The 230,686-nt window shown below is 61.3% G+C and carries 183 protein-coding genes, 1 other RNA gene and 11 pseudogenes (2 of these 195 running past the window's edge); 90 read left to right on the top strand and 105 right to left on the bottom strand.

Features of this window, described 5'->3' with window-relative positions:
• Window positions 1-576, top strand: the 3' end of a protein-coding gene (locus tag V1289_RS26270) for an ABC transporter substrate-binding protein (protein WP_309181659.1). 951 nt of this gene lie to the left of the window's left edge; only the last 576 of its 1,527 coding nucleotides appear in the window; its start codon lies beyond the left edge, outside the window; it ends in the stop codon at window positions 574-576.
• A gap of 15 nt (window positions 577-591) precedes the next feature.
• On the opposite strand, the gene V1289_RS26265 is transcribed toward V1289_RS26270, so the two are convergent.
• The 5 genes and pseudogenes from V1289_RS26265 to V1289_RS26250 form a co-directional block, all read right to left on the bottom strand.
• Entirely contained in the window at window positions 592-1,548 is a 957-nt protein-coding gene (locus tag V1289_RS26265) for an ABC transporter ATP-binding protein (protein ID WP_334400064.1), read from the bottom strand.
• Window positions 1,545-2,540 (bottom strand): ABC transporter ATP-binding protein, encoded by a 996-nt coding sequence (locus V1289_RS26260; RefSeq protein WP_334400063.1) that lies wholly within the window; start codon window positions 2,538-2,540, stop codon window positions 1,545-1,547. Before V1289_RS26260 ends, V1289_RS26265 begins: the two co-directional genes overlap by 4 nt.
• Window positions 2,537-2,983, bottom strand: coding sequence for an ABC transporter permease (locus V1289_RS49845; RefSeq protein ID WP_442896078.1), 447 nt, complete (start codon window positions 2,981-2,983; stop codon window positions 2,537-2,539). Before V1289_RS49845 ends, V1289_RS26260 begins: the two co-directional genes overlap by 4 nt.
• A 310-nt stretch (window positions 2,984-3,293) precedes the next feature.
• A pseudogene (locus tag V1289_RS49840) lies at window positions 3,294-3,413 on the bottom strand (hypothetical protein); the annotation flags it as partial.
• Complete coding sequence (locus V1289_RS26250; RefSeq protein WP_334400062.1) at window positions 3,410-4,324, bottom strand: ABC transporter permease; 915 nt, start codon at window positions 4,322-4,324, stop codon at window positions 3,410-3,412. The pseudogene V1289_RS49840 and the gene V1289_RS26250, both read right to left, overlap by 4 nt.
• A gap of 231 nt (window positions 4,325-4,555) precedes the next feature.
• Here V1289_RS26250 and V1289_RS26245 point away from each other — a divergent pair, with 231 nt between their 5' ends.
• Complete coding sequence (locus V1289_RS26245) at window positions 4,556-5,149, top strand: NAD-dependent epimerase/dehydratase family protein (RefSeq protein WP_334400060.1); 594 nt, start codon at window positions 4,556-4,558, stop codon at window positions 5,147-5,149.
• A 211-nt stretch (window positions 5,150-5,360) separates the two neighbouring features.
• On the opposite strand, the gene V1289_RS26240 is transcribed toward V1289_RS26245, so the two are convergent.
• Together V1289_RS26240 and V1289_RS26235 are read right to left on the bottom strand one after the other, a co-directional pair.
• Window positions 5,361-5,729, bottom strand: a complete 369-nt coding sequence (locus V1289_RS26240) for a hypothetical protein (protein ID WP_334400058.1) — start codon at window positions 5,727-5,729, stop codon at window positions 5,361-5,363.
• 692 nt (window positions 5,730-6,421) lie between these two features.
• Window positions 6,422-8,053, bottom strand: coding sequence for a porin (locus V1289_RS26235; protein ID WP_334400056.1), 1,632 nt, complete (start codon window positions 8,051-8,053; stop codon window positions 6,422-6,424).
• A gap of 368 nt (window positions 8,054-8,421) precedes the next feature.
• Here V1289_RS26235 and V1289_RS26230 point away from each other — a divergent pair, with 368 nt between their 5' ends.
• Window positions 8,422-8,904: a MarR family winged helix-turn-helix transcriptional regulator gene (locus V1289_RS26230; protein ID WP_334400054.1), complete on the top strand. Its 483-nt coding sequence runs from the start codon at window positions 8,422-8,424 to the stop codon at window positions 8,902-8,904.
• A 32-nt stretch (window positions 8,905-8,936) separates the two neighbouring features.
• Here the strand turns inward: V1289_RS26230 and V1289_RS26225 are convergent, their stop codons facing one another.
• Window positions 8,937-10,073 (bottom strand): alpha/beta hydrolase family protein, encoded by a 1,137-nt coding sequence (locus V1289_RS26225; protein ID WP_334400052.1) that lies wholly within the window; start codon window positions 10,071-10,073, stop codon window positions 8,937-8,939.
• Window positions 10,074-10,477: 404 nt separating this feature from the next.
• Here V1289_RS26225 and V1289_RS26220 point away from each other — a divergent pair, with 404 nt between their 5' ends.
• From V1289_RS26220 to V1289_RS26195, 6 genes and pseudogenes are all read left to right on the top strand, one after another.
• Entirely contained in the window at window positions 10,478-11,476 is a 999-nt protein-coding gene (locus tag V1289_RS26220) for a glycoside hydrolase family 16 protein (RefSeq protein ID WP_334400050.1), read from the top strand.
• Window positions 11,466-12,935 (top strand): GH1 family beta-glucosidase, encoded by a 1,470-nt coding sequence (locus V1289_RS26215; protein ID WP_334400048.1) that lies wholly within the window; start codon window positions 11,466-11,468, stop codon window positions 12,933-12,935. Before V1289_RS26220 ends, V1289_RS26215 begins: the two co-directional genes overlap by 11 nt.
• 365 nt (window positions 12,936-13,300) lie before the next feature.
• On the top strand, window positions 13,301-13,621 hold the full coding sequence (locus tag V1289_RS26210; RefSeq protein ID WP_334400046.1) for a hypothetical protein: 321 nt from the start codon (window positions 13,301-13,303) through the stop codon (window positions 13,619-13,621).
• Between the two features lie 221 nt (window positions 13,622-13,842).
• Window positions 13,843-14,568, top strand: a complete 726-nt coding sequence (locus tag V1289_RS26205) for an outer membrane protein (RefSeq protein WP_334400044.1) — start codon at window positions 13,843-13,845, stop codon at window positions 14,566-14,568.
• A 255-nt stretch (window positions 14,569-14,823) separates the two neighbouring features.
• Window positions 14,824-16,968, top strand: a complete 2,145-nt coding sequence (locus tag V1289_RS26200) for a methyl-accepting chemotaxis protein (protein WP_334400042.1) — start codon at window positions 14,824-14,826, stop codon at window positions 16,966-16,968.
• A 152-nt stretch (window positions 16,969-17,120) separates the two neighbouring features.
• Window positions 17,121-18,183 (top strand): annotated as a pseudogene (locus V1289_RS26195) (MBL fold metallo-hydrolase).
• Window positions 18,184-18,206: 23 nt separating this feature from the next.
• Here V1289_RS26195 and V1289_RS26190 read toward each other — a convergent pair.
• Window positions 18,207-21,404, bottom strand: a complete 3,198-nt coding sequence (locus V1289_RS26190) for an adenylate/guanylate cyclase domain-containing protein (protein ID WP_334400040.1) — start codon at window positions 21,402-21,404, stop codon at window positions 18,207-18,209.
• Between the two features lie 220 nt (window positions 21,405-21,624).
• Here V1289_RS26190 and V1289_RS26185 point away from each other — a divergent pair, with 220 nt between their 5' ends.
• The 4 genes from V1289_RS26185 to V1289_RS26170 all read left to right on the top strand — a co-directional run bounded on the left by V1289_RS26185 (window position 21,625) and on the right by V1289_RS26170 (window position 22,715).
• The gene (locus tag V1289_RS26185) at window positions 21,625-21,873 is read left to right on the top strand and encodes a hypothetical protein (protein ID WP_309181640.1); all 249 of its coding nucleotides are present in this window, start codon (window positions 21,625-21,627) and stop codon (window positions 21,871-21,873) included.
• 61 nt (window positions 21,874-21,934) lie between these two features.
• Complete coding sequence (locus V1289_RS26180; protein WP_309181639.1) at window positions 21,935-22,069, top strand: hypothetical protein; 135 nt, start codon at window positions 21,935-21,937, stop codon at window positions 22,067-22,069.
• 133 nt (window positions 22,070-22,202) lie between these two features.
• Entirely contained in the window at window positions 22,203-22,451 is a 249-nt protein-coding gene (locus V1289_RS26175) for a hypothetical protein (RefSeq protein ID WP_309181638.1), read from the top strand.
• A gap of 66 nt (window positions 22,452-22,517) precedes the next feature.
• The gene (locus V1289_RS26170) at window positions 22,518-22,715 is read left to right on the top strand and encodes a hypothetical protein (protein WP_334400037.1); all 198 of its coding nucleotides are present in this window, start codon (window positions 22,518-22,520) and stop codon (window positions 22,713-22,715) included.
• Window positions 22,716-22,802: 87 nt separating this feature from the next.
• Here V1289_RS26170 and V1289_RS26165 read toward each other — a convergent pair whose 3' ends face one another.
• Window positions 22,803-23,297, bottom strand: coding sequence for a type II toxin-antitoxin system HicB family antitoxin (locus tag V1289_RS26165; RefSeq protein WP_334400035.1), 495 nt, complete (start codon window positions 23,295-23,297; stop codon window positions 22,803-22,805).
• Between the two features lie 383 nt (window positions 23,298-23,680).
• Between V1289_RS26165 and V1289_RS26160 the strand changes: the two genes are divergently transcribed.
• The gene (locus V1289_RS26160; protein WP_309181634.1) at window positions 23,681-23,815 is read left to right on the top strand and encodes a hypothetical protein; all 135 of its coding nucleotides are present in this window, start codon (window positions 23,681-23,683) and stop codon (window positions 23,813-23,815) included.
• Between the two features lie 24 nt (window positions 23,816-23,839).
• Here V1289_RS26160 and V1289_RS26155 read toward each other — a convergent pair whose 3' ends face one another.
• The 3 genes from V1289_RS26155 to V1289_RS26145 all read right to left on the bottom strand — a co-directional run bounded on the left by V1289_RS26155 (window position 23,840) and on the right by V1289_RS26145 (window position 25,214).
• Window positions 23,840-24,241, bottom strand: coding sequence for a MarR family winged helix-turn-helix transcriptional regulator (locus V1289_RS26155; RefSeq protein WP_334400032.1), 402 nt, complete (start codon window positions 24,239-24,241; stop codon window positions 23,840-23,842).
• Window positions 24,242-24,339: 98 nt separating this feature from the next.
• Window positions 24,340-24,984 (bottom strand): hypothetical protein, encoded by a 645-nt coding sequence (locus V1289_RS26150; protein ID WP_334400030.1) that lies wholly within the window; start codon window positions 24,982-24,984, stop codon window positions 24,340-24,342.
• On the bottom strand, window positions 24,903-25,214 hold the full coding sequence (locus V1289_RS26145) for a hypothetical protein (protein ID WP_334400027.1): 312 nt from the start codon (window positions 25,212-25,214) through the stop codon (window positions 24,903-24,905). The genes V1289_RS26150 and V1289_RS26145 overlap by 82 nt, the downstream gene beginning before the upstream one ends.
• A gap of 315 nt (window positions 25,215-25,529) precedes the next feature.
• Between V1289_RS26145 and hemA (V1289_RS26140) the strand changes: the two genes are divergently transcribed.
• Both hemA (V1289_RS26140) and V1289_RS26135 read left to right on the top strand, forming a co-directional pair.
• Window positions 25,530-26,759, top strand: a complete 1,230-nt coding sequence (gene hemA / locus V1289_RS26140) for a 5-aminolevulinate synthase (protein WP_334400025.1) — start codon at window positions 25,530-25,532, stop codon at window positions 26,757-26,759.
• A gap of 121 nt (window positions 26,760-26,880) precedes the next feature.
• Window positions 26,881-30,387, top strand: a complete 3,507-nt coding sequence (locus V1289_RS26135; protein ID WP_334400023.1) for a PAS domain-containing hybrid sensor histidine kinase/response regulator — start codon at window positions 26,881-26,883, stop codon at window positions 30,385-30,387.
• Window positions 30,388-30,409: 22 nt separating this feature from the next.
• Here the strand turns inward: V1289_RS26135 and V1289_RS26130 are convergent, their stop codons facing one another.
• Complete coding sequence (locus V1289_RS26130) at window positions 30,410-31,084, bottom strand: response regulator transcription factor (protein WP_334400021.1); 675 nt, start codon at window positions 31,082-31,084, stop codon at window positions 30,410-30,412.
• Between the two features lie 351 nt (window positions 31,085-31,435).
• On the opposite strand from V1289_RS26130, the gene V1289_RS26125 reads away from it, so the two are divergent.
• Window positions 31,436-33,061: an MFS transporter gene (locus tag V1289_RS26125; RefSeq protein ID WP_442896196.1), complete on the top strand. Its 1,626-nt coding sequence runs from the start codon at window positions 31,436-31,438 to the stop codon at window positions 33,059-33,061.
• An 82-nt stretch (window positions 33,062-33,143) separates the two neighbouring features.
• Here V1289_RS26125 and V1289_RS26120 read toward each other — a convergent pair whose 3' ends face one another.
• The 3 genes from V1289_RS26120 to V1289_RS26110 all read right to left on the bottom strand — a co-directional run bounded on the left by V1289_RS26120 (window position 33,144) and on the right by V1289_RS26110 (window position 35,123).
• A complete protein-coding gene (locus tag V1289_RS26120; protein ID WP_334400018.1) occupies window positions 33,144-33,617 on the bottom strand; it encodes a secondary thiamine-phosphate synthase enzyme YjbQ in 474 nt (157 codons plus the stop codon).
• 151 nt (window positions 33,618-33,768) lie between these two features.
• The gene (locus V1289_RS26115) at window positions 33,769-34,332 is read right to left on the bottom strand and encodes a hypothetical protein (protein WP_334400016.1); all 564 of its coding nucleotides are present in this window, start codon (window positions 34,330-34,332) and stop codon (window positions 33,769-33,771) included.
• Window positions 34,333-34,499: 167 nt separating this feature from the next.
• Window positions 34,500-35,123, bottom strand: a complete 624-nt coding sequence (locus V1289_RS26110) for a 2-hydroxychromene-2-carboxylate isomerase (RefSeq protein WP_334400014.1) — start codon at window positions 35,121-35,123, stop codon at window positions 34,500-34,502.
• A gap of 272 nt (window positions 35,124-35,395) precedes the next feature.
• On the opposite strand from V1289_RS26110, the gene V1289_RS26105 reads away from it, so the two are divergent.
• The 5 genes from V1289_RS26105 to V1289_RS26085 all read left to right on the top strand — a co-directional run bounded on the left by V1289_RS26105 (window position 35,396) and on the right by V1289_RS26085 (window position 37,998).
• Window positions 35,396-35,767 carry an AtpZ/AtpI family protein gene (locus V1289_RS26105; RefSeq protein ID WP_334407693.1) on the top strand — a complete coding sequence of 124 codons (372 nt, stop codon included), beginning with the start codon at window positions 35,396-35,398 and terminating at the stop codon, window positions 35,765-35,767.
• A gap of 72 nt (window positions 35,768-35,839) precedes the next feature.
• Window positions 35,840-36,595 (top strand): F0F1 ATP synthase subunit A, encoded by a 756-nt coding sequence (locus V1289_RS26100; RefSeq protein ID WP_334400012.1) that lies wholly within the window; start codon window positions 35,840-35,842, stop codon window positions 36,593-36,595.
• 55 nt (window positions 36,596-36,650) lie between these two features.
• Window positions 36,651-36,881 carry a F0F1 ATP synthase subunit C gene (locus tag V1289_RS26095; RefSeq protein WP_016847054.1) on the top strand — a complete coding sequence of 77 codons (231 nt, stop codon included), beginning with the start codon at window positions 36,651-36,653 and terminating at the stop codon, window positions 36,879-36,881.
• A gap of 60 nt (window positions 36,882-36,941) precedes the next feature.
• Window positions 36,942-37,508: a F0F1 ATP synthase subunit B gene (locus V1289_RS26090; protein ID WP_334400010.1), complete on the top strand. Its 567-nt coding sequence runs from the start codon at window positions 36,942-36,944 to the stop codon at window positions 37,506-37,508.
• A 4-nt stretch (window positions 37,509-37,512) separates the two neighbouring features.
• The gene (locus tag V1289_RS26085) at window positions 37,513-37,998 is read left to right on the top strand and encodes a F0F1 ATP synthase subunit B family protein (RefSeq protein ID WP_334400008.1); all 486 of its coding nucleotides are present in this window, start codon (window positions 37,513-37,515) and stop codon (window positions 37,996-37,998) included.
• 201 nt (window positions 37,999-38,199) lie between these two features.
• On the opposite strand, the gene V1289_RS26080 is transcribed toward V1289_RS26085, so the two are convergent.
• The 5 genes from V1289_RS26080 to V1289_RS26060 form a co-directional block, all read right to left on the bottom strand.
• On the bottom strand, window positions 38,200-38,835 hold the full coding sequence (locus tag V1289_RS26080) for a hypothetical protein (protein WP_334400006.1): 636 nt from the start codon (window positions 38,833-38,835) through the stop codon (window positions 38,200-38,202).
• Between the two features lie 133 nt (window positions 38,836-38,968).
• Entirely contained in the window at window positions 38,969-39,556 is a 588-nt protein-coding gene (locus tag V1289_RS26075; protein WP_334400004.1) for a GNAT family N-acetyltransferase, read from the bottom strand.
• Window positions 39,557-39,600: 44 nt separating this feature from the next.
• Window positions 39,601-40,890 carry a M16 family metallopeptidase gene (locus V1289_RS26070; protein ID WP_334400002.1) on the bottom strand — a complete coding sequence of 430 codons (1,290 nt, stop codon included), beginning with the start codon at window positions 40,888-40,890 and terminating at the stop codon, window positions 39,601-39,603.
• Complete coding sequence (gene thrC, locus V1289_RS26065) at window positions 40,887-42,305, bottom strand: threonine synthase (protein WP_334400000.1); 1,419 nt, start codon at window positions 42,303-42,305, stop codon at window positions 40,887-40,889. Before thrC ends, V1289_RS26070 begins: the two co-directional genes overlap by 4 nt.
• Before the next feature lie 537 nt (window positions 42,306-42,842).
• Complete coding sequence (locus V1289_RS26060) at window positions 42,843-43,832, bottom strand: formylglycine-generating enzyme family protein (RefSeq protein ID WP_442896077.1); 990 nt, start codon at window positions 43,830-43,832, stop codon at window positions 42,843-42,845.
• 562 nt (window positions 43,833-44,394) lie between these two features.
• Between V1289_RS26060 and V1289_RS26055 the strand changes: the two genes are divergently transcribed.
• A complete protein-coding gene (locus V1289_RS26055; RefSeq protein ID WP_334399998.1) occupies window positions 44,395-45,396 on the top strand; it encodes a helix-turn-helix domain-containing protein in 1,002 nt (333 codons plus the stop codon).
• A gap of 60 nt (window positions 45,397-45,456) precedes the next feature.
• Here V1289_RS26055 and V1289_RS26050 read toward each other — a convergent pair whose 3' ends face one another.
• The gene (locus tag V1289_RS26050) at window positions 45,457-46,698 is read right to left on the bottom strand and encodes a threonine ammonia-lyase (RefSeq protein ID WP_334399996.1); all 1,242 of its coding nucleotides are present in this window, start codon (window positions 46,696-46,698) and stop codon (window positions 45,457-45,459) included.
• Window positions 46,699-46,869: 171 nt separating this feature from the next.
• Here V1289_RS26050 and V1289_RS26045 point away from each other — a divergent pair, with 171 nt between their 5' ends.
• A complete protein-coding gene (locus V1289_RS26045) occupies window positions 46,870-47,796 on the top strand; it encodes a LysR family transcriptional regulator (protein WP_334399995.1) in 927 nt (308 codons plus the stop codon).
• 9 nt (window positions 47,797-47,805) lie between these two features.
• On the opposite strand, the gene V1289_RS26040 is transcribed toward V1289_RS26045, so the two are convergent.
• Complete coding sequence (locus V1289_RS26040; protein WP_334399993.1) at window positions 47,806-48,405, bottom strand: thiamine pyrophosphate-dependent enzyme; 600 nt, start codon at window positions 48,403-48,405, stop codon at window positions 47,806-47,808.
• Window positions 48,402-48,977, bottom strand: coding sequence for a thiamine pyrophosphate-binding protein (locus tag V1289_RS26035; RefSeq protein WP_334399991.1), 576 nt, complete (start codon window positions 48,975-48,977; stop codon window positions 48,402-48,404). The genes V1289_RS26040 and V1289_RS26035 overlap by 4 nt, the downstream gene beginning before the upstream one ends.
• A 333-nt stretch (window positions 48,978-49,310) precedes the next feature.
• On the opposite strand from V1289_RS26035, the gene V1289_RS26030 reads away from it, so the two are divergent.
• Window positions 49,311-51,980: an EAL domain-containing protein gene (locus V1289_RS26030; RefSeq protein WP_334399989.1), complete on the top strand. Its 2,670-nt coding sequence runs from the start codon at window positions 49,311-49,313 to the stop codon at window positions 51,978-51,980.
• A 27-nt stretch (window positions 51,981-52,007) separates the two neighbouring features.
• Here the strand turns inward: V1289_RS26030 and V1289_RS26025 are convergent, their stop codons facing one another.
• On the bottom strand, window positions 52,008-52,187 hold the full coding sequence (locus tag V1289_RS26025; protein WP_334399987.1) for a hypothetical protein: 180 nt from the start codon (window positions 52,185-52,187) through the stop codon (window positions 52,008-52,010).
• A 422-nt stretch (window positions 52,188-52,609) separates the two neighbouring features.
• Here V1289_RS26025 and V1289_RS26020 point away from each other — a divergent pair, with 422 nt between their 5' ends.
• Window positions 52,610-52,915 (top strand): hypothetical protein, encoded by a 306-nt coding sequence (locus tag V1289_RS26020; RefSeq protein WP_334399985.1) that lies wholly within the window; start codon window positions 52,610-52,612, stop codon window positions 52,913-52,915.
• A 60-nt stretch (window positions 52,916-52,975) separates the two neighbouring features.
• Here V1289_RS26020 and V1289_RS26015 read toward each other — a convergent pair whose 3' ends face one another.
• The 13 genes from V1289_RS26015 to coxB form a co-directional block, all read right to left on the bottom strand.
• Entirely contained in the window at window positions 52,976-55,204 is a 2,229-nt protein-coding gene (locus V1289_RS26015; RefSeq protein ID WP_334399983.1) for a tetratricopeptide repeat protein, read from the bottom strand.
• Window positions 55,205-55,231: 27 nt separating this feature from the next.
• Window positions 55,232-55,552 (bottom strand): hypothetical protein, encoded by a 321-nt coding sequence (locus V1289_RS26010; RefSeq protein WP_334399981.1) that lies wholly within the window; start codon window positions 55,550-55,552, stop codon window positions 55,232-55,234.
• On the bottom strand, window positions 55,546-58,083 hold the full coding sequence (locus tag V1289_RS26005) for a tetratricopeptide repeat protein (protein ID WP_334399979.1): 2,538 nt from the start codon (window positions 58,081-58,083) through the stop codon (window positions 55,546-55,548). The genes V1289_RS26010 and V1289_RS26005 overlap by 7 nt, the downstream gene beginning before the upstream one ends.
• A 17-nt stretch (window positions 58,084-58,100) precedes the next feature.
• The gene (locus V1289_RS26000; protein ID WP_334399977.1) at window positions 58,101-58,424 is read right to left on the bottom strand and encodes a hypothetical protein; all 324 of its coding nucleotides are present in this window, start codon (window positions 58,422-58,424) and stop codon (window positions 58,101-58,103) included.
• Between the two features lie 197 nt (window positions 58,425-58,621).
• Complete coding sequence (locus tag V1289_RS25995; RefSeq protein ID WP_334399975.1) at window positions 58,622-60,280, bottom strand: porin; 1,659 nt, start codon at window positions 60,278-60,280, stop codon at window positions 58,622-58,624.
• A 284-nt stretch (window positions 60,281-60,564) separates the two neighbouring features.
• A complete protein-coding gene (locus tag V1289_RS25990; RefSeq protein ID WP_334399973.1) occupies window positions 60,565-61,332 on the bottom strand; it encodes an SURF1 family protein in 768 nt (255 codons plus the stop codon).
• Entirely contained in the window at window positions 61,329-61,718 is a 390-nt protein-coding gene (locus tag V1289_RS25985) for a DUF983 domain-containing protein (protein WP_334399971.1), read from the bottom strand. Before V1289_RS25985 ends, V1289_RS25990 begins: the two co-directional genes overlap by 4 nt.
• Before the next feature lie 74 nt (window positions 61,719-61,792).
• Entirely contained in the window at window positions 61,793-62,689 is an 897-nt protein-coding gene (locus V1289_RS25980) for a cytochrome c oxidase subunit 3 (RefSeq protein WP_334399969.1), read from the bottom strand.
• Window positions 62,690-62,781: 92 nt separating this feature from the next.
• The gene (locus V1289_RS25975) at window positions 62,782-63,426 is read right to left on the bottom strand and encodes a cytochrome c oxidase assembly protein (protein WP_334399967.1); all 645 of its coding nucleotides are present in this window, start codon (window positions 63,424-63,426) and stop codon (window positions 62,782-62,784) included.
• Between the two features lie 5 nt (window positions 63,427-63,431).
• Window positions 63,432-63,596 (bottom strand): CoxF protein, encoded by a 165-nt coding sequence (locus V1289_RS25970; RefSeq protein WP_309181595.1) that lies wholly within the window; start codon window positions 63,594-63,596, stop codon window positions 63,432-63,434.
• Window positions 63,597-63,614: 18 nt separating this feature from the next.
• Window positions 63,615-64,553: a heme o synthase gene (locus V1289_RS25965; protein ID WP_334399965.1), complete on the bottom strand. Its 939-nt coding sequence runs from the start codon at window positions 64,551-64,553 to the stop codon at window positions 63,615-63,617.
• Window positions 64,554-64,614: 61 nt separating this feature from the next.
• Window positions 64,615-66,234 (bottom strand): cytochrome c oxidase subunit I, encoded by a 1,620-nt coding sequence (gene ctaD, locus V1289_RS25960; RefSeq protein ID WP_309181592.1) that lies wholly within the window; start codon window positions 66,232-66,234, stop codon window positions 64,615-64,617.
• Between the two features lie 81 nt (window positions 66,235-66,315).
• Window positions 66,316-67,155 (bottom strand): cytochrome c oxidase subunit II, encoded by an 840-nt coding sequence (coxB, locus tag V1289_RS25955; RefSeq protein ID WP_309181590.1) that lies wholly within the window; start codon window positions 67,153-67,155, stop codon window positions 66,316-66,318.
• 546 nt (window positions 67,156-67,701) lie between these two features.
• Between coxB and V1289_RS25950 the strand changes: the two genes are divergently transcribed.
• From V1289_RS25950 to V1289_RS25930, 5 genes are all read left to right on the top strand, one after another.
• The gene (locus tag V1289_RS25950; protein ID WP_334399962.1) at window positions 67,702-68,250 is read left to right on the top strand and encodes an invasion associated locus B family protein; all 549 of its coding nucleotides are present in this window, start codon (window positions 67,702-67,704) and stop codon (window positions 68,248-68,250) included.
• 220 nt (window positions 68,251-68,470) lie between these two features.
• Window positions 68,471-69,895 (top strand): metalloprotease TldD, encoded by a 1,425-nt coding sequence (gene tldD, locus V1289_RS25945; RefSeq protein ID WP_334399960.1) that lies wholly within the window; start codon window positions 68,471-68,473, stop codon window positions 69,893-69,895.
• Window positions 69,895-70,668, top strand: coding sequence for a signal peptidase I (gene lepB, locus V1289_RS25940; protein ID WP_334399958.1), 774 nt, complete (start codon window positions 69,895-69,897; stop codon window positions 70,666-70,668). The genes tldD and lepB overlap by 1 nt, the downstream gene beginning before the upstream one ends.
• Before the next feature lie 11 nt (window positions 70,669-70,679).
• Complete coding sequence (locus tag V1289_RS25935) at window positions 70,680-71,015, top strand: MmcQ/YjbR family DNA-binding protein (RefSeq protein ID WP_334399956.1); 336 nt, start codon at window positions 70,680-70,682, stop codon at window positions 71,013-71,015.
• Window positions 71,016-71,191: 176 nt separating this feature from the next.
• Window positions 71,192-71,767 (top strand): nucleotidyltransferase family protein, encoded by a 576-nt coding sequence (locus tag V1289_RS25930; RefSeq protein WP_334399954.1) that lies wholly within the window; start codon window positions 71,192-71,194, stop codon window positions 71,765-71,767.
• A gap of 53 nt (window positions 71,768-71,820) precedes the next feature.
• Here the strand turns inward: V1289_RS25930 and V1289_RS25925 are convergent, their stop codons facing one another.
• The 4 genes from V1289_RS25925 to V1289_RS25910 all read right to left on the bottom strand — a co-directional run bounded on the left by V1289_RS25925 (window position 71,821) and on the right by V1289_RS25910 (window position 74,930).
• On the bottom strand, window positions 71,821-72,030 hold the full coding sequence (locus V1289_RS25925) for a GDCCVxC domain-containing (seleno)protein (RefSeq protein WP_334399952.1): 210 nt from the start codon (window positions 72,028-72,030) through the stop codon (window positions 71,821-71,823).
• A gap of 144 nt (window positions 72,031-72,174) precedes the next feature.
• Window positions 72,175-72,729 (bottom strand): PAN domain-containing protein, encoded by a 555-nt coding sequence (locus V1289_RS25920; protein WP_442896076.1) that lies wholly within the window; start codon window positions 72,727-72,729, stop codon window positions 72,175-72,177.
• 242 nt (window positions 72,730-72,971) lie between these two features.
• Entirely contained in the window at window positions 72,972-74,342 is a 1,371-nt protein-coding gene (locus tag V1289_RS25915; RefSeq protein WP_334399950.1) for a glutamate--cysteine ligase, read from the bottom strand.
• Window positions 74,343-74,438: 96 nt separating this feature from the next.
• A complete protein-coding gene (locus V1289_RS25910) occupies window positions 74,439-74,930 on the bottom strand; it encodes a MarR family winged helix-turn-helix transcriptional regulator (protein WP_309181581.1) in 492 nt (163 codons plus the stop codon).
• 234 nt (window positions 74,931-75,164) lie between these two features.
• Here V1289_RS25910 and gstA point away from each other — a divergent pair, with 234 nt between their 5' ends.
• Window positions 75,165-75,779 carry a glutathione transferase GstA gene (gstA, locus tag V1289_RS25905; RefSeq protein WP_334399947.1) on the top strand — a complete coding sequence of 205 codons (615 nt, stop codon included), beginning with the start codon at window positions 75,165-75,167 and terminating at the stop codon, window positions 75,777-75,779.
• A 169-nt stretch (window positions 75,780-75,948) separates the two neighbouring features.
• On the opposite strand, the gene V1289_RS25900 is transcribed toward gstA, so the two are convergent.
• The 4 genes and pseudogenes from V1289_RS25900 to V1289_RS25885 form a co-directional block, all read right to left on the bottom strand.
• Entirely contained in the window at window positions 75,949-78,165 is a 2,217-nt protein-coding gene (locus tag V1289_RS25900; RefSeq protein ID WP_334399945.1) for an FAD-dependent oxidoreductase, read from the bottom strand.
• 147 nt (window positions 78,166-78,312) lie between these two features.
• On the bottom strand, window positions 78,313-79,518 hold the full coding sequence (locus V1289_RS25895; protein ID WP_334399943.1) for an acetyl-CoA C-acetyltransferase: 1,206 nt from the start codon (window positions 79,516-79,518) through the stop codon (window positions 78,313-78,315).
• A gap of 126 nt (window positions 79,519-79,644) precedes the next feature.
• Window positions 79,645-81,435: an acyl-CoA dehydrogenase C-terminal domain-containing protein gene (locus V1289_RS25890; protein ID WP_334399941.1), complete on the bottom strand. Its 1,791-nt coding sequence runs from the start codon at window positions 81,433-81,435 to the stop codon at window positions 79,645-79,647.
• Window positions 81,436-81,534: 99 nt separating this feature from the next.
• Window positions 81,535-81,959: pseudogene (locus tag V1289_RS25885) on the bottom strand (nuclear transport factor 2 family protein).
• Between the two features lie 134 nt (window positions 81,960-82,093).
• On the opposite strand from V1289_RS25885, the gene V1289_RS25880 reads away from it, so the two are divergent.
• The 5 genes from V1289_RS25880 to V1289_RS25860 all read left to right on the top strand — a co-directional run bounded on the left by V1289_RS25880 (window position 82,094) and on the right by V1289_RS25860 (window position 88,639).
• Window positions 82,094-82,681 carry a PadR family transcriptional regulator gene (locus V1289_RS25880; protein WP_334399939.1) on the top strand — a complete coding sequence of 196 codons (588 nt, stop codon included), beginning with the start codon at window positions 82,094-82,096 and terminating at the stop codon, window positions 82,679-82,681.
• Window positions 82,682-82,939: 258 nt separating this feature from the next.
• Window positions 82,940-86,377, top strand: coding sequence for a hypothetical protein (locus tag V1289_RS25875; RefSeq protein WP_334399937.1), 3,438 nt, complete (start codon window positions 82,940-82,942; stop codon window positions 86,375-86,377).
• Window positions 86,378-86,468: 91 nt separating this feature from the next.
• Window positions 86,469-86,669, top strand: coding sequence for a hypothetical protein (locus tag V1289_RS25870; RefSeq protein WP_334399935.1), 201 nt, complete (start codon window positions 86,469-86,471; stop codon window positions 86,667-86,669).
• A 261-nt stretch (window positions 86,670-86,930) separates the two neighbouring features.
• Window positions 86,931-87,857, top strand: a complete 927-nt coding sequence (locus tag V1289_RS25865; protein WP_334399933.1) for a sulfite exporter TauE/SafE family protein — start codon at window positions 86,931-86,933, stop codon at window positions 87,855-87,857.
• Complete coding sequence (locus tag V1289_RS25860; protein WP_334399931.1) at window positions 87,854-88,639, top strand: TIGR02186 family protein; 786 nt, start codon at window positions 87,854-87,856, stop codon at window positions 88,637-88,639. Before V1289_RS25865 ends, V1289_RS25860 begins: the two co-directional genes overlap by 4 nt.
• Before the next feature lie 92 nt (window positions 88,640-88,731).
• On the opposite strand, the gene V1289_RS25855 is transcribed toward V1289_RS25860, so the two are convergent.
• From V1289_RS25855 to V1289_RS25815, 9 genes and pseudogenes are all read right to left on the bottom strand, one after another.
• Window positions 88,732-90,072 carry an NRAMP family divalent metal transporter gene (locus tag V1289_RS25855; protein ID WP_334399930.1) on the bottom strand — a complete coding sequence of 447 codons (1,341 nt, stop codon included), beginning with the start codon at window positions 90,070-90,072 and terminating at the stop codon, window positions 88,732-88,734.
• Between the two features lie 90 nt (window positions 90,073-90,162).
• A pseudogene (locus tag V1289_RS25850) lies at window positions 90,163-90,369 on the bottom strand (MBL fold metallo-hydrolase); the annotation flags it as partial.
• Between the two features lie 1,099 nt (window positions 90,370-91,468).
• The gene (locus V1289_RS25845; RefSeq protein ID WP_334399928.1) at window positions 91,469-91,648 is read right to left on the bottom strand and encodes a hypothetical protein; all 180 of its coding nucleotides are present in this window, start codon (window positions 91,646-91,648) and stop codon (window positions 91,469-91,471) included.
• A gap of 79 nt (window positions 91,649-91,727) precedes the next feature.
• Window positions 91,728-91,925: a hypothetical protein gene (locus V1289_RS25840; RefSeq protein ID WP_309181567.1), complete on the bottom strand. Its 198-nt coding sequence runs from the start codon at window positions 91,923-91,925 to the stop codon at window positions 91,728-91,730.
• Window positions 91,926-92,325: 400 nt separating this feature from the next.
• A complete protein-coding gene (gene pdeM, locus V1289_RS25835; protein WP_442896075.1) occupies window positions 92,326-92,997 on the bottom strand; it encodes a ligase-associated DNA damage response endonuclease PdeM in 672 nt (223 codons plus the stop codon).
• Window positions 92,998-93,049: 52 nt separating this feature from the next.
• Complete coding sequence (locus tag V1289_RS25830) at window positions 93,050-95,623, bottom strand: ligase-associated DNA damage response DEXH box helicase (protein WP_334399924.1); 2,574 nt, start codon at window positions 95,621-95,623, stop codon at window positions 93,050-93,052.
• 214 nt (window positions 95,624-95,837) lie between these two features.
• Window positions 95,838-97,067 carry an ABC transporter substrate-binding protein gene (locus V1289_RS25825; RefSeq protein ID WP_334399923.1) on the bottom strand — a complete coding sequence of 410 codons (1,230 nt, stop codon included), beginning with the start codon at window positions 97,065-97,067 and terminating at the stop codon, window positions 95,838-95,840.
• A gap of 128 nt (window positions 97,068-97,195) precedes the next feature.
• Window positions 97,196-98,135 (bottom strand): IS630 family transposase gene (locus V1289_RS25820; protein ID WP_334397836.1). Its coding sequence is split into 2 segments (ribosomal slippage): window positions 97,196-97,795 and window positions 97,797-98,135, totalling 939 coding nucleotides; the frame shifts between segments, so codons are not numbered across the junction.
• A 345-nt stretch (window positions 98,136-98,480) separates the two neighbouring features.
• The gene (locus V1289_RS25815; RefSeq protein ID WP_334407683.1) at window positions 98,481-99,407 is read right to left on the bottom strand and encodes a class I SAM-dependent DNA methyltransferase; all 927 of its coding nucleotides are present in this window, start codon (window positions 99,405-99,407) and stop codon (window positions 98,481-98,483) included.
• A gap of 186 nt (window positions 99,408-99,593) precedes the next feature.
• Here V1289_RS25815 and V1289_RS25810 point away from each other — a divergent pair, with 186 nt between their 5' ends.
• From V1289_RS25810 to V1289_RS25785, 6 genes are all read left to right on the top strand, one after another.
• Window positions 99,594-100,631 (top strand): ligase-associated DNA damage response exonuclease, encoded by a 1,038-nt coding sequence (locus V1289_RS25810; protein WP_334399922.1) that lies wholly within the window; start codon window positions 99,594-99,596, stop codon window positions 100,629-100,631.
• Entirely contained in the window at window positions 100,628-102,466 is a 1,839-nt protein-coding gene (locus V1289_RS25805) for a cisplatin damage response ATP-dependent DNA ligase (RefSeq protein ID WP_334399921.1), read from the top strand. The genes V1289_RS25810 and V1289_RS25805 overlap by 4 nt, the downstream gene beginning before the upstream one ends.
• A 101-nt stretch (window positions 102,467-102,567) precedes the next feature.
• Window positions 102,568-102,870: a DUF6460 domain-containing protein gene (locus V1289_RS25800; RefSeq protein ID WP_334399920.1), complete on the top strand. Its 303-nt coding sequence runs from the start codon at window positions 102,568-102,570 to the stop codon at window positions 102,868-102,870.
• A 27-nt stretch (window positions 102,871-102,897) separates the two neighbouring features.
• A complete protein-coding gene (locus tag V1289_RS25795; protein WP_334399919.1) occupies window positions 102,898-103,632 on the top strand; it encodes an MBL fold metallo-hydrolase in 735 nt (244 codons plus the stop codon).
• Between the two features lies 1 nt (window position 103,633).
• Window positions 103,634-104,959: an MATE family efflux transporter gene (locus V1289_RS25790; protein ID WP_334399917.1), complete on the top strand. Its 1,326-nt coding sequence runs from the start codon at window positions 103,634-103,636 to the stop codon at window positions 104,957-104,959.
• 352 nt (window positions 104,960-105,311) lie between these two features.
• Window positions 105,312-106,547 carry an IS4 family transposase gene (locus V1289_RS25785; RefSeq protein WP_334399915.1) on the top strand — a complete coding sequence of 412 codons (1,236 nt, stop codon included), beginning with the start codon at window positions 105,312-105,314 and terminating at the stop codon, window positions 106,545-106,547.
• Between the two features lie 50 nt (window positions 106,548-106,597).
• Here the strand turns inward: V1289_RS25785 and V1289_RS25780 are convergent, their stop codons facing one another.
• Window positions 106,598-107,695: a quinone-dependent dihydroorotate dehydrogenase gene (locus tag V1289_RS25780; RefSeq protein ID WP_334399914.1), complete on the bottom strand. Its 1,098-nt coding sequence runs from the start codon at window positions 107,693-107,695 to the stop codon at window positions 106,598-106,600.
• Complete coding sequence (locus V1289_RS25775; protein WP_334399913.1) at window positions 107,692-108,036, bottom strand: DUF952 domain-containing protein; 345 nt, start codon at window positions 108,034-108,036, stop codon at window positions 107,692-107,694. Before V1289_RS25775 ends, V1289_RS25780 begins: the two co-directional genes overlap by 4 nt.
• 186 nt (window positions 108,037-108,222) lie before the next feature.
• Between V1289_RS25775 and V1289_RS25770 the strand changes: the two genes are divergently transcribed.
• Window positions 108,223-108,876 carry a S24 family peptidase gene (locus V1289_RS25770; RefSeq protein WP_334399911.1) on the top strand — a complete coding sequence of 218 codons (654 nt, stop codon included), beginning with the start codon at window positions 108,223-108,225 and terminating at the stop codon, window positions 108,874-108,876.
• 11 nt (window positions 108,877-108,887) lie between these two features.
• Window positions 108,888-109,388: a mismatch-specific DNA-glycosylase gene (locus tag V1289_RS25765; protein WP_334399909.1), complete on the top strand. Its 501-nt coding sequence runs from the start codon at window positions 108,888-108,890 to the stop codon at window positions 109,386-109,388.
• Window positions 109,389-109,522: 134 nt separating this feature from the next.
• On the opposite strand, the gene V1289_RS25760 is transcribed toward V1289_RS25765, so the two are convergent.
• The 6 genes from V1289_RS25760 to V1289_RS25735 form a co-directional block, all read right to left on the bottom strand.
• Window positions 109,523-110,305, bottom strand: a complete 783-nt coding sequence (locus tag V1289_RS25760; protein WP_334399907.1) for a class II aldolase/adducin family protein — start codon at window positions 110,303-110,305, stop codon at window positions 109,523-109,525.
• A 271-nt stretch (window positions 110,306-110,576) separates the two neighbouring features.
• On the bottom strand, window positions 110,577-112,217 hold the full coding sequence (locus V1289_RS25755) for a lysine--tRNA ligase (protein ID WP_334399905.1): 1,641 nt from the start codon (window positions 112,215-112,217) through the stop codon (window positions 110,577-110,579).
• A gap of 175 nt (window positions 112,218-112,392) precedes the next feature.
• On the bottom strand, window positions 112,393-113,310 hold the full coding sequence (locus tag V1289_RS25750; RefSeq protein ID WP_334399903.1) for a transporter substrate-binding domain-containing protein: 918 nt from the start codon (window positions 113,308-113,310) through the stop codon (window positions 112,393-112,395).
• Window positions 113,311-113,404: 94 nt separating this feature from the next.
• On the bottom strand, window positions 113,405-113,995 hold the full coding sequence (locus tag V1289_RS25745) for an SCO family protein (RefSeq protein ID WP_334399902.1): 591 nt from the start codon (window positions 113,993-113,995) through the stop codon (window positions 113,405-113,407).
• A 23-nt stretch (window positions 113,996-114,018) separates the two neighbouring features.
• Window positions 114,019-114,213 (bottom strand): hypothetical protein, encoded by a 195-nt coding sequence (locus V1289_RS25740; protein WP_334399900.1) that lies wholly within the window; start codon window positions 114,211-114,213, stop codon window positions 114,019-114,021.
• A gap of 133 nt (window positions 114,214-114,346) precedes the next feature.
• Window positions 114,347-114,820 (bottom strand): hypothetical protein, encoded by a 474-nt coding sequence (locus V1289_RS25735; RefSeq protein WP_334399898.1) that lies wholly within the window; start codon window positions 114,818-114,820, stop codon window positions 114,347-114,349.
• A gap of 285 nt (window positions 114,821-115,105) precedes the next feature.
• Here V1289_RS25735 and V1289_RS25730 point away from each other — a divergent pair, with 285 nt between their 5' ends.
• Together V1289_RS25730 and V1289_RS25725 are read left to right on the top strand one after the other, a co-directional pair.
• Window positions 115,106-116,764 carry an FAD-binding dehydrogenase gene (locus tag V1289_RS25730; protein ID WP_334399897.1) on the top strand — a complete coding sequence of 553 codons (1,659 nt, stop codon included), beginning with the start codon at window positions 115,106-115,108 and terminating at the stop codon, window positions 116,762-116,764.
• Window positions 116,765-116,884: 120 nt separating this feature from the next.
• Window positions 116,885-117,565, top strand: a complete 681-nt coding sequence (locus V1289_RS25725; protein ID WP_334399896.1) for a hypothetical protein — start codon at window positions 116,885-116,887, stop codon at window positions 117,563-117,565.
• Between the two features lie 181 nt (window positions 117,566-117,746).
• Here the strand turns inward: V1289_RS25725 and V1289_RS25720 are convergent, their stop codons facing one another.
• Entirely contained in the window at window positions 117,747-117,977 is a 231-nt protein-coding gene (locus tag V1289_RS25720; protein ID WP_334399895.1) for a winged helix-turn-helix transcriptional regulator, read from the bottom strand.
• 105 nt (window positions 117,978-118,082) lie between these two features.
• On the opposite strand from V1289_RS25720, the gene V1289_RS25715 reads away from it, so the two are divergent.
• Entirely contained in the window at window positions 118,083-119,525 is a 1,443-nt protein-coding gene (locus V1289_RS25715; RefSeq protein ID WP_334399894.1) for a CDGSH iron-sulfur domain-containing protein, read from the top strand.
• Window positions 119,526-119,564: 39 nt separating this feature from the next.
• Here the strand turns inward: V1289_RS25715 and V1289_RS25710 are convergent, their stop codons facing one another.
• Window positions 119,565-120,629 (bottom strand): aromatic ring-hydroxylating dioxygenase subunit alpha, encoded by a 1,065-nt coding sequence (locus V1289_RS25710; RefSeq protein ID WP_334399892.1) that lies wholly within the window; start codon window positions 120,627-120,629, stop codon window positions 119,565-119,567.
• A 120-nt stretch (window positions 120,630-120,749) separates the two neighbouring features.
• Between V1289_RS25710 and V1289_RS25705 the strand changes: the two genes are divergently transcribed.
• From V1289_RS25705 to V1289_RS25675, 7 genes are all read left to right on the top strand, one after another.
• Window positions 120,750-121,658, top strand: a complete 909-nt coding sequence (locus V1289_RS25705; RefSeq protein ID WP_334399890.1) for a LysR family transcriptional regulator — start codon at window positions 120,750-120,752, stop codon at window positions 121,656-121,658.
• Between the two features lie 71 nt (window positions 121,659-121,729).
• Window positions 121,730-122,653: an alpha/beta hydrolase family esterase gene (locus V1289_RS25700; protein ID WP_442896074.1), complete on the top strand. Its 924-nt coding sequence runs from the start codon at window positions 121,730-121,732 to the stop codon at window positions 122,651-122,653.
• A gap of 189 nt (window positions 122,654-122,842) precedes the next feature.
• A complete protein-coding gene (locus V1289_RS25695) occupies window positions 122,843-123,193 on the top strand; it encodes a RidA family protein (RefSeq protein ID WP_334399888.1) in 351 nt (116 codons plus the stop codon).
• Window positions 123,194-123,365: 172 nt separating this feature from the next.
• Window positions 123,366-124,055, top strand: a complete 690-nt coding sequence (locus tag V1289_RS25690; protein ID WP_334399886.1) for an RNA polymerase sigma factor — start codon at window positions 123,366-123,368, stop codon at window positions 124,053-124,055.
• A gap of 94 nt (window positions 124,056-124,149) precedes the next feature.
• Window positions 124,150-124,671 carry a DUF4142 domain-containing protein gene (locus V1289_RS25685; protein ID WP_334399884.1) on the top strand — a complete coding sequence of 174 codons (522 nt, stop codon included), beginning with the start codon at window positions 124,150-124,152 and terminating at the stop codon, window positions 124,669-124,671.
• Between the two features lie 9 nt (window positions 124,672-124,680).
• Complete coding sequence (locus tag V1289_RS25680) at window positions 124,681-125,001, top strand: cupredoxin domain-containing protein (protein WP_334399882.1); 321 nt, start codon at window positions 124,681-124,683, stop codon at window positions 124,999-125,001.
• Window positions 125,002-125,094: 93 nt separating this feature from the next.
• A complete protein-coding gene (locus V1289_RS25675; RefSeq protein WP_334399880.1) occupies window positions 125,095-125,460 on the top strand; it encodes a nuclear transport factor 2 family protein in 366 nt (121 codons plus the stop codon).
• Between the two features lie 52 nt (window positions 125,461-125,512).
• Here V1289_RS25675 and V1289_RS25670 read toward each other — a convergent pair whose 3' ends face one another.
• Both V1289_RS25670 and ssrA read right to left on the bottom strand, forming a co-directional pair.
• The gene (locus V1289_RS25670) at window positions 125,513-125,848 is read right to left on the bottom strand and encodes a hypothetical protein (protein ID WP_334399878.1); all 336 of its coding nucleotides are present in this window, start codon (window positions 125,846-125,848) and stop codon (window positions 125,513-125,515) included.
• A gap of 195 nt (window positions 125,849-126,043) precedes the next feature.
• Window positions 126,044-126,459: a transfer-messenger RNA gene (gene ssrA / locus V1289_RS25665) on the bottom strand.
• Window positions 126,460-126,526: 67 nt separating this feature from the next.
• Here ssrA and V1289_RS25660 point away from each other — a divergent pair.
• A complete protein-coding gene (locus tag V1289_RS25660) occupies window positions 126,527-126,892 on the top strand; it encodes a Hint domain-containing protein (RefSeq protein ID WP_334399876.1) in 366 nt (121 codons plus the stop codon).
• Window positions 126,893-127,148: 256 nt separating this feature from the next.
• Here the strand turns inward: V1289_RS25660 and V1289_RS25655 are convergent, their stop codons facing one another.
• From V1289_RS25655 to V1289_RS25645, 3 genes are all read right to left on the bottom strand, one after another.
• Window positions 127,149-127,712, bottom strand: a complete 564-nt coding sequence (locus V1289_RS25655; protein ID WP_334399875.1) for a c-type cytochrome — start codon at window positions 127,710-127,712, stop codon at window positions 127,149-127,151.
• Window positions 127,699-128,988, bottom strand: a complete 1,290-nt coding sequence (gene soxC, locus V1289_RS25650; RefSeq protein ID WP_334399874.1) for a sulfite dehydrogenase — start codon at window positions 128,986-128,988, stop codon at window positions 127,699-127,701. The genes V1289_RS25655 and soxC overlap by 14 nt, the downstream gene beginning before the upstream one ends.
• A 287-nt stretch (window positions 128,989-129,275) precedes the next feature.
• Complete coding sequence (locus V1289_RS25645) at window positions 129,276-129,593, bottom strand: BA14K family protein (protein ID WP_334399873.1); 318 nt, start codon at window positions 129,591-129,593, stop codon at window positions 129,276-129,278.
• A 651-nt stretch (window positions 129,594-130,244) separates the two neighbouring features.
• On the opposite strand from V1289_RS25645, the gene cyoA reads away from it, so the two are divergent.
• The 6 genes from cyoA to V1289_RS25615 all read left to right on the top strand — a co-directional run bounded on the left by cyoA (window position 130,245) and on the right by V1289_RS25615 (window position 136,168).
• Complete coding sequence (cyoA, locus tag V1289_RS25640) at window positions 130,245-131,138, top strand: ubiquinol oxidase subunit II (protein ID WP_334399871.1); 894 nt, start codon at window positions 130,245-130,247, stop codon at window positions 131,136-131,138.
• Window positions 131,128-133,128, top strand: coding sequence for a cytochrome o ubiquinol oxidase subunit I (gene cyoB, locus V1289_RS25635; protein ID WP_334399869.1), 2,001 nt, complete (start codon window positions 131,128-131,130; stop codon window positions 133,126-133,128). Before cyoA ends, cyoB begins: the two co-directional genes overlap by 11 nt.
• Window positions 133,125-133,754 (top strand): cytochrome o ubiquinol oxidase subunit III, encoded by a 630-nt coding sequence (gene cyoC, locus V1289_RS25630; protein WP_334399867.1) that lies wholly within the window; start codon window positions 133,125-133,127, stop codon window positions 133,752-133,754. The genes cyoB and cyoC overlap by 4 nt, the downstream gene beginning before the upstream one ends.
• Entirely contained in the window at window positions 133,751-134,146 is a 396-nt protein-coding gene (gene cyoD / locus V1289_RS25625; RefSeq protein ID WP_334399865.1) for a cytochrome o ubiquinol oxidase subunit IV, read from the top strand. The genes cyoC and cyoD overlap by 4 nt, the downstream gene beginning before the upstream one ends.
• A 182-nt stretch (window positions 134,147-134,328) precedes the next feature.
• A complete protein-coding gene (locus V1289_RS25620) occupies window positions 134,329-134,802 on the top strand; it encodes a DUF2231 domain-containing protein (RefSeq protein WP_334399863.1) in 474 nt (157 codons plus the stop codon).
• 1 nt (window position 134,803) lies between these two features.
• Complete coding sequence (locus V1289_RS25615) at window positions 134,804-136,168, top strand: PQQ-dependent sugar dehydrogenase (RefSeq protein ID WP_334399862.1); 1,365 nt, start codon at window positions 134,804-134,806, stop codon at window positions 136,166-136,168.
• A 166-nt stretch (window positions 136,169-136,334) separates the two neighbouring features.
• Here V1289_RS25615 and V1289_RS25610 read toward each other — a convergent pair whose 3' ends face one another.
• From V1289_RS25610 to fdhD, 3 genes are all read right to left on the bottom strand, one after another.
• Window positions 136,335-137,309 (bottom strand): GlxA family transcriptional regulator, encoded by a 975-nt coding sequence (locus V1289_RS25610; RefSeq protein WP_309181524.1) that lies wholly within the window; start codon window positions 137,307-137,309, stop codon window positions 136,335-136,337.
• A gap of 543 nt (window positions 137,310-137,852) precedes the next feature.
• Window positions 137,853-138,080, bottom strand: a complete 228-nt coding sequence (locus V1289_RS25605) for a hypothetical protein (protein WP_334399861.1) — start codon at window positions 138,078-138,080, stop codon at window positions 137,853-137,855.
• Between the two features lie 629 nt (window positions 138,081-138,709).
• Complete coding sequence (gene fdhD, locus V1289_RS25600) at window positions 138,710-139,519, bottom strand: formate dehydrogenase accessory sulfurtransferase FdhD (RefSeq protein WP_334399859.1); 810 nt, start codon at window positions 139,517-139,519, stop codon at window positions 138,710-138,712.
• 590 nt (window positions 139,520-140,109) lie between these two features.
• On the opposite strand from fdhD, the gene V1289_RS25595 reads away from it, so the two are divergent.
• Entirely contained in the window at window positions 140,110-140,454 is a 345-nt protein-coding gene (locus tag V1289_RS25595; RefSeq protein ID WP_334399857.1) for a hypothetical protein, read from the top strand.
• Between the two features lie 339 nt (window positions 140,455-140,793).
• Here V1289_RS25595 and V1289_RS25590 read toward each other — a convergent pair whose 3' ends face one another.
• On the bottom strand, window positions 140,794-141,057 hold the full coding sequence (locus V1289_RS25590; protein WP_334408015.1) for a hypothetical protein: 264 nt from the start codon (window positions 141,055-141,057) through the stop codon (window positions 140,794-140,796).
• Here V1289_RS25590 and rpoH point away from each other — a divergent pair.
• A complete protein-coding gene (gene rpoH, locus V1289_RS25585) occupies window positions 140,953-141,789 on the top strand; it encodes an RNA polymerase sigma factor RpoH (protein ID WP_334407677.1) in 837 nt (278 codons plus the stop codon). The two genes, V1289_RS25590 and rpoH, sit on opposite strands and share 105 nt — an antisense overlap.
• A gap of 185 nt (window positions 141,790-141,974) precedes the next feature.
• On the opposite strand, the gene V1289_RS25580 is transcribed toward rpoH, so the two are convergent.
• Both V1289_RS25580 and V1289_RS25575 read right to left on the bottom strand, forming a co-directional pair.
• Window positions 141,975-144,311 carry an FdhF/YdeP family oxidoreductase gene (locus V1289_RS25580; protein ID WP_334399856.1) on the bottom strand — a complete coding sequence of 779 codons (2,337 nt, stop codon included), beginning with the start codon at window positions 144,309-144,311 and terminating at the stop codon, window positions 141,975-141,977.
• A gap of 812 nt (window positions 144,312-145,123) precedes the next feature.
• Window positions 145,124-145,648 (bottom strand): hypothetical protein, encoded by a 525-nt coding sequence (locus tag V1289_RS25575; protein ID WP_334399854.1) that lies wholly within the window; start codon window positions 145,646-145,648, stop codon window positions 145,124-145,126.
• Window positions 145,649-145,982: 334 nt separating this feature from the next.
• Here V1289_RS25575 and V1289_RS25570 point away from each other — a divergent pair, with 334 nt between their 5' ends.
• The 10 genes from V1289_RS25570 to V1289_RS25525 all read left to right on the top strand — a co-directional run bounded on the left by V1289_RS25570 (window position 145,983) and on the right by V1289_RS25525 (window position 157,768).
• Window positions 145,983-146,375, top strand: a complete 393-nt coding sequence (locus V1289_RS25570) for a hypothetical protein (protein ID WP_334399852.1) — start codon at window positions 145,983-145,985, stop codon at window positions 146,373-146,375.
• 104 nt (window positions 146,376-146,479) lie between these two features.
• Window positions 146,480-147,664 carry an efflux RND transporter periplasmic adaptor subunit gene (locus V1289_RS25565; RefSeq protein ID WP_334399851.1) on the top strand — a complete coding sequence of 395 codons (1,185 nt, stop codon included), beginning with the start codon at window positions 146,480-146,482 and terminating at the stop codon, window positions 147,662-147,664.
• A complete protein-coding gene (locus V1289_RS25560; RefSeq protein ID WP_334399849.1) occupies window positions 147,661-150,774 on the top strand; it encodes an efflux RND transporter permease subunit in 3,114 nt (1,037 codons plus the stop codon). Before V1289_RS25565 ends, V1289_RS25560 begins: the two co-directional genes overlap by 4 nt.
• Window positions 150,775-150,989: 215 nt before the next feature.
• On the top strand, window positions 150,990-151,394 hold the full coding sequence (locus V1289_RS25555; protein WP_334399847.1) for a cupin domain-containing protein: 405 nt from the start codon (window positions 150,990-150,992) through the stop codon (window positions 151,392-151,394).
• Between the two features lie 97 nt (window positions 151,395-151,491).
• Entirely contained in the window at window positions 151,492-152,157 is a 666-nt protein-coding gene (locus tag V1289_RS25550; protein ID WP_334399846.1) for a 2Fe-2S iron-sulfur cluster-binding protein, read from the top strand.
• On the top strand, window positions 152,154-153,134 hold the full coding sequence (locus V1289_RS25545) for an FAD binding domain-containing protein (protein ID WP_334399844.1): 981 nt from the start codon (window positions 152,154-152,156) through the stop codon (window positions 153,132-153,134). Before V1289_RS25550 ends, V1289_RS25545 begins: the two co-directional genes overlap by 4 nt.
• Before the next feature lie 13 nt (window positions 153,135-153,147).
• Complete coding sequence (locus V1289_RS25540) at window positions 153,148-155,352, top strand: xanthine dehydrogenase family protein molybdopterin-binding subunit (protein WP_334399842.1); 2,205 nt, start codon at window positions 153,148-153,150, stop codon at window positions 155,350-155,352.
• Window positions 155,349-155,891, top strand: a complete 543-nt coding sequence (locus V1289_RS25535; protein WP_334399841.1) for a cytochrome family protein — start codon at window positions 155,349-155,351, stop codon at window positions 155,889-155,891. The genes V1289_RS25540 and V1289_RS25535 overlap by 4 nt, the downstream gene beginning before the upstream one ends.
• Before the next feature lie 122 nt (window positions 155,892-156,013).
• The gene (locus V1289_RS25530; RefSeq protein WP_334399839.1) at window positions 156,014-157,261 is read left to right on the top strand and encodes an oxalate decarboxylase family bicupin; all 1,248 of its coding nucleotides are present in this window, start codon (window positions 156,014-156,016) and stop codon (window positions 157,259-157,261) included.
• 90 nt (window positions 157,262-157,351) lie between these two features.
• Window positions 157,352-157,768 (top strand): thioesterase family protein, encoded by a 417-nt coding sequence (locus V1289_RS25525; protein ID WP_334399836.1) that lies wholly within the window; start codon window positions 157,352-157,354, stop codon window positions 157,766-157,768.
• 141 nt (window positions 157,769-157,909) lie between these two features.
• Here V1289_RS25525 and cydB read toward each other — a convergent pair.
• The 4 genes and pseudogenes from cydB to V1289_RS25505 form a co-directional block, all read right to left on the bottom strand.
• Window positions 157,910-158,899: pseudogene (cydB, locus tag V1289_RS25520) on the bottom strand (cytochrome d ubiquinol oxidase subunit II).
• Window positions 158,900-159,108: 209 nt separating this feature from the next.
• Window positions 159,109-159,252, bottom strand: a pseudogene (locus V1289_RS49835) (cytochrome ubiquinol oxidase subunit I); the annotation flags it as partial.
• Window positions 159,253-159,470: 218 nt separating this feature from the next.
• Window positions 159,471-160,649: an aldo/keto reductase gene (locus tag V1289_RS25510; RefSeq protein ID WP_334399832.1), complete on the bottom strand. Its 1,179-nt coding sequence runs from the start codon at window positions 160,647-160,649 to the stop codon at window positions 159,471-159,473.
• On the bottom strand, window positions 160,558-161,583 hold the full coding sequence (locus V1289_RS25505) for an NAD(P)-dependent oxidoreductase (RefSeq protein WP_334399830.1): 1,026 nt from the start codon (window positions 161,581-161,583) through the stop codon (window positions 160,558-160,560). Before V1289_RS25505 ends, V1289_RS25510 begins: the two co-directional genes overlap by 92 nt.
• A 320-nt stretch (window positions 161,584-161,903) precedes the next feature.
• Here V1289_RS25505 and V1289_RS25500 point away from each other — a divergent pair, with 320 nt between their 5' ends.
• Window positions 161,904-162,818, top strand: coding sequence for an AraC family transcriptional regulator (locus V1289_RS25500; RefSeq protein ID WP_334399828.1), 915 nt, complete (start codon window positions 161,904-161,906; stop codon window positions 162,816-162,818).
• Between the two features lie 173 nt (window positions 162,819-162,991).
• Here the strand turns inward: V1289_RS25500 and V1289_RS25495 are convergent, their stop codons facing one another.
• A complete protein-coding gene (locus V1289_RS25495) occupies window positions 162,992-163,252 on the bottom strand; it encodes a hypothetical protein (protein WP_334399826.1) in 261 nt (86 codons plus the stop codon).
• A gap of 123 nt (window positions 163,253-163,375) precedes the next feature.
• On the opposite strand from V1289_RS25495, the gene tetH reads away from it, so the two are divergent.
• On the top strand, window positions 163,376-164,233 hold the full coding sequence (gene tetH, locus V1289_RS25490) for a thiosulfate dehydrogenase (RefSeq protein WP_334399824.1): 858 nt from the start codon (window positions 163,376-163,378) through the stop codon (window positions 164,231-164,233).
• Between the two features lie 103 nt (window positions 164,234-164,336).
• Here tetH and V1289_RS25485 read toward each other — a convergent pair whose 3' ends face one another.
• The 5 genes and pseudogenes from V1289_RS25485 to V1289_RS25465 all read right to left on the bottom strand — a co-directional run bounded on the left by V1289_RS25485 (window position 164,337) and on the right by V1289_RS25465 (window position 170,068).
• Entirely contained in the window at window positions 164,337-164,726 is a 390-nt protein-coding gene (locus V1289_RS25485) for a response regulator transcription factor (protein ID WP_309181501.1), read from the bottom strand.
• A 164-nt stretch (window positions 164,727-164,890) separates the two neighbouring features.
• The gene (locus V1289_RS25480; RefSeq protein ID WP_309181500.1) at window positions 164,891-165,223 is read right to left on the bottom strand and encodes a cytochrome c; all 333 of its coding nucleotides are present in this window, start codon (window positions 165,221-165,223) and stop codon (window positions 164,891-164,893) included.
• Between the two features lie 13 nt (window positions 165,224-165,236).
• A pseudogene (locus V1289_RS25475) lies at window positions 165,237-166,473 on the bottom strand (molybdopterin-dependent oxidoreductase).
• Window positions 166,474-166,700: 227 nt separating this feature from the next.
• The gene (locus V1289_RS25470; RefSeq protein ID WP_334399822.1) at window positions 166,701-167,360 is read right to left on the bottom strand and encodes a response regulator transcription factor; all 660 of its coding nucleotides are present in this window, start codon (window positions 167,358-167,360) and stop codon (window positions 166,701-166,703) included.
• The gene (locus V1289_RS25465) at window positions 167,357-170,068 is read right to left on the bottom strand and encodes a PAS domain-containing protein (RefSeq protein WP_334399820.1); all 2,712 of its coding nucleotides are present in this window, start codon (window positions 170,066-170,068) and stop codon (window positions 167,357-167,359) included. The genes V1289_RS25470 and V1289_RS25465 overlap by 4 nt, the downstream gene beginning before the upstream one ends.
• 2,019 nt (window positions 170,069-172,087) lie before the next feature.
• On the opposite strand from V1289_RS25465, the gene V1289_RS25460 reads away from it, so the two are divergent.
• The 5 genes from V1289_RS25460 to hemA (V1289_RS25440) all read left to right on the top strand — a co-directional run bounded on the left by V1289_RS25460 (window position 172,088) and on the right by hemA (V1289_RS25440) (window position 177,650).
• Window positions 172,088-172,729, top strand: a complete 642-nt coding sequence (locus tag V1289_RS25460) for a glutathione S-transferase family protein (protein ID WP_334399818.1) — start codon at window positions 172,088-172,090, stop codon at window positions 172,727-172,729.
• Between the two features lie 219 nt (window positions 172,730-172,948).
• Entirely contained in the window at window positions 172,949-173,632 is a 684-nt protein-coding gene (locus tag V1289_RS25455; RefSeq protein ID WP_334399816.1) for a winged helix-turn-helix domain-containing protein, read from the top strand.
• Complete coding sequence (locus V1289_RS25450; RefSeq protein WP_334399814.1) at window positions 173,629-174,657, top strand: agmatinase; 1,029 nt, start codon at window positions 173,629-173,631, stop codon at window positions 174,655-174,657. Before V1289_RS25455 ends, V1289_RS25450 begins: the two co-directional genes overlap by 4 nt.
• A gap of 16 nt (window positions 174,658-174,673) precedes the next feature.
• On the top strand, window positions 174,674-176,149 hold the full coding sequence (locus V1289_RS25445; RefSeq protein WP_334399813.1) for a catalase: 1,476 nt from the start codon (window positions 174,674-174,676) through the stop codon (window positions 176,147-176,149).
• A 241-nt stretch (window positions 176,150-176,390) separates the two neighbouring features.
• A complete protein-coding gene (gene hemA, locus V1289_RS25440; protein ID WP_334399811.1) occupies window positions 176,391-177,650 on the top strand; it encodes a 5-aminolevulinate synthase in 1,260 nt (419 codons plus the stop codon).
• A gap of 287 nt (window positions 177,651-177,937) precedes the next feature.
• Here the strand turns inward: hemA (V1289_RS25440) and V1289_RS25435 are convergent.
• Window positions 177,938-179,174 (bottom strand): annotated as a pseudogene (locus V1289_RS25435) (IS701 family transposase).
• Between the two features lie 62 nt (window positions 179,175-179,236).
• Window positions 179,237-180,078 (bottom strand): annotated as a pseudogene (locus V1289_RS25430) (IS5 family transposase).
• Window positions 180,079-180,261: 183 nt separating this feature from the next.
• Here V1289_RS25430 and V1289_RS25425 point away from each other — a divergent pair.
• Window positions 180,262-181,689: an IS701 family transposase gene (locus V1289_RS25425; protein WP_442895986.1), complete on the top strand. Its 1,428-nt coding sequence runs from the start codon at window positions 180,262-180,264 to the stop codon at window positions 181,687-181,689.
• On the opposite strand, the gene V1289_RS25420 is transcribed toward V1289_RS25425, so the two are convergent.
• The 3 genes from V1289_RS25420 to V1289_RS25410 form a co-directional block, all read right to left on the bottom strand.
• Window positions 181,634-181,987: a hypothetical protein gene (locus tag V1289_RS25420; protein ID WP_334399809.1), complete on the bottom strand. Its 354-nt coding sequence runs from the start codon at window positions 181,985-181,987 to the stop codon at window positions 181,634-181,636. The genes V1289_RS25425 and V1289_RS25420 overlap by 56 nt on opposite strands.
• A gap of 340 nt (window positions 181,988-182,327) precedes the next feature.
• Complete coding sequence (locus V1289_RS25415) at window positions 182,328-183,488, bottom strand: trypsin-like serine peptidase (RefSeq protein WP_334399807.1); 1,161 nt, start codon at window positions 183,486-183,488, stop codon at window positions 182,328-182,330.
• Window positions 183,485-185,578, bottom strand: coding sequence for a S8/S53 family peptidase (locus tag V1289_RS25410; RefSeq protein ID WP_334399805.1), 2,094 nt, complete (start codon window positions 185,576-185,578; stop codon window positions 183,485-183,487). Before V1289_RS25410 ends, V1289_RS25415 begins: the two co-directional genes overlap by 4 nt.
• Here V1289_RS25410 and V1289_RS25405 point away from each other — a divergent pair.
• The gene (locus V1289_RS25405; RefSeq protein ID WP_334399803.1) at window positions 185,555-186,466 is read left to right on the top strand and encodes a hypothetical protein; all 912 of its coding nucleotides are present in this window, start codon (window positions 185,555-185,557) and stop codon (window positions 186,464-186,466) included. The genes V1289_RS25410 and V1289_RS25405 overlap by 24 nt on opposite strands.
• On the opposite strand, the gene V1289_RS25400 is transcribed toward V1289_RS25405, so the two are convergent.
• A complete protein-coding gene (locus V1289_RS25400; protein ID WP_334397941.1) occupies window positions 186,398-187,345 on the bottom strand; it encodes an IS481 family transposase in 948 nt (315 codons plus the stop codon). The genes V1289_RS25405 and V1289_RS25400 overlap by 69 nt on opposite strands.
• Between V1289_RS25400 and V1289_RS25395 the strand changes: the two genes are divergently transcribed.
• Complete coding sequence (locus tag V1289_RS25395; protein ID WP_334399801.1) at window positions 187,334-188,107, top strand: amidohydrolase family protein; 774 nt, start codon at window positions 187,334-187,336, stop codon at window positions 188,105-188,107. The two genes, V1289_RS25400 and V1289_RS25395, sit on opposite strands and share 12 nt — an antisense overlap.
• Before the next feature lie 297 nt (window positions 188,108-188,404).
• On the opposite strand, the gene V1289_RS25390 is transcribed toward V1289_RS25395, so the two are convergent.
• From V1289_RS25390 to V1289_RS25360, 8 genes and pseudogenes are all read right to left on the bottom strand, one after another.
• Window positions 188,405-188,800: a hypothetical protein gene (locus V1289_RS25390; protein ID WP_334399799.1), complete on the bottom strand. Its 396-nt coding sequence runs from the start codon at window positions 188,798-188,800 to the stop codon at window positions 188,405-188,407.
• Window positions 188,801-188,836: 36 nt separating this feature from the next.
• Window positions 188,837-189,028 (bottom strand): hypothetical protein, encoded by a 192-nt coding sequence (locus V1289_RS25385; protein WP_334399798.1) that lies wholly within the window; start codon window positions 189,026-189,028, stop codon window positions 188,837-188,839.
• 60 nt (window positions 189,029-189,088) lie between these two features.
• Window positions 189,089-189,778, bottom strand: a complete 690-nt coding sequence (locus tag V1289_RS25380) for a hypothetical protein (RefSeq protein ID WP_334399796.1) — start codon at window positions 189,776-189,778, stop codon at window positions 189,089-189,091.
• Window positions 189,775-189,945: pseudogene (locus V1289_RS25375) on the bottom strand (hypothetical protein); the annotation flags it as partial. The pseudogene V1289_RS25375 and the gene V1289_RS25380, both read right to left, overlap by 4 nt.
• On the bottom strand, window positions 189,869-190,348 hold the full coding sequence (locus V1289_RS49830; protein ID WP_442896073.1) for a hypothetical protein: 480 nt from the start codon (window positions 190,346-190,348) through the stop codon (window positions 189,869-189,871). The pseudogene V1289_RS25375 and the gene V1289_RS49830, both read right to left, overlap by 77 nt.
• 152 nt (window positions 190,349-190,500) lie before the next feature.
• Window positions 190,501-191,082, bottom strand: coding sequence for a hypothetical protein (locus V1289_RS25370; RefSeq protein ID WP_334399794.1), 582 nt, complete (start codon window positions 191,080-191,082; stop codon window positions 190,501-190,503).
• A 4-nt stretch (window positions 191,083-191,086) separates the two neighbouring features.
• Window positions 191,087-191,410: a hypothetical protein gene (locus V1289_RS25365; RefSeq protein WP_334399792.1), complete on the bottom strand. Its 324-nt coding sequence runs from the start codon at window positions 191,408-191,410 to the stop codon at window positions 191,087-191,089.
• 350 nt (window positions 191,411-191,760) lie between these two features.
• Window positions 191,761-192,006 (bottom strand): hypothetical protein, encoded by a 246-nt coding sequence (locus V1289_RS25360; RefSeq protein WP_334399790.1) that lies wholly within the window; start codon window positions 192,004-192,006, stop codon window positions 191,761-191,763.
• 675 nt (window positions 192,007-192,681) lie between these two features.
• Between V1289_RS25360 and tnpA the strand changes: the two genes are divergently transcribed.
• The 3 genes and pseudogenes from tnpA (at window position 192,682) to tnpC (ending at window position 195,148) form a co-directional block, all read left to right on the top strand.
• Entirely contained in the window at window positions 192,682-193,188 is a 507-nt protein-coding gene (gene tnpA / locus V1289_RS25355; protein ID WP_334398838.1) for an IS66 family insertion sequence element accessory protein TnpA, read from the top strand.
• Window positions 193,185-193,538: an IS66 family insertion sequence element accessory protein TnpB gene (gene tnpB / locus V1289_RS25350; RefSeq protein WP_334398837.1), complete on the top strand. Its 354-nt coding sequence runs from the start codon at window positions 193,185-193,187 to the stop codon at window positions 193,536-193,538. The genes tnpA and tnpB overlap by 4 nt, the downstream gene beginning before the upstream one ends.
• Window positions 193,539-193,611: 73 nt before the next feature.
• Window positions 193,612-195,148: pseudogene (gene tnpC, locus V1289_RS25345) on the top strand (IS66 family transposase).
• Window positions 195,149-195,243: 95 nt separating this feature from the next.
• Here tnpC and V1289_RS25340 read toward each other — a convergent pair.
• Complete coding sequence (locus tag V1289_RS25340) at window positions 195,244-196,074, bottom strand: efflux RND transporter periplasmic adaptor subunit (protein ID WP_334407674.1); 831 nt, start codon at window positions 196,072-196,074, stop codon at window positions 195,244-195,246.
• Between the two features lie 336 nt (window positions 196,075-196,410).
• Here V1289_RS25340 and V1289_RS25335 point away from each other — a divergent pair, with 336 nt between their 5' ends.
• Genes V1289_RS25335 through V1289_RS25325 form a run of 3 tightly spaced genes read left to right on the top strand, consistent with a single transcriptional unit; the run spans window position 196,411 to window position 202,236 of the window.
• Window positions 196,411-198,093 carry an HlyD family efflux transporter periplasmic adaptor subunit gene (locus V1289_RS25335; protein ID WP_334399788.1) on the top strand — a complete coding sequence of 561 codons (1,683 nt, stop codon included), beginning with the start codon at window positions 196,411-196,413 and terminating at the stop codon, window positions 198,091-198,093.
• A gap of 7 nt (window positions 198,094-198,100) precedes the next feature.
• Entirely contained in the window at window positions 198,101-200,245 is a 2,145-nt protein-coding gene (locus V1289_RS25330) for a peptidase M50 (protein WP_334399786.1), read from the top strand.
• Window positions 200,197-202,236: a preprotein translocase subunit SecA gene (locus V1289_RS25325; protein ID WP_334407673.1), complete on the top strand. Its 2,040-nt coding sequence runs from the start codon at window positions 200,197-200,199 to the stop codon at window positions 202,234-202,236. The genes V1289_RS25330 and V1289_RS25325 overlap by 49 nt, the downstream gene beginning before the upstream one ends.
• A gap of 28 nt (window positions 202,237-202,264) precedes the next feature.
• Here the strand turns inward: V1289_RS25325 and V1289_RS25320 are convergent, their stop codons facing one another.
• The 3 genes in view from V1289_RS25320 to V1289_RS25310 are tightly spaced (at most 31 nt apart) and all read right to left on the bottom strand, a layout consistent with a single transcriptional unit that may run on beyond the window.
• Entirely contained in the window at window positions 202,265-220,468 is an 18,204-nt protein-coding gene (locus V1289_RS25320; RefSeq protein WP_334407672.1) for an Ig-like domain-containing protein, read from the bottom strand.
• A 31-nt stretch (window positions 220,469-220,499) separates the two neighbouring features.
• Window positions 220,500-224,480 carry a CARDB domain-containing protein gene (locus tag V1289_RS25315; protein ID WP_334399784.1) on the bottom strand — a complete coding sequence of 1,327 codons (3,981 nt, stop codon included), beginning with the start codon at window positions 224,478-224,480 and terminating at the stop codon, window positions 220,500-220,502.
• Between the two features lie 4 nt (window positions 224,481-224,484).
• Window positions 224,485-230,686, bottom strand: partial view of a CARDB domain-containing protein gene (locus V1289_RS25310; protein ID WP_334399782.1) — the end only. Its footprint extends 6,638 nt past the window's final position; only the last 6,202 of its 12,840 coding nucleotides appear in the window; the start codon falls outside the window, past its right edge — the gene reads right to left on this strand; it ends in the stop codon at window positions 224,485-224,487.

Here is a 230,686-nt window from a genome sequence, read left to right as displayed (position 1 = left end):
CAGGTCATCGACACGCCGTGTTTCCCCAGCCAGTTCGGCTGTGACGTAGCCGCCGCCGTGAAATATCCGTACGACCCGGCCAAGGCCAAGCAGCTTCTGGCTGAGGCCGGGTATCCCAACGGCTTCGATACCGAGCTGGTGTCTTATGCAACACCGCAGGTCGGCGCGGCCTTGCAGAATTATCTCAAGGCTGTCGGCATCAACCTGCGCATCCAGCAGCTCCAGATCGGCGCGGCCATCCAGCTGGCGGAAGCAGGCAAGGCACCGCTGTATTCGGGGAGTTGGGGCAGCAATTCCGTCAACGATGCCTCGGCGTTCATGCCCTATTGGCTCGGCGGCGGATTGAACGACTACGCGCGCGATGCCGATGTGCAAAACCTGTTGAAGCAGGCCGGGGCCAGCATCGATCCGGAGCTGCGTCGCCAGGCCTTTAGCGAGGCGATCCACCTGTCCACGGAGCGGGTTGATTTCGTGCCGCTGTTCAGCGACGTCCGCTATGTCGCATTTTCAAAGCAGTTGAATTTCCAGGGCTTCCCGGACGACGTGCCGCGTTTCTATCTGTCGACCTGGAAATAGCGACTGGCGCCTGCCCTATGCCGGGATCGCCAGCAGACATTCGACCAGACGGCCATCCTTGCGGATGTTGTCTGGCATGATAGCGGCGCATTTCGCCAATGCGCTCGGGCAACGCGGGTGGAAACGACAACCCGGCGGGATATTGGTGGGATCCGGGTAGGCGTCGCCCAGACCGACATCGGGAATGCCGAGAGCCGGATCCGGTGTCAGCACGGAGGCCAGCAGCGCCTGTGTGTAGGGGTGCGTGGGGGTGCGGAACAGCTCCTGCGCCGGCGCCTGCTCGACGATCCGGCCGAGGTACATCACCGCCACTTCCGTGGCGATGTATTCCACCACCGCCAGGTTGTGGCTGATGAAGAGATAGGTCAGTCCAAGCTCCCGCCGCAATTCCGCCAGCAAGTTGAGAATCTGCGCCTGCACGGAGACATCCAGCGCGCTGGTGGGCTCGTCGCACACCACGATGCGCGGGTGCAGCACGAGGGCCCGCGCGATGGCCACACGCTGCCGCTGGCCGCCGGAGAGCTGGCCCGGCATGCGCTCGGCCATCTCGCTGGAAATTCCAACGCGCGCCAGCATCTCCATGACGCGATCGGCCTGCTGCGCCTTCGGCAGATTGCCCTGGGAGGCCAGCGGCAGACCGACGATGTCGCGAATGCGCTGGCGCGGGTTGAGCGAGGAGTACGGGTCCTGAAACACGGGCTGGATCAGTCGGGCACGTTCGCGCCGATCCATGCCGGTCAGGCTGCGTCCATCCACAAGAATCTCGCCCGAGGTTGGCGGCAGCAGGCCCATGATGAGACGGGCAAGCGTTGACTTGCCGCAGCCGGACTCGCCCACCACCCCCAGCACATCGCCCGCCGGGAGCGAGAACGTCACCCCGTCCACCGCGCGCACCGGGCCACGGGCACTCGCCATGCCGCGGCGCTGCTGGAATTCGCGGTACACGTTCCGAACTTCGATCGCATGGGTCATGCCGCGGCAGCTCGCTTCCAATCCGGCGGCAGCCGGCAGAGATAGCGATGATCGCCATCGGCGTCGCGCAGCGGCACGGTCCGGGCGCATTCCGGCGTAGCCAACGTACAGCGGTCGCGAAACCCGCAACCCACGAAGCCCGGCGCTATGCGAGGTACCACGCCCGGAATGTTGCCCAGCGGTTCGCCAGTCTGCGTCGTGCCGGGCACGGGAATGCAGTCCAATAGACCGCGCGTGTAGGGGTGCGTGGGCGCGGCGAACACCTCAGCCACGGTGCCGGTTTCCACCACCTCGCCCGCATACATCACCGAGACACGCTGCGCCATCCGCGCCACCACGCCGAGATCATGCGTGATCAGCAGCAATGCCAGTCCCAACTCCTGCTGCAGCTTCTGCAGCAGCCGCAGGATCTGCGCCTGCACCGTCACATCGAGAGCCGTTGTCGGTTCGTCGGCGATCAGCAACTCTGGATCGCACATCAGCGCCATGGCGATCATCACCCGCTGGCGCAGGCCGCCGGAGAGCTGATGGGGATATTGCCCGAGACGCATTCCCGGAGCGGTAATGCCCACGCGCGCCAGCAGTTCGGCCGCCCTGTCCATGGCCTGCCGCCGCGTGGCCCGGCGATGGCGTTCGAAAACCTCGGACATTTGCGACCCGATCGTGTAGGCCGGGTTCAGGCTCGTCATCGGTTCCTGGAAGATCATCGCCATCTTGTCGCCGCGCAGCCGCGCCATCTGACGCTCCGACATGCCCAGCAGATCCTGGCCCTGGAAGCGGATGTGATCTGCGGTGCGGCTGATCCCGCGCGGCAGCAGGTTCATCACCGACAGCGCCGTAATGGATTTGCCGCAGCCGGACTCGCCTACCATGCAATGGGTTTCGCCGCGCCCTACCGCGAGCGACAGGCCCCGCACCGCTTCGGTACGCCCGCCGATGGACACCCGCAGATTGGCGACGGTGAGAACCGGGTTTGGTACGACGGGTGTCATCGCCGCAGATCCGCTCCGAGCATGTCCCGCAGCCCGTCACCCAAGAGGTTGATGCCGAGCACCAGCACGAACAGCGCGACCCCGGGGGTCATGATCACCCACGGGCTGAAGAACATGTATTCCTTGGCTTCGGCGATCATCAGCCCCCAGCTCGGCAAAGGCGGCGGCACGCCCAGGCCGAGAAACGACAGTGCCGCTTCAAGCAGGATCGCCAAGGCCATTTCCAGCGTCGCCACAACCACCAGGTGATTGGCTATATTGGGAAGCACCTCGCGCACCAGAATATGCACTTGCGAGGCGCCGGCGGCGCGGGCGGCGGCGATGTAATCGAGGTTGCGCACCTGCATCGTCGTGGTACGAGCCACCACGGCGAACCGGTCCCACAGCAACAGCCCGAGCGTGAGGATCACCACCGCAAGCGAACTGCCAACCAGCGCCACCACTGTCAACGCCACCAGGATCAGCGGGAATCGACAGCCGGCAGGTGATCAGGAACATCACAGCGTCGTCGGTCCGCCCGCCATAGAACCCGCCGATGATTCCGACCGTGATGCCGATAAGGCCGGATGTGATGACGGTCAGCACGCCGATCAGCATGGAAATGCGCGTGCCGTAGATGAGGCGCGACAAGTAATCCCGCCCGATCTGATCCGTACCCAACAGATGCTCCGGCTGGCTGCCTTCCATCCACACCGGAGGAATGAGGCGGAGGTTAAGATCCTGCGCGAATGGATCATGCGGCGTCAGATAGGGCGCGAAAATCGCGACCAGCACCGCGGTCCCAACGATCACCGCGCCCAGCAGCGTGGCGAGGTGACGAAAGGCAGGTAACCGTCCGCGGCCCGGCCGGGCTTGTGCGATCAAAACACTCATCCGCGCAGCCTTGGGTCGAGCACCGCATTCATCATGTCCGCCAGCAAGGTCAGCACGATGTAGATGACCGCCAGTAACAGCACGACGGCCTGTACCACCGGAAAATCATTTTTGATGATCGATTCCCAGGCCAGATAGCCGACGCCCGGCAGCGCGAACACCGACTCAATCACCACGGACCCTCCCAACATGAAGCCAAGCTGCACGGCCGCGATCGAAACGACCGGCATCGCCGCATTGCGCAAGGCGTGCTTGAGGATGATCTTCGGCCGGCTTAACCCCTTCGCGCGCGCGGTGCGAATATAATCCGCTGCCAATGCGTCGATCATTCCCGAGCGGGTCAGGCGCATCAGCGCCGGGATCGCCGAAAATGCCAGCACGATCCCCGGCATGATGTAGCCCTGCCATGTGTCGACGCCGGAAATAGGCAGCCATTGCAACTCCAGTCCCAGCAGGACGATCATGACCAGACCGAGCCAGAAGCCCGGCATCGCCTGCCCCAGCAGTGCCACCATCATGATGCCTCGGTCCATCGCCGAGCCCTCCCGCACCGCCGCCAGAATGCCGAGCGGCAGGGCGACCAACAGCGCGATAGAAAGGCCGGTCAGGCCAAGTGTCAGAGTGACCGGCAATCGGTCGCGGATCAGTCCCCATACCGGGACATGGTAGAGGAAGGATCGGCCGAGGTCGCCCTCGGCAGCGTGGCCGGCCCAATCGAGAAACTGCACCACCAACGGCCGGTCGAGGCCATAATTCCTGGTAATGATCGCGATGTCGGCCGCACTGGCGTTCGGACCTGCGATAGACGCGGCCAGGTCGCCGGAAAGGCGGGTCAAGATGAAGCTGACGACCAGAACGGTCAAGCACACCGAGGCGGCCAGCCACAGTTTGCGAACGATAAACAAGGCCATAGTCGAGGACTACGATAGCGCGCGGGTCGCTGCAAGTTCAGATGTAGAACCATAGCAACGGCGACATCCGCATCTGCCTGTGTTTTCTGCATATGCACGCAACGTGCTCGCCAATTTGCCCAAGCCTATAGCAACGACCGCCGCCCTAGGGGGGCCGCCGAGAGTCGCGACATCAGCTGCGCTCTGGCCGAACTCATGCGCCCCTCGAGGGCTGCGCCTTCGTCCAGGGGAATGGGCCAGAATCCAAATCCTTATCTGCAGGTCAAGTGGGCCCTGGACAAGCAGGCGCGCGACGCTGCCCAGCAGGGGCTGCCGGTCGTAATCGGAATCCCGACGATGAGCTTTGGGGAATTCGATCCGGGCCGAACGACAGGCCGCTTCGTTCTCGAAATGGCGAACCGCACACTACCCGGGTTCGTCGAAGGTCGGCGTAACGTCATCTATGCAGGAGACGCCGGGCGCGGGCTCGTCCGAGTGTGCGAGGATGGCCGCGTCGGCGAGCGCTATCTGCTCGCAGGCGAAAACCTGACCATGTCCGAATTGATGGGCAAGATTTCAAAAGCCACTGGCGGGCCCATGCCGAAATCGATACCCCTTCCTGCAGCGCGCCTTGTGAGTGTCCTGCAGAGCGCCCGCTATAAATTCCTTCGAGGACCAGAGCCCAAGATCAGTTCAAGCGCCATTGCGGTTATGGCGTCGGGGCAGTTCATCAGTGGCGAAAAGGCGGCACGTTCTCTGGGCTTCAAGCCAGAGGTCTCCGTAGACGAGGCCATTCACCGAACGCTGAGATGGTTCCAATCACAAGGCATGGTCGCCAGCAACTAAGCCACCTCAATCCGTTCCTTGGGTCAAAACCGTCGACGACAAGGCTGAAGCAGTTGCCTTTTGAGGCGTGTCGGACTGAGCCCCACGGCTGCCGCAGGGACGTCTGCTGGATGAATCGGTCGCACGTACGCACACGATTCGCCGGTTCTCGGCGAGACGCTTCACGCGCTAGGTGCTGTCAGCCAGCTCGGCCATACCGGATGGCGAAGTCCTATCCCTGACCGACCAGGTCGACATAGCCATCCGTCAGGTTGGGATCGATGGTCACTTCCGGGTGCTCGGCCAAGAACGCATCGAGGATGGGAACGAGATAGCTCCGGCCAAGGTCGATTGGCGCGCTCAGTCGGATCGGTCCTGATATTTTCTCTACGCCCAACCGAAAGAGAGCTTCCAGTTCGTCAGCTTCCGCCAACAGGCGCCTTGCCCCTTGAACCGGGAGTCGCCCTTCGTCGGTCAGGTTGATGGCGCGTGTCGTGCGATGCAAGAGCGCCGCTCCGTAGTATTTCCAACCAAGCGAGCAAAGCGAGGCGTGCAGCAATTTCGCATTCAACTGCTTGAGGACATCATCGATGCCGCGCACTCGACTTTGGCAACGCAGTTACGCGTGGAATACGTCTGTGGCGCGCGCGTGTCCTCCCTTCTCCAAGGCTGCTCTCTCGGTGACCTCGACATGGTCTCACTGACGTTGACGTTCCGCGACACGAAGAACGGCGACGACGTTCCCTGTGCGCTGCCCAAGCAACAGAAATCCTAAGTCAGGCCACTCCATTGGTAATGGAGAGGTCGACAGTTCAATCCTGTCTGGCAGCACCATTCTCTCGATCCCAAAACTTTTGTCCGGTTTGCCTGACCGCCCTGATCGGGCCCGGGCGGCCCGCCGGCGGGTCCAGCAAGGGACCGGCTTCAACCTCGCTTGTGCGCGTCAGCGCCGCCAAGGGTATCGCATCGACGCGGACGCCTGCGCCAAAACGAAAAACCTCCGGCAGGGCATTGCCGGAGGTTTCGGAGGTTTAGCATCAAGTAGGTTATGTCTCCTTGAAGCCTGCCATTTTAATACCTTAGAAAATTACCTGAGTAAATCATGTTTTTTTGCCCGGCTCCCATGAGCAAAAGCGACAGCGCAAAGCCGCACGCATCACCGGCCGCGCACTGCGGAGCGGGCGAGCATTGGCATTGCCGCGACGACAGCGGCGTCACACGGCGTCAAGCAACGAAAAACCCCCGGCAGTTTCCTGCCGGGGGTTCTCCTGGAGTTTGATCAGACGATCAGGATCAGAAGTTGCGCTGAGCGCGAACGTTGAAGCTGACGGTGTCCTGGTCCTTGAACTCGTACACGGTGGTCGGCTTCGGCGCAGCCGCGCCGAGGGTCGAGGTACCCGTGAACTTCTGGTCAAGGTGGAACCACATGACTTCAGCCGAGAACGTCAGGTTCTTGACGGGGGTCCAACGGGTGACCACGCCGAGCTGCGAGACGTTGAAGTCCGGGTTGCAGCTGAAGTCCGCGGACTTCGTCGCCAGGCCGCCGGTGCTGCCGATGTAAGCCTGGCAGTAAGCGCCCTTCGCGGAGCTCAGATCGCCAGCGCTACCGCCGTAACGGACAGCCGAATAGCTGCCGAACAGGCTGGACGACCAGTAGGGATCCCAGTTGTGGTTGAACGCACCGCGGATACCCCAAGCCTGAGTCAGCTTGAGCTGACCGTCGCCGCCGGCGAACGGACCAGTGGTGGCATGGTTCGGGAGCCAGACAGCGTCAGTCGTCGCACCGAAACCGATGCTCTGATAGGCGCCCGCACGACCCGTATTGCCGAACATCGCAAAGCTCGGCGAAGCGGAGCTGGTGGAGATCACGTTCTTCGTGTCACCCAAAGCGTAGGTCGCGTCGATCTTGACGTCGTCGCCGGCACCGGTCGGGATGTTCTTGATCTGCAACGCAGCCATCACCGAACCGCCCCACTTGGTGTCGGGGTGACCGCCGATTTCCGACAGCGCGGTCGGAGATGCAGCAGCAGGTCCAACAGCACCAGCCGGAACAGCAACGCCGTTCAGGAAGTCGTAAGAACCGCTGACTTCATGCGCCGCAGCCGAAATCTGGAACAGACCCCAGGCCTGGTCGACGCGGATGTTGCCGACGACGTCCGGAGCATGCACGCCGGCGTAAGCGTTGCCGCCGTTGCCGGTCGCGTTGAGTGCGTAAGCCAGATTGTAGACCGAGGTACGGTTGAACACGGTCGGATCATCGAGACCGATGGTGCCCGACACGCCGTTGCCGAACTGGGCGGTGTACTGGATGTTGTTCACGCCGGTGACGGTGTCATGACCGCCGAGCAGGAACGACGAGTTGTTGCCCGGATAACCGTTCCACGGCGTCGCGAAGGCCGAGGACGACTTACCGAAGGTGAAGCCGGCGAACTGGATGAACACGTACTCGACGGCGACGTAGCCTTCGCCGGGCTGGTTCAGCAGGCCGGTGTTGGTGCCGGCGGCCGGCGATGCGGTGAACGCAGCCGGGTTGGTCGTGTTGTTGCCCTGGGTCGTGAACTGGAAGTCGGCCTGACCGAAGGTACGGACGACGCCGTATTCCGTGGCGGTGCGGGTATCGACCGTCAGCGCCATACGGGAGCGGGCGGCGAAGTAATCGCGATAGCGATTGCCCTGGCCGAGATCGCCCGACCACGCCGGCTGATCGTAGATGCTGCCGTTGAACGTGGTGTCAATGCGCAGATAACCACCCAGCTTGATGCAGGTGTCGGTGCCCGGGATGTAGAAGAAACCAGCTCCGTACAGGGAGCAGACCCTCACGTATTCGACCGCTTTGGCCTTTACGGGAAGATCGGCCGCCTGAGCCCCACTCATGGCGATAAGACCCGCCGCTGAGCCGAGGATAAGGCTCTTAACCATCTTCATGTTAACCTCCAAATTGTTCTTCGCATTGCAACATGCAAAGCGGATTAGACTGCCGTCGAAAAAACGTTGAAGATCAACGCATCTTCAAGCTGGTGGACTTCAGCGAACCACCTGAGACGAGACGGTTTGAGGCGCCCCCCTCCGTCACGCGAAAGTTATGCATGTGCTAATTAGATAATCAAATTAGTTTATTTGCTCAGCTATTGATTGAGGCGCCGATGTGACTTTTCGGCAACTGGCCCACCGCACCGCCTTCAGCAGAAAATTCCCGGCGAATACCGTGTAAATTGCTGCAGATAGCCGATTTACTCGTGTCGTTTTCGTCGAACATCCGTTATGGGATGACGAGAACCCGAGTACGGCGCCCAATGGATGAGTCCGCCAAGAAGAATCAGGATGTCATTCGGCGATTCGCCTGGGAAATCGCCTCGATCAGCGTGCACCTGGAAGAACTTCGCCACTTCTGGGCCAAGACCCTCGGTATCAGCGGTCCGCAATGGATGATGATCGTGGCGCTGGCGGATCTCGACCAGGGCGACGGCGCACCGGTCAACGCCGTTTCGAAGATGCTGCATGTCGATCCGTCATTCGTCACGACGCAATCGAAGCTTCTCGAGAAAAAGGGCTTCATCCGCCGCAAGCCCTCGAGCGAAGACGCCAGGATCGTCAAGATGTCGCTGACGGACAAGACCTACAAGCACCTGGCAAGCCTGGCGGCGCAACAGGAAAGCCTGAACGAATTCATTTTCGCGGAATTCAGCGCCGGCGAAATCGACGAGCTGACCGGCAAACTGGCCTCGCTCAAAAAACGGCTGGAAAAAGCCTGTCTGAAAGTCGCCGTCGATTTTTGAGGCGCTTCGGAAGACCGACGCGCTAGGATTCTTTAGGATTCTTGCGGCTGGCGATCGAAGCTGACGCATCCCGCTCCCAGGCGGGAGGCAATCCAGTCGAAAATGAACTCGTTCGCCAGCGTCGGATTGTCGATGTGACCCTGGGCGGCGGCGGTCTCCGCGCGCTCGAAGATTTTCAGCGTGACGTCGCGGCGGTCGACTCCGAGCTGATCGGCCAGCTCCGTCACGCGATCGGTCTTGAGCCAGCCGCGCGCGCCCACGGTGATCAGCAGCGGACAACGGATGTTGCGCAGGATGCGGCTGGTTTCGGAGCTCCAGCCGGTGTCGTCACCTGCGGGCGCCATTCGCCGCTTCAGGAACGCCTGCTCGTGCAAATCCCAGATGCCGCCATCGCAAACGGCCGCAGCAAAACGCGGATCGTAAGCGATACCGCGCGCGACAAAGGATGAACTCCAGCCGTCGCCAAGGATCGCGATGCGGCCGTCGTCGACGTCGTCCCTGCCGACCAGGTAATCCATCACGGGCTCGATCGCCGATTCGAGCTTTTGGCGCCGCATCAGCTGTTCGAATGGCAGGCCGGTCCCGTCACCGAGAACGTCGACCGCGAGCAGCGAAATTCCGCGCTCGAAGGCATGGGGCGCCAGCTTGAAGAGATATTCTTCCTTTCGATGCCCGGGCTCGCCAATGCAAATTACGACCGGCGCAGGATCTTTCGTGGCGCGCGCAGGCAGATAATAGCCCTGCAGCGCGAATTCACTCAGCCAGGGAATGGAGACGACTTCGCCGCAAGGCCGGCGGTGGCGCAGGTAATTGGCGGCGCATTCGCGCATCGCCGATACCGCGGCCCGCTGTTTGTCCGGCGCAAGGTCGAAAGGGTACGCGGCCGCGGTATAGTAGTTCAGCGCGCGAAGCCAGTTGCTCCTCGCCGTGACCAGATTGCCCGCGGCAAACGCCGCAAACCCCCGGTCGTTGTTGGCGTCCGCCGTCTTCGACCATTCGTCGTACCAGCAATCGTCGTCCGTGAAGTCGATGCGGCTTGCGGTCAGCCAGCATTCGGAGACCGTCGAGCCGCCTTCCTGGGCCGCGGCCAATAACCGCATGAACTCGAGCGAGAGGTCCTCCCGCTCAGGCCAGCAGATCCACCCATCGCGGTTGAGATCGAACCTCATGTGGCAAGCCGGTTGCGTGCGGATGAGGGCGGCGGTGAATGCCGCAATCCCGGCAAACGATTGACGGCGGCGAGCAAACGCGCATGCGCGATGAATGTTTCAGCCGACTTCAACACGCCCAGCCTCTATGCTTTCATTGCGGGATAGAAGCCTGCCCGATTCCGTGCAAGTCACATCGTTGTGCGAACCTGCCGCGCATAGCGGGGTTGCTTGCGCGAGGGAGCACAAGCAACGAGGGACCGCGACAGCTCGTCGCTATAAACGTGAAAGCCTTGATATTCTGCGGTAAGATCGACTTTTGTTTCTGGTTGTTTCTGGTTGTTTCTGGTCGGACAGCAGGGTGGCAGCATGACAGATGAAATGTCGGATGAGCTGCCATCGCGCGTACGAAAGGATCCTCAGACGTGACGCCGCAAGTCCTGGTATTGATCGCCGGTGTCTTGCTTGCCGCTCCGGCGCTTGCGCAAGCCGACCTTGCGGCGGCGCCGGCCGGGCTCACCCTGCAGGTGACGACCGATCCTTCCAGCATCGCCTGCCGTCGCATCGAAAAGCTGGATCCGGCATCGTCAGCTTTTCTGCCGTTGCATCGGACCTTCCATGATGGTTTCGACACCCATCCGCTGTCGACCGGAAGATGGGTACCCCACTACGCCGGCGGCGCCGCCTGGCCGGAAGCGCGCTACTGGGGCGGCGACGGCTCCGATTTCAAACGCAAGACCAGCGCCAACGGCGAACAGCAGATTTATGTCGATCCCCGCTATGGCGGACGATCGACCACGCCGCTCGGGCTGGACCCGTTCAAGGTCAGGAACGGCGTTCTCTCGATTGTCGCAAGGCGGACACCGGCCGAGCTCAAGCCGGTCCTGTTCAACAACGAGTACATCTCGGGCATCCTGACCACCCAGGGCACGTTTTCGCAAAAATACGGCTACTTCGAACTCCGCTCCAAGATACCGGTCGGGATCGGCGTCTGGCCGGCGTTCTGGCTGCTCGCCGATGACGGCGGCTGGCCACCCGAAGTCGACGTCATGGAAGGACGCGGGCAGCGGCCCGGCGACCTCGTGATGACGACGCATTGGCGGATTCCGACCGGCCGCATCGAATCCTGCGGGTTCGACTTTGCCTTGCCGGACGCTGCAACCGAATTTCACGACTACGGCGTGCTATGGATGCAGGATCGCATCATCTATTACATCGACCGCAAGCCGGTCTCGGATATCAAAGTGCCGATCGGCTTCAACGATCCGATGTACATGATCGTGAATCTGGCGATGGGTTCGAAGGATTTCGGCGGCGTGGGATTCGTCGATGGCCAATCGCCCGCGACGGTCGCCTTCGAGATCGACCGGATCTCCGTCTATCAGATCGACGCCGTTCCGATGGGAGAAAAGGATGCTCGGTAAGTTCTCGCGCCGGCAATTTGCCAGGCTTGCCGGCCTTTCCGCACTCGGCATGGCGACATCGGCCAGGTCTGCGGACAGCGACGCCAGGCCGGTATCCGACCGCCGGCCTGCTGCCGGCTTCCCGAAAGACTTTATATGGGGCACCGCCACCTCGTCATATCAAATCGAGGGCGCTGTCGACGAAGACGGCCGCGGCCGTTCGATCTGGGACACATTCAGCCATACGCCGGGCAAGATCGCGGACGGCACCAACGCCGACCGCGCCAACGACCACTATCATCGCTACAAGCAAGACGTCGGCCTGGTCAAGCAACTCGGCGTCAAGGCCTATCGGTTCTCGATCGCGTGGCCGCGGGTGTTTCCGGAAGGCACCGGCGCGCCGAATCCAAAGGGCCTCGACTTCTACGACCGCCTGCTGGATGAGCTCCTGAACAACGGCATCGAGCCCTATGCGACGCTGTATCACTGGGACCTGCCGCAAGCGTTGCAGGATCGCGTCGGCGGCTGGCAATCCAGCGACACCTCCAAGGCGTTTGCGGACTATGCCGGCTATGTGGCGCAGCGCCTGACCGATCGCGTGAAGAACATCTTCACGATCAACGAGGCCGGCCGTTTCCTGAACTTCGGCTATGGCTGGGGTATCGACGCCCCCGGCCTCAAACTGCCGGTGGCCGAACTGAACCAGGCCCGCCACCACGTCGTGCTGGGGCACGGCCTTGCGGTGCAGGCGATCCGTGCGCACGGGCGCGCCGGCACCAAGGTGGGTTTCGCCGAAAACATCGCGGCCTGCGTGCCCGCGATCGATACGCCGGAAAATGTTCGCGCCACCGAGATGGCGACGCGGGAGTTGAACGCAGGCATTCTGAGCGTGATCCTCGAGGGCCAATACACCGAGGGATTTCTGGAATATTCCGGTGCGGCCGCCCCCAAATTCACCGCCGACGAACTCAAGATCATTGCCTCGCCGAACGATTTCGTCGGCCTCAACATCTACGCGCCGCAATTCTACATCGCGGCCTCCGACAAAAAGCCGGGCTGGACCGTGCTGCCCTTCCCCGCCTCGTTTCCGCACATGAAGTCCGAATGGCTGCGCATCGGCCCGGAGGTGATTTATTGGGTGCCGCGGATTGCCGCGAAAATCTGGAACCTCGACACGATCTACATCAGCGAGAACGGAACCTCCTCGGAGGATAAACTGGCCGCCGACGGCCAGGTCTACGACCTCGACCGCATCATGTTCCTGCGCAACTACCTAACGCAATTGCAGCGCGCGACCGCCGAAGGCGTGCCGGTCCGCGGCTATTTCCTGTGGAGCCTGATGGACAATTTCGAATGGATATTCGGGTTCGAACAGCGCTTCGGGCTGTATCACGTGGATTTCGACACCCAGGCGCGCCTGCCCAAATTGAGCGCGTCGTTCTATCGCGACGTCGTCGCGCGCAACGCGATCGGCGCCTGATGGCGCGCGGCCGGGAGGCCGGGCTCCGGCCGGCTTCATTCATATCGCGCCGCTTGCCGTATCGGGATCGAAGCCTGCTCGAAGGCAGGATGCTTCCGGTCCATTGCCACAGTCGCGGCACCTTCATGCGCCAAATTCCGCGATGATTCGTGGCTCATGAACACGCCTGCGGCGCCGACCATCAGCACAACACGCGAACATGGCGCCGACCCATCTCCAGTAGAGATCGCAGTCGACGGGGGTGAGACTTTCGATTAACCGGCGCATGTTCGCCTCCTTAAGGGAACGAATACGCGCCGTATAGACTGCAACCAACGCCTGATATGTGACGCACGGCACAGATGCCGCGTCAAAACGGAGAACCAGTGACCGGGGCCGAACTAAAAAAACTTCGCGAAGATCTCGGTGAGGCCGTCGGCCGGCCGCTGGCTGTTGCCGACATGGCAAAGCTGTGCGGGTTGCCGGCCGCCGACGGCGCTACCACGATCCGCAAATGGGAAGTCACCGGCCCGAGCGGCCCCGTGGTCCAGCTGCTTCGCATCCTGGCGATGGCCAGCGATCGCTACCCGATCCTCGAGATGTTCAACGTGTTCGACCGCCACGACGTCCCCGAGAAGGAGCGGCCGGTGCGCCGGCAGGCGTTCCGCGAACAGATGCGCAGCGACGTACGGCGCCGTCTTGGCTGAGGGATGGCTACAAGAAGCCCGCTGGGCTTTCGAAAATTAAGCCTTCCTTCAGCTTTGATTAGGCCTTCGTTAAGTACAGAAAACGTTTGTTTGCCAACAGGTTGGGTTCTCATTCGGCGTGACCGGCCAGTGACAGCATTTTATTCAAATGCTGGCTAACTGCGCGCCACGGAGGGCGCCGGCACGCGGCGTCTCCGAACGATTTTGCCGGAGACCAGACCATGAAGAAGTTCCTGCTTGCCACCGTGGCGCTCGCAGCCCTTGGCGCGACCGCGCCGGCGCTTGGCGCCGATCTCGGCGCGCGCCCGTACTACAACAAGGCGCCGGCCTATGCCGCGCCGCTTTACAACTGGACCGGCTTCTATATCGGCGGTCACGTCGGCGGCGCGTTCAGCGGCAGCAATGCTTTCAACGGCCTCGTGCTCAGCGACTACAGCGCCCGCCTGATGGGCGGCGTGCAGGCCGGCGCCGACTGGCAGTTCGAGCCGAACTGGGTCGTCGGCGCCGAGGGACAATACTCCTGGCTCGGCCGCAACAATCTCAATGCGGTCTTTCCCACCGGCCTCGCCTTCACCAGCGACCAGCGCGCGCTGGCTTCGATCACCGCCCGTGTCGGCTATACCTGGGGCCCGGGTCTCGTCTACGTCAAAGGCGGCTACGCCTATTCCGATAACCGCGACACCCTGACGCTTGCAGGCGCGCCGGTCGCCTTCGCGCTCGATACAGACCATCGCAACGGCTACACCGTCGGCGCCGGCGTGGAATACATGATCACCCAGAACTGGTCGGCCAAGGGCGAGTATCAGTACTATAATTTCGGCGACACCCGCTTCGTGACGCCCGCTGTACTGGTGCCGTTCGGCAGCTTCCACAATGAGGAGCACACGCTGAAGCTCGGCGTCAATTATCGCTTCAACTTCGGCGGCCCGGTCGTCGCGCGCTACTGACCGGCTGCTACCATAACTTGCAGAAGGCCGGCTTCCACGCCGGCCTTGTTTGCGTTTTGGGGTCGTGGCGCGAACGCCCGTCCTGCAGCCGCATCGCGGCTTGATTCCGACTCGCGGAAAAACCCCGACCAGATCGAAAAAACTCCGCTTAGAAATCGCTTAAATCCGCCCCGTTTTCCCGACTTTATTAACCCGGTACCGCGATACTGCCGCCCGAGGATTCATCCAAGGGTAGTGCGCACGGAGCATCGGCAAATGGCGTTACAGTTCGGAATCGGCAAACCAAAACTCAAAGGCTCCCGCTTTCCGCAGATGGGGGTCAGGGGCAGCCTGTTTGCCGCCTTCGCGGTCATCGCCAGCATGGCGATCGTGATCAGCGTCGGCGCCGGCTTCGTGTTTAGACAGCTCGGCGGCACCATGGTCGATCTGAGCGGGCGCGACATTCCCCGTCTCGCCGCGAGCCTGCAATTGTCGGCGCAGAGCGCCAGCCTTGCCAGCCAGGGACCGGCGGTGCTCGCCGCGCGCAGCGAAGAGGCGCTGTCCGAACGCTCCAGGAAGATGAAGGAGACCCAGACGCTCGCGCTGCAAAAGCTCGGCGAGATCGTCGAACTGGGGGCCGACAAGACCGTCGTCGCCGCTCTCACCGAGACCGTGAAGAACATCGATGACATGATCAAGAGCCTGGGCTCGGCTGCACGCGAGCGGCTCGACGTCGCGGCCTTGCACGAGAAGCAATATAACGCGCTGCGCAAGGCGCAGACCGACTTCGTCGCCGCCTCGAGCCCCGCGATGATGGACGCCGAGAGCCAGATCAACGCGATCCTGGGATCGGCCAATCTTTCCACCGACGACGCAACCGAGGCCGCGCGCACGGTCGAGCAGCTCGGCAATGTGATCGCCAGCACCAATTTGATGGCCTCCGACATGACGGCGGCGCTGACGGCCAATAACAGCGACGCGCTCGAGGCCATCGAGAAGGAATTCAAGCAGACCCAGGCGCGCGTCAAAGCGAACCTCGAACAGCTGCCGAAGAATGCCGGCACCAAGGCGCTCAAGGAGGCGGCGCTGAAATTGCTGGCGCTGGGCGAGGGCAAGACCCGCGTCTTCAAGATCCGCCAGCAGGAACTCGACGCCGCCGATTACGGCGAGACCATTCTGGAAGAAACCCGCAAGCTCAATGTCGGCCTCGGCATCAGCGTCCAGCAGCTGGTCGACGGCGTGCAGAAGGAAACCGACGCGTCGACCTGGCAGGCGCGCCAGCAGATTGCTTTCGCCACCAAGGTGATGCTCGCGCTCGGCGTGCTGACGCTGGTCGGTTCGATCCTGTTCGTCTGGCTCTATGTCGGCCGCAACATCCTGCGGCGGATCCGCAGCCTGCAACGCTCGATGCAGCTGTTGTCCGGCGGCGATCTCGAATCGGAAATCTATCACAGCCATCAGCGCGACGAGATCGCGTCGATGGCCAACTCGCTGCAGGTGTTTCGCGAGAGCATGATCGAGGCCCGCGCGCTCACGGCCGATCAGGACAAGGACCGTACCGCCAAGGCCGAACGCGCCTCGCGCGTGGAGGCCCGGATCGTCGAATTCGAATCGACCGTCCGCAACGCGCTGGACAGTTTGCAGACTGCGGCCGGCTCGATGCAGACGACCGCGCAAAGCATGTCCGCGACCGCCGATCAGTCCAGCGCGCTGGTCAGCGCGGTGGCGTCGGCCGCCGAGGAAACCTCCGTCAACGTGCAAACCGTATCGTCGGGCACCGAACAGCTCTCCTCCTCGATCTCCGAGATCGGCCGTCAGGTCGTCACTTCGGCGGAAATCGCCCGCAAGGCGGTGGAAGAAGCCGGCGCCACCGATGCCACCATGCAGGGTCTTGCCGATAACGCCGGGCGCATCAGCGTGGTGGTCGACCTGATCCAGACTATCGCCTCGCAAACCAATTTGCTGGCGCTCAACGCCACCATCGAAGCCGCGCGCGCCGGCGAAGCCGGCCGCGGATTCGCCGTGGTCGCTTCAGAAGTGAAGAGCCTCGCCAACCAGACCGCGAAGGCGACCGACGAAATCCGCCAGCAGATCGTCAGCATGCAGACGGTGACGAATTCGGCGGTCGGCGCCATCAGGAACATCAGCAGCACGATCAGCGAGATCAACGACGTCACCACCGCGATCGCAGCCGCGGTCGAGGAGCAGGGTGCGGCGACGCGCGAGATCGCACGCAACATTCAGCATGCCGCCGGCGGCACCAGCGAGGTTTCCAGCAACATCGTCGGTGTCAGCAGCGCCTCGACGGAGGCCGGAACCGCCGCCAGCGAGGTGCTGAACGCCTCCGGCGCGCTGCGCCGCGAAGCCGACGTGCTGCGTGCGGAGATCGACGCGTTCCTGGAGAATATCCGGGCGGCGTAAGGACCACGTCATTCCGGGATGGTCCGAAGGACCAGACCCGGATTGACGACGGGGGTTTGCGGGCGCGCGTCCTCCGCGACCCATGTGTTTTAAACAAACCCTCAATTGATTTTCGGCTGGCGCCGCGCCGAATGTGCGGCTAAGTCGATACCATGCATTCGAAAACAGACAGCGTTCACTCCTCGGCTGAGGCACTGCGATACCCCTGGGAAAACCACCCCGGCCACGATCAGGTCGTCGAGGTAATGCCGGGCGTGTTGTGGGTACGGCTGAAGCTGCCGTTCCGGCTCAATCACGTGAACATCTATCTGCTGGCCGATGGCGACGGCTGGGCGATGGTGGATTCCGGATTCGGCAATGAGGAAACGATCGCGGCCTGGACCACGCTGTTCGACGGCCCGCTCAGGCATGTGAAGGTCTCCCGCCTGATCGTGACCCATTCGCATCCCGACCATGTCGGGCTTGCGGGCTGGATCGTCGAGCGCTTCGACTGCCCGCTTTATATGTCGCAGGTCGAGTACCTGCAGTCGGTCTATCACCAGAAACCGCGGCACCGAAGAACGCAAGCTGGCGCAGCGGCTGTTCTTCCGGCGCCACGGCATGGACGAGAACCTGACCGACAAACTGCTCGGCCGCGGCCAGGATTATCTGAAACGGGTGTCGGTGCTTCCGCCGGCCTATCGCCGCATCTCGCATGGCGATGAAATCTCGATCGGCACGCGGCGCTTCAAGGTCATCACCGGCGGCGGCCATGCGCTCGACCAGGTGATGCTGTATTGCGCGGCCGACAAATTGTTCCTGTCGGCCGATCAGGTCCTGAGCAAGATCTCGCCCAATGTCAGCGTCTGGGCGGTCGAGCCCGACCAGAATTCGCTCGGCGAATATTTGGCCTCGCTGGCGAGCCTCACCACCACCCTGCCCTATGATTTGCTGGTGCTGCCTGGCCATGGCGTGCCGTTCTACGGCTTGAAAACCCGCATCAAGCAGCTGGCCGATCACCACGAGGACCGCTGCCGGCTGATCGCCGATGCCTGTCGGGAAATCCCGCAGACCTCGAAGGAACTGGTGCCGGTCGTGTTCCACAAGCACGTCCTCGACGTCCACCAGATGGGCTTTGCCGCCGGCGAACTGATCGCCCACGTCAATTACATGCTGGTCGAGGGACGCCTGACCTCGGAAGTGACCGACGGCGTGCTGCGCTTCCGGACCACCTGAGGCCTTTCGGGCGGGTCCTTATCTTATCCCCGGTTCCCAACGCGGGTGATCTCGGAAAGGGACGCTTCGGCGCGACGCTGGAAGATGACGGCGCCCTGACGCCGGGCAATGTCGAAGGCGACCGCAAAGGCCACGCGCACCTCGTCCACATTGCCGCGATCGAGCGCCAGCAGACACGCGCCGCGCAAGCGATAGATCTCGGGCAAATAGAAACCAATGCCCGGCTCCTCTATCCCGGCGATGGCGCGATCGAGATGAGCGAGGCCATCCGCCGGTCGGCCGGCGGCCAGCAGCACTTCAGCGGCCAGGCCAAGATAATATTGTGGAAGCGGACCCACCCTTGTTGCATTGTCGATCTCGGCATCGATCAGCCGCGCGGAGTCGGCGACGCCCGTTCCAATCGCGGTAGCCCAGCCGGCCAGCACCAGGCTGCCCGCGCGCCACGGCAACAGACCGAATTTTTCCGCCAGCCCTGCCGCGCGATGCGCTGCCGTAAATGTGGCATCGCGATCGGCCCCAAGCTGGTGGCCGATGCCGCTATTGTGGAGCCCATGAGCGAGGCTGTTGGGATGGTCGAGCGTTTCGGCGAGGGCGACCGCCTGCGCGAGGTTTTGCCTGGCCTGTTGCCCCTCGCCCGCCAGTTGCAATGAGTTGCCGCACTGCGAATGCGCGCAAACGCCGGGATCGTGACCGCCGAATTGATGACCAAGATGACGATGGCGCGCCATGTCATAGCGCTCGATGCCGTTCCGGCAACCGTCAATTCCGCCCATGACGTCGCCTTGGAAAAAGGCCGTCGACCACTGGCAATGGTGCGCCTCGAGTAACAGTTCGTCGTTGCCGGAGCGTTGCGCCAGCGTGACGAGTTCGCTTGCCCGCTCGCGCGCCAGCGCGGTCTTGCGCCTGAGATTGGCATTGATCCACAGGCCCCATTTGGCCTGGAATAACTTGGCGCCTTCACCCAATTTCTCGCCGATTTCGCTGGCCTTTGTGTAGGCATCCTCCACATCGACACTCTGCAGGCCGCGAACGACGACCGAGGCTGAGCCGAGCTTGAGCAGAAAATCCAGTTGTCGGTGCATCCCATCTTGGGTCGGCAATGCTTCGGCGAGTCTGAGACCCGCCGAGAAATGCGCGATCGCTTCCGGATAAGCCGAACGGCTCACGGCCTGATCGCCGGCCCGCATGCGATAGTCGCAGGCGGGCACAAACAGGCCGGCCTCGCCGAAATGATGCGCCAGCAAGTCCGGTTCGCTGGCGGCAATGCCGGCGAACCGCTCCTCAAGCGCTTTGGCGATGCGTTCGTGCCATTCGCGCCGACGCGCCAAAAGCAAACTCTCATAAGCGGCGTCCCGCACCAGCGCATGCTTGAAACTAAAGCTCCGTTCCAGACTGCGCTCCTCGGGAAAGACAATTCCCGCTGCAACCAGCTTCGCCAGCGTGGTCTCAAGTTCGCCGGCACTGCTGGGGGCAACCGCATCGAGCAGTGAAAAGGTGAATTGCCGGCCGATGACGGCGGCGATCTGAGCCACTTCGCGCGCTTCGCCAAGGCGGTCGAGACGGGCCATCAGCGAATCCTTGAGCGTCGTCGGCACCGCACTGTCTCCACTCGCCGATTCCATGACGCTCTTCGTCAACTCCTCGACGAACAGTGGGATGCCGTCAGTTTTAGCGACGATCGCAGCGACCGTTTCCACGGACAAGCCGTGCGCAGCGGCGACACCGGCGACCAATTGCGTGCATTCCCCGCGTCCCAAACGACCGAGGGTCAACAGCGTCGCATGCGGCCGCGCCAGCCAGGGCGGTGTGAAATCCGGACGCGCGGTTACCAGCGCAAGCGCTCGCGTCTTGCCGAGACTGTCGGTCAGACGCATCATCATTTCAAGCGTGGTGGCGTCGATCCAATGCGCGTCCTCCAGCACGACGATCACCGGATGGCTCTCGCCCATACGAAGAAACTCGTCGACGATGAAGGCCAGTGTCGACGCCTTGCGTTGAGCTGGCGTCTGCGCCGGCGCTCCCTGCGCTGCAAGCGGGAGCGACATGAGATCGGCCAACAACGAAAGCGCTGCCGTATCCGTAGCCGTCCGCTGCGCAAACAGGGCGCCAAGTTTCTCGATCCTTGCATTCGGCGTATCTGTTGCGGTGATGCGAGCAGCGCGATTGAGGTACTGGATCACCGGATAAAGCGCACTATCGCTGTGATAGGGTGAGCATTGCAAATTGATGCGTGCATAGGGCTCGCTGGCAAGCGCTTCATGCAGTGCCTCGATCGCGCGCGATTTTCCGATGCCCGCTTCGCCGATTACCGTGACAATCTGGCCTTCACCTTGCCGCGCCAGCTGCCAGCGTTCGAGCATTAACCCCATTTCATGGGCGCGGCCGATCAGTGGCAAATTCCGACCGGTGCGAATCGCGGCAAAGCGGCTTTCGACCGACGCTGCACATCGCACGCGCCAGGCGGGCACCGGGCGGGCGAACCCTTTCAATTCGTGTTCTCCCGTGCGCTCGAGCTCAAACAGCCCACCCAGCAGATTCTGGGTCGCCTCACTGACGATAATGGTGTCAGGCCCGGCAAGCGCCTGCAGCCGTGCGGCAAGGTTGGGGGTTTCGCCGACAATTGTGCGCTCTTGCGCCGTGCCGATCCCAATGATTTCGCCGACCACGACGAGGCCGGTGGCGATGCCGATTCGGGCCTGCACCCGCGTATTGTCTGGCAATTCGATGCTGCCGGCTTCCGCCAGGATGCCGATGGCGGCGTGAACGGCGCGTTCCGCCGCATCCTCGAAGGCACGGGGAAAACCGAAATAGGCCAGAACGCCATCGCCCATGAACTTGGCGACGTAGCCTCCGTATCTCCCGATCGCGCCGGCGGCCGCATCCTGATAACGCCGGATCAAACTCCCGAGCAGCTCGGGATCGACCTTACCTGACAGCGCTGTCGAGCCCACCATGTCGGCGAACAAGACCGTCACCTGACGCCGCTCAGCGTCACCCGGCCCCGAACCTTCGCGGTGGGAGGGCTTGGGTGGGGCGGCCTCATCGCCGCGTCCGGCGATCGCCTTCAACAGCCTGCGGCGGTTGCCCAGCGATAGGCCAAGCTGTTCGAGATCGCGCTCACTCAGTTCGGGCAGGATATCGAGGTCGATGTCGTTCGCCTCGAATGCATCCGCATATTGCTCGAAATTGTGCCGGCGCAACCAGTCCCGAAGACCGCCCATGCGTGAGTTCCCCACACCACCCGCGAAGCGCAGACTGGCACGTACATTCGAATTGTAGGCCAGCCGGCGACGCAGAAGAAGCCAAGGATCGAGGCGAACCCCAACAAATCCATAGCTATTCGGCCGCAAAGGGCGCACGGTCGGGCATGCGAGTCTCCATGCCGCGCCAGACGAACGTGCCTGTTCGAGCCTTAAATCGCGCCGGCCTTTTGCTGCCGCCATGGTGACGCTGTCGGCACTGCTTTTTGCGAACGGACTGCCCAACCTTCCAGCGTTGCTGATCGAGCCGCACCGCAACCCCGGCGGAATTTGGCGCATCAAATTCAGCTATGAGACCAGCGAACCGCTTTCGATGAGCGCGGTCCAGGCGTCGACAATGGCCTCATCGCTTCATGAGATCGGCGAGGCCGAATTGGCCGACGAGATCGACGGCGCGCTGAAAAGTGCGGCGCGCTATTCGTCGATGTGAGGTTCTGCATTCGATTACGGCGTCATCAACAAAGCCAACCACATACCCAAGGGAGATCGACATGGCCAAAGGCGAGCAAAAGGGCAATCGGGAAACCAAGAAACCCAAGAAAGAGAAGATCAAGACCATCGCCGCGGCGCCAAGCCAGAAGACCGCGGGATGGCAGCCGACCTTCGGTTCCGGCAAAAAGAAATAGCGCGCGGATAACGTCAGTATCTGCGCCCTTTCGGGCGGTCGGCTGTAATGGCGGGCGCGCCTGCGTTGCGTGTTGGCATGCGGCTGTTTGATCGTGGCTGCGCCGGGCGGTGCCGCCCTCATAAGGAAATTCGATGAAAACTGCTCTCTCCATATTGGCGCTCTTCGTATTCGCGCAAAGTGCTCTGGCCGCAGGCCCGAAATGCAGTGCTATTGAAAGCACGAGCGCGCGGCTCGCCTGCTATGACGCGGCCTCTCCTCCGAAAGTAGAAAAGCCGGCAGCGGTTGAAAAAGCGGGCTCGCGCCCTGAATACAACGACCCCTTCCTTGCGGAAGACGCCCGAACCACTGCCAAGCTGAACAATATCTGCCGCGGTTGTTGAAGACGGCGGCAAGCATGATGGCTCCGCTTTCTCGCGGACGAACGAACAAGACGCGAAAGCACACCAATGGCCAAAGCGTCCGACTACCGAATCGTCACGTTTCAGCGGAAACCCGGGCAGTGGCGTGCCAACATCACGCCGGTCGTTGCTCCAGCTACGATCACGCGGGGCGCGATCCTGGGATTTGTGACGGCGGAAGACAGCAGCTCGGAAGAAAATGCCGTGATCGCGGCAGGTCGCGCGATCAAGGAATTGGACACATAGCCCGGATTTCACCGCGCGCTTGCGCAACGCGATGAGTTCGCCGGGTCAATCGGGTGCGAGCCGAGTTCCCGGGACGTTCCGTGCGACTTACCGCGCCGGCTTCTTGGCCGGCGATTTCCCGGTTCGCAGCCGGCCTGTCTTGTGCACCTTCGAGCGGGCCTCCGGCAAACCTTCTCGGAAACCGGGGAGGTGGACCAACGCAGTACTGGCGGCGAGCCCGAAGAAGCTGGAGCGGCTCATGCCGAGTTCGGCCGCACGCCGGTCGACCCGGCCGATCAGGCTCTTCGGCAAATAGACATTGACCCGCTCCGACGGATCCGGCGGGTCCACCCCGACAATGAAATAAGCGAGGAAGTCGCAGCCCTTGGGAAGCATGATCCGTGCGATCGGCGTCGGCTCGGGAAGCGGCCGGTCCTGCTCGAACAGCGCATCGACCGCTTGCGCCAGAGCGTTCTCCGCCCTTTCGATGGCTTTCTCCTGCGATGTCCCGCCGGCGACGCAGTCCGGATAATCGGGAAACCACGCCCCGAACGTCCCCTTCGGGCCGCGCTCCAGCACCGCCGGATAAAGCCGTCTTTTCATTTGGCCGCCTCCCCGAATTATGCTATTTCACACACTTCTGGTGTGTTTAATCACACACCACCCTAGCATCGTCGCGCGGGACGGGAAAGAGACGGATGGATCGGCAGGACGAGCGCCGCATCATCCGCGCGGCCTATTCGAGGCAGGTTCTGGCCGCCCGGCGACGATCCGCGCCTCGACGCCGCGCAGCCTGGTCTGTCGCTGCCGACCGGCATCCTTGCTCGCGTCAATGGCTGGCTCGATTGAGCCTGCTTCCAATTCGGCGAAAATGGGCGCACGATCTTTAAATGCGAGTCCTCATGTCGCGGCGAGCGAACTTCCGTGTTCAAAGGCTGCGGCCGTGATGATCGCCGCGTCATCAACATGCCCAAGGGGAGACCGCCATGGCCAAAGGCGAGCAAAAGAGCAATCGGGAAGCCAAGAAACCCAAGAAAGATAAGATCAAGACCATTGCCGCGGCGCCAAGCCAGAAGGCCGCGGGATGGCAGCCGAACGTCGGTACCGGCAAGAAGAAATAGCGGGATCCGCGCATTCCCAGGCGGTCACTCCGCCTCGAACGCCTCGATGAAGCGCACCAGAAACTCGCGAAAGACGGTCTGATCTTTCGGCGAGAAGGCGCCGAACACCCGTTGCTCGATCGGGTCGACCCGTTGACGCGCGGCGTGGAGCGCCTCGCGTCCGACCTCGGTCATGTGCAGTTCGAGCACGCTGGGATGCCGCGGGTGCGGTGATCGCGTGATCAGACCCTGCTGCTCCATGGTCTTGAGCAGAATCATCATGGCCTGCGGCGTAACCAGGCAGGCGCGTGCCAGCGTCGCCGCGGTGATCCCCGGCTGCCGATCGAGTTCGAACAGCGCCACGTATTGCGACGGGGTCAGGCCGACCGATTTCAACGCCGTGCTTTTGGTCCGGACCATCGCCTGCTCGGCGCGCTTGACCAGCATGCCAAGGCGCTCCGGCTCGGAAGACGGACGCGGCGAGGACTTGCCGTCGACGGCTTTGCGCGCGGAAGATCTGTGCCCGGGCAATTTGCCTTTGCGGTTCACTTCCACGGCACGATCGCCCCGCTGCGCACCACCGAGCCGAACGGGCCCGGTTCTTCCCGGCCGACATGGACGAGCTCGCCATAGAAGGATTCGTGTGGCGAGGGGTCCATCGCCAGGTCCAGGAGCGGGCCCGCGACCTCGTCCGGCTGCGGCGCGCCGGTGAGGTCGAGCCAGGCGCGCGACGCTCCGGTATCGATCAGACCCGGCGAGATCGATGCGATCAGGATCCCGCGCCGCAAATCGTCGGCCCGGCGCTGGCCCGCGAGCACGCGCACGGCCGCGACCTGGCCGATCTTGGACGGAATGTTGATCCAGGCCGGCCAGGCCTGGCCCGGCGCGCGGCCGGAGCGCACCGCGTCGCGCCAATTGCAGACCGCGCGGTCGACGTCGTCGAGCGATTGCAGGTTTTCGAACCGCGGGTGCAGCGCCGGCGCCAGCGCGCGCAGGCTGCCGGCCCGGCTTGCAACCACGAACAGCCGCCCGCCGTCGCGCAGCAGCGGAGCGAAGCTGCGCAGCACATGCGTCGTGCCCAGATTGTTGGCCTCGACATAATAATCGATCACGGCGCGCGGATCGTCGTCGGGCTGCACCCGCGCGTAATGATTGGAAAAGACGATATCGACGCCGCCATGGCGCGACACCAGCAGATCCGCGAACCGTTCGACCGCCCCTCTGGCCTGGCGACATCGAGGACTTCGCCGCGCACCTCCGCCCTGGCGTTCGAGAGACCCTGCACGGATTCGGCGACCCGGGCCGGGTCGCGTCCGGTCAAATACACGGTGTCGGTGGGCTCGAGCCGCTGCGCCAGCCCCTCCGCGAGCGAGAAGCCGAGATTGCGCGTCGCGCCAGTGATCAATGCTATTCTGTTCATAGCCTTATTGTTATCAACATATTGATAAGAATCAAGGCCAACGAGGGGAAATTTTCGACCCGATCCGCACGACGTCGGGCACTTTCGATTTGATGTTTCATCGGTCGGGGGCGGTAGCGGCGGTCGGCGCCGCTTCAAGCGAACGCATCGCACGCTAGCGCGTTGATCGAGATCAAGTTTTGCCCCGCCCAGGTATGATCCCGGAGCCCCGCTCAAATGTGGGATTCCGCATGGACATCAAAGCTGGAAAAGCTCTAAAAAGGCACAGTTCCAAGAAGGATGGCCGCACCGGCCAGTTCCGCTCCGGGTCTTGCGATGGATTACAGCAAATTCTTCAGTGCCGCCCTCAACCGCCTGCATGACGAGCGGCGCTACCGCGTTTTCGCCGATCTCGAGCGGATCGCCGGCCGGTTCCCGCATGCGGTCTGGCACTCGCCGAAAGGCAAGCGCGACGTCGTGATCTGGTGCTCCAACGACTATCTCGGCATGGGCCAGCACCCCAAAGTGGTCGGCGCCATGGTCGAGACCGCGACCCGGGTCGGCACCGGCGCCGGCGGCACCCGCAACATCGCCGGCACCCACCATCCCCTCGTGCAGCTTGAAGCGGAACTCGCCGACCTCCACGGCAAGGAAGCCTCGCTGCTGTTCACCTCGGGCTATGTCTCGAACCAGACCGGCATTTCGACCCTCGCCAAACTGATTCCGAACTGCCTGATCCTGTCGGATGCGCTCAACCACAATTCGATGATCGAAGGCGTCCGCCAGGCCGGCTGCGACCGCCAGATCTTCCGTCATAACGACATAGCGCATCTCGAACAGCTGTTGATCGCCGCGGGCCCGGACCGGCCCAAGCTAATCGCCTGCGAGAGCCTTTATTCGATGGACGGCGATGTCGCCCCGCTCGCCAGGATCTGCGATCTCGCCGAGAAATATGGCGCGATGACCTATGTCGATGAGGTCCATGCGGTCGGCATGTACGGCCCGCGCGGCGGCGGCATTGCCGAGCGCGACGGCGTCATGCACCGGATCGATGTGCTGGAAGGCACATTGGCAAAGGCGTTCGGCTGCCTCGGCGGCTATATCGCCGGCAATGCCGACATCATCGATGCCGTCCGCTCCTATGCGCCGGGCTTCATCTTCACCACCGCGCTGCCGCCCGCGATCTGCTCGGCCGCAACGGCTGCGATCCGCCACCTGAAGACCTCGAACTGGGAGCGCGAGCGCCACCAGGACCGCGCCGCCCGCGTCAAGGCGATCCTGACCGCCGCCGGCCTGCCCGTGATGTCGAGCGACACCCATATCGTGCCGCTGTTCGTCGGCGACCCCGAAAAGTGCAAGCGGGCGTCCGACATCCTACTCGAGGAGCACGGCATCTACATCCAGCCGATCAACTATCCGACGGTCGCCAAGGGCACCGAGCGCTTGAGGATCACGCCGTCGCCCTACCACGATGACGGCCTGATCGACGGGCTCGCCGAGGCGCTGCTGCAGGTCTGGGAACGGCTCGGCCTGCCGCTCAAGCAGAAGTCGCTGGCGGCCGAATAACCTTAACCCTCTCCGGGCCCGAAAATCGGCACCTGACCGGCAGTGCACGATGCGCCGCCGGTCTGATCCGGCTATACTCCCGTCTTGCGACGGCGCAGCCGTCGCGCGCCAGGGAGACACGATGCTGCACGACTGGGGCGTCATCGCCGCCGCATTCGCCTATATCGGGTTGCTGTTCTTCATCGCCAGCCATGGCGACCGGCTGTCGTCGACCCAACGTGGCCGCGCCAGCGGCCTGATCTATCCGTTGTCGCTGGCGATCTATTGCACCTCCTGGACCTTCTTCGGCTCGGTCGGCTTCGCCACCCGCACCAGCGTCGATTTCCTCGCGATCTATATCGGCCCGATCCTGATGATCGGACTTTGCACGCCGCTGCTGCGCCGCGTGATCGCGCTGGCGAAATCGCAGAACATCACCTCGATCGCCGACTTCATCGGCGCGCGCTACGGCAAGAGCCAGGCGGTGGCCGCGACCGTCGCCATGATCGCGATCATCGGCTCGGTTCCCTATATCGCGCTGCAACTCAAGGCGACGGCCTCCTCGCTCGAGACCATCCTGAGCGAGGACGAGGCGTTCTCCTCCATCCCGATCATCGGCGACATCGCACTGGTCGTGACGCTCGCCATGGCGGTGTTCGCGGTGCTGTTCGGCACCCGCCAGACCGACGCCACCGAGCACCAGCACGGCCTGATGCTGGCGGTCGCCACCGAATCCATCGTCAAGCTGGTGGCGTTCATCGCCGCCGGCGCCTTCGTCACCTTCTGGATGTTCTCGCCGCATGAACTGGTCGAACGCGCGATGAAGACGCCCGAAGCGGTGCGCGCGATCAACTATGTGCCCTCGATCGGCAATTTCCTGATCATGACGCTGCTGTCGTTTTGCGCGATCATGCTGCTGCCGCGCCAATTCCATGTCAGCGTGGTGGAGAATTCCAACAGCGCCGAGGTCAGCCGGGCGCGCTGGCTGTTCCCGCTCTACCTGGTCGCCGTCAACCTGTTCGTGATTCCGATCGCGATCGCGGGCCTTATCATCTTCCCGTTCGGCGCGGTCAACAGCGACATGTACGTTTTGGCGCTGCCGATCGAGGGGAATTCGCCGTTGCTCAGCGTCGGCGTCTTCATCGGCGGGCTGTCGGCATCGACCGCGATGGTGATCGTGGAATGCGTCGCGCTGTCGATCATGGTCTCCAACGACATCGTGCTTCCGCTGGTGCTGCCGCGCAGCGGGGAGATCCATGCGGCGCAGAAGGACTTTGGCAACTTCCTGCTCAAGGTGCGCCGCTTTGCGATCTTCGCTATCATGGTGATGGCTTATTTCTACTATCGCGCGCTCGGCAATACCCAGTTGGTGGCGATCGGCCTGCTGTCGTTCGCTGCGGTTGCGCAGCTCGCACCGGCGTTTTTCGGCGGCCTGTTCTGGCGTGGTGGCACCGCGCGGGGCGCCATGGCCGGCATGCTGGTCGGGTTCGCGGTGTGGCTCTACACGCTGTTCATCCCGAGCTTTCTGGAAACCTCTACCGCCGGCCTGATGCTGCTGCAGCACGGCCCGTTCGGCATCGAGGCGTTGCGTCCGCAGGCGCTGTTCGGCGCCGAGCTGCCGCCCTTGCTGCACGGCGTGCTGTGGTCGCTCTCGCTCAACATCCTGGCCTATGTCGTGCTGTCGCTGGCGCGCCTGCCGTCGTCGATCGAACGGCTGCAGGCCGACCTGTTCGTTCCGAACACGCTGACGCCGATCGCGCCGACGTTCCGCCGCTGGCGCTCCACCGTGACCGTGCAGGACATCCAGAGCACGGTGGCGCAATATCTCGGCCCCGACCGCGCGGCCCACGCCTTCGAGGCCTTTGCCGCCGCCCATCCCGGCAACCTCGACCCGGCGGCGCCCGCCGATTTCGAACTGCTGCAGCACGCCGAACGCCTGATTGCGTCCTCGATCGGGGCGGCCTCCTCGCGCCTGGTGATGTCGCTGTTGCTGCGCAAGCGCACCGTCTCCGCCAAGGCCGCGCTCAAGCTGCTCGACGATTCCCACGCCGCGCTGCATTTCAACCGCGAGATCCTGCAGACCGCGCTGAACCATGTGCGCCAGGGCATCGCGGTGTTCGACGCCGATCTGCAGCTGATCTGCTCGAACCGGCAGTTCGGTGAAATTCTGGCACTGCCGCCACACCTGGTGCAGCTCGGCATTCCCTTGCAGGAAATCCTCGAATTCATGGCCGCCGTCAGCGCGTCCGGCTTCGGCGACAGCGACAGTTTGATGCGCCGGCTCGCTGCCTACACCACCGAAGGCGAGCCCTATCTGGAGCGGCTTCCCGACCGCCATATGGTGATCGAGGTCCGCTCCAACCGGATGCCGGGCGGCGGGCTTGTCATCACCTTCTCCGACGTCACGCCGAGCTTCGAGGCCGCCGAGGCGCTGGAGCGGTCCAATGCGACGCTGGAGAAGCGCGTGCGCGACCGCACCGAGGAGCTCACCCGCCTGAATTCCGAGCTGGCGCTCGCCAAGAGCACCGCCGAGGACGCCAATATCTCCAAGACGCGGTTTCTGGCCGCCGCCAGCCACGACATCCTGCAACCGCTCAACGCAGCGCGGCTCTATGTGACGAGCCTGGTCGAGCGCCAGAGCGGCGGCGAGGATTCGCGGCTGGTCGAGAACATCGACGACTCGCTGGAGGCGATCGAGGAAATCCTCGGCGCGCTGCTGGATATTTCCAGGCTCGACGCCGGCGCCATGACGACCTCGATCACGAGCTTCAAGATGGCCGATCTGATGCGCTCGCTCGAGATCGAATTTGCGCCGATTGCGCGGGCCAAGGGGCTGAAGCTGAGCTTCGTGCCCTGCTCGCTGCCGGTGGAATCCGATCGTTTGCTGCTGCGGCGGCTGCTGCAGAACTTCATCTCCAACGCCATCAAATACACCCCGCGCGGGCGCGTGCTGGTCGGCTGCCGCCGCCGCGGCCAGTCCCTGCAGGTCGGCGTCTACGACACCGGCGTCGGCATTCCCGTCCTCAAGCGCGGCGAGATCTTCAAGGAGTTCCACCGTCTCGAGCAGGGTGCGCGGATCGCGCGCGGCCTGGGGCTCGGGCTCTCGATCGTCGAACGGCTCGCCCGTGTGCTCAACCACGGCATCGCGCTCGACGCCAATGCCAGCGGCGGCTCGGTGTTCTCGGTCACGGTGCCGACAGCAAAGGCGGTCAACTACACGGCGGCCGTCACCAGTGCGACGCCGCTGTCCAAGACGCCGATGAGCGGCTCGCTGATCGTGTGCATCGAGAACGACGCGGCGATCCTCGACGGCATGAAGACGCTAATGACCGCCTGGGACGCCGAGGTGATCGCGGTCGCCGATCCCGAAGCCGCGATCGCTGCGATCGAAACCGCCGGCCGGCGCGTCACCGGCCTGTTGGTCGACTACCATCTCGACCGCGGCAACGGCGTCGCCGCGATCCGCGACATCCGCCGCCGCTTCGGCGACACCATTCCGGCGATCCTGATCACGGCCGACCGCAGCCCGCATGTCCACGCCGCCGCGCGCGAGGAAAAGATCGCGGTGCTCAACAAGCCGGTCAAGCCGGCATCGCTGCGCGCGCTGATCGGACAATGGCGCACCCAGCAGATGGTGGCGGCGGAGTAGTTAGCCGGTCGGCGTGGCTTCCTTAAGGCGAAGGCGTTCCCGGGCGCCATTGGCCGCCGGCGATCTTGGCCGCCGCGATCACGGCCTGGGTTCGGCTTTCGACGCCGAGCTTCTGCAGGATCGCCGAGACATGCGCCTTGATGGTCGCCTCGGAGACGCCGAGTTCATAGGCGATCTGCTTGTTGAGCAACCCCTCCGACAGCATCATCAGCACCCGCACCTGCTGCGGGGTCAGCGTCACCAGCCGGTCGCGCAGGCGCGTCATATCCGGGTCGTTGGCCGATGTGAGGTCGGTGTCCTGCGGGACCCAGACGTCGCCATCCATCACCTTCATGATCGCGTCGCGCAGCGTCTCGACCCCGAAGCGTTTTGGGATGAAGCCGGAGGCGCCGAAATCGAGCGAGCGGCGGATGGTGCCGGCGTCGTCGCTGGCGGAAACGATCACCACGGGGATCGCCGGATATTGCGCGCGCAGGTAAATCAGGCCGGAGAAGCCCGAAATCCCCGGCATGGTCAGATCGAGCAGGATCAAATCGACGTCGGAATCCTGTTCCAGGAGCGCGGTGAGATCGTCGAACGACCCGGCCTCGCTGATGACGGCCGAGCGCACGACGCTCGCCACCGCCTGCCGCAACGCGTCGCGGAACAATGGATGGTCATCGGCGATGACGAGGTGGGTACTGGCAGCGGTCGTCATTCGTTTCTCGCAAAGGGCCTGCGGCAGACCCGGACCGCTTTGTCTCCTGCCGGGCCGTCGTGTGCAAGCGCCCAATCCTATCACATCTCAAAGCAGTTAACCCGCGCGGTTGTGCGCTGCAATACCGGGCATTCCTCCGCATTGATCCATCGCAACCAAAAGGCTTCGGTGGACGAAAAGCGAAAGGGCCAAAAGTCGTATTGGGACGGGTTTCACAGCGATGTTACCTTAACGCCGGAGCCTGCGCTCAATCCGGCCCAAGATCGGCGCACGGGCAAGCTTTGCATCAATGCTTTCGGGGAGCGAACCAAAATGTCTACCATGACTGCAACTTCGGCCAGGACCGGCGGAATGACCAAGGACGAACGTTTCGTCATTCTCGCCTCCTCGCTCGGCACCGTCTTCGAATGGTACGATTTCTACCTGTACGGATCGCTCGCCCCGATCATCGGCGCGCAGTTCTTCTCGGCCTATCCGCCGGCGACCCGCGACATCTTCGCGCTGCTCGCCTTCGCCGCGGGCTTCCTGGTTCGCCCGTTCGGCGCCATCGTGTTCGGGCGCATCGGCGATATCGTCGGCCGCAAATACACCTTCCTCGTCACCATCCTGATCATGGGTCTGTCGACCTTCATCGTCGGCCTGCTGCCCAATGCGGCGACCATCGGCTTTGCCGCACCGGTCATCCTGATCGCGTTGCGTCTGGCGCAAGGTCTCGCGCTCGGCGGCGAGTATGGCGGAGCCGCGACCTATGTGGCCGAGCATTCACCGCAGGGCAAGCGCGGCTATTACACCTCGTTCATCCAGACCACGGCGACGCTCGGCCTGTTCCTGTCGCTGCTGGTGATCCTGTTCACGCGTTCCGCGCTCGGCGAGCCTGAATTCGCCGCCTGGGGCTGGCGCATTCCGTTCCTGGTTTCGGTCGTCTTGCTCGGCGTTTCGGTCTGGATCCGGCTGCGCCTGAACGAATCGCCGGTGTTCCAGAAAATGAAGGACGAGGGCAAGACCTCGAAGGCCCCGTTGACCGAGGCCTTCGCCAACTGGAGCAACGCCAAGATCGTCATCCTGGCGCTGCTCGGCGGCACCATGGGTCAGGGCGTGGTCTGGTATACCGGCCAGTTCTACGCGCTGTTCTTCCTGCAATCGATCCTGAAGGTCGACGGCTACACCGCCAACCTTCTGATCGCGTGGTCGCTGTTGTTCGGCACCGGCTTCTTCGTCGTGTTCGGCGCCCTGTCCGACAAGATCGGCCGCAAGCCGATCATTCTGGCGGGCTGCCTGATCGCGGCGCTGACGTTCTTCCCGATCTTCCGGATGATCACGACCAACGCCAACCCGGCGCTGGAAAAGGCGATCGAAGCCACCAAGGTGGAAGTGGTCTCCGATCCCGCACTCTGCGGCGATCTGTTCAACCCGGTCGGCACCCGCGTCTTCACCGCGCCGTGCGACACCGCCCGCGCCTTCCTCGCGTCGTCGTCGGTCAAGTATTCGACCTCGTACGGCGCCGCAGGCTCCGGCGTGAAGGTGATGGTGAATGGCAAGGAAGTGGTCTACGCCGACGCGAAAGCCGGTAACCCGGCCGTCGCCGCAGCGGTTGCCGCCGCCGGCTATCCCAAAGCGGGCGACGCCGGCATCGTGAAGATGTCGAACCCGTTCGATATCTTCCGTCCGCAGGTTCTGGCGATTATCGGACTGCTGTTCATCCTGGTGATCTTCGTCACCATGGTGTACGGGCCGATCGCCGCGGTGTTGGTCGAACTGTTCCCGACCAAGATCCGCTACACCTCGATGTCGCTGCCCTATCACATCGGCAACGGCTGGTTCGGCGGCTTGTTGCCTGCGACCGCGTTCGCGATCGTGGCGTCCACCGGCGATATCTATGCCGGTCTTTGGTATCCGATCATCTTTGCCGCGATCACCGCGGTCGTCGGCTTCTTCTTCCTGCCGGAAACCAAGGACGTCGACATCAAGACCAACTGACGGTCTCGATAGCGGCGACAGCCGTCCGGACCAGACTTGAACAACAAACCGGCCGCGGATCGCTCCGCGGCCGGTTTTGTTTTCAGCCGACGCTTCCGATGAACTGCAGCACGATTTCGCGCCGATGCGGTCGCGTGCGATGCTCGATCAGGTAGATCGCCTGCCAGGTGCCGAGCGCAAGTTCGCCCTGCAGCACCGGAACCTGCAGCGAGGTCGCGGTCAGCATGGTCTTGACATGCGCCGGCATGTCGTCGGGCCCTTCGGTGTCATGCGTCCATCCGGCATTCTCGGGCGCCAGGCGATGCAGCGCCGTCGTCAAATCGTCGAGCACCGACGGGTCGGCATTTTCCTGGATCGTCAGCGACGCCGAGGTATGGCGAATGAACAGCGTCACCGCGCCCTCGCGCGCGTGCGCGTCCGCCACGAATTTTGCGATCTCGGCGCTGAGATCGGTGAAGCCGGCACCTCGCGTCTGCACCGCGAGAAGCGACGAGACGATGGCAGGGGCGGCGATCGTGGATGGCGGCGTGCGGGAGAGCGATTTGGGTGCGGTCATAAACTCTTTCTCTCCGTCGTCCCTGCGAAAGCAGGGACCCATACTCCGCGGCCTCTCGTGTTTGGGAGGAAGGAGTTGATACCTTCTGCAACAACCAACGGTGGTGATTATGGGTCCCTGCTTTCGCAGGGACGACAGCTGTAAAGCCCCGTCAAATCTTGCCGTTGATGTCCCTCTGAACCCGGTTGGCCATCTCGATCAAACGCCGCCAGGCCCGCTCCAGGAACGACATCATGCGATCCATGTCGCGATCGCTCGGCAGCGGAATCTCGATCTTGCGCTCGCCCTCGGCGACCTTCGGCTCCGGCTTCCGCAGCGAATCCGATTTCGGCTGGGATTCATCTTTCGGCAGCGCGTCGCTTTTCGGCAGCGGCTCCTCGATCTTGCCGGCAATCGTCGGCTCGCGCGCCGCCAGCTCGGCCTTGAGCTTGTCATTGTCGGCCTGCAGCCGGCCGATTTCCGCATCGAGAGCGGCGCGCTCATCAGGCACCGCGTAGCAGGCCCAGCCCGCGCCGGAATTGTTGCAGGTCGAAACCGTGCCGGTTCGCGTATCGAGCCGGAGCACGCCGTCTGCCGTCGGCGACAGCGCATAGCGGCCGTTCTCGGTGTCCGGCGCCGCCTGCGCGACCGCGCCCGCTGCGCCGCCGAGACAAACCGCCAGCGCGGCAAGGCCAAGGAAAGAGGAGAATTTCGAGGACGACGTCGCTGTGCTCATGAGCTTGCTCCCGCCTCAGGACGGTTCTGGTACCTCAGCCTCATAGCGTTTTCGAGCGAAAGCCTGCCCCGGACTTGTTCCGGGGTGGGTACCGGTTCGCATAGCAATCAAGCCTGGCGCAGATTGCGTAGACTTATCTGCGGTAGAAAACGCGTCAAAGCAAAAAGCTATACCTGTGACCTATAGGGCGCGCGGCCCGACTTCAACGCGTCTGCCAGCAATTCGATCCGATCCTGTCCCCAGAATACCTCGCCGTCGAGCACATAGACCGGCGAGCCGAACACGTCCGACGCCAGCGCATCCTGGCGGTTCTGCTCATAGGCCGCGCTGATCTCCTCGGACTGCGAACGCTCGACCAATTGCCGGCCGGGAAGCCCGGATTCGTCGGCCAGTTGGACGATGGTGGCGGGATCGGCGAGATTGAGCTGATCCTCCCAGACGCCGGCAAAGGCCCGCCGCAGATATCGATCGGGATCGAGACCGGCCTCGAGGGCCGCGATCACCACGCCATCGGCAAGCCGGGCGTTGAACGGCCAGTTCGCCGGCTGCAGATGGAATTTCAGGCCGCGCTTGTCGCGCCAGCGCTGCAGCTCGACCATCCGGTAGCGCTGCCGCACCGGGTGGCGCTTCATAAGCGGCAGCCCGCCGGTCTCCGAGAACAGATCGACCAGCACCACCGGCTTGTGATTCACCTTGAGATCGTAGGTACTTACGAGGTCCCGAAAAAAGTTATGCCCGATATAGGCCCAAGGCGATTGAAACGAGAAATAGTAATCGACCTGACGCGGCATGCGGGCTCCGGGAAGAAGGATTTGAGGTGCGCGGGTGCATCCCAACAGACCCGTCTGAGCCGCGCAAGATTGATCCGTGCCGAATAAGCTGCTGCACTGCGATGACGGGTCCACAGCGCAGTGGAATATTTCCAAATAAATCCAGTTAAATCAATGCACTAACTGGTTACGACGCAATCTTGACTTGATTAGACGCGGTAAGTATGGTCCGCGCGGCTTTTAAGGGTGACGGGCGCAATTTCCATCCACCGCGGCATCGTTTAGTCTGCAGCATGGCTGAAGACACCAACGACGGCGCAAATGGAAATCGCGATCAATCGTCGTCCGATGAAGCCGCGCTTTCCGCAAGGCTCGGAAGTCTCGACAACCGGTTGTCCGAAATTCGGGACAGCCGCAAAATCGGGACTGACCAACCCGGCACTGAAAGCGGCGACAGGGCTGCCAGGGCTTCCGCCATGGCGCTTGGTTTCCGCCTTTCCTCGGAGTTGGTTGCGGGCGTTGCCGTCGGGGCAGGGATTGGCTGGGGTTTCGACCGTTTGTTGTCGACATCGCCGTTCGGTTTCATCGTGTTTTTGCTGCTCGGCTTCGTCGCCGGCGTGGTCAACGTGGTGAGATCTGCAGGCGTAGCTTCAGGCAGGCGCTGAGCACTGACGGGAAGTCACGACATTTGAAATTCGATTGCCGGCCGCAGTGCCGGAGGACCAAGAGCCGCGCGGATGAAAATCGACCCGATCCACCAGTTCAATATCGAGCCGCTGTTCACGATCGGCCACATCGGCAATCAGACGATCGCGTTCACGAACTCGTCGCTCTACATGTTCGTCGCGGTGGCCTTGATCTCGATCCTGATGATCGGTGGCGTCTCGGGTCGGCAACTGGTGCCGGGGCGATTCCAGTCGATGGCCGAAATCTCCTACGAGTTCGTCGCCGGCACGATCCGCAGCACTGCCGGCGCGGAAGGCATGAAGTTCTTCCCGCTGATCTTCTCGCTGTTCATGTTCATCTGCGTTTCGAACCTCGTCGGCATCATTCCCTATACCTTCACGATTTCGAGCCACATCATCGTCACCGTGGCGCTGGCGCTCCTGGTGTTTCTCACCGTGCTGATCTACGGCGTCTACAAGAACGGCCTGAAATTCTTCAAGATTTTCGTGCCGTCCGGTGTTCCGATCTACATTCTGCCGCTGGTCATGTTCATCGAAATCCTGTCGTTCTTCCTGCGGCCGGTCTCGCACAGCGTGCGTCTGTTCGCCAACATGCTGGCCGGCCACATCGCGCTGAAGGTGTTCGCGGGCTTCGTCGCGATGCTCGGCGTCTCGCTCGGCGCGCTCGGCTGGATCGGCGGCGTGATGCCGCTGGCGCTCACGGTTGCGCTCACCGCGCTCGAGCTCCTGGTCGCGTTCCTGCAGGCCTATGTGTTCGCGATCCTCACCTGCATCTACCTCAACGACGCCCTTCATCCGGGACACTAAGCGGTCCCGGGAATTCCCACCCACCACCCTTGTCTTTCTTCCTAAGGAGCTAAAAATGGAACCGGCAGCAGCTAAACTTATCGGCGCGGGCATCGCATGCATCGGCATGGGCGGTGCGGGCGTCGGCGTGGGCATCATCTTCGGCAACTACCTTGCCGCGGCGGTGCGCAATCCCTCCGCAGCCCAGGGCCAGTTCGGCAACCTGATCTTCGGCTTTGCCGTGACCGAAGCCCTCGGCATCTTCTCGCTGCTGATCGCACTGCTGCTGCTGTTCGTCCCGCTCTGAGCGGAATCCCTTCGCGCCGCCGCTCGTCGGCGGTGCGCCTGACAGCAACAGGAGAACTCCATGGCTGAGAGTCATGGCGAGGCAAAAGGCCAGAAGACCGGCGCCCATACCGAGGCGGATGGAGGTCATCACAGCGGCGGGTTCCCGCCGTTCGATTCCTCCACCTTCGCGTCCCAATTGGTGTCGCTGGTCATCGCCTTCGTCGCGCTTTATCTGATCGTCTCACGCATCGCGCTGCCGCGGGTCGGCAGCGTCATCGATGCGCGGCAGGATGCGATCGAGGGCGATCTGGCGGCAGCGCAGAAGCTGAAGGACGAGTCCGACGCGGCGCTGAAGGCCTACGAAAGCGAACTGGCGGCCGCGCGCTCTCGCGCCCAGGCCATCGGCAACGAGACCCGCGAGAAGTTGAACGCGGCCTCGGAAGCCGAGCGCAAGACGCTGGAAGACCAGCTTTCCGCCAAGCTCGCCCAGGCCGAGAAAACCATCGCGGCAACCCGCGAGACCGCGATGACCAATGTTCGCGGCATCGCGGCCGACGCGGCCGCGGCCATCGTGCAGCGGCTGACCGGCGTGCTGCCTGACGGCAGCGCGGTGAACAGCGCCGTCGACGCTTCGTTGAAGGGATAGTCCGATGTTCTACGAACCGGAAACCTGGGTTGCGATCGCGTTCGTCATCCTGATGATCGTGTTTGCCTATCTCGGTGTCCACAAGACGGTGCTGAAGGCGCTGGACCACCGCGCCGAACGCATCAGGGCCGAACTCGACGACGCCCGTCGCCTCAAGGAAGAAGCCGCAAAGCTGCTCGCGGAATACAAGACCAAGCGGGCCAGCGCCGAACGCGAGGCCGAAGAGATCATCTCGAACGCCAAGGCCGACGCCGAACGCATCGCGGTGGAAGCCAAGGCCAAGATGGAAGATTTTGTCGCCCGGCGCACCAAGACCGCCGAGAGCAAGATCGCGCTGGCCGAAGCGCAGGCAATCGCCGACGTCCGTTCGGCGGCGGCCAATGCCGCGGTGGCGGCGGCCTCGACCATCCTGTCGCAGTCGGTCAAGGGCACGGTGGCCGATGACCTGCTGGCGAAGGGCATCGCCGAAGTTCGCGCCAAGCTGAACTGATCGATCTCACCTGATACAAAAAGCCGGCGCGAGTTCATCGCGCCGGCTTTTTTGTTGGCTTTTAGCTGTCATCGCCCGCGAAGGCGGGCGATCCAGTATTCCAGAGACGCCAGCGATAAAAGCCGAGAAGCCGCGGCGTACGGGATACCCGCTTTCGCGGGTATGACGACCTTGCATGTGTCACGCGCCGATTGTCGACAATCACTTCTTCTTCGTCGCCTTCGGCTTCGGTTCCGGCTTCAGGGCCTGCGGGTCGAACCCGATATAGAAGATGTAGGTGTCGCCGACCGCGACCGACGGCGCCGGATATACCAGGTCATCGGCGACCAGCGTGAACGGTTCGCTGCCCGATTCCGACATCCCGACCGTGGTCTGGTAGACCTTGGTGGCGATGGTCTTCTCCGACACGCCGCCCTGCACCACGGCAACGCGCAGCGGAATCTGCACCGAGGTCGGGGCACCGGCCGGGCCGGCGATAATGCGGCCCTGGATTCCGACCCGCGCGGTGATCTCGCCGCCATTGATCTGGCATTCGCGGGCGGTCTTGGTGATGGTCGCCTGAAACTTGAGATCGTTGCCGATCGGCTGCTTGCCGGGCGCCGCCACCGCATAGGTCGAGGCGCCGGCGCGGATCTTCACGTCCGGGCAGAACAGGCCGGACTGGTCGACGTTGTCGGACCCCGGCGCCGCCGGCGTATTGGCCGCCGGCTCGTCCGACTTGCCGCCGAACAGGCTCTTGAAGCGATCGCTCAGCGATTGCGCAGCCACAGGCTGAGCCAGCAGGCTGCAGCCGAGCGCGGCCGCTATCGCGACCCTGACCAAACGATTGTCACCCATGCGACGTCCCTGACATCATCCGACCGTCTTCCAAGGCCGCCTTATAACAGCGCAATGGCGGCGAACCCAAGGCACTTAAAGGCAAGGCGCATGGAGGCACATCAGGGCGCTTCTAGGCGCCTCGTGTTGGGGTTCAGCCGCGGAAATCCTCGTGCAACAGGCCGAACAGCAGATGATCCTGCCAGACCCCGTTGATGCAGAGATAGCGCCGCGCCAGCCCCTCGCGGGTAAAGCCGCATTTCTCCAGCACCCGGATCGAGGGCGTATTGGAGGGAATGCAGGCGGCCTCGATGCGGTGCAGATTGAGCTCGCCGAACAGCGACGGCAGCAATACGCGCAGCGCCGTCGTCATATAACCGCGATGGGCATGGGGCTGGCCGACCCAATAGCCGATGGTGCCGGCCTGCACGATGCCGCGGCGGACATTGGCGAGTGTAATGCCGCCGATCATCATGCCGTCCGATTCGCGGAAGATGATGAACGGATAGGACCGGTCGGCGGCGATGTCTTCGGCATAGCGGCGCAGGCGGCGCCGGAAACCGGCACGGGAGAGATCGTCGGACGGCCAGATCGGCTCCCACGGCGTCAGATAGGCGCGGCTATGTTCGCGGAGCTGCGCCCATTGCAGGAAATCCGACATCTGCGGCGCGCGCAGCAACAGACCGTACCCGCGTGGCACCAGTGCCGCCGGTCCGCTGGATGGCAAACGAAACAGGGCCATACCTGAAACTCCCCCGCCCGCATCCGGTCGCAGGGCGCCTGCCCTCAATGCAGGAGCGTTTTCGCCTTCGACCGGGTCAATCCTTCCGCAAAAGACACCGCCGTGTCCAGACCCCTTCCGCTGCCAAGGGCGACAACCGCCGGCCGGCTGCGCGACAACAGGCCCCGCGCGGCGTCGCGGGTCGATTCCACGCTGACCGCGTCGATCCGCCCGACAAGTTCCTCCGCCGTCAGCGGCCGGCCATAGGCCAGCATGTGACGCGCCAGCTGCTCGGCGCGGGAGGAACAGCTCTCCAGCGCCATCAGCAGCCCCGCCTTCATCTGCGCCTTGGCGCGGGCGATCTCGGCTTCGGTCAGGGTTTCGACGGCGTCGTTGATGACGTCGACGATCACTTCCATCATCTCCGGCGCGTCGGCCGGATCGGTGCCGGTATAGAGCCCGAAAAAGCCGGTATCGGTATAGGGCGCGTGGAACGTGTAGATCGAGTAGCACAGGCCGCGCTTTTCGCGCACTTCCTGGAACAGCCGCGACGACATCCCGCCACCCAGCGTGTTGGTGAAGACCTGGAGCGAGAACAGCGACAGATCGGTCTGCGGCACGCCCTCGAGCGCCAGCGTCAGATGCGCCTGTTCGAGATCGCGATGCACCACGCGCGAACCGCCCTTGCCGAACATCGCCGCCTGCGGCTTCGGCGCGGGCGTGCCTTCAAAACTCGCAAAGCGCTGCGTCGCTTCCTCGACGACGCGCTTGTGATCCACGGCGCCCGCCGCCGCCACCACCATGTCCGGGCCGCGATAATGCGTCGTGAGATAACTGCGCAGCATGTCGCGATCGAATTTCTTCAGCGTCTTGGCGGTGCCGAGCAGCGAGCGCCCCATCGGCTGGTCCGGATAGCAGAGCTCGTTGAGATGCTCGAACACGACGTCGTCCGGCGTGTCCTGCGCCGCCCCGATCTCCTGCACGATGACGCTCTTCTCGCGCTCCAGTTCGTCCGGCACGAAGGAGGGATTGGCGAGGATGTCGGACAGCACGTCGAGCGCCAGCGGCACGTCGGCCTTCATCACCCGCGCGTAATAGGCCGTGGTTTCGGTCGAGGTGCCGGCGTTGAGATCGCCGCCGACCGCCTCGATCTCCTCGACGATCTCGCGCGAGGAGCGCCGCGCGGTGCCCTTGAACGCCATATGCTCCAAGAGATGCGAGATGCCGTGCTCGTTGGGCTTTTCGTCGCGGCCGCCGACCCCGGTCCAGACGCCGAGCGCGGCGGTCTCCAGATGCGGCATGGTGTCGGTGACGACGGTAAGGCCGGACGCCAGCTTGGTAACGTCGACGCTCATCCGGCAACTCCCTGCTTGGCGGCACGGCTGACCGAGCGGACGAATCGCTCGACCGCCGCCGAATCGTTTTTCATCACCGTGATGTGTTCGGATTTGGTCATCAGGCCGTCGAGCCAGGCCGGCAGTTGCGGCCGCACGCCGCAGGCAGCTTCGACCGCATCGGGGAATTTCGCCGGGTGCGCGGTCGACAGCACGATGTTGGGTATCCTGGAATCGGAACTGTCGCGATCGGCCACTGCCAGCGCGACCGCGGTATGGGGATCGACGAGATCGCCGGCCTCGCGCCAGGCGGCGCGGATCGCGGCTGCCGTTTCAGTCTCGTCGGCGCGGCCGGCGTCGAATTCCTCGCGGATCGCAGCCAGTGTCGCGTCCGGCAGCACGAAGCGGCTGGATTGCTTCAGCGACGCCATCAGCCGGCGTACGCTGTCGGCGTCGCGGCGGCTTGCCTCGAACAACAGCCGCTCGAAATTCGAGGAGATCTGGATGTCCATCGACGGCGACGCGGTGGCGTGGACCTCGCGCACTTCGTAGATGCCGGTCTTCAGCGTGCGGGCCAGGATATCGTTGATGTTGGCGGCGATCCGCAGGGTTCGCACCGGCAGGCCCATTCGCTTGGCGACATAGCCCGCAAAAATATCGCCGAAATTTCCGGTCGGCACGGTGAAGTCCACCGTCCGCGCCGGGGCGCCGAGCGCGACAGCTGACGTGAAGTAGTAGACGACCTGGGCCACGATGCGCGCCCAGTTGATCGAATTGACGCCGGAGAGCGAGACCGCATCGCGAAAGCCGTGATGGTTGAACAGCGCCTTCACGATCGCCTGGCAATCGTCAAAGGTGCCCTCGATCGCGAGCGCATGCACGTTGGCGGCGCCCGATGTCGTCATCATCCGCCGCTGCACGTCGGAAATGCGGCCATTCGGAAACAGCACGATCAGGTCGACATTATCGAGACCGGCAAACGCATCGACCGCAGCCCCCCCGGTATCGCCCGAGGTGGCGACGACGATGGTGGTACGCTGCGCGCGCCTGGCCAGCACGTGATCCATCAGCCGCGAGATCAGCTGCATCGCGACGTCCTTGAAGGCGAGCGTCGGACCGTGGAACAGTTCCAGCACGAACTGGCTGGCGCCGGTCTGGCGAAGCGGCACCACGGCTGGATGGCGGAAGGTGGCGTAGGCCTCGTTGGCCATGCGGCCGAGATCGGCGTCGGAAATCTCGCCGCCGGCGAACGGCCGGATCACATCGACCGCAACTTCCCAATAGGGCCGGCCGAAAAATCCGGCGATGGTCTGGTGCGAAAGCTGCGGCCACACCTCAGGCACGTAGAGGCCGCCGTCGCGGGCAAGCCCGGTCAGCATCACATCGCAGAAGCCAAGTGCGGGGGCCTCCCCCCGGGTCGAAATATACCGCGTCAAACCGCCCTCCAAAGGCGCGGACCTGCCGTTAAGCCTTTGATATTGATGGATTATAGTTCTCACTCCGGGTGAAAACCGTCGGGCACCATAAAGCGTTTTCGAAAGAATGGGAAATGCCATGACGCCTCGAATCGTCATACCCCGCCACCGGGTCTTGCCGTTGGCGAGCCCGATGACAGGCTCTTGCGGGGTATCCCGTGCACCGCGGCTTCTCGGTTAATCACTGACGTCTCTGGAATACTGGATCGCCCCCATGCGCGGGCGACGACATATGAGAAATTGGCACGCAGCTTCGCGGTCTCAGGGCCGATCACCGCGATGGAAGCACGCGTACCGCGAGAAGATCTGCGCCACCGTGCGCATGGTGGACACCGGCGGCCGAGATCATCGATCTCGCGAACAGCGTGATGACGGAAGTTTTGAAGCCGAGCTGAATGCCGCCATTCTTCATTTCGATTCACCGGTTGCATCTGGCTCGCCGATCCGAAGCCGCCTGCCCTTCGTACTTGAACGCTCCGCGTCACCGAAGCATACACATCATCGCGCTTGTGGACTCCGTGAGACGCACCGGAATCCGACGTGGCTGGTCGAGGTATCGATCGCCTCGGCATGGCGCGCCGCTGGGCGATAGCGGCGGCAATAGTTCGGCGCGCAGAGATGCGAGCCGCCCTTGATGACCTTGCGCGGGATTTTGACGTTGGGCTCGCGAGGATCGTAGCTGTCCTCCTCGTGGCCGCCGCGTGGATTTTCGGGTACGCAGCACGCCTTCGGCGCATCCGCCTCGTGCCTGGCCGCGTACCAGTCCGAGGTCCATTCCCAAACATTGCCGATCATGTCGTGCAGGCCATAGCCGTTGGCCGGGAAGGCCGTCACCGGCGAGGTGCGCTCGTAGCCATCTTCGTGAAGGTTATGCAGCGGGAATTCACCCTGCCAGGTGTTGGCCATGTGGACGCCACCAGGCGTCAATTCGTCGCCCCATGCGAACTCGGCGCCATCGAGGCCGCCGCGCGCGGCGAACTCCCACTCGGCTTCGGTCGGCAGATCCTTTCCCGCCCACCGCGCATAGGCCAACGCATCCGAATAGGCGACGTGCACCACGGGATGATCGTCCAATGCGCCGATGTTGCTGTTGGGCCCGTAGGGGTGCCGCCAGTCGGCTCCCTTCATGAACGACCACCACTGGCTCCAGTCGCGCAGGTCGAACGTCGATCGCGGCCGCACGAACACGAGCGAGCCGGCGTAGAGCATGTGCGGCAACGCGCCGGGATAATCTCGTGGATCTGGTGAAATTTCGGCAAGAGTCTTGTGACCGGTCGCGATGACGAAGCGCTTGAACTGGTGGTTGGTCACCGGCGTGCGGTCGATCCAGAATCCATCCACCCTCACGCGGTGCGCCGGCGCTTCCTCGGGATAATGATCGTCGGAACCCATGCGGAACATGGCGCCGGGAATCCAGACCATGTCGGCGGTCCGGCACCCCTCCGGTCGCCGTTCGTCCCGCCTGATGTCGGTCCCCAGCAACGTCATGACGCAGACCCCCGACGTGCGCGGTTACGCCCTTTCCATCGCGGCCGCGCGCGTGGTGGTAGCGCGAGGCGGAAGCAGATCAGTCAGCCCCTCTTCCCTTTTTCTGCGCATTTTTTTGGCACAACGCATTGGCGCATAAGCTTCGCAGCTCAAGGAGTTACAGGCGCGAAGCATCAGCGTGTCGATACGCTAGATGAATCTCGAACCGGTGTGATGTGCAGTTTGTGCCAATTTGCGGCGAGGTCACTTCTCAACCTGAATGTGTAATTTCGCAAACCGGTCGATTCGTCGATTTGGCCGCTGATCTGCAGACAATCTGAGTGAATCCGCGACGCAGATATCCGGATCCGCGAAGAGACCTTCATGGTTCCGCGCGCAGATCGTCGCGGCCCGACCAAGCGCGTTGTCGACGCACCAAAGTTGTGCCTAAATGTCCGCGCGGTGATTTGGGCTCGGCGGACTGCTTCATCGCGCAGCTTTCGATCGTGGTCGAAACAAACGGCCAGGCTCGTGAGCCGGGAAGCGGTCAATGCGAAGTTCTGAGGCAAGGGAGCCTCGAATCATGAGCCCGCATCTTTCGGTTAACAGCTGTCGTCTGTACAGTTTTGAGGGTCTTCATCAGGCGATACGGGGATCCCAGGTCGAGGTGATGCAACTCGGACGCGGAAAGTTTCGCGGCGCGTTGAGCCACGTCGGCATCGGAGATTTCTCGCTCAGTATTGGTTCGTTTTCCGTCGGCGTCCGCACCCAACGCATTGCGACCGACGACAAGCTCGTCATCGGAATGCTGCTGAACGCGGAAGATCCCGTCACCCATTGGTCTTTCGACATGCGGCCGGCCGACGTCCTGGTCATGCCTCCCAGTACCGAGCATGACGGAACTTTCCACGCCGCCGCTTCCTACGCGGCGATCCGTCTCGATCTGGCCGAGGTCGCCTCTCTGTTCAGGGGCGAACCACGATTGAGCGATCCAGCCACATGGATCAGCAAGAGCCATTATCGGGCGGACCCCTCGATCGGCATTGCATCGACGCGCCGATTGCCGCTGATCGTTTCCCGCCTGGCACGGCAACAGGCGGCGTTATCCGACGGTGCCGCCGATTTCTGGAAACGGGCGATCGTGGACGCCGTGACGGCAACGATCATGCATTCACTGCCACCAGACAGCCGCGGCCCGCTGCCATCGGCGATACAGCTGGTCAGGAACGTCGAGGATTATCTCGACAAGGCCGGCGCCCGGCCCGTCCACGTTTCCGAAATCTGCGCGCATTTCAACGTCTCGCGGCGGAGTCTGCATCGCGCGTTTGACGACGTTCTTGGTCTGGGACCCGTGACGTTCCTGCGACACAAGCGGCTGTGCGCCATTCATTCCGTTCTGAGGCAGAGCGACCCTGCGGCGGTCACCGTTGCCAAGGTGGCGATGCAGCAGGGCTTCATCGAACTCGGACGCTTCTCCCACTACTATCATTCGCTGTTTGGCGAATATCCATCGGAAACGCTCGGTGGCCGCGGGGCTCGGGCCCGTCAGGAGCCTCGCCGGCATGCCGCTGGAATATCTGCGTGATCGGCACGGGCCGAACCGGGTAATGGCATCCGGCCTTTTGGGAAGAACCCGTCCGCGCCGCTACTCGCCGCCAATATCGACGGCGATGTCGGCAGCCTTCAGCGCCGCAATGGTCGAAGCCAGATGCGACCGGTCCCGGGTTTCGATCACCACCTCGAGCTGCACCGCCTTGGCCGGCAGATCGGTGAAGATGCGCTGATGCGACACCTCGACGATGTTGGCGCCGGTCTTGCTCAGGACCGCGACGACGGTGGCGAGCTGGCCGGGCCGGTCGACAATGTCGAACCTCAGTTGTGACAGGCGGCCCTCGCGGGCCAGTTGACGCGTCAGCACGCCCGCGAGCAGCCGCGTATCGATATTGCCGCCGCTGAGGACCAGACCGACCGCACGGCCCTTGAAGCGCGCCTCATTGGCGAGCACCGCGGCGAGGCCCGCAGCACCCGCGCCTTCGGTCACGGTCTTCTCGATGGTGATGAGAAGGCTCAGCGCCTGCTCGATCTGCTGCTCGGTGACGAGCACGATGTCATCGACCAGTGCGCCCACGATCTCGGACGTGATCCGGCCAGGCGCCTTGACCGCAATCCCCTCCGCCAGCGTATCGCCGCGCATCGCAAGCTGCTGCCGCTTGATCAAATTGTACATCGACGGATACAGCGAGGCCTGCACGCCGACGATCTCGATACCGGGCTTGAGCGTCTTGGCCGCGACGGCGATGCCGGAGATCAGGCCGCCGCCACCGATCGGCACGATCAGCACGTCGAGGTCGGGCACCGAAGCGAGCATCTCGAGCGCGATGGTGCCCTGACCGGCGATGATCAGCGGATCGTCGTAGGGATGGATGTAGGTCAGGCGCTCCTTGCGGCCATGCTCCGCGGCGAGGGCTGCCGCTTCCTCCAGCGTCGCGCCGCCTTCGATCACGTTGGCGCCGTGCCGGCGCGTGTTCTCGATCTTCATGGTTGGCGTGCCCAGCGGCACGAAGATGGTTGCCGGGATCGAAAGGCACGCCGCGTGATAGGCCACGCCCTGCGCGTGGTTGCCGGCCGAGGCGGCAATCACGCCCCGCCGCCGTTCATCGGCGGACAGCGCCGACAGCCGGTTGAGCGCGCCGCGCTCCTTGAAGGTCGCGGTGAACTGCAAATTTTCGAACTTGAGCCAGACGTTAGCACCGGTGATGTCCGACAGCGTGCGGCTGCGCTCGAAATTGGTTCGCTTGACGTGGCCGGCGAGCACGGAAGCGGCCGCCTCGACGTCGCGGAGGGTGACCGGCAAGCGGGCAAGGGAAGCAGTCAATGTTTCGCTCATCAATGTCGCCGGTCTATTCTGTTACCTATGTAGCCGGTTAGGACCGATCGCGATACGCCCCCTTCAAGGGCGGTCTGGTCCAAAGCGGGGCCTGTTGACGTTCAACGCGCAAGTCCATTTATGGTCCTGAATGCATATGATGCTTGTGGGATGAATCATTTAAGGTAGCCGATGGATCTCAAGCAATTGCGTACGTTCCGGGCCGTGGCGGAGCTCGGGAGCCTCAGCAAGGCGGCGGACCGGCTTCGGGCCGCGCAACCTGCGCTCAGCCGGCACATCAAGCTGCTCGAGCACGAGCTTCGGGTCGAGCTGTTCGTCCGCAACGGGCGCGGCATGCTTTTGACAAGTGCGGGCCGGATGCTGCTCGACCGCACTACGGGTCTGGTCCGTCAGATCGAGCAGGTGCGCGACGATTTGCAATCGGCGAGCGGCAAGCCGTCCGGACGCGTCATCCTCGGGCTGGTTCCGACGGTGAGTGCGGTTTTCTCCGGACGGTTCGCCCGCCGCGTCATCACGGATTTTCCGGACGTCTCGCTGCGCATCGTGGAAAGCTATGGCGGGCATCTGGTGGAATGGCTGCATCGGGGCGAGATGGATCTGGCGATCACCTACGGCCCCGCGGTGGATCTCCATCTCCAGGTGCAATCGATCGGACGCGAAGACATCGCCGTGGTGGGGCCGCCGGGGTCGGGCCTGAACAGGAAGAAGCATGTCGACCTGAAGTGGCTGGTGAAGCAGAACCTGATCGTTCCCAGTATTTCGCATGGTCTGCGGGCGTTGCTGGAAAAGGCCGTGGCGCGGGAAAAATTGACGCTCAACCCGCTGATCGAGGCCGATTCCTATCGCGCCCAGATCAGCCTGATGGAAGAGGGACTCGGCTACACGCTGCTGCCGCCCTCCGCGATCCGCGCCGAACTGGCGGCGCAGCGCCTGGAGATGGCCGCCCTCGTCAGCCCGTCGATCTCGCGCGAACTCATCCTGGCGTCGCCGATCGACCATCCCGCGTCGATCGCCACGACAACGATCTCGACGCTGATCATGTCCGAAATCGAGCAGCTCGAGAAGGAAGGCTTCTGGAAGATCAAGATGACGGTATGACAGCGCGCCTCAATTATAAAGCGCGCTGTCGCCCAGGACCGACTGCCGGAAGCGCGTCGTCAGGATGACGCCGTCGGACGGCGGCATCACAAACACCAGCGCCTCGGGATGGATCTTGATCTGCGCAAACACCGGTCCGCTTCCCTGATGCGCGAGATCGCGGATCTCGGTGACCTCGGCTTGCGTTCTGACCACCCGCGACGTCCGAATGCCGGCCGCAGCCGCCATCGCCGCCAGATCCACGCCGGCGGCGGTGTGGGTCTTCTGCATGCCGGTTTCGCCGAAACGCTCGTTGTCGAGCACCGCGATCGTGAGATTCGCGGGCTTCTCGACCGCGATGGTGGCAAGGGCGCCAATGCTCATCAGCATCTCGCCATCACCGGTGATGACGAGCACCCGCCGCTTCGGCTGCGCCATCGCAAGCCCCAGCCCGATCATGGAAGCGGCGCCCATCGCGCCCCACAGCGGAAAATTATTGGGGTGATCGCCCGCGGCCGAGACGTCCCAGTTCGGCGCGCCGAGGCCGGCGATCACGAGCAGATCGCCCCGCGCCCGCAGCAGTTCATTGACGACGTCACGACGGTGAAGCAACGCATTCGGATGGGTCATTTGCGGGCAAGCTCCTTGAAATTCTTGGCGCCGAGCACGCGCTGTCCGATCAGGACCGCCGCCGGCCGCCAGGTGTTGAAGGCGAGGTTCGCGGCGCCCTGGACCGTCGAGGCGACCAGATCGGGCTCATCCGCCCGCGTCACGATCACGCCCATCGCCTCCAGCACCGCGCGCGTGCCCTGCCCCATCGGGATCTGCCATGGGTTGAACTCACCCCAATCGCCGCGCATCGTCACGATCATCAGCAGCGGCATGTGGCAGATGGCGGGCAGCGAGAGCATGTTGATGCAATTGCCGACGCCGCTGGACTGCAGCAGGAGCACGCCGCGTTCGCCGCCCAGCCAGGCGCCGGCCAGCATCGCCACGCCTTCTTCCTCCGTCGTCAGGGTGACGAGGCGGGTTTCCGGATCGGCCTCAAACGAACGAATCAGACGGCTATGGCCGGCGTCCGGCACCATGGCGACCTGCCGCACGCCCGCGTCCTTCAGCGCTCGGTAGACCTCGTCCGGCCATGACGGCAGGGCCGGCGGGGATGACCCCTGGCCTCCGGTTTTTGTTCCAATATCTGCCATAGAACTGCATTCCCTGTTCGATTTGCGCACCTGATCTGCGCCGAGAGTAAACTGTTGCCGCAAAGCTGCGAATTTCAATGTCGACATGGCTTCTATTGCAAATTTGAAACCCTCGGCACCGGCCGTGCAGGCCCGTGATCGGGGCTGCACGCAGGGTATTCACCCGCCTTCGGTTCGGATCATTAGCGAATTCTTAACGATGATATCTTTCCGCCGGACGGAACCGGCGCGAAGAACCATTTCAACACTGATCGGCCATAGGCTTTCGGCCAAAACGGCGCTTCCGCCCGGGGTAAGACCTCGTGGCTTCCAGGCGGGCACCAGGGTTGGATAATGCTCGGACACGATTGCGCTGTGATAGAGGACCCGGATTTCCTGCTGGCCGCACTTGAGCGGGCGAACGATGCCGTCGTGATCGTCGACAGCGATCTGCGCGTCAGCCATTTCAACGCGGCAGCCGAACTCGTCTGGGGGCTGGACCGCACGGAAGTGCTGGGTCGTCATGTAGGCTGTCTGGGGCTTGGAGATCTGCAACAGCATTCGGCGCCGGTCTCGGGTGAAACGAGCGGCGACGACGCTTTCAGGACACACAGCTCCGAGATCACGATCACGCGCAGGGATGGCAGCCGGATTCGCGCCGCGCTGTCGCTTTCGCCGGTCGAGGCCGACGGCCAGATCTCGACCATCGCATACGTTCGCGACATCACCGCCGAAGCCGACCGTCGCGCACGATTGGCGCTGCTTTCAGAGGTCGCGGACCGCACCAACCGAGCCGTCGTCGTCACCGATCCCGACCGGAGGATCGTCTACATCAACGCGGCGTTTACAGGAATGTTCGGCTACACCCCCGAGGAAGCAACGGGACGGCAGGTGCGAGAGCTGCTCGTGGGTCGCCATACCGACCCCGGGACGCTGGCCAGGTTGCGAAGCTGGATCGGTGAGGAAAACGGCGGTGAGGAGGAAGTCCTCGCTTATGACAAGAACGGCGACGAGATCTGGGTCTCGGCCAACGTCAAGGCGTTCCGCAACGCCCGCGGCCGGGTCAAATACGTGTTCGCCCTGCTGACCGATATCACCGAGACCAGGCAGTTGCGGTCGCTGCAGCAGCTGATCATGAACGCACTGGCCGATGAAATCCCCTTGACCGATATCGCCGATCGGCTTTGCCGGCGTGTCGAGGAGATCGCGCCCGATGTCGTGTCCTCGCTGCTCCACATCGACGCCGCTGGACTAATTCATCCGCTGGGCGGCCCCAGCCTCCCCGAAGATTATTCCCGGGCGCTGGATGGCGTCGCCATCGGTCCGGATATCGGCTCCTGCGGTTCCGCGGCCTATTACGGCAACGCCGTGCTGGCGCAGGATATCGACACCGATCCGCGCTGGCAGCCGTTCAAGACCCGGCCGCTCGAGGTCGGCTTGCGCGCCTGCTGGTCGACGCCGATCAAGGGCAAGGATGGCCGCGTGATTGGAACCTTCGCCTTCTATTTCAGGGAATGCCGCCCGCCAAGCCGCTGGCATCAGCGCATCGTCGACGCCTGCGTCCATCTCGGCGCGCTGGCGATCGAGCGCAAGGAAGCGCGCGCCCAGATCGCGCGGCTCGCCTATTACGATACGTTAACCGGCCTGCCGAACCGCGCGCGCCTGCGCGACATGATCGCCGAGGCGGTCCAGGCCTGTCCCGCCGGCGGACACGTCGCGTTGGCGTTTCTCGATGTCGACAATTTCAAGGACGTCAACGATACGCTTGGACACTCGGCCGGCGACGAATTGCTGGTCGAATTCGCCCAACGCCTGCGCGCGCAGATTCAGCCGGGCGACCTGCTGGGACGTCTCGGCGGTGACGAATTCGTGATCGTGTTGCCGAACCGCGACGCTGCCGAGGCTTCAACGGTCGCTTCGCGGATCACGGAAGCTGTCTCCACGCCGCTCCAGATCGGAACCAAGCAGGTGCCAATGTCCGCCAGCATCGGCATCAGCATCTATCCGGACAACGCTGATGACATCGATACTCTGATACAGCAGGCCGATGCGGCCATGTACAAGGCCAAGCGCGCCGGCCGCTCCACCTATCGCTTCTTCTCGGCGGACATGGACCGGCTCGCCGAACAACGGCTGGCCCACAGCGCGGCGTTGCGCAATGCGATCGCCAACGATGCCCTGAAATTGCATTATCAGCCGCAGATCCGGACCAGCGATGGCGCCATCCATGGCGTCGAGGCGCTGGCGCGCTGGCATGACCCGGTGCTCGGCGAGGTCTCGCCCGCGAAATTTATCCCGTTGGCCGAAGAGTGCGGACTGATCGAGCAGATCGGCCTGTGGTCGGTCCGCGAGGCCTGCCGGCAAATGGCGGAATGGCGCAAGGCCGGGCTGGATATCCCCTGCGTGTCGGTCAATCTGTCGCCGATCAATTTCCAGAACGTGAATCTGGCATCAGTTGTCGCCGGGATCCTCGCGGATCACGGCCTGCCAGCGGAAGTGCTGATGCTCGAGATCACCGAGGGCGTGTTCCTGAACGAGCGCTCGGTCGCGATCGAGACCATGAATGCCCTTCGCAAGCAGGGTGTCGGCCTGTCGCTGGACGATTTTGGAACCGGCTATTCGAGTCTCAGCCGGTTGGCGCATCTGCCAATCCGCGAGCTGAAGATCGATCGCAGCTTCATGCGCGATGTCGAGAGCGACCCCACTGCGCGGGCGATCGTTACCACCGTGATCCGCGTTGGCCAGAGCCTGCAGCTCACCGTCGTGGCCGAAGGGGTCGAAACAGATGGGCAGCGAGACTTGCTTGCAGAACTTGGATGCGACGTCGTTCAGGGATTTCTCTATGCGCGCGCGCTGTCACCTCCTGCGTTCGGGCGTTGGCTGCTTGACCACAGCGCCGCGCGGGCGAGTGCGATGCTCAGGCGCGTTGGCCGATCCCTGGCCCGGCCGCCGGCCGGGTCTTCGCCTCATGATGCGCAAGCGGGCGCGGGATCGCATCAGGCGGGCGTCGCCAATACCATTTAGGCAATGGTTGGCACTCTCTGCACGTGATCACCCGATGTGCCATCGGCCTTTGTGAATATCGAACTTGACCGAACCCTCGCTCCGCATTTTCATCAGGAGCGATTGGCATGCTTCCTCATTCGGAATATTGGCGCGCCGCATCACCTCGAACACCTTAAGCGGCTTCTCGCGCAGCGCGTCCAGAATCTTCTCTCGCTCATTTAACATCGCTCAAACCCCTTTTGCTTTTCGACGGTATGGCCCACGAGCGCAAAATTGCAAGCGGTTAAAAGCAATTCGACTGCCGCAACATGTAAGGAGGGCTGGCCAACGGGTCCGCGCGAGGCGCGGCCCGATGCCAGATTCCGGCTTAACCCGCCTTTTGTCATCAATGGAGGGCGACTATGCTTCGCTACCCCTGCGGGCCGATCCGATTTGCAGTCGGCCCGAATCTTACCTAGCGTAGCCGAAATGTTGGGACGAAAACTTCAATGCAGCCTGATCGATCGAATGCCGCCAGAGCATGTTCGGAATGCACGGCCTGCTGTGACGGCTGGCTGAGGATCACTGTCCGTGGTCAGGATGTTTCGCCGGGAAATCCCTGCCGCTTCAGTGTCGCGCACAAATGCAGCATCTACCAGGACAGGCCGGTGGATCCGTGCCAGCAATTCATTTGCGGGTGGCTCGCCGACAACAGTCCGCTTCCCGAATGGATGCGGCCGGACAAGGCGAATTTGATTCTGCTTGCCTCAAACTTTCAGTGGCGGGGCGTCCCGGTCCATGTTGCCGTCGCCGTCGGCGCACGGCCGAAGGAGAAAGCGATCAACTGGCTGAAGGAGTTTTGTCGGCAGAGCCAACGGCCGCTGATCTTCCAGACCGACGGCGAATGGATCGCATATGGCCCCCCGCAATTCCAGACCGAAATGGCGGAGAGCGGCAGGAATCCGTGGACGTGACCGAGCGACCCTGCGCGAATTGCGATCCGCGGAGCTCACAGTGAGCAAGGGTTTTCCAAACTACTTGCTGCCGGGATTTCGTACCGCTTTGTCCAAAAACTCCTGGAGCGATGCGATGCAGCCAAGGTCGCGATAGATCCGGTGCTTCCGGTCGCGTATTTGGGCGGACAGTCGGCTTCGCTTCGTTACCTCGCGGCCGAGCGCGCCTGCAATGTCGACATATTCATCGACGGTCCGCGCGGTGGTCTCGCCGACCCCCATCATGTCAAGGATTGCCGCCGCGTGGCGGCCGCGCATCATCGCGCCGGCCAATGTCACGATGGGAAGATCGTGAACGAGGCTCTCGAGGATCGAATTGCAGCCCGACCAGCCGATGCTATCCAGCACGACGTCGCATTGACCGATGGCGGCGACGAACAGATCCGGCGCCAGCCGGGGCAGGAAAACACAGTGATCGCCGGCGTCGAGTCCGGCGGCCTTGAAGGCGCGTTCAAGCCTATTTCGGAACAAGTCGGTGACGCCGCTACCGCCTCCGAATTCGATGAAAGCAAATTGGGAGTCGGGAACCTCCGTGGCGATGCGCACGAAGACCTGGTCGAATTGCGGCAGGTACTTTGGCAACGATTGGCCGCACCAATAGACAACGGCATGGTCGCGCAGCCCGAGCCCGGCTCGATCCATCGCAGGCGGCGAAACGTCCGGCGGTTCGACGTAGATCGATAGATTGGGCAACCGCACCAGTTTTTCAGAATAGTGACCGGCGGCATCCGCGGGTTCCATGAGATCGCTGCTGATGAAGTAATCGATGGTCGGAAATCCCGATGTGACCGGATGTCCCCAGGAAACGCATTGAACCGCGGCGAACCGCTGCGCCGCGAGTTGCGCCGACACCTTGTCCATGCCGATTTCGGGAAAGATCAGAACATGCGGCGCGTCGTCGAGGACCGCGCGCCGCCACCCGTCGAGCGATAGCGGACCCTGCACGAAGCGGTCGCACATCGCTGCCGCCGCCTCGGTCTCGCCATCGCGTTCAGGATTCGTGTAATAGCCGGAGACGTGAAACCGATCGCGGTCCAGCATTTTGAGCCATCCTTTGATCGGGATCTTCCAGTTCGAATGCTGCCGGAAAAACCCGCTGACGATACCGAGCCTGATCTTCTCGCCCGGGGCGGGCGGATCCGGGAAAATCGGCGTCTGATATCTCGCAGCCATGATTTTGCAGACCAGCGCGCCATAGCGAGCTTGAAGCTCGCGGTCGTTGCGGCCCTGATAGGGAAGATAGAACGGCTGATGCGACCCGATTGCCTCGGTGAGAGCGGTGGGGACGGCCGAGCGCTCCAGATTCGCGGACAGTTTTGCCAGCCGGCCTGCATAGGCCGCGCGCCGCTCGTCGATCTCCGCCGCATCCGCGTAAAGCGCCAGCAGCTCCGCCATGCACAAAGCGAGTTCGGCTTCCGCAAAATCCGGCCTGAGCGCAACCGCGCGCTCGAAATGCGCCCGCGCCTCCGCGATCCTGGCTTCGCCGCGCAGCGCGACGCCACAATTATAGTGCGCCATGAAGAAGTTCGGCTCGAGCCGCAGCGCTGACCGATATTGCGCGATCGCTTCCTCGCGCCGGCCGAGGCTGCGGAGAATATTGCCAAGATTGTTGCGGGCGCCGGCGCTGTCCGGACGCAGTGCGACCGCCCGCTCCGCATGGGCCAGCGCTTCGGGCAGCCGATCGCTGTTCTGAAGCAGCAAAGCCAATTGGAGATGGGCGTCGACAAAGTCAGGGCGCAGCGCGATGGCGCTGCGGTAATGCTTCTCGGCGTCAGGCCTTTGACCAGCCAGTTCGAGCACCGAGCCCAGATTGAAATGGGCAAGTGGCGAATCGGGCGCGGCTTTCAGGACCTGTTCGAACTGCACCAATGCTTCGTCGAGGCGCCCGAGCGACCGCAATCCGCGTCCGAGATTGTTGCGCGCCTCGATATATCCGGGATTAAGCGCCACCGCGCGCTCGAAGCAGGGGATCGCGTCGGCAAACGATCCATTGGCGGCGAGGATCACACCGCGGTCGTTGTGGGCCTCGGCAAAATCCGGATCGAGGGTCACGGCCCGGTCGAGCAGCGACACCGCATCGGGCCGCCCGAGCTGATGGGCGACCACGCCGTAGAGGTGAAACGCGCGCGCGTTGTCTGGATCACTATCGCAGACGGACTGGTAGAGCCGCTCGGCCTCAGCGAGACGGCCGGCGCGATGGTGCGCCATCGCGGCTGCGAGCGTCTGCTCTGAACGGCCCCCCGCGGTCATGCCCCTGTTCCGAAACCAGCCCCCCGTTCAGCGCCCGTCGCAAGACCGGTAGCGACCGAGACCCAAATCTCGCTCGCAGGGACTTCCGTAGACCCAGACCGGCTGATCGCAGGGCAGCGCACGCGTCGACCGAAACGGCGTATCGCAGGCGATGTTCTGGGCGGGATGCAGCACCAGCGTCGGACCTTCATAGGGCGCCGGCGCGACCGGTTGCGGCTGGTATCGAACAACATGCGCGTGACGATGATGTCTTGTATAATTTTTTGGCGCCTTATAGGCATCGGCCCATCCCTGGCTGGTGCCGAATGCCACCAAAGAAGCCAGCGCGACGACGATTCGCATCAACATGGTTGCTCTCCCTTATTTCCCGCAGCCGTCTCGATTGAAAATGCCGCTGGCCTCTCGCCGGAAAGCCAAGTCTGCCACATTCGCGCGTAGGCCGCCTCGATATTTCCCGTCAACTTTGGCAGATCGAACAACGCACATGTGTCACGGTTTTCCTGCAAGGTTCGCCGCAGCGCGGCCAAGCGTTGCGGGTCACGCGCCAGCGCCAGCGCGGTCTGTTCATATTGTTCGAGCGATTGGGTGATCAATTCGCCCATGCCGGTCGCTGTCAGCAGGCTGCCGGCGACGCGGCCGGCGAAGGTTTCTCCGCTGCAGGTGAGCACGGGAACTCCGGCCCACAGCGCATCGCTCGCAGTGGTGTGGGCGTTGCACGGCAAATTATCGAGAAACAGGTCGGCATGCCGGTGGCGCCCGAGATGCTCGGCTGACGGGACGACCGGGGCGAAGACCAGCCGGGTGGGGTCGACGCCGCGTTTCCCGGCTTCCGCACGCAGGTTCTCTTTCACGAGCTGGTTGGCCTCGAGCAGCCACAAGACGCTGCCGGGAACCGAACCCAGCAGGCGCATCCAGATATCGAAAAATGCCGGCGACAGCTTGTAGGCGTTGTTGAAGCAGCAAAACACGAGGCCTTCGGCCGGCAGGCCACATTGCTGCCGCGAAGCGCCAGCGGTCACCTCGCGCCGCCTGTCGTTCACCTGATAGCTGCAGGGAAGGTGGACCAGCCGCTCCGAAAAGAACGGCTGCTGGCTGGCCGGAACGACAACGGGATCGACGATGAGGTAGTCAATGAAATCGGCCCCCATGGTAGCGGGGTAGCCGAGATAGCTCACCTGCACCGGCGCCGGGCGATGGGCCGAAATCGCCGGTCGCGCGTGATGGGTATAGCCCTTGAGATCGATCAGGATGTCGACCTGGTCGGCGTGAATGAGCCGTGCCGCTTCGCGGTGAGACGCGGCGCGGATGTCGACAAAGCGATCGAACCCGCGCGCCAGCCGCGCACGCATCGGGCTGTTGTCGTCTGGACCGTAGGAATAGGCGAAAACCCCGAAGCGGTCGCGATCATGGCGCTCGAACAACTCGGCCATCAGCCCCGCGGTGGCGTGCTGATGAAAGTCCCCCGAGAGATAGCCGAGCCGGATGCGCCCGCGCCCGACCGATACCCGATGCGCGAAGACCGCGTCCGGCGGCCTGATCGGCTCGATCCATTGCCGGGCGCAGACCAGTTGATCCCTGGCGGATGCCGGCGTCGAGAGCAGGTAAAACGGCGGGATGCGAACCCCCTGCCGCACCATGCCGAGGAGCTTCTCCTGATCGGCAGTGTAATCATCCCAGGCGCACGCCTGCGCGCGATGATAGGCGAACTGGCCGAAGGCATCGGCGTAATCGGGACGAAGCCGCAACGCGTTGCGATAGGCCGCGATCGCCTCGGACAGATTGCCGAGCTCTCGCGAGGCGTTGCCGAGATTGTAAAATGCCTCGGGGAAATCGGGCCTGTGCGTCAATGCCTGTTGGAACGCCGCCCGCGCATCCTCGAACCTGCCCTGCGCCAATAACGCCGTCCCCAGATTGTTGCTTGCATCGGCGTGACCGGGCATGCGCTCGAGCAAGGCGCGGTAAAGATCGATCGCCTCGCTTGCGCGTCCGAGTTCCTGAAGCACGATGCCGGCATTGTTGATCGCGTCGGTGTAATCCTTCCGGAGTTCGATGGCCCGGCCGTAATCCGCCAGCGCCGCTTCCAGTTTCGACTGCTGCTGCAGGACCGTGGCGCGATTGTAGATCGCCTCGGCATAGTCCGGCTGCAGCTTGACGGCATCGTCAAAAGCCGCGAGCGCCGCATCGGGGAGACCCTGGTCCTTCAGGACCGTTCCCAGATTGTTGTGAACGACGGCAATGCCGGGGTTGAGCGAAATGACCCGGCGATAGGCCGCTTCGGCGGCTTTCAGCTCATGCTGTTGATGCAGCACACCGCCGAGATTGAACCCGGCCTCCGCGTAGCCCGGCCTGAGCGTGAGCGCGTCGCGATAGGCCGACGCCGCCTGGTCGAGCCGGCCCTGCATCTGAAGCAGCACGCCGATGTTGTTGTGCGCCTCGGCGTAGTCGCGCCTCGCCGTGATGGCGGACCGATAGGCTGCCATGGCTTCGTCGAGATCGCCGTGCTGTCTCAGCGCGTTGCCGAGCGCCAGGAAGGCCTCCGCGTAATTCGGATCGAGTTTGATGGCCTGCCGGTGCGCGGCGATGGCGTCCACCAGCCTGCCCTGCTGCTGCAACACCGATCCGAGATTATTGTGACTTGCCGGATAATCCGGCCGGAGCTCGATCTCTCGACGAATCAGCCGCTCGGCGCTTGTCAGATCGCCCTGCTGAGCGGCGATGATCGCAAGGTTGCCATGCGCCGCCGCGTTGGTGGGATCCATTCTCAGGACCGAAGCATAGAGCCGCTTCGCATCTCCTATTCTGCCCTTGCGGTGTGCTGCCAGGGCGTCTTCCAACAGCTGTTGCGGTGTCGAATGTCCCACAGCGTCGTTCGTTCTCACGCCGAATCCGGCCGCATTCAATCGGGCTGCCGATAATTGGTGTACTGGATATCGAAACTGGTCGCGCCATAGAGCTTCACATAGACGATCGGACCGGTGAGCTTGACTTCGTCGATCGAGCGCGGCCCCTTGAACAGGGTTCCCTCGTTCTCGTGGCCGGCGGGATAGATCACGGCCTGGCCCGTCGGCGGCGTGAGCGTGACGATCATGGTCACCGCGGTCGCCGATTCCGGAATGTATTTCGACACGTCGACCTTGATCGGTGTCGGCTCGACGGGCTGATCAGGCGGAACTTCAGCTTGTGCGAATTGCACCAGGGCCGGCGGCGGCTGCATATCCATGGTCTGGTTCCCTGTAACGCTTGCAGGTTTGCCAAATTCTACCCTGGCGAGGCGCCGGTAAAATCAATTTCTTGGGGCATCCTGCCGGCGTTCGACGATCGATGGCGATTGGACTTCCCGGCCGCGATCGAAGCAGATCGCCTAAAGCGAAGGGGGACCCGTCGCCAAGTCCCCCTTCATCCCCAGTTCGCTGGCGCTCAGAAGTTGAACGTCATACCCGTGGTCGCAGCTCTGATGGTTGCGCCACCGATCGTGTTGTTGAACTGATCGCGAGAGCAGACCTGGTAGCCATGGCCACTCGCACCAAGGCAGTAGTGCGCGCCCGGACCTTGATTGAGCTGGGAGCCGACAATGTACCAGCTGGCCCAATCGCTGAAGTAGTAGCGGGCGCCGATCGCATACTGGCTGGCATCATTCGAGAACAGGTTTCCTTGTAGTGTTGCCAACGGTGCCAGCGCCGGATCGTTGACACTCAGCATCGCCGGGTTGCCCGGGCTCTTGAAGGCGTGAGCGTAGGAGGCGCTGAGGGCCCACATGCCAATCTTCTGCGTGGCGCTGGCGAATACGGCATCGCGCGAGCGTTCGTTGAACGGTTGTTCGGCAGGGGTCACCTCGCGCCGGATCCACTCGTAATAGGCATTCAGCTGCAGGTCGCCGAGACCATCGTTGAAGTGATAGCCGCCGCCCACCTTCGCAGCCCATTCGTTGTGCGTGCCGGTCAGGACTTGCGAACCATCAGCCAGGAAGACCGGAGCAAACGCGGGCGTACCGGCCAGGGCGGGTTCGAGCCCGTCGTCGCCGTGACGATTGACCTGTTCATGGAGCTCGAAGGCGGCGATCGCCGAGAACGGCCCGTTCTTGTAGGTCAAAGACGCGCTGTAGGCGTTGCCGAAGGAGCCGTCGGTGCAACCATTGCCGCCGATATTGCCGGCAAGCGCGCCGCCGGTGTTCGGGAAGTTGCTGCCGCTGCCGCGCGCCGACGCGCCGTTGCATTGAAATAGATCGCCGTATGCATAGTCGCTGTTATCCCTGGCCTCGTTCTGGCCTGGCGAGATCAGCGCACTGAGCTGGAAGCCGTTGAAGATCGGCGACTCATACCAGATCGCGTGATTCATACGCCAATCGAACTCGGCGCGGTTGTCGCCGCCGGTATTGCCCATGATCGAATTATAATCGCCAAGCGTTCGAGTGAACGGATCCATCGCCGCTGTGGATTTCTTGTACGGTGTATCGGTTTTACCGGCCTTGATGGAGCCCCACGGCCCCTCCATCCCGACGAAGCTGTCGCGCGTTCCGAACGCCGCGCGCTCGGTTGGCGCCGACGCGAAATCGACTTGAGATTCGATCTGGGCCACGACGGCCATGCCGTCCCAGCCATACGGAGCGAGGTTATGCCTGACGCGAATACCGAAGCTGGAAATGTTGCTCGCGACGCCGAATTTCGTTCCCTGATCGTAAACTGACGGATTGAAGACGTCGCCGGATATATCGATCGATCCATAAAGCGTAACCGTCGTGTTATCGATCAGCGGTCCCAAGGGACCCGCTTTTACCGGAATGCCGCCAATCGTCATGCCGCCGGGCTTGGGTGCCGGTGAGGTCGCGACGCCGGCGTGCAGAACCGGATTGCCCTTGAATTTGCTGGGGTCGGTAACGGCCGGCGCGGGCGCCGGCGCCGCTGCTACCGGCTTTGCCGCGGACAGGCTGCGCACTTTTGCGCGCAGCTCGGCGTTTTCTTTTTCGATCTTGTCGAGCCGCGCCATCACGTCATCGAGTGTCGCAGATCGTGCCGCACCGCTGAACGAGACCAAGCAAAGAGCGGCGCAAGCCGTCCCCGATAGAAGCGTATTCCTCATGACGTTTTTTTCCCCGCGTTCGTAGTCGATTCAACTTACGAGCGTGGGGAGCGTAATGTATACCAAATGCCATAGGAAAGAGCTGGGGGTCCTTAGCGTGACAAATATGCAAAGTGTCGCAAAAAAGGTACAAGAGTACTGCCGCAATGCAGCATTTTGTCGCAGGGACCGCTCCATAACGCCGCACGCGCTCTGGTTGTGGCGCGTATCTTCTGCCGACTGATTGATCAAAGCATTCTAAACAAGGCGCTTTCGGCCCCCTTGTCGAAGCGAGACGCGTCCGATCAATCTCGCCGCTGCGCTCGCCACCACACGCCGAACGCGATCACCACCGCGCCCGCCAGCGCAAACCAGGTGACGGCGTATTGCAGGTGATCATCCTTGAGGTGAACTTCGAGCGGCCCGGGTTTTGGAATGCCGCTGGCGGGCACCGGACTTTCCAGATCGATGTAGAACGGCGCGATTTGTTTGCCGCCCTTGCTCCAGCTGAGCGCGCGCGCCATCGCAAGATGATCGCGCGTGAACCACAGCCGCCTGGCGGCATTTTCAGCCGGCGTCAGCGTGCCCGCGATTTCGGGAAAGCGGATATAACCGGTCAGGTTCGCGGGCGCATCGGTGACGAACCGGCTCACCGCGCGATCCTGCTGGGCGCGATCCTGCATCGTGTTCTGCACGAAGCCGGCATTGACCACGACGATCGCTCCATCCGGCAGCCGCGCCGGCAAAAACGCCCAGGTGCCCGGACCGGAGACATCCTCACGCACGGCGGAGCCGGAAGAGTAGACCATGGCGTCGGCAAGCTTTGCGTAGGTCGCGGCAAAGCTGACGCGGCGGAATTCGTCGTGCGCCTGCGTCAGCGCGCTCCATTGCGAAGGCGCCGGCAGCGCCTCGGGCGCGGCGGCGAGCCGTTCGTTCAGCGCCGCTATCAAAACGTGCTTCTCGACCCGGCGCTGCAATTGCCAGATCCCGAGGCCGGCAAACACCGCCACCATCACCAGCGTGAAAGCGCCAAAACCGGCGATGCCGCCGCGCCGCGAAACCGATCCGGTCATTTCGGCTCGCGGTCGATCAGCCGGCCGGGGGCGGCCTTGTGATGGAATTGCAGCGCTATCAACAGCGACTTCATCGAGCGCAACGGCAGCAGCGTGGTCACGAGGATCAGCGGCAGCCAGAGTACGGCGTGCACCCAGAACGGCGGCTGGTAATTCACTTCCACGATCAGCGCGGCGCCGACCACGATCGCGCCGGCCAGCATGATGATGAAAATCGCAGGGCCGTCGCCGGAGTCGATGAAGGCGTAGTCGAGCCCGCAGGATTCACAGCGCGGCGCCAGCGTGAGAAACCCCGCGTAAAGCTTGCCCTCGCCGCAGCGCGGGCATTTGCAGGCGATGCCGCGCATCGCGCTCTGCGCCAATGGGGGCAGCGTCTGATCCGGCATGCTCTGGTCTTTCGTTGTTTTGAAACAAAAAGGGCGGCCCTGCGGCCGCCCCCTTGTATCACAATGGCTTCTGGCTAATGCGCGCCGTGCGCCATGGTTTCCGCGCCGTGGAACCAGACATAGATGCAGATGAACAGGAACAGCCACACCACGTCGACGAAGTGCCAGTACCAGGCGGCGAATTCGAAGCCGAGGTGCTGGGTCGGGGTGAAATGGCCGGCATAGGCGCGGATCAGGCAGACGGTCAGGAAGATGGTGCCGACCAGCACGTGGAAACCGTGAAAGCCGGTCGCCATGAAGAAGGTCGCGCCGTAGATGTTGCCGGAGAAGCCGAACGCGGCGTGGGCGTATTCATAGGCCTGCACGCAGGTGAAGCAGGCGCCGAGCACGATGGTCAGGATCAGACCGTATTTGAGTCCCTGGCGGTCGTTCTCCAAAAGCGCGTGATGCGCCCAGGTCACCGTGGTGCCCGAGGTCAACAGCAGCAGCGTGTTGAGCAGCGGCAGATGCCAGGGATCGAAGGTCTCGATGCCATGCGGCGGCCAGGTGCCCGGCACGCTGCAGGCGCCCATCGCTGTTCCGGCACCGCAGCCGAACACCGCGTCGCGCGTGGCGTGGACCGCGTCGGCGGGGAACAGCGCGGAGTTGAAGAAGGCCCAGAACCAGGCGACGAAGAACATCACCTCGGAGGCGATGAACAGGATCATGCCGTAGCGGTGGCTGATCTGCACCACGCGGGTGTGGTCGCCCTTGTACTGGGCTTCGCGGATCACGTCGCCCCACCAGCTCGCCATGGTGTAGAGCACGCCGATGGTGCCGATGCCGAACACGATCGGGGCGGCCGCATACATATGATGCATCCAGCCGATCGCACCGACGGCCATGATGAACGCCGAGATCGACCCGACGACCGGCCATGGGCTCGGATCGACGAGGTGATAATCGTGGTGCTTGACTTGCGCCTCAGCCATTGCGGTCTCTCCGTTAGCGGTGCCGTATCCTTCGGCACGTATTCGTCTCAAAAATCAAATCGAAAAATTCCGGTAGCCTGGAATTCCCGGTGTCAGAGGTTTCCCTTGCGCTTGTCCGGCTCGCTCGCAGCCAGCGGCTTCGGCAAGGGATCGCGCACGGGATAGAAGGTGTAGGACAGCGTGATGGTGTTCAGTCCGTCGTTCTCGCTGTCGGCGGCGAGCGCCGGATCGACATAGAACACCACGGGCATGTCGCGCTTCTCGCCCGGCGCCATGGTCTGTTCGGTGAAGCAGAAGCAGTTGATCTTCTCGAAATACGATCCCACCGTCAGCGGGGTGACGTTATAGGCGGCCTGGCCGGCGGTGGTCCGCGCCGCCTGGTTGGTCACCGAATAGAACACGGTGACGACTTCGCCGATCTTGACCTCGATCTCGTTCTGCTCCGGCTCGAACTTCCACGGCAAACCGGGTGCGACATTGGCGTCGAAACGCACCGTCACCTTGCGCGCCAGCGGCGCGCCCGAGGGCGCCGAGGTCGCCACCTGGGTGGTACCGTTGAAGCCGGTGGCGCGGCAGAACCAGTTGTAGAAGGGAACGGCGGCGTAGGACGCGCCGACCATCAGCACCACGACGAAACCGCAGATCGAGGCCACGACCGCATCGCGCGTCAGGCCGCGGCGCGAGACCATTTTGTGGCTTGCGGCAGGCGCTTCGCGTTGAGTGGGTTGCTCTGTCATATCAACTACATCGGCCGCACGAGAACGGCCGGCCCCTTGACCAGGGTGACCGCGAAAAACAACAGGACCAGCACGCCGAGCGCGAGCGCGATCGCGATCGAGCGGTGACGGCGGCTTCTTTTCTGCGCCTCGGTGAGGACGATTCCATCTGGCATCCGCTTGTCGTCCATTCGCGTCCCATGCGCCCCCTACCCGATCGCCGATGCGGCGGCGCGAACAACGACCTCGAGCAACAGGGTCGCGAACAGCGCGAACAGATAAAGGATCGAGAAGGCAAACAGTTTTCGCGTCGCGCGCGTGGCCGCAACGCCCTCGCGGCGGCGATAGACGTTGATGGCGAGCGCCAGCATGCCGGCGCCGAGCACCAGCGAGGTCACGCCATAGACCGCGTCGAAATAGCCGAGCGGCCAGGGCGCGACGGCGACGGCCACCAGCACCACGGTGTAGAGCAGGATCTGCAGCCGCGTCGCGTCGGGACCGGCGACGACCGGCAGCATCGGCACGCCGGCGCGGGCATAGTCGTCGCTGCGGAACAGCGCCAGCGCCCAGAAATGCGGCGGGGTCCAGAAGAAGATGATCAGGAAGAGCAGAATCGGCTCCATCGACAGCGAGCCGGTCGCCGCCGCCCATGCCACCACCGGCGGCAGCGCGCCCGCGGCGCCGCCGATCACGATGTTCTGCGCGGTCCAGCGCTTCAGCAGCATGGTGTAGATCACGACGTAGAAGAAGATCGTGAACGCGAGCAGCCCGCCCGCGACCCAGTTGACGAGAATGCCTAGCGTCATCACCGAGAAGAACGCCAGCGTCATTCCGAACGCCGTCGCCTCCGGCGCGGTGATGCGTCCGCGCGGGATCGGCCGGTTGGCGGTGCGCGACATCAACGCGTCGATATCGCCCTCATAGGCCATGTTCAGCGCGCCGGAAGCGCCGGCTCCGACCGCGATGCAGAGGATCGAGGTGAAGGCGAGGACGGGATGGAAATGGCCCGGCGCGATGATGAGGCCGACCAGCGCGGTGAAGACCACCAGCGACATCACCCGCGGCTTCAACAGCGCGATGTAATCGCCGACCTCGGCCTCGGAAATCCGAGGGCCCAGCTCAATGGCGTTGTGGTCGACAACCGACAAAACAAATCTCGCTTTGGTTAGAAGCACGGCGCGCCCTTACGGCGCGCCGTGCATTTTTAGTTTACTGCACGCGCGGCAGCACTTCGAACTGGTGGAACGGCGGCGGCGACGACAGCGTCCATTCCAGCGTGGTGGCGCCGGCGCCCCACGGATTGTCGGCCGCCTGCTGCTTGCGCACGAAGGCGTCGATCACGCCGTAGATGAAGATCAGCACGCCGAAGCCGGAGATGTAGGAGCCGATCGAGGACACCAGGTTCCAGCCCGCGAACGCGTCGGGATAATCGACGTAGCGGCGCGGCATGCCGGAGAGGCCGAGGAAATGCTGCGGGAAGAACACCAGATTCACGCCGATGAAGGTGAACCAGAAGTGCGCCTTGCCGATCGCCTCCGAATACATGTAGCCCGACATTTTCGGGAACCAGTAGTACCAGCCGGCGAAGATGCCGAACACGGCGCCCAGCGACAGCACGTAGTGGAAGTGCGCGACCACGTAATAGGTATCCTGCAGCACGCGATCGACGCCGGCATTCGCCAGCACGACGCCGGTGACGCCGCCGAGCGTGAACAGGAAGATGAAGCCGATCGCCCACAGCATCGGCGTCTTGAACTCGATCGAGCCGCCCCACATCGTGGCGATCCAGGAGAAGATCTTCACGCCGGTCGGTACCGCGATCACCATGGTGGCGGCGACGAAATAGGCCTGCGTCGCGCTGGACATGCCGACCGTGTACATGTGGTGCGCCCACACCACGAAGCCGATGCCGCCGATCGCGACCATGGCGTAGGCCATGCCGAGATAGCCGAACACCGGCTTCTTCGAGAAGGTCGAGACGATCTGGCTGACCATGCCGAACGCGGGCAGGATCAGGATGTAGACTTCGGGATGGCCGAAGAACCAGAACAGATGCTGGAACAGCACCGGATCGCCGCCGCCGTCGGCGGCGAAGAAGGTGGTGCCGAAATTGCGGTCGGTGAGCAGCATGGTGATCGCACCGGCCAGCACCGGCAGCGACAGCAACAGCAGGAACACCGTCACCAGGATCGACCACACGAACAGCGGCATCTTGTGTAGCGTCATGCCCGGCGCGCGCATGTTGAAGATGGTGGTGATGAAGTTGATGGCGCCGAGGATCGAGGAGGCGCCGGCCAGATGGATCGACAGAATGGCGAAATCGACCGCCGGTCCGGGATGGCCCGAGGTCGACAGCGGTGCATACAAGGTCCAGCCTGCGCCGACGCCGTTGGCGCCCGGCTCACCCTCGACGAAGGTCGACAGCAGGAGCAGCGCGAAGGAAGCCGGCAGCAGCCAGAACGAGATGTTGTTCATGCGCGGGAACGCCATGTCGGGCGCGCCGATCATCAGCGGCACGAACCAGTTGCCGAAGCCGCCGATCATCGCCGGCATCACCATGAAGAAGATCATGATCAGGCCGTGCGAGGTCACGAACACATTGTAGGTGTGGGTTTCGTGGAAGATCTGGACGCCGGGATACATCAGCTCGGCGCGGATCGCGATCGACATCGCCGCACCAATGACACCCGCGATGATCGCGAACACCAGGTACATCGTGCCGATGTCCTTGTGGTTCGTCGAATAGACGAAGCGCCGCCATCCGGTCGGATGAGCATGCGCGTGATCGTCATGGGCGTGGTCGTCGTGTGTCGCTGCGCCTGTTGCCATGTTCCAAATCCTGCCTTGCAGTCCCTTGATCGGACCCTTTAGGTCCCGTCGCCCTTGTCCCGTTGCGCTGAAGCTGTCAGCTTACTGCGCGGCCTGACCAGCCGAAGCGAACGAATTCGCCGGGTTGGTCGCAAACTTCTTCTTCGCAGCCTCAGCCCAGCTCGCGAATTCCTGATCGTTCACGACCCGCACCGCGATCGGCATGAAGGCGTGATCCTTGCCGCACAGTTCCGAGCACTGGCCGTAATACATGCCGAGCTTGGTGGCCTTGAACCAGGTCTCGTTGAGACGGCCGGGCACCGAGTCGATCTTGATGCCGAAGGCCGGCACCGCGAAGGAGTGGATCACGTCGGCGCCGGTGGTCTGGATCCGGATGATCTTGTTGATCGGCACCACCATCTCGTTGTCGACGCCGAGCAGCCGCGGCTGCTTGTCCTGCGCCAGCAGCGAATCGAACTCGAACTTGCCGTTATCGGGATAGGCGTAGCTCCAGTACCACTGCTTGCCGGTCGCCTTGATGGTCAGGTCGGCCTTCGGGATATCGAGTTCCTGGAACAGCAGGCGGAACGACGGCACCGCGATGCCGACCAGGATCAGCACCGGAATCAGCGTCCAGGCCACTTCGATCAGCGTGTTGTGGGTGGTCCTGGAAGGGACCGGATTGGCCTTGGCGTTGAACTTCACCACCACGATGATGAGCAGCGCGAGCACGAACAAGGTGATGACCGTGATCAGCACGAACAGGAAGTTATGGAACCAGGTGATGTTCTCCATCACCGGCGAGCCGGCTTCCTGCAGCTTGTATTCCCACGGCGCAGGCTGCCCCAATTCGGCGAATGCCGTCCCGCTGGCGGCCAGCGTCATGCCTGCCACCGCTAATCCCAGCAAATGCCGGCCCATCTGGCCCTTCGACATCTTCATGCCGCTCGCGCTCCCTTGATAAATCCCCAAAGCATCCCCGGCCGGATGGCCGGAAATGCCGCACGATCCGCCCTGACAAACGGCCTTACGACGTACTCTATGAGTGCACCTTGTAAGCACACCTTAGGAGCACTCGAGCCAGATCGCTAGAACGCGTCGAAATCCAGCCTCTCAAACCATAATTCGCAGGCTCTCGCAATGCAGTAGTGGGACGCAAAGCCATGCGTCACGGGCTAATCTCCGGATGTCACATTTTCCCGGTAAATCAGGCCAAAGCCGCACTTTTGGCGGATAGCGCCGCTTGACAGCCGGATTGCCGGATGTACGCACAGACGGGGTGCTTCACAGGAACCTGATTCGCAGGTCCTGAGCGGCCCCGCCGGGCGCGGCAATGCTGGAAGGATGCCTTCAAGGCGCCGTCATTACGGTATCAGTCGGTTCGCGTGCTGTCCGGCAGGGCCCAACGGGAATATCGCCGGCTTGGCCCTTGGAAATACCGGCCTTTGGAAACCAGAGGCCTTGGAAAATATCAGAGGATCGACCCGGATGGGGCGTTCGAAACATCAGGCGAGACTGAAAGCGCAGCCAGGATGGGCGCCCACCCGCTGGCTGGGCAGCTTGCTGGCCATAGCTTTGCTGCTCGGCTTGACCCAGGCGGCCAGCGCGCAAGGCGCGGTGCGGTCGGTCCATGGCGACTGGCAGATCCGCTGCGACACCCCGCCGGGCGCGCAGGGCGAGCAATGCGCCCTGATCCAGAGCGTGGTAGCCGAAGACCGCTCCAACGCCGGCCTCACCGTGATCGTGCTGAAAACCGCCGACCAGAAGAGCAAGCTGATGCGGGTGGTCGCTCCGCTCGGCGTGTTGCTGCCCTCAGGCCTCGGCCTGAAACTCGACAATGTCGACGTCGGCCGCGCCGGTTTCGTCCGCTGCCTGCCGAACGGCTGCGTTGCCGAAGTCGTGATGGACGAGAAATTGCTCGGGCAGTTGCGGACCGCCAAGACCGCGACATTCATCATCTTCGAGACCCCGGAAGAGGGGATCGGGTTTCCGCTCAGCCTGAACGGGCTCGGCGAGGGGTATGACAAGTTGCCCTAGGGGTATTCTTCAGCCACCAGGACCCTCCCTATTTGTGGCCACAGTGCCTATCTTCAAACATTCGTCGCCCCGGCCAAGCGAAGCGCGAGCCGGGAGTCATAGCCACAGGTTGCCGTGTTGTAAGATGAGCCCGCCGCGAGTCTATGCTTAAGCACCGGAACCTGTGGTTAAGGGTCCCCGCATTCGCCGGGACGACTGGAACAATCGTGTTGGAGACGTCATGACCAATCTCGCCACCACCTCCCTCGTCGACCGCGCCAATCTCGACCGCGATGCCGTCCGCCGCGAGATCGCGCGGGGGCTCGAGGGGGCCGACGACGGCGAATTGTTCCTGGAATATGGCCAGACCGAAGCCTTGATGTTCGACAATGGCCGGCTGAAGCAGGCAACCTATGACACCTCGCAGGGGTTTGGTCTGCGCGCGGTCAAGGACGACGCGGTCGGCTATGCGCATTCGTCCGACGTGTCGTTGCCGGCGCTGATGCGCGCCGCGGACGCGGTGTCAGCCGTCCGCGGCGGCTATTCGGGCTCGTTCGCAGCTGCCCCCGCGCACACCAACGTCAAACTCTATGGCGACGACAATCCGCTGGATGGGCCGGGGTTCGAGAGCAAGGTCAAGCTGCTCGCCGAGATCGACGCCTATGTCCGCGACAAGGATCCGCGGGTGCGGCAGGTCTCCGCCAGCCTCAGCGCCACTTGGCAGGTGGTCGAGATCGTACGCCCGGACGGCGAGAGCTATCGCGACATTCGCCCCCTGGTGCGGGTCAATATTTCCGTGGTCGCGGGCCAGGGCGACCGCCAGGAAAGCGGCAGCAAGGGCTATGGCGGCCGCGAAGGCTACGCGCGCTTCATCGAAACCAAGGCGTGGCGGGAAGCGGCCGACGGCGCGATCCGCGAGGCGCTGGTCAATCTGGAATCGGTTCCCGCGCCCGCCGGCGAAATGGACGTGGTGCTGGGCGCCGGCTGGCCCGGCGTGATGCTGCATGAGGCGGTCGGCCATGGGCTGGAAGGCGATTTCAACCGCAAGCAGACCTCGGCTTTCGCCGGCCTGATGGGCAAGCAGGTCGCGGCCAAGGGCGTCACCGTGGTCGATGACGGCACTATGGCTTCCCGACGAGGCTCGCTGTCGATCGACGACGAGGGCACGCCGACCAACCGCACCGTGCTGATCGAGGACGGCATTCTGGTCGGCTACATGCAGGACCGCCAGAACGCGCGGTTGATGAACATGAAGCCGACCGGCAACGGCCGCCGCCAGAGCTACGCGCATGTGCCGATGCCGCGCATGACCAACACCTACATGCTGTCAGGTAGCCGCGACCCCGCGGAAATCCTGGCCTCGGTGAAGAACGGTATCTACGCCGCCAATTTCGGCGGCGGCCAGGTCGACATCACCTCGGGCAAATACGTGTTCCAGTGCACCGAGGCCTACAGAATAGAGAACGGCAAGCTCGGCGCGCCCCTGAAAGGCGCAATGCTGATCGGCAACGGGCCGACCGACCTGCACAGAATAACCATGATCGGCAACGATCTTGCGCTGGATACCGGAATCGGCACCTGCGGCAAGAACGGCCAGGGCGTGCCGGTCGGCGTCGGCCAGCCGACGCTGCGGATGGAACGGATTACGGTTGGAGGAACGGGCTAGTGAGCACCGATAGCGAACCATCAGCCGCAGCAAAACCTTCGAGCTGGCGCGCCCAGGCCGTCCAGCTCGTGGCCATCGTCATGGCCGTGTTCGTCGCCAAGGGCGCACTGGCCGAGCCGTTTTACGTGCCGTCCGGCTCGATGGAGCCGACGCTCTTGATCGGCGACGCGCTGCTGGCGTCGAAATATCCGTACGGCTACGGCGCGGCGTCGTTGCCGATCCAGATCACGCTGCCGGAAACCGGCCGCGTGTTCGGCGAGACGCCGAAGCGCGGCGACGTCGTGGTGTTCCGCTGGCCCGGCGACCGTTCGCAGGCCTGGGTCAAGCGCGTGGTCGGACTGCCCGGCGATCGCATCCAGATGCGGCAGGGCCAGCTCTTCATCAACGACCATGCCGCGACGCTGAAGCCCGACGGCCTTGGCGAGGCGGAAGACGATTCCGGCAGCAGCGAGCGGGCCTATCGCTATGTCGAGACGCTGCCGAACGGCGTCACCCACGCGATCTTCAAGATGCGCGACAACGGCCAGCTCGACAACACGCCGGAAATCACCGTGCCGGCCGGAAAACTGTTCGTGCTCGGCGATAACCGCGACAACTCGGCCGACAGCCGCGTCGCCGTGCGCGATGGCGGCGTCGGCCTGTTGCCGATCGACAATCTGGTCGGCCGCGCCGACGCGGTGGTCGGATCCTGGGACATGGGCATACGCAGCCAGCCGGTATGGACCTGGCTTTCAGGTTTTCGCCTCGCGCGGTTCTTCACCGCAGTGAATTGAGCCAAGTCCAAATGACCTTCGACGACGTCAGGAAAATCGCACTGGCGTGGCCGGAGGTCGAGGACGGCACCTCCTACGGCACGCCGGCGCTGAAAGTGCGCAAGAAGATGCTGGCGCGCTTGAAGAAAGACGGCGACAGCCTGGTGATGCCGGGCGTTCCCCAGGATGAGCGCGACATGCTGGTGGAGAGCCAGCCAAAAGTATTTTACTTCACCGATCACTACCGCAATTACCCGATGGTGCTGATCCACCTGTCGAAGGCCAAGCGCGCGGCGGTCGAACCGCTGCTGCGCCGGCACTGGCGGACGCTGGCCTCGAAGAAGGCGATTGCGTCGATGGATTCGTAGGTCCTTCCGTCATTGCGAGCGCAAGCGACGCAATCCATTTCGCAGCAAAGCAAGTATGGATTCCTTCGTCGCGGAGTTTATCACCGGGCCCGCCAGAGGCGGGACCCGTTGGCTCCTCGCAATGACGGCTGGGAGACATGCGCGTAACCTGGCCTACCAACCGCCTGCGAATGGCCATGAACCGCGATCAATTCCTCGCCGCCACCTTGCGCAATCCCGTCAACGAAATCATCGCCGATGAATTGTTTCGCCTTGCGCTGCCGGACGCGTGGATCGTGTCGGGCTGTCTGGTGCAGACGGTCTGGAATGTCCTGACCGGGCGCGCGGTCGATTACGGTATCAGCGATTACGACGTGTTCTATTTCGATCCCGACATGTCATGGCAGGCCGAGGATATCGTGATCCGAAACCTGCAAGGCCGTCTCGGAAACCTCAACGTCACAATCGAAGCGCGCAATCAGGCTCGCGTTCATCTCTGGTATCCCGAAAAGCACGGCCTGCCCTATCCGCCGCTCGCTTGTTCGACCAATGGTATCGACCGCTTTCTCACCAGAAATACCCGCATCGGAATCCGGCGAACGCCTGATCGCTACGACGTCTATGCGCCCGATGGATTTGACGATGTCGCCGGCATGATCGTGCGACCGAACCGGGCTGCGAATTTTTCGCCTGTGAATTACGAGGCGAAGGCCGCGCGCTGGAAAAAGCTGTGGCCGGAGATCCGTGTGCTACCGGCCGATGCAGCACCGTAAGGCCGGTCCGCTTCGGCCATCGCGCTTCGAGCCGCGGCGGACAAGTCCTTCGACTATTTACAGCACGCGTCTTTGCCACGCTCCTGGATCGGCGGGCACAGCACCGATCCATAGGAACAGAACACGCAACAATCGCCCGGCAGCGGCTTCAGTTTCTCGCCACAGCCCTTGCAGACGTAAAAGAACTGGCACGCATCCGTCGGCATTTGCTCCGTCGCCTGGAAGCTGCACTTTGGGCAAGTCAGGGTCGATTCGAGTTGCATTGCGCACCCGCTAAAACGACGTCGTTAATTCGGTGAGCCATTGCGGCAAGGCCTCGACAATAACGGCCTCGATACGAAATGCGCAATATTGAGCCCGATTGTTTCGGCGCGCGCAGCGGAGTTGCGCGCCGGCGCACGAAGAATTTACCGCACCACGCCCGAGGTGAACCCGGCTTTCCGCCGCGGCGGCTTGATCTCTTTCTTCAAATAGCAATGCGCGTCGCGGCCGGCATAGCCCGGCCGTGCATAGGTCCAGGCGCGGCATTTGTTGTCGGCGGCGCAGGCGGCCTTGCAGGCTTCATCGCCGTCGCCGCTGCTGAGATCGAAGTTCCTGTAGTCGCCCCCGAACCGGTCGATCGAGGTTTCGACCGTGCTGTTGCGGGGTTCGACCACGCCGGCGCCGCGCACGCCGGAGACGCAGCAATTGTCCTGGACGCGGGCCGGCACGTTGCTCTTGAGCCAGCAAACCGCGCTGGCGCTGATGTCCGTCGGATAGTTGAAACTCCACGCCCGGCAGCGCTTGTCGCGCTCGCAGACCAGCGCGCAATCAGCGGGATCGCCCGAGGTGACCGGGGAACTCAGATAGTCGGCACCGGGACGGTCGAAATTGGCCTGCGCCAGCCCTTCGCGCGCAACAATGACGGTCGCCAGAAAGGCGAGCGTCACCACACACGCCCTGAGCAGGCGGCCTATCCCCATATGCTGTTGCTTTCGACTGCGCGTCTGTCCCGCGAGCCGTCATTTGACCGCCATCAACCTGTACGGCTGATGAACGGCCCAAAAATGATGCAATTGGCTGATAGCTCTTGATTCTTGTTTTGACGCAGAGACGCGTTTTCTACCGCAGATAAGTCTACGCAATCTGCGTAAACTTGATTGCTATGCGAACCGGTATCCATCCCGCATCAAGTGCGGGGCAGGCTTTAGCTCGAAAACGCTCTCTAGAACGCATATTCCTGATAGGCCGGCTCCACGCAGCCGTGCCAGGCGCCGTTGAATTTCTCCAGCATCTCCTCCGCCGGCGTGCGGCCGGAGTCGACGATCTGGTCGAGCGGCTCGAGATGGCGGCCCTCGTCGCGGCCGAGATGATCGACATGGCCGCGGCGGCGCAGTCCCGCATGGGCCAGCGCCAGGCATTCCTTGGCGATCTCGAACAAATAGCGATCCCTGATCCTGGACTTGAAACCGAAACGCGGCACGTCGTCGCGCAACGCCTGACGTTCATGCGCATTCCAGTGCTTTACGATGTCCCATGCCGCGTTCAGGCTGGTATCGTCGTACAGCAATCCGACCCAGAACGCCGGCAGCGCCGGCAGCCGTCCCCACGGCACGCCGTCGGCGCCGCGCATTTCCAGATAGCGCTTCAGCCGCACTTCCGGGAAAATCGTCGAGAGATGGTTGGCCCAGTCCGACAGCGTCGGGCGCTCGCCGGGGAATGCGCAATTCCTGCCGTCGAAGAAGTCGCGGAACGATGAGCCCGCGACGTCGATATAGTCGTCGCCGCGCTTGACGAAATACATCGGCACATCCAGCGCGTAGTCGACCCAGCGCTCGAACCCCATGCCGTCCTCGAACGCCCAGGGGATCATGCCGGAACGCGCATTGTCGGTGTCGCGCCAGATCTCGGAACGGAACGACAGAAAACCGTTGGGCTTGCCTTCCGTGAACGGCGAATTGGCGAACAGCGCGGTCGCGATCGGCTGCAACGCCACCGACACCCGCAATTTCTTGACCATGTCGGATTCGGAGGAGAAGTCGAGATTGGTCTGCACCGTGCAGGTGCGGTACATCATGTCGAGGCCGTATTTGCCGACCTTCGGCATGTAATTGGTCATGATCTTGTAGCGGCCCTTGGGCATCACCGGAATCTGCGCCCGCGACCATGACGGCGTCATGCCGAGGCCGAGGAAGCCGATCCCCAACGGCGTTGCGATCTCGCGCACCTGCGCCAGATGCGCCATCAGTTCTGACTGGGTCTGATGCACGGTCTCGACCGGCGCACCCGACAATTCGAACTGGCCGCCGGGCTCCAGCGAAATCGCGCCGCCGCCGGTGACGTCGTAAAGCCCGATGATGCTGCCGCGCTCCATGATCGGTTCCCAGCCGAGCAGCAGCTTCATGCCCTCCAGCAGCGCGCCGATGCCGCGCGCGCCCTCGTAAGGCACGGGTTCGCGGCCCTGCAGCGTGAAGGGGGTTTTCTCGTGCTCGGTGCCGATCCGGAACTCGGACGGCGGCTTCACGCCCGCTTCCAGCCACGCAACTAATTCGTCGCGCGATTGCAGCGGCGTCATATCGATCTGGTCACGCGCCATAAAAAATCCGAATGTGGGGCGATTCGACCGAACGCGCCGTGTGGCAGGGGCATCCACGAACCCCGGGGCTCGCGGATGCAGATGGTAAAAACGATATCATCGGGCCGGTACGCCGTCTCTTGCGGCGGCGGCCGGCTTGGCCTCGCTGCAGGAGCAACCCAGCCGGTCGAGCAGACCGCAGAGTTTGACGGCATCGGCATCGGACAATTTGGAGCCGACGTATTTTTCGATCGCGGCGGAATAGGCGTTCCACATTTTCTTCTGCAGCTCGCGCCCGGCTTCCGTGATCTCGACGAACAGGCCGCGCTTGTCGATCTTGCATTCGCGCCGCGCCGCCAGCCCCTCGTCGACCAGACGGTCGATCAGCCGCGAGGTCGAGTATTGCGGCAGCAGCATTTGCTTTTCCAGTTCGACCGGGCGCATTTCGCCGGACGGCGCGCGCGACAATTCGAGCAGCGCATCATACCAGGCCAGCGGCGGAAAGCCGGCCTTCTTCAAATCCTGTTCGACGCAGTCCAGCACCCGGCTCTGCACCCGCATCAGGCGGATCCAGGCGGCGGTCACCTCGGTCGATGGTTTGCGTTTCATGGTCTAGTCCATACCTGTCACAGGCAAGTGTACCGCACTAAATGCAGCTGCATCAATCTTGACTATTTCATGCATATGCATTTAGTCATTCCGCAGCGTTTTCAAGCGAAGTAGGTCCGGTTCACGTGAAGAAAACGCGTCAAAATGAAGATTTTGAGCCTGGTCGGTTCTGATCCGATCAGAACCGACCAGGCTCAAGGGCCTTAGCCAATAATCCGAGGGAAGGAAAATCCTATGAAATTGTATTATTCACCCGGTGCCTGTTCGCTCTCCCCCCATATCGCGCTGCTGGAGGCCGGTCTCCCCTACGATCTGGTCAAAGTCGACCTGCGGGCCAAGAAGCTGGAAAACGGTGACGATTTTCTGAAGATCAATCCGAAGGGCCAGGTGCCGGCGCTGGCGCTCGACAGCGGCGAACTGGTGACCGAAGGCCCGGTCATCGTGCAGATGATCGCCGACAAGGCCAAGGACAAGAACCTCGCGCCGGCCCGCGACAGCACCGAACGCTACAAGTTGCTGGAGTGGCTCAACTTCATCACCACCGAATTGCACAAGAATTTCGGCCCGATGTTCTCGCCGGTGCTGGCCGACGACGCCAAGGCCTTCTTCAAGGACCGGGTGATGGGCAAGTTCAGGTATGTCGACAGCCAGCTTGGCGGCGGCGAGTATCTGATGGGCAAGCACTTCACTGTTGCCGACGGCTACCTGTTCACCATGCTGTCCTGGGCCGACCGGATGAAATTCGACCTCTCGGGTCTGCCGAATCTTTTGGCCTACAAGGCCCGCGTCGGCGCCCGCCCGATGGTCCAGGAAGCGCTCACCAAGGAAGGCCTGATGAAGGCGGCGTGAGCTTTCAGCGACAAATAAAATATGCGAAGGGCCGGATCGATGATCCGGCCCCTTATTGTTGATCCATCATTGCCGTCATTCCGGGGCGATGCGCAGCATCGAACCCGGAATCTCGAGATTCCGGGTCTGGTGCTGACGCACCATCCCGGAATGACGGGACCCGATTGCGTTACGCCGCGGCCTGCTTCTTCGGCGGGAAGCGGCCGTAGAAGGTCTCGCCCTTCGCTGCCATCTCGACCAGGAGTTTCGGCGGGGTGAAGCGGGAGCCATATTTGGCCTCCAGCTTGTGGCACAATTCGACGAATTTTTTCGTGCCCATGAAGTCGATATAGGACAGCGCACCGCCAGTGAACGGGGCAAAGCCGAAGCCTAAGATCGAGCCGACGTCGGCTTCGCGCGGATCGACGATCACGTGATCCTCCACGGTGCGCGCGGCCTCCACCGCCTGGACCACCAGGAAGCGCTGCTTCAACTCCTCTACCTCGAGCGTGTCGGGATCGAGATGCTTGGGCTGCAGGCCGGCCAGTCCAGCCCACAGGCTCTTCTGGCCCTTGCCCTTTTCGGGATAGTCGTAAAAACCCTTGCCGTTCTTGCGGCCGAAGCGGCCCTGCTTCTCCACCATCTCGACCATCAGCTTCTTCTGCGCCTGGTCGATGGCGTTCGGACCGAGATCGGCCTCGGTCGCTTTCATGATCTTGAGGCCGAGATCGAGGGCTACCTCATCCGACAGCGACAGCGGCCCGACCGGCATGCCCGCCATCCTGGCGGTGTTCTCGATCATCGCGGGCGGCACGCCCTCGAGCAGCATCTCGCTGCCTTCGGCGATGTAGCGCATCACGCAGCGGTTGGCGAAGAAGCCGCGGGAGTCGTTCACGACAATCGGCGTCTTGCCGATCACGCGGACATAATCCAGCGCGGTAGCGAGCGCGACGTCGCCGGTGTTCTTGCCGACGATGATCTCGACCAGCATCATCTTCTCGACCGGCGAGAAGAAGTGGATGCCGACGAACTTGCCCTGGTCCTTGAATTCCTCGGCCAGCGAGGTGATCGGCAAGGTCGAGGTGTTGGAGGCGAAGATCGCGCCGTCCTTCAGCAGCGGCTGCGCCTTGGCGTAGGTTTCCGCCTTGACCTTGCGGTCCTCGAACACCGCTTCGATGACGAGATCGCAATCCTTCAGGACATTATAGTCGGCGGTGGCGCTGATGCGACCCAGAATGGCGTCGCGGTCGCTTTCCTTGGCGCGGCCCTTCTTGATCAGATGGTCGATAACCGATTGGGCGTGGCCCTTGCCCTTGTCGGCGCTCTCCTGGTCGCGGTCGATCAAGACCACGTCGATGCCGGCGCGCGCCGAGACATAGCCGACGCTGGCGCCCATGAAACCGGCGCCGATCACGGCGAGCTTCTTGACCCTGGTCGGCGGCACGTTTGGCGGCCGCCGCGCGCCCTTGTTCAACTCCTGCATCGACAGGAACAGGCTGCGGATCATTGCCGCGGCCTCCTTCGAGCGCAGGATCTGCGTGAAGTAGCGCGATTCAACGCGCAACGCGGCGTCGATCGGCAACTGCAGGCCCTCGTACACGCAGCTCATGATGGCGCGCGCCGCCGGATAATTGTCATAGGTCTCGCGGCGGAAGATCGCATTGCCAGCCGGGAACATCATCATGCCGGCCTTGGAGAAAACCGGACCGCCGGGCAGCTTGAAACCCTTCTCGTCCCAGGGTGCGATGGCCTTGCCGCCGCCCTTGATCCAGTCTTTTGCCGCCTTGATCAGGTCGGCCGCGGGAACGATGGCGTGGATCAGGTTAAGCGCCTTGGCCTTGTCGAGATTGATCGCTTCGCCCTTGAGCAGCAACTGCATCGCGTCCTGCGGCGAGACGATGCGCGGCACGCGCTGGGTGCCGCCGGCGCCGGGGAACAGGCCGACCTTGATTTCGGGCAGGCCGAGGCGGGTTTTGGGATTTTCGGCGGCGACGCGGTAGTGACAGGACAGCGTGAGTTCGAAACCGCCGCCGAGCGCCAGGCCGTTGATCGCTGCGACCCACGGCTTGCCCGAGGTCTCGATGGAGCGGAACACCAGCGAGAACCGGCGGCTCTGGTCGAACAGCATCTGGTTGGCGGCAACTTCACCCTTGGCCTTGAGCATTTCGGCATAGCTGCGGCTCATGCCCTCCAGCATCGATAGATCGGCGCCGGCGGACAACGCCTCCTTGCCCGAGGTGATGACGACGCCCTTCACGGCGGCATCGGCCGAGGTCTGCTTCACGATCTCCTCGAGCTCGTTGACCGAGGTCTCGTCCAGCACGTTCATCGAACGGCCGGGCGTGTCCCATGTCACCAGCGCAATGCCGTCGGCGTCGGTTTCGATCTTGAAATTCTTGAAGGCCATGTTGGTCGCTCCCTCGATGCCGGCAGCCGATGTCAGGCGCGGCGGTTGACTCTGTGATCTCGTAGGGTGGGTTAGCGAAGCGTAACCCACCGCTTCTTTCGCCATAGCAAGGTGGGTTACGCCTTCGGCTAACCCACCCTACGGCAGTTACACCCGCTCGATAATCGTCGCGGTACCCATGCCGCCGCCGATGCACAGCGTCACCAGCGCGGTTGATTTATTGGTGCGCTCGAGTTCGTCGAGTACGGTGCCCAAAATCATGGCGCCGGTCGCGCCGAGCGGATGGCCGAGCGCGATCGCGCCGCCATTGACGTTGATCTTCGAAGGATCGATGTCGAAGGCCTGGATGTAGCGCAGCACCACGGACGCAAAGGCTTCGTTCAACTCGAACAGGTCGATGTCCGACTTCTTCATGCCGGAACGCTCGAACAGCTTTTCGGTAACGTCGACCGGACCGGTCAGCATCATCGCGGGCTCGGAGCCGATATTGGCAAACGCCCGGATTTTCGCGCGCGGCTTCAGGCCGTGCTTGCTACCTGCTTCCTTGCTGCCGAGCAGCACCGCGCCGGCGCCATCGACGATGCCGGAAGAGTTGCCGGCGTGGTGCACGTAGTTGATCTTTTCGACTTCCGGATGCGACTGGATCGCCACCGCATCGAAACCCATCGCGCCGACCGCCGCGAACGAGGCCTGCAACTGGCCGAGCGACTGCATCGTCGTGGTCGGGCGCATGTGTTCGTCCTTGGCGAGGAGGGTGAGGCCGTTGATATCCTTCACCGGCACCACCGAATTCTTGAAGCGGCCCTCGTCCCAGGCCTTTGCCGCGCGCTGCTGGCTCTGCACCGCATAGGCGTCGACGTCGTCGCGGGAGAAACCGTATTTGGTCGCGATCAAATCGGCCGAGACGCCTTGCGGCATGAAATAGGCCGGCACCGCGATCGAGGGATCCATCGGCCAGGCGCCGCCGGAGGCGCCGATGCCGACGCGGCTCATGGATTCGGCGCCGCCGCCGATCACGAGGTCATGCTGGCCGCTCATGATCTGGGCCGCGGCGAAATTCACGGCATCGAGGCCGGAAGCGCAGAAGCGGCTGATCTGGACGCCCGGCACGGCCTCGCCGAGACCGGCCTTCAGCGCCGCGAACCGCGCGATGTCGGAGCCGGCTTCGCCGACCGGATCGACCACGCCCAGGATGACGTCGTCGACCACGTCTTCGCTAAGATGGTTGCGCTCCTTCAGCGCCTGCAGCGGCACCGTCGCCAGCGCCAGCGCGGTCACCTCATGGAGCGCGCCATCGGCCTTGCCGCGGCCGCGTGGGGTGCGAACGTGATCGTAGATATATGCCTCAGGCATGACGCCCTCCTGATATGAGGATCATAATATATAGCTATCTTTTGTTTGAGCATGATCTTTTCGGAAAACCGGTATCCACTTTTCCGGATCATGCTCGCGAAGCCGCGGGGAAACGGCGAAAGAAACTCAGAACGCTTCCGCCGCCAGTTCCATGGTGGTCGCGCTTCCGGTCTGGATGCGCGCAAGATGTACGGTGGTTTCCGGCAGCATCCGTTCCATGAAGAAGCGGCCGGTCACGAGCTTGGTGGTCAGATAGGATGTGGCACTGCCGGCCGCAATCTTGTCCAGAGCCACTTTCGCCATTCGCGCCCACATATAGCCAAAGGTGACGAGGCCGAACAATTGCATGTAATCGGTGGCGGCGGCGCCGGCATTGTCGGGTTTCGCCAGCGCATTCTGCATCAGCCAGCCGGTGGCCTGCTGCAAATGGCCGAGCGCGGTGGAGAGCGGCGCCACATAGGGCTTCATCGCCTCGTCGGCACCGTGGTCCTTGGCGAACGCGGCAACCTCGCCAAAGAACGCCATCGCGGCGCGGCCGCCGTCGCGCGGCAATTTGCGGCCGACCAGGTCGAGGGCCTGAATCCCGTTGGCGCCCTCATAGATCATGGCGATGCGGGCATCGCGCACGAACTGCTCCATGCCATGTTCGGCGATATAGCCGTGGCCGCCATATATCTGCTGCGCCAGCACCGCGTTGGAAAACCCGACGTCGGTCATCACGCCCTTCATGACAGGCGTCATCAGCCCCATGTGGTCGTCCGCCTCCTGGCGATCCTTGGGATCGCTGGAGCGGTGGGCCACGTCGCTCTTCAGCGCGGTCCAGATCACCATGGCGCGCGCGGCCTCGTTGAAGGCGCGGATGGTGAGCAGCGTGCGCCGAACGTCGGGATGTACGATGATCGGGTCGGCCGGCTTGTCGGCCGCCTTGGCGCCCGTCAGCGAACGGCCCTGCAGGCGCTCGCGCGCATAGGCCACCGCGTTCTGATAAGCGACTTCGGATTGCGCCAGCCCCTGCACGGCGACGCCGAGGCGGGCCTCGTTCATCATCACGAACATGCCCTGCATGCCCTTGTTCTCTTCGCCGATCAGCCAGCCGGTGGCGCTGTCGTAGTTCATCACGCAGGTCGAATTGCCGTGGATGCCCATCTTGTGCTCGATCGAGCCGCAGGAAACGCCGTTGCGTTGCCCCAGCGAGCCGTCGGCATTGACCAGGATTTTGGGCACCACGAACAGCGACACGCCCTTGATGCCGGCGGGTGCGCCTTCGATCCGCGCCAGCACCAGATGGATGATGTTGTCGGCGAGATCGTGCTCGCCGGCGGAGATGAAGATCTTGGTGCCCGTGATCTTGTAGCTGCCGTCGGCCTGCTTGACGGCCTTGGTGCGCAGCAGGCCCAAATCCGTGCCGCACTGTGGCTCGGTGAGATTCATGGTGCCGGTCCATTCGCCGGCCACCATCTTCGGCACGAACATCTTCTTCTGCTCGGGCTTGCCATGCACGATCAGCGCCGCGGTCGCGCCCATGGTCAGGCCGCCATACATCGAGAACGCCATGTTCGCCGAACTCTGGAATTCGGTGACGGCCTGGCTGAGCGTGACCGGCAGCCCCTGCCCGCCATATTCCGTCGGCGCGGACAAGCCCAGCCAGCCGCCCTCGGTGACCTGCCTGAAGGCTTCCTTGAATCCCTTCGGGGTGGTGACGCTGCCGTCGTCGTGGCGGACACAGCCTTCGAGATCGCCGACCCGGTTGAGCGGCTGCAGCACTTCCTCACTGAGCTTGGCGGCCTCGCCCAGGATAGCCTCGCGGACATCGGCGGAGGCGTCGGTAAAGCCGGGAAGATTGTCGTAGCGATCGATCTGGAACACGTCGTTCAGCAGAAAATTCACGTCCTCAACGGGGGCTTTATAGATCGGCATGGTTTTCTCCCGGCTCGCTGTTCATGCAGCGCAGCAACGTTTGCGTTCCCAAAATGGACCTTAACCGGTTCCGTCGATTCAAGGCACTATTAAAGGCAGTTACGATCGAGACAGTGGTTGCGACTTTGCGACGCCGGCATCGTTCCCCTGCTTCACGAGTTGTTCTCCCATCAGCCGGTGCAGCAGGTTGATCGCCTTGAGCGGACGCACCATCACCTTGAAATGCGTGATCTTGCCGTCGGCGTCGAAGGTGATGATATCGAGCCGTTGATCCTGATGCCTTCGATCTCTTTTTCGAACTCGAGCACCGCGCCATTGGCGCTGCGCCATTCGCCGACATAGGCGAAGCCCGGACCGCCCAGCACCTTTTCAGCACTCGCGAGATATTTGAAGGTGATGTCGCGGCCGCGTTGCGGCGTATGCACGACGGGACTCTCGAACACTGCATCGGGGTGGAGCAGATCCCACAGCGCCGCGGTGTCGTGGGACTTCATATAGCTGTACCATTTGTCGAGCCCGGTCATTGGGACGTCTCCTATGGGCGAACGCGCGGTGCCCGGCTTGGGGCGGGTTCAGTCTGACCGTTGATATGCACATTGACGCATATGCGCCTATGTGCATAAAGTCAAGGATGATGGTCGAAAAGGAGTGGCGGCCGATGGCGCTTGGCGACGCGATCCTCGCATGCCTGACCGAACGTCCGATGACGGGCTATGAACTCGCCAAGACGTTCGATGCCTCGATCGGTTTCTTCTGGAAGGCCGACCACCAGCAGATTTATCGCGAGCTCTCGCGGCTGCGCGACCGTGGCCACGTGCAGGGCCGCGAGGTCGTGCAGTCCGGCAAGCCGAACAAGCTGGTCTACACCCTCACGCCAGAGGGTGGAGCCGCGCTGAGGCATTGGGCCGCCCGGCCAAGCAGCCCAGCATCGATGAAGGACGATCTGCTGGTGCGGCTTTACGCGCTCGACAGCGTCGACATCGAACCGTTGCGAGACGATCTGATGGCACGGCTGGAGCATCACCGCGACCGCCTCGCCCGCTACGAACGCCTGCTCACCAAGCGCTTCCCGCAAGGAACCGCGTCCACGGCGGATACCGGCAGACTGCTGCTGCTGCACATGGGACTTCGTCATGAGCGTAGCGTGGCCGAGTGGTGCGAAGAGGCCATCGACGCCTTGTCCGCCATTTCTAGCCGGACGAACGTGCTGCCGCTCGCGGACAGCCAACACGACAGCAACGGCTGAGCTGCCGCGACCCGGCTGATCGGGACGGAGCCCGGAACCCGGCTTTGGCCGCAACGCCTCGGCACGCCCCTCGATTGTACCGCCAGCGGCAACTTTACTGGCCCAAGTGCCCAAACCTTAACCCGTTATTTACCGTAACGCGAAAAAGTCAGGATCTGAGGCAGACGACCTGCGCGGAATTCGATTGTCTCTTCGTTGGGACGCGCGGGGAGGCTGCAGGCGCAGGGTGTGGGCGCCGGAGCGGAACCGGATCTGAGCATGAATTCGCGCGTATCGTGGAGTGTTGACGGCATCGATCCATCCGTCCGCGAAAGGGCCGAGGCAGCCGCGCGCCGCGCCGGCATGACCTTGAGCGACTGGCTCAATTCCACCATCGGCGAATCAGCCCCTCCCCCCTTCCGCAGCGCGCCTTACGATCAACGGCCGGCGATGCCGAGCCAGGAAAGCCGCGACGTCGCCGACATTCACCAGCGGCTGGATTCGATCACCCGGCAGATCGAACAGATTTCGCAGCCGAGACCGCGGAGCGAAACGGCCCCGCGCAGCGAAAATGCGCCGCGCAATGAGGCGCCCCGCAGCGAGCCGTCCGTCGCCCGGCAGTTGAACGACGCCATCTCGCGTCTCGACGCGCGGCTGTCGCAGATTTCAAACCCGGCCCCGGTGCGCCAGGCCCAGACCCAGACCCAGGACAGGCAGCGCCAGTCCGAGGCGGTCGAGCGCGCGGCCGCCCAGGTCTATCGTCCCTCGCCGCCGCTGAGCCCCGCCTCGTTCGATTCGGCGATCACGGAAATCGCGGCGCGCCAGAACGAACTCGATGGTCCGCCGCCCCGGCAGATGCCGCCGCGCAACGCTCCGCCGATGGCCCCGGCTAAGCCGCCGATGGCGGCTTACGCTCCCCCGCCGGCGCCGCAGCCTGCGCCTTCGGGCCCGGATTTCTCCTCGCTCGAACGTCATCTGATCAAGATCACCAGCCAGATCGAGGCGCTGCAGCGCCCCGACCATGTCGAGCAGTCGATCGCCATGTTCCGCAGCGAACTCGCCGAAATCCGCGCCGCCATCACCGAAGCGATGCCGCGCCGCGCGATCGAATCGATCGAGAACGAAATCCGCTCGCTGTCGCGCCGCATCGACGAAAACCGGCAGAACGGCACCGACGGCCAGGCGCTTTCCGGCATCGAGCGCGCGCTCTCCGAAATCCGCGAGGTGCTGGGCTCGCTGACCCCGGCCGAACAACTCGCCGGCTATGACGAGGCGATCCGCAATCTCGGCGCCAAGCTCGATCTGATCCTGCGCGCCAATGACGATCCGTCGACCGTCCAGCAGCTCGAGGGCGCGATCGCCGCATTGCGCGCCATCGTCTCCAACGTCGCTTCCAACGACGCGCTGGCGCGGCTTTCCGAAGACGTGCACACGCTGGCGTCCAAGGTCGATCAGCTGTCCCGTTCCAACAACAACAGCGATTCATTTGCTGTCCTCGAACAGCGCATCGCCGCGCTGAGCTCGACGCTGGAAAGCCGCGAGCGGCCGGCCGCGAGCGATAATTCGGAACAGATCGAAGCCGCACTGCGGGCGCTGACCGAACGGCTCGACCGGATGCCGGTCGGCAACGACAACGCTTCGGCGTTTGCCCATCTCGAACAGCGCGTGTCGTATTTGCTGGAGCGGATCGAGTCCTCCACCGGCAATGGCTCCGGCAATCTCGGGCGGGTCGAGGACGGGCTGCAGGACATCCTGCGCAGCCTCGAACGCCAGCACGCGAACCTTGTTGCGCTCGCCGACAACACTCGCAACGTCAGCGCGCCGGCGCCGCTGTCGATGGACCCGGACCTCGTCAATATCGTCAAGCGCGAATTGTCCGACATCCGTTTCAGCCAGTCGGAAACCGACCGCCGCACCCAGGATTCGCTGGAGACGGTTCACAACACACTCGGCCATGTGGTCGATCGCCTGGCGATGATCGAAGGCGATCTGCGCGCGGTCCGCGCCGCGCCCCCGGTGGCGCCGCAGCCCATGATGGCGCCGCCTGCGCCGGCGCCAGCGCCCGAATGGATCGAGCCGCGCGTGGAAGCGCGGACCGAAATGCCCCGGGTCGCGATGCCGCCGCAGGCCTTCGTGCCGCAGCCGAAACCCGAATTGCCGAATCCCGCCGCCGCGCAGGAGCATTTTGCGGCCGCGCCGCGCGAATTCCATGCCGCGCAGCCGCCGGCCATAGCCGCCGCCGCCCCAGCGACGCCGCGCGCGATCAGCGAAATCCTCGAGCCGCACGCAGCACCGCCGCGCATTGCGATCGAACCGGAATTGCCGCCGGACCATCCGCTGGAGCCGGGTACCCGTCCGACGGCGCGGATGTCTTCGCCCTCCGAGCGCATCGCAGCCTCGGAAAGCGCGATCAGCGAAATTCCAGCCGCCAAGAAAGAGCCCGTCAGCACCTCGAGCTTCATTGCCGCCGCGCGCCGCGCCGCCCAGGCCGCCGCGGCTCAGCCCGTCAACGAGAAGGCCGCGCGCGCGGCGTCGAAGGCCGCCGCCAAGGACAAATCCAAGGACAAATCCAAGGTCAAAATCGCGGTTGAGGGCCAGGCGCCCTCGACCGTCACCTCGAAGATCCGTTCGCTGCTGGTTGGCGCGAGCGTGGTCGTGATCGTGCTCGGCACCTTCAAGATGGCGATGAGCCTGCTCGACACCGGCAGCGCGCCGCCCATGCCGGCGATGGAAAATTCGAGCGAGCAGACCGCCCCGCCGCCACCGCCCGCCGACACTAGCGCGCAGCCCGCGATGCCGGCGCCCGCGGCGCCGTCGATCACCTCGCCGACCCCGATCGGCCGGCAATCCAACAACAGTTCCGCACCCAACACGCTCGACAGCGCGCAGGTTGCGATCCCGCAAGCAACGGCCTCGCCCCTCGTCGCCAGCGACATCACCGGCGCGATCCCGACGACGCCGGCCCCCGGCAAACTGGCCACCGTGCAGGTGCCGCCGACCGAGCGGCTGCCTGACGGCATCGGCGGACCGAACTTGCGCGCCGCGGCGCTGAAAGGCGATCCGACCGCGGCCTATGAGATCGGCGTGCGCTTTGCCGAGGGCAAGGGCATTGCGCCGAATCTGGACGAAGCAGCGAAATGGTATGACCGCGCCGCGCAGGCCGGCGTGGTGCCCGCGATCTTCCGGCTCGGGACCTTCTACGAGAAGGGCATGAGCGTGAAAAAGGACGTCGATACCGCGCGGCGCTACTATCTGCAGGCGGCCGAGCGCGGCAACGCCAAGGCAATGCATAATCTGGCCGTACTCGACGCCGACGGCGGCGGCCAGGGCGCCAATTACAACAGCGCGTCGCAATGGTTCCGCAAGGCGGCCGATCGCGGCGTCGCCGACAGCCAGTTCAACCTCGGCATCCTCTATGCCCGCGGCATCGGCGTCGAACAGAACCTCGCCGAATCCTTCAAATGGTTCAGCCTGGCCGCAAGCCAGGGCGATGCCGACGCCAGCCGTAAGCGCGACGATATCGCCAAGCGGCTCGACGCCCAGTCGCTCGCCGCGGCAAAACTCGCGATCCAGACCTTTACAGCCGAGCCGCAGCCCGACGATGCCGTCAATGTGGCGACCCCGCAAGGCGGCTGGGACAGTGCTCCCGCGCAGGCCAATGTGACCAAGCCCGCCGCCAAGCCGGCTCCGGCCAAGCGCACCGCCGCCGCGCACTAAGGCCTTGAGCGACGCCGCGCGGGCGTCGCCGGATGTATCTCAGCGATGAACCCGTGTAGATAAGCGCGCCACCAAGGGTGTGCGCGCGATCTTGCCGAACGCTGTGACGCCCGGGCGCGACCCCGTCGCCGACACCCAGCGGACCGCGGGGATGGTCTTGAGCTATGTGACCAGGATGGGCGTCTCCTCGGCCATCGTGGAAGCCATGTCGGAGACCAGGGACGTCCGCTGGCTCGGCACCAAGGAAGCTTCCGCGATGAACCTCATCACCGATCCGCTTCGGGTGCCGTGAGCCCGCCACCCACGCATTAATCCTGATTATTCACCACGCCCGAAGGCGCGTGGGGCTTTGCGGCAAAAAAAGCCCCGCGGGCGGATTCTTTAGTCCCTCCGACCTCCGATTTCGGTTATGCAAAGATGCGGCGCCCGATCCGCGCTCGCCCGTTTTGCGCGCGCGAGATGCGGATTTCGCCGCCGGCAAATGCCCGATCAAGAATCCATGCCGTGAAGCGGCCTTCAGCCGGCTCGCGGCGCAATCATAAAAGCGACCCGCGTGCAGCTGTACCTCCCGATCGCCGACATTCCGGTCAATGTTTTCCTCATCCTGGCGATGGGCGCGGCGGTTGGTTTCGTTTCCGGCATGTTCGGCATCGGCGGCGGTTTTCTGATGACGCCGCTCCTGATCTTCGTCGGCATCGCGCCCGCGGTCGCGGTCGCTTCGGTCGCGAGCCATATCGCGGCCTCCTCGTTCTCCGGCGCGATATCCTATTGGCGGCGGCGCGCCATCGATCCGATGCTGGCGCTGGTGCTGCTCAGCGGCGGCAGTATCGGCACCGCGCTCGGGGTGTGGACCTTCACGCGGCTGCGCGCGCTCGGCCAGCTCGATCTGTTGATCGCGCTGTCCTATGTGATCCTGCTGACCGCCGTCGGCGGGCTGATGTTCTGGGAAGGCCTGCGCGCGCTGCTGCGGGCCAGGCGCGGCGGCGCGGCACCGGCGCGCCGCTCCGGCAGCCATGGCTGGGTTCATGGCTTGCCGCTGAAGATGCGCTTCAAGCGCTCGAAGATCTATCTGTCGGTCATTCCCATCATCGTGGTCGGCCTGGTGATCGGCTTCATCGGCGCGGTGATGGGCATCGGCGGCGGCTTCATCCTGGTGCCGCTGATGATCTATCTGTTGCGGGTGCCGACCTCGACCGTGATCGGCACCTCGATGGTGCTCACGCTGGTCACCATGGTGTTTGCCACCCTGCTGCATGCGGTCACCAATCATCTGGTCGACGCCGTGCTGGCGCTGATCCTGATGGTCGGCGGCGTCACCGGCGCGCAGTTCGGCGCCCGTGCCGGGCAGAAAATCCGCGGCGAACATCTGCGCCTGCTGCTCGGGCTTTTGGTTCTCGCCGTCGGCGTCCGCTTCGCCATTGAACTCGTGATCCGTCCCGAGGATCTCTTCACCATCCGGGAAACCGGAGGCACGGGATGACCGCGCGCGTCCGCCTCACGCTCGCGGGCCTGGTACTGGCCACGGCGCTGGCGGCAACGCCTGTGCGCGCCGAACGGCTGATCGTGTCGGTGTCGAACCATCGCGTGACCGTGACGCCGAACTATTCCGGTGAGGAACTGGTGCTGTTCGGCTCGGTCGAAAAGGACGCCACGACCCCGGCCAGCCGCAACAATTACGATCTCGTGGTCACCGTTGCCGGCCCGCGCGCCGACATGGTGACGCGCCGCAAGGAACGCAAATTCGGCATCTGGATCAACACCGACTCGCGGCAGTTCCTGCAGGTGCCGACCTATCTCGCACTGTTTTCCAACCGGCCGTTCGATGCCATCGCTTCGCCCGAGGTGCAGCGGCGGCAACAGCTCGGCCTCAACAATGTGCTGCTGACCCAGCGCGTCGGCCCCGACTATGCCGACGTGGTGCCGAACGACGCGTTCCGCAGCGCCTTCGTGCGGCTGCGCAGCGAACACGGGCTCTATCGCGAGGCGACCTCGGCGGTGACGTTCCTGACGCCGACGCTGTTTCGCACCGGCATTCCGCTGCCGGCCGCGGTGCCGATCGGCACCTATGACGTCGAGATCAAACTGTTTGCCGATGGCGCGCTGGTGACCAAGACCGAGACCGCGTTCGAGATCGTCAAGGTCGGCTTCGAACAGTTCGTCGCCACCACCGCGAGGCAGAATGGGCTCGTCTACGGGCTGGTAACGGCGTTCATGGCGCTGATGACGGGCTGGATGGCGTCCATTGTGTTCCGGAAGGATTGAGCGAAGCAGTCGTCATTCCGGGATGGTCCGAAGGACCAGACCCGGAATCTCGAGATTCCGGGTTCGATGCTTCGCATCGCCCCGGAATGACCTCAAACAAATAGCCCGACCCCCATCGCCAGCACGCTGAGCAGCATCGCCGCGGTCGACAGCCATCCGAGCCAATAGAGCGGGCCAGCGATGACGAAATGGCCCATCACGTCCTTGCGGCGGGACATGATCATCAACAGCACCATCACGGGAACGGCGAGCACGCCGTTGACGACCGCGCTCCAGTACAGCGCCGAGATCGGATTGATCGGGGTGAAATTGAGCGCGATCCCTATTCCGGCCGACAGCGCCAGCACCGCGTAGAACGCAACCGCTTCCTTGGGCTTGCGCGCGAGCCCGACCGGCCATCGCCGGCCCTCGCCGACGGCATAGGCGGTGGCGCCGCCGAGCACCGGGATGGCCAGCAGGCCAGTGCCGATAATGCCGAGCGCAAAGATGACTTCGGCGAATGCGCCGGCGATCGGACGCAGCGCCTCGGCGGCTTGCGCCGAAGTCTGGATATCGATCTTGCCCGCCGCGTGCAGCGTCGCGGCGGCGGTGACGATGATCGACAGCGCGATCAGATTGGAGAATGCCATTCCGACCACGGTGTCGGCGCGGATGCGATTGAATTCCTTTTGCGCGCCGTAATGCTTCTCGATCAGCGGCTGCTTGTGCACATCGACGCGCTGGTCTTCGGCCTCCTGCGAGGCCTGCCAGAAAAACAGATAGGGCGAGATGGTGGTGCCGAAGATCGCGACGATGGTGGTGAAATAATCCGCGCTCCAGGTCAGGCGCGGAACCAGCACGCCGGCCAGCGCCTCGCGCCACGAAATATGCGCGAATGCGAGGGCTGCGACATAGGCGAACAGGGATAGCGTCAGCCATTTCAGCACCGACACGTAGCGTTTATAGTCGAGGAATATCTGCGCCACGACCGAGGTCACGCCGAACAGCAGCACATAGACGATGCCGGGCCCGCCAATCAGCAATTTGGTCGCATCCGCCATGGCCGCGAGATCGGCCGCGATGTTGACGGTGTTGGCGATGAACAGCATCGCCACCACGGCATTGAGCAGCCGGGCCGAATAGTAGCGGCACACATTGCCCGAGATGCCGTGCCCGGTGACGCGGCCGACCCGTGCGGAAATTTCCTGGATCGCCACCATCAGCGGAAAGGTCAGCAGCATGGTCCAGCCGATGCCGTAGCCGAGCTGCGCGCCGGCCTGGCTGTAGGTGCCGATCCCCGACGGATCGTCGTCGGACGCGCCGGTGATCAGTCCCGGCCCGAGCGATTTGAGGAAAAGCCTGAAGTCAAACCGCTGTCGGGGTTCGACCTTCGGGGCCGGCTTGTCGCCGGGCTTCTTGTGGTTCTTCGCGGTGATCTTCCTGAGTTGCGCCATACCCGGTCCAGCCGCCGCGATAACGTACCGGGCAAGCTCCGGTTCCAGCAACATCCTACCTGAAGGCGCGGGCTATTTCATTGCGCGGAATCAAGCGCGAGATGACGGCTCGATGACCGTCGCGACGCCGGGCTCCAGAATCCGCAACCGCGCCCCAAAGCCGAGTGTATCAAAGGACGCGCGCAGATCGCTCGCGCTCTGGCGGAAATGCGCCCATCCATCGGTATGAACGGGCACGATCACGGCGTCCGGAAACGCGCGCGCGGTCTCGATGGTGTCGTTGGTGTCCATGGTGAGCAGCCCCCGGCGCCAGTCCCGCGACCTTGCGGCTCGCCGATCGGCTCGCGGAGTTTTGCAATACGGCTCAGGCGAAGGCGGCGTAGCGCCGAGCCTGCGACGCTATTGATTTCGTCATCCTGTGGAGCGCTTCACTTTACTCTACGTCATTGCGAGCGAAGCGAAGCAATCCATCTCTCCGCTTGCTGAGGCATGGATTGCTTCGTCGCTCGCGCTCCTCGCAATGACGGGTTGATGCTTGTGATTCAAATTTCAAACAGCGAGCGGATACGCGTCCGCAATCTCGCGGCGCATTGCGCCCGAGGCTTGCGTCGATTTCGACCCCCTTGAGAACAGAGGGCGCAGGGAAAGCCGGGCGCCGATTGCACCCGCGGTCGTGCGCACAAAAAGCGCACGAGTGGACCACAGGTTCAACCGGATCACTCCGGCTTTCCCCGCGCGAATGGTTTACGGCTTACTTCGTGCTCTCCCCGGTGACCGGCTTGTTTGCCACCGTCGCCTTGCGGATGACAGATGCATCTCAAACCCGGTTGGGCGGATGCATCTTTCGCAAAACTTGACGCCAGCATCGGGGCGCCGGAACCACACGACTTCACCGTCCGCGCCCGTCTTCACCGAGTGCTTCGCCGGCCTCGTGCCGCCAGGCAAAGTTCGTCGAAGACGGTTTGCAGCGCCGTTCGTCCGCGCGCCGGCCGATCGCTCACGGGAACACCCGCCCTGCGATCCCATTGCGCGCCCGACGCTGTCGCGTCCATCGCATCCCACCGCGCGTTCGTGACGACTCGCGATCCGCCCCTTCTCGGGTGAGACGCGCGGAGACAAGCCACTGATTTGCCCGACGGCGGAAGCGAAATATTTTTATCGGAAGGGCTGGACAGGTTTTTACTGATTTGCCCGTCGGGCAGTTTTTGTGACCGTCACCCTCCCCTGGGTCGTCCGAAACGCGGACGCCGGGAGCGAGATGGTGCCGATGCGCCGGGGGGGCATGCCGCCACGCCGCGCACGCCCGCCGGTCAACTCCGCGAGCAGCTAACCCGCCGACCACGCCCACGGCCAAGGACGCGACAACCGTGCTTCCCGCATCAGGAGAAGGCTCCCGTCAGAGAATGATGGATGCCTTATCAAGATATTTTTGAAATTGCAGGTCACCGTGCCGGACTTTGCCTGAACCGCTTCCGGAAGACTGTGAACCGCCGGTCGCTTTCTCAAGGTCGCATTCGCTCAGTTCTGCCATGGGAACGTGGGCTTCGAGGTCCTTGTCATCGCGCTGTCGTGTCATGATCGCGCTCCTTTGCTTGCGAACACCCGCGCACAACTCAGAGTGATAGCGCGGGTGATTGACATGTTGTGCCTGGCCATCACGCTACGGCACCTTGAGCGAGGCTCCATTTGGCGGCCACGTTACCCGCAGCGGTGCCATCCGGCTTCTGCTCGGTGTACTCAAATTTTACACGTGCGTAACTAAGCGACAGAGATGATCCACCAGTGGCCTTCTCGAGTTGTTCCTCGTTCAATTCGTATTTCGAAAGCTTAGGCTCGGTGTTGAGGCTGCTCATGGTCTGCTCCTTTGATGAAGGTGTGACCATGCTCAATCCGCGTCGCCGAGACTGTGACGCAAATCACGCTGCCCATGCGACGTTGTCGCGTCCATCGCATCCCACCGCGCGTTCGTGACGACTCGAGAAACGCCCCTTGCTCGGGTGAGACGCGCGGAGTCAAACCACTGATTTGCCCAACGGCGGAGGCGAAATATTTTATGGGAAGGGCTGGACAGGTTTTTACTGATTTGCCCGTCGGGCTGTTTTGTCGCACCAATCTCTCCACATCGTCATTGCGAGCGAAGCGAAGCAATCCATAGGGCGGCAAACGGGGCAATGGATTGCTTCGTCGCTATCGCTCCTCGCAATGACGAGACAGCGGTTGGTAAAGCCCCGGAGCCCAAGGCCGCCACACAGATCAATAACACCGCGACGCCGCGATCGCGTGCAGTTTGCGGTCGCCGAGCACATGCGCCATGAAGCCCGGCGTGCCGAAGATTTTGGCGAATGCCGCGTCGCGGATGCTCAGCCCCCCGGTATAGGCGCCGAACGCCGGCATCACCGCGCGCTTGCCGTCGCTGGCAAAGCAGCGCCGCTCCATGGTGCGCCCGCGCGTCGGAACCCGCGCCTTGGGATGCAGATGGCCGGCGATTTCGCCGAACGCGCCGGTCGGCTCGTGGCGGAACACGATGGGCCCGATGGCGACTTCGCTGGCGACCACGCCGCCGAGATCGGACGGCAGTGCCGGATCGTGATTGCCCGATATCCAGATCCAGTCTCGCCGCGCCTGCAGCGCAGTCAGCGCCTCGCGATTCGAATCCGCGAGACGTTCATGCGCCGTGCGATCGTGAAAACTGTCGCCGAGCGCAATCACCATGCGCGGGTCGTGGCGGGCAATGACGGCGGCAAGCCGGCCGAGCGTCGCCACCGTATCGTAGGGCGGCAGCAGCACGCCGCGCGCGGCAAAGCTGGAACCCTTTTCGAGGTGCAGGTCGGAGACGACGAGCAGGCGCTGCTCTTCCCAGAACAGCGCGCCGGAGAGATCGGCGAGCAGCGCTACATCTGCAATCGTAACAGTCGAAGCGCGCACGGTCTGATCATCCCCTGAAGATTGCGCGGCTGCCGTCACTTTTTATCCCGTCTTACCCTGTCGCCTCTTTAACGAGTTCATCGGCGGCTTCCGCCAGCAATTCGTCGGACGCTTCGCCATAAACTGACTCGCGGCCGATTTCCAGCATCACCGGGACCGCGAGCGGCGAAACGTGGTCGAGTTCCCGATGGGTGATTCGCCCGTGAATACGCGACAGCATATCACCCAGCCGGCGAAGATCGAGCAATCCCGACGCCGCATCGGCGCGCGCCGCCCGCAACAGCACATGGTCGGCGTGGTGCTTGCGCAGCACGTCGTAGATCAAATCGGTCGAGAACAGCACCTGGCGGCGGGATTTTTCCTCGCCGGTAAAGCGCCGCGCGATCAGGCCGGAAATGATCGCGCAATTGCGAAAGGTGCGCTTCATCAGCGCGGATTCCGCAAGCCACGCCTCGAGATCATCGCCGAGCATATCCGGATCGAACAGCGCGTTGAGATCGAGCTGGCCGTGCCGGACCATGAACGACATGTCGCCGAGACCCCACACCGCAACCGCATATTCATTGGCGACGAAACCAAGCGGGCGCGCCCGCGCGCGTTCCATCCGCCGCGTCAGCAGCATGCCGAGCGTCTGGTGCGCCAGCCGCCCCTCGAAGGGATAGCAGACGAAGTAATGCTTGCTGCCGCGGGGAAAGGTTTCCACCAGCAACTCGCGCACTCCCGGTACGCGCGAAAATCCCTGCTGCAGCGACAGCCAGTCGCGCACCTGATCCGGCAACGCGTTCCAGGCGCGCTTGTCGTCGAGCAGTTTTCGCACGCGTTCGGCGAGATAGGTCGAAAGCGGAAATTTGCCGCCCATATAGGACGGCACCTTTGCGTCGCTGTCATGGGCGCGGGAGACGTAGACCTGGTCCTCGACCAAGGCCTCGTAACGCACCACCTCGCCGCCGAACACAAAGGTGTCGCCGACCACGAGCCCTTCAATAAAATATTCCTCGATCTCGCCCAGCATCCGGCCGCCGCGCCCGAGCGCGCCGGTCGACCCTGACGCACCGCCGCGCGAACGCACCAGGCGAACTTTCAGCATCGACTCTTCGACGATGGTGCCGACGTTCATCCGGTAGCTCTGCCGCACCCGGGGATTGGTGACGCGCCAGCGGCCCTGTTTGTCCTGCTTGATGCGCGCAAAACGCTCATAGCTCTTCAGCGCATAGCCGCCGGTGGCGACGAAATCGACCACGTCGTCGAAATCGGTTCGCGTCAGGCCGGAATAAGGCGCCGCCGTCAGCACTTCCGAATAGAGTTCGTCGGACAGAAACGGTTCGCCGCAGGCGCAGCCGAGCACATGCTGCGCCAGCACGTCGAGCGCACCAATTCGAAGCGGCGGCGTGTCCTGCGCGTTCTCCGCGATCGCGTCGATCGCTACCGCACATTCCAGCACCTCGAACCGGTTGGCCGGCACCAGAACCGCGCGGGACGCCTCGTCGATGCGGTGATTGGCGCGGCCGATTCGCTGCATCAGCCGCGACGCACCCTTGGGCGCGCCGATATTGATCACGAGATCGACGTCGCCCCAGTCGACGCCGAGATCGAGCGAGGAGGTGCAGACCACGCCGCGCAGTCTGCCGGCCGACATCGCATCCTCGACCTTGCGGCGCTGCGCGACGTCGAGCGAGCCGTGATGCAGCGCAATCGCAAGGCCGTCGTCGTTCATGCGCCAGAGATCCTGGAACAGCATCTCGGCCTGGCTGCGGGTGTTGACGAACACCAGCGTGGTCTTGTTGCGCTTGATCAGGTCGTAGACCTCGTTCAGCGCATGGCGCGCGCTGTGGCCGGCCCAGGGCAACCGCTCCCTGGTATCGAGCATTTCGACAACAGGCGCCGCGGCGCCGCCGGCGATGACGATGTCGGCGCCTTCTGGTCTGCCGTCGCGCTGCGGCACCAGAAACCGCGCTAGCGATTCCGGCTCAGCCACCGTCGCCGACAGGCCGATCGCGCGTATCTCGGGCGCCAGCCGCCACAGCCGCGCCAGGCCGAGCGACAGCAGATCGCCGCGCTTGGAGGTCACCAGTGCGTGCAACTCGTCGAGCACGATGCGTTTCAGCGACGAAAACAGAAACGGCGCGTCGTCGGACGACAACAGCAGCGCCAATTGCTCCGGCGTCGTCAGCAGAATATCCGGCGGATAGCGCCGCTGCCGCTGCCGCCGCGACACCGGTGTGTCGCCGGTGCGGGTCTCGACCTTGATCGGCAGCCCCATCTGGGCAATCGGCGTTTCCAGATTGCGCGCGATATCGACCGCGAGCGCTTTCAGCGGCGAGATGTAGAGGGTGTGGAGACCACCGGTGCGCTTCACGGCGCGGCCGGTAGAGATGACGCTTTTCTTGGCCCCCTCCGCAGGCGATGGAGCGGAGAGCTCCACCAATGTCGGCAGAAACCCCGCCAGCGTCTTGCCGGCGCCGGTCGGCGCGATCAGCAGTGCGGAACGATCGTCGCGGGCTTTTGCGAGCAGCGCGAGCTGATGCTCGCGCGGCGACCAGCCGCGCGACGCGAACCATTGAAGGAAGCGGTCGGGCAGCAGGGGCTCGGCTTCGGCCGATGGCAAGGGCAGGACAAGGGACGGCACGCGCTAAGAGCTAAGCCGTCGGGACGGCTTCGTCGAGGGGCACCAATCACCAGCAAGCTCCCACCACGTCGTCCCGGGCTTGACCCGGGACCCATAACCACAGGTGCTTGCGAAGCGCAGCCCTGGGGCCGCTTGCGCACGCCACAGCGGGCACCGGGGGTTATGGGTCCCGGCTTTCGCCGGGACGACGAACGGAATGAGGCGACGGGGCCCGTTACTCCGTCACCGCCTTCTCCGAAATCTGCCAGTCCTTGCCGTCGAAGATCGAGATGTGCAGCGTCTTCATTGGCGTGTAATCGTCGGGGGTGTAGCTGTAATTGATATCGTCGAGGAAGAATGGCGAGTGGTATCCGGCCAGCGTGCTCGCGTTCTTCAGCACATTGGCGCGGGTGAGTTCGTCGCCGCAGCGGCGCAGGATTTCGCCCATCGAGACCGCCTGGCCGTAGCCGGCATAGGCGATGGTGTTGTCGGGATCGACGTTGGGCAGATATTTCGCGCGCAACGCCTCGAACGCCATCACGTCCTTATCCTTTTCCCAACGCCCCGGTCCGGCGTCCTTGGAATAGCGGATGGCGACGATGCCGGCGGCATTCTCGAAGCCCGCGGCGTTGAGGATCGAACGTCCGGTCGATCCGGCCGAAAGCAATTGCAGCGGCTTCCAGCCGAGTTCGACCACTTTGCGAATCGACTGCGACGACGCCTTGCCGGTCGAGATGTTGTAAAAAACATCCGCGCCCGACTTGGAGAGATTGATGAGCTGCGAATCGACCGTCGGCTCGGTCAGGTCGTAGGTCTGCTCCATGATCACCTTGGCGGTGCCGCCGGCATCTTCCAGCACTTTCTTGAAGGGCCCGAGGAAGTCGCGGCCGAAATCGTCGTTCTGGTAGAGGATGCCGATCTTGGCGTTCGGCTTCACACTCAAGACATGTCTTGCCAGAATGCGCGCCTCGGTCGGATAGAGCGGCAGGCCCGCCATGGTCCATTTGTTGTTCTTCGGATCGTTCCACTTCGACGCGCCGGTATTCAGCAGAAGCTGCGGCACGCCTTTCGCGTTCAGGTATTTATGCACGGCGGTCTGCGGCGCGGTGCCGAGCGAGCCGAACAGCGCCAGCACTTCCTCCTGCTCCACCAGCCGCCGCGTCGCCTCGACGCATTTCGGCGGGCTGTAGGCGTCGTCCATGGTAAAGAACTTGATCTTGCGCCCGTTGATGCCGCCGTTCTCGTTCAGCATCTGGAAATAGGCTTCCCCAACGCGCCCCAGCACGCCGTAGATCGAGCCGGGGCCGGAATGCGGCACGGTCTGGCCGAGCTTGATTTCGGTGTCGGTCGCGCCCGGATCGTATTTCTTCTCGACCGCCCAGACATAAGGGGCGGGCATGGCTGATGCGGCGATGGCGGCAAGCGCGGTGGCGCCGAATTCGCGCCTTGTTTGTTTCCTGTTCATGGCTTTTGTTTCTCCCTGGGTTGCGGGCAATGATCTACATTCCCGCAGGCACGGCAATAGCGAACTGGGAGTGGCGCGACACAATACCGCTCGTGAAAGCTAGAGCGCTTTCCACTTGATATGGGTCACTACGCGTATCCGGCATGTCGAAAGTAGTTCGCGCACTGCTCGGGTGCAAATGTCTTGATGAGCCTGCCGATCAGCTTCATCAGCGTTGTCACGGTGCGAGCGGCCCCCTTGCGCAGCGCTGTCTTTAGCTTCGAGAATGCCATTTCGATCGGATTGAGGTCGGGCGAGTAGGCCGGCAAATAGCGCACCTTGGCGCCGACCGCTTCGACCGCCTGGCGAACGCCGTCGATCTTGTGGGTGCGCAGGTTATCCATGAATACGATATCGCCTTTGCGCAGCGTCGGCGCGAGGATCTGCTCAACATAAGCGAGGAACGATGGCCCATCCATCGCGCCGTCAATGACATAAGGCGCCGTCAGGCCATTGATGCGCAGCGCGGCAACGAGCGTCAGCGTCTTCCAGTGGCCGTGCGGCACGCTCGCAACGAGACGCTCGCCACGCGGTGAGCGGCCGCGATGCCGGACCATCTTGGTCGTAACCGCCGTCTCGTCGATGAAGACGAGGCGCGGCGCATCAAGCTTGGATTGCTCGACCCTCAGCGCGGCACGCGCTGCAGCGACATCAGGACGATCCTGTTCGGCGGCGTGCAGAGTTTTTTTTGAACGTGATGTCGTGGCGTTCGTAGAAGCGCCAGACCGAGGTCGTACCGGTTTTCAGCCGCTTCTCGGACTTGAGCCGCGCGCGAATCTCTTCGAGCGTCAAGTCCGGCTCCGCTGCGACCAGATCAAGCAGCCATTGGCGATGCGCCTCGAGCGGCGAGCGGCTGTGGCCCGTGCCGGGCAATGCCGCTACACTGCCCGTTGTCGCCCAGCGCTCGATCCAGCGGATTGCGGTCGAGGCGCCGAGACCGAGCACCCGCGCCGCTTCCCGTCTGCTCTCGCCGTCTTCGACAAGCGCGACCGCCCGCGCCCTGAGGTCTTTCGAGTATCCCTTCGCCATCGCGCGACCTCGCCGTTGCTGTCAAAGCAACTCGAATCTGATTTGCGCGCCTCTGGGAACCCCCTTACTGTTCCGATTCACATCAACCGAAAACCGCTCTAGCGCCATTTCCGCGAGGCGGAAATCGCAGCGTGTAGACTCAAGTTTTGGCAGCGACTCTTCCCCTCTCCCTTGTGGGAGAGGGTGGCGCCTCACGCAGTGAGGCGACGTGTGAGGGGTCTGTCTCCGCGGATAGAGACCCCTCATCCGGCGCTATAGCCGATGCAAAGCATCGGCGTTCTAAGAGACGGCGGCCGGAAGGCCGCCTATGCCACCTTCTCCCACAAGGGGAGAAGGAAAAAGAAATCAGGTTTTCGCCGCGACCACGACCAGGCCCGGCACCGGAAAATTGTCCTCGTTGCGGGCGGAACGGTCTTCAAGCCGGGACAATTTCAGTCCAGCCGCCTCCACCGACGCGCGCACATAGTCCGCGCTGTGCGCGTAGCGCAGCCCCGGGCCGACGATGACGCCCTCGCCGTCATGGGTTTCGGCCGTGAACGCGAGTACGCCGCCGGACACCAGCACGCGTCTCGCCTCCGCCAGCACAGGCAGGAGATCGGCGACATAGACCATCGCGTCGGCGGCGAGAATGAGTTCGGCGCTCGTCTCGGGCTTGCTGCGCAGTCCCTCCAGCATGTCGTCGACCTCAAGCTCGGCATAGAGCCCCGTCAGGCGCGCCTTTTCGATCATGCGCGGCGACAGGTCGATGCCGATGAAGCGATCGACATTGCTGGCGAAGGCAGCAGCGGCCAGCCCGGTGCCGCAGCCGAGATCGATCGCGCGCTTGAAGAAGGCTGGCTTCCTGGCGACGGCACGAACCCACAGCACTCCCTTGAACAGAATTGCCGGGCCGCGATAGCCGAGGTCGTCCACCAGGGCGGTTTCGAACCGCGGCGCATATTGATCGAACAGCGTCTGCACATAGGCCGGCGGCATGCCGGACACTTGTTCGGCGCCGAGCCGCATCAGCCGCAGGCTGGCACCATGGCGGTCGCCGCGGTCGGCGGCATGGGCGTTGCGGAACGCCGCGATCGCAGCATCCTGCTCGCCGAGCTGCTCGCGGATGTCGCCGAGCGTGAACCAGGCGGAGACAAAATCCGGCGCCAGTTCGGTGGCCTGCAGCAGCAGATCGGCGGCGGCGACGAGATCGCCCTTCAATTGCAGATCGCGCGCGAATTCAAAGCGGCGGTCGGCCATCAGATCGCCGGAGGACAGGAACACGCGGGCGGGCATTTCAGGGACCACACTTGTCATTGTTCGTCATTGCCGGGCACAGTAGTCTGCCTTGCGTAGACTACGTAAACTTGTCTGCGCCCCCGGCAATCCATCAATCAAAGGATTCTTCCGAAAGATGGATGCGCGGGTCAAGCCCGCGCATGACGGCTAAAAATTGGGGCCAAGCCGGCCTATATATCCAAAATGCGCCCGCAAGACATCCTGATGCCCGTTGCCGCCGGCCTGTGCTGCAAGCCCGGCGGCTTTCATATCGATCCGGTGCGGCCGGTCGAGCGGGCGGTGATCACCCACGGCCATTCCGACCACGCCCGCCCCGGCCATGGCGCGGTGCTGGCCACCCAAGAGACGCTCGACATGATGCGGCTGCGCTATGGCGACGATTTTGCGCGCAGCACACAGGCCGTTGCCTATGGCGAGGAGATCCGGCTCGGCGACGTCAGAATCAAATTCCATCCCGCCGGCCACGTGCTGGGCTCGGCGCAGATCGCGGTCACCTGCAAGGACACCTGCATCGTCGCGTCCGGCGACTACAAGGATGCGCCCGACCCGACCTGCGCGTCGTTCGAGGTGGTGCCGTGCGACGTCTTCATCACCGAAGCCACTTTTGGGTTGCCGGTGTTTCGCCACGGCAACGCCGCCGACGAGGTCAAAAAACTGCTGGCGTCGGTGGCGCTGTTTCCGGAGCGCGCCCATCTGGTCGGCGCCTATTCGCTCGGCAAGGCGCAGCGCGTGATCGCGCTGTTGCGCGAGGCCGGCTACGACGCACCGGTCTATCTGCATGGCGCGATGGAGAAGATCACGCGCTACTACGAAAGCCGCGGCATCGCCCTCGGCAATCTCCGCGCCGTGAAGGGCATCAAGAAGGCCGATCTCGCCGGCACCATCACGCTGGCGCCGCCGTCGGCGACGTCCGACATCTGGACGCGGCGATTTCCCGATCCCGTGACCGCGTTTGCATCCGGCTGGATGCGGGTGCGCGCCCGCGCCCGCCAGCGCGGCGTCGAACTCCCCTTGGTGATTTCCGACCACGCGGATTGGGACGGGCTCACCGCGACGATCGCGGCAACCGGCGCCGGCGAGGTCTGGGTCACCCATGGCCAGGAAGACGCGCTGGTGCATTGGTGCCAGACAAACGGCCTTGCCGCGCGGCCGCTCGATCTGGTCGGCTATGGCGACGAGGATGAAAGCGAAGCGGTGTCGGCGGACGAGGCCGAGGCATGAACCGCTTTGCCGAACTTTTGGATCGCCTCGCCTACGAGCCCGGCCGCAACAACAAGCTGCGGCTGATCACCAACTATTTTCGCGAAACCGCCGATCCCGATCGCGGCTACGCGCTGGCGGCGCTGACCGGCGCGCTGTCGTTCAAACATGCAAAACCCGGCCTGATCCGCGATTTGATCACCGACCGCACCGACCCCGTGCTGTTCGGATTGTCCTACGACTATGTCGGCGACCTCTCGGAGACGGTGGCGCTGATGTGGCCGAAGGCCCAGCCACGGGCGCAGTCTGCCCCCTCTCCCGCTTGCGGGGGAGGCATAGGCGGCCTACGGCCGCCGTCCTCGAGAACGCCGATGCGAAGCATCGGCTATGGGTGGGGGTCTGGCCGCTTGCTCGACGGAGAGAAAGAGCCCCCACCCGGATCGCTTCGCGATCCGACCTCCCCCGCAAGCGGGAGAGGTGAAGCGCACCGCGCCCACAACAATCCCCCGCCGCCGACGCTGACCGAGGTCGTCACCACGCTGCGCACCCTCGGCAAGACCGAACTGCCAAAGCAGCTGGCGCGCTGGCTCGACGAACTCGACGAGACCGGGCGCTGGGCGCTGTTAAAACTCGTCACCGGCGCGATGCGGATCGGGATTTCGGCGCGTCTGGCAAAAACCGCGGCCGCCGCCCTTGGAGACAAGGATCCGCACGACGTCGAGCTGATGTGGCCGGGCCTTTCGCCACCCTATCACGAGCTGTTCGCGTGGCTGGAGGGCCGCGCAGAAAAGCCCGTCAATCGCGATCCGACGCCGTTCCGCCCGGTGATGCTGGCGCATGCGATCGAGGATGCGGATTTCGCCAATCTCGACGCATCGGATTTCGTCGCGGAATGGAAATGGGACGGCATCCGCGTCCAGGCGGTGAGCGGCCGCGACGAGCGCGGCCATATGCAGGCGCGGCTGTATTCGCGCACCGGCGAGGACATCACCAAAAGCTTTCCGGACCTGCTGCCGTCGCTGCATCTGCCCGGCGCCATCGATGGCGAATTGCTGGTGCTGCGCGAGGCGCGCGTGCAGACGTTCAATGTGCTGCAGCAGCGCCTCAACCGCAAAGTCGTTTCGCCAAAACTGTTGAAGGAATTTCCGATCCATCTGCGCGCCTATGATCTGCTCGGCGACGACGAAAACGATCTGCGCGAACTGCCGTTCGTCGAACGCCGAACGCGGCTGGAAGCGTTCGTCAAAAAACTCGACGACCCGCGCATCGACCTGTCGCCGACGATTCCCTTCGAAAGCTGGGAGGCGCTGACCGCGGCGCGCGCCGATCCCGCCAGCGCCGGCGCGGGCGAGGATGCCGAGGCGGTCGAGGGCGTGATGCTGAAGCGGCGCGACGCGGCCTATCTGCCGGGACGGCCCAAAGGACAGTGGTGGAAGTGGAAGCGCGATCCGCACATCATCGATGCCGTCTTGATGTATGCGCAGCGCGGCCACGGCAAGCGCTCGTCCTATTATTCGGACTACACGTTTGGCGTCTGGACCAAAGGCGACGGCGGCGACGAACTGGTGCCGGTCGGAAAAGCCTATTTCGGCTTCACCGACGAAGAACTGCTGCAGATCGACCGTTTCGTCCGCCGCAACACCACCGAGAAATTCGGCCCCGTCCGCCATGTCGTGCATGAACCGGATCAGGGGCTGGTGCTGGAAGTTGCCTTCGAGGGGCTACAGCGCTCGCCGCGGCACAAATCCGGGGTCGCGATGCGGTTTCCGCGCATCAGCCGGCTGCGCTGGGACAAGCCGCCGCGCGAGGCCGACCGGCTGGAGACGCTGGAACGGATGTTGAAGACTGTCCAATAATTAAGGTTCCAAGGCCGGACGGCAGCCATTGCCCCGCGCAAGCAGGTTCCCCATGTGCCCTGCGGTGACCTATAATGCGGGCACCACCGCAGGAGAGACCGATGCCCAACGACGTCAGAGACTTGCCGGCCAGCAATGACGGCCTGTACCGCTTTCTCGGCGGTTCGCCGCTGGCGGTGGCGTTCCGGCTGATCCTGCTGTCGATCCTGGTCGGCGTGGTGCTCGCCGCCATCGGCTTCGATCCCTGGAACATCATTCACAGCATCCGGATGCTGTTCCAGCGGCTGTGGGACCTCGGCTTCGACGCCGTGAATTGGCTGTGGCGCTACTTCCTGCTCGGCGCCGTGATCGTGATCCCGATCTGGCTGCTGTCGCGGCTGTTCGGCACGCCGCGCGGCCGGTAAACCTCCCCTCGAAAACGGGTGCAGCCGATGCAATTGCGATTTGTCGGCTGCGGCGACGCGCTTGGCTCCGGCGGCAGGTCCAACACCTGCTTCCATGTCACCGGCAAAAGCGTCAATTTCCTGATCGACTGCGGCGCGTCCTCGCTGCCGGCGTTGAAGCGGCTTGAGATCGCACGCGACGACATCGACCTGATCCTGATCACGCATTTCCACGGCGACCATTTTGCCGGGCTGCCGTTTTTCCTGCTCGACGCCCAGTTCACGCGCCGCACCCGCCCGCTGGTCATTGCAGGTCCCAAAGGCATCGAGACGCGGCTTGCGCAACTGATGGAAGCGCTGTTCGAGCATTCCTCAAAAACCAAACAACGCTTCGATCTCTCGGTCGTCGCGCTCACCCCTGAGGAAACCCGCAGCTTCGGCGCCGTAGAAGTCACGCCGTATGCGGTGGTGCATGGCGAATCCGGCGGGCCGTTTTTGGCCTACCGGATCGAGGCCGAAGGGCGCGTGGTCGCCTACAGCGCCGATACCGAATGGACGGAGACGCTGATCCCGGCGGCGCGCGATGCCGACCTGTTCATTGCGGAAGCCTATTATTACGACAAGATCGTCAAGAACCATCTCAGCCTGAAAACGCTGGAAGCGCATCTGCCCGAGATCAACGCCAAACGGCTGATCCTCACCCATATGAGCGACGACATGCTCGGGCGGCTGGATGAGCTGCCCTACACCGCGGCCGAAGACGGCATGGTGGTCATATTCTGACATGTACGCGCCAAATCCTGCTTCGAAAGTAACGACCAGGCAGGTGTTCGCCATCGCAGGCCCGGCGATGATCGCGAACCTGACCACGCCGCTGATCGGCATCGTCTCGACCACGGCGATCGGGCGGCTCGGCGACGCCACGCTGCTCGGCGGCGTCGCGATGGCGTCGGTGCTGTTCGACTGCCTGTTCTGGCTGTTCGCGTTCCTGCGCATGAGCACGGTCGCGTTCACCGCGCAATCGCTCGGCGCCGGCGAGACGACGGAATGGCGCGCGATCCTGGTGCGCGGGCTCATCGTCGCGGCGCTGATCGGCACGGCGCTGATCGCCCTGCAGATCCCGCTCGCCGCCGCGCTGCTCACCGCCATGGGCGGCAGCGAGGGCGTGACCCGCGCCGCCAAAACCTATTTCACGATCCGGATCTGGTCGGCGCCGCTGGTGCTCGCCAACTACGTCGTGCTCGGCTGGCTGATCGGGCAGGCGCGCGCCACGCTGGCGCTGACGACGCAGATCACGATCAACGTCACCAATGCGGTCGCGACCGCGCTGCTGGTGCTGGTGTTCGACGCCGGCATCGCCGGCGCCGCCATCGCCGCCGTAATTGCGGAGGCCACCGGGCTGCTGCTCGGTATCGTGATCGCGGCCCGCCTTACGCAGCGAAAGCTCGGCATCTCGCGCGCGACACTGTTCGACCGCGCAAAACTGCTGCGCATGCTGTCGGTCAACGGCGACATCATGGTCCGCACCGCGGCGCTGATCGCGGTATGGCTGTTCTTCGCCGCGCAAGGCGCGCGCGCCGGCGACATTCCGCTGGCCGCCAATTCGGTGCTGAACAATTTCCTGCTGATCAGCGCCTTCTTCCTCGACGGCCTTGCCAACGCCGCCGAACAGCTGTGCGGCCGCGCCTATGGCGCCCGCGACCGGGACGGATTTTCTGGCGCGGTAAAACTGGTCGTGATCTGGGGATTTGGCTTTGCGCTCGCGGTGGCCGCGACATTCGCGTTTGCCGGGCCTGCGCTGATCGACTTCATGACCGCGAACCCCGAGGTCCGGCGTCTTTCACGCGACTATCTGCCATTCGTGATCTTCGCGCCAATGCTCGGCGTGTTCGCGTTCGCCTATGACGGCGTCTATATCGGCGCGACCTGGGCCCGCGACATGCGCAATCTGATGCTGCTGTCGCTGGCAATCTTTCTCGCTGCATGGCTGGCGCTGCGATCGTTCGGCAATGCCGGCCTGTGGGGCGCGCTGCTGGTGCACTACGCCGCCCGCGGCGGCCTGGAAGCGCTGCGCTATCCGGCGCTGTTGAAGAAGTCGTTCAAAGTATAATAAAGCGGAGCGGCCCACTTCTCCCTCGCCCCGCTCTTGCGGGGAGAGGGGCGGGGTGAGGGGCTGCCTCAACGAACACCGAATGCGCTGAGAGTCCCCCTCACCCGAATTGCTTCGCAATTCGACCTCTCCCCGCAAGCGGCTGTCATATGCACACATTTCGGTTGCCGAGATTTTTGGGGGCTGATTCCGTTGAGGATCGTTGATTCGCAGCGGAGATAGCGGCCATGGAATTTGGGCTGGGACGGTTTGGCGACCGCCGCCTAGAAAAAGGGGGGCGGCGTTCCACGCGGCCCTCGTCGAGCGACCGGGTTGTCGTATCCGACGGCTTGCGGGACGTCGATCGCAGGAGATGCGGTTCAGGCGGTTCCTTCACAACCCGGCAGTGACTGCCGACGAAATGGTGTGCCATGCGTGTCACGGCACCGCAGCGCGAGTGGCGGGCCGTGAGATCGTTGTGGCTCAGGATACCAGCGAACTGGCGTTGGGAGGTCGGCGCGCCCGAGCGAGCGGGTATGGACCTGTCGGAAAAGGCGGCGCGCTGGGCGGACTGCTGTTGCATGCTGCGATAGCGCTGGAGATTGGAACCGGCGCGCTACTCGGGCTGGTGGATGCCACGATTTGGAATCGGGACACTGGTGCAGTCACACCGCGGCGCTCTCGTGCGACGGAAGATAAGGAATCGCAGCGCTGGCTCGATACAACGACGTGTGCCAGCGAGGTACTGGCAGCGGCGAACAGCATTACCGTGCTGTCGGATCGGGAAAGCGACTTCTACGAGCATTTTGCGCGTCGTCCGACCAACACACATTTGATCGTCCGAGCCTGCCAAAACCGGAAAATCAAGGACGCCGAGGAGGCCGACGCGCTGCTGTTCACGTTCATCGACGACCTGCCGGAAGCGGATCGGTACAGCGTGAAAATCCCTGCTGCACCGGGTCGCAAAGCGCGGGCGGCGGAACTGGCGTTGCGCTTCTCGTCCGTCAAATTGTGCAAGCCGCTACATGGAGCCGCACCCGATCTGCCGGCAAGCGTTACCCTGACATTGGTCGACGTTCGCGAGGTCTCGCCGCTTGAAGACGGTGAGCCGGTTCATTGGCGGCTTCTCACCACGCACACCGTCACGAACACGGCCGAGGCGCGCAGAATTGTAGACCTCTACCGGATGCGGTGGAGCATCGAAGAGTTCTTCCGAACCCTCAAGACGGCAGGATTCGATATCGAGAAAGCCGACATTGGCGATCCACAGGTCATGATCAAGTTCGTCGCAGCCGCAACCGTCGCGACAGTTACCGTCATGCAATTGGTCAAGGCTCGTGAAGGGACGACCGACCGGCAACTGGCCGATGCCTTCGAACCGGACGATCAACCCATTCTGGAGGCTCTGTCGGCTAAACTCGAAGGGCAGACTGCCCGCCAGAAAAACCCGCACCCCAAAGGTTCCCTCGCCTTCGCTGCCTGGGTCATCGCCAGGCTCGGCGGATGGGACGGCTATTACGGAAAGCCCGGACCCAAAACCATGCGCTGGGGGTTGGACGACTTCCAGCGCATCAAGTTCGGCACCACTCTGAGGCTTCAAGATGTGTGAATCGAACAGCCGCAAGCGGGGCGAGGTGAAAGCCACGCGCACCATTTCGACTACTGAACCGGCCAGTCCTCGGCCGTGATGGTCGCGGCGTCGGCGCCGACGATTTCCGACAGCGAGTCGCGGCCGGTGCGCAATAGCGTCGAGGCGAGATCGTTCTTGATGTCTTCGACGAGGCCAAGGCCCTTGTAGATCAGCGACGAATAAAGCTGGATCAGGCTGGCGCCGGCGCGGATTTTGGTCAGCGCGGCGCCGCCGGAATCGATGCCGCCGACCCCGATCAGGGGGAACGCACCCTCGGCGCGGACATAGGTCTCCGCCACCATCCGGGTCGACAGCCGGAACAGCGGCCGTCCGGACAGGCCGCCTTGCTCTCGCGCGCGATTGGTTTCGCGCAGGGTGGAGGGGCGCGCCAGCGTGGTATTGGCCACGATCATGCCGTCGACACGGCGCGAGCGTGCGATGTGCACGACGTCATCGAGTTCGGCGAGACTGAGATCCGGCGCGATCTTGAGCAGCACCGGCGAATCGCCGGCATTGGTGCGGACGCGCTCGCGGGCATCGATCACCTTGGCCAGGAGCTCGTCGAGCTGGGCCGCTTGCTGCAGATTGCGCAGGCCCGGCGTGTTCGGCGAGGAGACGTTGACGGTGAAATAGCTCGCCACCGGCGCAAAGGTCTCGATCAGCTTGACGTAATCGGCGACGCGGTCCGGCGAATCCTTGTTGGCCCCGACATTGACGCCGACGATGCCGCCGTGATGCGCGCGCGCGGCAAGCCGCCGCAGCACGACTTCCGCGCCGTCATTGTTGAAGCCCATGCGGTTGATGACGGCTTCATCCCGCTCCAGCCGGAACAGCCGTGGCCGGGGATTGCCGACCTGCGGTTTGGGGGTCACCGAGCCGATCTCGACAAAGCCGAACCCGAGCCGCAGCAGCGCATCCGGCGCCTCGGCGCTCTTGTCGAAGCCCGCCGCCATGCCGATCGGGTTGGGAAAATTCAGCCCGAACGCCCGCACCGCGAGTTTCGAATCGTCTACCCGCTGCCGGATCGGCGGCAACAACCGCAGGCCCTGGATCGCCATGCGATGGGCGTCCTCCGGATCGAACCAGCGCAACAGCGGCAGCGAGAAGGCGTCGAAGGCGCGAATCACGGCACAAGCTCCGGGATCTCATGATAACCGTCGGATCGCGTGCGCAGGTCGAGGATGGCGGTGACCGCGCCAAGGTCGAGTTCGCCATAGAGGTGCGGGAACAACTCGTCATTGCGCGACGGTTCCCAGCGCAGCGCATCCCCCAGCGCGTCGGCATCGACCGCGATCAGGAACAGGCCGGTTTGCCCGAAGAAATGCTTCCGCGCGGTCTCCGCGACCTGCGAAGCTGTGGAAAAGTGAATAAAGCCGTCGCGCGCATCGTCGGCGCTGCCCCGGTACACGCCCTGCCGCTCGGCCTCGCGCCAGGCCGAGGCGGGGCTGATTTTGTAGATCGTGCGCACGGTTCCGGCGTTCCCTGCTTGTCGTTGAGTCTCTTGGGGTTTTCCCGAAAATCGCCGGGTGAGAAGCCGACCGTATCGGCGCCGGGCGCTCAACTCAAGCGCCGCTATGGCGTGTGGCGCGCGGAAGATTTGCGCAAACCGCCCGAATAAGGCAATAATTCCTAGATCAGCCCCAAGGGACTCCCGATGGCCAAACATTCCAAATCACAGCGCATCCTGACCCACCTCCAGGTCTGGACCGCGCTCGACCGGCTCGCCGAACGTGCCGGGTTCTCGCCCTCGGGCCTCGCCAAGCGCGCCGGCCTCGACCCCACCACGTTCAACAAATCCAAGCGCATTACGGGCGACGGTCGCGAGCGCTGGCCTTCGACCGAATCGGTCTCCAAGGCGCTCGCCGCCACCAATTCCTCGATCGAGACCTTCGTGCAGCTGATCGGCGACGGCGCGCGGGGTTCGCAATCGGTGCCGCTGCTCGGCTTCGCGCAAGCCGGCGCCGGCGGCCATTTCGACGACAGCGGCTTTCCGACCGGCAAAGGCTGGGACGAGGCGGCGCTGCCCTCGGCCAGCGACGAGCACGCCTATGCGCTGGAGATTTCAGGCGATTCGATGAAGCCCACCTATCGCGACGGCGACGTCATCGTGGTGTCGCCGGGCACGCCGATCCGCAGGGGCGACCGCGTGGTGGTGAAGACCACCGGCGGCGAGGTGATGGTCAAGGAGCTGAAACGCCGGACCGCAAAACTGCTCGAACTGCAGTCGGTCAACCCGGCGCATGCCGACCGCACGCTGGATGCCAATGAGGTCGAGTGGATCGCGCGCATCGTGTGGGTGAGCCAGTAGGACTTCCGCCGTTGCCGGACGTCCTCGGCGACCTCCTCGGTCAATCGCTTCGCGCCGTGCTGTGTGGAACGGCGGTGGGAACGGCATCCGCGCAGGCGGGCGCTTATTACGCGCATAAGCAAAACAAGTTCTGGCGGATCCTGCACGAGACCGGACTGACGCCGGAGCTGCTACAGCCGCACCAATACCGCGACCTGCTCCGTTACCGGATTGGTCTCACCGATTTCGTCAAAACCCATTCGGGAATGGATCATCAATTGCCGCTCCCCGAGCTCAGGGAGAGCGCGCGGGCTCGCCTGCGTGCGACGATCGCAGCATGCCGTCCGAGGTTGCTGGCGTTTACCAGCAAGGCCGCAGGGCAGAATTTTCTGGGTGGCAAGCGGGAATACGGCGAGCAGGTCGAATTGATCGCCGACACCCGAATTTGGATACTGCCGTCCACTTCAGGCGCTGCGAACGGAAGCTGGCGGCCGGAAATCTGGCACCAGTTTGCGGATCGGGTGAGATCGTAGTGATTCGTCATTGCCGGGCTTGACCCGGCAATCCATCAAAAATGAGAAGCTTTTTACGAAGCGAGATGGATGCGCGGGTCAAGCCCGCGCATGACGAGATGGGTTGGACGCCGATATCGAGCTGACGCGCCCCTCTACGTCGCGTAATCAGGTTCTTTCCGGTCCAGCATGCGCTTCAAGGCATCGAAATGCCGCTGCGACGGCGTCGGCCCCTTGTACAAATGATCGTCCCGGTAATCGCGCTGGGTCTTCTCGACCACGGGCGCCGGAAGCTTCTTCAGCGGCTGCCCGGTCCACATCGCGTAGATCTGAACTTGCGCGGCGCGCTCGACGTAATAGAGCCGGTCATAGGCGTCGGCGACGGTGCTGCCTACCGTGGAGATGCCGTGATTGGCCATGAACAGCACCGACTTGTCGCCGATGACTTTGGCAAGCCGCGCGCCTTCCGCCGGATCGAGCGCGGGCCCGGTATATTCGTCGTCATAGGCAATGGCGCCTGACAGTCCGACCTCGGTCTGGCCGATCTCCTTGATGCGCGGATCCTCGAGCCGCGTCAGCGCGCTCGCATAGGGCATGTGGGTGTGAAACACCGCTTTGGCCTGCGGCAGCGCCTTGTGGATCGGCGCGTGGATGCAATAGCAGGAGCGCTCGACCTCGCCCTCGCCGCGCTTGACCTCGCCATCGTCGATGCCGACTTCCATGAAGCAGGACGCCGTCACCTCCGACCAATGGGTCCCGAACGGGATCTGGTAGTAACGGTCGGTGCTGCCGGGCACCACGAAGGTCAGATGGTTGAAGATGCCTTCGGAAAAACCCTGGTTAAAGGCCAGCCGATGCGCCGCCGCGAGATCGACCCGCGCCTGCCACTGCTCGGCGCTGGAGTTATCGAGCGCTTTCGGCGAAACCCTGAACTGCATGAGCATCCTCCAATGGTGTCTGCCCCTCGACGGAGGCTTGGACCGCTTATGGAAGACATTGTAGCGCAATCCGGGCGGGCGATGGCTGAAATTGCTGCGGGCCTGCTATCTCGGTTTGCGGGCGCGGGCGCTCCTCCCTCCACCGTCGTCCCTGCGAAAGCAGGGACCCATACCGCGAGGTCTCTCCGTTTTTGCGATGTGGCAGACGACCTTCGCGACAGCTAGCGCCGGTGATTATGGGTCCCTGCTTTCGCAGGGACGACGAGAAAGGTTACCCCGACCTCGCCAGCGCCCCGTCGATCATCGCCACCGCATTCGCCACGCCATACACCGCGACGAACGAGCCAAACCGCGGGCCTTTTTCCTGGCCGAGCAGCACCTGGTAGAGCATGTTGAACCAGTCGAGCGAAACGCCGGGACGGCCATCCTTGCCCTTCTTCACGGCATCGAGGAACGGCTCGCGGCGGCCGATTTCGTAGACCACGTTCTGGATGTCCTCGGCGGTCGCGCCCGCCGGCATGTTCGACAGCGCATCGCGCAAATCCTGAAGTGCTGCGCGTTCGCCATCGGTCGGCTCGCGGAATTTTTTGGTCGGCGCGACGAAGTCGCGATAATAATTGATGGCGTAGCCGACCATCGCGTCGAGTTTTGGATGCGTCTGCGGCGTGACGCCGGGACGATAGCGGCCGATGAAGCCCCACAGCGTCGCGGCATTTTCCGCATTCGACGACGACACCAGCGTCAGCAACAGCTGGAAGGTGACGGGCATGTCGGCCTTGGGCGGATTTCCGGCGTGGATATGCCAGACCGGATTTTGCAGCTGCTGCCTGGCATCCTGCCGCGGAAAACCTTCGAGGAATTGCTGGTAGTCGTCGACATTGCGCGGGATGACGTCGAAATACAGTCGCTTGGCCGCCTTCGGCTCGCGATACATGAACAGCGACAGCGATTCCGGCGAGGCATAGCGCAGCCATTCGTCGATGGTGAGCCCGTTGCCCTTCGACTTCGAGATCTTCTGGCCCTTGTCGTCGAGGAACAGCTCGTAATTGAATCCCTCCGGCGGCCTGCCGCCGAGCGCCGCGCAGATCTTGCCCGACAGTTTTACCGAATCGATCAGATCCTTGCCGGCCATTTCATAGTCGACGCCGAGCGCGAACCAGCGCATCGCCCAGTCCGGCTTCCATTGCAGCTTGCAGTGCCCGCCGGTAACCGGAAGCGTGACCCGCTCGTTTGTTTCGGGATCGTCGTAGGAGACGGTTCCGGCCTTCACGTCGTGTTCTGATATCGGCACATACAGCACCATGCCGGTGCGCGGGCAGATCGGGAGGAACGGCGAATAGCTCGCGGCGCGTTCCTCGCGCAGGCTCGGCAGCATCACCGCCATCACCGCGTCGAACCGCTCCAGCATGCGCAGCAGCGCCGCGTCGAACTTGCCCGAGGTGTAGTAGTCGGTCGAACTCGCGAACTCGTAGTCGAATTCAAACGTGTCGAGAAACGCGCGCAGCCGCGCATTGTTGTGCGCGCCGAAACTCTCGTGGGTGCCGAACGGATCGGGCACGCGCGTCAGCGGCCGACCGAGATGCTTTTCCAGAAGCTCCTTGTTCGGGACATTGTCCGGCACCTTGCGCAGGCCGTCCATGTCGTCGGAGAACGCCAGCAGCCGGGTCTTGATCTTGTCTTCGGTCAGCACGCGGAAGGCATGGCGAACCATGGTGGTGCGCGCGACCTCGCCGAAGGTGCCGATATGCGGCAGGCCCGACGGTCCGTAGCCGGTCTCGAACAGCACCTCGTCCTTCGGGCTCTTTTTCAGCCGCGCGACAATCGCTTTCGCCTGTTCGAACGGCCAGGCGTTGGATTGTTCGGCGAGCGAACGCAGATCGCTCGGGCTGGCGGCAAGGTCGATGGTGGACATCCAGGGAGTCTCCAAGGCCGCGGAAACTAGCGCTTCCGCGTCAAAATGCAAAATGACGGCGGGTCACCGTCATTCCGGGATGGTGCGTTAGCACCAGACCTCAGGTGCGCAATTGCGCACCGGGGAATCTCGAGATTCCGGGTTCGATGCTTCGCATCGCCCCGGAATGACTTCGTCAAAACGGGCTGACGGAAAAATAGCGCAGCCATAGATCGGTATAGCGGCCTTTTTCCCAAAGCCGGAACAGCGCCCAGTTCAGCGACTGCCGCAACAGATCGTTGCCCTTGCGGACGGCGATGCCGATGCCCTCGCCGAAAAAGCGGCTCTCGACGAACGGCCCGCCCGAGAACGCGCAGCATTCGCCTGAATCGGTGCCGTTGATCCAGAACGCCAGCGAGATCGCATCGCCGAAGATGAAATCGACCTCGCTCCGGCGCAGCGCCAGCCGCAGCGCGTCGTCATTGGTGTAGGAGCGGATCTCGGCGTCGGTGAACATCGCCTTCAGATAGGCCTCGTGCGAGGAGCCGGCGATGACGCCGACTTTCTTGCCTTCGAGATATTCGGGGCGGACCTCCGGCATCACGGCGTCGCGCCGCGACACGAAGCGCGCCGGCGCGCGGTAATAGGGATCGGTGAAATCGACCTTGGCGCGCAATTGCGGCGTCACCGCCAGGGAGGCGATGATGGCGTCGCCGCGGTTGCTGGTGATGGCGTCGATCAGGGTTTCGAACCGGCGCATCTGGATGGTGCAGGTGACCTTGATCTCGTCGCACAGCGCGCGCGCCAGATCGACATTGAAGCCAGCCGGGTTGCCGTCGGGGCCGGTGAAATTGAACGGCGGGTAATCGGTCTCGGTCAGGAACCGGATCACGGTCAGGCGCGACAGGTCGGGCCGGTCCGGACGCCGCCGCGGGTCCCAGAAGCCAGGCACGGCCTGCGGGGCTGCCTCGACCCCGGGCTTTGCCGGGGTTTGGGCCTGCGCCGCGCCGGCCGATGCAACGATCGCCAGCGCAGCCGCGATCAACCACCCGGCCAAGGCGGCACGGACGGTATGAGGCAGGCTCACGCGGGATAACAAGGCGGTCTTTGGCATATCGGGCAAATTGTTACGGGATTGGAGGGCCTTATAGACCATCCGACACGCGATGCGAGGGCCGTTTGGGTTAATTTGGGCCGGTAAACTGGGGTTACAGATAACGCTTCAAATCGGTCGCGGCTTCCTCGGGCGTCCGTTTCAGGTTGAACGGCGAGACGAAGTGGCCGTCGCGATCCATCAAATAGATCAGCGCGGTATGGTCCATGGTGTAATCGCCGTCCTTGAGCGGGACCTTCTTGGAATAAACCCGGTACTCCGAGAGCACCTTCGCCACCGCCTCGGGATCGCCGGTCAGGCCCTTCAGATGCGGATCGAAGCTCGAGAGGTAATCCCTCATCGCGGCCGCGGTGTCGCGCTCGGGGTCCACCGAGACGAAATAGGCGTTGACCCGGTCGGCATCCTTGCCCATCGCCTTGAGCACTTCCGAAATCTCGAACAGCGAGGTCGGACAGATGTCGGGGCAATGGGTGAAGCCGAAAAAGATCAGCGTCGGCTTACCCTTGAGGTTCCGGTCGGTCACGACCTGGCCGGCCTGGTCGGTCAGTTGAAACGGACCGCCGATCGCTGCGGGCGCCGTGACGGTGCGCAGCCCGCCCATCGCCCACAGCATCAGCACCAGCCCAATCAGCAGGCTGCCGGCGAAGGCTGCAAAAATCACCAGCGGGCGGGTGGTCCGGTCCATCGTCAATTTCCCTTTGTTCCGGATCAGAAGCAGGCCGAGATGCCGGCGGCGATCATCTCAAAAAACACCGCGGTCCCGTAATGGAACCACAGCACGGCGGCACCGAGCAGGGCGACGGCGCCAAGGCCGGCGGCGCCCCAAACGATCGCCGAGGCCACCCTGCCCTGAGGCGGGGTTACCGCCATCATCCCGTGCTGGGTGGAAACCGGCTGAACCATAGCGTTCAGATAGAGCGAGTTCCGTATGCGGGCAAGCGCTGTGTCGGCGCAGCCGATCACGTCATGCGGAGCTAAATCGCTGATTTCGCACGAGGCCTTTCAGCGCGAGGACTTTATCCGCGCGAAGACTCTGTCAGCGGGAAGACTGGGGCCGGTTCGCGGACGCCTGGGCGTCGAGGTAGCAGGGCTTGTACAGCTGCTGCAATTGCTTGCCGCGCAGGAAGATCATGCGCGGGGTCAGGCCGCCGCGCTGGGCGATCCAGTGCCGAACCGCCGACGGATACATCGAATACAGCATCTGGGTCGCTTCGGCGTTGGTGACCGCGCGGCCATTGGCGCCGAAATCCCAGGCGGCATGGAAGCCGAGATTGGCGTGCGAGGTCACGCAGATCTTGTCATGGGGAACCGCGCCGAGGACGATGGTGCAGGCCGAGGCGCACAGGCCGTCGATGATGACCGCCTCGCCGGAAGAGCGCAGGCCCTGATATTTGTCGACGTAGGTGCCGATCCGGCCGCCGCGATCGTCCGCAATCCGGACCACCGCATGACTTGCCCCCACCCCCGCCAGCAACAAGACCGCCGCGAGCAACCCCGTCATCAACTTCATATCCAGCCCCAGTCCAAACCTGTCGAACCCGAATCTGATCGTCTCAGTGATGCAAGACTGCACCAGCGTGTTGCGAGACGGCTTTTTTGTCTAGGTGGAGGAGGCCGCTCAAAACAAATTCAAATTAAGTGTTGCGCCCGCGCTGCAGTTTGCGGCCGAAAGGTCCCAAACTGGAACAAGTTAACGATTCCCCTTGATGCGCACCCGCCACAGGCAAGCGCCATTTGGCGTTGACCGTGCGTGTCGACACGGTCTTGAATCAGAACGGGCTGGGGGAGGAACGCGATGGCTGATGATGCAGACGTAATCGTGGTCGGCGGCGGGCTGGCGGGGCTGGTTGCGGCCACCGAGATCGCCGACGCCGGCAAACGCGTCATCGTGGTCGACCAGGAAGGCGAACAGAGCCTCGGCGGCCAGGCCTTCTGGTCGTTCGGTGGATTGTTCCTGGTGGATTCGCCGGAGCAGCGCCGGCTCGGCATCAAGGACAGTTTTGAACTCGCGTTGCAGGACTGGATGGGCACCGCCGGTTTCGATCGCGTCGACGATCATTGGCCAAAGCGCTGGGCGGAAGCCTATGTGGCATTCGCCGCGGGCGAAAAACGCGACTGGCTACGCGCGATGGGCCATCGCATCTTTCCCGTGGTCGGCTGGGCCGAACGCGGCGGCTATGACGCGATGAGCCACGGCAATTCAGTGCCGCGGTTTCATGTCACCTGGGGCACCGGACCCGGGATCGTCGAGCCGTTCGAGCGCCGCGCGCGCGAAGCGCAGAAGGACGGCCAGCTGACCTTCAAATTCCGCCACCGCGTCGATGCGCTGTCGATCAGCAATGGCGCCGTCGATGGCGTCAGCGGTTCAATCCTTGAACCCTCGAATGTCGAGCGCGGCCAAAGCAGTTCGCGCAAAATCGTCGGCGACTTTACGCTGCGCGCGCCAGCCGTGATCGTCGCCTCGGGCGGCATCGGCGGCAATCACGACCTGGTCCGGCAGAACTGGCCGAAGCGGCTCGGCGAACCGCCGAAGCACATGATCTCCGGCGTGCCCGAACATGTCGATGGCCGGATGATCGGGATTACCGAGGCCGCCGGCGCGCGGCTGATCAACCGCGACCGGATGTGGCATTACGTCGAGGGCATCCGGAACTGGTCGCCGATCTGGCCGCGCCACGGCATCCGCATTTTGCCGGGACCCTCCTCGATGTGGTTCGACGCCACGGGCAAGCGGCTGCCGGCGCCGCTGTTTCCCGGCTCCGACACGCTCGGCCAACTGCACTACATCATGTCGACCGGCTACGATTATTCCTGGTTCGTGCTGACGCAGAGCATCATCAAGAAGGAGTTTGCGCTCTCCGGCTCCGAGCAAAACCCCGACCTCACCGGCAAAAGCTGGCGCATGACGATCAAGCGCGCCACCAACAAGGGCGCGCCGGCGCCAGTGGAAGCATTCAAGCAGCACGGCGCCGATTTCATCGTGCGCGACAATCTCGAAGATCTCGTGAGCGCGATGAACGCGCTCTCGGACGACAATCTGCTCAAGCCCGAGCACATCAAGGCGCAGATCGAAGCGCGCGACCGCGAGATGTCGAACCCTTACGTCAAGGACGCGCAGGTGATGAACATCCACAACGCGCGCCGCTATATCGGCGACAGGCTGATCCGTACCGCAAAACCGCATCGGATTCTCGATCCCGAACAGGGGCCGCTAATCGCGGTGAAGCTCAACATCCTCACCCGCAAGACACTGGGCGGCTTCGAGACCGATCTTGACTCGCGCGTGTTCGGCAATGACGGCCAGATCATCAGGGGATTATACGCCGCCGGCGAAGCCGCCGGTTTCGGCGGCGGCGGCGTGCACGGCTATCGTTCGCTGGAAGGGACGTTTTTGGGCGGGTGTCTGTTTTCGGGGCGGAATGCGGGGCGCGCGGCGGCGAAGGCGGTGGGGTGATCGAAGCGGCTGCGTGCTTCGCCGCTGGTCGCGGCCGTAGTCCTCGGGGCGCGAATCACGATATCGACGGGGCTGAAGCAATTTGGTCATTATCCATGATGTTTCCGTGAGAGGAGTGGCATGTCAGGAACGGCGAATTTCAAATTAAAATTTATGGGTTGGGTAGGTTGTATCTGCCTGATCCCTGGAATCGCATTTGCGGGTCTCACAACCGCGCAACGCAAGTCACAGTTCGAGCGAGCGCTTGGCCTGGTCATCTCCGCGGTTACTCCCGACATGCCGGTCGATGAACGCGATCGCCTCATTGAGGCATACATGAATGGCAAGTCGAACAAGGGGCTAGCCGTTCAAGACGTCTACCGCGGATATATTGTTTCGGTCCTTCACGAAGATCAGGAAGCTGTCGGCGACCGAGCGCTCGAGGCTTGTCAAATGCGCTTCGCAAAGCCATGCGCGCTTGTCGCGATAAACGACGAGATCGCAACGGATGGGCAGCTTGAATACAAGGATATGCCACGCCTCCACTACGCCGGCGACTTCGACCTCTCTCAAATTCCGACCATCAGACTCGACACTCGAAATCGCGCCGATCTTCAGCGGTATTTCCGGGCGAGCGAACCAAAGGCAATCGCAATACACCCCTGGGGTGAGCTTTTCATCTCATGGGGCACCGCAGATGCGCAACAAACGGTTCTGAACAAATGCAACAACTTCGGCCGTGACAAACAGAATGGCCCTTGCTTCCTGTACGCCATCAACACGAAAGTGGTTCTTCCCGAACGCATAACGCGACCGAAGTAAATTCGCGTGAGGGCAGCGAGATCGGTCGCGCCAGCCGGAAGGCGAACGCCGTGGGCTAGAAAGCCGCCTCGTTGGCTTCGGCGTCAAGAAAACGGACGCCGAACGATTCCGCGTTATCCTGGCCCCAATCGTAAAGCGCCTGCAGCATCGGCTTCAGCATTTCACCGCCTCTGGTCAGGCACTACCGCGACGCGGCCCCGGAGCGCTCCTGCTTCACGAAGCCCGCCTCACAGAGATCACGCAGCCGTTCCGTGAGTATCTTGTCACTCAGTGAGCGGATGTCCTGGCGCAGTTCGCCGTAACGCATCGGGCGCACCTTAAGCCGGCTCAGGATCACGGTTTTCCATTTTCCGCTCAGTAGATCGATCGAAAATTCAACGGGACAGCCAAATTTCCTTTTGGTCTTTCGCATGGTCCGCGCTCCCTTTCCACTTTCCTCTGGTTCGTTGAGGGCTGCCGTCGATGCATTTACGCACGTTTTGAGATGTTCAGAGAACAACAGGTAACATGCCAAAACATGACATACGAAAGTTCGATCCAGGGGGAACGCGAGACCGCTGCGGGAGCCGCGCGGATCGTCGTCACCCGCGACGGCCCTTATCTGCCCGATGGTTCCATTCCTGTGGTCGACCACCTCGGTGTTCCCATCGTCGCTGAGGCGCCGGTTCGGCTGTGCCGCTGCGGACAGTCGCAAACAAAGCCGTTTTGCGACGACAGCCACGTCAGACTCGGATTCGCGGGCAACAAGGATCCAAGGCGCGTCCCCGACAAGCTCGACGTCTATGCCGGCCAGCAGGCCTATCTGTTCGATAACCGCGGGACGTGCGCGCATTCCGGTTTCTGTACCGACCGCCTCAACTCGGTATTCCATCTCGGACAGGAGCCTTTTGTTTCACCCAGCGGCGCAAGGCTCGACGATCTCGTCAATGCGGTCCGAAAATGTCCGTCAGGCGCGCTCGGCATCGGCATCGGATCCTCGCGTGACGCCGGCCTGTCGGACACCCATCGCGCGCCGCAGATCGAGGTGTCCAGGGATGGCCCCTATCGCGTCACGGGAAACATCCAACTGGCCGATGAAGACGGCGTCATCATTCCGCAAAATGCGAGTGCTTCCCCGGAGCATTTCAGCCTGTGCCGATGCGGATCCTCGCTCAACAAGCCGTTCTGCAGCGGGATGCACTGGAGTGTCGAATTTCACGATCCGGTACCCGATCCCCTGCACGAACCCACGCTGTTCGAATGGGCGGGCGGCTATCCCGCGCTGCTGGATATGACCCGGATTTTCTACAGCCATTACGTTCCGGGAGATCCGCTGCTGGGGCCGCTGTTTGCCGAGATGTCGCCGGATCATCCCGAACGCGTCGCCGCCTGGCTCAGCGAGGTGTTCGGAGGGCCGCGCTTCTATTCGGAACGATATGGCGGTTATCAACGGATGGTATCGCCGCATATCGGCAAACAGATCACGCCGGAACAACGCGCGCGTTGGGCAACCAATATGCTGCAAAGCGCCGAGGACGCCGGGCTCCCGTCCGACGCGGAATTCCGTGCCGCCTTTGTCGCCTATGTCGAGTGGGGATCGCGGATCGCCATGGAAAATTCGGGCGCGGGCGCTACTCCTCCACCGAACATGCCGGTGCCGAAATGGTGGTGGGTCTGCAACGCGACCCCGGGTTCACGGCCCACCGCAAAGGCCGGCGATCGACCGGTTGCGGTCAACGCCGGGCCTAGATTACCGGGGACGGATGAAGCCGTTCGCTTCGACGATCACATTCGCCCGCTGTTTCGTCCGATGGACCGCAACTCGATGCTGTTTGCGTTTGACCTGTGGAAGGAAGCCGACGTTGCCGCGCACCGCGAACAAATACTGGCACGGCTTCGCGCCGGCACCATGCCCTGCGACGGTGCATGGCCCGGCGAGAAGATCGCGCTGTTCACGCGCTGGGCTGCCGACAAGCGGTGAGCGGGGCGAGGCCCGCCCACCAGCTTCAGAACTATCAGCTCACGCCGCCTTCGCCGCGCTCTTTTCCGCCTCGATCCGCCGCGCCAGCACCCAGCGGAAATAGGTCAGCGCCGCATCCGCGCCGATGGCCAGCAGCTGGTAGTTCGGATCGGCGTCGAACACCGTCTGCTGCGCCTCGATGATCGCCTTGTCCTCGTTGAACGCCTCTTCGAGGCTGTTGCGCAGCGACAGCGAGATGTTCGAATTGTCGATCTCGAAATCGTGCAGATAGTTCCAGAAGAAATGCGTCGAGCTTCGCGTCTCCGGCGTCATGAACTGGGCGTTGCGGTACTGCCGCGTGCCCGGCACCAGAACGCCCTTCTCCGCGCCCTGCCCTGCCGGCGCAAACATCGTATCGAGCAGGAAGATGCCGGGAACGATCATGCGGCCGATATTGCGGCGGTCGATCTTGTCGGCCCGGTTCGAGATCACCTTCTGATGATAGGGCGGCGGTTCGGCGCCCATGTGCCAGCGCTCGACGCGAAAACCGTCGTCCAGTTTTTCGATCGCAACCGGTTTGGTCTTGTAGGCGTATTCCTCGGAGCCGCCGAGCGTGTGGGTGTGCACGAAGGCGAGATGTGCAAAATCGCTGAGGTTATCGACGATCAACAGCCAGTTGGCCTTGTAGTGCATATAGCCCGGCAGCCCGCGCCATTTGGCATCCGCAAGCGGCGGATAATCCACGATCAAATTGGGATCGGCCTTTTCGGCTTCGCCCATCCAGATCCAGATCAAATTGTAGCGCTCGACCACCGGGTAGCTGCGCACGCCGAGCTTTGGCGGAATCATGTCCTGGCCGGGGATCTGGATGCACTTGCCGCCCGGCTCGAACTTCATGCCGTGGTACATGCAGCGGATATCGTCGCCTTCGATCCGGCCCATCGACAGCGGTGCGGCGCGATGGCAGCAGCGGTCGTCGAGCGCCACGACCTTGCCGCTTGCGCCGCGATAGATCACGACCGGGCGCTCCAGAATCGTGCGGGCCAGCTTCGTGCCGTCGATCAATTCGTGATTCCAGGCCGCGACGTACCAGGAATTACGAAGAAAGATTCCGTCATCGGTCATGACACCCCTCCCTGTTTTTTGGAAATGCTCTTCTATTGCCACCTCTTCTATGTCATCGGGGATGGCGCCGGAATCCGGATTTCCTGGACACACTGTACCGGCCCATGGACAATCGACCCGATGGATTGGCGGGATTGGGAGCTGTTTTGCGAGGTTGTGCAGCATGGCGGCTTTAGCGCCGCCGCACGCGTGCTCGGTCATCCCAAGTCGAGCCTGAGTGTTGCAGTGCAGCGGCTGGAAAGCAATCTCGGGCTCCGGCTGATCGAGCGCACCACCCGTCATTTGCGCCTGACCGACGCCGGCCAGACGATCTATCAGCGGGTGCGGCCGCTGTTCATTGCGCTGCACGATACCCATGGTGAGGCGCTGGCGATGAGCAGCGCCATCGCCGGCACGCTGCGCATCAAGGCGCCTTACGAATTCGGCGCGCACCATGCCGGCCCCGTCGCCTGCGAATTGATGGGCCGTTACCCGGATCTGGTGATCCGGATCGATGTCGAGCACGAATTCGTCAGCCCGGTCGCCGAGAATTACGACATCGTGTTCGCGATGCTTGAGGCCCCGCTGCCCTCGACGGGCATTGTGATCCGACGGGTTTCTTCGCTGGAACGCGGACTGTTCGCGGCCCCGACGCTGCTGGAAAGGCTCGACGAGCCCCGCACCCTGGAAGACCTCGCCAAATTTCCTCTGCTCATCGGTCCGAGCGACACGCCCTGGGCGCTCACGACGCCGGCAGGCGTGAGTGAGCAGCTCGCGGTTTCGAACGCGCGGCTGGTCAGTTCGAATGCCGACATAAGGTTGCAGGCGGCGCTGGCCGGGCACGGGGTGTTGCGGGTGACCGCGAGTTATACGAAGGCTGCGGTTGCAGCGGGATTGCTGCGGCGGCTGCTGCCGGATCACGTGTGCGAGCCGCTCAACGTGCATGCGCTGCTGCCGGCGCGCCAGTTCGTTCCGGCCAAAGTGCGATGTTTCCTCGATGCGCTGGAGGCCCAGGAACGCGGCGGCGCGGCGGCGCAGATCGAGGCGTAGCCACGGCGCGCGGTTGATCCGGTTCAGGCGTCGTGATGCAATGGAACCATCGGCTGACGGAGCCCGCTCGAATGGAAATGCATCAGATTCGCTGCTTCCTCGCGGTCCTCGCGATCGCGCTCGGCGCTAGCGCTGCTTCTGCCGAGACGCTCCTGATCGGCGGTGTGACGCGCACGTTCATCACCCAATTCCCCGACACCAGGCCGGCGCCGCTGGTGATCGTGCTCCATGGCAATACCCAGACCGGCGCCGACGTCATGACCCGAACCTCGTGGCCGGAGGTCGCCAAACGCGAGCGTTTTGGCGTGATCTTTCCCGACGGCCTCAATCGCGCCTGGGCCGATCTGCGGCCCGACGGCAAGCGCGCCGGCCGCTTAGCGCCGAAAGGTACCGACGACACAGCCTTCATCGTCGCCCTGATCGCGAAATATGTCGCTGACGGCACCGCGGACCCGAAGCGGATTTACGTCACCGGCCTCTCCAACGGCGGCGCGATGACCATGACGCTCGCTTGCGCGCGCGCCGATCTGTTCGCGGCGGCCGCCAGCGTCATCATGAATCTCACCGACGAATCGGCCAGCGCCTGCCGCCCGTCGCGCCCGGTGCCGATGCTGATCATGAACGGAACGATCGATCCCCTGATTCCGTATCAGGGCGGCAAGGGCGCCAGCCGCTTCGCGGTGGAAGGATTTTGGTCGGCCGAAAAGACGCTGGCGTTCTGGCGCCGCGTCAATGGCTGCGAGGCGCAGGATGCCGCCGCGACCGATCTCGACGACCGCGATCAATCGGACCAGAGCACGGTGACGCTGATCTCGTCGCACTGCCCGCCGGGGCGCGATGCCGTGCTCTATCGCGTCAATGGCGGCGGCCACCGCATGCCCAGCCACTTGCCGGATGCGCGCTTTCCAGGCATCGCGACCGCGTTCTTCGGGCCGCAAAACCACGACATCGACGGCGCCGAGACGATCTGGGCGTTTTTCAAAAAATTTCCCTAATGCATGGGTGATCCCGGCATGCGTCATGGCGAACGCCGTGGCCGATAGCGCGCCAACGCGCTAGATCATGATCCGATCAAAATCGGATCATGATCTAGTTTTTTGTTTGCGCATGATCTTTTCGGAAAACCGGTTTCCACTTTTCCGGATCATGCGCTAAGTAGCGGCCACACACATCAGGAGAGCAGTATGACCATCCAGCGTTTCGAACCCGGCCCGCGCATGAGCCAGGTCGTCGTCCACGGCAACACCGTCTATCTCGCGGGGGTCGTGGCCCACAAGGCGGCCGGCGAAAGCGTGACCAAGCAGACGCAGGAGGTGCTCTCGATCATCGACAGCCATCTCGCCAAGGCCGGAAGCGACAAATCGAAGCTGCTGACGGCCACGATCTATCTCACCGACATGAAAAACTTCGCCGAGATGAACGCGGTGTGGGACGGCTGGGTATCGGCCGGAAACGCGCCGGCGCGCGCCACCGTCGAAGCCAAGCTGGCCGCGCCGCAATATGGCGTTGAAATCATGGTGGTCGCGGCGAAGTGACGCAAGCGGGCGCACAGGGTTAGGTCCAGTATCGACAACAGGGGCCCAGGCGCGCCGGCGTCCGGGCCCTTTGCGGCGATAGTCACAATATTTTGGAATTTTCCCGGGAACCTGTCCGGCCCGGCCGCATCTAATGCCTCGATAACGATTTATTGGATCGAGCCAAACCATCATGCGCCAGACCCAGGCCCCACGCGTAGTTCCGAGCGGCCCCATCGACGCCGAACTCGTCCGGCGCGCGCTGTCGCGTGACGAGGCCGCGGTTCGCGCGATCATGCAGACCAACAATCGCCGGCTTTTCCGGCTCGCCCGCGGCATCCTGCGCAACGACAGCGAAGCCGAGGACGTGGTCCAGGAAACCTATGTCCGGGCATTCACGCATCTGGACCAGTTCCGCGCCGACTCCAGCCTTTCCACCTGGCTTTCCCGCATCGCCATGAACGAGGCGCTCGGGCGGCTGCGCCGGCAGCGGCCGGGCGTGGAGTGGAGCTCGCTGCCGCAAGGCGTGCTCGAAGCGCAAATCATCCAGTTCCCCTTGTCGGCCGCCGACAATCCGGAAAAATCCATGGCCCAGCGTGAAATCCAGCATGTCGTCGAGCATGCGATCGACGAACTGCCCGAGGCGTTTCGTCTCGTCTTCATCACCCGCGTGATCGAGGGCATGAATGTCGAGGAAACCGCCGAGATTCTCGGGCTGAAGCCGCAAACCGTGAAGACGCGGCTGCATCGCGCCCGCAACATGCTGCGCGACAAAGTCGAGAAGAAAATCGGCCCCGTGGTGATGGAGGCGTTTCCGTTTGCCGGCAGGCGCTGCGAGCGGCTGACCGACGCGGTGCTGAAGCGGCTGGGCTTCACCGAATAATTTTTTCGGGAACCTCTGCGCATCAGCGCCATCCAACTCCTGTGCAACCAACCAAGCGCCGGCCGTTTCCGGCAGGCCACAGGAGTGTCAAATCATGTTCGTTCGTTTGAGCGCGGCTATCGCCGCATTAAGCCTTTTGGGCAGCGCTGCCCTGGCCGAGGGCGCCAAGCCCACCGATCCGCAGATCGCGCATATCGCCTACACCGCAGGCGTCATCGATATCGCCGCCGCCAAGCAGGCGATCTCGAAAGCCGGCAACAAGGACGTCAAGGCGTTCGCCGAAGACATGGTGCGCGACCATGAAGCCGTGAACAAGCAGGCGCTGGACCTCGTCAAGAAGCTCAAGGTGACGCCGGAGGACAACGACACCAGCAAGGCGCTGTCGAAGCAGGCCGCCGACAAGCTTGCCGAGCTCGGCAAGTTGAAGGGCGCCGACTACGACAAGGCCTATGTCGCCAACGAAGTCGCCTACCACAAGACGGTCAACACTGCGCTGGAGACGCAGTTGATTCCGTCGGCCAGCAATCCCGAGCTGAAGAGCCTGCTGCAGACCGGCCTGAAGATCTTTCAGGGCCACGAGCAACATGCCGAACACGTCGCCGCCGAACTGAAGTAGGAGCCCGCCATGTTGTCGAGACGGCATCTCTCCGTCGTGACGCTGCTTGCGCTTGGAGCGATGGCCGTCCCGGCACATGCGGCGACGCTCCAGATCGTGATGGAAAATCTCGTGATCTCGCCGGCCGAGGCTTCGGTCAAGGTCGGCGACACCATCGAATGGATCAACAAGGATGTCTTCGCCCACACCGCAACCGCGCGGAACGGCGATTTTGACGTGACGATACCGCCGAACAAGACGGTGACGTCGGTTCTGAAGAAAGCCGGCACAGTCGAATATTATTGCCGCTTCCATCCCAACATGAAGGCGGTGCTCAATATCGCGCCGTAGCGCGCGCCATAACCTCCGAGGTAATCGATCCCTGCGCGCGAACCTTCGATAGTCGGTCAGCCGATTGATCCGCCGCAAACGAAGGAGAGCAAAATGACCGATCACGCGACCATTGCCCGCCACTACATCGATCTCTGGAACGAGCGCACGCCGAGCCGCCGCCGCGAGATGCTGGCCACCAACTGGACCAGCGACGCCCGATATGTCGACCCGCTGATGTCAGGCGACGGCCATGACGGCGTCGATGCGCTGATCGCCGGCGTGCAGCAGAAGTTTCCGGATTTCAAATTCAAACTGATCGGCGAACCCAACGGATATGGCGACCACATCCGTTTCTCCTGGGGGCTCGGCCCCGACGGCGTCGACAGCCCGATCAAGGGCACCGATTTCGCCATCCTGAAAGACGGACGGATCCGCAACATCACCGGATTCCTCGATCAGGTCCCGCAGGGGGCGTGAGCAAGATTTGTGGAGCCGGATTGGCGCAAGCGCAATCCGCCCCACACACCAGTCAGCCGCGCCTTCTCCGCTGCAACGCCATCGCCAGCCGGACCGCGACGCCGGCCTGCCACACCGGATAAAGCACCGACGTCTGGTCGAGCCCGAGCGCATTGTCGAGCGCCAGCAGCGCGCCGGCGAGCGTGCCGGTGATCAGCATCTGCAACCAGGCCACGACGTCGCGCGGGCCCGCAGGCAACAGACCGATCCCGAGCGCCATGATCGCGCTGCCGATGAAGCCGCCGGCGAGCCCGGCCAGGATATTGCGCATCATCTTATCGGCGCCGTTGGCCTGCCCGTCGATGAAGATCGCGGCATTCACCGCGCAGACGAATGCGACCATGGTCACGATCGCCGCCGCCGGCGATCGCCAGTAAGCCGTTTCGGGAGGTGTCCTGGGAAGTGATCGCCTGGGTCACGCGTTCACCTCCATGTTTGCGGCATGGCCATGGTCTAGCACGGCGGCGGCCGGAACATAAGTCACCGCGCGACGCCTGCACCGGCCGACAAATAAAAGCCGCGCCAACCCGAAGGTTGACGCGGCAATGGCCGTTCTGTTGCCAGGTGGACCAACCCCGAACAGGTTACGCCGCGAGGCGCACTTCGTTCAATGCAACGTTATCGTTTGCATTTAGGTTTTTGACCCGATAACGGCGGTATCATGCCGAGCACAATTCAGAGCTTCTTCACGACCATCGATCCTGGTTCGCCCCCGCCATAGCAGCCTAGGGATCATGCCTTGCGGCGTAATCGATCTCACCTGACGTTTCAGCATGATCTTTTCGGAAAACCGGTACCCACTTTTCCGGATCATGCTCTAGATGAGACCTTTAAGCTCAAGCTGCTAAGGTGGAGGCGCCGGGTACTGCCCCCGGGTCTGCCCGCGGTCCGCTCAGAGTTTCAGCGCCATCGTCTTGCGACGAAACGACCCTACGCGGGATCGGCGGGGAAAGATAGGCTGAAAGCGGCGGCCTTCATCCTGTGGAAGGCTGTGCTAAGAATACCGGTCTCCAGGGAAAGAAAGTAAATGGCATTCGCTGCAGGGACTGAGATCGCGACACCCCAGGGGACGGTCGCGATCGAGAATCTGAAAGTCGGCAACGAAGTACTGGCGGGCGCCGGCAGCGCGCCGCATTTGACATGGACCCCTGTGGCGGTGGCGTTCATCCATAGTACGCCGCCGGGGACGCTCCATCCGGCAATTTGTTATATCGTCCTCGATGCAGGGCGGAGTCTCGTCTGCACGCAGGATCAGCTTTTCATGCGCCCCGACGGGACCCTTGCGCCCGCCAGTGACCTCCCGCCAGGCGGCAAACTGCTCGACCAGAATGGAAACGATGTTCTAATCGTGGAGGTCATTATGGGGACGTACTCAGGCGTCCGATCGCTTTGAGACCAGCCTGAGCGCGAAAGGGTCGATTGACGGACATCTCATCCTGGCGGGCGGCGTCGTCGGCGAAGACTTTGGGTTGCAGTCCGGCTAGGACCCAATCGACCCATCGAAAAAGATCGCAGAAAGTCTGTTCGGCTCACGTTATCCGGCCGGCGAGTCCAGCGGTTGAGACCTGATGGCACGCTGGGCGGCAATGACAGGTACTGGTCGATGGGTGCGCCCCTACTATTGGCAAACCCGGTTTTTATTTGCTTCCTCAGCACCCCGTCACGCATGCCGGATTTTTGACGTCGGGCCGGGAATCGCCGACGAACATATTTCGATTCGGCATCTTGATCGCGCTTAGCGACCTGGCGTCGACGGTCGCCTCTGCCGGCAGCAGGCCGTTCAGATGGAGAATGTAAGCCGAGACCGCATAAACGTCTTCGCTACTTAGCGATTGCGGCGCGTTCTGCGGCATGGCGCGGCGGATATAATCGAACAATGTCGGGGCGTACGGCCAGTAGCTGCCGACGGTCCTCACCGGATTTGGCGTCGCGAGCGTGCCCTGTCCGCCGACAAGCCGATCGCCAACGCCACCCTCACCCTTTGCGCCGTGACAAGCCGCACATTGCTGATCAAAGACCTCGCGGCCGTGATTGACGCTGCCGCTTCCCGGCGGAAGGTTGTTACCCTCGCGATCGACATCGATATTCCAACCAGCGATCTCCGCCGGCGTTGCAGCCCGCCCGATGCCGTAGGTACTTTGCGCCTGCGCGGGTGTCGCGCATGCAAGCGCAAATAAGGCGAACGCGGCGATGCAAGGCTCACGCATTGGCATTGGTCACCTCACCGCCGGCCGAGATCCGCCAAGGCCAGATCGCGTTGTTGTGGTAGAAATAGTTCTCGCCGCGAACCGCGAGAAGTTCGGCCAGCGTCGGCTGGACGTAGCCGGTTTCATCGATTGCGCGACTTTGAATGACGGCGGGTTGGCCGTCCCAATGCCACGGCAGCCTGAAGCGGGTCAGCGCCCGGGTCAACACCGGTTCCTGCAGCTGCGCCTCCTGCCAGCTCTTGCCATCATCGACCGAGACATCGACACGCCCGATCTTGCCGCGGCCGCTCCAGGCGATGCCGCTGATCTCACGGAATCCAGGCGCGCTCAGCCGCTGTCCGCCCGAGGGTCGCGTAATGATGGATTTCGCTTCCATATAGAATGTGAACTCGCGCGCCGAGCCGTCCGGCATCAGGTCCGTATATTTCGAGGTCTCCTCGCGCGAATAGGCGGGCTCGGCGGCGACGCGCAGACGTCGCAGCCATTTGATGTTCATGTTGCCTTCGAATCCCGGCAACAACAGCCGCAGTGGATAGCCTTGCTGCGGGCGCAGCCGCTCGCCATTCTGGCTGTACACCAGCATCGCGTCTTCGAGACATTTTTCGATCGGAATGCTGCGCGTCATTGCGGCGGCATCGGCGCCTTCGGCGATCACCCATTTTGCCCCGGCCTGCAATCCCGCTTCCTGCAAAACCAGTTTGAGGCTTACGCCCGTCCATTCCGCACAGCTCAGGAGACCGACAAGGTCGGATGCCGTTTTGCCGTAGGGTTTCTTGTAGCCGGGGTTGCCCGAGCATTCGATAAAATAGATGTGCGACTGGGAAGGAAAGCGCCGGATGTCGTCCATGGTAAAGATCAGCGGTTTGTCGACGAGGCCATGGAGCATCAGCCGATGTTGCGCCGGATCGATGGCGGGAACCCCGCCGTGATGGCGTTCATAGAACAGTCCGTTCGGCGTGATGATGCCGTCGAGATCCTGCAGTGGCGTTCGCCCGGATGCCGACAAATATTGCGGCAGGTTCTTCGGGATGTTCTTGATGACATCCTTTTCGAATGACGAAGGCATTCCGTAAAGCTGGCTTCCCATGGGATCGCCAGGCGTCTTCATCCAGTCCGGGACATTGGGCGGCAGGTTGTCGGCGTTTTCCGTTGCCGCCGATGCTTCGCTGCCGGCGAGACCACCCGCAACGACGACCCCTCCCACCACTATGCCACCGTTACGCAGAAATCGCCGGCGCGATGTCGCGGCAAGACCCTTGCCGTCGTCGGTTGGCTCGGTCATCGTACGTCCTCCGCTCGAAATCGGTGCGCAGAATAATGCGATGAAGCCCCGCAAATATTGCAGAACGAAGGCATCTTGAATGTAGTTCACCGGGCAAGACACCGCTTGCCGGGGATTGCTACCCTTGGATCATTCTTGCGGCGATCAAATTGCCGCTGGTCGGAACGCCACCTGCCCGCGGTCCTCGCCTGACCGTGGTTCATGGAATGGCCGTATCGTCGCCGATGCGGGCCAGCTCGATCTGCCGCGCCCAGTCCCGGCCGCCTCTGTCGATGCTTCGTGCCAGTTCACTCGCACGGATGCCGGCGACCATCATATCCGCGGAACGTCCCGGAGTTCGGATCATAGGAATGGTACCGCTGGGCGCAAGACGCACCATTTGCACTGCTGTCCATGGCGGCATAAGCGTCGCCGCTGCCGAATAGCTCCGGCGTCCTGGCGTCCAACCCCGCCGCCGGCGTGGGCCGGCCGCCGTTCAGAACATCATTGTTCGGGTAGTAAAACGCGAACGCACCTGGCTCCTGAATCGCCGCCTGCGCGAATACCGGCGTTGCGGACATCAGCGACAGAATGGCCGCCGCACCGAGGATCCTGAATCTGGTCATGGCTGTTCTCCGTAAATCGATTGGCAGCGAGATTGGGGAATTCTCGCTTTCGCCCTGAATGCTCAGGTGCGTCACTACGGAGGTAAGGCAAAACTCCACTCATCCCACTAAATTGAAATTCAGAACGCGAAAGTGATTTTTCTTCGATAGTTCGCTCCGCATTTCGAGGCGCGCGTCGGTGAGGAAGCGCAGAAGAGAACGCGCGTCGGTTCCGCCTACTGGCTTTCTGCTTGGCTGTTCTAAACTTCAATTTAATGGCGTCGTCGAATCGACGGACCTACATCGGCCTCACGCGTCCAACACTCTCGTTGAACAATGGAGGCTCGTCATGCCCAACACATCTGCAAAAATCGCTCTCGCATTCCTCGTTCTCCTGGCGGCCCCTGCCGCTTCCTACGCAAGGATGGCGGGTGGAGCAGGCTCAGGAAATGTGCCCATCAACGGAATTCCCGCGGGGCCTGCAAACGCTGGTGGAATGAACAATGTGAACGTCGATCCGAGTGGCATCGGCAACGCTTCCAAATTGGCGCCGCTGCCGCAGCCGCGCATAACTGTCCCGACAATTCCGCAGTTCAAGTGAGGCGATAGAGCGGCTCGCGATTTGCGGGATCTCGCCGGCGGACTCCGGCAAAACGCGATCCGGCTTATCCTGTGATCACGAAATTACCGGCGGCGAGGACGTTGTCATCGGTTCAATTCTGGGGTTCGGCCATGAATATCCTTGATCCGCAAGGGCCGATCGGCGTCGCCGACAAGACCATCCTGATCGATTCGCTTGCCATCATGCTGGCGATTGTGCTGCCGACTATCGTCGCGATCTTCGGCTTTGCGTATTGGTTTCGGGCCTCGAACCCGAAGGCATTTTACTGGCCGAACTGGGAGTATTCGGGCCGCCTCGAACTCGTGGTGTGGTCGATCCCCGCCCTGACCGTCATCTTGCTTGGCGGCGTGGCATGGATCGGCGCGCATCAGCTCGACCCGGCGAGGGCGGTGGAGGGATCGGGCAAACCCTTGAATATCCAGGCGGTGTCGCTCGACTGGAAATGGCTGTTTATCTACCCCGACCAGAACGTTGCGACCATCAATACGCTCACCGTTCCCGCAGGCGTGCCGCTGCAATTCCAGCTTACCTCGGCAAGCGTGATGAACGTGTTCTTCATCCCGCAATTCGGCAGCATGATCTACACCATGAACGGCATGACCACCCGGCTCAATCTGCGGGCGGATTCAGTCGGAACGTTTGGCGGCCTCGCGGCGCATTTTTCCGGCGATGGGTTCTCGGACATGCACTTCGATGTCCACGTCGTGCCATCAGAGGATTTTGCGAAATGGGCGCAGGACGCGTCACGTTCCAACAAGTCGCTGGACGCGCAGCGCTATGAACAGATCGCCAAACCTTCGATGAAGGACGAGCCCTCGACCTACCGCTTGAGCGATCCGGACCTCTTTCAATCGATCGCCACGCAGAAGATACCGCCCTCACCCGGCACGCAGGCGGGCGTAAAGGGAGCCTCACCGGTGGAAGGGGTCGCCGATGCTCGGTAAGCTTACCTGGGACGCTATTCCCTTCGATCAGCCGATCCCGATGGCCGCGTCCGGCATCGTGGCGCTCGGCATTCTCGCGGTCCTCGCCTGGGTCGTCATCAAAGGACATCTGCCGTATTTGTGGCGGGAATGGATCACCAGCGTCGACCACAAACGCATCGGCGTGATGTACACGCTGCTCGCGATGGTGATGCTGCTCCGCGGCTTTGCCGACGCCATCATGATGCGGGCGCAGCAGTCAATCGCGTTCCACAGTCACGGCTTCCTGCCACCTGAACATTACGACCAGATCTTTTCGGCGCATGGCACGATCATGATCTTCTTCGTCGCCATGCCGTTCATGATCGGACTGATGAACTTCGCCGTGCCACTGCAACTCGGAGTCCGTGACGTCGCTTTCCCTACGCTCAACTCGGTCGGCTTCTGGTTGACCGCCACCGGAGCATTACTCGTCAATATCTCGCTGGTGGTCGGCGAATTCGCGCGCACCGGCTGGCTGCACTATCCACCGCTGTCGGAGCTCACTTATTCGCCGGGCGTCGGAGTCGACTATTATCTATGGTCGATCGAAATATCCGGCGTCGGCACTCTGGTCTCCGGCATCAATCTCGTCACCACCGTGCTGAAGGTGCGTACCAAGGGCATGAACTACCTTCGCATGCCGATATTCTGCTGGACCACGCTTGCGACAAATCTGCTGATCGTCGCGGCGTTTCCGATCCTGACTGCGACATTGGCAATGCTGCTGCTCGACCGCTATCTCGGTTTCCACTTCTTTACCAACGAAGCCGGCGGCAACATGATGATGTTCATGAACCTGATCTGGTCCTGGGGTCATCCGGAAGTCTACATCCTGATACTGCCGGCGTTCGGCATCTTCTCCGAGGTGATCTCGACATTTTCCGGCAAACCGTTGTTCGGCTACCGCTCTATGGTGCTCGCAACGATGGCGATCTGCGTCCTTTCGTTCATGGTGTGGCTGCATCATTTCTTCACCATGGGTGCCGGCGCCGACGTCAACGCGATCTTCGGCATCGCGACCATGATCATAGCCGTGCCCACCGGCGTGAAGGTGTTCAACTGGCTGTTCACGATGTATGGCGGCAAGGTCCGGTTTCAACAACCGCTATTGTGGTCGCTCGGCTTCATGGTGACGTTCATCATCGGCGGCATGACGGGCGTGCTGATGGCGGTGCCGCCTGCCAACTTCCTTCTGCACAACAGCCTGTTCCTGATTGCACATTTCCACAACGTCCTGATCGGTGGCATGCTGTTCGGCGCGTTCGCGGGCTATACCTACTGGTTCCCCAAGGCTTTCGGTTTCAAGCTTCACGAAGGCCTCGGGAAGGCGGCATTCTGGTGCTGGCTGGTCGGCTTCTACGTTGCCTTCATGCCACTGTATGTCCTTGGCCTGCTCGGCATGACCCGGCGGACGCAACATTATGACCTGCCGCAATGGCATCCCTGGCTGATCGTTGCCGCTTGCGGCGCGGCGCTGATCATGTGCGGTATCGCGCTTCAAATCGTCCAGCTCGTCGTCAGCATTCGCCAGCGCGAGAAGCTGCGCGACTGTAGCGGTGACCCCTGGGATGGCCGGTCGCTGGAATGGGCCACCGCCTCGCCGCCGCCAGCCTTCAATTTCGCCGTGCTGCCCGAGGTGTCCGGCGAGGATGCCTATTGGGCGCTCAAGCAACGCGCGGCGGGGCGGAGTTGGCCGGAGAAAGAGCCGCAGTATCGAGATATCGAAATCCCGCGCAACTCGGCGACCGGATTCGTGTGCGCATTCTTCGCCACCATCATGGGCTTTGCACTGATCTGGCAAATCTGGTGGATGGTTGCCGCAGGCGCGATCGGCGCCTTCGCCACGTTCGTCGTGTTCGCCTGGCGCGACCATGACGAGGATACCATCCCCGCAGACGAAGTCGCGCGCATCGACCGCAGCAACCGGGCGCAGCGTCACGCGATGCTCACCAGAGAGGCTGCCGAATGAGCACAGTTGCATTAACGGAAGCGCATCATGGCTCCGCCGTAGGCCGCGAATGGAGTGGCGCCGCACCGAAGCGCATCGTCACCGGCTATGGCTTCTGGATCTTCATCCTCAGCGACATGGTGATGTTTTCGGCCTTTTTCGCGACCTATGCCGTTCTGCAAGGGCAGACGGCGGGCGGACCGACGGGGAACGATCTATTCGACCTGCGCAATGTCGCGATCGAGACCGCGTTTCTGCTGGCATCGAGCTTTACGTGCGGCCTCGCCTCGATCGCGGCCGACACGCGCAACAAGAGCGGTTTCCAGACCGCCATGGCTGTCACCTGCGCCTTCGGCCTCAGCTTTCTCTTTCTTGAAGGGCGGGAATTCGCCAGCCTCGTTATAGCCGGCGCCGGGCCGTCGCGCAGCGCGTTCCTGTCGGCGTTCTTTACGCTCGTAGGCTGCCATGGGCTGCATGTCTCCGCCGGCATCCTGTGGCTGCTGACGATGATGGCGCAGGTTTTCACCAAGGGGTTCAGGTCGGACATTCAGCGGCGAATCCTGTGCTTCGCGCTGTTCTGGCACGCGCTCGACATCATCTGGATCGCCGTGTTCACCGTGGTGTATTTGTTGGGAAGCGCAGCATGAGCAACGGACTAGAAGCGGCGGACAACGGGGTCGATCTCGCACCGGGCGATGAGCACGCTGAGGGCGGCGTCGGGTCGCGGGTCATCGGTTACCTCACCGGACTGGGGCTCGCCATCTTGCTGACGGCGACATCATTCTTCATCGCGGGTACCGATCTGGTATGGCAGCCGAGCATTCCGGTCGCGCTCGTGGTCCTGGCAATCGCGCAGATGGGCGTGCACCTCGTGTTCTTCCTGCACATCACCACCGGGCCCGACAACACCAATAACGTGCTGGCGCTGGCGTTCGGTGTCCTGATCGTCCTTCTGGTGATGTGCGGATCGCTATGGATCATGGCGAACCTCAACCACAACATGATGCCGATGGATCAGCTCATGCAGATGCAGCGGTAGAACCCCTGACTCAGATCGTTCGAGCTGTTCTCGAATAATGAACCCGAATTTAGAAGACGATTCGCGAAGTAGAGGCAATGTTAGATCGGCGGCCGAAGTTTTCACGTCGCCGAGATGAACTTGAAGATCGTACCGCATCTCCTGGAAATGCAGATGCGCGGGATCGTTAGGAGGATTGAGACATGCAGCAGCACGCTACGATCACGGAAGCGACGTTCATGGGCGACGCCAATTTGAGACCAACCCGGAAGCGTCGTGGACGACCGATACACAAAATCCTGGTGTCGTTTTCCGCCGCCTATTTCACCGGCGCGCTCGTCACCGATCTTGTCTACTGGCAGATGCCTGATGTGTTGTGGGAGAGGTTCTCCATCTGGCTGATCGCCGCCGGTCTGGTCATGGCGGGCCTCGCCACCATCGCTTACGCAATCGACCTGGCGGGCCGCAGACGAATCGACAGGCCGGCGTGGCCCCGCGCCGTCGGTTACGCGCTCGCTGTCCTGCTCGCGCTGATAAATGCCTTCGTTCACAGCCGCGACGGTTACACCGCAGTGGTACCGACCGGCCTGATGCTTTCCGGGCTGGTCGTCGTCGTTCTCTTGGTGACGGCCTCGGTGGCCGCGGCCCTGGCAAATCGCCATCGTATTGGAGGATAATATGCACGCCCTCAGAATTGCAGGTTCGACGAAGCTACCGCGTCTTGCCGCTATCCTTGTCGCTGTCGCCGGCCTGGGACTCGCCGGCTGTGACGATCATGCCGGCGATCCGAAAGTGCAGATCGGCGCCAACCCCGTTCTGCCCAAGTTGCAGCAGTACCTGATGCCGCCGATGCGGATCGCAAAGGTGGTCGGATGGGGAAAGGATGAAGCTCCCACGGTGCCGCAGGGATTGCAGGTCCATGCATTGGCGACCGGCCTTCAGCACCCCCGGTCCCTCTACGTGCTCCCTAATGGAGACGTGCTGGTGGTTGAGAGCAATGGTCCGAAAGCGCCGGTTTACCGGCCAAAGGACATCATCACCGGCTGGGTACAGTCGTTTGCCGGCGCCAAGGCGAAGGATGCCAATCGCATCACGCTGTTGCGCGATACGAATGGTGACGGCCGTTACGAAGTGCGAACCGTGTTTCTGGACCACCTCAACTCGCCATTTGGCGTCGCCCTGGTTGGTCACGATCTTTACGTCGCCAACACCGATGCGATCGTCCGCTATCCGTATCAGGACGGACAAACCACCATCACGGCCGCGGGCACCAAGCTCACGGATCTTCCCGGCGGGCCCATCGATCATCACTGGACGAAGGCTCTGTTGGCCAGTCCAGACGGCTCCAAGCTCTATGTCGGCGTCGGCTCGAACAGCAACATTGGCGAAAACGGAATCGGGGCCGAATACGAACGAGCTGCAATCTGGGAGGTCGACCGTGCGTCGGGCGCGCATCGTATCTTCGCCAGCGGAGTCCGTAATCCCACCGGGCTGCAGTGGGAACCTGAGACCGGCAAGCTCTGGGCCATCGCCAACGAACGCGACGAGATCGGGCCCGACCTGGTTCCGGATTATCTGACCTCGGTGCAGGACGGAGGTTTCTATGGCTGGCCCTATAGCTATTACGGCCAGCACCTGGACCCCCGCATCGTACCGCAGCGGCCCGATCTGGTGGCCAGAGCGATCAAGCCGGACTACGCGTTAAGCTCCCACGTGGCGCCATTGGGTGTCGCCATGTACACAGGCAACGATCTTCCGGCAAACTACCGCGGCGGTGCGTTCGTCGGCGAACACGGAAGCTGGAATCGAACGCCTCTGAACGGCTACAAAGTGGTCTTCGTGCCCTTCAGCGGTGGACGACCCAGCGGCCCGCCACAGGATGTCGTCACCGGCTTCCTCGATGCGAACAATCACGCGCACGGAAGGCCGGTCGGTTTGGCAGTCGACCGGACCGGCGGACTGCTCATCGCCGACGATGTCGGAAACACCGTATGGCGGGTGTCGTCGCTTCAACCGGGTTCTTCACCAAAGCCGGCAACTTAGCAGGCGCTGTATCATCCGTGTCGTCGATGGGCAGGTCCCGCGTACCCAGCCAGTTGATCGGGCAGCTACCCCGCATGGCGCAACGAAAGCGCCATGCGGGGACGCTCGCTGATCTCGCCCGGCAGATACCCTTCTTCTCGACAGACTTCGACGGCCGTCGCGGACGTCACCGTCGAAATCGCTCCCGATAGTCGCTAGGCCCGGTTTCGATTCTTCGCAGGAAGGCACGGCGCATCGTATCCGGGCTGCTAAAGCCACAGCGCGACGCCACGCGCTGCAATGGGGTTTCGCTCTCCTCGAGCAGTCGCCTCGCCGCATCAACCCGCGCCATTTCGACGAAGTCCGCGGGCGTGGTGCCGGTTTCGTCCTGAAACACGCGCGTAAAATTGCGTACGCTCATCGCGACCCGACTTGCCAGCGAAACCAGGCTCAGATCGAGCGAGAGATGATCGAGAATCCAATGCTGCAGGGATCGAATCTTTCCCTCGTCGGCCATCTGCGCGGCCAGATGCGCGCTGAACTGCGATTGGCCGCCGGGACGCTTTAAAAAGACCACCAGCCGACGCGCGACCGTCAATGCAAGATCGCGCCCGTGATCGTCCTCGATCAGCTTCAATGCGAGATCGATGCCGGCGGTCACTCCGGCCGAAGTGTAGAGCGCGCCATCCTGAACATAGATCTGGTCGGGCACGACCTTGGCGGCCGGAAAACGTTCGGCAAGTTCGGCGGCATGTTGCCAATGCGTCGTCGCGCTCATTCCGTCGAGGAGACCTGACGCACCGAGAAAGAATGCACCGGTGCATACCGAGCCATATCTCCGCGTCTTCGGAGCACGGCGTCGCAGCCAGGCGTGGATATCTCCGCTATTGTAGGCGATGGCGTAGTCGGGCGTTCCGGCCACGAGCATCGTGTCGATTGACCTGACGTCGTCAAAGATCGAACTATCCGCGACGAGCGACATGCCTCCTACCTTGATTGTTCGGCGCGCGCCGGTCGCTACCAACCGGACCTCGTAGAGAGGTCCGCCGGATGCTTGGCGATTGGCTTCCAGAAAGGCATCCAGCGGCCCCGACACGTCAAGAGATTGCGCGTTCGGCGGTACGATGATGGCAACGGGTTTCTGCGCGGGCCTGGCAACCATTTTGCCGTTTTTCCTCCGCCCTTCCCAGGAAAGGGCACCTCTCGCTACAGCAGTCGTTCACGGCCAAATTAGCCGGGCCTTTGGCCAAAATCGTCGGATGAGCCGTGTTGCGGCCAACCTAACACAGATCTATTTCCTGACCAGTGAAAACTCGAACAGGACAGAAATGGAGCCCGACAATGCTATCAAAACGGTTTTTTACAATTTCGCTCTTGCTGAGGCTGATGGCGATATCCACCGCAGCCCACGCGGGGTCAACAATCACCGACAAAAGCTATTGGCCGAACGAAGCCATGCAGGGTGCACAGGACCTGTCTGGCAGCTTACTTGGCAATCCAAATTCTGCGCTCGCAGACGACGGATCCGTGTCAGGTTTGCAACCGGCAACGAATGCAAATGACAATGCATCCACTTGGCGTTATCAGGGCGGGCCAAAATCCCGGTGATGTCCGTACGACCGCAAGGGACAATACTCTCGTAGCGTTGTCACGTCACAAAAAGCCCCGACCTGGTCGGGGCTTTTCGTGTTTGACGGGATCGGCATCACTGACCGGCGGGCGCCGAGATCACATGTCCCTCACTGTAGTCGGACCAGTCCTGCTGCTGCTCGGATGGCGAAGCCATGGAGTCATTGGCGTTGCGGAACTGCTGGCTTGCAGCCGCCCGCGCGCGATCCGATTTGTGGGTGTAACGCCCGGCGGCTGCGGCTATCTGGATTGTCGACCCGACAATCAGCAAGGTGGCAAGAATGGATAGAACCGTCTTTCGCATTGTAGTCTCCCGTATATGGTCTCCGAAGGCACTAGCGCCCCGGCACGAACAACTGCAACGGCGGCGCGCCTCCATCCGGATAGAGATAGTGTCGGACGATGCCCTCGCCGAATAAATGAGTTCACTATCGCGTCATTCCTCGCTCGCAGATTTTTCATTCCAATCGGCCGGCGATGGGGATCACTTGCACTCAACAACCTCGACAGATGTTTCCGATCGCCCGATCCACGGCAGCGTCTTCAGGGTCAAGTTTGAGCATCGCACTCGGAAGCGAGGAAACGTCGGCCGATGTTGGCTGGTGATGGGGCGGAAGAGGCGCGGTCCCGATGAGACGAGGATCCGGTGTCAGTGACGGTGGCACGGCTGGATTCGCAGGGGCCATCAAGCCGTGCATCCCGGAGCCGTGCATGCCGCCGCGTGCATAACCGGCAGAGATCCCGGCTAGAATGAATACCATGGTCGCAACGACGAGCTTTCGCATCTTGGACTCCCTGGAACAGTGGGCATTATGGTTTCAACACGCAACCGCTCATATGATCGATGATCCAGCCGTTCGACGGATCGCCTTCTCTCCGAGAGATAGCGCTGGAGCACGCTATCCGCGGCCATACAGAGGTCACTATCGCTCATTACCGCAACGGCTCATCTGAAATCCGGCCGGGATGCGTAAACACTTCGAATCCGTCCGCGCGTGCGATGGCGGCGAGTGTGATACCCGCTGCATCCGCCATGCGAACGGCCAGCGCGGTTGGCGCCGACACCGACACCATCACGGGCGCACCGATCGCAGCGCTCTTCTGCACCATCTCCACTGACACCCGGCTGGTGAGAAGAATGATCCCCTCGCTCGCTACAATTGACGCACGCGCCAGTGCACCCGACAGCTTGTCGAGCGCATTATGGCGGCCAACGTCCTCGCGCAACGCAACAATACCACTCGTGGCATTCCAGAACGCAGCTGCATGTACTGCGCGCGTCTCGATGTTGAGCTTTTGACGCGATGACAGGCCCTGCATGGCCGCCATGACCTGTTCGGGCGAAAATTGCGGGCCGCGCCCGACAACAGCCGCGGGACGCATTGCTTCCGCGATTGATTCTATGCCGCACAATCCGCACCCTGTCGGTCCCGCGATGTGCCGCCGTCGTTCCTGCAGGCGATCGGCCCTCGGTTTGCTGAGCCACATCCGCAGTTCGATACCATCATCGAGAGACATGATGTTTAGCGAATCGACATCCTTGGAAGCGCTGATGACGCCTTCGCTGAGGCTGAAGCCGACCGCAAAATCCTCCAAATCCTGCGGCGTCGTCATCATGACGGCATAGGTCCCGCCATTATATGTCAGCGCCACCGCGGTCTCTTCCGGAACCGAACGGCTGCCGGCGCTCGGACTGCCATCTCGCCAAATCCGGCGAGGAACGACTCGGGCAGGTTCCATCATGCGTTGCTCCATTCAGGGCGTGCCGCGCCGGGAAGCAAGAGCCCGCCAAGTAGTACAGTCGCTGCCTGACGCAGCCTTCTCAACTAAAAACGGGTTTAGCTTTCTGGCATTCATTTAACAGCGAGAGGGAGAACGACGGTCAGTTCCAGGACCTGTCACCAGAACCAACGCGGATCGATTCTGAAACATTGTTTAATGGCGCGATGAGCGCTGCAAGCGTAGATCACGTTCAGAACAGCCACGCCTGTCCCCCGAGGCGATATCATGCGGCTGTCGACTGGACGGCGCGCGCCGCGCTTCATGCCCCCTCAACAAGGCGGGTGCGCGCCGTCTTTTTTTTGCGAGGGCTGAAATCTCGGCCTGCCTGCAGCAAGACTCGATCGATACGCGGGCGCGCCTGCCTGGCTCTCGTGAGGCGGGCATTCATTGGTTGATTGAAAGAGAATTTAGTAGGGGGGAAGAATAACAATTCCCATATCCAGTCCATCGCGACGTTGGCGTTTACTTTGCTGAACCGCACCAACGTCTGACAACGCCCTGTGGCGGAAAGTCCGCCCATCGAAATGGAGAATGTTATGCGAGGACGAGCGATGATGATTTTGGCAAGCGCACTGCTTGCCGGCAGCCTTGTTGCCACGGGTGCACAGGCTCGTGGCGGCGGGGGCGGCGGCGGAGGCCACATGGGTGGCTTTGGCGGAGGCCACATGGGCGGTTTTGGTGGAGGTCACATGGGTGGATTTGGCGGTGGTCACATCGGAGGTCTTGGCGGAGGCCACGTCGGTGGCCTTGGCGCCGATCACATGGCCCACATGGACCACGATCACTTTGGCGCTGGACGGCGTCATTTCGTCGGCGGCTACTACAACTACGGCCTCGATTGCCCGTATAACCCGAATTACACGTCGAGCACCTGGCCGTATACCTGCACCTACTGAGTGGTCGGACGATCCGGAAGTCGCGAGCGCGCGACTTTCGCTGCCTTAACGGGCTCACCTGGAGAATTGGCGATCAGCAGATCGCCAAGTTCACCTGGTGGGCCCAACTTGCAAGAATAGCAGTCTCGAACCTTCGCCATTCGAGCGGGATGCCGCCGAAGCGGCGAGCTCGGCGGCACGAGGTTCGATCGGCTTCACAGGCATTGTCGTTGATGATGTCAACGTAGCTATTTAATAGCGAACGAGAAGCACCAGGCCGCCGCATACAACGAGCCGCGTGTGAATTCGAATTTAATGTCCTAAATCTCATTTTAATGGCTCCCCCGCGCGCTTTGCCTATCATTCGGTGATCCGCTCAAATTTCAGATGGCGGAAGCTAACTTTCACGGCGGAGTGACTGAAATGGGCATTGAGGGACAATTCGCGGGCCTCGCAACTCGAACACGGCACGCACCAGCGTTTGCCGGAAATGGACGCGGCAAAGGTTATCTCTACGACATCCGGCGCTTCGAGATGCTCGAAAGAGACCAGGAGTACAGGCTCGCCAAACGCTGGCGCGAGCACGGCGACCGTGATGCCGCGAATAAGCTTGTCACAAGTCATCTGCGTCTCGCCGCCAAAGTCGCCATGGGCTACCGCGGCTACGGCCTTCCCGTTTCGGAAATCATCTCCGAAGGCAACGTCGGCCTGATGCAGGCAGTCAATCGCTTTGAACCGGAAAAGGGCTTTCGCTTCTCCACCTATGCGATCTGGTGGATCAGGGCTTCCATCCAGGATTATATCCTGCGTTCGTGGTCACTTGTGAAAATCGGCACGACCATGAGCCAGAAGAAGCTATTTTTCAAACTGCGCTCGGCAAAAGGCAAAATCGCCGCATTCGAAAGTGGCGACCTGCACCCCGATCAGGTCTCTCTGATTGCAACGAGCCTCGATGTCGCTGAGCGCGATGTCGTCGACATGAATCGACGCCTTGGCGGCGACAAGTCGATCAATGCGCCGCTTCATGAGGACGGTGAAACCGGCGAATGGCAGGACTATCTCGTTGATCAGTCCCCCACGCCGGAAGCCATCGTCGTCGAACAGGACGAAAAAGAACGTCAGCATAAGGCACTGGTCGCCGCGATCGAGGTACTGGACGACCGCGAACGTCGCATCTTCGAGGCGCGACATCTGGTCGACCAACCACTGACGCTCGAAGAGCTTGCGGTACAATTCAACGTATCGCGCGAACGGATCCGGCAAATCGAGGCGCGCGCGTTCGAGAAAGTACGAAAAGCGGCCAGGAACCTCACCGTACAAGCACCGGCGGCGATGCAGGAGGCTTTGGGCACCTAAACCAAGTGCCCATCAGCCGATCGCGTTCAAGACTTTAGATTATCGGGCCGTGGATCGGCCCGCATAAACTCCACGTATCGTATAGTGCTTCATGCGACGTGGACATCATCCACCTGCCTCCATTCCTGCGCTCGCCGGCGTTTCCTGGCGGATGGCTTTGCAGAATTCACCATCCATTTTCGGCTCTATCCATCGGCGGTCTGAAACAATCGGCGCAACACCCCATGGTTTGACGAAGCATGGAGCAGAACCGGCGTCGACTTGTAGGAAGGGGTTCCGGATTTGGGGTCGTAACGATCGAGCGCAACCAGGACATTCGCCTCCGGATAATAGGCCGCGATCGAGCCCTGCGCGATATTGTAGGCGACCGCCGTCAGGTTGCGCATAGCGCGCTCGCCTGGTGCCGATCCCACATCGGACACGACGCTGATATCGACGAGGTCTCCGTGCTTCAAGCCGCGGCTGGCGAGGTCCCGCTCATTGACGAACACGACGTCGCGGCGCCCGCTAATGCCGCGATAACGGTCATTTAGGCCGTAGATCGTCGTGTTGTATTGATCGTGACTTCTGATCGTCGTGAGCGTCAGAGCTTCTGGATCTGCGACACGCGGATCCTCGTCGAGACCGGGATAAACGAAGAAATTCGCCCTCTTCGTCGGTGTCAGCCACTCTCGCTCCGATGCAGCAACGTACAGCCGAAATCCGCCTGGCTGCTTGATGCGAGTATTGAAGTTCGCGAACTCCGGGAAAACCGCCTCGATGCAATCACGAATCTTTCCGTAATCGGAAACCAGGTCCGCCCATCCGACCCGGGTTTCCGGTAATGTGGCCAACGCCATCCCGGCGATGATTTCGGGTTCCGACCTGAGATGCTCGGACGCCGGCTTCAGTCCGCCGCGTGACGCGTGGACCATCGACATTGAATCTTCGACAGTGACGGACTGGCGGCCGCTCGCCTGAGCATCAATCTCGGTGCGTCCCAGACAGGGAAGAATGAAGGATTGTTTCGCGAGCAGCAAATGGGTGCGATTGAGCTTGGTGGCAATATGCACTGCGAGATCGAGGTTCCTCATCGCATTGAACGTGACTTCCGGATCGGACATGGCAACTGCAAGATTGCCGCCAAGACAGACCAACGCCTTCGAGCGTCCATCCCGGATCGCCTCGACAGCTTCGATCGCATTGTGGCCCTTGTTGCGTGGCGGGTCGAATCCGAACACGCGGGCTATTCCGTCCAGGAGTCCGTCATTCGGACTCTCGGTAACGCCGACCGTGCGGTCCCCCTGCACATTAGAGTGACCGCGCAGCGGAGAAATGCCGGTGCCCTTGCGTCCGATATTACCGCGGAGCATCAACAGGTTGGCGATCTGCTGTACATTGCCCGTGCCGTGCCGATGCTGGGTGATGCCCATACCGTAATTGATAATGACCCGCTCCGCCCTGGCGTAAATATTGCCGACGGACTCGATATCTGAACGCGACAGACCCGAGGCCTCCTCAATCGCGTCCCACGAGGTCGCTTCGAGATCGGCCAGCAGTTCGTCAATTCCGGTGGTATGATTCTTGATGAAGTCACGATCGAGAACACCTGGACCGCCATCGGCAAGGTTTTTCGCATCGAGCGCCAACAGGGTCTTCATGATTCCCTTCAACACCGCGATATCGCCACCGACTTTCACCAGATAGTAGGTCGAGGCAATCGGCGTCGAGTTCAGCGTCAGCATCTCAATGGGGTGCTGCGGTGAGGTGAACCGCTCCAGGCCGCGCTCGCGCAGTGGGTTGAAGACAACAATCGGCACTCCCCGCTTTGAGACCTCACGCAGGGTCGTCAGCATGCGAGGGTGATTGGTCCCGGGATTATGGCCGATGCAAAAGAGTGCGTCGCAGTGATCGAAATCCTCCAGGGTCACCGTTCCCTTGCCGACACCTATCGACTCGGGCAGGCCGATGCTTGTCGCCTCGTGACACATGTTCGAGCAATCGGGTAAGTTGTTGGTTCCGTATTCCCGCGCAAACAGCTGATAGAGAAAAGCCGCCTCATTGGACGCCCTGCCGGACGTATAAAACTCCGCCATATCGGGGTGCGGCAACGCACGGAGCGCGGCGCCGATCTTTGCCAGCGCCTCGTCCCACGAAATCGGGAGGTATCGGTCGGTCGGCTGGTCATAGACCATCGGATGCGTGAGGCGGCCCTCATTCTCCAGATCGAAGTCCGACCATTTCCAGAGCTCATTGACCGTGTGTGAGGCAAAGAATTCCGGGGTCGTCCGTTTGGCGGTCGCTTCCCATGCGACGGCTTTGGCGCCGTTCTCGCAGAACTCAAACGAGGAGGTATGTTTCGGATCGGGCCAGGCGCAGCCTGGGCAATCGAACCCATGCGGCTGGTTCATGCTGAGGAGACCGCGGGTCTCCTTTACGATATCCATCTGACCGCGAACGGCATCCGCGACCGCTTTCAGAGCGCCCCATCCCGCTGCGGCGCCCTGATAGTCGCCAACGCCTACGACATCGTCTTCGCTCATTGTGCACTCCATCGTCGCGGTGATGTTTGGCCGGGAGATACTTCCCGGAATAGAGGTTTTGCATCAGAGACGTTTGTGGACATCGGGCGCGAACAAGGTCCGCTCAATTAAACAATGTTTTAGGTTTCCGAGAGCGGCAGCGGTCCGCGCTCCAATTCTTCACATCGGTGATTTCAGCACGCTGAATTCGACTCCGAGTCATTCAATCTGGATACGCGACCAACTGCGGCTGGATCGAAGCCAGAGAATAAACTCGTATTTACTTGAGGAGTTGCGAGGGACCGGCCACTTTCAACCGTGAGACTGTCCGAAGCCGTTTAAAACCGGGCATAGCATAACAAGCAGATCTGCCATTCCTCGACGTGCCAACGCTGACACCAAACGGGCCAGGATTGACCGATGTCACAAGAACTCGCTCCGGGTGGTCGCTCCCGCTGCAGCGACGCGGGCTTCCAAAGGATAGTGCCAATGAAATTGTCGGCGATTGCTGCGCTTCTTCCGCTCTTAACAGCTTGGTGCCTGTTGTGCGCCGACCCTGCATTCGCCCAGGTCGAAGATCCGCTCGATCCGCTCACGGCTGTGCCTTCGCTGGGTGTCACCTCTCCGCTCGGTATGGGCTCCAATGGATTGGTCGGCACGACCGGAATCCCGCTGGGCGCCACCGAAGTGACATCACCCGGAGTCAGTCCGGCTCCGACAGGCGGCGTGACGGGTACAATTGCAATACCAACCAGCGGCGCAATCACAAGCAACGGCACGACATGTTCGACCGTGGGAACATCGTCATCGGGAATGTACGGATCGACTGCGACCTACGACGGCGGCGGAACGGCATCCGGAAGTGCGGCGCCTGCCACCGCCGCAAATTCGGGCACCACCGCAAATTCGGGAACATCAACCTCGTCGGCAACCTCGGAGACGTTGGAAATGCCGATATCGTCAGGAACGCTGGACACGTCGGGAACGTCGGGAATGTGCGGCTCCGGCTCAAGCAGCATTGCTTCATCGTCCATGCCAACCTCAACGTCGCCAACCGTGCCAGGCGGCGGCGCTCGAACCGGAATTCCGTTGGGATCTTTCGAGATTGGCAATCTTGGCGTCGGTTCCACACCGCCGGTACCGGTGCCAAGCGTATTGCCCATCGTGGGCACCGTGGGGCCGAGTTCGGTGGTACCAACGATGCCCACTGTCTCACCGACGACTTCACCCGCGACGACCGCAAGCAATCCGGCGTGCGCGGCGCCCGGCGCGAGCGGGGTCGGGAGTTTCGCCGGCGCCGGGACCGCCGGGGTACCCGGCACGTCGATCAGCGCGCGGACGCTGAGGCAATTTATCATCTGTCAGCGACAATGAAAATGGAAACTCATCGCTTCCGCTGCATCACGGGCTGCGCTGCGTGCGCTCGCCGCGGATTCCTCGCGCTCATGCCGGAGACACTTCCATGAGGTCCTTGCTGATCGTCGCGACGGCCTTGCCGTTGTGCTGCACCACGGCTTTTGCCCAGGTCGGCACGGTCATGCCTCCGCTCGGCGTCACCTCTTCGCTTGGAATGGCTCCCGGCGCGCTAGTCGGCCCGAACGGCTTGGCGGTGGGCGCATCACCCTCCGTCAGTCAGGTGCCCAACGGCTTAACGGGCACAATTACCATTCCGAGTGTAACCAGCGGCGCGGCATGTTCGACGGTTGCGACTTCGCCAATGGGAACTTTCGGATCCCCCACCACCTACGACGGCGGCGGAATGGCCGTGGCGACCGGAACTACGACGCCTGGCACGGCCACGTCGGGCCCCACGGCGACGTCGGGTGTATCGACGTCGTCGACAATCTCGGCGACGTCAGGGATATCGACATCCTCCGGAATGCTGGAAACATCCGGATTGACGGGGATGTGCGGCTCGGGCTCAAGCAGCCTTGCCGCATCGTCGACGCCGACTTCAACCTCGCCGACCCCGACGAGCAGCGGCGCGCGAACCGGCGTTCCGTTGGGGTCTTACGAAATTGGCAATCTTGGAGTCAGTTCCGCAGCGGCGGTACCGACGACAGGCGTATCGCCGCTAATGGGTAGCGTGGCTTCGGCGCCAGCGGCGCCAACGATGCCCACCGCTTCATCCACAACAACAACAAGCACCATCCCGTGAAACATTTTTTCATCTGTGAGCGAGAGTGGCCATGAAAAAGAAATTCTTTATCCCTGTTGCCCTAGTGACGGCGGCGCTTGCCGCCGGGGGCCTTCTGTACTTCAAGCACATCGTGCCCCTGGAGAAGGCCGTTGCCGCGCCGGCTCCGCCACCCGCCGTTCCGATTGTCGCCGGGGTGGTCGCCCAGCATGACGTGCCGATCTATCTTAGCGGCGTCGGCACGGTAATTGCGTATAACACCGACGTCGTGCGCGCCCAGATCCAGGGACAAATCATCAGCATCAACTTCACCGAAGGCCAAACCGTGCATGCCGGCGACCTGCTCGCGCAGATCGATCCGCGTCCCTATCAGGCCTTGATCGATCAATACACCGGTAACCTGGAACGTGATCAGGCCCAGCTCATCAATGCCCAGGCCAACCTGAAACGCTACACCACATTGGGAGACAAGGGCTGGGCCACTCCACAATTGCTCGAGACCCAACAGGCGCAAGTGGGGGAATTGAACGCGGCTATCAAAGCCGACCAGGCATTGATTGACGCCGCGAAGGTGCAGCTCAGCTACACGCGGCTGACGTCGCCGATCGATGGCGTGGTCGGCATTCGCCAGATCGACGTCGGAAACATTATCAGCCCGTCGAATACGAACGGCCTCGTCGTCGTCACGCAGCTGCATCCGATTTCGCTGATATTTACGCTGCCGGAGACCAGCCTGCCGCAAATCGAGCAGCAACAGCAGAAAACCAAGACGCCGCTCCCGGTGCTCGCCTACAGCCAGGATGATACGATCCTGCTCGATCAAGGCGAACTCGGCCTCGTCAACAACGAGATCCTGCAGACAACGGGCTCGATCCAGCTCAAGGCGAATTTTCCCAACAAGTCGAACCGGCTCTGGCCGGGCCAACTCGTCAACGCGCGGCTGCTCGTCGATACAAGGCATAATGGCCTGACCGTCGCAGCGTCGGCCGTGCAACAGGGCCCGAATGGAGCCTATGTCTACGTCGTTGATCCCAACAGCACGGTCGAGAGCCGGCCGGTCAAGGTCGCACAGATCAGTGGCGGCCAGGCGCTGATCGATTCCGGCCTCAAGGCCAACGAGCAGGTCGTGGTTGATGGGCAATACAAGCTGCAGCCGGGCGTTCAGGTAACGCTGCTCCACGGCAAGGCGGCAGAAGAACAAGCTGCACAAGACGCAATGCAGGCACCCATACCATGAACATATCGGCACCGTTCATCGAACGGCCGATCGCGACCGCTCTGCTGATGGTGGGGTTGTTGGTGGCCGGTCTGATCGCCTATCCGTTGTTGCCGGTCGCGTCGCTTCCGAACGTCAACTATCCGACGCTGACGGTCACGGCGCAGTTGCCGGGCGCCGACCCGCAGACCATGGCATCCACGGTGGCATCGCCGCTCGAGCTGCAGTTCGGTGAGATCCCCGGCCTCACCCAGATGACGTCGTCGAGCGCACTCGGCTATGCCCAGATCACGCTGCAGTTCGATTTGAATCGCCCCATCGACGGGGCGGTCGCAGACACGTTGTCGGCGATCAACGCGGCGAACGCCTATCTGCCGAAGAACCTGCCGTACCCGCCGCTGATCCGTAAGGTCAATCCGGCTGAAACGCCGATTCTGGTGCTCGGCGTCACCTCGGACAGCCTGCCGCTAACCGTCGTCGACGCCTATGCGCAAAATATTCTGCTGCAAAAGATCTCCCAGATCTCCGGCGTCGGCCTCGTGGGCGTAGGAGGCGAGGAGCAGCCGACCGTCCGTGTACAGGTCGATCCAGAGGCGCTGGCGGCTCGCGGCATCAACCTCGAAGACGTGCGCACGGTGCTCGGACAGGCCAATGTCGACCTTCCGAAAGGCACGTTCAACAGCCCGCGCCAGACCTACACGATCAACACCAACGATCAGCTGTTCCAGCCCGACAAATACGCCGACCTGATCATTGCCTACCGCAACGGGTCGCCGGTGCGAATCAAGGATATCGGCCGAGCCGTCAGCGCGGGAGAGAACGAGCTGATCTCCGCCTGGTTCAACAAGAAGCGGGCCATCATTCTGGCGATCCAGCGCCAGCCCGGTGCCAACGTCATCGAAACCGTAAAGCGGGTCAAGGAGATGATGCCCGTACTCCAGGCCTCGATCCCGGCCGCCGTCAAGGTAGACGTCATTTCCGACCGCACCCAGACCATCCGCGCATCGGTCGCCGACGTGCAGTTCACATTGCTGCTGACGGTTGCTCTCGTCATCATGGTTATCTTCATATTCCTGCGCAGCTTCTGGGCAACCATTATCCCGGCCGTCACCGTGCCGCTGTCGCTGGTCGGCACCTTCGCGGTGCTCTACGAGATGGGCTACAGTCTCGACAATCTTTCCCTGATGGCCTTGTCGATCGCGGTCGGCTTCGTGGTCGACGACGCCGTCGTCGAGATCGAGAACATCACACGACACATAGAGGAGGGCCTCTCGCCGTACGATGCGGCGATGAAGGGGTCTGGCGAGATCGGCTTCACCGTCATGGCGATCACGTTCTCGCTCATCGCCGTGTTCATTCCGCTATTCCTGATGAGCGGCTATGTCGGATTGCTGTTTCGCGAGTTCGCGATGACGGTGAGTGTGGCCCTCGTTCTCTCGCTGATAATCTCGCGGACGCTCACGCCGATGATGTGCGCATATCTGCTCAAGCCGGAGCGCAAGGAGCACGGATGGCTCTACCGGATGTCCGAGCGAGGCTTCGATGGTCTCCTCCACGTCTATGAGGCAGGCCTCAAGATCGTGCTACGGCATAAGTTCATCACGCTGATGGTGATGTTCGGTACGGTCGCGCTGACCGGATATCTCTACGTGATCATTCCCAAGGGATTCTTTCCCCAGCAAGACACCGGATTGATCATCGCGCAGTCCGAGGCGGCGCAGGATATATCCTACCAGGCCATGCTGGAACGCCAGCAGGCTCTCCAGGATGCCATCATGCGGGATCCGGCCGTCGACACCGTCGGAGCGGCCGTGGGTGCCGGGGGCGGTGTCTACACGCTCAACGACGGCCGCGCCTATATTCAGCTCAAGCCCGCAAATCAGCGTGACCCGATCGAAAAGGTGATCGCCCGCCTGCGAACCAACCTCGCCAAGATTCAGGGCATAACGCTTTATATGCAAGCCGCACAGGACATCACCATCGGCGCGCGGCTAAACAAGACGCAATTCCAGTACACCCTGAACGACGCCGATCCCGGCGAGCTCAACCATTGGTCGGCGCTATTCCTCGACAAGATCAAGGCGGTTCACGGCATCACCGACGTAACCACCGATCAACTCAATGCCGGGCCGATGCTCGACATCGCGATCAAGCGCGATGTCGCCTCGAGCTACGGCATCTTGCCCTACACGATCGACAACACGCTTGGCGATGCCTTCGGCCAGCGCATCGTCTCGACCATTTATACGACCCTGCAGCAGTACCATGTTATCCTGGAGGTCAATCCCAAGTTTCAGTATGGGCCAGAAGCGCTCAACGGCATCTATGTCAAATCGTCGAGCGGGCAGCAGGTGCCGTTATCCACGCTGGTCGATACGGTGGTGAAGGTCGCGCCGCTCCTGATCAACCACACAGGCCAGTTCCCGTCGGTTACGATCTCTTTCAATCTCGCGCCGGGCACCGCGATCGGCCAGGCCGTAAGCGCCATTCAGGCCGTTCAAAAGGATTTGCACCCGCCGCTCTCGCTGCAGACCAGCTTCCAGGGCAACGCCCAGGCATTCGGAGCGTCGCTGAAGAGCACACCGATCCTTATTCTCGCCTCGCTCTTCGTCATCTACATCATTCTCGGCGTGCTGTACGAGAGCCTGATCCACCCGGTCACCATCATCTCCACCCTGCCCTCGGCCGGCATCGGCGCGCTGCTGCTGCTGATGGCGGTTCATGTCGATCTGAGCGTGATTGCGATCGTCGGTCTGATACTGCTTATCGGCATCGTCAAGAAGAACGGCATCATGCTGGTCGACTTCGCCCAGCAGGTTGAACAGAGCGAAGGCTTGACGGCGGAGGAATCGATCTACCAGGCCTGCATTATGCGCTTCCGACCGATCCTGATGACGACGATGGCAGCGCTGCTCGGTGGCGTGCCGATGATGGTTGGCACAGGAGTCGGTTCGGAAATTCGACAGCCGCTCGGCTACGCCATCGTCGGCGGTCTCGCACTGTCGCAGGTCCTCACCCTCTACACGACGCCGGTCGTCTATATCTACCTCGACCGTCTACAGACCTGGCTGTTCGGACACAAGCGGAAGCAGGCATCTCCCGGCATCGCAGAGGCGGCGCCGGCCGAATGAACATTCCTTGACGCACGCTGCTCCGCGCTCTCGGTGATCGCGCGACCTGCATCAGTTTGAGCGATCATCATGACTTGGTGGGGAAGGAAGCTGCGAGTTCCTTCCCGGAGGATTCCGGCCCAATTCGTCGCGGATCACTAAACTCCAATTTAGTGGCTCTCTCATCGGCTGCTGCTTAACTTCCTGGTTGAAGGTTCAAATTGATCCGGGACGCCATGACTACCTCTGCCGCTATCCACATCGTCAGCCCGGCTGAATTCGATCGGGGAACGGCGCAGACGCCGGGCTCCGAGCGTCGCGCCGCCATCGCACCGGCGCTCGGCATCAAGTCGGCCATCTGGGGCGGTTTGTTCGAGGTAGCGCCGGGATCGCGGACGGGAATTCATCATCACGGGGAACAGGATACGATTGCTTACGTCCTCTCCGGCATCTGCGAAATCCGCTGGGGCGAACGAGGCGAATCGGTCGCGCGCGCAAAGGCCGGCGATTTCATTCATGTCCCCGCCTTCCTGCCGCACATGGAAATCAATCCTTCGAAACAGCAGCCGTTTCGATGGGTAGTCGTGCGCAGCACCGCGACGCCGATCGTGGTCAATCTTCCGGACGATACCTGGCCGTAAGCCGCGGTGTCCCTGCAAGCGGCAGGACGACATCCGGCCGTAAGCCTGATGCCTTCCTGCAGGCAGCCTTCACGGACTTCGTCAACATGGAGCAATCATGGACGAGCACGAACCTAATGCGGAGCCAAATGCATTTGAAGTTACCCGCCGCACGGTGATCGAGACCGGAGCCACTGCGCTGCTCCTGACCACGCTACCACGTGCCGCTTTAGCGGCGGGCGAGGCCGATGACAACGAACCGCTCCCGCCTCCCGTGAAGGTCGAACTTCAGATCAACGGCCAGCCTCATTCGCTGACGCTGGATCCCCGCACGACATTGCTGGACGCGTTGCGCGAACACCTCGCGCTGACCGGTTCGAAGAAGGGTTGCGATCACGGCCAATGCGGCGCCTGCACGGTACTGATCGATGGACGCCGCATCAACTCCTGCCTGACGCTTGCGGCGATGCACGATGGCCACTCCATCACCACGATCGAGGGGCTTGCACGGGGTGATGATCTGCATCCGCTGCAGGCGGCGTTCGTCGAACATGACGGCTTTCAGTGCGGCTACTGCACTTCCGGGCAGATATGCTCCGCGGTCGGAATGCTGGCCGAAAGCCGGTTGGGCATGCCGAGCTATGTAACGGAGGACCTGACGCACCCGCCCGCCGAACTCAACGATGCGGAAATTCGAGAGCGGATGAGCGGCAACATCTGCCGCTGCGCGGCCTATCCCAACATCGTGGCGGCCATCAAACAAGCCGCGGGAATGCCGACATGAAGGCTTTCACCTATCAACGCGCCGATTCCGTCACGCAGGCGGCCACTGCTGCCATCAAGCCCGGCGCCAAAATCATTGCCGGCGGCACCAATCTGCTCGACCTGATGAAATTGCAGGTCGAGACCCCCTCAACGTTGATCGACATCAACCGCCTGCCGCTCGACAAGATCGAAGACACGCCCGATGGCGGCCTGCGCATCGGAACGTTGGTTCGGAACAGCGATCTCGCCGCTGACTGGCGCGTGCGGCAACGTTATGGTGTCTTGAGCCGCGCCCTGCTGGCTGGCGCAAGCGCGCAGTTGCGCAACAAGGCCACGACCGGCGGCAATCTGCTGCAGCGAACCCGCTGCTACTATTTCTATGACGTCACCAAGCCATGCAACAAGCGTAATCCCGGCTCCGGCTGTGCGGCGCTTGCCGGGTTCAATCGCATTCATGCGATCCTGGGCACCAGCGAGCACTGCATTGCGACGCATCCCTCGGATATGGCGGTGGCGATGCGGGCGCTCGATGCCAAGGTGGAGACAGTCAATGGCGAGGGCCACACCAGGGTCATTCCGATCGGGGCACTTCATCGCCTGCCCGACAAAACTCCGGACATCGAGACGTCACTGAAGCCAGGCGAAATCATTACGTCGGTGACGCTGCCTCCGCCGCCTCCCGGCATTCAGGTCTACCGCAAGGTCCGCGATCGCGCCTCCTACGCATTTGCGCTGGTTTCAGTCGCCGCGGTCGTCGATAGCATGCATGGCCGAATTCGCTCGGCCCGTCTCGCATTCGGCGGACTGGCGCCAAAACCCTGGCGATCGCCGCCGGCGGAGCAAACCCTAGTCAATGCCTCTGCGAACACAACCACCTTCAATGCGGTGGCAGATGCGGTTCTCGAAGGTGCAAGCGCATTCGGCGGCAATGATTTCAAGCTGCCGCTGACGCGGCGCACGCTGCGCAGCGTGCTGACGGAGTTGACTCGGGCCTGAGGGAGACGAGCGCATGGAAATGAATTCACCCGTCGGCAGCAATGCACTCGATGCACAGGGCCTGGTCGGCAAGCCGCTCGACCGCGTCGACGGCCGAATGAAGGTCACCGGCGGGGCGCGTTATGCCTATGAGATGCAACAGGACAACGTGCTCTATGGCTTTGTGGTCGAAGCTTCGATCGGGAAAGGAACGATCCGATCAATCGACACACGCGCCGCGGAGAAGGCTCCGGGCGTCGCGCTGGTCCTCACCCATCGCAACGCGCCTGCGCAGGGCACCGGCAATCACCGTGAAGCGCATCCGGTGCTCACGGGGCCGCAGGTGACGCGCTACGGCCAGCCGGTTGCCTTCGTGATCGCCGAGAGTTTCGAGGAGGCCAGAGCGGCCGCTTATCTCGTGGACATCAAATATGATCGGGCGGTCGGAAAATATGCGCTCCGCGCCAACCTCGGTGCGGCACGCGTTCCGCGGCCCAGCGATAGTCAGCCCGCCGACAGCGCGGTAGGCGATTTCGCGGGCGCGCTCGCCAGCGCCCCGGTGCAGCTCGATGTGACCTATGCCACCCCATTGCAAAGCCATGCGATGATGGAACCGCATGCCACTCTGGCGATGTGGGACGGCGACAAATTGATCCTGCATACCGCCAACCAGATGCTCAATCAGGGTCAGCAGGTCATCGCGACAACCCTGAAAATTCCCGTCGAGAACATACGCCTGATCAGCCCGTTCATCGGCGGCGGTTTCGGCGGCAAACTCTGGGTCAATGCCGATGCTGTCCTGGCGGCGATCGCCGCGCGGGAACTCAAGCGGCCGGTGAAAGTCGCGCTGACGCGCCAGCAGATCTTTCACGTCACGACCCACCGCTCCGACACGATCCAGCGGCTGCGCCTGGGCACCGATCGCGATGGCCGCATTCTAGCGATCGGCCACGATGTATTCTCCGGCAATTTACCCAGCGAGCAAACCTATGAGGGCGCGGCCCTGCAGACCCGTACGCTCTATGCCGGTCCCAATCGGCTGACACGACATCGTCTCGTGCCGCTGGATATTCCGGTCGCGTCCTCGATGCGTGCCCCGGGCGAATCTGTCGGGCTGATGGCACTCGAATGTGCGATGGACGAACTCGCCGAAAAGCTCAATCTCGATCCGATCGAATTACGCATTCGAAACGAGCCGGGCGAAGACCCGGAACAACACATCCCTTTTTCGAGCCGTCATTTGATTGCCTGCATGCAGGAAGGTGCCCGCCGCTTTGGGTGGGACAAGCGTAATCCAAAGCCGGGCCAGATCCGCGACGGGCGCTGGCTGGTGGGAATGGGCATGGCCGCGGCGACCCGCGGCAACCCGCTTCGGCTTTCCAAGGCCAAGGTCCGACTGGATTCCGATGGTCTCGCCACCGTGCGGATGGCGATGACCGACATCGGCACCGGGACTTATACCATCCTGGCGCAGATCACCGCCGACATGCTCGGACTGCCAATGGAACGTATCCGGGTCGAACTCGGCGATACCAACTTTCCGGAAGCTGCAGGCTCGGGAGGCTCGTTCGGCTCAGGCAGCTCGGGCTCGGCTTTGTTCGAGGCTTGCCAGGTGTTGCGTGAAAAGCTCGCGCAATTGGCCGGCATGGACGCCAGGACCGCTCGCTTTGCCAACGGCTGCATCGAATTCGAGGAGCAATCCATCCCGCTGACGAAGCTCATCGCGGGCGGTGGTATCGAAGCCGATGGGGAAATCAGGCCCGGACGCACCGCGCAGGAGTTCTCGCAACAATCCTACGGCGCTCATTTCGCTGAAGTCGGCGTCGATGAAGATACCGGCGAGGTACGAGTGCGGCGCATGCTCGGCGTATTCACCGCCGGCCGTGTGCTAAACGCCAAGACGGCGCGGTCTCAGGCGATCGGCGGAATGGTATTCGGCGTCGGTGCCGCGCTGCACGAAGGCATGACGCTCGATCCCCGCTTCGGCTATTTCGTCAATCGGGATCTCGCCGAATACCTGGTACCGGTGCACGCCGATATTCCGGCCATCGACGCCATGTTTCTTTCCGAACTGGACGACAAGTCCAATCCGCTAAAGAGCAAGGGGATCGGTGAACTTGGAATCTGCGGCGCCGGCGCCTCGATCGGCAACGCGGTCTACAACGCGTGCGGCGTCCGGATTCGGAATTATCCAATCACGCTCGACAAGCTGCTTTCCGGCCTGCCGGTGCGTGCATGACCGGGAAAGAAGCAGCAAGCGGTCAGCGCCACCCGATTGTGGTTGCCACGATCGCTATTGCTGCGGCCGTCGCGATCGGTCTTGCGACCTCGCGCGGCCTGGCTGCGGGACCTGAGGCGACGCCGCCTTCGCCTCACGCTAACGATTATCTCCCGAGTGTCAGTGACCTCATGATCGCGACGATTCAACCGCGGCACGAGCGGCTCTGGCGGGCCGAGCAGGATGGAAACTGGGAGTTTGCAGCCTACGAGCTTGGAAATCTGCATGGCGCGTTCGATCGCCTCGGGCACGCCCATCCGGTCGAACACGACCTCTCCTTTCCGGACATGATCGCCTCTGTGACGGAGCAGCCGTTCAAGGAATTGAGGAGCGCGATCCAATCGAAAGACGCCACCGCGTTTACCCAAGCCTATGCTGATCTGACCGACGCATGCAATTCATGTCATCAGGCTCTCAACCACGGCGTCGTCGAAATCCGTGTACCGACCCGGACGTCCGCGTCGGACCTGAACACCAACAGCACCCGGCCCCGGAATTGACGCTCGGCATATTCATGTCGGCTCGATCCGCAAGACATTCTGAACGCTAATTTAATGGCTCACGATAATCGTGAAACTATCTTTGATGTACGCGCAGTTTAATTTTTAGAGGAGCGACAACTATGTTTTCGAGACGGGATGTGTTGGCGGTATCCGCTGCGGGTGCTGTGATGACCGCGAGCGCAGCACGCGCTGCCTCCTTTGGTAACCCGGACCAGCCGCCGCAAGGCGCTGTCAACGCCAAAGCTCCAGGCACTCTCAGGGATCCTGGCCCGCAAAGCGAGGCCATCGGCAACCAGTTTCCCTCGGCGCAATTTCCGCCGGCAACCGACGTCGGCGGCATGCCGATGGACTGGGCCTCTTTCAACAATGCGCCAAAGCGGGTCCAGAACGGCGGCTGGGCGCGCGAGGTGACGCAGAAGGATTTTGCGATTTCCGACACGATCACGGGAGTCAACATGCGGTTGACGGCCGGCGGTATCAGGGAGTTGCACTGGCACCAGGCGGCGGAGTGGGCGATCATGACATACGGCAGTTGCCGCGTGACGGTTCTCGACGCCGTGGGCCGGCCATACGTCGCGGACGTCAATGAGGGCGATCTGTGGTATTTCCCCGCAGGCCAGCCGCATTCGTTGCAGGGGCTCGGCCCGGACGGCTGCGAATTTGTGATCTGCTTTGACGACGGCGACGCCAGCGAGTTCAATACGCTATTGGTGACCGACTGGTTCGCCCATACCCCTCCCGAGGTGCTTGCCAAGAATTTTGGCGTTCCGGCCAAGACGTTCGCCAACATTCCGCTGCAAAACCTCTGGATCTTCCAGGGAACGCTGCCCGGCGATCTGACATCGGACCGCGCCGCCGTCAGCAAGACCGGGGGCGTTCCGCCCCATCCCTTCATCTTCAGGCTTGGATCGTCAGCTCCGACGAAGCAATCCGAGGCCGGCGACGTGCGGATTGCCGACAGCAACAACTTCATGGTCTCGACGAGGATTGCCGCCGCGCTGGTGACGGTTCGTCCGGGTGGCGTCCGCGAGATGCACTGGCATCCGAACGCCGACGAATGGCAGTATTATATCAAGGGCAAAGCACGCATGACCGTGTTCAATACCGGACCGAATGCGATGACGATGGATTTCAATCCCGGAGACATCGGCTACGTCAAGAAGAACCTGGGGCATTACGTCGAGAATGTCGGCGACACGGACATGGTCTTTGTCGCGGTCTTCAGGGCCTCGCGTTATGAAGAGGTTTCCCTGTCGAACTGGCTGACGCATACGCCGCCGGCGCTGGTTGCCCAGCATCTGAATGTCGACGAAGCGACGATCGCGAAATGGCCGGAGAACGCCCCGGGCGTGATGCCTAAATCATAAATCGCAACGGCAAAACAGGATCTCCGGCACCGCAGTCACTTCTGGTGCCGGAAAGGCCGTCAGTCCACACGAATCGCGGACGAGGAACATATGCTTGCGCTCAGTAACGTCAGGGTCGGTATGGCCGCCGAGATGACCGTGACCGTCACATCGGTGATGACGGTCGCTCATTTCGTGGCTGATATGCCGCGGGTCTACGCCACGCCTATCATGATCCTGCATATGGAAATGGCGTCAGGTTCCGCGATTGCTCGCCATCTTCCAGACGGCTTTGTAAGCGTCGGCATGGACGTGAAAGTCCGCCATCTCGCCGCAACGCCGGTCGGCCGCACGGTCCGTGCCGTTGCTCGAGTCCTCGAGATCGACCGCAAGAGCGTCGTGTTCGAGGTCGAGGCCTGGGACGGTGACCGCAAGATCGGCGACGGCACCCATCGCCGCGGCATCGTCAACATGGTGGAGTTCGAGAAGCGCTTCGGCGTGAAGCAACTCAGCACAAGCGCGGCTTGAGCCCCAACGTTGCAGTGCCCGACATCGCCCTGATCAGAACCAGCTCACACTGACGACCGTAGCCGCCGGAAGGCGTGACGGGGGAGTCCGTTGGACCCGTTCACGGGCTTGTTGCCGAGCATAATTTCCCTGCCGTCCCACTCAATGGTGTCCGTAACCGGCTGTCGCCCGGACTTTTCCTCGGAAGACGCCGTAGCTGATGACCGTGTAGAGCAGCATCAGCGGGAAGACGGCAGCGCCGCCCCAGAACATGATCCGGAGGCTGGACTGCGGCGCGGCGGCTCCGTCGACGGTGATGACGAAGGGGATCATGTATGGCCAGAAGGACAGCGCCAGGGTGCCAAACGCCGATAGAAAGATCAGTGCGACCATATAGAACGGCCTGTAGTCATTGTGGTTCAGGATGCTGAGCGCAAGAACTGTTGCGGCGGCCGCTCCAACCGCGGGGAATACGAACAGATACGGCCGATCGATCCAACGATGCAGGATCGGAAGGTGTTCGGTGAGCGCGTAAGCAAAGACAAGCACGAGGAACGCCAGCACGCCGACCGCGAGTACAGGGATCTGGCGGCGAGCGATGTCGCGGACCTCGGCGTCGCATTTTCTGACCAGCCAGCAGGCGCCGAGAAGCGCATAGCCGAGGCACAGGCCGAAACCGCAAAGGACCGCGAAGGGCGTGAGTCAGCCGACGTCACCACCGGAATATTCGCCGTTCGTGAACGGCAGCCCTTCCACCAGGGCACCAACCATCATCCCCTGTATGAAACTCGCGATCAGGGACCCGCCGGCAAAGCTCACATCCCAGACCCAGCGCAGCCGTTGAGTCTTATAACGAAACTCGAATGCTACGCGGCGCAAGATCAGGCCCAGCAGCATAACGATGAGAGGAAGATAGAAGGCCGACAGCAACGTCGCATAGACGAGAGGAAACGCTCCCCACAGGATAACCGCGGCGACCACCAGCCAGGTCTCGTTGCCGTCCCAGATCGGCGCGACGGCGCTCAGCATCGCGCCACGCCTGGATTCGCCGGTCGCCAATCCGAACAGCAAGCCGACGCCGAGATCGACACCGTCAAGCAGCACGTAAAGCAGAATGCTGATGGCCAAAAGCGAGACCCAGAACATGACCATGGTTATCTTCCTGCGATGACGTAGAGCAGAATGCTAGCGGCAAAAAGCGAGAGCCAGAGCATGAACATGGCTATTCTCCAGCGATGACGTAGCTTGGTTCCTGAATTTGTTCTTCATCGGCCAGCGACATCGGCCGGTTCGGAACTGCGAGATGTGGTGTCTCGAACAGCTTGCCACGGGGACCTGTGCGGATAAGCCGATAAATGTAGAACGTGGCGACCGGTTCTAAGATGAAGCGTTTCCAGAACGGTCAGCCAGGCTGCAAGGCCGATCGTGAAGGATGGAAAGATGATATGGAACGTGATGGTGAAGGCGGACTGGATTCGCGACAGGAAAAGCGCCGTCATATCCATTGAAATTCTCCTGGCCCCATCGCAATAACCGGATGACCCTGGCTCCTAAAGTCGATCGTGGAGACGAGGGCCATTATGTGAAGGTAACAACGGGACAACCGCGGACCATTAAATTCGCCGTTAGGTTTCAAACTCAAACCAGACCGTGGGGCAACCCGGCATTTCGACGAGCGGATCAAGAGAATCATCGAGCAGCAATTGCTTGGCGTCGCTTTGCGTCACGCTGCGACGTTTCGTGCGGGCGGCGCCATGAATTCAGGGCCGACCGGATCGGCGATGGTCTCGCGCAGGATCCGATCGATCTCGGCCTTGGCAGAAGGATCGAGCGACCAGCCAGTCACCTCGTCGACCGGCTGCAACTGATCGGGACGACGCGCCCCCCACAATGCTGTCGTGATGCCTTGGTCCAGCATCCAGCGGACCGCCAGGTGGATAACGCGCTTGCCGAACCGTTGCGCGAGGCGGTCGAGCTTGCCCACGGCGGCCAAGTATTGTGCGTACCGAGGTTTTAGGAACTTCGGGTCGGAGCGCCTCAGATCGTCGCCCTCGAAAACCGTGTTCGCCTGCATCCGTCCGGACAAAAGGCCGCGGCACAACGCCCCATATCCCAGCATCGCAATTCCATGTTTCTGGCAGTAGGGCAGAAGGTCGGCCTCGATTCCGCGTTCAAACAAATTGTACGGCGGCTGCAGTACATGCAGCGGCGCAATGCGGCGAAACCGTTCCATCTGGCCGACCGAAAAATTGCTCACGCCGATGGCGCGGATTTTCCCTTGCGCGAACAGCATGTGCATTGCATCAGCGGTTTCTTCGATCGTAATGAGCGGGTCGGGCCAATGAACCTGATAGATGTCAATGTAATCGGTCCGAAGCCGACGCAACGAATCTTCGACCTCCCGCATGATGCGAGCACGACTGGCGTTGCGAGATACCCTCCCACCCTCCCATTGAAGTCCGACCTTGGTGGCGATAATCACGCTCGAGCGCAGCCCGCTTTCGGCGATCGCCCTGCCAACGATCTCTTCCGAGTGGCCGAATCCATAGACCGGGGCCGTGTCGACAATGTTGATGCCATGCTCGAACGCGGCCTGGATGGTAGCGATCGATTCAGCTTCGTCGGTTCCACCCCACATCCACCCGCCGATGGCCCAAGTCCCAATAGCGACAGGCGACACCTTGAGCGACGTGCCCTGAATGTCGGTGCGTTCCATGTTCATTTTGAGAGCTTCTGCTTGACGAGCCATGATCCTGTTCTTTCCTTGAGTGCGTGCGCCTTGGGGCTGTGGGTGGCGGACAAGTCCAACCTCAACCGGCAGTGACCGAGGGCACGGCGTAGAGCCCCGCCTCCTCGGCGGCGATAAGCCCGAGGGCGGTCCAGTCAAGGTCGCCGTAACCACGCGCGATACCCGAGATCAGCCGGTCCCGAACGACTCCCACCGATGGCATCGGAGCGCCGGCCTTCTCTGCCTCCGCGAGCGCCAAGCGCACATCCTTCAGCACGAGGGGCAAGACGAATCCGGGCGTGTAGACCTGCTTGGCAATCTTGTCGCCATAAATCCTGTGCGCGCGCCCACCGAACATCGCGCTCGTCATAATGTCGATGAACGGCTGCGGATCCAGCCCGCGCTTGCGGACGACGGCGACGACTTCTCCGAGCATCTCCAGTGCCGTTGCGCTCATCATATTGCCGAGCAGCTTGAAGAGGTTTGCGTCTCCTGGGTCGGAACCGACTGTAAAAGTCCGTTGTCCGAGGCTGTCGAGGACCGGCCGGCAACGCTCGATATCGGCCGGGGCGCCAGCGGCAACGATGAACAGCTGGCGCGCCTTGGCGGCATCCGGATTCCCGAACACCGGCGCAGCGACGTAACCCTGCCCGTGCCGCGCATGCTCGCTCGCCAGGACCGACGCGGCCGCCGTGCTAATTGTGCTCATCGACAGGTGGATCGCGCCGGGCATTAAACCCGCGGCCAGACCATCCAGATCGTCGTCGCGGCGACCGAATACGACTTCGCTTACGGCATCGTCGTCCGGCAACATGCTGATGACAACGTCACAGTCGAGCAAGTCGCCGATATCCGTCGTCGGGCTGAGACCGAGCGCCTCGAGTTCACCGAGTTGATCCGAGCGGCGGACATATGCAATCACCCGTCGTCCGGCGGCCGCGAGGTTTGCGGCCATCGGCCTTCCCATGTGACCAAGGCCGACAAAGCCGATTTCTCCCAGCGCCGACCCGCAGGCAGCGGTCGATCTCGAGACGCCGGAGTGCTCGCGGGAGGGACTTTCGGATGTGCCCCCAGGAGCGAAAGGAGAGCAAGGTTCGTGCTTGGACATAGAGGTTCCTAACCGGGTCCGGCCGCATCGTCTGATCCGCGGCTTGCGACGGACACACGCCAACAACTGGTGACGAACGGGGCCGGCGCTTGTCTCAGCTTGCCGCGCCTTACGCCTTCTTGCTTGGATTCCTGAAGATGGCCCAACCAGGCACTCGTCAAGGTGCATGTTCCGTCCGGAGGCTCGCGCCTGTTGCCGCGAATAAAATCGAATTTAGCTATCTGAACCCAAATTTAATGGTCCCAACAATCCATCCGCATAGTCTAGGCCCTGACTTCAATTCTCATGAAGGCGCAAGGATGCGAGTGTCGGGAGAACGAATGAGTGACGTCGGCATTAGTCGCTCCGATTTTCGTGCCTCACCCCCACCGATCGTCGACATTTCGCCGCCTGATATCGCCCGCCGCCGATTAACGACTTGGGGCGCAATACAGGCGGACAACGTGAGAATTACCCGGCGCGAGACTTTCGAATACGGCTTTCGGGCGCGAAGACATTTGCTGATCGCTTACGAACGCGCGGAACGAGATGACGGCGAGACGCTCATCGAGGGCTTGCCAAAATCGACCCTGCGCGAATTCAATTGGAAGCTCAGCCTGGTGCCGGCCGGGCATCGGTTCTACGGGTGGCAGACGCCGCGGGTGCTGACGCGCGTCACCTATTTCTATATCGATTCGCAGGATCAGTTGTTTGATCCAAGATCCGGCATCACCTGCCCTGCGATCAGCCCACGCCTGTTCTTCTTCGATCAAGCGGTCTGGGACACGGCGCTTAAACTCAAGGCCGAGGTCGGGAATTCCGACCCATGGAGCCGCGAATATGCGGAGGCCCTGAGCCTCGTACTGATGCACGAAATCGTGCGATTGGAACGAGCGACATCCGCTGCGGCCAAGCCACTGCGTGGCGGCTTGCCGGTGTGGCAGCAGAAACGCGTGGTGGAATTCATCGAAGAGCATCTCGCGGAGGAGATTTCATTGGCCGCTCTGGCAGCGCTTGCCGATCTGAGTCTCTATCACTTCGCGCGCGCCTTCACGCAATCCTTCAGCATGCCTCCGCATCGCTACCATATGGCCCGGAGGATGGATCGCGCCAGGAGCCTGTTGCAGAGGCGATCGCTCTCGGTGACGCAGATCGGCATCCAGATCGGCTTCCGCGAGACGAGTTCATTCACCAGGGCATTTCGCCGGTTCACAGGACTTACGCCGACCGAATATCGGCGTCATCGAGACGACTAGACTCAGAAGGGGAACCAGCGCCACCTATAACGCATGCGATAGCCAGGCGGACAAACTAACCTGTTGTCAGGCAGAGTTGGGGCTTCCTGTGCCGCCATGCCGTCACAGGTGGGCGAAATCCCCACCTCTGCGTTCGCGTTCGGACGCTCTCTCGAAGGGGCGAGGCTGTGTTGTCAATCGTTTGATTTGGGTCCGCCATGATAGCGGTATGCATCGGGTTCGGCCGCTTGATGCGACATAATGGCGTACCCGTTCTGCCAGTTGCGGTAGTTGCCGCCATCATCGTACGGATTGCCCGCTCCCAGATTCTGGCAGTTTGCGTCGGGGTAGAACTGCGCGCAATAGCCGGGGTCTTCGATAATTGCCTGCGCGAGAGCAGGAGTTGCGAAAGCTGCCGCAGCAACGGCGGCGGCGCCAATCAATGCTAGTTTCATCTTGGCCTCCTTGTAGGATGATGTGAGGTACATCGGAACCCAGTTGCAGTTGCGCCAGTAACTTCTGTTTGAGAAAGCACTTTGGTGCGGACGTTCGCGCACTGATCTCGCTCAAAAGATTTAATGGTGTCGAACAACCCCGCTGCCTATCTGCCTGATAGCTACAAGCAGGAGATAGCGGCCGTGAATGTCGTCGCCGGAAGAAGGGGTGTATTGAGAACATTGGCTTTGAGTCTGGCCACAAGCGCGATCGGCCTTGCATCGGCCCGGGCTCAGTCCGGAACAGCGACCGTCGAATCCGCGTTGATACCTTCCGGTGCCACCCACCTTGACGCATTGAAGAAACGCCTGGCGCAAGCGCCGCGCCGTCGCGATTTCAAAACCGTGCCGATGATCCTAGACCATCAGGAGCAATGGGATTACGAAGCATTGACGGAGGTGCTCTCCTATCGGCCTGCGCCAAGGCAGGCGTGGGACAACACCGACATCGGAGGGCCCTGGCTGAACCTGATGCGCAACGCGCTCAATTCGCAGATCTGGTCGTTCAAACATCCGGATTTTCTCGCCGTTTCGGTGACCCACGGTACGGCGCAGCTTGCGCTCTACGATCAGGCCATTTGGGACAAGTACCGGCTCACGAGCCTGGCCGGCGACGAGTTCAAGACCAATACACCGATCATCGATCGGAAGTCGGCGGCCGCCGATTCCGCCAACTATGAGGACCCGGCGGGGCCCTTCTCCAGTGACGATAATTCGATCCCTGCACTGATGCGGCGCGGCGTTGTTTTCATGTCCTGCCACAATGCAATCTGGGAACACGCAGCGGCCCTCATCAAATTCGGCATCAACCCTGATAAGCTCTCTCATGCCGCGCTTGCCGCGGAACTGACCAACCATCTGGCGGACGGCGCCGTTCTAATTCCAGGGGCCGCTGGCACGCTGCCCGAGTTGCAACAGGTCGGTTTTCACTACGCAACGTAATACGGGCTGCCTGTTGCGCATCGAGGCCGAGTGTTGGCCGTCGAGCCCACCCATGTCAGCGACGCCTTAGGACGGCATCACGTTCGTGGTCGCCGAGACCGTCCTACTTGCTGGTTCTGCCGGGATGTCGATTAACGGCAGCTTCGACGCAGTTGATCAAGGCGGGTCCGGCGAAGGGCTTGGCCAGGAAGCAAATAGCTCCGGCCTTCAGGGCGCGGGCGCGGACGCTGTCTTCGGGAAAAGCCGTGATAAAGATAAACGGCGCGACGTACCCCTGGGCGCGCATATGGCTCAGAAGATCCAAGCCGCTCATGGCGGGCATCTGCACATCCGCGATGACACATGACGAGTCGCTTAGACGGGCCGACTGCAAAAACTCCTCGGCCGACGCGAATGTATGGACCAGGTATCCATGCGAGCTGAGAAGATTATTGGTCGCGGTACGGACGGATGCATCGTCGTCAATGACTGAAATCACCGAAAGAGTTGACAAGATGGGCCTTCCTGACACGGTGGCAAGGTGCTTGCTTTGGCGCTGCCTCAACACAAAAGTGGCCCGCCAGGCAGGATTGTGAAATCATACCGAGGTTTGTGCCCCCCAAAAACCGGTACGCAAACCACAAGCATTCGATCTTTTGATTAACCAAGGACCAGCGTCTATTTCGCGCCCTTGAGGGCGGCCAAATACTCGACGATCGGTCCGACATCTTCCGGGGCTACCGGAGCCTTATAGTTGTTGATCATCTTGCTCACCTCCGCTGCCCAGGACTGCTTCGACATCGCGGGCTGGTTCAACACCATGTCAGCCGAGTGACAGGCAAGGCAGTTGTTGTTGATCGCGTCCGAACCCTGGCCGGCTGGAAACATGCTATTGTTGTCTGGTAGGTCGACCTTGACGGGCTTCAGTTCGAATGGCGGAGCGCCGTGCGCGACGGGAGGAATTGACCCGAAACTCACAACAACGGCGATCGGCAGCAAATAGCGCAACATCGAACATACTCCATCAAACCGCAACGACTTCGATCGATTCGGTGACGTTGCGCATGAAACCGGCCGGATTCCAGTTTGGCGCGTCGGGTTGTGCCACGCCGTTGCTGTTGGTGCATCGGACCAACAAGTCGTATTTACCGGGAACTGGCAGCGTTAATTGGGTCTGCCACCGCCGAAATCCGTATTTGCCTTCGTCTTTCTCGAGTTGCGCCTGATGCCAGCTTTGGCCTCGGTCGATTGAGAAATCCACTGTCGCCACGCCACAATCGCCGCCGAATGCAATGCCGCGCAACGTCGTTGGCGCAGTGGCGCTAACCTTGCTGCCCGAGGCAATGTTTGTGACGAAGGATCTGGGGACCATCCGATTGATCGGAATCATCCGCACGTCTGTTTCGCCCGGCTTGATGCTGGCGTGCGGCGTGTCGGGAATGGTGTAGGCAACCTTTGTCCAATAATTGACGTCGGGTTGATTCAGCACCTCGATATCGTTCAGCATCTTGACCCAATAGGTCGCATACCAGCCGGGCACGACCAGTCGCAGTGGAAATCCATTCAACAGCGGCAGTTGCTCGCCATTCATTGCGTAGGCGATCATCACCTCGCCATCGCGCGCATGGTCGATGTCGAGCGATTTCATGAAATGCGGCGCATCATCCACCACGGGCTCTTCCAGCCCTTTGAATCGCACCTGCACGGCGCCCGGCCTCACGCCGGCCTTATCCAGCACGTCCCTTAGACGCACCCCCATCCAGAGCGCATTGCCCATGGCGCCGTTCGACCATTCCCCGCCCGGACACGCGAGGCTGGAAGAAGCCGCGCGAGTTGCCGGAGCATTGGTTCACCGCGGCCAATTCAACGCCCGGCAACCCGTGGAGGATATCATTCAGCGATAGCGACAATGTTTGGTTCACATGGCCGCGTACGGTCAGCCTGAACGCGCCGGGGTCGATCTCAGTCGGGATGAGCGCCCAGTGCCAACGCACATAGAACTGATCGTTGGGGGTAAAGACACCCTTGTCGAACACCTCAAAGGGAGTTTCCAGCAGCGGGGGACGAGTCCGCTGCAGGATCATCGGTCCCTTCTGCGGAAAGGCGGTCGTGACCTCCCGCGCTCCGGGACCGCCGGGCAGCGGAAGACTAATCATCTTTTGCGCCCATGCTGGCCGTGAGAGAACCGCGGCTGCCGCGCTTGCTTCGGCAAGCAGTCGCCTTCGCGAAATCAAGCGTTGGAAAGCGCCCTTCTCCGCCATTGAAATCCTCCCGGGTGTTTGTCGCGAACCGAAGACCAATCGTGCGGCCGAGAAGCGTCGGCGGATCGGCTCGTTCATCAGGTCTTGGTTGATACGCCTATTTGGTGCGAACGGCTCGACCTACAAGAGTTGGCCTGAACGTCATGTTGGTTTGGGCTCCTCATACTTTAGTTTAGCCCGGCTGTCCGCGTCCGGAGGCCGCCTTCGCCGGCGCCCCCAAAAATGCACTAGCGCTTGGAGCGGCTAATTCCCAGCGTTTCGGCCTTTTTCAGCAAATCGGCCAGCGATTTCGCACCCATCTTCCTCATAACGTGTCCCCGATGGATCTTCACGGTAATCTCGGCCAGTCCGAGTTCGGCGGCTATCTGTTTGTTCAAGAGGCCCGTCGATACCAATGCCAGAATTTCCCGCTCGCGAGGGGTCAAGGCTTCAAAATGTGCCCGCAAGTTCGCTACAATCCTGTCTGCTTCGCGCCTCTTGCGATCCCGTTCAATCGCCGTCATCACAGCGTCCAGCATGTCCTGGTCGCGAAGCGGTTTGGTCAGAAAATCAACCGCTCCACCCTTCATGGCCCTGACGGTCATAGGAACGTCTCCATGGCCGGTCATGAAGATGATCGGAATCTGAATGTTCGCCTTTGCCAGTTCGGTTTGAAAGTCCAGCCCGCTCAATCCGGGCAACCTGATGTCAAGGACAAGGCAGCTGGCGACATCTGGAAGCTTGGCTTGCAACATTTCGGACGCCGAACCGAACACCTCGACCGCCAATCCCACGGATTGAAAAAGATTGGTCAGCGCCCTGCGCATCGATGCATCGTCGTCGATGACGATAACGATCGGTTCCTTGGCGTCACCGGGTTCATGCGATGATTTGGCCCGCTCGGTCATAACGCATCCTCTTGATGCAAGGGCAGGACGAATTGAAACGTCGCACCGGGCCCTTCATTGCCGGAAACTGACAGACGTCCCCCGTGAGCTTCCACGATCGAACGGCAGATCGAGAGCCCCATTCCCAGGCCGCTGGCTTTGGTGGTGAAGAAGGCGTTGAAGAGCCGGTTTGCGTTCTCGGCCGAGATCCCGACGCCGCCATCTGTTACGCTCAAGAGCACTTGGTCTGTCTCGTCCCGGCCTGATCGGACCACCAATTCGCGCGGCCGATCCGTGACCGGCTGCATTGCCTCAATACCGTTCATCACCAGGTTGATAATCACCTGCTGTAGCTGGACTCGATCACCAAGGATCTTGGGCAGGGTCGGTTCCAATTCCATTCGCAAGGATACCCGATGGCTGCTCAGCTCACGCTGTACCAGCGCGATGACCTCCCTGATGACGTTATTGAGGTCGAGCGGCACCTTCTCAATGTCGGTCTTGTTCGCGAGCGCGCGGACACGCCGGACCACCTCGCTCGCCCGGCTGGCATCGTCTATGACCCATTCCGCCGAACGGCGTGCGGCGACCAAATCGGGAGTTTCGCGATCGAGCCAGCGCAGGCATGCGTCCGCGTTGGCGACGACGGCGGCAAGCGGCTGATTCACCTCATGGGCGATGGAGGCCGTCAATTCGCCCAGCGCGGTGACGCGTGCCACATGCGCGAGTTCCGCCTGCGTGTTGTGCAGCTTCTCTTCGGCCCGTCTGGTCGAAGTGACATCCACCATCGCCCCAATAAATTCCAGTTGACCCGCTTGATCCCTGGCGGCATGAGCGACGACATTGACATGTTTGACTGAACCATCAGGCATCAGCAATCGATGTTCGTATTGGGCGTCCTTTCCGTCGCGGGATGCGCGGTCGATCGTTTGCTCCACAAAAGCACGATCTTCCGGATGGACGCGTTGAAGAACCATGTCGAAGGTGACGGAACGCGAATCTTCGTATCCAAGGATTCTGAAAAATTCCTTGGATCCGAAGCGTTCTCCGCTTGAGACATTCCAGCCGAAGCTGCCGGTCTGGCTCACTCGCTGTGCTTCGGTCAATTTGGCCTCGCTTCGCCGCAATTCTTCCTCGGCTCGCTTGCGGTCCTCGATGTCGGTTGACGAGCCGTACCATTTAGCAATGTTGCCCGACTGATCGCGCAGCGGCTCGGCCTGAAACAAAAACCAGCGATATTCGCCATCGAAACGCCGGAGCCGGGCTTCAAGCTCGCCACGTATACCGGAATCCCGTATGGCGCTCCACTTCCGCAACATTCCCTTCCTGTCGTCGGGATGAAACGCGCGAGGCCAGGCAGTCGTGGCCTGGTCCAATGAGATGCCGGTATAGTCCAGGGCCGGTTGATTAAGGAAATCGGGGATCCCCTCGGGTCCAGCGCGCCAGACCAGCGTCGGGATGGTGTCGATGACCAGTCGAAGGCGGTCTTCGGATTTCTTGATTTCGTCAACGGCTTCTTGCAGCGCCACCTTTGCGAGGTGCTGCTCGGTGACATCGACGTGCGTACCAACCAACTCAGTCACTTCACCGTCATCACTGAGAACTGGATGTCCCACGGCATGCACGTATCTTGTCGAACCGTCCGGAAGAACGATGCGATAGTCGCCTTCGAAGTCCGTTTTCTCTCGGAGAGCCTGCCGCACCATTTCGATAACCCGGTCCCTGTCTTCGCGGTGAACGCAATCCCATAGGGGTTGCGCTGGTGCAGCGTCCCTTTCCGGATCGAGTCCCAACAGGCGGTGCGCTTCGGGAGACCGAAACACGAACTCTCGCCGCCGCACATCCCACGCCCAACTGCCTGTGCGACTCAAACGCTCGGATTCGGCCAAATAGGCCTCGCTGCGTCGCAGTTTCCGTTCGGTTTCCTTTGCAAACGTAACATCCGTCACTGCCCCTCGAAACTCGACGCCACCCGACGCATCCCGCGCCGCGCGAGCCACGGCGTGGACGTGTTTGACCGAGCCATCCGGCATCAACAATCGATATTCGTGGTCGAAATCCTTTCCATCGATGGAAGCTTGATCAATGGTCTGTTGCACGGCGGCGCGATCTTCCGGATGGGTGCGCTGGACGATCAATTCCACGGTCGGTTTCGTCGCGTGGTCGGACTGGAAGATTCGGAAGGTTTCGTCTGACCAGAAGATTTCTCCGCTTGAGACATTCCATCCAAAACTGCCGGTACGGCTCAATCTCTGCGCTTCGGTCAAATGCATTTCGCTCTGAAGCAGCGCAGCCTCAATCCGCTTCTGGTCCTCCACCGCTGCTTGCAGGTCACCGCTGGAACGCCGGAGGGCTTCTGTCGCTTCTTTCTGCGCCGAAACCATGAATGCAATAAAGAGAGACGTAATGGAAAACAAAATCAGACGCGAAACTTCCGAAACACCTCCCGCGAGCAAGTTGTGCTTCCAGGTGAATGAATTGATTGGAGGCAACAGATAATAGTGGAATGCCAGAACGGCGAGTGCGATCGCCAACAATGCCGGGCTGAAGCCACCAAACCATGCGGCGAAAATGACAGCGCAGAGCATCGACAACGCGATGGGTTCAGTATTCAGTAAACGTGTCATGATCTCCGCAGCAATTATCGCCACGGCGACTGACAGGACCGCCATTGCGTAGTGAGAGACCGTGGGGAATGTCGGCCAGTGAGAGAGATTGGGTTTGGTCATTTTCCTTGCCCGTCCCGCTTCGCGTAGTGAGACTACTGGCCGCCGCCGAGGCATATAACGACGCCCTGCCCAACCCTCGTGAGCTTCCACAATCCAACGGCCGACCATGCCCAAGCCGACGGGTTTGGTGGGCTCAATTCGAGACATTTGTGATCCGGCTGCGCATCATTTCCAGAGCGTCCCGCGCCTCCGGGCAAGATTAGAGGATTTTGAGGAAATTTGGCAATTCGATTGCCTCCGCCGCGGCGCGGCATTGGTGGTTCCCGGGCCGAAGGTGCTCGAAACTCTGGACAAATCTGCGCAAAATCGAACCAAACGCCGCAATCTCGCCCAGGCAATTCCGGCCCCTGGAGCGCACTCTGATCGGTTGCCTACGCACAATCGACGCGAGCGACCTCGATCCAACGGTCGCTTCAGACCCACAATCAAGGAGCCGAACGATGAAGATGAGATACTTACTGGCAGCATCGCTGCTGTCGCTGGCGGTGTCAGCTACAGCTCAAGCGCGAACGAACGAACATCGCTCTTTGCCGCAAGCATACGGAAGCGCGGGCCGCGAGGTCGCAGCTCCTCCCTGGAGCGCTGCCTGCATGACCGACCACGGCCCAAGCCAATGCGACGAGCCCATGTGGGTCTATGGTAGCCCAAGCGCGCTCGCGCGATACAAGAGTGCGTTCTGACTTCGACCGGCTAATCGAGTGTTACGTCAGATCGCCAGTCGCTGCCCAACCGGAATTACGCTAACTGGCACACGAGCAGGCGTCCGTTGATCGATTGGCCCGATGCTAACCTGTCGGAATTCCCCAACTATCCAATTGGGCGATGGCCTACAGGCGGATCGCCGAGTGCTGCAGAGCAGAAACACCGCGCGGCTGAGTCTTGCAAGACCTGGCCATCTGTCATTCGCCGCGTGTGACGAACGGCGCTCTCCTTCGAGTTACGTGGTGTTCGCCGCTGACGTCCCGGGAAGTCGGGTCCCAGCGGCGAACACCACCATAAACCTCCGTATAGATCCCCCGATCCGGTTCTATAGCGTACGCGTACCCACGTACGATTGAGCCGGCAGTCTCAATCCTCTTAGTCTCGCTGCTAATCGGAACAGCCGATTGCAGGCGACAACATGTCAACGATCCCGGCCCAAGAGACCGAACGCAACCGTAACGAGCCCGATCGGCGGGATCACGTTGTATCCGCCTGTCACGGCAAAGAACGCCTGCTACGTCGCCTTGGGGGCCCGCAGATGAGGGTCAAGCTCTGCGCCCGATCTCCCTTTACGCAGCGAGATTTGGCAGGCCATTACGACCCCGAAGGTGTTCTTCACGTCTGCGCGACCTACGACGGCCAACGCGACGTGAGCACAAACCATTACCCACGCAAAGCCCACAGGAGGCAACAATGCGCAACATTCCCCAATATCGCTGGAACTGCGAAGCCAAGCGTTGCGCGATCTGCGACGGAAAGTTTGGCCTCGTTCGGTACTACTGCTGGCGAACTGCCCTCTGTTCAAGAAAGTGCGCTGTCCGCTTCAAGACACGCCAGGACGGCGACCGCAGATGGTTACGTCAACTCCACGCTGCCTGACAACGGTCGCGGCGAAACTCCCGCGGCAATTTTCCAAAGTTCGGGATTCCGGAGCAGGGAGCTTACGCAGTGAAACTCTTATGCAAACTCATCCTCGGGAGCCGTCTTTGCTGCGTGCTGGGAGGCGCCAGGTGAGATTCATCTTGGTGAATGGCCGGACGCCCCGCCCGCAATCCTCCTGTGTGATGTGCGATCAGCCAATCGGAGCAGGCTACCTGCGAGAAATCGGGACGCACCTCGTCTACTGTGATCACGATTGCTACGCGGATCACTGCAAATGCGCCGTCTTGCTTCTCGAAAATCAGGCGCGAGCATCATGACCCCTCCGCGGCCAAATAAGCCGGGCCTTTGGCCGGAATCGTCGGATACCGAGCGTTGTGGCCGACGTCACATCGATTTATTTGCTGGTGCAGTGAAACACCAACCAGGAAGCTGTCGATGTACCAGCTGCACTATTACCCAGCGAATGCCAACGCTGCGCCGCACATGCTGCTCGAAGAGATCGGAGTCCCATATGACCTCGTCCTCGTTGATCGAGCCAAGAACGCCCAGAAGTCCAGGGAATATCTCAAGATCAATCCGAACGGACGGATCCCCACTTTGGTTGACGGCCAACTGATCATGTCCGAAGCCGCCGCTATCGTGCTCCATCTCGTCGATCAGCATGCTGACGCAGGGCTCGCCCCTCAGGTCGGAACGCCTGAGCGCGCCAAGTTTTACCAGTGGCTGACCTTCCTGACGAACTCCCTGCAGGAGGAACTGATGATCTGGCAATATCCGGATCGTCTGGCCGGCAAGGATGCCTCCGCGGCCGGCGTCGTCAAGCGCGGCGCCGAAGTGCGCGCCAGCCGGTTTCTCGACATTATCGAAGATCATCTCAAGGCTAACGGCCCGCTGTTTCTCGGCAAAAGGCTCAGCGCCGTCGATTTCTATCTGGTCATGCTCTCGCGTTGGGCTCGCCCGATGGCTCAGCCGCCGCGTTCGCGTCCCAGCATCTCAAAGCTGCTCGACGGGGTGACGAGCCTCCACTCGGTTCGCCGCGCCTACGAGCAAGAAGGAATCACCGACGAGATCTGCTGAACAATCAACCAATCCGGCCGCCGGAGACGAATCCGCGCGGTCGGTGAAAAGGACACTGCAATGAGAGCTCATAGCACCAGCCGCAACAAACCCGATCGGATGAATTCGGTATTCATCAGTGCCGATTCGAGGACTTCGGAGCTGAGATCAGCCTCAATACATTTGCTAGGTTCACCAACCAGACTTGGACAGCATCGAGGCTCTGCTCGGGGCACGCAGATGCCGCCTGCGTTGCAGGATGAAACGTCGGAGCTGCTGGCCGATGTCGACGGCTTGCCCATTCTGGTTCGTTTCCGCCTCAACGATGTGCCCGTTGAAGTGCGATCCGATCTTGTCTCCAATGGCGCCGACATTCGTTCGCTGCTGTCGATCACGCTTGAGAAGATGGTTGACCGGATGCGCGGAACGCCTCTCCGAGAGGAGGCGACCTGCACGCAGCCGCTCGCGACAGTTGAATTGATATCGAGCGGAGAACCTTTGGTCCGGCTGCAAGCGCGGTTAAACGAAACCGTGCTGCGCGTGGGATCACTGGAGCTCGATCTGATGGATCGAGCTGCGAAGCGCGGCGATCGTAAGATTGATCTACGACCGCGCGAATTTCAGTTGCTAAAGTACATGATGCAACGGAACGACAAGTTGCTGACGCGGGAAACTCTCCTGAAGGAAGTATGGAACTATAAATTCGTCCCCGAAACGAACCTTGTCGATGTTCACATGGGCCGGCTGCGTCGCAAGGTCGACGGGTCGAATGAGTTCCCCATGATCCGCAACGTGCGCGGCGCCGGCTTTGTTCTCAGTGCGACTCCCCTGTCGCGGGGTTCACCGCCGAAACCTGCCGAACGATCAAGCAATCCGGACGTCGAAGACAGATCGCAGAGGCTCTTGGAAGGGATGCCGCAATGACCGCCGATAACACCAGCCGCAACACACCCGACCGGATGGACTTGCCCTTCGTCGGTCTTGCAACCTTCGCTCGCCAACCGGCTTGCCCCGACTGGGATAAGCTCGACGGAGCCGACGTCGCCGTCCTCGGGATCCCGATCGACACAGCATCGAGCTATCGGGTTGGAACACGTTTCGGGCCGCGCGCCATCCGCGAGGTTTCGATGTTTCACGGCTTCGGGACGGAGGGAGTGTTCGATTTCGAGGACGAAGTCACCTACCTGACCCCCGCCGAAGTAAAGATCGTCGACGCCGGCGACAGCGACGTGATCTACGCTGACACAAAGCGCAGCCTGGCCAACGCCGAGCAGGCCGTGCGCGCCCTGCTCGACGCCAAAACGATGCCTTATATCCTGGGCGGCGACCACGCGATCACGATGGCGACTGTCGCCGCGTTCTCGAACGAGAAGCCGATCCACATTGTCCATCTGGATGCGCATTTCGATTTCATCGACGAGCGCAACGGCATCACCTGGGGCCACGGCAGCCCGATGCGACGGGCGTCCGAGATGCGGCATGTTAAGGGCATCACCACGCTTGGACCGCACAACATGGCCGCGGTGAGCCGGAAGGATTGGGAAGCGGCAAAGGCTTATGGCACGCACGTCGTGCCCTTGCGCAAGCTCCGGGCCCAGGGCGTCGCCGCGTCTCTCGCGCACATTCCCGACGGCGAGCGCGTCTATGTCTCGATCGACATCGACAGCTTCGATCCGTCGATCGCACCGGGAACGGCCACGATCAGCCACGGCGGCTTCAGCTACTACGAGGGCAAGGACATTCTCCGCGAGGTCGCCCGACGGTTCGAGGTCGTCGGCGCCGATTTTGTCGAGGTTTCGCCGCCTTACGATCCTTCCGGGATCACCTCGCTGCTGGCCGCACGAACCAGCCTCGACTTCATCGGATCCATTTTTCACGAACGTGCCAAGCGACGCGGCAGGCAGCCCCGGGCCGCAGCGCAATCATTTCTGCAACCCGTTCAACCGTAACCCAAGGAGCAACTCAATGAGCAATGAGACCAAACGGCCGCCGCTGGCCCATGCGTCCGGTACCCCGGTCACAGACAATCTCAACATTCAGACCGCCGGGCCGCGAGGGCCGGCGCTGCTGCAGGATGTCTGGCTGATCGAAAAGCTGGCCCATTTCCACCGCGAAGTGATTCCCGAGCGCCGCATGCACGCCAAGGGCTCCGGCGCCCACGGCACCTTTACCGTCACGCACGACATCACCCGCTACACCAAGGCGAAGATTTTCTCCAAGATCGGCAAGCAGACCTCGATGTTCGCCCGCTTCTCCACTGTCGCAGGCGAGCGCGGCGCCGCGGACGCCGAGCGCGATATCCGCGGCTTCGCGCTCAAGTTCTATACTGAGGAGGGCAACTGGGACGTCGTGGGGAACAACACCCCGGTATTCTTTTTCCGCGATCCCCTGCGCTTTCCTGATCTCAATCACGCCATCAAGCGTGATCCGCGAACCGGTATGCGCAGTGCTGACAACAACTGGGATTTCTGGACGCTGCTGCCGGAAGCTCTGCATCAGGTCACGATCGTCATGAGCGAGCGCGGCATCCCGAAGAGCTTCCGCCATATGCACGGTTTCGGCAGCCACACCTATAGTTTCCTCAACGCCGCAAACGAGCGCACCTGGGTCAAGTTCCATTTCCGCAGCCAGCAGGGCATCCAGAACCTGACGGACGCGGAAGCCGAAACGCTCGTGGGCAAGGATCGCGAGAGCCATCAGCGAGATCTTTACGGAAGCATCGAGGCCGGCAATTTCCCGCGCTGGACGCTCTTCATCCAGGTGATGACGGACGCCCAGGCGAAGGCCTTCCCATTCAACCCCTTCGACCTGACGAAGGTCTGGCCAAAGGGCGACTTCCCGCTGATCGAGGTCGGATTTTTTGAACTCCACCGAAATCCAGAAAACGTCTTCGCCGAGGTCGAACAAGCGGCGTTCTCGCCTGCCAACATCGTGCCAGGCATCAGCTATTCGCCCGACAAGATGCTGCAGGCGCGCCTGTTCTCCTATGGAGACGCGCAACGGTATCGCCTGGGGGTCAATCACCACCACATCCCGGTCAACGCACCAAAATGTCCATTCCACAGCTATCATCGTGACGGCGCGATGCGCACTGACGGCAATCTCGGCGGAACTCCGACCTACTTCCCCAATAGCCGGGGCGAGTGGATCGATCAGCCGAAGCTTAACGAGCCGCCGTTGGAGATCGAAGGTCCGGCCCAGCATTGGGACCATCGGGTCGATGACGATCACTGGCAGCAGCCGGGCGATCTTTTTCGCAAGATGACTCCCGCCCAGCAGCAAACGCTGTTTGACAATACAGCTCGTCAGGTCGGCGGTGCGGCCAAGCACATTCAGGAGCGCCACATCGCCAATTGTACCAAAGCAGATCCGACCTATGGCGCTGGCGTCGCGAAGGCACTGGGCATCGACTTCCGACCGCAGACTATCGCCGCGGAATAGGTCCGCCGGCTGGCGGCGTTCAGCCGCGCTGCCAGCCGTCCCGACCAGCGTACCGTTCACTGGCGAAACCGCGCCAAGCCGTCAGTCTCAACTTTGGAGTCCATGATGTCCAAACAGATTGCACCCAAGCTCCTTGCGGAGTTCATCGGTACATTTTCGTTCGTGTTCATCAGCGCTGGCGCCGCGCGCCGTGATCGGCGAGATACCCGCCGTATAGTCCGATCCCGAGAGGTTCCCAGGAATGTTCGACTATAACGGAAGCTTTCAATCCGCCATTGCTGTGCTGAAACGCGAGCGCCGCTATCGCACCTTCGCCGACCTGGAGCGCAAAGCGGGACAGTTCCCTCATGCGCTCTGGAACAGCCCAAGCGGCGCGCGGAATGTCGTTGTCTGGTGCTCGAACGACTATCTCGGCATGGGCCAACATCCGAAGGTAATCGAAGCGATGTGCACCGCCGCCCGCACAATGGGCGCGGGCGCGGGCGGAACGCGCAACATCTCGGGCACAAATCGGGCGCTGGTACAGCTGGAGGCAGAGCTTGCCGACCTGCATGGCAAGGAAGCAGCTCTCGTTTTCACATCTGGCTATGTTTCCAACCACACGGGCATCGCGACGATCGCGAGGCTCCTTCCGGACTGCCTGATCCTGTCCGATGCGCTCAACCATAATTCAATGATCGAAGGTATGCGTGCCGCGGGCTGTGCCAGGCAGATCTGGCGCCACAACGATCTTGAGCATCTGGAGGAGTTGCTCTCGCGCGCAGCGCCCGACCACCCGAAGCTGATCGTGTTCGAGAGTGTCTATTCGATGGACGGCGACGTCGCTCCACTCGAGGCAATCTGCGATCTTGCACAGCGCTATGACGCGATGACCTATCTGGACGAGGTCCATGCCGTTGGCATGTATGGGCCGCGCGGCGCGGGGTTTGCCGAGCAACACGGCGTTATGGCACGCATCGATGTCATCGAGGGAACGCTTGCCAAGGCCTTCGGGACGCTCGGCGGCTACATCGCCGCCAGCAACGCGGTCGTGGACGCGGTCCGATCCCATGCTCCCGGATTCATCTTCACAACGGCCTTGCCTCCCGCAGTAGCGGCGGCTGCAACTGCCTCGATCGCCCATCTCAAGACGTCGGACGTAGAGCGCGCAGGTCAGCGCGCCGCCGTGGCGGCGACCAAGGCGGCGCTACGAAAGGCCGGCCTGCCGGTGCTGGCGACCGGGACGCATATCGTGCCGGTCATGGTCGGAAATCCCGACCTGTGCAAGCGGGCGAGCGATCTTCTGCTTGAACGGCACGGGATCTACATCCAGCCGATCAATTACCCGACGGTTGCCAGAGGCACCGAGCGACTGCGGATTACCCCCACCCCTGCGCACGATGTTCGGCTGATCCAACAGTTGGCTGACGCCTTGGTCTCGGTTTGGCAGCAGCTCGATCTCCCGCTCGGAATAGATTACCGATGCGTCGAGCAGCGCGCACAGACGCTCGCGGGCGGTTAGCCTCGCCGCTCAGTTGCTCGAGCCAGATGCGTCACCGTCCTGCTCGGTTGCGAGTTTCCAAAATCAACGAGGCGAAGCTGCCGAAGCAGCTTCGCCTTCAGCGTGAGCACATTCGCCCATGAGCGTCGCCTAGCATTACAGTTGCTTTGTTGATTTGAAGTGGGCGCGTTGAGCGGCGGCCTGGTGAGCTCTGCGCCAGAAAGACCATGCGATGATGTGTGCGGGTTGAATCCGTTTTCGAGCGAGTCTGATGGCAATGCGGCGGATTTCCTGGATTGACCAACGGATCAGTGGCGGCGTGGATATGTTTTGGCTTTTGCCGGGGGGCGCCGTTTCGTTTTTTTGGGCGGTGGCGGGTTAGCGCGATGTCGGATCGCGGCCATCATGGCGAAGGCGAGCATCACCAGGGACACGTGACGGTGCCAGCCATGCCAGGATCTGCTCTCGTTGTGATCGAGCCCGAACTCGTTTTTCGCGGTTTCAAAGCTGTCCTCGATCGCCCATCGATGGCCTTCGACCGCCACCAGCGTTTCGATGGATGTTCCCGCTGGACACCAGGTGGTGAAGAAGGCGAGGTCATCATCGGCGATGCGACGACGGATCAGCAGACCTCGTGTCCAAAGACCATGATTTGCGCTGTAAAATTCTTCGACCTCGAGATCGGCCAATTCGAGATAGCACCAATCGTGCAGCCGCGGTCCTTTGGTTCCGGCCCCTGCCGACAGGCGTTTCCAATCGGACGCGCGCCGCGTCCGAGCGATGTCCGCGGCCTTGCCGGCGACCGATCGCCGCTTGCCCCAGGATTGAAATACATGAGCGCTGCTGACCCCGAGCACGTAGCCTTTGCCTGCCCGGCGTAATTGCTGTTCGATATCGCCAACACCGTAGACAGTATCACCGGCAACCCACTTGAATGGTACAGACGCGGCTATGGCGCGTGCGATCATGCTCGTTGCAAGCTTTGGCTTGGTCGCAAAGCCGGCACCGGGAGGCACATATGCGGCTTCCAGACGATCTGGATCGTCGGTCCATTCCTTCGGAAGATACAGCGCGCGATCGATGAACGCATGACCGTGGCGCGACACGTAGGCGGCGAAGACGCCGATCTGGCAGTTCGTGATCTTGCCGGCGGAACCAGTGTATTGCCGCGCCACTCCGCACGATGCCTTGCCCTGCTTGAGAAAGCCGGTCTCGTCGATCACGAGCACCGCATCGTCATCCGCCAGGTGCTCAATGACATAGTCCCGGACGATGTCGCGCAGGGCATCAGCGTCCCAATCCCTGCGACCCAGGATCGCCTGTTGCCGCCAAGGACCGGGATCGCCAGCTGCCTCCGCGCGCATCCAACCGGTCTTGCGTTGCGTCATCTCCGAGCAGGCTTTCCAGAAACAAGCCTGCATTCCTCGCAACACGATCTTGATTGAACAACGGACGTATCCGTTGCTTGATCTCACGAAGCGACGCCGCCCACAGCGCAAGCGTCTCTTCAATCGACGCTGGCCGCGTCCACGATCTTCGAATCATGGTTGCCCATGGATTCAGAAAACTGCATAAAAGGCAACTGTAGTGTTAGAGTCTGTCCGGGATCATGCTGTTTTTTGACAGAGCTTTCTGAGCATGAGGCGGATTGAGGCAAGGCGCAAGAACGCCAAGGCCTTTCGGTTGAGGCACTCCCAATCCTTGGCCAAGCGGCGACAGCGATTGAGCCAGGCGATGGTGCGCTCGACGATCCATCGCTTGGGCAAGACCGCAAAGCCCTTTGCTGTATCGGAACGCTTGACGATTTCCACGTCGATTTGCCGGAGGATTTTGCGAACGGCGGACTGAAAGATCGGCCCCTGATAGCCGCCGTCGGCATAGAGCTTCAGCAGGAATGGATGCAGGCCAAACAGCGTGGCCATCACCAACACCCCGCCGTCTCGATCCTGGATGTCCGCCGAATGTACAAGGGCGTGGAGCAATAAGCCCTGGGTATCGACTAGGATGTGGCGCTTCTTGCCCTTGATCTTCTTTCCCGCATCGTAGCCATGCGGGTCAATCCACGCCCCCCTTTTTCCGCGCTCTTGACGCTTTGACTGTCGATGATGGCGGCGCTCGGGCTGGGTTCTCGGTTGGCCAACTCCCGACATTGTACATAGAGCGCGTGATGGATGCGATCGAGCGTGCCGTCCCAAGTCCACAAGTCAAAATAACCGTGCACCGTGCTGCGCGGCGGCAGATCCTTCGGGATCGCTCGCCATTGGCAACCGCTGCTCAGCACATACATCAGACCATTGACCACCTCACGCACATCCACCGTGCGCTTGTTGCCGCCTCGCTTGGCTGACGCAATCAGCGGCTCCACCAACGCCCATTCCTCATCGGTCAAATCGCTGGGATAGCGTAGCCGGCTGCGGTCGTAACGACCGCGGTTCTCTTTCGTCCACATCGGCGCTCCTTCAGATTCGGACCGCCTCCCTTGAATCACAAATGATTCCGATGATTCAACATGTTTTCGGACAGACACTTAGTCTTACTGAGTCAGAAAAGGGTCTGATTCAAAAGGTCGCGGGCGAGGTCCTGTGAGAATCAGTTAGCGGTTGAGATTCAGGCATCGGCAACGGGGGCAGATATGGATCTCCGGACATCAGACGGCAGTGAATCGCGATTTTCGGCTTTTGTCGAGGGACTTGTGAGCGTGATCGGACATGCGGACCGGGCCCGGCCGTTGTTTGATTATTGCATCGGCTTAATCATGCCGGGGGAGCGTAAAAGCGTTGAGCCGATGGCAGCGGTGACGGCACCTGATCGGACGGCGGCGCAGCATCAGTCGCTGCTGCACTTCGTCGGCCAATCGCCTTGGTCTGACGAGGGTGTTTTGGCCAAAGTGGGTGAGATGGTACTGCCGGCGATAGAGCGCCATGGACCGATCGAAGCGTGGATCATCGATGACACCGGTTTTCCCAAGAAGGGAGCGCATTCGGTCGGTGTGGCGCGTCAATATTGCGGGCAGCTCGGCAAGCAGGATAACTGCCAAGTCGCGGTGTCCCTGTCGCTTGCCAATCATCACGCCAGTCTGCCGGCGATGTATCGTCTCTATCTGCCGCAGGAATGGGCGGCAGATAAGAAACGTCGGCGCAAAGCGGGCGTGCCCGAGGAGATCAGCTTTAAGACCAAGCCAGAGATCGCGCTTGAGCAGATCGAAGCGACCTGCAGAGCCGGGCTTGCTCGCGGTGTGGTGCTGATGGATGCCGGATATGGCTGCAACACGGACCTGCGGACCAGCATCAGCGCGTTGGGGTTGACCTATGTGGCCGGTATCTTGCCAAACACCACGGTGTGGACATCCGACACGGCGCCGCTGCCGCCGAAAAAATGGTCGGGCAAAGGGCGACCACCAAAGCTGCTGCGCCGCGATCACAAGCATCAACCGATTTCGGTCAAGGAGCTTGCTCTTTGCCTTCCTAAGCGGGTCTGGCGCACGATCAAGTGGCGAGAGGGTGCGGCCGAGCAGCTATCGTCGCGCTTCGCTCGCGCGCGCGTTTGCGTCGCGCATCGAGATTACCAGCTCACCGAAAGCCGACCGGAAGAATGGCTTTTGATCGAATGGCCAGAAGGTGAGGACGAGCCGACCAAATACTGGCTTTCAACGTTGCCGGAAACGATCACTTTCGGAAGGCTAGTCGATCTAACCAAGCTGCGATGGCGCATCGAGCGCGATTATCAGGATCTCAAACAAGAGGTTGGGCTCGGGCATTTCGAAGGGCGAGGTTGGCGTGGCTTCCACCACCACGCTACGCTGTGCATCGCGGCCTACGGATTCCTGGTCTCCGAGAGGGAGACGATTCCCCCCTCGGGATCTCGTTCCACCAGGCCGTTCAAGAAACTTGCGGTTTCCAACGGTTACCGACCCAGAGGCTCCGCCACTGCGACCCGAACGTCACATCCCGAACTCGATTGCGACGATGCGGCGAAGACTGATCGTTGCCATCGCCCGGAACCTCTCACGCTGTCCCTGTTGCATTCGGCAATCGCAGCGTCTTCTTTTGTGACGCAGTAAGATTAGAGCGTACCTTGGTCAAGACTGTGAGCCGGTCAGCGATTGCTCGCCATTGCGGTGTCTTGTCTAGATAGGCGTCGGTGATCGCATTCCGCCGATCGAGCCAGTCTGTCACTTCTTGCGAGCATGGGCACTCTAACCAGCGATAAGGATCGCTAACCACGACTCCGTGATAGGTCTCGGCCACCATCTCCCGCTTCGTTTCCGGATAGGAGAAACTGTCTGCAGCGATGGCTTCGATTGGCGCCAACCCAAACAGGATGGCGCCTACCAGGCTGTAGTTGACGCGCTGTAACATTCGCCCCTCCAAAGGTATTTGCTATCCGATTCTTTCATAGGCAGGCTGACTCTTGCCATGAGCATCGCATTCTTTGGCGCACCGCGTTCACCCCAAGGCGTCATCCCAAACTTGAATCCGTAGTTCACGGCGGAGTTCGTGCTGTATCGGCTGTCCAGGGAAAGGTTCTAGGTCGTTCATCACCTGTATATCTGGCCGAACTGTGAATACGAAAATCTCACTGCCAACTAACTCGTATGAAGCAGCTACGTCGCGAAAGCTGATAAGCGCTGCATGAAAAGCTTATCAGTCCACCGTCCAACGGAATCACTCGATCTCGTGAATGGGCTAATCGGAAGACCTATTCGGTCGGAACTGTTGCTAGTAGCGTGATCAACCGTTCAACGCGTATCGCCTTGTTAAGGCGGTCGCATCGGCCGTCTGAAAGTTTTTCGAAAGCGAGGTGGTGGATGCCGACGACGTTGCCCTCTTCGTCGAGGACTGGTGCTCCCGAGCTCCCAGCCGCCGTATCACAGCGATGCGCAAAATCACGTTTGAGGTCTATGGTCGACACTTCGGCCACCTCGGTCGTCAGTGCTGAACAGCCGCGGGAAACTTTTTTCGATTCGGACGCCGGATGTTGGATGATCGCAAGTGGCGCGCTCGTATCCTCCAGCGGCTTGAGCGGCAATGCCTTTGGCGGGGCCTCGCCTTCGTTCTTTGCGCGCAACTCGAGTACGGCAAGATCGTCGGTATCCGAGCGCACAACAACCCTCTCACAAAAGTAATCTCTACTGATGGCGTCACCATCCCAGGAAAAGTCCACCGTCGAGTTCGTGCAGACTTGCGCGTTCCAGCGACCGCCCAGTGCGCCCGTCCGATGGCCGCAGTGATCATTGGTGACAAAATAGACCTTGCTGTCGCTACGGACCACAAATCCGGAGCAGGTCCAGAGGGTGCTTCCATTGATGGAATCGCCATCGCTCCCGATGAACATCCCAACTGACTCCGCCTTGCGTCGCAAGAATGATGAGACCGAACTTTCGGCGTAAACGTCAACCCAGCTTTCCTTCGCACCCTGAATTGAGTAATAGGGGTTCTCCGCTGACTTCAGCACAACGGTGTACCTAATCGTCTCCGCTAGCTTTACGTTTGGCGCTCCGTCGGATTCCAATGAAATCGCGCCGTCATTGACAAAAAGCCGGTCGGTCCAGAATGTCGTTCCCGCGGGCTGCGATTTCCCGGCAATACTCTGCAGCGGTCGGCCGGCGCGATCGCGGACTACTAGGTTCCAGTTCGGATCGTTGCTTGTTGCGCGCAGCAATATGCGAAGATACCGCGTATTAGGTGTTTCGCTAAGCTTGAGCTGCTGCAACGGCTTGAGCTCGTTTGCCCATAGCTTTTGATCGCCGAAGTTGGTCATCATGCTCGTGTGCTCGCCACAGGGCGACGCAGAGGCGGGGGCGAATATCAACTCGCAAAAAAGAACCGCCGCGAGGCCAATACGTGCCACCGCAATCATGACCCGCACGCCTTGACTGACACCTTTGCATCGCTAAGACCGACAACTAATCCGTCGATTTGGTCAAGCCTCAGGGGATCCGACAGCGTGCCATCGTCGTATCTTACGCGCAACAGGGGATCGTTGTCGTACAATACCCCTGGCCCCGTGGGGGTGACCTCGGCGGCCAACTGAATTCGCGGCTCGCGCAAAAAGTACCACTCGTCGGGCGCGTCCTTCTTGACGTGGCGGTAGATCTGCCTAATCCGATCACTGGGAAACACACCATCGTGAACGGGATCTTCATTATCAGGCTGCTTCAGGACCAACTTGTCGCGGCACCACTGTAGCTCCCTGGCTTTCCGAATCGTCTTCTCGTGAACGGTGATCCAATGGAAGCGCGGATCAAGCAGCGCAGCTTTAGCATTGATGATCCCGGTCGTAACCTTCTCGGTGAGGCCGGGGTTGACGATTGGCTTTGACGTGGTTTGGAGGCGAATTTTGAGCATCTTTCCATTCTTGTAGGCATCGGGATAACAGCTGGCCATGGCGGCCGCCAATCCACCAACCATAGCGGCCGCCTGCGAGGTGCCATAGGTCTGCGAATACTCCGTCGCGGTGGCCGGTGCGGGGATACTATCCATGGCACTCCCGCCAGGAGCGGCCACATTGACGAGGTTGCGTGAATAGTTCGCCCAGCTCGAAATGGTCACGTCGTCCGTCAGACAGTCCTCACAAGAGGTCACGACCAGAACATTAGACGTGTCGCCAAGATTCATCGGTGAACTCGGCGTATTGAAATCGATGTTCTTTCCATATGGATCTCTTTGCCCGGCAGCGACGACCCAGAGATTGTCCGAACTAAGAATCTCAGGAATGAAGGGCGGACGCTCCCGCCGGAGCCGAGGATCTGAGAGTTCTGGATCGAGGTCCTGAATGTTATTGAATTTACTTGCAAATACAAAAATAATTGTCCTGCTATTACGAAACTGGCTTTTCTCTCGGATCGTTTTGACAAGGGCGGAGCTTCCTATGCCGGGAGTACCGACTGACTTATCGTAATCGAAGCTCGTAAGCTTGGAATTGGGTGACAGGCCGACAAAGCTGTTGCTATTGTCCGCGCCAACCATGATTCCGGCCAGATGCGTGGCGTGATAATTTGTGTTCCACCAGACGTTGCTACAGAGCGGGATCGGCGAAGCTGGCATAGGCAGTCCCAGCGCCTTCGCGATGTCAGGATGCGGAGCAACCGCCTTGTCGACCAGTACTATCTCAGGACAACGGTCTCCCTCGACGCAGTTTGCGACGCATTTGTCGTTCTTGGCGTCGCCGTCCATTAGAAAATTCATGAAGGCAGGCTTGGGTAGCGAAGGCTCGTCTTTCGGCGTGATACACGCTTTATACCAACTTTGTTGCGCGTTGCTGCTGAAGGGCGACTTAGCGATCGGCTCCGCGGTTAATTTTGAAGCGCGAATATCCGAACGATTAATGACCGGATTGTAGCGCTCGACAGATTCGATCGCTGCGTTGTTGGCTCGCGAATCCGGCACCTCGATTGTCGCACGATAGCCCTTCATCTCGACTTGGGTCAGAGAACCATTGCGCCGTTCGGCGGTCTTTATCTGGGCCCACGGTCCGGTCGTCACCATCTTGAGGCGGTCCGCGTCACCTGGAACATTGCTGTCAAATGCTGCGGTCCAAGTAATATCGCCGACCGGAAGGTTCGGGTATTTAATCACCGATCCGTCAGGAAGTACTTTCGGAAGATCCGGGTTAAGCTTGTCGATCAGTGTCTGCATCGACGCGGCGCATAGTACGCCGCGCTCGCGAAACTTCAGCGCCCGCAGCACGGCATCACACGAGCCCTCTCCCGGTTGTAGCGTGACCTCGCCTATCGGTGCGACGTTCTTGTCAATCAGTTGAGATGCAACACGCGGCCAATCGTCTTGGGAAGTGCTGCATTTGGCGGCTTGGCTGGCCCGTCGCCACTCCTGGCGCAAACGGCAGAAAACACGCCGGTCATCGACGTCCACGCCCATCTCTTTAATGCCACCGATATTCCGGCGCGCAGTTTCCTGAGAATTGTCGTGCTCGATCACTACCCCGAGCAAGGCGTCGAAAGACTCCTGGACTTTGGCGCGCCGGACACGGTGGACTGGCTGATTTCATTGTTTGTCTGGGTTGTCGCCGGCCGCGCGCCAACAGCGAAGGCGGAAATTGCTTTTCTCTCCGGGAACGCCGCGCCTGATGCTGCGGCGGCCGATGTCAATGCTGCGGCGATGATTACCCAGCAGCGCCTCAAAACCTTCATGCAGCAGCTTCAGAGGCCAGGGACCGAGAACGAACTTGCGCCCGCAGATGCACTGCGACTGCCGCAACGCAAGTCGAAGGCCGGGCGGGAGCGTTTTAGCGCCGCCCTGAAAAAAGCAGCGGCGGGCGCTGCGCCGGATGGAAGCTCGCTGTCCGTGGACGATTATTCCGCCGCCACAGCTTTTGCGTCTATGACCGACGTTGGTGTGTATCTTCGCTGGTTCAACCTGTTTACGCTGTACCGGCACACCCTGGCCGAGCGACTGGCGCGAGCTTACGACGAACAGAATTTCAAACCCTTGTTGGTCGCTCCATCTATCGTGAACTATTCGCGATGGCTCAACGAAGACGTCACCTCTCCGCTCAATGACCAGGTCGAGGTCATGGGGATGGTTTCGAAGCGGTCGATCGGAGCGATGGTGCACGGCTACGTGGGCTACGATCCGCTCGCGCAAGTCTATTTTAGGCGGGGCCTTAGGCGCGAGACGGATCAGATTGCACTCGTCAAATCTGCCGTTGAGGATCATGGATTCATTGGTGTGAAGCTCTACCCGCCGATGGGCTTCAAGCCGCTACGAAACGCGCGCAGCCAGACTTATCCAAAGCCAATAATAGACGAGCTAGGTGTGGAGCCTCAACAGGTTGTCCTCGGTCAAGCCGAGGCGGCTGATGGGTGGTTTGGACTTTAGACTGCTGTGTGGTCGATGCCAGTTATATCGATGCAGCCAGATCGGCAGGTGCTGAGCCCGATGATCTGATGTGAGATAGGCTTGGGCATAGGCCCATTCGCGCAACGAGGTTTGGACGAAGCGCTCGGCCTTGCCGTTGGTTTTCGGCGTATAGGGCTTAGTGCGCAGGTGCTTGATTTTGAGCAGGCGCAATGCCTTAGGGTAACGACGGGATCGGAAGCTAGTGCCGTTGTCGGTCATGACACGATAGACTTTGACACCATGGGCCCTGAAGAAGCGCAACGCGTTAAAGAGAAAGCTCAGGCAGGATCGACGTTTTTCATCGGGCAAGATTTCCGAATAGGCGACGCGGGAATGGTCGTCGATTGCCAGGTGCAGATATTCCCAACCGACCCTGCGGCTCTTGCTTTGGCGATCGCCGGTGATGCGGTGGCCGACTTGCTCGAAACGGCCCAGCTTTTTGATATCGATGTGGATGATCTCGCCGGGGTGTTCGCGCTCGTACCGGCGCACCGGTTCGGCCGGCTCCAGTGCCGAGAGCTTGTTGATGCCGAGCCGCTGCAGGATGCGGCTGACGGTCGCCGGAGACACGCCGACCTCGGCCGCGATCTGCTTGCCGGTGTAGCGCTGGCGGCGCAAGGCCTCAACCACGGCGCATGTGGCGGGCGCCGTTTGGCTTGGCAATGAAAGAGGCCTGGAGGAGCGGTCGCGCAAACCATCGACACCGCCTGCGCGGAACCGTCCGACCCATTTGGCGACGGTCTTTGGCGTGGTGTTGAACTGGCGCGCGGCGGCCGCTTTGCTCAGTCCCGCTGCCACACTCCGCACCATGGCCTCTCGACCTTTCGGCGTCAGGGGAGCATTCTTATGGCTGTTCATCTGGTCTCTCCGTGGAACACTGAAGCTTCGCAACCTCAGCTTCCTCGGTTCGGACCAGATGGACAACCTCCTGAAAGCCCACAGCTAGGCGGTCGCTTGAGCGACGATCTCAACGCAGCCATGGAAGAGCTTTTCCAGCTTTGTACTGCATTAGACATCCCGATTCTGTCGCATGCCGCCGCTTCTAACGGAGCCGGGCCGCACTATTCCGATAGAGGTGACCCTGCCTTCTGGTTGCCAGCGCTTGTGAAATACCCAACGCTGCGGCTTTGCCTAGCGCATTTCGGCCGCTTCACCTATCGCTCGGCCGCCGCAGAGCAGGATTCATCGCTTCCCGAGAGCAGCTGGGAGTGGACACTTGGTCGGTACATGAAGAGCAACCGAGAAGGTCGACTCTTCGCTGACTTGAGCTATTTGACCGAAGCGCAGACATCAGACGCCGATAGCCGGCGCAAGCTGGGCCGGCAAATGCGGCAGTACATTTCCGAATTTGACCCGAAACTCGAACGGTTGCTCTACGGATCGGACTGGATCATGCTTGGGAAGGAACCGCGGAACGAAAGCTTCGCTACCGACATTGTCAGATTCCTGAAGTCGGAAGTCGGCTTGACACTGCCGACGATGGAGCGCGTCTTGCGTTCGAATGCCATTCGTTTTCTCGGACTTACACCTGGCAATGCCACACGTGCGCGACTCACTTCGTTCTACAAGCGCCATGACATGAATCCGCAGCGTCTCGAGGTTTTCGACGCAACGATCTAGCGCCTTGCCGGATCCGCGCTTAGCGAGATTGTTTTGGACAGCGAGTGCATCCTTCAAGTTCTTGTCGAGATCGAGCTTGAGTACGACCGGCAGCGTCGCTCGCTGAATCTCCAATGCCGTTTCCACTGTCAATTTCGGATAGGTGATCTCGATACCCTTTATATCGAGCGCGGACATCGCATCGTTCTCATGGAAATAGCATTTGCTGTGGGTACGCTTCTTCAGGAAGGCTGGGCTGCCGTAGATCATGATCGAATTTGGATCCACGTTTGACCAATCGTACGACCGCGATCGGCGTTACAAGAACAGTTCGGTCTCGAGTGGGGCAGAGCAGCGCGCGTTAGATGCAGTCGCCAACTGGCCGAACACCGACGGCCCACGATGGAAGCGCTCAATCACATCCGGCACTTGACAGCCATAAGCAGTGAGTTCTTCGTCGAGCAGTTGTTTATCAGGCGGCAGCGAGCGAGGAAATGGGCGTGGGCACTCGCCGTCACGCCAATGCACCCTATCAAAAACAAGCGCGCCAGGCTTCGAGTCGAGGACCGGTACATAATGGGCGTTCGTAGAACCCACGCCGGAAGCCAAGGTCCGCACAAAGGAGATGCCAGCGGCGGTCGGCAAGCGCCTATGAATGTCGATGCCGATCACTGATAAGCTTTGCGACCAAATCTTATCAGTCTGTGCTTGCATACCCAGATCGTCTGCAACGATATCCGTGGCGATGTTTCAACTAACGGACCGGAATTTAATATCTGGACCACGCCGAATCATTCCCGGACTGGCGGCGTTGGATTGTCCCGCGAACACGAAGATATCGCCAGAAGTCGGAGTGCTCGCGACGCCGTGAACCCCCGCCCCCGCCGGCACGATCGCGCCGAGCAACACGCCGAGCAAAATCGAGAGCTTGAGAAAACGCATTACAAATTCCTCAGTTGGGTTGAAGGAAGAGCTGCCGGCGCCCGTACATCTTTTGGACGATCAGGCAGCGCGCGAGGCTGCCACCGAGGCCTGCTCGAAGCGCCCCCAAAATGCGTTCAGCGTGGACTTACGAGCACAACGCGTTGTCGCTCCCGGCATCTGAAATACGGGCAAGTTGCCCTCGGCGATGAGCCTTTGGCACTTGTCGACCGGGATTTCCAAAAATCGCGCAATGTTCCGGGTCCCATAAAGCAAGTCGTTGTCAATCGGCACGGTAGACTCCTCGGTTCGAGTGAACTGCACACAATTGGCTGGATCAAACATCTCGGACAATTCGCGATGTAAAGCGTTGGCGATGCCATGGCGCTGGGGCACGGCCTGGCGATTGCGTCTAGCCTGCTCTCGAATGTCTCCCAGGTCGACCTTGTCGAAGGCTTCGAGCCACGCCAGGCCCTTAGAGGGCCATTCTGGATGCGCCAGCATGACGTCGCTGATCCCCATCAGAGTGAACTCGTTAACGTGTTCCGACCCACCCTCAGACTCCAGCAAGGTCCGCAAGAGCATGATCAGATGTCCCTCGCCATGCCCCCGGTAGATCGCGTGAAGCGTCGCGCCTGCCGTCGTTTGCCCCGGACCAGGCTTCTTGTTTGTCGGCAGAATCTCCAGCCCGAGTTCGGCGCAGATCTTCGGGACCCGGGGCGAACGAATGGCGGGTGCTTTACCCCTCTTCGCTTGTGACGCCTCAATCAAGCTATGCCTCCCATTAAACTGCGAGCGGCCCGCACGAGAGCGGAAATCTCACGTCGTCGGGCGATTGCCTCGGCAGAGTAGAAGCCGTGCTTAAGCGCGTTTTGATTGCCCTTTGGCGCGCCTGGGGACAGCCCGCCGTGGATTCTGCAACGGCCGTTGGGCATCGCCGGCGACCGGCAGGGCCTCCCGCCCCGCGTCCGCGCGCCACACCGCGGGCTGAGATGCATCGGTAATTCCATATGGTTGATCCTTCAATTTCGCCCTGCCCCCATCCCCGGGGCTTTCGACGACTCCGACCACTGCCTGCCCGCCGGAATGAACGTGGACGTGCTCGACCACGACCTTCTGCTGCCCTTTCCCACGATGACGATTGAGCGCTTCCAACAGCGTGGCGAAGGTCCGGGAAAGCTTGTTTGCCTGACTTAAAGCTTCCGACCGCCCAACAAATGGTTGCTCGGGCAGCATTGCTCGTCGATGGCACTCCATCGCCGCGTTGTGGGCTCCGATCATCTGGGCTGCGAGCATGCCTTCAAACTCGTCCTTGGGCCCGATGCAAATCAGAGCGGTCAAAACCCCATCGGCCTGACTCGCAGCCAACTTCTGATCGGTGCTTTTCCAAAGCGTCCGGATTGCCTGATTGGCGATGATGTCGTTCCAATCATCGGCCTTAGAGCCCCCGAGTTGCTGCAGGGCCCCCTTCAGCGACTTCGGGATATCAATAATTACGGTCGCCGGCGCTGCAGTAGCCTCGTCCGTAACAGCTGGTACTTTGGGATTCGTCCCCGTTTGGTCTCCAGTCGGTCCAGGCGATCGGCGAGCGCTAGGATCATGGAACGGTTTTGCTGTTCTGGCGTCGACCGCTCCCATTCACTGACGTAGCTGAGCATTTTGTTGGCGCGTGCTTCTAGCTCAGTTGCCAACTCAGCCGCCTCAGCATTTGCTGCGTCATAGTCTGCGACGGTCGCTGGACTCTTGTCCTTATCCCACTTCGGCATGCCGATAGGATCCAACAATTCAGCGTCAACGCCGTTGATCGCGTGCAGCCTGCGATTCTTGGCCAAGGTCGCCTGCCCCTCCGTGATTGTCTGCCAAGCCCGATGCGCGCGTTGTCGGGTATGATGCAGCCGCGTGGCGGCTTCCGAAATTGGCTGCGCAGCTCTCGCGGCGGCCTGATCTGTTTCCGCCTGGGCGGCGCGCTTCTGCAGTTGGATGATGTCGTGAGAATTGAATCCGCCAATCTCTATGCTGGGGCCATAATGCTGCCGAACTCGGGCAACCATGGCTTCATATTCGCGTTTCTGCATCGGTTTAGTTCCTTGATCCGTTAAGCGCCATTCGCGCAATCATCGTCATTGCTCCGCTGATAAACTCGCCCTCTGCGCCGCTCAGTAGCCGCAGCACCGTCAAGCGCAGCAAGTCTGGCAACCAGGCCTTTGAAGCGATTGCAGCGGTCATCTCGCGTTCAACGGCTTGCACCCTTTCCGGGTCCACATCGGTCGCAGCGATTTCCTGCTCTGTAAGCCTCGGGGGAGCGACACCGACCTGTGCGACCTCTAACAGCGCGTCAATGAAGCCGCTTTCCATTTCGCCCAGGTTGCCCAACATCGCCGCCAGGACATGGGCCAGAAACATGTGAGACGTTGGCTGGCGGGAGACCTCTACCGCCTCCCTGAAGTGTTGCCGGCCGCGCCGGTAGTCGGTCTTGGGGTCGCCCGTGGGTCCGGAATCCAGTAGTGTACCGCCGGAAAAGGTGATCCGGGGGCGCGGATATCCTTCACAAACGACGGAAGCTCGCTTATTTGTGTGTCACCGATACGCGGAGGCTTGTTGTCAATCATGACCGCTCTATTTCTCTGCGCTTTGGGTGCGCTCGTTTGGTTCGTCGTAATTCGATGGCTCTATTTAGGCGTGGGTATCGCCCATTTATTTGGGTAGCTCTCTGCACGGCGGGTCGGCGCGTTAAGTTTTATCTGGAGTGGTTCTCATTCGTTCGACGCCGACGACGCACGGAAGAGTTTATTTCCCTCGCGGATAGCCTTAGGCGCGATCGTGTCCAAGAGCCGGTTGAGCGGAACCTGATCTCCGGTAGCTGATAGAATTTCCGCCAGCCGATTGTTGCGTGCGATATCGGCCCGCCGTCCAATCCCTTGAACCATTCGATTGACTAGCGCGTGAGCCCCAAGCGCCGCGGCGCCCGCGTGCCCAATTTCAGGAAGGCCGGCCGCCATCCCGGCGCCCTCCGCAAGAATCGGCGGAAGGTACTGGCTGAAGGAAGCCGGCCCGTCGCTGCGTAGACGCCGGTATCGCAGTTGGCCCCGGCGGGACATGCGATACGTATGATCGGTCGAAATATCCATCGCCGCCGCGGCCCCAAGAATTTGACTACTGCCGCCGTCGGGCGGCAGTCGTGATCAAACCAGTCTCCGCCAACAGTCTCCACAAAACGGGAATATCCGCGGACAAGGCCGGAGACTTTCGGCGATTTCCACATCAAGGTGGGCGAACCGGGAGTCTGGAGACGAAATCGAATGCGCGAAAAGCCGGGATTTACGGCCCATTGTCGCGGTTCTTGGGGAGCCTGGCCGACCGCCAGAATGGCTGGCTGGCGCCGCAGTGCTAATCGCACCCGTCTCCACGCAAATTCCCTGGTATCAGGGAATTTTACAGGGAATTTTGCGATTCTGGGGCTTAGAGATACGATTGAGTACTAAGAAACCGCTGCGCTGCAGCCACTTCTCCTGAAATTCCCTACCCGGATTATCAGGGAAAATAATTTGAAGAACAAGGAATTTTAAAACGGTATCAGGGATTTTCGGTAAGCGTCCATTTCTCACACACTTGTCTCTTTAAGGTTCGGACGCGATCTGTTCTCACCGACAAATTTTAAAAGTGAGGACGACGAGATGTCCGACAAATTCCGAACCCGTGAGCGTTACGGCGAGGCTTTCTGGCGCAAGCACCATGAGACGTGGCAGCAGAGTGCGTTGAATCAGCGGGAGTATTGCGAGGCACACGGGATTCCGCTGAAGGCTTTCGGCAACTGGCGAGCGAGGTTCAAAGCCGAGCCGCAGCCACCGGTCCGCAAACTGCTCTACCGGCGCCGGGGCTTAAGTCATACCCTTGGTCATAGCGTTAGTCATAGCCTTAGTCATATGACTTACGACCTCCCAGGCCCGATCGTGCCGCCGGCCCGCGAGGGCCGCAGGCGGACGTTTAGCGAGGTCGATAAACGCCGGATCGTCGAGGAGACGGGGCGCCCGGGCGCCAGCCTGTCGGAGGTAGCGCGCAGCTATGGGATCGCGGCGCGTGTCCTGTTCCGTTGGAAGCAGGACCTGACTCAGGTGGCACCGCTGTTCGTGGCGGTAGAGATTGTGGATGCGACCCCGCCCACCGAGGAGCACACATCATGACGCTGCTTCCTGCGGGCGTGAAGGTGCACCTGGCCTTCGGCTATATCGACATGCGCAAGGGCATCAATGGCCTCGCGATGCTGGTCCAGGGCGTGCTGCGGCAGGATCCCTTCTCGGGCCATCTCTTCGTGTTCCGGGGTCGGAAGGCCAACCTCATCAAAATTGTGTTCTGGGATGGCACCGGCCTTTGCCTCTTCACCAAGCGGCTCGAGCACGGCGTATTCCTCTGGCCGTCGAACGTCGACCCGGGTGGGACGCTGATGCTGAACTCGGCGCAGTTGTCGATGCTGATTGACGGCGTCGACTGGCGCGCACCCGAGCGGCAGTGGCGACCGGCTGTGGCGGGATGATCACTGCGGCCGATTGACTCACGGGCATGTTGTTCGGTGAGGAAGCGCGCGAGTCGGCGTAAACTTCCGGCTCATGGACATCGATCTTGCCGCCTTGCCAGATGATGTAGAGACGCTGCAGCGGATCGTCCGGACGCTCGCGACCGAACGCGCCAGCCTCACCGAAGCGCAGGCGGAGATCGAACGCCTCCGGCTCATCGTTCAGAGGCTACAGCGCAGCCAATTTGGTCGGCGTGCCGAACGGCTGGATGACGACCAGTTGCAATTCGGTTTTGAAGACCTCCACGCCGATATCGCGCGGGTCGAAGCCACGCTTCCATCAACGACGGTCAAGACGCCGAGATCGCGGCCCGATCGACCAAGCCTGCCGGCCCATCTGCCCCGCGAGGACATGCGGCTCGATCTCGAGCATCAAGCGTGCCCGTGCTGCGGCGGTGAACTGCATGTGATCGGCGAGACCGTCAGCGAGATGCTCGATCATGTGCCCGCGCGGCTTCGAGTCATCCGCATCTGCCGGCCGCGCTATGGCTGCCGGGCCTGCGGGACTATTCATCAGGCGCCCGCCCCGGAGCGTCCGATTGCCAAGGGCCTCGCCAGTCCCGGTCTTCTCGCCCATGTCCTGGTCGCCAAATACTGCGATCACCTTCCGCTTTACAGGCAGAGCCAAATCTTCGCCCGGCACGGCGTCGAGATCGACCGCTCGACCCTGGCGAACTGGGTGGGCGGCACTTGTTGGTGGCTGGAGCCGCTGCAGGCCCGCCTCGCAGCCCATGTGTTTGGATCGACCAAGCTGTTTGCTGACGACACGCCGATCCCGGTGCTCGATCCCGGCCGCGGCCGCACCAAGACCGGTCGGTTGTGGGTCTATGCGCGCGACGATCGACCATGGTCCGGGCCCGAACCGCCGGCCGCCGTCTACTTCTACAGTCCGGATCGCAAGGCAGAGCGTCCTGCCGCTCATCTCCAGGACTTCCGTGGTGTGCTGCAAGTCGACGGCTATGCTGGCTTCGAGCGGCTGACCGCGCCGGGCGACATCGTGCTGGCAGCGTGCTGGGCCCACGCACGACGCAAGTTCTACGACCTGCACGAAGCGACCGGTTCACCGATCGCCGCCGAGGCCTTGCGGCGGATCGCCGAACTCTATGCGATCGAGGGTTCGATCCGGGGCCGCACGGCAGAGCAACGTCGCCATGTGCGTAACACCCGCGCCCGGCCACTCATCGACATGATGAAGCCCTGGCTCGAGATGGAGCTTGGCCGCGTTCCACCCGCCGGCCCCCTCGCCGAGGCCATTCGTTATGCGCTGGCGCGCTGGCCAGCCCTCACCCGATTCCTCGACGACGGCCGCATCGAACTCGACAATAACCCGGTCGAGCGCGCCATCCGGCCCATCGCGCTCGGGCGCAAGAACCATCTGTTCGCCGGATCCGACGGCGGCGCGGCCCGCTGGGCAGTCGTCGCTTCGCTGCTAGCCAGCCGCAAAGCTCAATAACGTCGAGCCGTTCGCCTACCTCAAGGACGTGTTGGAACGCATGTCCAACGGCCATCCGATGACCAAGCTCGGCGAGCTCCTCCCCTGGAATTGGACCCCGTCAAAAGCTAAAGTCTGACCGACGTGTAAGAAATGGACGCTTACGATTTTCGGATTGAGTTCAAGAATGTTATTTTGCTCAACTTTCCAGATGCGTAAAGGCTGAAATCAGAACTACTGCACGGCCACAGGAAACTCGACCTTGCATCGCAACCCAGCCGGTATTTTGTTGTTGGGATTTGGAAGCAGCAAGCGTATCCCGAACGTACCACTTCGTGAGTCAATCACCGGATCGATCAGTTCCACCGTCGCAGTGTATCGGCCTCCCACCGGCTGCTCCCCGGCGACAATTGCTTTCATCCCAATTTTGACGATGTCATAAAGCGCTATCGGAACGAAAACCTCGACGTTCAGCGGATCGATCTGCGCGATTGTCATGATAGGCGCCTGTTCGTAAGCGTACTCGCCTCCGACCAGGCTGCGCTCGGCAACAACGCCGTCGATCGGACTTATAATAGTTCGTTGCCTCAGAACCTCAGAAGCCCGCGCAACATCGAGACCTGCGATTCTTAAATTGGATTGCGCTTCCCGGAGCTCTTGGCCCGCAACCGCAAAGTCGGATTCAACTTCCTCCATTGTCGCCGCGGTCGCGATGCTTTTCTCGCTGAGCGTGCGAGTGCGCTCGCGCTTTTTCGTCAAGAACAGAACCCGCGCCTCGCGCGATTTCACGCCCGCGTCGCTCTCTGCCCTCGCTTCGGCCAGGTCGAGCTGGGCTTTTTCGACACCAGATTCGAGCTGCGCTAGAAGGTCCCCCTTGTGAATAATGCTACCGCGATCGACCGGCACGTCCTTTAATACGCCAGCGACCGGGGTTGCGAGTTTGATTTTCAATCGGGGCTCCAAAAGGCAATCAAAGGCACGCCCCTCGCTCAAACAGGTGCCCGCGTTAACGATGACGAAAACGCAACTGAGCAAGGCAATAGAGCTGGCCCTCAGCTGTCGCATCCGCGTGCAATGCAGCAACTTAGGCATCTTTCACCCCCAGCCAGCACCGTTTGATGCAATTTTCTCGTAATCAGGATTGATCCTGCCTTCGAATGAAACTAGAATTCCAGCAATATAATATTAGAATTTCATCAAATATAACAATTGTCTAGTGGTAGGTCCTTGGCAGCATCCGAGCAAATTGTTGAGCCCCAGGTTGGCCCATTGGCGGCCAATTCGAAGTTAGATTCGGGCTTATGGGACTCGCTCTCAGGGGCCCGGGATGCCGCCGAATTCTGTCGCGCTTGGCTAGGTCTTCAATGCGGAATGATCTCCGGTGCGGTAGTCGGACTATTGTTGCTGGATGATGGCGACGGGCACTTTTCGACAGCAGCGGTATGGCCCGATGCTCGCCGCGATCTCGCCTACCTCACCGAAGCCGCAGAACAAGCTCTCTCGCGACGGACAAGCTTTGTAAATCAGCCCGCTGCGGGAAAAACCATACACGTTAGCCAACCCATCCAGTTGGCTGGGCGCATCAAGGGCGTAGTAATCATCGATGTGGTCCGAGCCACAACGGATATTGCAGTGGTAATTCGCCAGCTGCAGTGGGGCACTGGCTGGCTTGAGGTGCTGTTTGGACGACAACAGATTGAGCAAGACGCGGTTAACTTGACCCGGACCAATTTCGCAGTTCAGGTACTGGTGGAAGCTCACGAACACAGTTCGTTTCGTCCCTCGACCTTGTCCGTCGCAAACGAGCTTGCCAGCCGATTAAACTGTAATCGTGTCAGCATTGGCTTTTGGAATGGCCAAAATATTCGTCTGTCGGCGATTTCTCACTCTGCAGTATTCAACGAGCGGAGCCATATCGTTGCCGCCATTGAAAACGCCATGGAGGAAGCAGCCGATCAAAATGCCTCCGTGGCGGTACCTGCTTGCCCGAGGACCGAACGGCGTATCGCACTAGCACATGAAGACCTTGCCAAACGCACCGGCGCCAGGGCACTGGCGTCCGTTGTGATGACCCAAGGGAACCAATGCATCGGGGTGGTGCTGCTCGAACGTGATCGCGGCGATGCCTTTGACAATCAGACGATAGAACTTCTTGAAGCGGTCGCAGCTTTGGTTGGACCGGAGCTTCATACCAAATCCGAGGCTGATAGGCTGATCACCGGGCGAGCCGTTCATGCCGTGAGCTCGGGCGTTGAGGCTCTATTCGGCCCTCGGCATCCGGCGCTGAAGATCGCTGCTGTTGCTGTTGCTGCGATTGTGGCCTATTTGGCCTTTGCCCAAGCGGATTTTCGTATCTCGGCCAAGGCCGTGGTGGAAGGCGCCGTTCAGCGCGCCACGGTGGCGCCTTTTGATGGCTACATTGCAACCGCACCCATTCGTGCTGGCGACATCGTCGCAGAAGGTCAGATCATGGCCAGCCTCGACGGCCGCGAACTCAAGTTGGAGGCGGCTCGCTGGAAGAGCGAATATGACCAGCAGCTGCTCAAATATAGCGACGCTATGGCAAAACATGATCGATCTGCGGCGCTGGTCGTATCAGCGGCGCTGGAACAATCCCAAGCTCAGCTGTCACTGATTGAAGACAAGCTTACTCGGTCGGCAATCGCCGCTCCCTTTCAAGGGGTAGTGGTTTCCGGCGATCTTAGTCAAATGCTCGGCTCTCCCATTGAAAAGGGCAAAGTCCTCTTCGAGATAGCTCCTCTGGAATCGTTCCGTGTCATTTTGCAAGTTGATGAACGTGACATTGCTCATCTGGCCGAAGGCCAATCCGGCATCCTCGTTCTAACCGGACTTTCAACGCAGTCGCTTCCGGTTAGCGTGAAGAAAATCACACCGATCGCGACGGCGGCAGAAGGCCGCAACTATTTCCGGGTTGAAGCTGACGTGCAGGGAGCACAGCTTCAACTGCGACCGGGAATGGAAGGTATTGGGAAAATCACCATTGACCGACGCTCGTTGATTGCAATCTGGACGCGTTCACTGGTCGACTGGATGCGGATCACACTTTGGAAATGGTCGCTATAGGTTATCGATGAAAGAGACATTTCTCGACAGCTCTTGGCACCGAATCAGCGGCCTGAAGCCCAGCCTGCGGTGCCATCTTAATGTCCATCGCCACAGATATCGGGGTGCTTCCTGGTACGTTGCGGAGGACACCGCTTCCGGTCGCGTTCATCGCTTTACCCCGGCCGTTTATCTTCTGCTCGGGCAAATGAACGGCTACCGAACCGTTCATGAAATATGGACCTACGTCGTCGAACAACTCGGCGACGATGCGCCAACGCAGGGAGAGGTGGTTCGGCTGCTGTCCCAACTCCACGGCATGGATCTGTTGCAGACCGACATCGCGCCCAATCCGGTTGAGATGACGGAGCGCTTTTCCAAGCATAGCAAAGCCCGCCGGCGGAGCAGTCTGGGAAATCCACTCGCGATAAAGTTGCCGGGGTGGGATCCCGATCATTTTCTCGAGCTTTCCGAACCGTTGATTCGTTTCATCTTCACGAAGTTGGGCGCGGCAATATGGCTTTTTGCGACCATCCCTGCACTGGTCTTGGTTGCGATGCACTGGGGCGACTTGACTGACAATATTGCGGATCGCGTATTCGCCGTGGAAAGCCTTGTGCTGGCCGCGTTGGTGTTTCCTATCCTGAAGCTCTTTCATGAACTTGGGCACGCATATGCAACCAAGACGGCCGGAGGGGAGGTCCACGAATTAGGCGTGATGTTCCTTGTGTTCGCGCCGATACCTTATGTCGATGCTTCGGCGTCTATCGCTTTTCGAAGCAAATGGAAGCGAGCGCTGGTTGGCGCGGCCGGGATGCTCACCGAGCTGTTCATTGCGGCGCTGGCGACTTTCTTGTGGCTGCTCGTCGAGCCCGGTCTGGTCCGCTCCATCGCCTTTCAGGTCATGCTGATTGCGGGAATTTCCACTGTTGTCTTCAATGCCAATCCGCTGCTCCGCTTCGACGGTTACTACATTCTTTGTGATCTCGCGGAAATGCCGAATCTGGCATCGCGTTCGACGCGTTATTGGGGTTGGTTGGTTGAACGATATCTGTTCGGCAATGATCACGATCCGCCCATGGTTCAACCCGGCGAGCGGTTATGGCTGTTTGCCTATGCGCCGTTGGCATTTGCATATCGCGGGTTCGTACTGTTCGGGATTTCCATTTTCGTCGCCTCAAGCTTCTTCGTGATCGGCGTTTTGATCGCGATTTGGGGAATTGCGATGTTCCTCGCACTGCCGATCTGGAAAGCCCTGAAATATGTCCTGACCAGCCCGCGGACAGAAAGGCATCGGCTGCGGGCGGCTTCGATCACGTTTGGCGGCAGCGCCCTCATTATTTCGGGTCTATTTCTTGTGCCCGTTCCACTTCATACTGTTGCCGAGGGGGTCATCTGGCTGCCCGAAGAAAGCTACGTCCGGGCGGCCGACACCGGGTTCGTGAAGCAGATTTCCATGCAGCCTAGCGCCCATGTATTTACCGGCGATTTGTTGGTCGAAGCCGAAGAACCAGATCTTGCCGTCCAGTTGCGCGTCCTGAAGTCGCAATTGGCCGGGTTGCGACAAAGATTGGTATCTGAGCAATTCACGGATCGTGTTCAGGCCGATATCACCCGGCAGGAAGTCACTCTCAAGGAAACCAATCTGGCTCGCGCTGTGGAGCGCAGCGACGCCTTACGCATCCGCAGCGGGTTTGACGGCGTTTTTCTTGCGCCGGCTGCTCAGGATCTGCCAGGCCGCTATGCTAAGCGTGGCGAAGTCCTGGGATACGTCCTGTTCCAGCAGTCGCGGATCGCCCGGGTGGTGGTCGCGCAAGACGACATCGACCTCGTTCGAAACAAGTTAGTCGATGTCGCGGTCCGATTAACCCATCGGTCTTCCGAAACCTATCATGCCGCGCTTCTACGCGAGGTCCCCTCTGCCTCCGATCGGCTTCCGAGCCAGGCGTTTACCGAAACTGGCGGCGGCCGGTTTGTGGTCGATCCTCGTGACCGAGGTCAGATGAAGACGCTGCAGCGGACATTTCAGTTTGATCTGGAGCTGGCACCGGAAGCAGCCAACGCGAATTTCGGCAGCCGCGTGCTAGTTCGCTTTGATCATGGCCGCGAACCGCTGGCTTGGCAGTGGCATCGGCGGCTTCGTCAGTTGTTCCTGTCGCGTTTCGAAACCTGATCGCGATGGCGTTCCGCAAAACCAACGTTCCGAGCGGGCGTAGCCCCTACCCGGAACGAGGTGACGAAAAGCTGAACTCCCTGGATCTCGCGCTCACGCAGCTGTTTGCACGCGTTTCTTCCAAGTTCGAGCGCCACGCCGCAAGGCTTTCGTCCCAGGCGTCCCTCGTCGATGACTATGCGCCTTTGTTTGCCACCTCAAGCGATGAGGATCTCACCCACGCCGCCCAACAAATGCGCGGGCCCTTGCTACGCCACGGCTTTCGCCCGGATTTGACGGCACAAGGCCTAGCTCTTGTCAGCGAGGCGATATGGCGGAAGTCGAAGCTGCGTCCCCATCGGGTTCAGCTCTTGGGTGCCATGGCCTTGCTGGAAGGCCGGTTCATCGAGATGGAAACTGGAGAGGGCAAAACCCTGACCGGCGCCCTCGCCGCGGCCACCGCTGCGCTTGCCGGCAAACCGGTCCACGTGATCACCGTTAACGATTATCTCGCGGCCCGTGATGCCGAAGAGCTGAGGCCCGTTTATGAGGTGCTCGGTCTAACCGTCGGAGTGATCCAGCACGGCCAGGACGCGGCGACGCGGCGCGCGGCCTATGCCTGCGACGTGGCCTATGCGGTCAACAAGGAACTCGCATTTGACTACCTCCGCGACGGGCTGGCCCTTGGTTCTCACCGCAGTTACGCGCACAAAGTGATTGGCCAACTCAGCGCCGGCGAAACGACACCACCGCTGCTGCTAAGAGGACTTTGGTTTGCGATAGTTGACGAAGCCGACAGCATCCTGATCGATGAAGCCCGGACACCTCTTATCATATCGGGGATTGAAAGCGATCCCGACCAAACTGCGATGTATTCGAGCGCATTGAATTTTGCCCGCCAGCTGCAACCCGTTACTGATTTCGTCATTTCATCAAATGACCGCAGCGTCAAAATCACACCTCCGGGCTTAACAAAATTGAAGCGGCTGGTTGATGGATTTGGCGGGATTTGGCGGGCTCGCGCAGCCCGCGAGGATCTCGTAACCCACGCCTTGAGCGCTTTGCACCTCTACCAACGTGATCAACAGTACGTGGTCCTGGACGGCAAGATCCAAATCATCGATGAGTTCACCGGGCGCATTGCCGAGGGCCGTTCGTGGCAGCACGGGCTGCATCAAATCATCGAGGCCAAGGAGCAATGCGAGATCACGCATCGCCACCAAACCCAGGCCAGCATTACCTATCAGCGGTTCTTTCGGCGATACATTCATCTTTCTGGCATGTCGGGAACGCTCGCGGAGGTTGCCCCTGAACTTCGGGTTGTTTACGGCACGCCGGTCGCACGCATCCCGACCAACCGACCCAGTCTTCGAACTTCGCGAGGCATCCGGCTTTTTCCAACAGCTAAGCAGAAATGGAGGGCCGTGGTCGAAACGGTAGTGTACCATCAAAGGTTGCAACGACCGATTCTGATCGGGACCCGTTCCATCGCCACCTCAGAGTTGTTGTCCGGAATGCTGGCCGCCGAGCACATTGAGCATGTCGTGCTTAATGCGCATCATGATCGCGATGAAGCCGCCATCATCGCGCAGGCTGGCGAACCGGGGCGTGTCACGGTCGCCACCAATATGGCCGGGCGAGGAACGGACATTAAGTTGGGTTCTGGTGTCGCCGCACTCGGTGGCCTCCACGTTATCCTTACGGAATTTCATGAGGCCGCGCGAATCGACCGGCAACTGATCGGTCGTGGTGGACGTCAGGGCGATCCCGGGACCTACGAGGTAATCGCGTCACTTGAGGATGAGCTGATATGCATGTTTGCTCGAAGGCTGAAAAACTTCGTCAGCCGCTCGTTGGCCAATGATGATGCACCGCTTCCCCGGCATTTGGTGGGGGTGGTCCGGTGGCAAGCGCAAAGCCGTGCGCAGCGGCTCCACTCGCGAACGAGACGGCAGACCCTTCGGAACCAAGATCAGCGCGACAAGGCGCTCGCCTTCGCCAAACCCGAATGAAAGTTCGCTCAGCCTGGCCTGAGCGGCGTCAGCGATTCGGATGCGCACTAATGCCTTGCTTGGCATGGATCGACAGAGGAATGCGCAGCTTCGTAGCAGGCTCATTCGCCTCGCGCTCGCCCGGGCCAAAACTGAGTGCCCAGCGCTGATCTTTGGTCGACGCGAGCGATGTCAGAGCGGGCTTAGCCCTTTCAGTCTCGGGGATCGTAATCCGGACATTGTTGATTGGCACGGCATCGCCGGAATCAGTGATCTCGATCAAGCCAGCAAGTACATCTTCGTCCGCCGTTATCTCCGCATCGACGATGTTTTTGGTCGCGATCGGCAAGCGAATTCTCGCATTCGGATTTTGCTCGAGCGCGTCGGCTGAGAAATCGATCCGCCAGCTTTCGGCAGCCCCTTGTTCGATCAATTCCTGTGCGACTGCGGTTCCGCTGCGCGGAATCTCGAGTTTCAACTCGCTTTGCTTCCCGGGAGCCACGCCGGTCGCATTGTTGACATCCTTCACAACCAGCCCGAGCAGTCCGGCTGGGCTGCCGTCATCGATCGGGTTCTTAAATTTGAGCGACACCAAGTCGATTGAACCGCCTGGCAACGACTCATCGGAGGTAATGACGATGCGTGCCTCGGCTGTTTGCCCATCCTGAACTGTGCTGAATGTCAACTGCGCGGACGCTGGTAAGTCGACTCCCGGCTCGGCTCCGATGACTGTCACAATTTCGGGATCGTAGTTCAACGCGAACGCAATCGATTTAACCCCGCCCGAACTCGAGAACGTTGCGTTCAGGCTCGTGGTGCTGGTCGGCTGCGTATTATACGAGCTTGTTGAGGGTTGACTGACCTGCGTTGCGCTGGCCGATGGGCTTGGCGAGCTGAAGGCAGCCTGCCCATTGGGGACCCCCGGTAAGCGCGAAGCAACTTGCGTCGCGGCATTGGTCGTCACCGCAGCGCTTTGGCTTACGCTGGACTGCGACGTTGTCGTCGCGCCGGCAATGTGGCCGCCCGCCGCAATATAAGCTGAATACATGTTCGCCAGCTGCAGCGTTTCGACGTGATTAGTTTGGGTAATCGAAATTGCCAGATCGTTTGAACCGGATTTGCTGACCTGAACGTGCGACGAACTGCTGCCCACGATCACGAGGTCGCCGATCGAGCCGATCGCAACATAGGCCGTGCCCAATCCATTTACATCCAGGCCATACGGCAGAGCGGTTTTGGTACTCGCTGTCGGAACACCAAACGTCCCCGAATCGAAGCGAGCGAGAACGATTTTGTCTCCTTCCGCGAAATTCAGATCGTTGATCCGATCGGTATCCGACTTGCCGACATCGCTGCCATAGATCAGGAACAAGTCGGCACCCGCTCCGCCCCAAATCTGGTCATTGCCGGGCCCGGCGTTGAGCCAATCGTTACCGGGGCCGCCGTGCAGTATGTCGTCGCCGGCTTCGGCAGTGAAGTAGGTGCTGCCCGTCGGATAGGCGTAGAGGTTGTCGTTCTTCGGTGTTCCTTTCACTATCTGGGATGGCGGGCCCGAATTCGGCGGAGCCGAAATCTGAAGTTGGACGGTTGCCGTGTTGCTGTTCACGGAACCATCGCCGGCCTGATAAGTGAAGGTATCGGTACCGACAAATCCCGCCGCTGACGTGTAGGTGAATGAGCCATCCGGCTTGAGCGCAAGGGTGCCATGGCTGGTTGTTGAAACCAGAACCGCCGTTAGCGCATTGCCGTCGGGATCAGCGTCATTGTTGAGCACTCCGCTCGCCGCGGGAACAGACAACAGCGTAGCTGAGGTCGTGGAATAGGCATCGTTTCGCGCTATAGGAGCATCGTTTTGTCCGACGATTGTGATCGTTGCGGTGGCGGTCGAGGATGCTCCCGCAGCGTCGATCACAGTGTATTTGAACGTATCAATTCCAGACGTACCCGCTGGAAGCGACAAGAACGCCCCGTTCGGGTCATAGGTGAAGGTGCCATTGCCGTTGTCGGTGACCTTGCCTTTGGTGCCGGTGGTATCGATTCCGAAGCTATGCGTGTCGCCGACATCCGGATCGGTATAGGAGGCGGTCACCGTCGTCGCCGGGCCATGCTCCAGCACCGCACCGCTGACGTTAACCGCAACCGGCGCATCGTTCTGGCCGGTGATGGTGATCGTGACCGTCGCGGTCGAGCCGGCGTTCGAGCCATCCGTGACCGTATAGCTGAACGTGTCGCTCGTGCTGGCGCCGGCCTTCAGGCTCGTAAACGCCCCGTTCGGGTCGTAGGTGAAGGTGCCATCGCCATTATTGGTGACCTTGCCCTTGGTGCCGGTGGTGTCGATGCCGAACGAATGTGTGTCGCCCAGATCTGGATCGGTGTAGGACGCCGTCACCACCGTCGCCGGGCCATGCTCCAAAACTGACCCGTTGACGTTGGCCGCAACCGGCGCATCGTTCTGGCCGGTAATGGTGATGGTCACCGTCGCGGTCGAGCCGGCATTCGAGCCATCCGTGACCGTGTAGCTGAATGTGTCGGTGGTGCTGGCGCCCGCCTTCAGGCTCTCAAACATCCCATTCGGGTCGTAGCTGAAGGTACCGTCGCCGTTATTGGTGACCTTGCCCTTGGTGCCGGTGGTATCGATGCCAAACGAATGTGTGTCGCCAAGATCCGGATCGGTGTAGGACGCCGTCACCGTCGTCGCCGGGCCATGCTCCAGCACTGCGCCAATGACGTTGGCCGCAACCGGCGCATCGTTCTGGCCGGTGATGGTGATGGTCACCATCGCGGTCGAGCCGGCATTCGAGCCGTCCGTAACCGTATAGCTGAATGTGTCGGTTGTGCTGGCGCCCGCCTTCAGGCTCTCAAACGCCCCGTTCGGGTCGTATGTAAACGTGCCGTCGCCGTTATTGGTGACCTTGCCCTTGGTGCCGGTGGTATCGATGCCGAACGAATGTGTGTCGCCAAGATCCGGATCGGTGTAGGACGCCGTCACCACCGTGGTCGGGCCATGCTCCAGCACCGACCCGTTGACGTTGGCCGCCACCGGCGCATCGTTCTGGCCGGTGATGGTGATGGTCACCGTCGCGGTCGAGCCTACATTCGAGCCATCCGTGACCGTGTAGCTAAATGTGTCGATTGTACTGGCGCCCGCCTTCAGGCTCTCAAACATCCCGTTCGGGTCGTAGGTGAAGGTGCCGTCGCCGTCGTTGGTGACCTTGCCCTTGGTGCCGGTGGTGTCGATGCCGAACGAATGTGTGTCGCCGAGATCCGGATCGGTGTAGGACGCCGTCACCACCGTGGTCGGGCCATGCTCCAGCACCGACCCGTTGACGTTGGCCGCCACCGGCGCATCGTTCTGGCCGGTGATGGTGATGGTCACCGTCGCGGTCGAGCCTACATTCGAGCCATCCGTCACCGTGTAGCTAAATGTGTCGGTTGTGCTGGCGCCCGCCTTTAGGCTCTTAAACATCCCGTTCGGATCGTAGCTAAAGGTACCGTCGCCGTTGTTGGTAACCTTGCCCTTGGTGCCGGTGGTGTCGATGCCGAACGAATGTGTGTCGCCCAGATCCGGATCGGTGTAGGACGCCGTCACCACCGTGGCCGGACCGTGCTCCAAAACTGACCCGTTGACGTTGGCCGCAGCCGGCGCCGTGTTCTCCGCGCCGTCCTGGCCGGTCACCGTGATGGTCACCGTCGCGGTCGAGCCGGCACTCGAGCCATCCGTGACCGTGTAAAGGAAGCTGTCGGTCGTAGTCTGGCCGGCGGTCAGGCTCTCAAACGCCCCGTTCGGGTCGTAGGTGAAGGTGCCATCGCCATTATTGGTGACCTTGCCCTTGGTGCCGGTGGTGTCGATGCCGAACGAATGTGTGTCGCCCAGATCTGGATCGGTGTAGGACGCCGTCACCACCGTCGCCGGGCCATGCTCCAAAACTGACCCGTTGACGTTGGCCGCAACCGGCGCATCGTTCTGGCCGGTAATGGTGATGGTCACCGTCGCGGTCGAGCCGGCATTCGAGCCATCCGTGACCGTGTAGCTGAATGTGTCGGTGGTGCTGGCGCCCGCCTTCAGGCTCTCAAACATCCCATTCGGGTCGTAGCTGAAGGTACCGTCGCCGTTATTGGTGACCTTGCCCTTGGTGCCGGTGGTATCGATGCCAAACGAATGTGTGTCGCCAAGATCCGGATCGGTGTAGGACGCCGTCACCGTCGTCGCCGGGCCATGCTCCAGCACTGCGCCAATGACGTTGGCCGCAACCGGCGCATCGTTCTGGCCGGTGATGGTGATGGTCACCATCGCGGTCGAGCCGGCATTCGAGCCGTCCGTAACCGTATAGCTGAATGTGTCGGTTGTGCTGGCGCCCGCCTTCAGGCTCTCAAACGCCCCGTTCGGGTCGTATGTAAACGTGCCGTCGCCGTTATTGGTGACCTTGCCCTTGGTGCCGGTGGTATCGATGCCGAACGAATGTGTGTCGCCAAGATCCGGATCGGTGTAGGACGCCGTCACCACCGTGGTCGGGCCATGCTCCAGCACCGACCCGTTGACGTTGGCCGCCACCGGCGCATCGTTCTGGCCGGTGATGGTGATGGTCACCGTCGCGGTCGAGCCTACATTCGAGCCATCCGTGACCGTGTAGCTAAATGTGTCGATTGTACTGGCGCCCGCCTTCAGGCTCTCAAACATCCCGTTCGGGTCGTAGGTGAAGGTGCCGTCGCCGTCGTTGGTGACCTTGCCCTTGGTGCCGGTGGTGTCGATGCCGAACGAATGTGTGTCGCCGAGATCCGGATCGGTGTAGGACGCCGTCACCACCGTGGTCGGGCCATGCTCCAGCACCGACCCGTTGACGTTGGCCGCCACCGGCGCATCGTTCTGGCCGGTGATGGTGATGGTCACCGTCGCGGTCGAGCCTACATTCGAGCCATCCGTCACCGTGTAGCTAAATGTGTCGGTTGTGCTGGCGCCCGCCTTTAGGCTCTTAAACATCCCGTTCGGATCGTAGCTAAAGGTACCGTCGCCGTTGTTGGTAACCTTGCCCTTGGTGCCGGTGGTGTCGATGCCGAACGAATGTGTGTCGCCCAGATCCGGATCGGTGTAGGACGCCGTCACCACCGTGGCCGGACCGTGCTCCAGCACTGCGCCAGTGACGTTGGCCGCAACCGGTGACGTATTGCTGGTCGCACCATTTAATTGAACGTTTTCTATCCGGACTTCGCTACTTGTAGGCCCAGCGCCAATTAGGTCGAAATAGAGTCGCAGTGGCGCTCCTGCGGTAATGCCACTCAAATCGACACTAATGGTCACGGGTGCGCCCGCCACCAAGTTCGCCGTTCCATTGATGATGCGCACCTTTGATGACATGAAGACGCTGCCATCGCTCTGAAGGCTAAACGCGGCATCTGTATTGGACAGCCCTATTGCTCCGATCGGCGACTGCGCATCATTGCCGAGGAGGGCCATCTCGAAAGCATCCGGAGGACCATCGCCACTGGGTCCGAAGTTGAGGCCCGTCAATGTAAAGCTCAGAGAATGCGCGTCCGTCGATACGATGAAGTCTTCATAAGTTCGGGTCGCGGAGTTCGATGACTCATCGAGTACGAGTGCGCCGCTCTGAACCGTCGCGCCGCCAAGAAGGGTCCAGCCGAAGTTGGTGGCGGACGGGTCCGACACCGCAAAATCTCCGTTGATAATATTGGAGTTGGTTGGTGCCAGATCTAGTGAAAGCGGTGCGTCTTGATTCAATACGGCACTTCGAGGCGTTGATCCCGAGAAAAGTGCGGCGGTCAGCATTTGCAAGTCGAGGGCCGAAGGCAGCCGGCGCACACCTGTCGGCAGAAATTGCGCCATCAGATCGTTCGGCGCAGTTGACGAGTCAGCCTCTCCGAGTCCCAACACGTGCCCAAGTTCGTGCAATTCGACGGTAAGCAAATCCATCCTGCCGTAGGCAGGCGAGCCTGGCGGCGCCACGAACACATTTGGATCGCTGGTCGGTAGGAATTCCTCATTGGAGACGGGTGTGGCGTCGACAAACCAACCATAGCCGGCGGCATTCTGGTCGAGCGTAACGATCTGACCAAATAATTCGGTTTCACCAAGGGTGATGCCCAAGAGATTCGTAAATTGCAGATTCGGCCTGCCCGACCCAAACTCAGCTGCCGCCCCAGGCCATCTAGATGACCAATCGCTAAAGGCACTCTGCCAAACGGCCTCGCTCGATGTGCTTGGAACAACGCTCGCTGGCTGGGTCAAGCCGGTTTGCGTAGTACTTTCGTCTGTAGCCGCATCTTGCGGGATTGTTGGAACGTTAGGCGGAGGCTTTATGACAAGGTGAATATTGCTAAATCCACCCGTAATGGAGGGATCCTGCGGGCCATCGTAAAACACGACAAGTTGACCATTATAAATATCCTTCAACGCTTTTATGAGCCTTTGATATCGTAGTCCGATTCCAATTATGGAAGGCATGTCCGGCGCGGCCGGGCCAACCGTGCCGCCGGGAAGTGCATTTACGATTGCAACTATCTGGTCAAGGACCGCTGTCTCTTCAGGTCTTAATTGACCCCGCCAATAAGTTATCCGCTGCGCCGATGTAACATCACTTATTGGCGCAAGCGGCAATACCGAGTTGCTATTTCCCAAGGCATTATCCGCTATTAATTCATTTTGAACATTTTTGTCGAATATCCTTATGTCAACATCCATTCCATTCCGATGCTCTTGATGCTCAGCTAAAACACCGCCATAGAAATTGGATACTCCTGTCACTTGAAGGCCGGACACTGGAAGGTTGGGGATATTTTTCGCAATCGTTGCAAGCGCGGCAAATGTCCAGCTCGTGCCGTACCACTCTTGATCATTCATTGCCAAAGAGAACTTGTTACCGCTCGTGTTGCCCAACGCTGTTTGAAAATCAAACCAGTGCGGAGCACTCGTGCTACCTATCCAAGCGAGTGCGTCTTTGGGATAAGAACTTGATAAAGGGGCACCCGGTGAGATAGCGAAGGGGGCATTTGTACTTGTACCAACTGTTTTGTATGGCGTTGGGACGTAGACGCTGGAACTCACTGGATACACTGCTGCCTCGAAAAGCTTTAATGCCTCCACTACTAAGGGGTCGGCTTGCGCGACGTTTTGCCCAATATGAATATCGTTGGTTTGGCGCAAAGTGCCGGTTTGACCAGAAATAAACGTAGCAAAAAACTCGTTGGGCGCACTAATCGGAAAATCAAAGCCCCCTTGCGATAACGCTAAATGCGTGGGTGTGTCTGTCTGAACTTTTTCGTTAGTCCCGCCCCACGCGGGGTACCCAAGATATTTTAAACGCTGCGCTACTTCGTACCAATTTAATGCCTGAGCTCGCGTCATGCCATCCGCGACTGATAGTTTAGGATCGATGCTAAATGCGGTCATGCCGTCGGCAAATCGCATTTTCAGCAGCAGGTGTTTGGTTCCAATCGTTCCGTCCTGGGATTTGTAGACTACGGTATACAGGACGGTTCCGCTTTGCTCGCCGAGGGCTTGATTGGACCTAATCTTGTCAAGGTCCGCTCTCGTAATGTCCGGCATAACGTAATAGGAGAAACCGTAGCGCTGGCTTCCATCGGTGCCAGGGAAATAGAAGCGCTGCTCGGTATTAGCATTGAGATATCCGGCAAGGATTGTTTCATCTCCCAGGAATGATTCCGGTGAAACAGAGATGATCGAATCGGTGACCTCTAAAGCCTGACGGGCCAGCGTTGCGAAATTCACCAAAGTGACGTCGCCAAGATTGTGTATTGAAGTGTCAATAACCGTAGCAAGCGCGGGAGCAACAACAAATCCAGCGCTCGACGCGATCGCAGAAGGGACGTCCGGGCTGATCAGAGGGGTAACAATCTGTTCAAGCGGTAGATGAGCCAAAACATTTGCTGGCTGAGAATTGACAATATTAAGCATCGCCGTGACATCGAAAACCTTGACCTGCTGAATGCCCTTGAAATTTGCGAACAAGTATTTCCCATCTGCAGAAAGGCTCAGCTGATTGGCGTAGCCTTGGTCGATCGGCATAGTGACGCCGACTAGGGTCGGTGGCGTTAAACTGAGACGAAGCCCGAACGGATCCTTGATAATTCCGATCTTTGCTCCAACCCCGCGCGTCTGATCGATTGCGTCAAGCGTCGTATTAAAGTTCGGCAGGCGCCAATCGCTGACGAAAGCGTAGCTCTGGTCCGGCAGCACGACGACATCGCGTGCGTTGCGAATGTTGAGATCGAAGAACTGAGTGCTAGTACCGAGAGTCAGCATAGCCGCGGCGTTTTTCACCGTAGCGTCGAAAGCAAGAGGCGTTGCGTTGTTCACCTGTATCGTCGCAAACCCGCGATCGACATCAAGGAAATTGGTGAAGGCCATCCGGTTCGGATCCCCAGTCGCTACGATATGGTCCGGCTGTAGGCCAGTATCGAGCGTCTTGATGATCTGGTTCCATTTATCTGGATTGCTGACCGAAGGGTTCGACGGTTCGTCGGCAGGGTCAATATTGACTACAACGATGTGCCCGTTCTTCCGCTCGCCGCTGAAATAACCACCGTAAAGCTCCGTCTCCGGAACAGTGGCGTAGAGCTTCGTTCCGTCGGCGTTGACAGCCATATCGAGAACGCCATGCGGCGCAATGTCGAGGGGGATCGGAATAGCAAAGGCCCGATGGTAATCAGGCGATTTTGGATTAATGTTGATGGCGTAGATAGACGGAACTACACCCCCCGCATAAAGGAAGTCGCCGGAAGTGATAAGCGAGCTGAAGAACGGCAGCGGAACAGAACTGATGAGAGATCCATCACTCTGTTTCTGGTCCACCCGGATCAAAATTTCGGTCACGCGCATAGCGACGGTGTCAATGACCGCAATTCCGCCGGTAGCCAGGGCAACGTAGGCACGCGTTTGGTCGACCGTCAGCGCAATCGGATTTTCCGAACTAGCCAGCGGGCCGCTCACGAGCGGGATTTCCTGCAAAATGGTCTGCCTATCCGAACTGTATACGTCGAGCAGTGTAGGGGCGCCGTTTTGAGAAGGTCGCACGATGTTGAATGTCAAATTCGGCTGGGGGTTGACTGTGACCGATTTGCTTTCAAACTCTACTTCGCCGATTAGGTTGCCGCCTATGTTGAATACGCCGACTTTCCTGACAACTGTGATGTCGGCCAACCCCAACACAATCGACTGCGGAACGGTGACGGTCAATTGAGTACCGCTCAGAGTCGGTGTGCGATCTACGGGTTGTTGGGAACCCATTTGATATCGCACGACGATATCGTTTTGTTCGGCTCCAAATTGGCTCCCGTCGATCACAAGCTGGGGGTCGGTTCCATTGAGAAACGTGACGGTTGCCGACTTGATTACCGGAGTAACTTTGTCACCAGTCGGCGCTGGCGTGTCGATGTGGATCTGGGATTTATTCACTCCCGGTCCGACGAATATGGGCGTTGTGGTCGTACTGATAGAGCCCAAGCTGTAGGTGTTGATGACGAGAATTTCCGGGCCCGCTAAGATGGGCATCTGCATCGGGAACGGCCCAAGCATCACGCCGTAGTTCGCGACCGGATTCTGAACGCTGGCTAATATTGCAGGAAATGTTGCGTCCGGTGTTAGCGAAAGCAAGCTATCAGACTGTCCGACGACGACGAGATAGCTTCCCGTCTTCGTTACTCCCGGATACGGCGGCGAGTTGGTGTGAGCCAAACCATCCGCTCTCACTGTGCCGGTTTCGGTCAGAAGCCAGAGCGGCTGCTCAGTTCCAGTCGCATCCGGAAGCTGCGCTAGTCGAAAGAAGTAAACGGTCGTACCCACCGGTGTACCACTGGGAACTGGAACCGCAAGCTGCACCGGTTGAGACAACAAACTGTCGCCGACATTAAGCGTGAAGCCATCGAGAAAGGACAGACCAGTCGGAACGCCCATGGGAAGCGCAGATTGCGTCAGCGGCTCGATATCGACCGTGGTCGGGCTGGGCAGCACCCCAGGGCCGACCGCGACCTGCGATCCGTCCGCTCCCTGGACTACTCCGCCCTGATCGCCAATGAGCGTCGGTCCAAAGCTCGGGTTCTCAACCCGGATCGGAATATCTGATTGCGAGCCATTGTAGATCACGCTGATTGTTGCCACACCAGATGCAAGACCCGTGACAAAGCCGTCTGAGGAAACGGTTATGATGTTTGGATTGCTGGTAAAATACCGCGTTCCATTATCCGACGTCGTGACATCGATGCCGTCCTCCGTCGCAACATCAAGTTGTCTTTGTCCGCCATTGCTGAGCAGTGTTAACGCTCCGGGATAAGCAATAAGCGGCGTCGGAGTGACCGGATCGCCCTCCCCTGTGGGATCCGGGGGACTCACTATGACAGCTTTCACCGCCGAAATTCCATGCGAAGAGACAATGATGATTGAATTTCCGGAACTCAATGCCCTCAAGGTCCCGTTCGAATTGACCGAGACAGTAGTCGGGTTCGTCGAAGTCAAATTGAGATAGGAGAGCGGGACCGCGACGCCTGTCGCGTCGGTGAAGTCGCCTGTGATCTGCAGCCGCTGCGTATCCCCCGTCGTAAGCGGACCAACATCGGGGAGGTTAATGCGAATTAGAGCCGCGTTGCTCACATTGACGGTGATGGTGGCTGTAGCCGAAACCGCATAGCCATCATCGGCGACGATTTCGAAACTCGCCTGTCCGATGAAGCCCGGAGTCGGCGTGAACACCACGCCCTGCCCGTCGCTGCTGAGCTTTGCGATACCATTTGTCGAACCGATGATGCGGTAGAAAGTCGGGGCGCCTTCAGGGTCGGAGATGTATTGCTGGACGCCAACCTGGGTTGCCAGATCTTCGTGCGTTGCCGTGGAGCCGTTCCTTGCAATCGGCGCCTGGTTGGCCTGGTAACCGAGGTCCTGGAATAGAAGTTGCGTGTCGGTCGAATTGATTTTGCCGTCACGATTGGCGTCCGCGCCCAAAAGATAGCTGGCTTCTCCGGCAGTGCTGCCCTTGGCCGCAAAGGCAAGCGCCGCATCGATGCCGTCCACCTTGCCATCATGGTTGACGTCACCGGCGACAAACAGCTGAAGCTTGTAAGCGCCCGCAGTTTGACCATTAGCACCGGTGATCCGTAGCAGCTCAAGGCCGGAGCGATCGACTTTATAAAGCCCGAATGCGCTATTTCCGCCTGCCTGGCTTGCAACGAGCGTTGCGCCCTGCAGCACGGGGATACCGGGTGCCAATCCGCCGCCGTCCGCGGTGACGACCACGCCAAGATAGATCGAACCGCTCGCCGTGCCCGCGATTTCGGACGGCCGTACGCTGAAGCTCAATTGGTCGGTGGCTCCGGCAGCAAGTGTGCCGGAATAGGAATTCTCAACATAGCCTGTGGCGCTGCCGAGATCAGCCGTGACCGGTGCCGCAACGCCCGTCTGCGGATCGATGCTCGTCCCCGGCTGTCCGATTTGACCTGCGACAAGCGTCAGGCGGTGCGCCTCATTGTAGCCGTATCGGCTCGATGCACCGCTGACCAGGTCGCGCGCCAGCGTCAGGTTGCCCTGGGCATCGTAGAGATAGACGACCTGATCGCCATCAGGCCCAATAACCTTGGTGATTCCGTTGGATCCGCCAACGAATGAGATCGCATCGCCGTTAGGCGCATAAATGCCGCTTTCTGCCACGATCAGGCGGACGCCATCGGTGAATACGATCGCGCTGACGCCGAGACTGGCATCGATCTCATAAGAGGTGCCATCCGGCGAAGTCAGTGTGTATTGCGCGCTGGTGTCGCGGCCGGCCGGGTTGTAGGGAGCGCCGGTCTGCAGGTCGTAGAAGCGGTTGCCCACTCTTGTTAGCTGGGTTGCCGCGGAGTCCAGCGTCCACGTTACGCCGGGATCCGCGACGAAGGCGGGCGTGTAGTAAATGAGCCCTGGAATCTGGTGCTTCACGGGTTCAAACGTGAACCCAACTCGTTCCCCGGTTGGCAGCGTCACGTAGACCCGGGTCCCTTCGGCGAAGGGACTGAAATCGCCGAGATCCTCACGGCCGGTCAGGACAACGTCGCTTTGAACATTGGTGTCGCTCAGCGCAAGCCGCCAGCCGTAGCCGAAGCTACCAGCGTTGCCGCTTTGCAGAGAATCGTATTGACGCGCAATAGCGACCTGGTGACCGTCCAGCATTGCCGTCAGATCTGTGTCGGTTCGGCTATACGATCCAGTCTTGGCTTGGCTATCGATTTCGATCTGCGTTTGCGTCTGCGCGGTGCGGCCGGCCACGTCCGCGGCCGTCAAGCGGAGTGTGTAGAACCCGTTGCTATAGAGCGCTGGATCAAGACGGATCAGCGCGCCACTGTCAAAAGCATTTGCGCCCTGTGCAATTGTCGTGAAGCTGCTGGAGCCGTACTGCGCAATTTCAAGCGTCCAACTGTCGAGATTGGTATCGCTCACCTTACCCAGAATGTCGGTGGCCTGGGTAACTCGCGTTCCAAGAACATTATTGCCAAAACCGACGACCGGGGCCACCAGGTCATTGGGATGGCGCACCTTGAGTTGAGCGGTGCTGGTTCCAACCAAGCCGTCGGCGTCGGTCGCCTGAGCAACGATGGTGATCTTGCCCGGCTGGCCGGCGGTGATATGTGCTCGTCCTTGCGCATCAAGCACGACAGGTTTGCCATCCACGGTGACGCTGAGGCTCGTGATTTCGGCAAAGCCGGTCGCCGCCACATGCAGCAACACGTCCTGGCCTGGCACCAGCGGGAAGCTCGGGGTTTGCACGATAACGATGCTTGGCAGTTGTGGCGACGTCGTCGCGCGGATCACCGTTGGCGCCAGCGCGGACAATTGGCCGTCGGACACGGTCGCCAGCACCAGATAATCGCCGGCCTGACCCGGACCCGGCGTCCATTGAATCTGGCCGGTTTGAGAATCAAGCGTCGCGCCGTCGGGCAATCCCTTGGCCGTGTAGGCCAGGGTATCGGTCTTGTCGGGATCGGCGCCATTGAGGTTGAATGACAGGGACTGGCCAAGGACGACTTGATGGTTCGAGGGCGCAAGCGTCGGCGCACGGTCGGTATTGGCAATCGAGACGCTTACATCGAGCGCAGCCTGCAAGCCATAGGGATCGGTCACCCCGAAGCGAAGCGTGTATTGACCCGCCTGGTCGTAGTTGGGTGTCCAGTCAACCACACCGGTGGTTCGATTGAACAATGCGCCGGCCGGCAATGGCGAGAGCAGCGAGAATAGAACCGGATCCTGATCGGGGTCGCCTGCCAGCACCGTGAATGTCATTTCCGCGCCTTCGCGACCGGCCTGCAGCGCCATCGGGTCAAGCACGGGAGAACGATCGACGTTCTGGACGTGAAGCGTGACCGTTTCCGCGCTCGACTTGTTGCCATCGGACGCCGTGAAAACAATGCCGGCGTAATCGCCCGCGGCGAGGAAATTTGGTGTCCACTTGAACAGGCCGGTCTTGGCATCGAGGCTCGATCCGGTCGGCAGATTTGCGGCTGCGAAGGTGATCGGATCACCGTCGGGATCGATCGCTTTGAGTTGGAGCGTAAACAGCTGCCCCTCGGTCAGCGTCTGATCCCCGACTGGCAACAGCACCGGCGCCTGATTGCTGGTGCGGACCACAATGTTGACGAGCTGCGCGTCGGTACCACCATTGGTTGGATCGGTCACATGCAACGTGATCGCATGGCCGCCCATGTCGGCAGCCGAGGGCGTCCAATCGATCCGGGCCGCCCCATAAGTCGGCAACGGCGTGATTGTCATGCCGGCCGGCAAGTTATCGGCTGTAAAGGTAAGTGCGTCCTGAGTCGGATCGTGCGCCTGGATGGTGAAGCTCAGGGGCTGACCAACCAGCGCGACCTTGTCGCCAATGGAATTAAGAATCGGCCGCTCGTTACCTAATGGGACCGAGAGGATGAAGCTCGTCTGTGTGGTCAGAACCGCAGCGGCTCCGCCGCCATCGCCATTGTCGGCTGCCTGCAGCATGATGGCGTAGTTGCCGCCATCCCCGTCGCCGGGCGCGAACCGCAAGGCATACGTGCCGTCGGGATTTTGCGTAACCGTGGCGAAGCCGGAGGTTGCCCCGAGGACGACCGGCGTGGTGTCGACGGCACCGATCCCGTTGGTCGACTGGCGGCTGAGCAGCGCCGTGAACGCCAAAGGATCCTGATCCGGATCTGCCAGTGTAATCGGGATCGTGAGAACCTGACCCAGATCGACGGCCTGGTTGGTCAAGGCTGGAACGAGCGGCGGTCGATTCACATTGGCGACATTGATCGAGACATCCAATGTCGATGTCGCGGGCGCTAATCCATTGCCATCGTCGGTCGCGGTGAAATGAACGAAATAGGATCCGGCCTGGTCAAAGGTCGGCGTCCATTTGAACACGGAAGTGATGGGATCAAAGCTTGCGCCGTCTGGAAGGCCGCTGACGCTGTATGTGACCGTGGGATTGGTGCCGTCAAGCTGGGTCAGTTGACCGTTGCTTAAGCGATCCTGGGGCACGAAACCGGGATTATCGGGATCGAACGCAAACGCGCGGAACGTAATTCCCTGATTCTCGAGCGTGGGGTACGGCCCTAGCTGGTCGAAGATCGGGGCGCTGTTGGCATTCAGCACGGTGAAGGTCGTCGTGATTGGCGTATCGCTGGTGCCATCGCTGACATGGAATGGAATCGTATAGATCCCCGCCTGCGTGAAGCTCGGGGTCCATTCGAACGCGCCGGTATTTGGATCGAGGAACGCGCCCGGCGGCAGCAGGGGGCTCGAGAACGTCAGCGCGTCGCCTTCAGGATCGTGCGCGACTAACTGAATGCGGACCGGGTCGCCTTCTCGGATCGTGCGGTCGGGCACCGGAGTCAGAACCGGGCTTTGATTAACCGGTGTCACTTCGAGGGTAAAGCTCTTGGTGACCGTGTTGACCCCGTCGGTCACCCCAAGAGTTACGTTCTGGTAGGTGCCGGCCGAACTCGGTCCCGGCGTCCAAATGAGCTGGTTGGTTTCGGGATCCAATAGCGCGCCCGGCGGTAGATGATTGGCAAAATATTGCAGAGCGTCGCCGTCCGGATCGGTCGCAACCAGCGAGATTGTAAACGTCGTGCCCTCAGGCGTGCTCACCTGCGCGGGAAGATCTTGCACGATCGGCGCCTGATTCCCTCCAACGACATCGATCGCGAAGGCCTGCGACGCCGACGCGCCGCGATTGTCGTAGACGCGTAGAATGACGTTCGCCTGAGCAGGACTCAGAGCGGTCGGTGTCCAGCTCAGCACCGCCGAACTCTGGTCGAGGACCATGCCCTTCGGTGCGTCCAGCAGCACATAAGTAAGCGGGAAGCCGTTTGGATCGTGCGCCGCAATCAGGTATTGATAAGTCTGATCTGCGGTAGCGGCGGTAATCGGCGACGAATCGAAGACCGGCGCCTGCGTAGGCGTCGGCATGGCAAAGATGCTGTTGCCGATCGACAAATGTTGTCCGAGCGGATTGGTGACGGTAATCGTCTGCCCGGTGGTCGATTGACCCGGCTTGAGCACGCCTCCCGCAAGACCGACGCCCAGATCGATGAGCCACCAACCCTCGCTTGACAACGTTGACGCTCCGGTCGGCTGACCCTGGAAGTATTGGCCTGGATCCAGCACCAAGGTGACGGGCGCGTCGATATCGTTGTCGCTGATGTTCGTCACTGTGACGTCGTAGGACACCGTTCCATCTGCGCGGCTTGAGCGCACGTCATTGAACACGATGCTAACAAGCGCTGAAAGATCGGAGACCGCGACGAAATTGGTTGTGAAGTCTTGATCCAACTGGACGTTTTCAAGACTCTTCACCGAGTGGTAGATCGTCAGGGAGTACGCCGCTGCATCGATCGTATCGAAGCCTAGCGTGACCTTCCGCGTCGCCGCGTCATATTGCGCAACTGTAAGCGTGACGGCCTCGCCAGTCGATTTGGTCAGGGCATAATTGGCAAGATTCACGACGGAAGCGGCATCGGTCCCGTCGCCGGCGAGCATATCGTGATCAAAGGTGATCGCAATTTGCGTCAACGGCAGCGGCGCGATCGCACCGTTAGGTGGATTCACGAACGCTACATGCGGCGAGACGATCGGGCTGACCACATCGATCTGATGCGATTGCGCCACAAAAAGGCGGCCGTCCGAGGTGGTCTCTAGGGTTTCACCCCGGGTTCCCTTGAGCGCAATGACGACCTGTTGAAGAGTTGCGGTATCGATTCCGATCAACTCGCTGCCGTTTGCATCGCTTCCAGAGTTATTCGATACAAAGAGGATGCCGTCCAACTTCGTGCCCGGCTGACCAAACGCGATTGAGTCCACCTCGCTATCGAGGTGGACCATGAGTTGACCGCGTCCCTTGTCGTTGAACTTAAGAATGTCGCCGCGCGTAGGCCAGCTGGTCCCCCAGAGTTCGCCTTCGGCGGAGAAAGCAAGATCGTCGACGCGGGTATCGCTAAAGTGCTTGAAGGTATGCTTGACCGGATCGAAAATCTCGATGCCATTGCCGGATGAAACATAAATCAATCCCGTGCCTGGATCGACCGCCAGCGCCTGCGTGATGCTATCGCCGAAGCTCGCTTTGATCTGCCCGGTTTGCGCATCAAGCAGCACGAGAGGCCCGCCCCCGGTCGTGGCCCAGAGCTGTCCATTCTTGTCGAACGCCATACTGAAGATCGGTTGATCGAGGGTCGCCAACGGCGTACCGGCCGTACCGCCATCGTGACCAAATTTATAGAGCGAACCGCGATTGGCACCGCCACTGGCAAGGATGCCACCGTCTGGAGTGACCACGATCGCAAGCGGTCCAATGTCGGCCTCGCTTAGCGGAATTCCCGTCGCAAACGATTGGGCGCTGAAAGGCTGAATGACGGTACCGAACTCCGACGCCTTAGCGAGCGGGATCGGGGCGGGAACCGCTTGCTGCGCGGTGATAAATAACGGATTAGTCGACGGCGTGGGTGCAGGCGGCGGCGTGGTATCTTGCGGCGTGCTCTGCCCGACATTGAGAACGTTGCCGAGGTTTACTTGCGACCCGTCATTCGGGGCGAAGACCGTCGGCGGCGGCTTTTCGGTATTGCCAGCATTGTCGGTCGCAAGAGCGAGGAATTGGTAGGTGTGACCGACCTGGCCCTGATAGATGCCCGACGTTTCGGTTGATTGACGAAGCCAGATCGCGTAGTCGCCTCCGTCCTCGGAAACATATACCGTGACGTGCGCTACGCCTGAACCACCGGAATCGTCGGTGGCGGTCCATTTGACGCTATAATCGCTGGTCCCCTGAATGAGAATCGCGCTCAAGGCGGTGACCGGAGCCGAACCGTCCAGTGTTTGTATCAATGTCGCGGTGTCTTGCGGTGCCATGGTATTAAAGAGCACGCGGGCCTGAGCGCTGATCGTGGTTCCCGTCGGAAGACTGGAAAGCGGTAGAATGCTATAGCTGACGGACCCCAAACCTGCACCGCGCGCATTGTTCGGCGCCAGCAATCCGAGGCTCGGATCCTGAATCACTTCCCCAGTCTTCGGATCGATCGCCTGCAACAGCCAGGTCGCAGTATTCGCCTTGGTGTCGATCCCCGCCGAAACGCGTAGAATGAAGCCTTTGCTCTGGGTGAAATCAAAATCGCCCTGAAACAAAGCCCGGCCGCTTGGGATATGAACGCTGACGTCGCCAATCGTCAGATCGCCGAGCCTGAATGTGTAGGGATCAAGTCCCGCGTCGAGTTTTGTGACGATCCGGATCTCACCCGGATTGGTCTGCGAGGTCGGGGGATTTGCAAAATTAATTGTGTAGGGCAACGCCTGGCCGGCGGGCAGATATTGGGCCGATCCAAAACCTTGCGGCCCTGTAATCGACGCAAGGTCTCCGATTGAGCTAGCCTTCTGGAAGAAATTGGAAAAATCCAACGCGGTTCCGGTAGACGCGGCCTGCGACCCGAACTCGGGCAGCGTAACTGTGCCACCCCCGGCACCCCGTTTTTCAAATGGAATCCAGGGCACGTAGATATTGAAGTTTTCAAGGTAGGTCGGATGCGAGAGCTGAAGATCGTAAGTCGAATACTGGGCCAGCGCCGGGACCGGAATATCAAGTTCGCCGAGCCGTCCGAGCCGTCTGTCAATATGATCAATGGCACCGATCTGACCGGGCTGGTCGCCATACCATTTTTCGATCTGTGCAAAAAACGAGACTAGATTGCCGGCGCTGATGACCTGGTTGCCGGCAGGTCCATAGAGAATCCCTGTCGCCAACACCGACAGCAAGCCTTGAACTTTAATTTCACTTCTAATTGGCGGGGCCCTGATCCACCGGAAGCAAGAGGCCGCTTTGTTCGAGCGCAGCCAGATAGCCTTGTTGCCATGTATCAGCGTCCGCCGCGAGGTTTAGCAAAGCCGGATTGGCTGAATTGTCGGCAATCACCCGCGTTCGCAACGTCTCGGCTTGGGCCTTTTGCTGGGCAATGAACTCGTCGCGAGTCATCGGGGTTTCTGATGCGACGATATTAAAGCGGAACGGAATGTAGACGTACCTCTCTCCGTCCGGCACAGCGGCTTCTTCAAGGTAAAGGTCGTAAAGACCGGGGTAGATCGTATCGAGAGCCTGCGGACCGGCATCCAGTTCGCCCTGCAAGCTCGGCACGGCCGCATAGACAGCGGTCTTGAAATCGTCCCATGCCCGATCATGCAATTGTTGCAGACCCGGATATGTGCTGACATTGAGCGTGACAGCGGTAAACCCACCTGCCGGAACGTTAAACAGATAACCCGGGGCAAGTATTTCGCCGGTGACGTTTGGATCCGACTTCAGACTGGCCCAGGGAATATTCGATCCGTTGCTGATATCAGGTTGCCCGCCCAGGTTAGTTGCAAGCGCCACGTACGGCAGATTATAGATCTTTTCGTTCGTGCCCATTTCGGGGATGCCGTAGGTAAATGCAACATACGGCGTATCAACGTTGGTAAGGGACTGGAATGACACACTGTAGGTTCCGACGTCGCCAGCGAGAATGACCCGCGGACCACCAAGTCCTATCGTCACATCGGGCGCCAATGCCTGCTCGATCAAGTAGCGATACGGCTCGATCGCGACATTGCCATCCGGGTTGATGACCTCGACGTCATAGAGCCCGTGCGGGGCTCCGGTGAAGTCGAAGCTTGCGGTAATTCTGGTCGAATCGAAAACCGTGTAATTGACCGGTTCGTATTCGGCGATGCCCGGACGGACCAGTTTGACAATCGCGTTCGCATTGAACTGGGCGCCCGAGATGGTGAGCGTCACCCATCGGCTGTCACCGCCTTGGTCCCGCTGAATGTCCGTAATGGCGAGCGGGACCAGTTGGGTCGTGAGCGTAACCGGAGTATTGCTCGCCGGCTCCTGGTCACCGCGAATCAAGATATAATATTCGCCGGGCTTGGTTGTCGGAATAACAGCCGTCTGGTTTGCCTGCAGCGCGTTCTTGTAAATCGCGTCATATTGAAAACCGCTCGGCACATCGCCGTAACGCAGGAAAAGCTCGTTTGACGCATTCTGAACATTGCTGGTGAGTGAAACCTGCAGTGTTTGGCCTAATGGCACCGTCACTCGGAGCAGTCGCGTTTGCCCAGTGCTTAAGGTCGTTTGATAAGGTACTCCGAGATGAATTTCATCGACGTCTAAGCTCAATGCATTCGCCGCTACCGCAAAATTATTTCGCTCCCCTTCCCCGTTGGCCGGCCCCTCGTTGACCTGATTGTAGATATCGGAGCGGACGATGAGATAATATTGTCCGAGCTTGGTCGGTGGAACGAGCGCGCTCAGAGACGACGTGTAGGTTTGGTTTTTGGTAAGCGTTCCAGTGAATGACGTCCGACCAAGTAGTGTATCATCTATGCTCCACACTGGATCGCTAGAAAGGTAGACGGAATCGGTCCAAGTCCCGGCGGCAGGATTGTCGGACTGATTGCGACCGATCCAGCTGACACCGATGGTGTCACCTATTTTTGCAGATTGTGGGCTATTGATGCTGTCCACCACAACATCGGCAGGCGGCGGCAAATCGAGCAGGACCGGCTGAGCGCTTGCCGTCGCATTATTCAAAGGCTTGGCTTCAAAAACCGCGTTCTTGCCGCTTAAGCTAAGCGGATTGGTCACCGCAATCAGATAATAGGGCCCAATCAATGCCGTGGGCAGCGTTATGCTGCCAGTGATCGTATCGCTTTCTCCGGCGGCAAGGCCGCCGGTATGATCAAACGAGCCAAGAAATCGATCGCTAGTCGGGTCGAGATATTGATCGCGCGACAAATAAAGGGAGTCGGTCCAATTGGATTGGAACGCCGGCGTCGTGCCGCCGGCGTTTGTCACAGTAAAGCTAAAGCTCAGTGGTTGGCCTACCGTGGCGTGTTCGGGAGCGGAGATCTGGCTGACTTGAAGATCTGGCGGCGTTCGAAGGACGATGCTTAGAGGTTTGACGGTCGCATTATTTCCCTCGTCCTGAAATTCCGGAACCGCTCCCGCGCCTACTGTAACGCCCGGGCTTGGATAGGGTGTAACGTCACTAAAGATTTGGGGGTTAGGGAAAAACGGCGAATCGCTTTCGACGATAATGTAAAAATTGCCTTGTATGCTTTCAGGCAAGTTCAGTTGTTTCGTTACCTGGTAGGATTGACCGATGCTTAGTTGACCCTGGTGGTTGAACGCGCCGAGCTGAAGGTCGGCCTGATCAAGGGAGGCATCGCGCGAAAGGAAGACACGATCTGTCCAGAAATTTTCGCGGGTTTGACGCGTCCCAAGATTAGCAACCGTCCACGAAATCGAGATGGCATCACCGGAAGACGGAATGTCTGGCGGCAGCGTCAGTGCACTAACCTGAAGGTCGGGCTCCCGGTACGTCACCGGTATATCGGCCCGACTCACATTATTGGTATTCGCGAACTGCTCGTAGGCAGAGGTAGTGTAGAATCGATATGAAGCGGCGTTTTCGTCACCGGTATTGTTCTCACCCTTGGGGCCGCCCTTGAAAGAATCGGTGACAATAGAATCGGTGACAACGTAAATGAAGTAATCGCCATTGATACCGCGCGGCAGTGTCACTGATACAGATTCAGTGTAGCTCGCTCCGGCGAGCAGCCCCGTTTGGTTGCTATGGACGATGTAACCAAGGTAGGTCGCCGCCCCAGGCTGACCCGGAGCAACAAACTTTGGATTGCTAGAAATGAAGATACTATCCGTCCAGTACTGCGAAGCGGACCAGAGATCGCCGCCGGTATTGGTGACGGTATATTGAATAGTTGTCGGTTCGCCGGAAAAATTCTGAGCCGGGACCTTGATAGCGGTAACTTGTAAATCCGACGGGTTGGTCACCACGTCCGTGCTGGTTGCAGCGACATTATTGTCGAAGCGACTTTCCGGAATAATTGGAAATAAGGGATCATCGTTGACGCCAACAATGAGATACTTTCCGAAAACATTAGGTGCGAGTTGATAAGTGTGTGTAAAGGACGCACTTTGACCCGCAGCAAGCCCCCCGGTTTGGTTGAAGGCCTCAAGCTGCCATTGAACGGCGCCGGGTGCGTTTAGCGTAGGATGGTCTGATAACCAAACTTCATCCTTCCACGACGTATTCCCGGTATCGGCGCCACTATTCGTAACGGTCCAACTGACCGTGTAAGGCTCGCCGGCAAGGGCGGTTGCAGGGGCTGCGACGGCCGACGGAACCAAATCGGGTAATAGAATCGGATTGTCGACGCCGATCAGAATGACCTGTCGCGCCTTGTAATTGTCATTATAGATCTCGTGCGGATCGTCCGGATTGACGTTAGACGCCAATTCATTTTGCAGAACGACACCGTAGGAGTCCGTCCATGGAGTAATGAAATAGATCCCGGACGGAAGGTTGCCAGGGATATCAACCTTCAACGTGGTCTCATAGCTGTCGCCGACCTTGAGCGCCCCTGTGTGCGCGATCGTTGCCAGCAAAATCCCGCCATCCGAAGGACCGGGACGTGTTTTATCGCGCGTGAGCCACACGGTATCGTGCCACGTGTCGGTATTGGTTGGACCCGATCCTCGGTTCGTGACGGTGAAGTCGACGGTGACTTCCGCCCCCGCAACGACCTGCGTCGGTACGATTACATTCCCGGTGACCAGATCAGCGAATGGTTGCGGTACGACATGAAATTGAAAGGCTCGATTATTATTCGTGTCATTCGGATATTCATCCACCTGACCGTTGCTGTCAGTAACAACAATTAAATAGACGTCGCCGCCGAACCTGATGGGAATGTTCACCAGGTCAGTCACCGTAGTGTACTTTTCGCCCGGGCCCCAGCGCGGCGCCATTGTCGAAAGTGCCGACCAAGATATCGTCTGGGGTCAACTGGCCGTCGAGCGAAAGATAGACTGCGTCCTTCCAATGCGGCGTAGTGGTCGCGACGGTACCTTGATTGACGATCGTAAAGCTCAAGGACGCGGTACCGCCAGCCGGAACGCTGGGGGGAACGATCGCGCTGTCGACTTGCAGATCGGGACGTGGTCTCAGTTGAACGCTTAGGGTGCCAGCATCAATCAACCTATTGTTCTTCGCAGCGTCGCCGTACTCATAGACGGCGCCATCCACGTTTGTGACGATCGAAGCGACATATATTCCCTCGGTTTTGTCGGGCAGCAGGAAGCGCTCGGTACGCGTATAGGACAACCCGGGACCAAGGTCGCCAATATGCGTAAATGTTCCTACGGGAAGAAGGGACAGGTCCGGTCGCCCAACGGGCTGCAGAACGACTTGGTCCCTCCAACTCCCGGTGGCGGCCGCCTGCCCGGTATTGCTGACCGTCCAGGAGACGTCGATAAAGTCGCCCTCGGTTGCGAATTGCGGGACCTGGATATCGGACACCACCAGGTCGGGCGAAGGCGAAAGTGCTACATTGATCGGGGCGGAAGAGGTCGAGTTGTTGCCAGTGTAGATAAACTCATAGGGCTGCCCGGATGATGAGGTTGCTGCTACAACGACATGAAATTCTCCAGAGATTCCATTTGGAACCGCGAGGTCGCCAGATCGAACGTAGCTACCATTTGGCGCGAGATTGCCTAAATGATCAAAGCTGTAAGTGGCAACGGTCACTCCGGCCGCGGAAACCAGAGCGACACTGTCGGTCCACGACGGCAGACTCGTGATGCCGATGCCTTGGTTGGTGACGGTCCAAGAAAGATGCAAGGCGCCACCGCTGTTGGCATTCGCGTCCGCTGTAACCGACGACACCACCAAATCTGCATAGGGGATCGGCATGACGTCGAGCGTATGCGCGGGCTCGGCGGCGTTGTTGGATTTGCTGGAATTTTCGAAAACAGTGTTTTCAAAATCACTTACGACAAAAAGGTGATAGCGATTTGAGGCATCAATCGGCAAAAATACTTTTTGGCTTTCAGAATAGCTGGCCCCGACAGCAAGCCCTCCATTGTGGAACAATTTTGCCAAAACTTGATCATCAGCGTTACCGACGATGTCATCCAGCGAAATTAAAACGGCGTCCTGCCAACTCGTAGTTTGGCCGACTCCAGTCCCTACATTGGTAACTGTCCACCCCACGGTAATTGCCGCTGGGTCTCCAATTGTGATTGCCGGCGCGGTGACATTGCTAACCGCGAGGTCCGCGAACGGCGATAGCGCCACCTGAATCGACGCGCCGGCCACGTTATTCGCCAGAGCGCCTACTTCATGAACTCCACTGGCGCTGTTGGTCACCACCAGTATATTGTAGCTTCCGCTCGCCCCCAACGGCATGATGACGTTGACTTGCTGAAGATAGCTGCCGCCGGATCCTAGCTGCCCGGTATGAACAAAATCACCAAGCTTGATGTCGTTTGGCCCGACAACATTGCCACGAGACAAGTAAAGTGTGTCCGTCCAACTCCCAAGTGCAGGACCGGTGCCTACGTTATTGACGGTCCATGATACGCTCGCTGACTCTCCACTATTGAGCACATCGGGAGTGACGGTAACACCACTGGGTGCCAAATCCGGGTGCACAAGCGCGAGCGGCACCACTGCCGTATTGTTGGTCTTATTTCCCGGTTCGTAGACCTGATTGTCTGCGTCGGTGACGACAAAAATCTCATAATTGCTATCGGCTTTATCAGGCAAAACGACGCTTGCCGCAACGGTGCTACTTGCCCCTGGCGCCAAGTCGAAATTGCGCTGCACGGAAGCCAGCAGGATAGCGCCATTCAGCGTGCCGTCCGTCGAAAGGTAGACTCTGTCGACCCACGGCGCCAGGGCTGCACCGGCACCAACATTTTGAACGGTCCAGGTGACATCCAGCTGTTGGCCCGGCACGCCGCCTGCGGGAGCGACGATTTGAGTCACCGCAAGGTCAGCGCTGGGCGCAGGAGCGACTGCGATCTGATTGATTGAGACGCCGGTGTTGTTCTGAGTCAGCCCCTTCTCGTAAACTTGACCGCCTATATCGCTTACGACGAGAATACTGAATTGACCTGAAACCCCATTCGGCAATTGCAGCGTAGCCTGCCCGACATAATTCTCGCCGGGCGCCAGCGATCCATTATGAGTTACATCGCCAAGCACGATGTCCGATGGATCAAAAACGGCATCGGCGGAAAGCACGACGCGATCTTTCCAAGTGCTGGCGACCGTGCCACTCGTGCCGACATTGGCTACTCGCCAAGACAGACTTATCGGTTCGCCGCTATTTCCACTGGCCGGGCCGACGACGACCTGCACCGCCAGATCAGCGAATGGCGCCGCTAGGCTTACTTGTAGAGCTGGCGCGTAGTTGTTCGATTGGGTGTCTGGTTCAACCACCGCTCCGCCGGCGTCGGTGCGCACGGTGATATAAAAATTGCCGTCCTTTTGGAGCGGCAATGTTACGGTCTGTGACGAGCCATACGACTGACCGGCCGCGAGACTTCCTGAATGGGCGAACTCAGCAAGCGTCACGTCATCGGCATTGCCGAAGACCGCGTCTGTACTGAGAATAACGCGGTCGACCCATTGCGACGCCGCGGTCGTAACCGTGCCGAGATTCGTGACCGTCCATCCAACCTGCACTTGATCGCCGCCACTGCCGGACGCTGGTGCAGTGAAGTTGCTGACGGAAAGATCGGGATAAGCCTTTGTCAGCGATTGGACCGTAATCGAGCTCTGGTTGTTTGTGGTGGCATCGGTGCCGTTCGCAGCCTCAATGAGCGAGGCCGTATTGTTCTGATTTCGGTTGCCTGTCACCGTGATGTTCAGTGAACCGGCGCCCTGGAGTCCGTCGGGTAAATTGAAACTGAAGCTTCGGGCGACGCTTTGTCCGCTCCCCAGCGGTCCATTTCCAGCCTGGTTGGGGTCGAAGAACACAGCGGCATCGATGAGCTGCTGTCCCGTTGTCGTATTGGTGACGACAATATGGTCATACCAGCCTGCAGGCGTGGCCATTGTTCCTGAGTTGATATCACTCCATGCAAGGGTGAGGGTGCTGCCGGCCTGTACCGGCGAACTGGTGACCGCCAAGTTTCCAATTTGCAGATCCGGCGCCGACGCGATGTCTACAAGCGACGTGTTGTTGGTCTCGGCGGTGCCTGCACCGTTAGCCTCAAAGATCTGGTTCTGAGAATCGGTCGTGACGGCGAATTCAAATTTACCCGTGCTCGACAAACCCGAAGGCCACGTCAGGCTATACTGACGCGTCTGGCTTGCGCCTGGCGCCAGCGGTCCATTGCCTGTGATCGATGCATCGTAGGGAATCGTAGCAAGGACAAGCGATGCTCCGGTCGAGAGATTGCGTACAGAAATCTGCTCGGACCAGGAACTCTGTGTCGCCAGATTTCCGGCGTTAAACGTATTCCAATGCAGGGTAACGTTGCTTCCAGGTGCCCAGGCATCTGAAGGATCGACGGTCAAATTGGTAACCTGCAAGTCCGCGTAAGGCGCCAGCGCCGACGTCACCGTCAGCGAAGTGGTATTGTTCGTCTCGGCGTCACCGCTCGCGCTCTGCTCGGCAATGGCGTTCAGAGCGTCGGCGATCACGGAGAATGTAATCGCACCGGCGCCGCTCAGCCCGTCCGGCAGACGCACGGTGGCCTGGCGTTGGCTAACGCCGCCGGCCGCAATCGAACCGCTGACCGACTGATCGTAGGGGACTAGGAGATTTGCGATGACTTGATTGCTGGCATTTCGCACCAAAATCTGGTCAGACCACGAGGCGGCGGTGGCTTGATTTCCGTTATTTACATCGTTCCAAATAACGGTGACTTCGCTACCCGACTGCAGTGGACCGCTGCTCGAAACTGCCAATCCTGTCACGACTAGATCTGGGCTCGGCTGAAGTCCCAGTCCCGCAATCTGAATGGGAGCAGCAAGCGGAACGAAATCGGCGTTGAAGCTGTAATTGACCGGCGTCGTGTTGGAGACATCTCCTTCAACCAGCAACGTGTAGGTGCCAGTCAGTGCCAGGGTTGAGGTCGGCACGTCGGCGAATGGATATTGAAACCAAACCTGACGGCCGTTGGGATCAAGCAGACGCCAATAATTATTGTACATCGACCCCAAGATACTCTGCTGATCGAAATAGAATGGATCGCCGGCATTGGCGCTGAACTTGTAGAGGTTGGTGGCGTTGCCGGGGGTTAGTGTGCCGGAAACCGGCGTACCCGGCGTGATCACTGTCGCCGACGCCAGATCCGAAAGGCGGAAGCTGAAACTGCCGGTGGTCGGACCGGTGGTGCCTGCGACCGTCAGTGTGTAGTTGCCGGCGATCAAGTTCAGGGCGAAGGGGTCGTTGTTGCTACTGGAATAACCATCGGAATTCGTAAAACTTCGCGAGCTGACCTCGGTGCCGCGTGGCCCGGTCAGGGTCCAGCTCAGGCTGCCGTCATTGGTCAAGCTGTCGAAATAAAGACTGGTCGGGTTGGCCAAGTTGAAACTGTAGACTGCGGGCTGCGTAATCGAGCCATCGACCTGGGTGCCGAGCGTCAGCGGCACCGCAGTGGTGAGGTTCTGGACATTGAAGCTGTAATTAACCGGCGTCGTGTTGGAGATATCTCCTTCGACCAGCAACGTGTAGGTGCCGGTCAATGCCAGGGTTGAGGTCGGCACGTCGGCGAATGGATATTGAAACCAAACCTGGTGGCCGTTGGGATCGAGCAGACGCCAATAATTATTGTATATCGACCCCGAGATACTCTGCTCGTCAAAATAGAATGGATCGCCCGCATTGGCGCTAAACTTGTAGAGGTTGGTGGCGTTGCCGGGAGTTAGCGTGCCGGAAACCCGCGTACCCGGCGCGATCGCGGTCGCCGACGCCAGATCCGAAAGGCGGAAGCTGAAACTGCCGGTGGTCTGATCGGTGGTGCCTGCGACCGTCAGCGTGTAGTTGCCGGCGATCAAGTTCAGGGCGAAGGGGTCGTTGTTGCTACTGGAATAACCATCGGAATTCGTAAAACTTCGCGAGCTGACCTCGGTGCCGCGTGGCCCGGTCAGGGTCCAGCTCAGGCTGCCGTCATTGGTCAAGCTGTCGAAATAAAGACTGGTCGGGTTGGCCAAGTTGAAACTGTAGACTGCGGGCTGCGTAATCGAGCCATCGACCTGGGTGCCGAGCGTCAGCGGCACCGCAGTGGTGAGGTTCTGGACATTGAAGCTGTAATTAACCGGCGTCGTGTTGGAGATATCTCCTTCGACCAGCAACGTGTAGGTGCCGGTCAATGCCAGGGTTGAGGTCGGCACGTCGGCGAATGGATATTGAAACCAAACCTGGTGGCCGTTGGGATCGAGCAGACGCCAATAATTATTGTATATCGACCCCGAGATACTCTGCTCGTCAAAATAGAATGGATCGCCCGCATTGGCGCTAAACTTGTAGAGGTTGGTGGCGTTGCCGGGAGTTAGCGTGCCGGAAACCCGCGTACCCGGCGCGATCGCGGTCGCCGACGCCAGATCCGAAAGGCGGAAGCTGTAACTTCCGGTGTGATCGGTGGTGCCTGCGACCGTCAGCGTGTAGTTGCCGGCGATCAAGTTCAGAGCGGCCGGGTAATTGCTACTATTTGCATAGTAAGCATCGGAATTCGTAAAATTCCGCGAGCTGCCTTCAGTGCCGCGCGGCCCGATCAGGGTCCAGCTGAGGCTGCTGTCGTTGGTCAAGCTGTCGAAATGAAGACTGGTCGGGTTGGCCAAGTTGAAGGTGTAAAGGTTCTGCTGACCAGGCTGAGTGACCGTACCATTGACCTGGGTGCCGAGCGTCAGCGCCACCGCGGTGTTGGTCACCTTCTGGGCGTTGAAGCTGTAGGTCACCGGAGTGGTGTTAAAGGCATAACCCTCGACCAGCAGCGTGTAGGTGCCGGTCAATGCCAACTGCTGCGTCGCGACATCACTGAATCCGTTGAACCAGACCTGCTGGCCGTAGGGGTCGATCAGGCGCCAGTAGGTGTTGCCGCTACTTGCGCTCTGCTGATCGAAGTAAAACGGATCGCCGGCAGTGGCATTAAATTGGTAGAGGTTTGTT

The organism is Bradyrhizobium sp. AZCC 2289, from assembly GCF_036924615.1.
Taxonomy (GTDB): domain Bacteria; phylum Pseudomonadota; class Alphaproteobacteria; order Rhizobiales; family Xanthobacteraceae; genus Bradyrhizobium.
The sequence above is the reverse complement of the archived record's forward strand: the minus strand, read 5'-3'. Positions and strand labels throughout refer to the sequence as shown.

What these genes read in the sequence shown, in the direction of transcription:
- V1289_RS26265 (WP_334400064.1), bottom strand. Translation starts at nt 1,548, where the DNA reads ATGACCCATGCGATCGAAGTTCGGAACGTGTACCGCGAATTCCAGCAG.
- V1289_RS26260 (WP_334400063.1), bottom strand. Translation starts at nt 2,540, where the DNA reads ATGACACCCGTCGTACCAAACCCGGTTCTCACCGTCGCCAATCTGCGG.
- V1289_RS26250 (WP_334400062.1), bottom strand. Translation starts at nt 4,324, where the DNA reads ATGGCCTTGTTTATCGTTCGCAAACTGTGGCTGGCCGCCTCGGTGTGC.
- V1289_RS26245 (WP_334400060.1), top strand. Translation starts at nt 4,556, where the DNA reads ATGGGCCAGAATCCAAATCCTTATCTGCAGGTCAAGTGGGCCCTGGAC.
- V1289_RS26235 (WP_334400056.1), bottom strand. Translation starts at nt 8,053, where the DNA reads ATGAAGATGGTTAAGAGCCTTATCCTCGGCTCAGCGGCGGGTCTTATC.
- V1289_RS26230 (WP_334400054.1), top strand. Translation starts at nt 8,422, where the DNA reads ATGGATGAGTCCGCCAAGAAGAATCAGGATGTCATTCGGCGATTCGCC.
- V1289_RS26225 (WP_334400052.1), bottom strand. Translation starts at nt 10,073, where the DNA reads ATGAGGTTCGATCTCAACCGCGATGGGTGGATCTGCTGGCCTGAGCGG.
- V1289_RS26215 (WP_334400048.1), top strand. Translation starts at nt 11,466, where the DNA reads ATGCTCGGTAAGTTCTCGCGCCGGCAATTTGCCAGGCTTGCCGGCCTT.
- V1289_RS26205 (WP_334400044.1), top strand. Translation starts at nt 13,843, where the DNA reads ATGAAGAAGTTCCTGCTTGCCACCGTGGCGCTCGCAGCCCTTGGCGCG.
- V1289_RS26200 (WP_334400042.1), top strand. Translation starts at nt 14,824, where the DNA reads ATGGCGTTACAGTTCGGAATCGGCAAACCAAAACTCAAAGGCTCCCGC.
- V1289_RS26190 (WP_334400040.1), bottom strand. Translation starts at nt 21,404, where the DNA reads ATGGGCGGTCTTCGGGACTGGTTGCGCCGGCACAATTTCGAGCAATAT.
- V1289_RS26185 (WP_309181640.1), top strand. Translation starts at nt 21,625, where the DNA reads ATGGTGACGCTGTCGGCACTGCTTTTTGCGAACGGACTGCCCAACCTT.
- V1289_RS26180 (WP_309181639.1), top strand. Translation starts at nt 21,935, where the DNA reads ATGGCCAAAGGCGAGCAAAAGGGCAATCGGGAAACCAAGAAACCCAAG.
- V1289_RS26175 (WP_309181638.1), top strand. Translation starts at nt 22,203, where the DNA reads ATGAAAACTGCTCTCTCCATATTGGCGCTCTTCGTATTCGCGCAAAGT.
- V1289_RS26170 (WP_334400037.1), top strand. Translation starts at nt 22,518, where the DNA reads ATGGCCAAAGCGTCCGACTACCGAATCGTCACGTTTCAGCGGAAACCC.
- V1289_RS26165 (WP_334400035.1), bottom strand. Translation starts at nt 23,297, where the DNA reads ATGAAAAGACGGCTTTATCCGGCGGTGCTGGAGCGCGGCCCGAAGGGG.
- V1289_RS26160 (WP_309181634.1), top strand. Translation starts at nt 23,681, where the DNA reads ATGGCCAAAGGCGAGCAAAAGAGCAATCGGGAAGCCAAGAAACCCAAG.
- V1289_RS26155 (WP_334400032.1), bottom strand. Translation starts at nt 24,241, where the DNA reads ATGCTGGTCAAGCGCGCCGAGCAGGCGATGGTCCGGACCAAAAGCACG.
- V1289_RS26145 (WP_334400027.1), bottom strand. Translation starts at nt 25,214, where the DNA reads ATGAACAGAATAGCATTGATCACTGGCGCGACGCGCAATCTCGGCTTC.
- hemA (WP_334400025.1), top strand. Translation starts at nt 25,530, where the DNA reads ATGGATTACAGCAAATTCTTCAGTGCCGCCCTCAACCGCCTGCATGAC.
- V1289_RS26135 (WP_334400023.1), top strand. Translation starts at nt 26,881, where the DNA reads ATGCTGCACGACTGGGGCGTCATCGCCGCCGCATTCGCCTATATCGGG.
- V1289_RS26130 (WP_334400021.1), bottom strand. Translation starts at nt 31,084, where the DNA reads ATGACGACCGCTGCCAGTACCCACCTCGTCATCGCCGATGACCATCCA.
- V1289_RS26125 (WP_442896196.1), top strand. Translation starts at nt 31,436, where the DNA reads ATGACCAAGGACGAACGTTTCGTCATTCTCGCCTCCTCGCTCGGCACC.
- V1289_RS26120 (WP_334400018.1), bottom strand. Translation starts at nt 33,617, where the DNA reads ATGACCGCACCCAAATCGCTCTCCCGCACGCCGCCATCCACGATCGCC.
- V1289_RS26115 (WP_334400016.1), bottom strand. Translation starts at nt 34,332, where the DNA reads ATGAGCACAGCGACGTCGTCCTCGAAATTCTCCTCTTTCCTTGGCCTT.
- V1289_RS26110 (WP_334400014.1), bottom strand. Translation starts at nt 35,123, where the DNA reads ATGCCGCGTCAGGTCGATTACTATTTCTCGTTTCAATCGCCTTGGGCC.
- V1289_RS26105 (WP_334407693.1), top strand. Translation starts at nt 35,396, where the DNA reads ATGGCTGAAGACACCAACGACGGCGCAAATGGAAATCGCGATCAATCG.
- V1289_RS26100 (WP_334400012.1), top strand. Translation starts at nt 35,840, where the DNA reads ATGAAAATCGACCCGATCCACCAGTTCAATATCGAGCCGCTGTTCACG.
- V1289_RS26095 (WP_016847054.1), top strand. Translation starts at nt 36,651, where the DNA reads ATGGAACCGGCAGCAGCTAAACTTATCGGCGCGGGCATCGCATGCATC.
- V1289_RS26090 (WP_334400010.1), top strand. Translation starts at nt 36,942, where the DNA reads ATGGCTGAGAGTCATGGCGAGGCAAAAGGCCAGAAGACCGGCGCCCAT.
- V1289_RS26085 (WP_334400008.1), top strand. Translation starts at nt 37,513, where the DNA reads ATGTTCTACGAACCGGAAACCTGGGTTGCGATCGCGTTCGTCATCCTG.
- V1289_RS26080 (WP_334400006.1), bottom strand. Translation starts at nt 38,835, where the DNA reads ATGGGTGACAATCGTTTGGTCAGGGTCGCGATAGCGGCCGCGCTCGGC.
- V1289_RS26075 (WP_334400004.1), bottom strand. Translation starts at nt 39,556, where the DNA reads ATGGCCCTGTTTCGTTTGCCATCCAGCGGACCGGCGGCACTGGTGCCA.
- V1289_RS26070 (WP_334400002.1), bottom strand. Translation starts at nt 40,890, where the DNA reads ATGAGCGTCGACGTTACCAAGCTGGCGTCCGGCCTTACCGTCGTCACC.
- V1289_RS26060 (WP_442896077.1), bottom strand. Translation starts at nt 43,832, where the DNA reads ATGACGTTGCTGGGGACCGACATCAGGCGGGACGAACGGCGACCGGAG.
- V1289_RS26055 (WP_334399998.1), top strand. Translation starts at nt 44,395, where the DNA reads ATGAGCCCGCATCTTTCGGTTAACAGCTGTCGTCTGTACAGTTTTGAG.
- V1289_RS26050 (WP_334399996.1), bottom strand. Translation starts at nt 46,698, where the DNA reads ATGAGCGAAACATTGACTGCTTCCCTTGCCCGCTTGCCGGTCACCCTC.
- V1289_RS26045 (WP_334399995.1), top strand. Translation starts at nt 46,870, where the DNA reads ATGGATCTCAAGCAATTGCGTACGTTCCGGGCCGTGGCGGAGCTCGGG.
- V1289_RS26040 (WP_334399993.1), bottom strand. Translation starts at nt 48,405, where the DNA reads ATGACCCATCCGAATGCGTTGCTTCACCGTCGTGACGTCGTCAATGAA.
- V1289_RS26035 (WP_334399991.1), bottom strand. Translation starts at nt 48,977, where the DNA reads ATGGCAGATATTGGAACAAAAACCGGAGGCCAGGGGTCATCCCCGCCG.
- V1289_RS26030 (WP_334399989.1), top strand. Translation starts at nt 49,311, where the DNA reads ATGCTCGGACACGATTGCGCTGTGATAGAGGACCCGGATTTCCTGCTG.
- V1289_RS26025 (WP_334399987.1), bottom strand. Translation starts at nt 52,187, where the DNA reads ATGTTAAATGAGCGAGAGAAGATTCTGGACGCGCTGCGCGAGAAGCCG.
- V1289_RS26015 (WP_334399983.1), bottom strand. Translation starts at nt 55,204, where the DNA reads ATGACCGCGGGGGGCCGTTCAGAGCAGACGCTCGCAGCCGCGATGGCG.
- V1289_RS26010 (WP_334399981.1), bottom strand. Translation starts at nt 55,552, where the DNA reads ATGTTGATGCGAATCGTCGTCGCGCTGGCTTCTTTGGTGGCATTCGGC.
- V1289_RS26000 (WP_334399977.1), bottom strand. Translation starts at nt 58,424, where the DNA reads ATGGATATGCAGCCGCCGCCGGCCCTGGTGCAATTCGCACAAGCTGAA.
- V1289_RS25995 (WP_334399975.1), bottom strand. Translation starts at nt 60,280, where the DNA reads ATGAGGAATACGCTTCTATCGGGGACGGCTTGCGCCGCTCTTTGCTTG.
- V1289_RS25990 (WP_334399973.1), bottom strand. Translation starts at nt 61,332, where the DNA reads ATGACCGGATCGGTTTCGCGGCGCGGCGGCATCGCCGGTTTTGGCGCT.
- V1289_RS25985 (WP_334399971.1), bottom strand. Translation starts at nt 61,718, where the DNA reads ATGCCGGATCAGACGCTGCCCCCATTGGCGCAGAGCGCGATGCGCGGC.
- V1289_RS25980 (WP_334399969.1), bottom strand. Translation starts at nt 62,689, where the DNA reads ATGGCTGAGGCGCAAGTCAAGCACCACGATTATCACCTCGTCGATCCG.
- V1289_RS25975 (WP_334399967.1), bottom strand. Translation starts at nt 63,426, where the DNA reads ATGACAGAGCAACCCACTCAACGCGAAGCGCCTGCCGCAAGCCACAAA.
- V1289_RS25970 (WP_309181595.1), bottom strand. Translation starts at nt 63,596, where the DNA reads ATGGACGACAAGCGGATGCCAGATGGAATCGTCCTCACCGAGGCGCAG.
- ctaD (WP_309181592.1), bottom strand. Translation starts at nt 66,234, where the DNA reads ATGGCAACAGGCGCAGCGACACACGACGACCACGCCCATGACGATCAC.
- coxB (WP_309181590.1), bottom strand. Translation starts at nt 67,155, where the DNA reads ATGAAGATGTCGAAGGGCCAGATGGGCCGGCATTTGCTGGGATTAGCG.
- V1289_RS25950 (WP_334399962.1), top strand. Translation starts at nt 67,702, where the DNA reads ATGGGGCGTTCGAAACATCAGGCGAGACTGAAAGCGCAGCCAGGATGG.
- tldD (WP_334399960.1), top strand. Translation starts at nt 68,471, where the DNA reads ATGACCAATCTCGCCACCACCTCCCTCGTCGACCGCGCCAATCTCGAC.
- V1289_RS25935 (WP_334399956.1), top strand. Translation starts at nt 70,680, where the DNA reads ATGACCTTCGACGACGTCAGGAAAATCGCACTGGCGTGGCCGGAGGTC.
- V1289_RS25930 (WP_334399954.1), top strand. Translation starts at nt 71,192, where the DNA reads ATGAACCGCGATCAATTCCTCGCCGCCACCTTGCGCAATCCCGTCAAC.
- V1289_RS25925 (WP_334399952.1), bottom strand. Translation starts at nt 72,030, where the DNA reads ATGCAACTCGAATCGACCCTGACTTGCCCAAAGTGCAGCTTCCAGGCG.
- V1289_RS25920 (WP_442896076.1), bottom strand. Translation starts at nt 72,729, where the DNA reads ATGGGGATAGGCCGCCTGCTCAGGGCGTGTGTGGTGACGCTCGCCTTT.
- V1289_RS25915 (WP_334399950.1), bottom strand. Translation starts at nt 74,342, where the DNA reads ATGGCGCGTGACCAGATCGATATGACGCCGCTGCAATCGCGCGACGAA.
- V1289_RS25910 (WP_309181581.1), bottom strand. Translation starts at nt 74,930, where the DNA reads ATGAAACGCAAACCATCGACCGAGGTGACCGCCGCCTGGATCCGCCTG.
- gstA (WP_334399947.1), top strand. Translation starts at nt 75,165, where the DNA reads ATGAAATTGTATTATTCACCCGGTGCCTGTTCGCTCTCCCCCCATATC.
- V1289_RS25900 (WP_334399945.1), bottom strand. Translation starts at nt 78,165, where the DNA reads ATGGCCTTCAAGAATTTCAAGATCGAAACCGACGCCGACGGCATTGCG.
- V1289_RS25895 (WP_334399943.1), bottom strand. Translation starts at nt 79,518, where the DNA reads ATGCCTGAGGCATATATCTACGATCACGTTCGCACCCCACGCGGCCGC.
- V1289_RS25890 (WP_334399941.1), bottom strand. Translation starts at nt 81,435, where the DNA reads ATGCCGATCTATAAAGCCCCCGTTGAGGACGTGAATTTTCTGCTGAAC.
- V1289_RS25880 (WP_334399939.1), top strand. Translation starts at nt 82,094, where the DNA reads ATGGCGCTTGGCGACGCGATCCTCGCATGCCTGACCGAACGTCCGATG.
- V1289_RS25875 (WP_334399937.1), top strand. Translation starts at nt 82,940, where the DNA reads ATGAATTCGCGCGTATCGTGGAGTGTTGACGGCATCGATCCATCCGTC.
- V1289_RS25860 (WP_334399931.1), top strand. Translation starts at nt 87,854, where the DNA reads ATGACCGCGCGCGTCCGCCTCACGCTCGCGGGCCTGGTACTGGCCACG.
- V1289_RS25855 (WP_334399930.1), bottom strand. Translation starts at nt 90,072, where the DNA reads ATGGCGCAACTCAGGAAGATCACCGCGAAGAACCACAAGAAGCCCGGC.
- V1289_RS25845 (WP_334399928.1), bottom strand. Translation starts at nt 91,648, where the DNA reads ATGACACGACAGCGCGATGACAAGGACCTCGAAGCCCACGTTCCCATG.
- V1289_RS25840 (WP_309181567.1), bottom strand. Translation starts at nt 91,925, where the DNA reads ATGAGCAGCCTCAACACCGAGCCTAAGCTTTCGAAATACGAATTGAAC.
- V1289_RS25825 (WP_334399923.1), bottom strand. Translation starts at nt 97,067, where the DNA reads ATGAACAGGAAACAAACAAGGCGCGAATTCGGCGCCACCGCGCTTGCC.
- V1289_RS25815 (WP_334407683.1), bottom strand. Translation starts at nt 99,407, where the DNA reads ATGCCCGCCCGCGTGTTCCTGTCCTCCGGCGATCTGATGGCCGACCGC.
- V1289_RS25810 (WP_334399922.1), top strand. Translation starts at nt 99,594, where the DNA reads ATGCGCCCGCAAGACATCCTGATGCCCGTTGCCGCCGGCCTGTGCTGC.
- V1289_RS25805 (WP_334399921.1), top strand. Translation starts at nt 100,628, where the DNA reads ATGAACCGCTTTGCCGAACTTTTGGATCGCCTCGCCTACGAGCCCGGC.
- V1289_RS25800 (WP_334399920.1), top strand. Translation starts at nt 102,568, where the DNA reads ATGCCCAACGACGTCAGAGACTTGCCGGCCAGCAATGACGGCCTGTAC.
- V1289_RS25795 (WP_334399919.1), top strand. Translation starts at nt 102,898, where the DNA reads ATGCAATTGCGATTTGTCGGCTGCGGCGACGCGCTTGGCTCCGGCGGC.
- V1289_RS25790 (WP_334399917.1), top strand. Translation starts at nt 103,634, where the DNA reads ATGTACGCGCCAAATCCTGCTTCGAAAGTAACGACCAGGCAGGTGTTC.
- V1289_RS25785 (WP_334399915.1), top strand. Translation starts at nt 105,312, where the DNA reads ATGCGGTTCAGGCGGTTCCTTCACAACCCGGCAGTGACTGCCGACGAA.
- V1289_RS25770 (WP_334399911.1), top strand. Translation starts at nt 108,223, where the DNA reads ATGGCCAAACATTCCAAATCACAGCGCATCCTGACCCACCTCCAGGTC.
- V1289_RS25760 (WP_334399907.1), bottom strand. Translation starts at nt 110,305, where the DNA reads ATGCAGTTCAGGGTTTCGCCGAAAGCGCTCGATAACTCCAGCGCCGAG.
- V1289_RS25755 (WP_334399905.1), bottom strand. Translation starts at nt 112,217, where the DNA reads ATGTCCACCATCGACCTTGCCGCCAGCCCGAGCGATCTGCGTTCGCTC.
- V1289_RS25750 (WP_334399903.1), bottom strand. Translation starts at nt 113,310, where the DNA reads ATGCCAAAGACCGCCTTGTTATCCCGCGTGAGCCTGCCTCATACCGTC.
- V1289_RS25745 (WP_334399902.1), bottom strand. Translation starts at nt 113,995, where the DNA reads ATGGACCGGACCACCCGCCCGCTGGTGATTTTTGCAGCCTTCGCCGGC.
- V1289_RS25740 (WP_334399900.1), bottom strand. Translation starts at nt 114,213, where the DNA reads ATGGTTCAGCCGGTTTCCACCCAGCACGGGATGATGGCGGTAACCCCG.
- V1289_RS25735 (WP_334399898.1), bottom strand. Translation starts at nt 114,820, where the DNA reads ATGAAGTTGATGACGGGGTTGCTCGCGGCGGTCTTGTTGCTGGCGGGG.
- V1289_RS25730 (WP_334399897.1), top strand. Translation starts at nt 115,106, where the DNA reads ATGGCTGATGATGCAGACGTAATCGTGGTCGGCGGCGGGCTGGCGGGG.
- V1289_RS25725 (WP_334399896.1), top strand. Translation starts at nt 116,885, where the DNA reads ATGTCAGGAACGGCGAATTTCAAATTAAAATTTATGGGTTGGGTAGGT.
- V1289_RS25720 (WP_334399895.1), bottom strand. Translation starts at nt 117,977, where the DNA reads ATGCGAAAGACCAAAAGGAAATTTGGCTGTCCCGTTGAATTTTCGATC.
- V1289_RS25715 (WP_334399894.1), top strand. Translation starts at nt 118,083, where the DNA reads ATGACATACGAAAGTTCGATCCAGGGGGAACGCGAGACCGCTGCGGGA.
- V1289_RS25710 (WP_334399892.1), bottom strand. Translation starts at nt 120,629, where the DNA reads ATGACCGATGACGGAATCTTTCTTCGTAATTCCTGGTACGTCGCGGCC.
- V1289_RS25705 (WP_334399890.1), top strand. Translation starts at nt 120,750, where the DNA reads ATGGATTGGCGGGATTGGGAGCTGTTTTGCGAGGTTGTGCAGCATGGC.
- V1289_RS25700 (WP_442896074.1), top strand. Translation starts at nt 121,730, where the DNA reads ATGGAAATGCATCAGATTCGCTGCTTCCTCGCGGTCCTCGCGATCGCG.
- V1289_RS25695 (WP_334399888.1), top strand. Translation starts at nt 122,843, where the DNA reads ATGACCATCCAGCGTTTCGAACCCGGCCCGCGCATGAGCCAGGTCGTC.
- V1289_RS25690 (WP_334399886.1), top strand. Translation starts at nt 123,366, where the DNA reads ATGCGCCAGACCCAGGCCCCACGCGTAGTTCCGAGCGGCCCCATCGAC.
- V1289_RS25685 (WP_334399884.1), top strand. Translation starts at nt 124,150, where the DNA reads ATGTTCGTTCGTTTGAGCGCGGCTATCGCCGCATTAAGCCTTTTGGGC.
- V1289_RS25680 (WP_334399882.1), top strand. Translation starts at nt 124,681, where the DNA reads ATGTTGTCGAGACGGCATCTCTCCGTCGTGACGCTGCTTGCGCTTGGA.
- V1289_RS25675 (WP_334399880.1), top strand. Translation starts at nt 125,095, where the DNA reads ATGACCGATCACGCGACCATTGCCCGCCACTACATCGATCTCTGGAAC.
- V1289_RS25660 (WP_334399876.1), top strand. Translation starts at nt 126,527, where the DNA reads ATGGCATTCGCTGCAGGGACTGAGATCGCGACACCCCAGGGGACGGTC.
- V1289_RS25655 (WP_334399875.1), bottom strand. Translation starts at nt 127,712, where the DNA reads ATGCCAATGCGTGAGCCTTGCATCGCCGCGTTCGCCTTATTTGCGCTT.
- soxC (WP_334399874.1), bottom strand. Translation starts at nt 128,988, where the DNA reads ATGACCGAGCCAACCGACGACGGCAAGGGTCTTGCCGCGACATCGCGC.
- V1289_RS25645 (WP_334399873.1), bottom strand. Translation starts at nt 129,593, where the DNA reads ATGACCAGATTCAGGATCCTCGGTGCGGCGGCCATTCTGTCGCTGATG.
- cyoB (WP_334399869.1), top strand. Translation starts at nt 131,128, where the DNA reads ATGCTCGGTAAGCTTACCTGGGACGCTATTCCCTTCGATCAGCCGATC.
- cyoC (WP_334399867.1), top strand. Translation starts at nt 133,125, where the DNA reads ATGAGCACAGTTGCATTAACGGAAGCGCATCATGGCTCCGCCGTAGGC.
- cyoD (WP_334399865.1), top strand. Translation starts at nt 133,751, where the DNA reads ATGAGCAACGGACTAGAAGCGGCGGACAACGGGGTCGATCTCGCACCG.
- V1289_RS25620 (WP_334399863.1), top strand. Translation starts at nt 134,329, where the DNA reads ATGCAGCAGCACGCTACGATCACGGAAGCGACGTTCATGGGCGACGCC.
- V1289_RS25615 (WP_334399862.1), top strand. Translation starts at nt 134,804, where the DNA reads ATGCACGCCCTCAGAATTGCAGGTTCGACGAAGCTACCGCGTCTTGCC.
- V1289_RS25610 (WP_309181524.1), bottom strand. Translation starts at nt 137,309, where the DNA reads ATGGTTGCCAGGCCCGCGCAGAAACCCGTTGCCATCATCGTACCGCCG.
- V1289_RS25605 (WP_334399861.1), bottom strand. Translation starts at nt 138,080, where the DNA reads ATGCGAAAGACGGTTCTATCCATTCTTGCCACCTTGCTGATTGTCGGG.
- fdhD (WP_334399859.1), bottom strand. Translation starts at nt 139,519, where the DNA reads ATGATGGAACCTGCCCGAGTCGTTCCTCGCCGGATTTGGCGAGATGGC.
- V1289_RS25595 (WP_334399857.1), top strand. Translation starts at nt 140,110, where the DNA reads ATGATGATTTTGGCAAGCGCACTGCTTGCCGGCAGCCTTGTTGCCACG.
- V1289_RS25590 (WP_334408015.1), bottom strand. Translation starts at nt 141,057, where the DNA reads ATGACTTGTGACAAGCTTATTCGCGGCATCACGGTCGCCGTGCTCGCG.
- V1289_RS25580 (WP_334399856.1), bottom strand. Translation starts at nt 144,311, where the DNA reads ATGAGCGAAGACGATGTCGTAGGCGTTGGCGACTATCAGGGCGCCGCA.
- V1289_RS25575 (WP_334399854.1), bottom strand. Translation starts at nt 145,648, where the DNA reads ATGATAAATTGCCTCAGCGTCCGCGCGCTGATCGACGTGCCGGGTACC.
- V1289_RS25570 (WP_334399852.1), top strand. Translation starts at nt 145,983, where the DNA reads ATGTTCGACGGTTGCGACTTCGCCAATGGGAACTTTCGGATCCCCCAC.
- V1289_RS25565 (WP_334399851.1), top strand. Translation starts at nt 146,480, where the DNA reads ATGAAAAAGAAATTCTTTATCCCTGTTGCCCTAGTGACGGCGGCGCTT.
- V1289_RS25560 (WP_334399849.1), top strand. Translation starts at nt 147,661, where the DNA reads ATGAACATATCGGCACCGTTCATCGAACGGCCGATCGCGACCGCTCTG.
- V1289_RS25555 (WP_334399847.1), top strand. Translation starts at nt 150,990, where the DNA reads ATGACTACCTCTGCCGCTATCCACATCGTCAGCCCGGCTGAATTCGAT.
- V1289_RS25550 (WP_334399846.1), top strand. Translation starts at nt 151,492, where the DNA reads ATGGACGAGCACGAACCTAATGCGGAGCCAAATGCATTTGAAGTTACC.
- V1289_RS25545 (WP_334399844.1), top strand. Translation starts at nt 152,154, where the DNA reads ATGAAGGCTTTCACCTATCAACGCGCCGATTCCGTCACGCAGGCGGCC.
- V1289_RS25540 (WP_334399842.1), top strand. Translation starts at nt 153,148, where the DNA reads ATGGAAATGAATTCACCCGTCGGCAGCAATGCACTCGATGCACAGGGC.
- V1289_RS25535 (WP_334399841.1), top strand. Translation starts at nt 155,349, where the DNA reads ATGACCGGGAAAGAAGCAGCAAGCGGTCAGCGCCACCCGATTGTGGTT.
- V1289_RS25530 (WP_334399839.1), top strand. Translation starts at nt 156,014, where the DNA reads ATGTTTTCGAGACGGGATGTGTTGGCGGTATCCGCTGCGGGTGCTGTG.
- V1289_RS25525 (WP_334399836.1), top strand. Translation starts at nt 157,352, where the DNA reads ATGCTTGCGCTCAGTAACGTCAGGGTCGGTATGGCCGCCGAGATGACC.
- V1289_RS25505 (WP_334399830.1), bottom strand. Translation starts at nt 161,583, where the DNA reads ATGTCCAAGCACGAACCTTGCTCTCCTTTCGCTCCTGGGGGCACATCC.
- V1289_RS25500 (WP_334399828.1), top strand. Translation starts at nt 161,904, where the DNA reads ATGAGTGACGTCGGCATTAGTCGCTCCGATTTTCGTGCCTCACCCCCA.
- V1289_RS25495 (WP_334399826.1), bottom strand. Translation starts at nt 163,252, where the DNA reads ATGAAACTAGCATTGATTGGCGCCGCCGCCGTTGCTGCGGCAGCTTTC.
- tetH (WP_334399824.1), top strand. Translation starts at nt 163,376, where the DNA reads ATGGTGTCGAACAACCCCGCTGCCTATCTGCCTGATAGCTACAAGCAG.
- V1289_RS25480 (WP_309181500.1), bottom strand. Translation starts at nt 165,223, where the DNA reads ATGTTGCGCTATTTGCTGCCGATCGCCGTTGTTGTGAGTTTCGGGTCA.
- V1289_RS25470 (WP_334399822.1), bottom strand. Translation starts at nt 167,360, where the DNA reads ATGACCGAGCGGGCCAAATCATCGCATGAACCCGGTGACGCCAAGGAA.
- V1289_RS25465 (WP_334399820.1), bottom strand. Translation starts at nt 170,068, where the DNA reads ATGACCAAACCCAATCTCTCTCACTGGCCGACATTCCCCACGGTCTCT.
- V1289_RS25460 (WP_334399818.1), top strand. Translation starts at nt 172,088, where the DNA reads ATGTACCAGCTGCACTATTACCCAGCGAATGCCAACGCTGCGCCGCAC.
- V1289_RS25455 (WP_334399816.1), top strand. Translation starts at nt 172,949, where the DNA reads ATGCCGCCTGCGTTGCAGGATGAAACGTCGGAGCTGCTGGCCGATGTC.
- V1289_RS25450 (WP_334399814.1), top strand. Translation starts at nt 173,629, where the DNA reads ATGACCGCCGATAACACCAGCCGCAACACACCCGACCGGATGGACTTG.
- V1289_RS25445 (WP_334399813.1), top strand. Translation starts at nt 174,674, where the DNA reads ATGAGCAATGAGACCAAACGGCCGCCGCTGGCCCATGCGTCCGGTACC.
- hemA (WP_334399811.1), top strand. Translation starts at nt 176,391, where the DNA reads ATGTTCGACTATAACGGAAGCTTTCAATCCGCCATTGCTGTGCTGAAA.
- V1289_RS25425 (WP_442895986.1), top strand. Translation starts at nt 180,262, where the DNA reads ATGGATCTCCGGACATCAGACGGCAGTGAATCGCGATTTTCGGCTTTT.
- V1289_RS25420 (WP_334399809.1), bottom strand. Translation starts at nt 181,987, where the DNA reads ATGTTACAGCGCGTCAACTACAGCCTGGTAGGCGCCATCCTGTTTGGG.
- V1289_RS25415 (WP_334399807.1), bottom strand. Translation starts at nt 183,488, where the DNA reads ATGATTGCGGTGGCACGTATTGGCCTCGCGGCGGTTCTTTTTTGCGAG.
- V1289_RS25395 (WP_334399801.1), top strand. Translation starts at nt 187,334, where the DNA reads ATGGCTGTTCATCTGGTCTCTCCGTGGAACACTGAAGCTTCGCAACCT.
- V1289_RS25400 (WP_334397941.1), bottom strand. Translation starts at nt 187,345, where the DNA reads ATGAACAGCCATAAGAATGCTCCCCTGACGCCGAAAGGTCGAGAGGCC.
- V1289_RS25390 (WP_334399799.1), bottom strand. Translation starts at nt 188,800, where the DNA reads ATGCAAGCACAGACTGATAAGATTTGGTCGCAAAGCTTATCAGTGATC.
- V1289_RS25385 (WP_334399798.1), bottom strand. Translation starts at nt 189,028, where the DNA reads ATGCGTTTTCTCAAGCTCTCGATTTTGCTCGGCGTGTTGCTCGGCGCG.
- V1289_RS25370 (WP_334399794.1), bottom strand. Translation starts at nt 191,082, where the DNA reads ATGCAGAAACGCGAATATGAAGCCATGGTTGCCCGAGTTCGGCAGCAT.
- V1289_RS25365 (WP_334399792.1), bottom strand. Translation starts at nt 191,410, where the DNA reads ATGTTTCTGGCCCATGTCCTGGCGGCGATGTTGGGCAACCTGGGCGAA.
- V1289_RS25360 (WP_334399790.1), bottom strand. Translation starts at nt 192,006, where the DNA reads ATGGCGGCCGGCCTTCCTGAAATTGGGCACGCGGGCGCCGCGGCGCTT.
- tnpA (WP_334398838.1), top strand. Translation starts at nt 192,682, where the DNA reads ATGTCCGACAAATTCCGAACCCGTGAGCGTTACGGCGAGGCTTTCTGG.
- tnpB (WP_334398837.1), top strand. Translation starts at nt 193,185, where the DNA reads ATGACGCTGCTTCCTGCGGGCGTGAAGGTGCACCTGGCCTTCGGCTAT.
- V1289_RS25340 (WP_334407674.1), bottom strand. Translation starts at nt 196,074, where the DNA reads ATGCGACAGCTGAGGGCCAGCTCTATTGCCTTGCTCAGTTGCGTTTTC.
- V1289_RS25330 (WP_334399786.1), top strand. Translation starts at nt 198,101, where the DNA reads ATGAAAGAGACATTTCTCGACAGCTCTTGGCACCGAATCAGCGGCCTG.